Source organism: Aphanothece hegewaldii CCALA 016 (genome assembly GCF_003007785.1).
In the GTDB taxonomy this organism is placed as follows: Bacteria; Cyanobacteriota; Cyanobacteriia; order Cyanobacteriales; family Microcystaceae; genus Chroococcus; species Chroococcus hegewaldii.
Map to the genome: position 1 here is coordinate 1 of NZ_PXOH01000008.1, position 177,006 is coordinate 177,006.

Sequence of the window (177,006 nt, forward strand, 5' to 3'; positions counted from 1 at the left end):
AAGCTCTGATCTTTTTCTACCTATGAAGCCCTCAACCTCATATATATACTTTATTTTGCTGTTCATCACCCCTTGAGGATTTTTGGAATAATTTAACTTATTCCTGTTATATAAAATTCAGCCGCCAAGTGTCACTCCAAAATGTGCCAATTGAGGGATTGGTTTTGTTAGTTCATTCTCTATCACCGTTTAAAATTTAGGTCTAAAGCAGATTCAATATTTTATTATTAAATAATTTGGATAACATTTTTGCTTAATTAAAACCATGTTTGTCAAAAACCTTCAAGACTGTGAAGAATTTCTAGCGGGTGATAGTACCCAACTCAGAGAATTACTCCATCCTGATAAACAACCTTTAGAACTACGTTATAGTTTAGCTCATGCGGTATTACCCGTAGGCGAAACTTCCTTAGCTCATTCGCTAACAACCTCAGAAGTCTATTACATTCTGAGTGGGAAAGGAGAAATGCACATTAATGATGAAACACAAATAGTCGTACCTGGTGATGCAGTTTATATACCACCTAATGCTAAACAATATATTTATAGCTGTGGCGAAGAATCATTAGTTTTTCTGTGTATTGTCGATCCTGCGTGGCGAAAAGAAGATGAAACCGTATATAAATGATAATAAAACTTGAATTTCAGTTCCTCAGCTTATGACACTTACTAAAGCGTCACTAAGAATCATGTTTAAAGTTATAAATTCAGGTATCTTTTTAAATGTGTGAGGAGTGAGAAGAAAGCAAAGCCCTTGAGGTCGAAACACGGCAAGACTCTTAAGGGCTTTTCCATGTAACTTAAAATCATAAATATGGATAAAATAGGTGTTGCAGTTGTTGGTACAGGGTTCGGACAACAAATCCATTTACCCGGGTTTGCTCATCATCATCGAACCGAAGTCGTCGCTATCCATAACCGAAACTTAGAAAAAGCAAAGACGATCGCTTCTACTCATCATATCCCATACGCATTCGATCAACTTGATGAAATTCTCGCTTTAGATGAAGTCGATGCAGTCAGTATATCAACTCCTCCCTTTTTACACTACGAAATGGGGAAAAAAGTAATCGAAGCAGGAAAGCATCTCCTACTCGAAAAACCGATGAATCTCAACGCAAATGAAACTAAATCTCTATATCATCTTGCTCAAGAAAAAAATGTCATTGTTACTACCGATTTTGAATTCCGTTTCGTTCCTGCATGGCAACTTTTAGCCGAATATTTAGCACAAGATTATGTCGGAAAAATACGCCTCATTAAAATAGATTGGATGGTAGCGAGTCGCGCAAACCCCGATCGCGCTTGGAATTGGTATTCTAGAAAAGATAAAGGAGGTGGTGTACTCGGTGCGGTTGGTTCCCATGCTTTTGATTATATTAATTGGTTATTAGGTTCTGTAAAGCGTCTGTGTGGCTATTTAAGCTGTGCAATTACCTATAGACCTGATCCGATGGATAATAACCGTCTCAAGCCTGTAGACGCAGATGATACCTGTCTGGTAATGCTTGAATTAGCCGATGGGACCCCCTGTCAAATGACCCTTAGTTCAGTCACCTATAATGGTCGGGGACATTGGTTAGAAATTTATGGAGAAAAGGGAACTCTAATTTTAGGCAGTTCTAACCTAAAAGATTATGTACATGGTTTTCGGTTAATGGCTGCACAAAGCGGGGAAAGTTTACAAGAAATCGAAATCCCAAAACGTTTAGATTTCCCGCAAGTCTTCCCAGATGGACGTTTAGCCCCTTTTATTAGAGTGGTAAATCGTTGGGTTGAAGCAATAGATACTCATCAGTCTCTCACTCCATCCTTACGAGAAGGGGTATACTCTCAACTTTTGATGGATATAACCCATCAATCCCATGAGCGTCATTGTTGGGTCGATGTTCCTGATTTAGATACGTTTCTAAGATAGAATGTATACAATTTTAATTCGACACAATTATTAATGGTTAGTAGTATAGTTAAACCCATCGTTATAAATAGCGATCGCTTACTTAAAAGTATTGAAGATTTAGCCAAAATCGGTCATCTTTCTGATGGTGGAGTTTGTCGCATTGCTTTTACTCCCGAAGACTTAGCCGCACGAAATCTTATACAAAGTTGGATGATTGAAACGGGAATGAGTGTCAGAATTGATACAGCAGGTAATATGATTGGTACTTATCAGGGAAAATATCCCCAAGCATCGACTTTATCGACAGGATCTCATATTGATACGGTTCCCAATGGGGGGCGTTATGATGGAGCATATGGGGTTTTAGCTGGTATAGAAGTTGTTAGAGTATTGCATGAAGCGGATATACGTTTAAATCATTCCATTGAAGTCATCGTTTTTGCTGATGAAGAAAGTACGATGATCGGTTCTAAAGCAATGGTCGGTAAAATTGTTAATGATCCTAATTATTATACTCATGTCGATGGAAGAGATATTCAGACTTGTTTAGAATATATTGGGGGAAATTGGCATAAAATTGACCAAGCGCGACGAACTAACCAAGAAATGGCCGCATTTGTTGAATTGCACGTTGAACAAGGCCCAGTTTTGGAGTCAATGGATAAAAAAATAGGCGTAGTACAGGGAATTGTCGGACAAAGACGCTATGTTATTACAGTAACAGGTCACTCCAGTCATGCGGGTTCAACTCCGATGAATATGCGTAGTGATGCTCTTGTTGCTGCATCCTTGATTATTTTAGCCGTTAATCGGATTGGAAACACCCCCGGTCAACAAGTCGCTACAGTGGGTAAAATGCAAGTATCACCGAATGCACCGAATGTAATTCCTGGTATTGTTGAGATGAGTTTGGATATTCGGGATTTGTCTAACGAGCATTTAGATCATTTAATGGCAGAATTAATACAAGAGATAGAAGCGATCGCAACTCGTACCCAAACACAAATTAAGCTAGAACCCTGTCTCCGTAACGAACCTGCACCCGCAGCATCCAATATACAACAAACCATTGCTAAAATTTGTGAAGATTTTGGATTTAGCTATACTTATTTACCCAGTCGTGCTAGTCATGATGCTCAAGAAATGGCCAATTTAACGGATATGGGTATGATATTTGTACCGAGTATTGCAGGTATTAGCCATGCTCAAACCGAATATACTTCACCTGAGCAATGCGTTGAAGGTGCCAATGTTCTGTTACATACTTTCCTACGATTAGATCAACATTATTCTATTCTGTAAGGCTTTGATCTTCCTCGCCATTAATTTAGATCAACAGGGCTTAAAAAGTCCAAATTCTAAAAATTAACTGGTTTAAGGTAACTGTCTCATGAGATCCAAAGCTTTTTGAGCATCGACTTTTTGCCCTTGTTTTTCAAATAAATTAGCTGCTTGTTGTAGATCATTTCTCGCTTTTGGAGGCTCATTCATTTTAATATAAATTAAACCACGATTATAATAAGCAAAAGCATCATTTTGATTAAAACTAATCGCTTGATTAAAATCTTCTATGGCTTTCGGATATTCTTTTAATTCGCCGTAAACAAAACCCCGATTATAATAAGCTTCAGCGTAGCTAGGATTAAGAAAAATCGCTTGATTAAAATCTTCTATAGCTTTTTCATAATTACTTAAATTGCCCCAAGCAACACCACGATTGAGGTAAACAGTAGCCGACTGCGGATTAAGAGAAATCGCTTGATTAAAATCGTCTAAGGCTCCTTTGTAGTCACCTAAATGACTGCGGCTGATACCACGATTTGCGTAAGCATTACCGTTTTGGGGAGCCAGACGGATTACTTGATCGTAATCTTTTAATGCACCCTGATCATCTCCCATTTTAGCACGGGTCATAGCGCGATTGTGATAAGCTTTTGTATGAACGGGATCAAGACGAAGAGTTTGAGTATAATCATTAATGGCTTTTTGATATTCTCCTAATTCATCCCAAAGATTCCCCCGATTAAAAAAGGCTTCAGGTATAGTGGAATCAAGACGAATAGCTTCATTATAATCAGCGATCGCACCTTGAAGATCCCCCTTTTTATATTTTTCAACACCTTGATAAAAAAGTTGCTGCGCTTGGATTAAACTATTAGATGTATTGGGTGATGGAAGATCAGCAGACTTAATGACGCTAGGAGCGAGTAGCAGGAGAGAAAAACTCAATAAAGACGATAAAGGTAATCTTTTCATAAATAAAATTTCCTAAAGGGATTTGAATTCAAGAGTAACTTTAATAAATTGCAAAAATTCTAAAGAAAACTTTAAACCAAAAAAAGATAATTTGGCTCTATAAATGGGAATAATTTAAGTAAGGACAACGGTTTAAGCCTTTTTTAGCCTTGTCTTTTTAGTTTGCTTATCCTAAAAATATCATTAAATTACTTTAAACATGACGATTCAAGCAGAACAATTTTCCGAGGCAAACATCCTGATTATAGGAGATATTCCCGATCAGCTTGCCTTTTTTTGCCCTCTATTGCTTAAAAGGGGCTATAACGTATATCATACAAAGGATCTCAATCAAGGCATTGAGAAAGCAACGACAGATTTACCCCATCTTATTATTCTAAGTACTGAACTAAAAGATCCTGATAGCTATACCTTTTGTCAAACGATTAAAGAAAATAAAATAATCAGCCATATTTCGGTACTTTTTTTCGTGATCGATCACTTAACTTTTGATGTTTGGAAAATTTATAAAATTGGAGGGGCTGACTATCTGAGTTATCCTTATCATCCTGAAGAAATGTTAACCCGGATTCACCATCAAATGACGATCGCTAAACTAAAAAGACGTATCGATAAGCAAAATAGTCAACTCGAAAAAACTCTGGAAGATTTACATAAAGTAGAATCCAATATGGGAGAAGTTTATAATAATCTCAGGGAATTTTCTTTTGATGATACACTAACAAAAGTGGCTAATCGTCGGCGGTTTGAAGAAATTCTCGAAAAAGAATGGCGACGTTGTGCGCGAGATCGAATTTCTTGGGGAAATGTAGATCAAACCTCCTTATCTTTAATTCTTGGGGATTTGGATTACTTTCACGCTTATAATGAGCAAGTAGGTCTACAAGCAGGCGATCGCTGTTTACAAGATATTGCTCAAGCTATAGTTGCAGTGATTAAACGTCCGGCGGATCTTGTAGCTCGTTATCATGGGGCTACCTTTGCCATCTTACTTCCTTATACCAACTTAGATGGAGCTTTACAAGTCACTAATTTAATTCGCTTAGAAATTGAACAATTAAAAATTTCTCATCCGACATCAAAAGTCAGTCAATATATTACACTGAGTTTTGGGGTGGTGACTGGAATTCCATCTAATGCGCTAGACTCTGATATTGTAACTCGAAGGGCTTCTGACGCACTCCAACAAGCTAAGGAAAAAGGAAGAAATTGTATCGTATGTGATACCATCTAAATTTTTCAACCCAACACCCATCAGATGAATGTAGATGATAAAACGATCGTTGTTACAGGAATCGCCTTACAATCTTGTTTAGGAAATCTATCCCAAACATGGCATTCTCTAATACAAGGAAAAAGCGGTATTAAAAAGTTAAAACCCTTCTGTAACATACCTGCTTTCCCGATGGGTTTAATTCAGGATAAACCGCTACAACTCCCAACATTAACGCAAATTCTTTTAAAAATGGCTCTAGAAGATGCGTTATTAGTTCCACCTTTACCAGACTGTGGCGTTGTCATTGGATCGAGTCGTGGCTGTCAAGGAATAATCGAAACAATTGCACTTTCTAAAAATACGGAAAACTGGTTAGATAGTTTACCCCATTATGCAGCAACAACGATCGCCCATTTGATCGAAACCTTAGCCCCAGTTTTATCGCCAATGGCTGCTTGTACAACAGGAATATGGGCAATAGCTCAAGGCATTGAACTTATCTTACAAGGAAAATGCGATCGAGCGATCGTTGGTGCCATAGAAACCCCCATTACTCCCCTAACTTTAACGGGTTTTTCCCAAATGGGCGCATTAGCCGAAACAGGGTGTTATCCCTTTGATGAAAAACGAGAAGGTTTAGTTTTAGGAGAAGGAGGGGCAATATTAGTCTTAGAAACCGCAGAATTAGCCGCTCAACGCAAGGCTAAAATCTATGGAAAAGTGTTAGGATTTGGTTTAACCTGTGATGCGTATCATATGAGCGCACCCGCAAAGGATCTCAAAAGTGGAATAATTGCCGTAAAAGATTGTTTATTCCGTAGCCAGCTAAACACAGAAGATATCGACTACATCCATACTCACGGAACCAGTACCCAACTCAATGACGATCGAGAAGCTAAAATAATTAATACACTCTTTAGCCCATCGGTTGCCATTAGTTCCACCAAAGGCGCGACAGGGCATACATTAGGCGCGTCTGGGGCGCTCGGTGTAGCGTTTTGTCTGATGGCTTTAAAAACTGGGATCTTGCCGCCTTGTGTCGGCTTAAACCGCCCTGCATATAAAATGAATTTTGTCAATAGTTCTTGTAAAAATAACCCCAAATACGCACTCTGTTTAAGTTTTGGTTTTGGGGGACAAAATGGTGTAATTGCCGTCGGAAAAGTCTAACTCAACCAGACTAAACCACCGAGTAAAACAAGAACAAGCCCTAGAGCAACCCAGATAAAACGGTTATCTTTGGTATTAATTGGCCCGATTTCCTCGTTTTTGGGAGGTTTATAGAGATTTTGCCCTTTTTGAAATTTCGGTTCACTATCGGGTAATTTTTCTAAGTCGGGAATTTTACTCATCCATTCCGGCGGACGTTGTAAGCGTGGAGCTTCTAGAATATAAAGAATCTGTTTTGCTCGGTTACGAATATCGTAGATCGGATGAGTGGTTAACTGACGACATAAACTGGTTGCTTCTTCTACTTTATCCATCCCTTGATATGCAGTGACGATCCAAGTTTGAATTTCTCCCCCTTGGCGTGAATTGGGCGAAATTTCTTGCAAAGCTTTCTCAAATAATTGTACACTAAGACGGTATTCGCCACGCTCAAAGGCAGCCCGTCCCGCTTCAAATTGACTGGGAAATTGAGTATTAGTATCCACTACACAGAGTAATAAATGTGACTATTCAAAATTTATCGTATTTTATTAATCCTTTTCCACCCTCAGAGGAATACGAATTAGTAGAATTGAGCATAGATCACCATTCTTAAAATCGCCACTTATGGGAAGATTAGTTAAATTAGCTTGGATTATAGCTACACTTGGAGTCGTTACACCTGTTTTAGCCCTCGATACATCCATTGGTGAAGAAGGAATTTTTGCCGATCGCTTACAAAATGAACCACTTAACTTAACAGGGCGTAAAATTGCTATTGGACAAGTAGAAATCGGTAGACCCATCCGGTATGGTTTAGATAAAGTAGCCGCATGGAAACCGCCTTATATATTATCAGGATTATTTTATCGAAATGAATTGGCTAAAGCCAACACCTATGTTGATAATCATGCGTCAATGGTAGCGGGGGTGATGGTGAGTCAAGATAAGCGCTTTAAAGGAGTCGCCCCAGATGCTAGATTATATTCAGGTGCAGTCGGTTCACTCAAAAAAGGCGGACAACCCGAAGAATGTTTAACCAGTCAGCATATCGCTTTACAAAATAGTGGTGATGTTAGGGCGATTAATTTTAGTTTTGGTGAATCTTTGCAACGAGATCCTAGAGAAAATGCCAAATTAGACGGAAATGCGCTTTTAACTCAATGTATTGATTGGTCTTCTCGCGTTCACGATGTTTTATATGTGATTGCGGGAAATCAGGGTAAAGGAGGTATTCCGATTCCAACTGATCATTATAATGGAATTACCGCCGCCTATACAGCCAAAAGACAAGGACAATATAAAAAAATAGATTTTGCTAACTTAAGTGGTTTACCCGTTGGGATAGGTAGTAGTTTAATTAAAAAAGAAATTAATCAAGGAAGTCGTCGGGCAGTTAGTTTAGTCGCACCGGGTAATAAAATTTCAACTTATGATATGAAGGGCAAAATTGTCGAAGTGAGTGGAACAAGTTTCGCTGCACCCCATATTACCGCTACAGTGGCCCTTTTACAAGAATACGGCGATCGTCAAATTCGTCAAGATCCCTCTAACTGGAATATCGATGCTCGTCGTCATGAAGTGATGAAAGCAATCTTATTAAATTCTGCTGATAAAATTCTAGATCCTGGAAATGGTTTATTACTGGGAATGAACCGAACTACTTTAAACAAACATAATCAAACATGGTTCGATTCTGATGCTTATTCTAATCCCAAAATCCCTTTAGATATTCAAATGGGAAGCGGACATCTTAACGCATGGCGAGCCTATCAACAGTATAGCGCCCATCAGCAGAGTCCAGATACGCCCGTTTCACCGATAGGATGGGATTATCGAACCGTCGAAATGAATGGTTATCGAGATTATATTTTAGAACAACCCTTATTAGAACAAAGTTTTGTTTCAATTACCTTAGCTTGGGATCGCGTGGTTGAACTCAATGATAGTAATCAAAATCAACGGTATGATATTGGAGAAACATTCCGCGATCGGGGTTTAAATAATCTTGATGTTTACTTGATGAGCGCAGACCAAGATAATAATACAAAGTATACTTGTGCCTCAATCAGTGATGCTGATAGTATTGAACATATTTTCTGTCCCGTCCCAAAAACAGGAAACTATAAAATCCGCGTTCAATATCGTCAAAGAATTAATAATGCAGATCAATCTTATGCTCTAGCATGGTGGACAGTCCCCGCAAGTAAATAAGAGACAATTCGTCACATTAATCAAAGATAAAATCGGGTTACACTAGGGATCTAGTGGCTCGATTGATGTACTATGCTCTCTACTTTTCCCGTTTCGACTTCGACTGATTTATCGCAAATTCGTCTAGAAATTCGTGCTTTACAAAGTCAATTAGTGACATGGCGACGACAATTACACCAAAAACCCGAATTAGCCTTTACTGAACGCCTCACTGCTGCATTAATCGCCCAAAAACTCGAAAAAATGGGCATCGAACATTATACCGAAATAGCCCAGACGGGAATTGTTGCTATTATTAAAAGTGCATATCCTGGGCCAGTTTTAGCCATTCGTGCGGATATGGATGCGTTACCGATACAAGAAGAAAATGAAGTCGAATATCGATCGCAAGATGACGGAAAAATGCACGCTTGTGGACATGATGGACATATAGCGATCGCACTCGGTACCGCTTATTACCTTTCCCAACATCGTCACGCTTTCAAAGGAACCGTTAAAATCATCTTTCAACCCGCCGAAGAGGGGCCAGGTGGCGCAAAACCGATGATCGAAGCTGGTGTACTCAAAAATCCTGATGTTGATGCCATCATTGGTTTACACCTTTGGAATAATCTACCCTTGGGTACGGTTGGGGTACGCAGTGGCGCATTAATGGCGGCTGTAGAGACATTTCATATCCTAATTCAAGGAAAAGGCGGACACGGGGCGATGCCTCATCAAACCGTTGATTCTATCGTTGTAGGCGCACAAATTATTAATGCTTTACAAACCATTGTCGCCCGCAATGTCAACCCCATTGACTCAGCCGTCGTGACGGTAGGCGAATTTCATGCCGGTAGCGCCAATAATGTAATTGCAGATACCGCCGTGATGGATGGAACGGTGAGATATTTTAATCCTGCTTATGATGGTTATTTCGAGAAAAGATTACATAGCATAATTCAAGGAATTTGTCAAGCATATGGGGCGAATTACGAGTTAGATTACTGGCAATTGTATCCACCTGTCATTAATAATGCTCAAATCGCTGAGTTAGTGCGTTCTGTAGCGGTAGAAGTCGTGGAAACGCCGGCGGGAATTGTGCCAGAATGTCAGACGATGGGGGGTGAAGATATGTCTTTCTTTTTACAGGAAGTTCCTGGATGTTATTTCTTTTTAGGTTCCGCTAATTCTGAAAAAGGATTAGCTTATCCTCATCATCATCCTCGTTTTGATTTCGATGAAACCGCTTTAGCGATGGGTGTAGAAATTTTTGTCCGGTGTGTCGAAAAATTCTGCTCTTAAACTTCTATTTTTCAACGGATTTAATATTAACCGTTTTTAATTCTAACAATAAAGGTATAGATGACCCTTAAGATAGATTTATTGAATAATCTCTTGTTGCGGGTCTTCTAAAATGTTATAAAAAATTTATATTTTCTTTTGAAATAAACATGATTTCAGAAAGTGAGATTACTAATACTCTAAACAATTACTTTGGCAGTGAAACGGTAGCGCGTCCGACTCCCGAAGTTTGGCAGGTTGATACAGATCAATTACGTTTATTGCTGATGCTCTCTTCTGATCAAACTTTGATTAGGATATTAGTACCAATTGTTCCTCTACAAACCGCCCAATCTTATTTGATAGAGTTATTAGAAGCAAATTTTGATTTAACTCAAATGGTACGCTTTGCCATTCATCAAGGGGTTGTCTGGGGAGTCTTTCAACATTTTGGAGAAACCTTAACCACACAAGATTTAAAAGAAGCGATCGATCAGTTAGTGTGGCTACATCAAAACGGGCTAAATGAATGTTTTAAAATTTTAGTTGAAAAACAAGTCCGCCAGATTATTCGTGCTTCTAAACTGCAAGGACAATCTTTAGAAGCAACTTTACAAAGTCTAAATCGTCTTTATGAGGAAGGAATGTTAGGCGGATTAGATCAAGATTCCCAAGAACGTGAACAGTTTTTGTCAGCTTGGAAATTACAGCTTGAACGTCTATGGGATAGTGAAAGTATCGTTTAAAGCACGATAATTTCGTAATTTCCGTCAATTAAGATAGGGTTATCCGTCTTAAGTAAGTTGAGGATAAGACCTATGGATTTGATAGGATCATGGGGATTCACTCTATGTGGAGATAAATAGGGTTCACATGGATAATAATGATTGGATTAAACAACTATTAATGGTTGGGATCGGGACGACTTCCCTCGTCGCCGAAAAATTGAAAGAAGCGAGCGATCAATGGGTTAAAGAAGGGAAAATCAATCCCGATCAAGCTAAGGTTTTTGTTGATGATTTTATGAATCAACTAAAAACAGAACAAGGGGGGTTTGAAAAACAACTCGAACGACAAATGCGGAATATCCTTCAAGATCTGGGGGTTTCGCGTCAGTCAGAAGTCGATGAATTGCGCGGAAGGATTGATCGATTGGAACGACAGGTCAGAGAATTAGAAAATAAACTTTGGCGATAGTGTTTTTATGAAAGAAATTTTGATTAGTTTTAGCGTCGTTGCCTTTTTTGGTTTTTTGCTGATTTTGTCTTCTATCTTCAATCTTGGCAAACAACCAGACGCGATCGCTTCTGACATGAATTCCTCTCCCGTATCCACCCTCGCAGCCAATTCAACTAAGGAAACAAGCAAAATGGATTTAAGTAATGCAACAACCACTCCTTCAGGTCTTCAATATATTGATGTTGTTGAAGGAGACGGTGCCACTCCAAAAACTGGACAAAAAGTTACTGTACACTACACAGGAACTCTAGAGAACGGTAAAAAGTTTGATAGTTCAGTAGACAGAGGGTCTCCTTTTAATTTCAAAATTGGTGTCGGACAGGTGATTAAAGGATGGGATGAAGGGGTCGGAACGATGAAAGTCGGTGGCCGTCGTACTTTGATTATTCCTCCCGACTTGGGTTATGGGGCGCGAGGTGCAGGTGGTGTTATTCCTCCCAATGCAACTCTAATTTTTGATGTGGAATTACTTGACGTTAAGTAATTTTTGTGGTAGCGAATATGCTTTTGGATTAATGAAGTACGCTAGGGATTAAAATCCCTGTCTTATAGCTCAAGTCGGCGGGGCGTACAAGGTTCGCCGTGCGACGGCTTTCCACAGCCCCTTGTTAAAACCGACTAACTATATGAGATAAGAGTCCATTTTAATGGACTTAGGCTTTGAGACAGAGAAATCATTCTCTGGCGGTACTTACCTCAAAAATCGAGGGTTTTGTCATAATCCAGCTTCATTTGTGCAAAAGTAGACGAATTAAGCGACGTTTGACCATCAGGACAGGTTTTATTATTAAAATCACACTTGTAGATATGTGGTTTTTGCCAACTTAGGGGAATTTCGAGTAAATCTCTTGTTCCTGTCATGCCTTGTCCAATAAATAGCAGTAAGGCTAGACTATTGAGAATAGTATGAATCATGCGCCAACGGTTTGAACGATCTTTGTAAATATCTTCGACGATCGCCAGTGAAAAAATCATTAACATTGAAGCGACCATACCGATATAATAATGTGACCAATACCATTGATTGGACAAGCGATATACGCCATTTTGACAGCCAAGAATAACTAAACCCATTCCCGTTAGCGTTGCAAAAATCGCCCGCCACTTTTTCTCTCTAGCGCGATACAGTAAAAATAAGGAAACAACGGTCAAAATAAACATCAGGAGAATAAAAATCACCTGAAAGCTTTGTAATTTGCCATCTTTTTGTTGATCAATAAATCCTTGATAACCGTAGACGACGGAATAAGCTAAAGCAACTAGGTTTACACCAACAACTGAAGCAGCTAACCATCGTCCTATTTTAAGGTGTTCTGGCCCAACGACGGGAGGAATTTTACTTTTACCACCTTCAGCGCTTTGTAAGCGTCTTTGACGAGTTTGCCAAGCGAAGTTGACTGTTATTCCAATGATGGGGAAAACAAAAGCAACCGCTAAGACTGGATGAATGAGAGTAATAAAGTCTTCAAATTTCATAATTATTTTTTTTAGGTAATACAATATTTATCTAGGATTGGGTTTACCACGATATCCAAAATTTAACGCTTCATTCTGAGATTTCGTTGAGAAAGAGAAGAGGCAATCTTAAAAAAAGCTGAAAAAATATTTTAATTATATTTTAGTCGTCATTACTATAAGCAACAAAGAAGTTTTTGTTACCATCGTTATTGAATCTTTACATTCATAGTATTGAATAAAGATAAGGTTATAGCTTCCTGAAAATACTTGTTACAGAAAATGAAACAATAACTTGAGAATCTAAAAGCTAATGGCATAATTGACGAATTAACAATCGATGATTAGTTTGTAATGCTTTTTTCTTTTAAAGATGCCCGTGATTATCAGATTCTCTTTTTGTCTCTATTTCTGTGTTTAGGATTGATGACTCGTGATTGGAGCATTAGAATTGATTGTATCGTGGTGGCGATTTTAAGTTGTTTATTGACACAGTTTGTTTTATCTTTTTGGACACAATACCATCAAAAGCAACAAGAGAATTATTTAAATCCTAGCTGGAATCGGATCTTAAAAAACTTTCCCTATTCTAGTCTAAAAAGTGCTTTGATAACTGCATTAGGTTTAAGTTTATTGCTGCGAGTTAATGATGTGGCAACAATAGCGATCGCTGGTTGTTTAGCTATCTCTAGTAAGTTTCTCTTCCAGTGGAAAAATAAACATTTTTTCAATCCAGCAAATTTCGGTATTATTCTCACTTTACTTCTCACTAAAGATGCTTGGGTTTCGCCTGGACAATGGGGGACAGATTGGGTTTATTTACTCTTGTTTTTAGGATTAGGAGGAATTGTTTTAAACAAAGTTGGAAGATGGGATACTTCCCTAATTTTTCTTTTTACTTATTCTAGTTTAGAATTGATCCGTAATTATTGGTTAGGCTGGTCTTTCGACGTATTGCAACATCATTTGATGAACGGTAGTTTAATCGTTTTTGCCCTCTTTATGATTACCGATCCTCGTTCAATTCCTAATTCTCGAATAAGCCGGATTGTTTGGTCAATTTGCTTGGCTATTCTGGTTTATATACTAGAGCATAAACTTTACTTAAAAACGAGCCTTTTTTGGTCATTATTTATCTTATCTCCTTTCACACTAATTTTAGATATGACTTGGAAAGAAGTTCAATTTAATTGGAATTATTTAGGCTTTTCATCTAAATCTATCCCAAGAATAACCTAGAATTATGGTCTTTTTATTCTATCGAAAAAATCATCATCTTATTTTGTGATTGGCAACCAAGCGCATAGAAAAACATGAAAAAAATCAGTATTATCTTAATTTCCATAATTACCCTTTTCTTACTAACTAAACCTGCTTTTGCCTTTTGTGGCTTTTATGTAGCTAAAGCCGATAAAAGTTTATATAACAAAGCGTCTCAAGTGGTGATTGCAAGAAATGGACAAAGAACCGTTTTAACAATGGCGAATGACTATCAAGGAGAAATGAAAGACTTTGCTTTAGTTGTTCCCGTTCCTGTTGTTTTAAAAGAAGATCAAGTTAATGTAGGGGATGCAACAATTATCGAAAGATTAGACGCATTTAGCGCACCAAGATTAGTAGAATATTTTGACCCAGATCCCTGTATAGTTTATCACATAAGAGAAAATTTTCCAGCAGCACCGTCGGCATCTGAAGACCGCATGAGTCAAAAAGTTTCTGGTAATAGTGCGTTAGGTGTCACTGTCGAAGAACAATTTACAGTCGGTGAATATGATATTGTTATTCTCAGTGCAAAAGAATCGAATGGCTTAGAAATTTGGCTCAGACAAAATGGTTATAAAATCCCTCAAGGTGCGAGCGCTCTACTACAACCCTATATCCGTCAAAATTTAAAATTCTTTGTCGCTAAAGTCAATTTAAAAGAATTTGCTAAAACGGGTTTCAATTCGCTACGTCCTTTACAAATGGCTTATGAATCTCCTAAATTTATGTTACCCATTCGCTTAGGCATGATTAATAGTAAAGGGGAACAAGATTTACTGGTTTATCTGCTTTCACCTAAAGGACGAATTGAATTAACCAATTATCGTACCGTCAAAGTTCCTTCAGATGCAGAAATACCAGAATTTGTTCAACAAGAATTTAGCAATTTTTATAAAGCCATGTTCCAGAAAAGTTATACTCAAGAAGGAAAAAAAGTAGCTTTTCTCGAATATGCTTGGGATATGAGCAATTGTGATCCTTGTTCTGCTGAACCCTTAAACCCAGAGGAATTAAAAAAAGCGGGTGTTTTTTGGCTGAATGGGAATCAGTATAATAGTGTTTTTATTAGCCGTCTTCATGTGCGCTACAGTAGAACTAAATTCCCTGAAGATCTACAGTTTCAAGAAACAGCTAATCAAGAATCGTTTCAAGGTCGATATGTGATGCGTCGTCCGTTTAGGGGTGAATTGAAATGTAGTGCCGCACAAAGCTATAAAAGTGGCGTTCGTAATAGACAAGAACAAGAAGCACAAACTCTAGCCAAACTAACTGGATGGGATATTAATAATATTCGCAGCAAGATTAATTTTATCAAAGCAAGTCCCTTACCTTGGTGGCGTAATTTGTGGAATTAGGACAAAAAAAATAGGGTGATAAAAGACTCACCCTACACACTATTAAGTAAAATTAACTTTCGATTAATTCTCTATCAGCAGCTAAACGGGCTGCTTTTTCTTCTCTAGTTTCATCAAAAACGTTGCTATAAACTTTGCCAGCGAGAATGGCACCGACAATAGGGGCAACCCAGAATAGCCATAATTGACCGATTAACGCTGCATTGCCGCAGAATAAAGCAACACCTGTGCTTCTAGCGGGGTTAACTGAGGTATTGGTAATGGGAATACTGATTAAGTGAATTAAGGTTAATCCTAAACCAATTGCCACAGGCGCAAACCCTTTGGGCGCACGTGCATCAGTTGAACCTAAAATGATAATCAAAAAGATGAAGGTTAAGATTACTTCAGCGAGTAAGCAGGAAACTAAACCATAACCATTGGGAGAATGATCACCATAACCATTAGTGGCTAGAGGATTGGAACCGGTTAAATCTAGTTTACCGTTACCACTTGCTATGATGTAGATAGCTAAACCTGCAACGATCGCGCCACCGACTTGAGCGATGATATAGGGTAGTAATTCTGAACTCGAAAACCGATTACCCGCCCACAAACCGAAGGAAACAGCAGGGTTAAAGTGTCCCCCCGAAATATGTCCAACGGCATAAGCTAAGGTTAAAACGGTTAAACCGAATGCTAGGGCTACTCCAACAAAGGCAATACCAAGATTGAAACCGAAAGCCGTTCCGTCTGCTGTTTTAGAAGCGCCTGTTACAACCGCAGCGAAAACCGCACTACCGCAACCGCCAAAGACTAACCAAAATGTGCCGATAAACTCAGCGATATATTTTTTCATTGTTTTCCCGAATTTGTGATTTAACTATCTTAAGTCGAATATAATCTAGCAGAAAACTATTACTTCTGTTAGATTTACTTTTTTTAATAAAGTATAATATACATATTAAAAAAGTTTCAAGACTGTACGTGATCCTATGAAGTTCCTGTGAAGAGGCTTTAAAATTTTTTTTTTTCTTTACATTTTTTTTAGGTTTGATCAATCAAGAATATCTTTTTAGAAAAATACAATCACGGTATACATTAAAAAAGTTTTAAGAGTTACTTTTTGCTGAGGCTTTCCTTAAATGGCACTTCTCCCGCACAATGGTAATGGATTAACTCACAGACTTTATGATTACGATCGCACTCCCTAAAGGCGCACTTTTAACCGACAGTATCAAGCTTTTCCAAAAAATCGGTCTAGATTTTAGTGCTTTTCTGGACTCCAGTAACCGACAATTACAAATTACAGATCCAACCAATACCGCTAAAGCCGTCTTGGTGAGAACCCATGATGTACCAGTTTATGTAGAATATGGACAAGCTCAACTTGGTGTTGTTGGGTATGATGTTTTACTCGAAAAAACACCCGATGTGGCTAATTTAGCCGATCTTAAATTTGGCGTTTGTCGGATGTCTCTTGCAGTTCGTGAGGCGAGTTCTTACCGTAGACCTTCGGAATTACCCCCTAATGGACGGGTGGCGACTAAGTTTGTTCACTGTGCTAAAGAATATTTTCGCCGTTTAGATCTTCCGGTCGAAATTATTCCCTTGTATGGTTCAGTAGAATTGGGTCCGATTACGGGAATGTCTGAGGCTATTGTTGATTTAGTCTCTACAGGCAAAACCCTTAAAGAAAATGGTCTGATAGAAATTGATATTTTATTTAACAGTACCGCTAGATTGATTGCTCATCCTTTGAGTTATCGTCTCAATCAGGATCATTTGTGTGATTGGGTGGAGAAATTACGTTTACAGGTTTAGCAAAAAAAAGAGGGTTTGGCGACCAAACCCCTACAAAATTAATTACCATTCGTCTTCGACTTGTTTTTCCAGTTGAGAAATGGCTAATTTAATAATCTGCTGTACTGATGGTTCTGATTCAATGTTTAAAGCCGTTTGTAGGGGTTCTATTGCCGAACGATCGCCCACCTTCATTAAAGCTAAAGCGGCTGATTTTCGGCTTTCCAGTACTGAGTCTTGCAATAATTTAACCAGTTGGGGAATGGCTGGCTGATAGGCTAATTTCCCGATCGCTGCTGCGGCTTCACTGCGAACATTTTCGGACGGATCACTTAAGGCGTTGACCAATATTGTTAAGGTTTCCTCATCTGGGTCATCTTCTGCTAGTTTTGCCAGTGTCCCAATTATCGCCGCCCTCACTTCGACTGATTCTGAAGAAACCCTAGGATATAGCCATTCTTTGCCCTCTGCGCCGATGAAAGATAACGCCCAAGCCGCATGACCTTTTGTGCTTTCGGGATGGTCTGGTGAGCCTAGAATATCCAATAGAGCGGGTACTGATTCCCTACCTGTTCTGGCTAATGCTCCAATGGCTGAACCTTTAACAACCGTATCTTCATCGTTGAGGAGGGCATGAATTAAAGTGGGTACGGCACTGGGATCGGAAATTAGGGTTAAGGTTTTACCGCTTGCACGTCTAACGACAGGGTTTGGATGATGGAGTAATGCTTCTTCTAGAAAGGGCGTTGCAGGTTTTCCGATTTCTCCAAGGGCTTCAGCAAAACCCAGTCTAACCATGCCGCGTGTATCCCCCAAGCATTCTACCATCTGTTGCAAGTTTTGCTCTGTTGCCTCAAAGGTGCCTTGAGCAATTTCTTGATTGATCCGCTTTAGCAGTGTATCAGTTTCGGCGTGAGATAAGGGATTACTCATAAATAAATAGTTTAATTATTCGCCTGCTGCTGTGAGCGGAGGGCTTCTAAAACTGAGTCAATTTTAGCAAGTTCGGGTTCAAGTTGAGCCAGCGTTTGTGATTTGGGGAGTTTTGCTCGTTGTGCTGCGGTGAGGGTTTCACTCAGAAGACGTTCTCTATATGCTTCTAATTCTGCGATCGCTTCGGTGATTTCTGTGGTAGAGGCTGGTGTTGTTTGATTTTCAGACATCGTTTTTTATTGCTCAATTATTCCAGTTTCCATCTTCCCAAAACCTGTTCTTGATGGCTAGTGAATGTAAAGTAACGTAAAGTCTTTTTAAGCTAGTCAGTGACCAACTTAAAATGAGTTTTGGTAGATTCAACAGACAATAAGGTTTATGGATACGCGCTTTTCCAATATTTTTAATCTAACTGAAGATCAAGCGATCGCTCTTTTACAAACTCCTTTAGATGATCTCGAAGATAAAACCGATCGTTACATTGCTGCGTCTCATTTGGTCAATTTTCCCAGTGAACGGACCGTAAATGCTTTAATTGAAGCGATTCATAATCCTGATCCTCATTTGTATAATCGGATCACAAGACGTAAAGCGATCGAAAGTTTAGGACGACTCAAAGCAAATATCGCTTTACCGGTAATCTGTTCTTGTTTAGCCGATGATGATATATATACCGTAGAAAATTCCGTTTGGGCGATTGGCGAAATTGGGACAGATGATGCAACAATTTTAGAAGAAATTGCCAAGCTTTTAGAGAAACCCCAACAAAGTTATCGCGTTATTATCCAAACTTTAGCTAATTTTAATTATTTGCCCGCTTTGGAGCGAATTAAACCTTTTATTGATTCCGATAACGAACCCATTGCTAGTTCTGCGATCGCTGCTGTAGCTCGTTTTACTGGAGATTATAGCCAAATCGATAAAGTTGTGGCTTTTTTAACTCATTCGAGTGTCAATGCAAGACGCGCTTGTATCCAAGATCTCATTGATGCTAAATATTATGATGCTATTCCACAAATTGCCCGTTGTGCGGTTTCGATTGTTTTTCGGCTGCGGGGAATTCGTTTATTAGCGGATGCGGGAAAAGAAGAAGGTAAGTTATCTTTTTCTCAAATTGAACCTTTTTTAGATCAAGTGATGCGAGATCATCCCAATGATTTAGATTTAGTGCATCAATACGAAGAAATTCCCCCAACTGAGTTTTTAATTCAAGAACTTTATAATACTGATTTTGGACGCTGTTATTTAGCGACTAAAGCTTTAATTGAAAATTACGCCGAAACAGTTGAGGATGAAGTTATTAAAAGTTACAACGATGAAGCACATAACGATTATGGGGCGCATTATCATGTTATTAAATTATTAGGTTGGCTTAAATCTGATGCGGGTTATGAGATCGTGGTTGAAGCGTTAAATAATCGTCGTCCTCAGTTCCAAAAATCCCGTTCTGCTGCGGCGATCGCTCTGGCTAATTATGGAGATAAAAAGGCTATTCCTTTGATTCAAGAAGCTTTAAATACTAAAGTTTGGGAGTTAAAATATGCCTGTTTAATGGCTTTAAAAGAATTAGGCGAAGGAAATTTACAATCTTATCTGACTGATGAGGATGATTGGATGGTGAAAGAGAAAGGGAATTTATTAGCTTAGTTTTTTAATTAATCAAGAAAGATGAAAAATTAAATGGGTTAGAATGATTAGTCCGATAATCCACCGTGAAATTAATTTCACGGCTCACAGCATAAGTCCGTTAAAACGGACTAAAAATTTCTTATATTTAGTCGGTTTTAACAAGGGGCTGTGGAAAGCCGTCGCACGGCGAACCTTGTACGCCCCGCCGACTTAAGCTGTGAGACAGGGATTTTAATCCCTGACGGTATCTCAAAAATGAAGTTAAACCAAACTGAACATAATCACTAAACCCAAAACCGCCGCAAAGATAATGAGAGCATAGAATTGTACACGACCGTTTTCTAGGTATTTTAAGCCTTCGCCACTCACAATAGTTGCTAAACCTGTTAAGTTAACGGCACCATCAATAACACGATAATCAACTTCCATGATTTGACGAGCCAGACGACGACATCCTTGGACAAATACTCGGTCATATATATCATCAAAGTACCATTTATTCAGTGATAATTGATACAAAGTGGGATATTTTTTAGCGATCGCTGCTGGATCAATTTTCTTCTGTAGATACATCAAAACGGCTAGAGTGATGCCAATTAAAGATATACCGACTGAAGATCCTGCCATCAGTCCAAATTCAGTCAAATCAAAATGACTGACTTCTTCTAAGACTTCACTGGGTGCATGGATGAAATGTTCAAAGTCATTATCCCAAGGTTTACCCAACAAACCAATTAACACAGAAGGAACAGCGAGGGCAACTAAGGGAAAATACATCGTAAATGGCGACTCATGGGGGGTGTCGCTGTGGGAATGATGATCATCATGAACATCGCTTTCTAATTCCTTGATATCCATTGCACCAGGGCCAAAAGTTGGAATTGCACCAGAGAAAGCTAAAAGTTGCTTTTGAATTCCTTTATCTTTACCTCTAAAATTACCTTCAAAGGTCAGAAAATACATTCGGAACATATAAAACGCCGTCATTCCAGCAGTTAGCCAACCCACTAACCAAAGTAAGGGGTTTGCTTGGAAGGCTAAACCGAGAATTTCATCTTTTGACCAAAAACCCGCAAAAGGAGGAATACCAGAAATAGCCAGCGTTCCAATGAGGAAGGTAATCGAAGTAATGGGCATATATTTGCGTAATCCACCCATTAAACGCATATCTTGGGCTAAAATCGGCTCATGTCCGACAACAGCTTCCATGCCATGAATGACAGAACCCGAACCGAGAAACAACATCGCTTTAAAGTAAGCATGGGTCATCAAGTGGAATAAACCTGCTGTATAACCGCCAATTCCCATCGCCATTACCATGTATCCGAGTTGAGACATGGTGGAATAAGCCAAACCTTTTTTAATATCATTTTGGGTTAGGGCAATGGTAGCCCCTAAAAAGGCGGTAAAGCAGCCTGTCCAAGCGATCGTACTCATGGCGGCTGGGATATTTTCAAATACAGGGTACATCCGCGCAATCAGAAATACACCTGCTGCAACCATCGTCGCCGCGTGAATTAATGCTGAAATGGGGGTGGGGCCTTCCATTGCGTCGGGTAGCCAAACGTGTAGGGGAAACTGAGCGGATTTGGCAACTGGACCCAAAAATACCAAAATTGCGAATAAGGCGGCTAATGCGGGGGCTAGAGTGCCACTAGAGACTAAAGTTTCTAAGCGATCGCCCATTACATCAAAGTCAAAACTACCGGTCGCCCAAAATAAACCTAGCATACCGAGGAGTAAACCAAAGTCCCCAACTCGGTTAGTAACAAATGCTTTTTGACAAGCGTCGGCGGCTGCTTTGCGGTAGAACCAAAAACCAATTAGCAGGTAGGAACACATCCCCACTAATTCCCAAAATACATACACTTGTACTAAATTAGGGCTGATCACTAAGCCCAACATCGAGGAACTAAATAAGCTCAAATAGGCATAGAAGCGTACATAGCCTGGATCATGTGCCATATAGCCATCGGTGTAGATCATGACCAGAAGTGCCACCGTGGTTACAATGACGTTCATCAAGGCACTAAGATGATCGATGGTATAGCCCATTTTTAAACGAAAGTTTCCGGCGGCTGCCCACTCAAACATCTGAGTATAAGTTTCATGACCTTGGATTTGACTCCACAGCAGGGCGAAAGACAGCACCATCGCCGCTCCGAGGAGAGAAATAATAAAAATAGCATTAATTTGTCGGAGTTTGACGGTTATTTGACTGAATGACAGCAACCCGATCCCGACTACCATCGCTCCAACTAAGGGAAGCACGGGAACTAACCAGGCGTACTGATAAAGTGTTTCCATTATGTGTTCGGCCTACTTTATATTTCGTTACTATGATTTATCCCTAACCATTTTGACACATACCGATTCTGAGAGTTGTCTATTTAAAGACTAGGTTTATGATTTTTTCTTAAAAAAAACATAATCTATGATCAATAAGTGTTTATGATGTTGTCTTTGATGGTTTAATCTCAAATTCAATAAATTACGCGTAGGGATTTGGTCTGGGGACCCTATGGCTGAAAGGATTTGGTATGATTAGTTAGAAAAAGTTTTAATTAGATAGGCTTAGTTTTGAGCCTTGATTGGTTTTATAAACTTCAATTCTGTTTTGAAAGGCTTCTTTAAACTGTGGCATATGAGTTACTGTTAAAACACAAGAAAAGTCGTTAGCAATGGCGTTAATGGCAGCAATTAAGCGATCGCATCCTTCGCTATCTTGTGTCCCAAAACCTTCATCTATAATTAAAAGTTGTAATGATGTTCCTGCCCGTTGCGCTAATAATTTTGCTAAGGCTAAACGAATGGAAAAGTTAATCCGAAATGCTTCGCCACCCGAATAGGTTTCATAGGGACGAGTTCCTTGGGCATCAGAGATATTAATTTCTAAGGTGTCAATTAATTTAGCATTTTTTCTCTTTCCTGCTTTTTGGGTCAAAAATAGGACATGGAGTTGGTTGCCGGTTAATCGAGATAAAATATGATTGGTTTGGGCTTCTAATTCTGGTAAAACATTTTCGATCATTAAGGTTTGAATGCCATTTTTACCAAATGCTAGAGCTAGTTCTTGATGAATTCGATATTTTTTCTTGACTTCTCTGAGTTGTTTTTTGGTTTCTATTTGTTGATTTTTTAATTTTTCTAAGTGACTTGAAGATGCTTCTAAACGTCCTTTTTGTCCGAACAACTCTTCAAGTTTTTTTCGTCGTTGTTGAATCTCTATATTTAGGGTTTGTATTTCTTCTCGGTAGTCTTTTATATTCATGAATTGTTGTCTTAATTGCTCTAATTCTTGTTTGGTGGTAGCTTGTTCAGTTTGTTTTTGTTGTATGGTATTTTCTAAGTCTCGATATTGTTCTTGTAGTTCAGGATATTTTCGTTCTGCTTGTTTTAATTGATCATATCGAGATTGACTGTTTTTGGCTTGACGTAGAGCATTGCTAATATCTATGTGTTGCGATCGCTCATAGCCTAATTCTTTTATTTGCTGCTCAATTTCTCTGATTTTTATTTTAATTTCTGAAGTGTGTTGTAACTGTTGAATGGCTTCTTGTAGCTGATTAATTTTCTTGACAATTTGCGGTTTTTTTGCATTAATTTCGGTTTGACGCTCTTGAGCCTCATTAATTCTAGCTTGTTTAATTTCTGCCCATTTCAATTGATTTTCTTGACTTTTTAGTAGACCATGAGTTTTTTCATCATATTTTAAATTTTCCAGTTCTTGATTTAATAATTTTAAGTCTACTTGTAAGTCCTGAGCAAAATTATGACTCGATAAATCTAATTCTATTTGTTCAATTTCTGCTTGATTTTTTTTCAGTTTACTAAGCGTCTCATGACTGGCTTCTAATTGCATTTCTAATTGATTAAAATGCTGTTGCAATCTATTATAAGGTTCTATTTCTTGATTGAGTGTATTTTCTTCTTGATGTATATTTTGTAAATCCTTCATACACCGTGTAATTTGTTCTTTTAATTCCCAAATATCTTCTTGTAAATTTTGTTGTTGATTTTGAGTTTTTTTAATCACTTGATGTCGATGATGATGATCTAACTCTTGTTCACACAAAGGACAATTTGCTTCATGATTTGAAATTAGTTCTAATTTTTTAATTAACTCATCTAATTGTTTTTCATAAATTCGTTGTTGTTCTTGTAGTCTTTGTTGAACTGATTTTTTATCGCTTCGTTTTTCCTCAAGTCGTTTTTGATAATTCTTTTTTTTATCTAATTCTTGAATTTGCGTATCAATTGTCAGGGCTTCTTGACGAATTTGTGGTATTTTTGCTAATTCTTTTTCTAACTGTTCTTTAATTATTGTTAATAGTTCTAATTTAGCAATGAATTTATCTTTTTTTCGAGCAATTTCGTTTTCTAAACTTTGACGACGTTGCTGCAAAGGAGAAACTTCACTATAGAGTTTTTCTAATTCATTAATTCGTTGTCGAATTTGCCGTAATCTTTCTAAATTCGTTTTGACTTCAGATGCTTGGTTCAATATTTGCTGATTTTCTTGTTCTTGCTTTTGGATAAATTCTAACTGTGATTGAGCTTTTTGACTTTGCAGTTCTAGTTCATTACTTTGTTTAAATAGCTGTTGTTCTAATTGTTGCTTCTGTTGTTGTGAATCTTGGAACAACTGAAATTTTTCTAATAATTTTTTGTCTTCTTCTTCCAAATTGAGTAAATGTTGATACTGCGCTAAAATTTCAGGAGACTTGTTTAAAATCTCGTCTTGTTCGGCTATTTGATTCCTTAGAATAGATTTATTTTTAACTAATCGCTCACCATCTTGAGTAAGAGTTTGATACTTATTTTGTTTCTCATTAAGTTGTTGTTCCCAAGTTTTACGTTGCGCTTCTTCGGTTTGTAATTGTTGTAATTTTTCTACATCTTGAGCAATTAAGTTTTGTAACTGTTGAATTTCCGCTTCTAAACTTAGTAATTGCGCTGTAATTGTTTCTTTCTGCTTTAATTCTTGCTCAAGGGGTGCTAAACTATTTTCTAATTGTTCAGCTTGTCCTTTAAACTGTTTAGATAAATCCTTGGCTTGCTCGGCTAATTGTTCATACTGTTCTAATTTCAATAAATCTGCTAATATTTGTTTACGCTCATTGGGGCGACGTTGCATAAATTCGTCGGCTCTTCCTTGACGCAAATAAGCTGAATTAATAAAAGTATCGTAATCTAGTTTTAAACAGGTATTAATATGCTCTTGTGTATCTCGTATTCCTTTTCCTGATAAACTGCGAAATTTCCCTGCATTTTCGATTTGAAAATCTAATGAACTGTTTTTCCCTTTCTGACGAGTGCGAATGACTCGATAGGTTTGTTCATTACAGATAAACTGAAAATCAACACGGACAAAATCTGCTCCCGTGTGCATGACATTCTCTTCGGTTGCCGCCCGACTCTCTCCCCACAATGCCCAGGTAATGGCTTCTAGTAGGGATGATTTACCTGCGCCATTCGCACCACAGATACAAGCGGTGTGAAATCCCCGAAAGTCTAGGGTTGCCTCTTGATAGCTCAAAAAGTTTTTTAGAGTCAGTTGTAGAGGAATCATTCAATCAAAGAGTTATAAGGTGAGAAGTTGCACCAAAATAGTACATAAATATTAAGTTAACAGAAAATTGGGAATATTGTAACGATTCCCGAATAAAAGGTTAAATTAAAGATCTCTCTTTAGAGGTTGAGTAATATTAAAGAAGGCAGTAAGCTAATAGGTGCGGGAACCATTTCCCCTCGAAAATCGAGCAACTGGACTAAAATTAGGTAAGCCACAGCGATGAGGATTGAGATAGCTCCAGTAATAATGGCGACGATTTTACCTTTTTCCATATTTTTATCTGTTAAAATTACTTGTTACTCATTTTAGCGAAAAGAAAAGGCAAACTGAATGAAAACACTATTTTTCTCAAAATTTTGGTCAAAGTGCGAACTCACTAAATTTTTTAGACAAATAGCTCATGAGAGCGACTAAAGACAAGTTGAACTTGAGTTATGTTTTTTTAGTTTGCAAAGGAAACAATCAAGGATTTTTTTTGTCTTATATTAGTGATGTGATAAAGTAAAAAAAAAGTTGAGTTTGTGGACTCAATATTCATCAAAATGTACATCAGATTGACTAAAATAAAATGTTTATTAACCCAACTGTTTTAAATAATTTAGATTTATATCGAGACAAATTTGAAAATGCTCAACCCTTCAAATACATTGTAATAGAAAATTTTTTACAAGAAGATTTAGCTCAAAAGTTGTTAGATGAGTTTCCAGTTTTTGATCCCCAAAAAGCCCTTAATGAATTGGGGTATGTTGGTGGCAAAGCTGTTCATGAAAACATGAAAGAAATTAGTACTTTATATGCTAAGTTTGCTCATTATGTTTGCTCCAAAGAATTTTTAAATGTCGTTTCCCAAATCACAGGGATTGAAAAACTAATCGGAGATGAAACCTTTTTTGGCGGTGGCACTCATGAAAATTTACACGGACAAGATTTAGATGCACACGTCGATTTTAATTATGATGAAAGAAGATGGTTACATAGGCGTTTAAACTTAATTATCTTTTTAAATCATGAATGGGATGATAGTTGGGGTGGCTTATTAGAACTTCATTCTAATCCACGAGATCCAGATTATAATCAAGTGACGGCTTTTGCTCCTCTTTTTAATCGTTGTGTTTTGTTTGAAACAAACGAATATTCATGGCATGGTTTCCCTAGAATTAATATACCTGAAGATAAGCGATATATTACTCGAAAATCTCTATCGATTTATTTATATTCTAAAGATAGACCTCAAGAAGAAATAGCCCCGCCTCATGCTACATTTTATATCAATCGTCCTCTTCCTGCTCAGATTCAAGAAGGAAATACATTAACAACTGAAGATTATCAAGCGATTAGAAATCTTCTGCAAAGAAGAGATGATATGATTGAGTTTTATCAAAAAAGAGAATTAAAAGAATCGGCAGAAAAACATAAGTATACTTTTTCTTCTCTTCCTGAAACCCATGAAGAACTTAGAAAAGATTACGATAATTTATTGAGACACTATCATGAGTTACAGAATCGTTATGATAATTTGTATAACAGCAAAGCTGGTAAAATTTTAAGAATTTTATCAAAAGTCAAAAACAAGATTCAAAAAGCAATTAGATAAATCTAAGCTCTTTTTAGATGAGTACAATTAACTAAATGAATTAATGCTGGAGCGATCGCATCTAACGGCAACACCTGATCGACTTTTTGGGTATCAATAGCAGCTTTGGGCATACTAAAACATTCGGCCGTGTTTTCATCTTGAGCAAGAATAATACCACCTTGTCTTTTAATCGCTAAAACGCCTAATGCACCGTCAGTCATTCTACCCGTTAAGACAACAGCGATCGCTCTACTCTTGTAACTATTAGCTAGTGACCAAAATAGTTTATCAGCAGCAGGACGAGAAAAACTGACTTTAGCTGAATCGGATAAAGATAGCGTACCATCTGGCTTAATCAGTACGTGCTTATTAGGAACTGGTGTATAAACCGTTCCCCGACGTAATAACTCGCCGTCTTCTGCTGGTTTAACTTGTAGAGAAGTGCGATCGCTAAGAATTTCTGTCAGATAACTCGGAAGATTTGCGGGTAGATGTTGAACAATAACAATAGCGGCCGGAAAATCAGACGGTAGAGCAGACACAATAGTGCTGATTGCTTTTAGTCCCCCAAAAGATGCAGCGAGACCGATCACATTGTAGGGAACATCAGGGAAATGAGAAAAAACCCAATGTCTTGGCTGACTTAAGGCTTGTTTTGTCAAAGCTTGGTCAGATAATAGCCGACTGCTGATAACAGAGGTATTCATTAAATGAATCAATAATGAGTTATTGTACTAAGCTCATAACTTCATCCTACTAAATAAATCGCTATTATGTACGCTAGAGTACATAAAAATTGATCCTTAGTTAGAGGTCATCCCCTATAGATTCGTTAGGGTTAAAACATAATCTGTTTTAAAAACTGTTAATTTTTATGTCATCTTCTCCTGATCCTAGACAAAATCGGCTTTTAGCGTCACTACCCGATGAAGAATATAATCGTCTTTTACCACTCCTAAAATATGTCCCTTTAGAGTTAAAAAAAATTCTTTATGAAGTAAATGAGCCAATTCAACACGTTTATTTCCCGTTACATGGCGTGATTTCATTGCTCACCATTATGGAAGATGAATCTATTGCCGAAGTGGGTACAATTGGCAATGAGGGTTTTGTAGGTTTGCCTGTCTTTTTAGGGGCCGAGCAAGTTCCAGGTCGAGCTTTAGCGCAAGTGTCAGGTGATGCGATGCGAATGGACACTCAAGCTTTTAAACGCGAGGTTAAACCCGAAATGGTATTATTTAATCTGCTACAACGTTATACTCAGGCAATGTTTAACCAAATTGCCCAGACTGCGGCTTGTAATCGTTTACATAATATTGAAGAGCGATTTTGTCGCTGGATCTTGATGTCTCAAGATCGAGTACATACAGACCAATTTTTTTTAACTCAAGAATTTCTATCCCAAATGTTAGGGGTACGTCGTGCTGCTGTCAATAAAGTAGCAACTACGATACAAAAAGCGGGATTGATTCAATATATAAGAGGTAAGATGACTATTCTAGACCGAGAGGGGTTAGAATCATCTTCTTGCGAGTGTTATGCTATTATCAAAGCCGAGTACGATCGCTTACTTGACGGCAAGAACTGACTAAAAACAAAAAAATGTAGGACAAGTTTAGCTCATCCTACAAGAGTGTGTAACCAAATCTATACTAAAAACAGCTTTCGACTTTAACTCTTCCCTCATCAACCTGTACTGAATAGGTGGGAATTTTCACTGTTTCATCATCGAGACATTCACCTGTTTTTAAGTTGAAATTTTGCTTGTAAATGGGTGAAGCGACTTTAATGATTCCTTTGCGATCGCCGACTAATCCTCTTGATAGTACATATGCCTTGCTAAAAGGATCGTAATTATTCAGTGCGTAAACTTCTTCAGTTGCACCAACTCGAAAAATCGCAATTTGTTCGCCATTGACTAAAGCGCAAACTCCTGTATCGGGTTGAATATCTTCTATTGAACAAACATCAACCCATTGTTTAATTTCTGTCTGTTTTTGTAATGCTTGTACCATAATTGAACTCCTGATATAAATGATTGGATTTTGAACCTCTTCCTTTAATATGACCAGTGAATCAATTCACTGTCTGTATAGCATAAGTCCAACGGGGCTTACAAGGTCAGCCGTACGACGGCAGACACAGCCCCTCATTGAAATGGACTCTCATGCCATTAAGTGAGTCGGTTAAAACCGACTGTAGAGACGCGCCATGGCGCGTCTCTACGAGACAGGGATTAAAATCCCTGGCGATCTCATGATTTCTTTTTCTTGTTGGGTTGCGGGGCGTTTTTGTCCGCGTTCTTCAACATAAGCTAAACTTGGATCACTCTGATCGCTATTGACAAAATGACGGAAACGTGTTAGCTTTTGTGGATCTTCAATAGTCGCTTTCCATTCACATTGATAAGTATTGACTAAACTTTGCATTTGTGCCTCTAATTCGGCAGCAATTCCCAAGGAATCGTCAATAATCACCTGTTTTAGATAGTCAATTCCACCTTCTAGCTTATTGAACCAAGTCGCAGTTCTTTCTAAGCGATCGGCTGTGCGAACATAGAAAATGAGAAATCGATCTAAATATTTAATCAGCGTTTCTTTATCGATATCAGTCGCTAATAAAACCGCGTGTTGGGGTTTAATTCCTCCATTACCACATACATAAAGATTCCATCCTTTCTCAGTGGCAATAATCCCAAAATCTTTACTTTGCGCTTCGGCGCATTCGCGGGTACATCCAGATACAGCCGATTTTAGTTTATGGGGCGATCGTAAACCACGATAGCGTAATTCTACTTCAATCGCTAAACTGGTTGAATCTTGTACTCCAAAGCGGCACCAAGTACTACCCACACAAGATTTTACCGTTCTTAAAGCCTTACCGTAAGCATGACCCGATTCAAAACCCGCGTCAACTAATTGTTTCCAAATATGAGGTAATTGATCGACTCTTGCACCGAATAAATCGATTCTTTGTCCTCCAGTGATCTTAGTATAGAGTCCAAATTCTGTAGCAATTTCGCCTAATGCAATGAGTTTATCGGGTGTAATTTCTCCCCCTGGTACGCGTGGTACGACTGAATAGGTACCATCTCTTTGAATATTGGCTAAATAGTAATCATTGGTATCTTGTAAACCGACATGAGGGGTACTTAAGATATGTTCATTCCAAGTCGAAGCAAGCATCGAAGCAACAGCAGGTTTACAAATTTCGCATCCTTTACCTGTGCCAAATTTCTCTAGAAGTTCACCAAAGCTTTTAATTTGATGGAATCTCAATAAGTGATACAATTCCTGACGAGAATAAGCGAAGTGTTCACACAGATGGTTATTAACTGCGACTCCTGCTTTTTTCAGTTCAGATTTGAGTAAATCAGTAACCAGAGGAACACAACCCCCGCAACCTGTACCCGCTTTCGTACATTTTTTCAGAGTAGGAACGTCTCTTAAATTATCATCTCGAATAGCACGGCAAATATCACCTTTTGAAACATTATTACAAGAACAAATTTGCGCGGTATCGGGTAAGCTATCGACTCCCATTGTCGCTAAAGATGCTTTTCCTTCACGAGGAGACATCAATAAATCTTCGGGATGAGGGGGTAAAGTAATTTGGTTTTGGACAAATTGTAACAGAGTTCCGTAGTCTGATGCGTCGCCAACTAAAATACCACCGAGTAGATATTTGCCGTCTTCTGAGAGAACTAATTTTTTATAGACACCTTGTCGGGAGTCAACAAAAGTAACATCTTTTGCACCCGATGTTTTACCGAAATGATCCCCAAAACTGGCGACATCTACCCCTAATAATTTTAGTTTGGTACACATATCTGCGCCCGTAAAACTGTTATCATTGTTACCATTTTTGCTAAAGCGATCGGCAACAACTTCCGCCATTTTATACCCTGGTGCAACTAAACCATAAATTCGGTTTTGATGTAGCGCACATTCACCAATGGCAAAAATATCAGGATCAGAGGTTTGGCAGGATTCATCAATAATAATACCGCCTCTTTCACCGATGGTTAAATCACTCTTTCTGGCTAAATCATCTCTGGGGCGAATTCCAGCCGAAAAGACAATCATATCTGTCTCTAATTCGCTACCATCAGCAAAGACCATTTTAGTCACTTTGCCATCTTCATTAACAATTTCTTGGGTGACTTTATTGGTATGTACCGTTAACCCTAATTCCTCGATTTTTGCTCTTAAAACCTGTCCACCCAAATCATCTACTTGAACAGGCATCAAACGAGGCATAAATTCAATAATATGAGTCTTTAGACCCAAGTTTTGTAAGGCATTGGCGCATTCTAAGCCAAGTAATCCTCCCCCAACAACAACCCCAGTTTTACACTGTTTCGCATAAGCCGAAATTTGTTCTAGATCATCAATGGTTCGATAAACAAATGTCCCTGTTGCGTCATTCCCTTTGATAGGTGGGACAAAAGGATAAGAACCAGTTGCTAAAACAATTTTATCGTATTCTATTTCTACACCATTAGCAGAAATTACCTTTTTTTGTTCTCGATTAATTATTTCTGCTTTATCACCAATATAAACTTTTAAGCCATTCTCTTGATAGAATCCAGGTTCAACTAAAGATAAATCTGCTGCGGTTTTTCCTGCAAAGAAACCACTCAAATTAACGCGATCGTATGCTACTCTTGACTCTTCACAAAAGGTAATGATATTCCAATCATGATGGCCTTCTTTTTTCACCATCAACTCTAAGAATTTATGCCCAACCATCCCATTACCAATAACAATTAAATTCCGTAAGCCAACCATATCTGATTCCATAACTCCATCTATCGCCATCCTAGAGGATATTTTCAGGGAATTCTAGAGGGGTGATGAAAGAATCAAAATACTTTAATCCGCTTTTTGCATTATGGGTAGAGCAAAGATATTAGAGTATTTATTGCTAGAAATTTTATTAAGCTTAATTTTGCTCCGTCGTTTACCCATTTCTTTCTGTTGAATAACAATATTATCTCTATTTTGTTCTAGAAATTTTTCTAACTCATCAAATGGGACTTCAACAGTTTGATTATTTTTTAGCTTGAGAGTAAACAGCATAAGCTTTTAATCCCATCATTAGGATTTTTCTCACTAATTTAATATTACAATCCTTTTGACGGGATTGCAATAGTTTGTAGTCCCTTATTAGCATTAGTATATTTTAAAAAGTTTTTTAACCACCACCAAATCAAACATATAAAAGTTTTTCATAGTAAAAGAGGACTCAAATTATCATAAAAAATAATCTCTATTTTCGCATCTCTAATAAAGAACTGATAAATCGTCTTTCCCAACAAAAAACGGAAAAACCATAACCAGATTCATTAACAACTTTAATTTGCTCTTTGATTTCTTTTTCCGTCGTATCCCAAGGAGCAAAAACACCGATCGCAACGGGAACAAATCGAGAAGCTTCAGCAACTCCAGATGTATTAATTGATTGCTGAACTTGTGTGGGTGTTTTTCGATAAACTTGTACAACCACTTCATCAATATAACCTTTATTAATCCATTTTATCCAATTTTGGTTATAGCGATTGACCGAAAAAGCATAAGGATTAGGGGATAAACTAAAAATAAGTTTAGGATTTTTTTCTTGTATAAGTTGATAAACTTTTTGAGTTAGATTAGTTAAAGATTGTTGATGATAACCAAATTGTACAGGAATTGCCCAATGATCATCGAATTGTATTCCTTCAAGATCATATTTTATAATTTCTTCGACCATACTTAATATATAGTCTTGTACTTCTGGATGTGATGGGTCTAACCAGACAAAGTGATCAATAACTGTTTTTCCATCAGGAGTTTTTAGTAACCAGTCAGGATGTGATTTTGCAATTTGGCTATTAGGCGATAATATTAAACCATATTCTAACCAAGCATATACTTTTAAACCTTGACGTTTGCCTTCTTTGGCTACATATTTTAAAGGATTTGTTAAAGGTGGAGATAAAAATAAACTTGTCATTCCTGTATTTCTAACTTTTCTGTGTGACGGATATAATGTACCCCAATCACCGTAAACATTAACATAAATTCGATTATAACCTGAACGAGAAAGATGATTTAAAACATTATCTAAAAGTGTTGTATGGTGAAGAAATGCTGTACCGATATCGGTTAGCCAAACGCCTCTAATTGTTTTAAACTCTTTTGCTGTACGCTGAATTGATGGTGCTGGTTTAAGTAAGAAATATGTTACGATTACTACGAATAAGGTTACTAAGCTGAGTTTAAATTTCTGAGTATTACTTTTGAAAAGCATAGTTTAATTAAACAATTGTTTTTATCTTTATCTTCCATCTATTCAGCTTTTTGTTATTTTAAGGTTGCCAATTCTCATTTAATAATTGCTCTAAAGTATAGGGACAAGTTGTGGGAAAAGTATTTAAACGAGTTTTCTGTATAACATATCTAAGAGCATCTTGATAAATAACATTCAACTCTTGTTCTAAATGCTGACGTAGATTAATTGTTAAATGTCTTCGTAATTGAGTGCGACAACTAACTATTTCTGCTTTCCAGTGAGCCGAACTATTTTGATACTCTTCTGACCAATATTGCAGCAATAAAAGATGTCTAATAACCTGTTCTAATAAGCTTACTGCTTTATTTCTATCTTTTTTGCTCAAATATTCTAATTCCTCAATCAAATTCTCTATGTCTAATTCATCTAAACGATTAGCCTTTAAAAGTTTAATGGTTTCCTCTAACCATAAATGGTCATCAATTTCGTAAAGAGTTTTTAAATCATTTTTTGTATATAACATCGCTCTATAATTTTCGTCAAAGTATATAAATAATCATCACACTTATCTAGCATGATTATATTCTACAATTTTTCTGAGCCACCACCAACCGATCAAACAACCGATCGCATAATACAGAAAATCCCATCCCGAAAAAGTTGTACCAAGTAAAAGACGACCCAAAGTATAAGAACGAAATAGCTGTAATAATGGAGGATGCCACAGTTGTAAAAACTCCAGTAAGCTTGTAATAATAAAAACTCCTAGAGAAATAAAAATAATAGATTGTTTTTTTGTAAAAAGTGCAAAGAAAAACAAACACCAAAACACTTCGTACCAGATCGCAGCGAAAGAATTATTTAACCAGTCTTCGCCCCAACCTCGATAATATTTAGAGGCTAAACCTAGTAAGGTAACGATGATAATAGATAGAATAATTGTCGATCGCACTCTAACCCGTTTCATTTTTACAACTGCGTTCTTAGAAGCCAAAAGAGTTTTGTTTAAATCGCTATAATAGACAATGAAATTGTAGCAATATCATGACGAATCAGCCACCTGATCCCCAAAAAAATCAGCTTACTCAGATGCTAACCGTAGCCATTGAAAAAGCTAGGGTTAATTTTAATGCGTTATCCCTGAAAAAAGGCGCGAGAGTCCCAGAATTGAAGATCCAAGATGGAGATGATCAACCAGTACAAAATTATCCGTTAGTTGGCGATCGCTATACGGTTGGTCGTAGTTCTAGTTCTAGTGATATTGTGATCCGTAGTCCGATCGTCAGTCAAGTCCACTTTTCCCTACAACGCGATAAAAAAAATCCTAATTGTTTTTATCTCCAAGACGAAAACTCAACCAATGGAGTTTATTTCAAAAAACGTCGCATCAAAAAACCTTTTTTACTCCATCATGGTGATACTATTACGATCGCCCCACCGACATTAGCGAATGCGATTAATATTTCCTATTACAACCCGCCCCCAGTTTGGGTAAAAGGGTTACGATATGGATTATATGGCGTTGGTGGAATTGCGAGTCTGTGTGCTGCGATCGTTGGGGTAGAATGGTTTAAATATCCTGTCTATCCGTTACCTAATGGTGTTAGTGAACCCGTTGTTATTTACGCTAGAGATGGACAAACTCCCCTCAATCCTATTCAAACGGAAAATCATCGAGAATTAGAAAAATTATCCGATTTTTCCCCTTATTTACCTAAAGCGGTGCTTGCTTCTGAGGATAGTCGTTATTACTGGCATTTTGGTGTAGATCCTTATGGTATCTCACGGGCAGTTGTCGCCAACGTTCGCGGGGGAGGGATCAAAGAAGGTGCAAGTACACTAACTCAACAGTTAGCAAGAAGTCTATTTTCTGAGGTTGGTAGACAAAATAACGCCAGTCGTAAATTACGGGAAATGGTTGTCGCTTTGAAGTTAGAAGCGGTTTATAGTAAAAACGAAATCCTAAGAAATTATCTCAATAAAGTTTATCTCGGTGTCGGTAACTATGGGTTTGAAGATGCAGCCGAATTTTATTTCGATAAATCAGCCAAAGATTTAACTTTATCAGAAGCGGCTACCTTAGTGGCGATGTTGCCCGCACCAAACCTGTATAATCCTGTACAGAACTACGATCGCTCTATACAATATCGTAATCGAGTGATCAACCGCATGGAAAGCCTGAGAATGATTAGTGAAGAGGAAGCAGATAGGGCAAGACGATCGCGTATTGAAGTCAGTCCAAAAGCCACAAAAGCTCTCTCACAAATTATAGCCCCCTATTTTCATAGTTATGTTTTCCAAGAATTACGAGAATTACTCGGAGAAGATTTAGCCAAAGAAGGAAACTTTATTGTAGAAACGGGACTCAATCTTAGTATCCAAACACAAGCCGAAAAAGCCCTTAAAAACAACATTAATACCAATGGTTCTCGTTTTGGGTATTCAAACGGCGCATTAGTAACGATTAATCCGAAAACTGGAGAAATCTTAGCCCTAGTCGGTGGTGTAGACTATAAAAAAAGCCAGTTTAATCGCGCTACACAAGCCAAACGACAACCAGGATCAACCTTTAAAGTATTTGCTTATGCGGCGGCAATAGAAGACGGCAGATCACCGAATAAAGTTTATTCCTGTGATGCCATTTTTTGGAAAGGACAACGCTATAAACCCTGTGAACGAAGTAGCGGAAGTGTCGATATGTATCGCGGGTTAGCCCAGTCGGAAAATGCGATCGCCCTCAGAGTTGCCAAAGATGTCGGTTTAGATCGCGTGATTTCCGTCGCCCGCAAAGCAGGAATCACATCACCGATAAAAGAGGTTCCAGGGCTAGTTTTAGGGCAAAATGAAGCAACTGTTTTAGAAATTACGGGGGGGTATAGCATCTTTGCTAATCAAGGTATATGGACACGTCCTCACGCAATCAGACGCATTTTAGACGGGGGAGACTGTACAAATAATGAGGATATTAATACCTGTCGCGTGATTTATGAATTTTCTCAAGATTCGCAAGCAACTGATCAAGCTATTTCGCCAGAAGTTGCCCGTACTATGAATCAAATGATGCAAGGGGTAATTCAAAGCGGAACGGGAAAAGCCGCTAATATTGGAGTAGGTGCAGCAGGCAAAACGGGAACCACCGATAAAAGTGTTGATTTGTGGTTTATTGGATATACAACAAACGATCAATTACTGACTGGGGTTTGGTTGGGCAATGACGATAATTCACCCACAAAAGGGAGTAGTAGTCAAGCCGCGCAACTCTGGGGAAGTTATATGAAAACGATTATTAAAGATTAAAGATAAGAAAGCAGCCGATAAGGATTTTAGATTAATATGACGGTTTTTACATTGCGATCGCTCTCCAAAGATTTTGGCATTAAAGAAATTCTCAAAGATGCGAGTTTTAGCCTTGATGAAGGGGATAAAGTCGGATTAATTGGTACAAATGGTTCGGGAAAATCAACCTTACTAAAAATGATTGCAGGGCTAGAACCCATAGACGGCGGCGAAATTTGGATTAATTCGGGATCTAAAGTGATTTATTTGCCGCAACAGCCCAATTTAGACGAAAATTGTACGGTTTTAGAACAGGTTTTCGCTGATAGTGGCGAACAGATGTCGTTAATTCGAGAATATGAAGAACTTTCCGCAAAACTAGCCCATAGTCCTAAAAATCCCGATGAACTTCTGTCGCGTTTGTCAAGAGTTACGCAACAAATCGAAACATTAGGAGCGTGGGAACTCGAAAGTAACGCTAAGATTATTCTCTCTCAACTGGGTATTCAAGACTTTGAGGCAAAAATCGGCAGTCTTTCAGGAGGATATCGAAAACGTATTGCTTTAGCGACTGCTTTACTTTCTGAACCCGATGTGTTACTGATGGATGAACCGACTAACCATCTTGACGCGCTTTCAGTGGAATGGTTACAGAGTTATTTAAAACGTTTTCGCGGTGCATTATTACTCATTACACACGATCGCTATTTCTTAGATCAAGTCACTAACCGTATTATCGAAATTGATCGGGGTGATTTATATTCATATTCAGGCAATTACGCTTATTATCTCGAAAAAAAAGCCGAATCTGAAGACTCCGCCGCCAGTAGTCAACGCAAACACGCAGGAGTATTAAGACGAGAATTAGAATGGCTAAAACGAGGGCCAAAAGCCAGAAGTACCAAGCAAAAAGCCAGAATACAGCGTATTCAAGAGATGCGAGGTCAAGAATTCAAGCAAATACAAGGAAAAGTAGAGATTACAACCGCAGGTCGTCGAATTGGGAAAAAAGTCATTGAATTAAACAATCTGAGTAAATCTTATGATGACCGTATTTTAATTAAAGATTTTACCTATATTTTCAATCCAGAAGACCGCATCGGAATTATTGGGAGTAATGGCGCGGGAAAATCAACTCTAATGGATATGATTACAGGTAGAGTGCAGCCAGATTCGGGTACAGTAGAAATAGGTTCTACTATTCAAATTGGCTATTTTGACCAACATTCAGAAGACTTAAACCTGAATGAAAATCAACGAGCGATCGACTATCTTAAAAGTATTGCAGAATTAGTTAAAACCGCCGATGGTACTGTGATTACAGCATCTCAGATGTTAGAACGGTTTTTGTTTACCCCAAATCAACAATATTCACCTATAAAAATGCTTTCGGGGGGAGAAAGACGGCGACTATTTTTATTACAGGTTCTCATGAGTTCGCCAAATGTACTGATTTTAGACGAACCGACGAACGATCTCGATGTTCAAACCTTGGGAGTTTTAGAAGAATATCTCGAAGACTTTAACGGGTGTGTGATAGTAGTATCGCACGATCGCTATTTTCTTGATCGTACTGTTGATACGATTTTTGCTTTTGAGTCAGGGGGCGTTTTAAAACAATATCCGGGTAACTATTCAGTTTATCTCGACTACAAAAAAAGCGAAGAAGACACCAAACGAAGCGAAACCCAAGAGAAAAAAACAAATACTAAACCAAAATATCAAAATTCTTCTGCTAGTGTGACAAAACCTCGAAAACTTTCCTTTAAAGAAAAACAGGAATATGAAAAGCTAGAAAAACAAATCCCCGAAATGGAAGCGCAAAAAGAAGAATTAGAAAAGAATTTGTATAACAATCCTCCCAGTGAGTATAGCAAAATGAAACAACTCACCGAACATTTAGGACAATTAACCCAAGACATTGATACAGCAACCGAAAGATGGTTAGAACTCGCAGAACAATTGAATTAATAAAATGAAAGTTAAGCGTGTTTTAGATTAAAACAGATGAATACAGTAGAGTTAAAGAATCAATTCGCTATCTGTGTTTCAAACCAAAAATATGAAGATTTAGAGGTTTGGAAAGTTTATAGGGTACTTTTGGATGATAAAGCAAGTGAATTAGGTTGTTTACGAGTTATAGATGAATCTGGCGAAGATTATCTTTATCCAGCGAGTCGGTTTGTTGTTGTAGAATTACCCGAAGAGGTTCAGGCGCGTTTAATGGCAGTTGTCGAGAACTCAGGTTAAAGTTAATTAATCAAAGTAATTACCGTGAGTTCTGGGGGACAAAAAAAACGACCTGGAAAATAAGTTCCAAGTCCTCGATTTACATACAATTGGTTATTACCTATACAATGATATCCCTGCGCCCATTCCCAATGTTTGGCTACCTGCGAACATTGCCTCAAATAAGGAATAAATTTTTGTACTGATTTAGGTACTACTTTGCGTAATTGTTGCCCGATAATTGGTGCAGAACCCAAACCGGGGATAAAAACTTGTCCACCGTGAGTATGTCCCGATAATTGTAGATCAACGCGCCATTTTTTTAAGATTTCGGCGGTATCAGGATTGTGTGATAAAACAATTCTAGGTACATTAGAATCTAGGTGATCAATGATTGCTAGACCTGAGCGAAATTCTCGTGACCAATAATCTGCTAATCCAATAATGGGAAAATTGGGGCCAAATGGTATAGCTATACCGTTCCAAAGTACCGTAATTTCTGCACTATTTAAAGCCCTGATGACTTGTGTTCTAGCATTAGGATAGTAAATATCATGATTACCCAAACAAGCAAAAATTCCGTTTTTACTCTTGAGTGATTTTAGTCTAGAACTTAAGGCATTAATCGGAGTTGGGTCATCGGTGATATAATCGCCTGTTAAGAGAACTACATCGGGATTTTCTTGATTACTGACACAGATCGCTTGTTCTAATAACTGATCACTAAGACAGAAGCCATCATAATGTAAATCGGAGAGTTGAACTAATTTTAGCCCAACTAAACTAGATGGTAAATCAGCGATCGCAATCGTTAATCGTTCAACTTTTAAAGGTTCTACCCAAATTGGCGATAACATTTAACTTTTTCCTCCTCACCTTAACTTATAAAATACTTTCTTACGGTTCTTATTGGTGAGAGCTTGTATTCTTCAATACTTTATAAACACTGACACAAAATTAAACCAAACCATTTTTGAGGATCTGTCCAACTTTGAAGCGGTTTTAACCCTTGATTTTCTAAATATTGTTCCATTTGAGATAAATTAAATTTACGAGAAATTTCTGTTTGAATTGTTTCTCCCTCTTGAAAAGTTACCGTTAAATCTAAAGCCTCTAACCGAACTTTATGGGATTTTTTGCAAATCAAGTGCATTTCGATTTGATTTTCTTGGGTATTATAAAAAGCCCAATGTTTGAATAAATTAGGGTCAAAATTTCCTTGAAAACGCTGATTGAGATGATTTAACATATTCAAGTTAAAAGCGGCGGTAATTCCTTGACGATCATTGTATGCCGCTTCTAAAATATCAATTGGCTTTTGTAAGTCTATTCCTAATAAGAAATAATCTCCTGATTTTAGGGCTGAGGTGATTTGGCTAAAAAAGCGATCGCATTCAGTTTCTTTTAAATTGCCTAATGTACTCCCTAAAAATAACATCATTCTAGCAGGAAATAAACTCGGCGGTAAACTTTGTAAAGCGACTTCGTATGTTCCGACTATTCCTTTAATTTGTAGAGAAGAATAATCATTAAGTAATTGTTTAGCACTATCTTCGAGAATCGTCATACTAATATCAATTGGTACATAGCTTAACGGATAATCGAGAGTTTTATAAGCATCTAGCAATAAACGAGTTTTAGTAGAACTCCCGCTCCCTAATTCTATTAATTCACATTTTCCCGTTTGTTGAGCAATTTCAACGCCATATTTTTGTAATATTTCGGTTTCGGTTCGGGTTGGATAATATTCACTTAATGTACAAATTTGCTCAAATAGTAAAGATCCTTTGGCATCATAAAAATAACGAGGGGGTAGGGTTTTATGTTGTTGATTTAATCCTTTAATCACTTCAGAACCATCATCAGAAAAGTCAACAAACTCTTGAATATATTTAATTTGTAAACGAGTATTTAAGTAATTATTATCTTTTAATAAAGACATAAAAAAATTCCGTTTGCTTTTAGTCTTTGATGTGTAGAAATTAGGGTTTGGCAACCAAACCCCCACAGTTATCAGTCATCAGTGTATCGTTTTTTTTGACTGTATTAAAGGGTTTGGAATCCCTACCCCTACAATAGCATTTTTGAATCCCTAAAAAAAATTAATGGCCAATTCCCACATATCGGAAGCCAATTTCTTCTAAAGCTTCTCGACTTAGAAAGTTACGTCCATCAATCAATACTTTATTAAACATAGATTTAGCCATTTTTTCATAGTTTAAACTTAAGAATTCTTTCCAGTCGGTGACTAAAACAAGGGCATCACAGCCATCGGCTAACATTTCCGGATCAGTTTCAATGATCACTCCCGTTAATCCATGACTTAAACCACTTTGGGAAACAATAGGATCATAAGCCTTTACTTTAGCCCCTAAACGATTGAGTTGTTCAATGAGAGTTAGAGAGGGCGCATCTCTCATATCGTCTGTATCGGGCTTAAAAGTCAATCCTAGCAAACCAATCGTTTTACCTTTAAGGATTTTTAGTTCGTGCTGTAGTTTTTCGATCGCAATAACGCGCTGACGTTGGTTAACGTGAACTGCTGCATTTAGTAATTCAGTCTGAAAACCATAATCATCGGCAGTATGAATCAACGCGGAAACGTCTTTCGGGAAACAAGATCCGCCCCAACCGATCCCCGACTGTAAAAACTTACTACCGATACGGGAGTCTAAACCAATACCTCTAGCTACTTGAGTTACATCAGCACCAACGCGATCGCATATATTCGCCACTTCATTAATAAAGCTAATCTTAACAGCCAAAAAAGCATTAGCCGCATATTTGATCATTTCAGCCGAACTTAAATCGGTGACAACAACGGGAACATGGGGTAATGAGGGATCATCAGCAAATTTTCGCTCGACGATGGGGATATAAAGTTCCTGCATCATAGCGATCGCTTTTTTGCTATTGCTACCTAAAACAATGCGATCGGGATTAAAAGTATCATAAACCGCCGAACCTTCCCGTAAAAATTCTGGGTTACTGACAACATCAAAATCAGCGTGTATCGGTTCAGGCACACCGCCCCCCCCTGCTGTAACTAGAGTTTTCTGACGTTCCTCAATACCATCTAAAACAATGCGTCTAACCCAGTCACCCGAACCAATAGGCACAGTAGATTTATTGACGATCACTTTGTAGCCACCGTTCAAATGCACCCCAATACCACGCGCTACCGCCTCTACATAGCGTGTATCACTTTCGCCGGTTGGTAAAGGAGGAGTACCCACCGCAATAAAAAGAATTTCGCCATGTTTAACACCCGCGCCCAAATCCGTCGAAAATTCTAAACGTCCAGATTGAGCCGACGACTGCATTAATTCAGACAATCCAGGTTCATAAATGGGGGACTGTCCCGCTTTCATTAGTTTAACTTTTTCTTCGTTATTATCTATACAAATGACATGATGACCACTATGGGCTAAACAAACACCAGTTACTAAACCGACGTAACCTGTCCCGATAACACAAACGCGCATAGATTAACTCCTAAAATAAAAATAATTTTTTGGTAGATTCGGATGACAACGATTTGATGCAATTTTACTAACTTTTCAGACGATCTCTAAAATCTTTGATTGTTAGTTCTAGTCCTTCAAAAAGAGGCACCGTCGGTTCCCATCCTAAATAGGTTTTAGCACGAGTAATATCGGGTTGACGTTTTTTTGGGTCATCTTCGGGTAAAGGATTAAAAATTAATTCCGCAGTCGGGTTAATCATGCCTTGTATAATTTCTGCTAATTCTAAGATGGTGTATTCGCCTGGGTTCCCAAGATTCATCGGGCCGATAAAATCACTATTCATGAGACGGATAAACCCTTCGACGAGATCAGAGACATAGCAAAAACTACGGGTTTGTGAGCCATCCCCATAAATGGTTAAGGGTTCACCTCGCAATGCTTGAACAATAAAGTTACTGACAACTCTACCATCATTTTCGAGCATTCTAGGTCCGTATGTGTTGAAAATGCGAACCACTCTAATATCCACGCCGTGTTCTCGATGATATTCAAAAGCTAAGGTTTCAGCGACTCGCTTTCCTTCATCGTAACAAGCCCGTAATCCTGTACAATTAACGTTTCCTCGATATTCTTCGTGTTGTGGATGGACATCGGGATCGCCGTAGACTTCGGAGGTTGAGGCGAGAAAAAATCTAGCTTTGACCCGTTTGGCTAAACCCAGCATATATAATGTACCTAAAACATTGGTTTTAATCGTTTTGACGGGATTAAACTGATAATGGACGGGCGAAGCAGGACAAGCCAAATGATAAATCTGATCGACTTCTAAACGAATAGGCTCGGTAATGTCATGGCGCACCAGTTCAAAATAAGGATGACCAATCCATTTGAGGATATTTCGTTTATCACCTGTATAAAAGTTATCTAGACATAGAACTTCGTGTCCTTGTTCCATCAAGCGATCAATCAAATGGGAACCAATAAAACCAGCACCGCCTGTAACTAGGATTCTCATATAACTGACTGTTAAAATAATGAAATTATTCTTAAAGTACCTTTGGCCGGCGATTTTGGCAAATGTATTTTAGCTCTCCTCTCAAAATATATTACCTAAATGTGACTTTTTATGCTTTGTTTTCGACCTAAAACATAACCATCAAGAAATACTAACAATTTAGACGAATAATGATTGAAATTTTCTGTAATTATTGTTACAATTTGAAGAATTATTCAAAAATGCGATAAAATGCTGAATCAGTTTAATCAGTTACGTTGATTGGGTAGAAGGATCAATCCCTTACAAATTCTTTAAAACTTTAAATTACCAAACATATATTCTAGGAATGTTCAACAATGGACGATTGTCACATTCAATTTTTTTGCGATAAATCAAAAGTAGATCTCTATCAACTTCAAGAATTATATAATGTTGCCGCTTTTTGGGCGCAAGATCGTCCCATAGAAAAGTTAGAAATTGCTATTGCTCATAGTTATCCAGTCGTGACTGTTTGGTATGGGTCAAAAATGATTGGTTTTGCTCGTGCTACATCGGATGGAATTTATCGCGCTACTATTTGGGATGTTTTAATTCATCCTGACTATCAAAGAATGGGTTTAGGTCGTAAATTAGTTAAAACTATCCTATCTCATCCTCATATTCATTCAGTTGAAAAAGTTTATTTAATGACGACTCATCAACAAAATTTTTATCAAAAAATGGGCTTCTCTGTCAATCAGACAACAACTATGGTTATTTGTCCTAATCATTTTGATTAATGGCTATTGAGTGAAGAAACTACTGGCAATACTATCTCAATCTGTGTCAGATAATTTGGTTCTAGTTCTGCTGTTAATTCTTTTAAAATAATTTTTCCTTTCATCATTGTTATTAATTTATGTGATAAACAAAATTTTAGGTTAAGTGAATAATCTACAGATGAAGCTTTTAAATTATTCTTTTGTTTCCATTCGTCTAGAGGACATTCTAAATTAATTTGAATAATTCCTAATGAAGAATTTCGCTCACCAATCGCTAAAATTTGAATTGTCCCTTTTTCTTGAACATTAATCACGCCATCAATGAGGAGGAAAAGTACAAATAAAAGACGTTGCTCATCAGCAACAAAATATAAGTCTGTGGCAAGAGTTAGTATGTCTAATCTTAAATTACGATTGGCAGCTTGTAAATAAATCAGTTGATACAAATCCCCAAAAAGTTTTTGAATGGAAATCTTTTCTAAATGTAAGGGAAGTGTTCCTGATTCAATTTTAGAAATTTTTATAATATCATCAATAATTTTTAGAAATTTTTGTGCAGCTTGGTAAGCTTGAGCAATACATTCTCGTTCTTCGATTGGATTTTCACACAAATCAGATAAAATTAATTGATGTAATCCCATTAAACTCGCCAAAGGTGAGCGTAATTCATGAGCAATTCGTCCCAAAAACCCTGTTTTTATTTGATTAATATGTCTCAGTATTTCGCATTGAATTTTAGTTTCTTCTAGTTCGGCTTTTAAGGAATCTATTTCATTCATAAAATCGGGATATTATTTTCTTTTATCCTTCTAGTTTAATCCCACCTTGTCGCAGAATCTCCCATCCCTGTTGAGTCCATTTAGCTACTGTTGAAGGAAGACCGCTACCAAGATAAACTTCTTGTGGTGCATCTAAAATAAATACATCTGAAAAAGTCTGAACAATGTCTGTTGGAGTAAATAAAGGTTCTTCTCCTGATAGATTAGCGCTCGTTGTTGCAAGAGGTCCCGTTTGTGAAAGCAGTTTTAGAGCAAGCTGATGATGAGGAACTCTAATACCAATTGTAGACGGATCAAGAGGATTCATCACAGATGGGACTTTTTTTGAAGCGGGTAAAACGAGAGTAAGTTGACCTGGCCAATGTTGTTGTGTGATTTGTTGCCAAATTTTTTTTTCTTTCTCTGTTCCGGTAACATACGGCCATAAATCTTCGCCTAGTGATCCCATGAGAATTAAGGGTTTATCAGGGGGTCGTTTTTTTGCAGCAAAAATTAGATCACAATAGGTCGGTAAAGTGGCTAAAGCAGGTACTGTATCGGTGGGAAAACTAATTACTTTACCCTCTTTAGCATGATTAATTATTTCTGTTGAGGAAACTATAGGCATATTTTTCTTAGCGTCGATAAGCTAAAACAAACCGATCAAATCCTGCTAAATCATTAATAATTTGAATATTACAATAATTTCCTTGTTCTTCTAAAAGTCTCATAACTTGTTCTCCTTGTCCTGCCATCATTTCAATGAGCCAGATCCCCCCAGAATGCAGATAGTCGGGCGCACTTTGCACTAAATAACGAATTGCATCTAAGCCATCTTCTCCACCGTCTAGGGCGATTTTAGGTTCATAAGCCGCGACTTCTGGCTGTAGGGTGGGTATAATTTGGGAAGGAATATAAGGTGGGTTAGAAATCATCCCACTAATTTGACGGGGCGTACAAGCCCCGCACGCAGGTGGCGGGGACAGCCCCTCACCTTTAAATGCTTCTAAAGGTGTCCACCACGAACCTTGTAATAACTGTATTCGTTCGGCAAATCCTAAACGATTTATATTTTCTTGCGCGATCGCTATGGCTTCTGAACTTGTATCCGTAGCATATATTTTAGCTTTTGTCAAGGATTCGGCTAAAGCAATGGCGATCGCACCGCTTCCCGTACCGAGATCGACCCAAATTCCTGTACTTAAATCTAATGAGCTATTTTGAACCGCTTTGAGGGCGTTATCAATGATTAATTCAGTTTCAGGACGGGGAATGAGAACAGCAGGAGAGACGTTTAAAAGATATGAGCGCCAATGGGTTTGACCAATGAGATATTGTAGTGGAATACGGTTTTGTGTCCGTTTACGCCAAAGTTGGGTGAGTTGATCTAAATCATATTTTAAAAAAATTTGCGATCGCTGTTTAAATGATTCTAGCCGCAAAGCGAGGCTATCTAAATCAGTCACTTCGATTAATAGCCAGTCAACTTCTTTAACTGAAATCGAAGCCGCGATCGCTTGTTGTTTAGCTTGCTCTCGCCACAAACTAAGGTCTTTTCCTGAACAACTAAAAGACACTGGGATTATTTTTTCGGACTGGGTTGAGTGGTGGGACGATTTTGAGCGGGTTGAGGAGTGCTAGGGGCACTTTGTCGCGCAAAACGGATCGCCTCTTCTGAAGGAACTAACATAATTCGTGTTAGTGCCTCATCATTGCTTTGCTGGAGAGTTGCGATCACGCTTTCTAGAGGAACCACGTCAATTTTAACGGTTGAAGCTAGATCAGGTTTTTCTTTCTTAAAACGTTCTACCATTTCATTTAAAACTGATTTTTCAAAAAAGAACGGGATAATTTCTTGATTATTTTGATTAATTGTCAGATAACCGCCCTCTTTTCCTGCTTTAGCCACAAATAGAGGGACACCCCCTTTATATTCTTCACCACTAGCGGTTAAAACCTGCTTTGCTCCTTCTACCTCAGCCGGAGAGGGAACATAACTGATCATCAGTCCATCTGGCTGTTTTTGGGTATTTTGTAGTTTATAAACTTGAGCTAAAGAAACGGTTTGAATTTTGACTTTACTAGCGACATCTGGCTGATCTTTTTGCAGTTTTTGATAAAAATTTTGTGCGTCTTGCTGACTGATAAAGATACCAGCGACTTTCTTATTATCTTGACCGACAGCGACTAGAGGAATACCTTTATCATCGGCGATCGCAAATACTGGGACAGTCTGTAGGGTTTTAACAACTTGGTCTTCTGGTAATGCTAATGCTTTTAAACCTGTTCCGAGAAAAGAAGTCAGCAATGCTCCGCCAACTAAGCTACCGATCGCCGTCCAACGGACAAATGATTTCATCATAATCAACCTCAAGTTTAAGTTTTGACTAATAGATTTTCCTTTTAAAGGTTTACTCACGTTTAATTTAGCTATTTATTTGGCGGTGTTCTATTTGTGACTGTCTAAAACAATCTAGAGTTTCTTATTTTCCGACTACTGTTAGTTGAGACAGTTAACATCTTATTAACTGCTGGGTAATATTTGGCCATGATACACGATCAATGTTAATTCGGCAGACCTGCTCGACTCCCTAAAAAACAAAAGCCTTATCTGACAAGGCTTTTAGCTGTTTTCTAAATATTATATTTTTAATCGGGATGACAGGATTCGAACCTGCGGCCCTTGCATCCCAAATGCAATGCGCTACCAAGCTGCGCTACATCCCGTTGCCCCAGTGTTCTATTCTATGACAATTTGCACACAAAATTACACATTTTTCAATTTCTTTTTTTATTTTAGTGAGAGATGCGCCTCTAGATACTAAATCTGCTACTGCAAAATCTTTTTCATTTGGGTTGAGATGATGAAAATCCAGAGCACGATAATCGGAAAAACCGCACTTGGAGCAATACACTGTTTTTTTGTAGTCAGATAACCAAGAATACAATTTTTGTCTACGCTGATTTTGTCTCGATTGTTTACAGGAGCGACACTTTAAGCGTCGATAAGCCTTACCTTTGACAATAGAGGCTACTTCAAAGTTTTGTTCATCTTGCTCAGTTTGACAGTATTTACAAAACATCATTTGCTGTAACAATCGAAACAACCATAGCGATCGTTTCATTTAATCAGGATACCAAAACATCCCCTTGATCCCTTCTGGATCGAGCATAAAACCCAAACGACGGTAAAAATCAATGACTTGAGGATCGGCAAACAGAGTAATGTTACTGATATCCTCACTTCGTAATTTTTTGATCATGTATTTCATCAGCAGTTTTCCCAGTCCTTTTTTTTGATAGGAGGGATGAACGACTACATCCCAAATCGTCGCATTAAAAGCATGATCGGATGTAGCACGAGCAAAACCGATGAGTCTTCGTCGGTTACCCCGTATTTCCCACATCGAGCCGACGAGGAAGCTAAAATCGAGCGCTTTTTTCACTTTACGCAAAGGACGACGCGCCCATCCTACTGAGTCACAAAGTTCTTCTAACTCGTAGAGATCGATGTCTCTGTCGGTGCTGAAAACAATCTGAGATTGCCCTGAGCCATCTTTGGAGACTTCGACCAGTTCGCCGGGGAACTGTGGGTATTGGGAGGTAGTCGCGGGAGTCGTGTTATTAAACAATCTTTTCCAAAAAACCATGCCACAAGGCTTAGTCTTGATGTTGCCTTTAATCTATACTGAATTTAACAGGTTCTTTTGATCTAGAGTGTTATTTATAGAAAAAAATTTAACCTATTGTTTATTCTACAGACTAAATGGATTCTTCTTTGGGATAGCATAAAAATATGCCGACCATAGACATTAAAGGGATGCCCCATACTTATGAGCTACTCCCGTCCTCTTCTCCTTCATCTCGCCCTGTATTAGTTTTTATTCATGGCTGGTTACTAAGTCGCCATTACTGGAAACCAATAGCCGAGCGTCTCTCGCTAAATTACCCCTGTCTACTTTATGATTTACGGGGGTTTGGTGAGTCTGTCCCGTTGAGTCCAGTAGATTTGCCCATATCTAGCTATAGTTTAGCGGCTTATGCCAATGATTTAAAAATCTTATTAAATAAATTAGATATTCATCAGGTTTGGTTAATTGGTCATTCCCTCGGCGGTAGTATCGCTTTATGGGGGGCGGATGCTAGTCCAGAACAAGTTAAAGGGGTGATTTGTCTAAACTCTGGAGGTGGAATTTATCTTAAAGAAGAGTTTGAACGATTTCGCTCAGTTGGCATACGAATTGTTAAGCAACGTCCTCTCTGGTTATCTTCTGTGCCTTTAATTGATCTGTTATTTGCCCGTATGATGGTCAAAAAGCCTTTACCTCGCCAATGGGGTAAACAGCGTCTGATTGATTTTTTTAAAGCCGATCAAGCTGCCGCTTTAGGCTCTTTGCTAGAATCAACGACTGAAGCTGAAGTTCATTTACTTCCTCAAGTGGTGGCTCGTCTGCAACAGCCTGTCTATTTTCTCGCTGGACAAAATGATCAAGTTATGGAATTACAATATATTCATCATCTCGCCAGTTTTCACCGACTTTTTCAGTCTCATGGGGGAAATGTTCAAGAAATTCCCAATTGTGGCCATATGGCGATGCTCGAGCAGCCTGATTTTGTGGAAGACAAAATTACCCAAATTTTAGAGCAGTACGTCAATGGTTGATCTCCGTACCCCCAAACCCTATTTACGACTGTTAATCGCTGAAAATTTATGCGACAATAGAGAGTAAAATTGATTACAATTGTTCTACTACTAAAGTCTAAAATTGCTATTTTTTCTTAGTTCTAACAAATTCTTTTTATCCATGTCTCCAAAGTTGCGATACACTTTCGTCAATCGACTATAACGGTTAATACCATTCATTTTTGTTTCGTTTTAGGAATTTTCCGTCCTGCCGTTGAGTAAGGTTAATGTTATTCCCCGTGCTTGAAGTAAGACAAAATTATTGGCTTAGGAGAAACCCATGTTACACCGCAAGATTTATCAATTATGTACAGAAGGTCGTGAAGTGAGCGTTTTCTTGCGGGATCAACAACGCTGGATCGATAATGCGATTATTCTTTCCTTAGAAGGCGATTTAGTGACGATTCGTTATGAAACTGAAGAAGACGATGAGATCTCTTCATGGGAAGAAATGGTACGTTTAGAAAGTATTGGCTCTATTAGCACAAAACTAGCCTCTGTGTCAAGAGTTAGCTCAGATATTCTGATTTCTGATGATTGTCCCGAAGCCGAGCAAATTTATCCTCATTTTCCAGATTCTAATCTTGATTAGAAATTACTTGAGCCGCATTTTCTTGACTTATTGTTCAAAATATGTTATGAGATACAACAAGATTACATGGCTGTAAGTTTGAAACTGTAGACGCGAACAGAGGATCGGCGATCAATTGACAATGACCCAGATAACCGTAAATCTTGTAGTCCTTTGCTGTCGCCGACAAGTTCGCTGCTATGAGATAAACCCGATCGCGGGTGTCATATTTCTGAAACTAAATTAATAAATTTGCCACATCTCCTTTAATCTTTAAGGAATTTTTCAAGTGTTGATTTGTTTCTTCAAGACTGTTATCTTCTAAAGGATTTACAACTTTAACGGGACTAACTTTAGCGCGATAGAGAAGTTTTTCACCCTGACGATAACCAAGATAACGCACTTGAACGGGATCGCCTGGAGAAAGCGCGGCACCTTCGATGATTTGATGTATTTGGGGATCATAGGAGGTATGTTCTGCTACGATCCCAATAGGTTCGATGCCCCAACGTTTGAGCAGTTCCATGATAGGTTTAAGCAAAGGCAGAATTTTAATAGCACTGAGTTGAGGATTTTTTTTAGCTGCGGCTTCGGCTGTTGGCCATTGTAAGATTAAAGGTTCAATAACGGATAAACTCGATTGTTGAAATTCTTGGGTAAGTTCTTCTTTTTGTTGTTCGTGTTGTTTTTGTAAACGTTGATATTCTAGCTTAATCAGGTCTAATTCTCTGGTTCTTTCTTCTAAGGACGCAAGTGTTGTATCTTCGACAGGCATTAAATCAGGGCAAAAGACAGCTAATAAAGAAGTTACAGGAACTTTGAGAACATCAGAGAGTTTAAGGAGAATTTCTACAGGCATTTTTGGTAATAAACCATATTCTAAACGAATAAGTTGCCATTGAGAGATCCCCGATAAACGACTGAGTTCTCTGATATCTGCAATATTAACTTGTTCCATCAAGTATTGCAGTTGACGACAGTTGTTTCGATAAATATCATCTTTCATCGCAGTGAAGCCTAATCTATTACTCGTCATTGTCTAACTTGATGCAATACCTTAGACAGATTTAATAAGAAATTTAACATTATCAACAGACTCGCAACTAAAAATTCCTGTTAGATTGGTTCAAAGATGTCATTAGTAAACAAAGTAACGTTTTTGGTTTTACTGGATACTGTAGATGACAGAAATGGTTCTACTTTTTCTTTCGTCATCATAACTGAGTCTCAATTAGTGAATCGTTGATAACAATGAACTTATCAAATTTTCCTTGGTTAACCACCATCATTCTCTTTCCCATTATCGCGTCTTTGTTCATTCCCTTTATTCCAGACAAAGACGGTAAAACCCTAAGATGGTATGCTCTAATTATTGGCTTGATTGACTTTGCCTTTATTGTCTATGCTTTCTACACAGGATATGATCTCAACAACCCAGATTTACAATTAGTTGAAAGTTATTCTTGGATTCCACAACTAGACTTAAAATGGTCAGTTGGGGTTGATGGTTTATCGATGCCATTAGTCCTGTTGACGGGTTTTATTACCACTTTGGCGATTTTAGCGGCTTGGCCAGTAACTTTCAAGCCAAGACTATTTTATTTTCTCATGCTGGCGATGTATGGGGGACAGATTGCTGTATTCGCCGTACAGGATATGTTACTCTTTTTCCTTGTATGGGAATTAGAATTAGTCCCAGTTTATCTAATCCTATCGATTTGGGGCGGAAAACGCCGTTTATACGCAGCTACTAAGTTTATTCTGTATACTGCGGGCGGTTCTTTGTTTATTCTCGTTGCAGCTTTAACGATGGCATTCTATGGTAATAATGTCACGTTTGATATGACGGCGATCGCGCTTAAAGATTTCCCGCTTAAGCTACAATTATTCCTCTATGCTGGCTTTTTAATTGCCTATGGGGTTAAGTTGCCGATTTTTCCGCTACATACTTGGCTACCCGATGCACATGGTGAAGCGACAGCCCCAGCACATATGTTACTGGCTGGTATCCTTCTCAAAATGGGCGGCTATGCCCTCCTACGCATGAATGCAGGGATGTTACCCGATGCTCATGCGGTTTTTGCCCCGGTGTTGGTTATCTTGGGTGTAGTCAATATTATTTATGCTGCGTTGACTTCGTTTGCCCAAAGGAACCTCAAGCGGAAGATTGCTTATTCTTCAATTTCGCACATGGGTTTTGTTTTAATTGGGTTAGCCTCTTTTACCACATTGGGGACGAGTGGGGCGATGCTACAGATGATTTCTCATGGACTCATCGGGGCGAGTTTGTTCTTTATGGTGGGTTGTACATACGATCGCACTCATACTCTGATGTTAGACGAAATGGGTGGCGTAGGACAGAAGATGAAAAAAGTCTTCGCCATGTGGACAACTTGTTCCCTTGCTTCTCTGGCATTACCTGGAATGAGTGGATTTGTCGCGGAATTAATGGTATTTATTGGTTTTGCCACCAGTGATGCCTATAATCCTACGTTTCGTGTGATTGTGGTCTTTCTAGCTGCGGTTGGTGTAATTCTAACGCCGATTTATTTACTGTCGATGTTGCGCGAAATGTTATTCGGGCCAGAAAATAAAGCATTAGAAGAACATCAGCACTTAATTGATGCGGAACCTAGAGAGATTTTTGTGATTGCTTGTCTGTTAGTTCCGATTATTGGGATTGGTTGCTATCCTAAGATCGTAACTCAGATTTATGATCCAACCATTGGCGCATTAACTGCCAGGTTGCGTCAAGCTGTTCCCAGTTTAGTCGAAACCGCGTTTAATCCAACAAATTCTCTTGCTTTAAAAGCCCCTGAAATTGGGGAATAATCGGGGTTTTAATCGCGTTTTTTGGGCTTAGAAACCAAGCCCCTACACACTAAAAAAAATTATGTTTTTGTAGGGGTTTGGTTGTCAAACCCTTTTTAATGATATTTTTGTGTGCTTAATAGTAAAACTATATGCGATGCCGTCGGCACGCTTTGCGATCGTATCTTCTCAATTTAGTATAATTATCCTTCTAAAACTTGTCTCACTACACTAATTTCTAACTCTAATCTTAAAGCGATTTGCTCGGCATCTAAACCTAATTCATGTAACACTGAAATCATTGCTAATTTTGCCTCTAACTTACCTTCTTCACGACCTTCTTCACGACCTTCTTCACGACCTTCTTGATAAACTCTAGTCTGTTTAATCCCTTCTAATCTCAACATATTTTCTATCTCCTGACGGCTCAACTGAGGAAATTTATAGACAATAATGGTTTCAATTAAATCAACAACCTGTCTTTGGCTGATCTGAGTATTTACTTCTGTTGTAACACGAGCAAGTAAATTTCGTGCAGTCTCTCCTACTGTTGAAGGAGGTTCGACAATTAACCGAACAATTCCTAATCCTAATGATATCTCTTCTTCGGCTTTTGTCTCATCTAGATAAATTTTCTGTAAATGCCGACTTATTAATGCTTGATAACGAGGTGGAATGTCTACATCATTCCCACGAAGATCAAATAGGACAATTGCTTGCCAATCGGAATTAATAGGTTTATATTGACGAAAGTAGAGAAATATGCTAGAAAATAGGCGATCATAAAAGTCTTCTTCTTTATAACATTGCACTTCGACAAAGTACAAAGGATACTGACTCAATTCTTCTGGTGGCGAAAAGATGCCATCCAAGCGGAAAGACGATTGCTTGAGTTCGGGAGCAATAAATTGATAGATATTGGCAGGAATACTAAGTTGATTAATCAGTTCAAAGAAAATTTGAGGAAATTCTTGAAAAAGCTGGTAAAAAATTGTGTCAGTTTTCACATACTTTCGGAATAATTTAAAGTTTTATATCAGTATAAACATTTTTTACACTTTCACCTATAAAAGCAAACGATATAATAGGAACTGGGCAAAATAAGATTAGAAAGAGAAATGAATACTGAATTAGCAGAAGAGTTAAACCAACAAGCTTGTAACTTTTGGGAAGCGCAAGACTATCCAGCAGCATTGGAATGTTTTAATCGGGCAATTAGTTTATGTAATTGTTACCCGAAATTGTGGAATAATCGAGGGAATGTGTTGTGTGATCTCGGTCGATATGCCGAAGCTTTAGCCTCATACGATCGCGCTATTGGTCTAAAACACGATTATCATCAAGCATGGTTCAATCGTGGGGTTGCACTCAAAGAATTAGGAGCCTATGGCAATGCGTTAGAATCGTTTCACAAAGCAATTGCAATTAATCCAGATCCGATTTATATTCATCGTAAAGAAGAAATATGGCTGAAAAAGAAATTGATTCCTGTTTAATAAAATACTAATTTAAGATTTAAAAGGGTTTGGAGATTAAGAATATAAGAAGGTTTGGAGACCAAATCCCTACAGATGATGAATAATATTAAAAATAAGTTTGCAATTCCTTTAAAAATCGGCTCAGTTGAATTAAAAAGTCGTGTTTTTCAATCTCCTTTATCGGGTGTGACTGATCTCGTTTTTCGACGTTTAGTCAGACGTTATGCCCCTCATTCAATGATGTATACGGAAATGGTCAGCGCGACAGAAATACATCATTTAAAAGAATTACCCAAAATCATGGAAATCGATCCCAACGAACAACCCATCAGTATTCAATTGTTTGATTGTCGTCCTGATTTTATCGCAGAAGCCGCCCAAAAAGCAGTAACTGAAGGTGCAAAAACCGTTGATATTAATATGGGTTGCCCAGTGAATAAAATTACGAAAAAAGGTGGCGGATCTTCGCTGTTACGTCAGCCTGAAATTGCCGAACAGTTAGTTAAAGAAGCGGTTAAAGCGGTAGATGTTCCAGTCACGGTAAAAACTCGTATTGGTTGGGATGATGCAGAGATTACAATTTTAGATTTTGCGAAACGAATGGAAGATGCAGGGGCATCAATGATTACGATTCATGGACGAACCCGCGCACAGGGTTATAATGGTTCTGCGAGATGGGAATGGATTAAAAAAGTAAAAGAGGTTCTTGATATTCCAGTGATTGCTAATGGTGATATCTTTTCTGTAGAGTCAGCCATTGAGTGTTTGACTCAAACGGAGGCCGATGGGGTAATGTGTTCTAGAGGGACGTTAGGTTATCCTTTTTTAGTGGGAGAAATTGAATATTTTTTACAGACGGGAAAAAAATTACAAGGACAAGATGTAATAGCTCGTTTAGAATGTGCAAAGAAACATTTAAAAGGTTTGTGGGAATACAAGGGACAACGGGGAATTTATCAAGCACGTAAACATTTATCTTGGTATTGTACAGGGTTTGCGGGTGCAGCAGAATTAAGAGATCAACTGTTTACTATTATTACGGTGGACGATGGATATAAATTATTAGACGAGGCAATGGGAAAAATTATAAATTGTCCAGATTAAAAATAGGGTTTGGCGACCAAACCCCTACAATAAAAACGGTATTACATACGATTAATGACATTCTGTACAATATTCATACCTGTAACAGCTTGCCAACCAAATAATAATAAAAGAATCATGTTAATACTAATATGACTGATGCGGGCGACTTCGTTTTTCTGCATAAAAGGAGTTAAAGCAGCAGCAATAGAGAATAAACCCGTCATCCCTAACCCGATGAGTAAATGAGCATTGACAAACAGCTTACCACTATTAACATAGGTTGCAGCCATCCCAATTAATGTCGTCACGACCATCACTGCCAGTAAAATAGAACCAAGTTGATAGTGTCGGTTCCGATAATCTTTTTTAATGAGTTCTTTTCTGAGTTCTTTATCGTCGGTGGTACGGGTTTTTTTCGACTGCATCCCTAAATACATTGCATAAGCCATTAAACCAAATAAGATCCACATTACGATCGGATGGATAAATTGTGACCAAACCTTGATAGTGTTCAAAGTAGTAGCGTTCATTCTGAATGTTCTCCCCAATGGGATAAAATCTTTATAAAATTTAACTTAACATATGGCGGGCTGTTACAATTTGCAATTTGTACACATAAGATCAGATTTTAATGAAGCAAGAAGGGGTTAAGTTCCCCCTCCAATAAATAAACGTATTCCTTATAGTTCCCTCTCAACAAATAAACGTATTCCTCATAGTTCCCCCTCCTACGAGGAGAGGGTTAGGGTGAGGTAGAGGGGGTTAGGGGGCGGTAGAGAGGGTTAGGGTGAGGTAGAGGTGGTTAGGGGTAAGATACTATGTAATCACCGTAGGTATATCGCGTTCGGTAAACTTGCGAATTTGACCAATTTCTTCTGCTAGATTGATCAACGGTTCTAAAGCTTTCTGTGTCTCTAAATCATGCTTACTAGCGTCGGGTTCATAGCTTTCTAAATAGATGCGTAAAGTGGCACCTTTAGTTCCTGTACCCGATAAACGATAGATAATACGAGATCCATCAGTAAAACCGATGCGAATACCTTGTTTACTGCTGACGCTACCATCGACGGGATCGGTGTAACTAAAATCATCGGCATAGTCTACTATATAATCACCGTACTGTTTTCTAGGGAGGGTGGCTAACATCGATCGCAAGTGTTCCATCATTTCCGTCGCCCGAAGTGCGTCTACTTCCTCATAGTCATGACGAGAATAGTAATTACGTCCAAATTCTTGCCAATGACTCCGTACAATGTTCTCGACAGATTCGCTTTTTGCTGCTATAATATTAAGCCAAAAAAGTACCGCCCACAGTCCGTCTTTTTCTCGAATGTGGTTAGAACCAGTACCAAAACTTTCCTCACCGCAAAGAGTGGCTAGATCCGCATCTAATAAGTTACCGAAGAATTTCCAACCTGTCGGCGTTTCATAACAATTAATTCCTAATTTTTCAGCAACTTTATCGACAGCCGCACTCGTTGGCATAGAACGAGCAACCCCAGAAATACCGTTTTTGTAGGCAGGAACTAAATGAGCATTAGCGGTTAGTACTGCAATACTATCACTAGGTGTTACGAAGAAATTGCGACCTAAAATCATATTACGATCGCCATCGCCATCAGAAGCCGCCCCAAAGTCTGGCGCATTTTCACCAAACAGAATAGCAACTAAATCATGAGCATAAACTAAATTAGGATCTGGATGACCCCCGCCAAAATCCTCTAGAGGGGTACCATTTTGGACTGTACCAGACGGTGCACCTAATTTTTCTTCAAACAAAGCATGAGCATAAGGACCTGTTACAGCGTGTAAAGAGTCCATGCACATACTAAATTTTCCAGAAGTCAATAACCCTTTAATCAGGTCAAAATCAAAGATCGACTCCATCATTTCGACGTAGGGTTTGACGGGATCAATGACTTCTACATCCATTGTTCCCAGTTTAAATGAGCCTGGTCGATCTAGATTAATATCAGCCGCCTCTAAAATATTGTAGCGATCAATAACTAGAGTGCGATCGTACATTGCATTGGTGACTTTTTCGGGTGCGGGGCCACCATTGGTTACATTATATTTAATCCCAAAATCAGCATTAGGCCCACCGGGGTTATGACTTGCCGAGAGAATAATCCCACCATATGCCTGATTTTCTCGAATTACACAAGATGCCGCCGGTGTAGATAAAATCCCATTACAACCGACTAAAACTTTACCGACTCCATTGGCTGCCGCCATTTTAAGGATAATTTGAATCGCCTCAAGGTTGTAATATCGACCATCGCCACCTAAAACAAGGGTTTGACCTTCGAGTCCTTCTAGGGTATCAAAGATCGATTGCACAAAGTTTTCTAGATAATGAGGTTGTTGAAAAACGGGTACAGATTTACGAAGCCCTGATGTACCAGGTTTTTGATCGCTAAAAGGTGTTGTCAGAATCGTTTTGATGGTCATAAAATTAATTAGATCATGTTTCGATGTAAGGATAGAATAGTTGCTAATTTTATAGTCAAATATTACATCGACTATCAACTAACTTTGTACGGTTTAACCCGCAATGGGTGAACTACAACACCCTCTACTGGATGAGCCAAAGCATTTCCAGCTACTTGCTGATAGAGTCTATAGATGTTTAAACTACCATTTATATCAGCATTTATTGTCTTTTCATTAGCCGTTTTAAATAACCCACGCTTGATTCTTTTTCCTAAATACTTCTTATGTTTTTGAATAGGCTCGTTATCTAATGCAGAACACTTAGAAGTATAAGCTTCATTAACTAAGACGACTTCAATGCCAGCGAGTTTAGCTTTATATTGAAGTTGTTCAATTAACTTTTTATGAGGAATAGAGACAAATGACTGGTTATTGACTCGACCAATGTTAATCCCATCTTTAAACCCTTCATTCCAACCAACTACTAAAACGCCAATGTTATTCTTAACCAAGTCATTGACTATAGCACGACTTGTTGTATGGAGATAATAGTCCACTTTGCAATTACGTTTCATCCACAGTTTTTCTAACTTCTTGCTAGTGAACTCTAAGATAGGTAACTGAGAACGAAGGAGGGCGTTTAGTTTATTGGCATATTGATTAGCGGCTTTAATGGCACGTCCATCATAAATACAAGGTTTAAGTTTAGGGATATTATAGGTTAAAGTAGCTAGATTATTTAATCCTAGATCGATTGAAGCTACTCGTTCGTTCTCGTATTTAGTAGTAGTTTCTTCAGTTGGATAAATAATTTCAATCACATAGCAACCAGTTCGTGGAACAATTCTTATTTCATCAATTGCAGTCACCTTTGTTGGTAAAAATATTTTCGTTCCACTCGGGTTAGCAATCTGCTTTTTTAAAAGCTTTTTACTAATTGCTTGATGATTATAAGTAACAATAAATCGACCATCGGAACGATTTTTCTTTCTGGTTCCTTTGTAATGAGGGATTTTTGGTTCTCCTTTAAATAAGGATGAATTTTTCAAGTAAGATTTTTTAGCTTGCTCATAAGATGTCCAATTTCTCAAAACTAATCTTAATGTCCCTTGAGCTACTTTAGATGGTAGTGCTTTATAATCTACACCTGTTTTTAGTTGATGGTAAACTTCTATGGCATTCGTCATTACACCCTTAAAAAAGTTTTGGCGGTAGATATACGTTGCGCTGTTGTAAAGATTTTTTGATAACCAACAAAGCTGGTCGCACTCTTGATAGTAACGATGACCTTGCCTAATTAAATGACGCTCTACTAACTGCATTGTGGTATATATACTAAACTTAGTTGAATGATAACACAAAATTGGAGACAATAGCTTAAGCTAGATTTGTTATTGTTTGTTAATGTTTGTCTACATTTTTAGTAAAGTTTTGTAATACCTTGTTGGGTAACCCTTGTGCTGTATTAGTCCTTTCATGTCATGTCTTTAATTGATAAAAATGAAAAAAACTGGTTTAATCTCCGACTAAACCAGTCATCTCTCATGTTGAAAGAGTCAAATCTTATTTACTACAGCCATAATTAGACTAGCGTTTGGATGAATGAGTAAACTTATCGACTCGTTAATTTACCGCTTAGAAACGTTTTTGTCGGCGACCACCGCCACCTGCACCGCCACCGAAAGAAGAGCCTCTATCTTCTCTTTCACGAGCTTGGTTAACTTTTAACTCACGTCCCATCCATTCAGCACCGTCTAGAGCAGCAATAGCCGCAGCTTCTTGGGTTTTAGTTTCCATTTCCACGAAAGCAAAACCGCGTTTTTTACCAGTTTCTCGGTCAGTAGGAATATGAACTCGTTGTACCTTGCCGTATTCAGCAAAGACATCAACAAGATCTTCTTGAGTGATCTCGTAAGAGAGATTGCCTACAAAAATAGACATAACTATGTACCTTGAACAAATCAAAATGTATAGAGAGACAAAATAGACAGAACAGAAAGAAGCTGACCAATACTAAATCTACGAAACTTATTGAGTTAATACGGACAACGAACTTGAACGCTAATCTTGATTCTCGTCCTTTAGTCTAGCATAAAAGTTATGGCACTTCTATCTATGGGAATTTTGACACTTTATTTAACATTAAGAAAAAAAAGTGACGCAAGATTTAAACTATTCTTCATTTTCATAAATTGTAACAAAATATTACGTCATCTAGATGAACCCTGATGTAACATTCTAAATCTTCTATACCTTACACCTACATTTTGAGAGATTTCAGGCTTGAGTTTTTAATGATCTTTCTACCCTAATAGCGATCGCATAGATAAACTTTAAATTATTGACAACATCGGATAAAGCTCCGACTAAAATTGGGACATTAAGCTGCTTGAAGACTGGCTAAAGCAATTGACATGAAACTCAAAAAACTTTTGTGATGAGTCGATAACTTCAGGAAATTTAATAAATTTATTTGAATTTTAGAAAATTATTTCATAAAAATTATTGACAAACCCAACCTATAGTGTTTTTCGGCTATTTATAATATTTTTAAATCTATGAAATCTAGTAGACAATTTTAAAAAATGCCAATGAAATGTATGTTCTTCTTTTTTAGAAGGTATGTTGATTTTTCTTAAAAGTAAGGGTATTCTTGTGATAACAAACTCTAATTATAGGTCGTTTAGTTGATTTAGGCACGTTTTATACCATAAACACAAAAAAAATGAACCAGAAAAATGTATTATTAAGTACAGTTTTATCGATGCCCCTAGTTTTTGGGGCGACTGAAATAGCCCAGGCGGCGATCGTTCAAGCGATTGATCCATTAACGGCGGTACAAACCGTTACTAGAAATGCAAATACCCCAGGTCCAACGAATAATGATCTAAATGTTTCTGGCGGCACGATCTTTGGAAACAATATTACTCGTCGCTTAAGTATGCTCAAGCAAAGTGGTACTGGTCCTGGTGGAGCAGAAATACCTACTGCAAATTTTGGGGCGGGTCTTGATTATAGTAATAACGCAGGTGTCAATAGTAAGTTAACAGTTGCATATAGAGGTACGCTTCCGAGTGCCAAGTTTGCGCCTATAGATTTAACGGTTGGCGGTTTAGCGGATCGGGTTGCTCTGGGTGTTATTCTTAATGATGTTGCTCTAGGACAAAGTACCACCTTTTCCGTAACCCTTGGTAGTGGAACAACCGTTGTTACAAAAAATATTTCATCAAATGTTGATTTTGACGATCCATTAAATCCTCTGCCGATCGAATTTCTCTTTTCTACCTTTACTGGGGTTAATCCGGCTGCGATCAACACTTTCTCAATTATGATCGATCCTCCTGCTAATGGAGACGTTAGTCTCAAATTTTTAGGAGTCGCTAACAATCAACCTTATCCGGTAGTTCCAGAACCTGCGTCTATCTTAGGACTATTAGCGGTTGCTGGTGCAGCATCGACGGTTCGTAAAAAAAATTCTTAAGTTAAATAAATTTGTTATTTCTTTTAGCTTAAACAGGTGATCGGTTAATCGGATCGCCTTTTTTATTAATAAGGGTTTGAAAACCAAACCCCTAACAATAAAATATTAAGACGGTTGCCAGTTTGCCCAGTCGTTCGGTTTAAGGAAAACGTCGTATAGTTCAGCCTCTTTTGTATTGGGTTCGGGTTTATAGCCATATTCCCAACGAACCAAGGGCGGTAAAGACATTAAGATTGATTCAGTACGTCCGTTCGTTTGTAAGCCAAAAATCGTACCGCGATCGTAAACTAGATTAAACTCAACATATCGGCCGCGACGATAAAGTTGGAACTGACGTTCTCGATCGCCATATTCGGTGGTGTGGCGTTTTTCGATAATAGGAACATATGCGGGTAAAAAAGATCTACCGCACTCAGAGACAAAAGCAAATAGATCTTCCCAAGTGCGCGGGCGTTGTGGGGCTAGTTGGTTACTATAAATAGCCGCCGCTTTATCAGGATGTGGACCACGATAGAGAGGATCTGAGCCATCTTGATAGTCGAAAAATATGCCACCTATACCGCGTGTTTCGTTGCGATGTTTCAGGTAAAAATATTCATCACACCACCGTTTAAAAACGGAATAGTATTCTGGATGATGATTATCGCAAGCTTGTTTAAAAGTTCGATGGAAATGGGCGGCATCTTCAGCAAAAGGATAATAGGGTGTTAGATCCGCACCGCCACCAAACCACCATACAGGACCAGCTTCAAAATAGCGATAGTTCAAATGCACTGTAGGACCATAAGGATTACGAGGATGTAACACCATCGAGGTACCGGTCGCATAAAATTGATGTCCTGCGGCTTCGGGACGCTGTTTAAGGATAGAAGGCGGTAACTCATGACCCCACACCTCAGAAAAATTTACCCCCGCTTGCTCAAAAACGCCACCCTCGGTAAGAACGCGAGAACGACCTCCGCCCCCTTCTTCTCGTTGCCAACTATCTTCTTTAAACTGGCTAACTCCGTCTACTGCTTCTAAACCGCTACAGATTTCATCTTGAATATTTTTCATTAATTGACTGACTCTTGTTCTGGCATCAGTCGGCGGTAGGGAGGCTTGAATATTTTGGATCAATGCGGTCATGATGATATGAATTAATAATTAATTTAAGGATTTACACAAATCTTACCCAGTGAATGATCTTAACACTGCGGTGAGTGGTCTAAATCCCTTTGGTTGATTTGTAGCAAGATATCTTAATATTGCACAAACAACAGGCAACAAAATAGACCTAATCTAAAGCTGGTGACGGGATTTGAACCTGCGACCGGCTGATTACAAATCAGCTGCTCTACCACTGAGCTACACCAGCACTTTAATTAGGATAACAAATTATTGTACTTTTGTTGTAATTATTTAAGCCATACTGCATTCAATTGCCCAACGTGCTAATTCAGTGCGATTTTTTAGATTGGTTTTGTTTAACATATTAGAGACGTGGCTTTCAATGGTTCGTTGACTAACGTTTAATTTATCGGCAATTTCTTTGTTAGCTAACCCTTGGGCGACCAGTTGAACGACTTTTAACTCAGTGGGAGTTAATTCAACGCTACTAGAAACTTGAATTCTTGTATTTTCATCAAGAGAGGGACGAGTATTATGGCGCATCAAACGACTGGCTTGTTTGAGGGATGATTCGACTTGGGCGACTAATTCTTCGGGTTCAAAGGGTTTAATCATATAAACATCAGCCCCTTTGGTTAAACCTTTGACTCTGTCTTGACTTTGGCCTTTTGCTGAAAGGAACATTACAGGAATCCAGTTAGTCCGATGATCTTGACGGAGCGTTTCTACAAAGGAATAGCCATCCATTTCGGGCATCATGACATCACAGATAATCATGTCTGGCTGTTGTTTGGTCAAAACTTCCATTGCATCTCTACCATTCTCGGCCGTAACGACTTCATATCCCCGAAATTCAAGATAATCCTTGACCAGTAGAATAAGATTAGGATCGTCATCGATGAGAAGGAGTTTTTTACTATCTTTATTATTATCTTTCATTGACAAGACTCACTTTTCAAAAATCTTGAGAGTTTAAAACGCTGTATCATTTCTGTGTGATAACCGTAAACAGAAGTATGCTTCATAGAGTTGATTGTCTAAGACGCAACGTCATACTCGGTTACTCTATCGTTAATATGCCCAAGAATATCTTATAAATTTACAGATGACTCCGTTTTTTAACGGATGATTTTAGCTGATGATATTATTAGGGGTTGGCGTTGAAGGTAAGGGCTGGATCAAAAAGGCGTATTCAGAGACAATTTTATTACCCAAAAGATGCTCAGTGATAATGCGTTCAATGACTTCCGGGGTTGCGTTACGATACCATACGCCATCTGGATAGACGAGTAAAATGGGGCCATCGATACACACCCTCAGACAATTTACTTTGGTGCGAAAAATACAGCTAGGAAGTTCAGGCGTGGGGTGATCTAATCCTAATTCTTTAAGTCTGCGTTTTAAATAATTCCATGCTTCGAGACTGACATCTTTAGTACAACAGTTCGGTTTTGTTTGATCGGCACAGATAAAGACGTGACGCTGAATGTATTTTAATCCTAATGTTTGGATACAATTTTCAAAAACATCTTTTTTCTCTGATAGAGTGGCGGTTTTTTCGCTCTTCGGTTTTTCGACGGCTACGTCTTCGGTCATTGGCGTTGATTGTTTTTTTACATTACATCTTGACACACATCAACCATCATACCCTGCATTTTTTCTTTCTGGAATTCGCTTAAAATAAAAACGATCGCAATTTTAGATCAATAGTAGAGATGTCTAAAACGCGATCGCCGATACTCACTAGCGATTACTATTTACATTAGAAGACCTTAAATCTCAACACTAGCGTAAATTTACGGAATTTTTTTTCTAGTTTAAGGCATGACCGCAATTCCCACAAAAGCGATCGTTTGAATTGACTTTAGCCCCACATTGACTACAAAAATTCCGAATGTTGGCTGATGGCGAACCCATTTTGAGTTCCATGTCTCCCATTTTCATTTCCATTTTGTTAAGATTCATTTCCATGTTGCCCATTTTTAAAGGCTGCATGGGTTTCATCGGTTGCATGGGTTTCATGGGAGGCATAGAATTAACGGGCATCTTTTCTACTGGTAAGGGCTGTAGCGGCTGACTATTTTCGAGTGATAATCTTTCTGGTGTCATCATCATACTGCTACCTTGGATCAAGAGATTGTATTCCCCTTGTTCTGTAGTAATCTTAATAATGACTCCCTGTGAAGTCCGATAAACTTGCGGTGATGTATTCCAAGTTCCTGTCTGATATCCGCTACTGGCTTGCTGTTGTTGTCCGGCACTACTGCTAGATAGGGTAACTAGGGTTTGTGTCCCTTGGTTATCTAGATAAAGTGTTTGACCTGTGCCGATTTCACAAACATAGGGCATGATAATTATTTTAGAATGCTGCTACCTTTAAGTGTATGTCGAAAAGTTGGAATTGTTCTTTGTTTGTGTCAACACTTCATTAAATTAAGAAAATTTAGGATTTAAGATCGCTGAGTAATCATCGGATTTTAATTAGCTTAGAATGAAAAAGTGAGTCAACTAAAATAATGTGTATATTTGGCTCATTTTATCCAGTATTAAAGAGGGTTTGGACTCTCTACCCCTACAATCATCATATTTAATCTGACTCACCACATAATTTAAAGATTTAGTCAGGACGACTATTACGCTTACGGTAATTTTCATAAGAAGCTTGTTTACGCATTTTCTGATGTTCACCGCGTTCTAATTGCTGATCTAATTCTTCGAGTTCGTCTATTTCTTGAGATTTTGTTTCATCAGACATCTATTAAATTTTTCTACAGCCTGTCGTCAAATAGCTCATCATCTAGCAAGTCTGATTTATTAACAAGCTCTGATGTCTTTTGTGCCTTCATTAGCCTCTCAATAGTCGTGTAACGATGCCCCTGTGTAAACGCCGCGATCTTACCGTTCTTATCGATAGTGTCATTCTCAATTGGCCCCACTTCAGTTTTAAATTTTAGGTAGATTACTCGGCGAAAATCTGTAGAAGATTCTGGATGAGGATTAATTGTTCTTCTAATCGGTGTATTATACCAGTTACAATAATCATATGGTTTATCTACTACCTCAAATAAATATCTGATTTTTGCCTCATTGTAAAAAGCGACATACCGAGAAGGACGAAAAGAACGTTCGTTTTGACAAATGTACACATTATGTTTCAATGCAAGAGGTTCACCATCTACTCCAGCAAGTATAAGGACTTGATTATTGTCTTCAATATTCCAGTTTTCAAACTTTACAGGTTGCATATTTTCTATTATTTGTCTATTGAATTCAGGACGACTATTACGCTTACGGTAATTTTCATAAGAAGCTTGTTTACGCATTTTATCAAGTTCACCGCGTTCTAATTTTCGTTCTAATTCTTCAAGTTCGTCTATTTCTTGATATTTCATTTGCTCACACATAGGAGCAGAAACTATCTGTTGTTGGGCATTTTGTAAGACTTTTTGAGCAGTTGAATAATCTCCTCTGTCGAGATTACTGATAGCTTCTTCTCTGGCACGAACCGCGATTAATTGTGTGATACGTGAGGAAACTTTGACATTAAAAGGAAATTCATCTAATTGATGGGATGAGACAACGGGTAATTTTAACGCGACTTTAATTTCTTGTCTTTCGATTTGTTCGGGTGTATCCCATGCTAAACGAAATTTACATAATGAATGAGTATGATTAATAGGTGGAATTTTTAATCGGATAGCAATTTAAATTTGATTACCCATAATTAAATTAGGTAATTTATATCGTCCATACCTTGTCTTACTCAAATCATTAAATACATCTAAAACTTCTATATTTCTTGATGGTTCAATTCCTAAACTGACTTTACTACCAATAGTAGCTATAATACCTTGTAATTCCGCTTGAAAAATCGTCGGTAATGAGTCTGGCGATTCGATATAGTAGTAATTTCCATCACCACTTTTCGCCATTGCTTCCATCAAATCTTCATTAAAATCATCACCAATTCCCATTGTAGAAGTGCTTACACCATGCTGCATCAATCCGTGAACATGGGTGCAAATAACATCGGGGTTAGTTTCTCCGTCATTCGCTAACCCATCAGAAAGCAAAATCACTCGGTTTAACTGTTCGTTGTTATACTTTTGGCTAACTTGTTTCCCCCCTTCTAACCATCCTTCGTAGAGATTTGTTGATCCTCGTGAATGGATGTGTTTTATTTTCTCAATAATCTGGGTTTTGTTGGTTGCTAGAGTATTTGGGACAATGACTTCTACTTGATTATCATAGATAGTGATACTAACGCGATCGCTTTCTTTAAGTTGTTCTACTGCATAGATAGCCGCTTTTCTTGCATAGTCCATTTTTTGACCTTGCATTGAGCCTGAACGATCAATAACTAAGCCTAGATTCAGTTTAGAACGTTTTAGGATTTCTTGGGGTTGAGGTGATTCGATTCTTACTATAAGATCCAGTTGTGTATAAGCATCAGAAGTTACCACCTCACGCAGAGGTATTAGAGTGATTGTTGGTTTCATGAGTTTATTTTCCTTGACGATTGAAGTAGTTTTTGAGTGTTTCTTGCAGTTTTTCAATGAGTGACTGCTTTTCGCTTTTGCTTTTGGGGTATTTGAAATCTGAGCGGATATGAATCTCTAACCCTGGGATAACCTCAATGTGTATCCATGAGCTAGTATTATCTAGTGTTAGATCGGCTTTTTGTTCCTGTCTATAAACAACCGATTCATTAATCGAGTGATTTTTTTGTAGTCCTTGAAGATAAGCTAAAGGGTTTTTTTCTGCTATACTTGGATAGGCAGTAGTAAGATTGAATTGAACGCCTCCTGTCAGCAAGTTTTCTAATTCGGTGTTGCTTTTTTCGGTTGCTAATCGATTAATTGTACTAGCATTAATTCCCTCACTTAACAAACGTCTAATCACTAAAATTTGCAATAGATGACGATAGGTATAAATTGCATACTTACCTGAACGTTTTGGCTCATCAAGCATTCCTTGAGTTGTATAATGTCGGATTAAGCGCGGATTAATTTCGTTTGGTTCTTTAGACTCTGGTAAATATTGAGGCAATAATTGATTAACTAGATCGGTAAATTCCTCCAATAAATATGTTTGACTTTGATCGATGTCGGTTAACCTTTTCATATTTTTATGATAACGCTTACAATAATATATGTCAATGACAATATTTATGTAATCGTTTTGCTTGATCTTATGACTTCTAGCATATGTTGCGGCATTAGTCAAGATACATTTTTTTTAAATAACGATCGATATACAGGCTGATTTTTATTATAGGTGGCGATTTCTCGTTCAGTAAGCACGGGAAAGGGGTTATTATCTAAATGCTGTTTAGTAAAAGCAGGATGATTACAAAAATGCTTGATCATTTCAAGTTCGATCGCTTCGACATCGGATTGCAAAAAAACCAAACCATCATCACTTAGATATTCAGAAATTGCATTAACTAACTCAGGTTGTACAACTCGTCTTTTGCTGTGACGTTGTTTAAACCAAGGATCAGGAAATTGAATTGTTACCCATTTTAGAACCCCTTGGGGTAAAGATTGAAGGATTGGATCGATCGAATGATTAATATTGCAAAAAATAAAATGAAGATTAGTTAAACCTAAATTATCTCGATGATGATTAGCATCAATCACTAAAGCTTCTCTAATTTCTGTACCGAGAAAATTAATTTCGGGATATAAAGCGGCCATTTTTAATAAAAATTTACCTCTAGCGCAACCGATATCTAGATGTAGGGGTTGGGTGTGAGAATAAACTTTACTCCAATCTGGGGGGCTGACTGGGTTACTATAATGATCACTGAGTGGGTTAACGTGCTGACGAATACGGCCTCTAGTCAAAGTGCTTCTCTCCTGTTGCTTATACTAAAATCGTTTTAAATAAAATAGTGAGACTCCTGTGCTAAACTTTCGTTTTGCGGTGATCAGTGATCCTCATGTTGCTATACCTCAAACCATTTGGACTCATCCAAATCGTTTTCATATGGTAGAAGTGAGTATCCCTGCTTTAGAAGTTGTTTTCAATCATCTTAAACAGCTTAATTTAGATTTTCTTTTACTTCCTGGTGATTTAACTCAAGATGGAGAACCCGAAAATCATCAATGGTTAGGACAACAATTATCTACTTTACCAATTCCTGCTTATGTTATACCGGGTAATCATGATGTACCGAGTTTTGCAGCAACGGAACGAGCGATCGCTTTTGATGAATTTCCTTATTTTTATCAGAAACAAGGCTACACTAATCCAAAACAAATTTATTATACTTGTGAAGTTTTCCCCGGTGTTCAATTAATTAGTTTAAATTCTAATCAATTTAATAGCGAAGGTAAACAAATTGGTAAATTAGATGAAAAACAGTTAATTTGGTTAGAAAACTTACTGCCCCAAGTTCAAGATAAATTAATCTTGGTAATGATTCATCATAACGTAATTGAACATTTACCAGGACAAACCACCCACGAACTCGGACGGCGTTATATGTTAGAAAACGCTTCTAGTTTATTAGATTTATTAAACAAATATGGAGTTCATCTCATTTTTACGGGACATCTTCATATTCAAGATATAGCTTTATACAAGGGAATTTATGAAATTACGACAGGTTCTTTAGTCAGTTATCCTCATCCCTATCGTATTATTGATGTTTCTCAAGATAGTCAGGGAAAACAGACTATAAATATCACATCACATTGGATCAATCACTTACCTGAATGGGAAAACTTACCAGAAATCTCGCGCAACTGGTTAGGCGATCGCTCTTATCATTTTATGATGCGTTTATTAACCACATCTCCTCTAAATTTATCGGTGACAGAAGCAGAAATATTAGCCCCAAAACTTCGTAATTTTTGGGCTGATATTGCAGCAGGAGACAATTTATTTGATTTTCCCGATTTTCCGCCCTTAGTGCGAGAATATTTTAAGAAATTCGGGGCAGTTAACAAAGATGGCATACCCGAATTCATTGACAATCAGGCGATTTTAAGCATATAAAGTTTCTTGCAGTGCTTTTAGTAGAAGAACGATATTTTCTTTTCTACTGTTATAACCCATTAAGCCAATGCGCCAAACTTGACCCGCTAATTCACCCAAACCTAGACCAACTTCAATGTTATACTCTGTAAGAAGTTGGCGTGCGATCGCCTTACTATCAACACCGTCAGGAACTCGTACCGTCGTCAGAGTGGGTAAGCGAAATTCTTCGGCGACATGACACTTTAAGCCAATTTCGCTCAAACCTTCCCAAAGCATTTTTGCATTATTATAATGTCGTTGCCAACGATTTTCTAAACCTTCTTCAGCAACGATGCGGAGTGCTTCCCGTAAGCCATAATTAAGATTACTCGAAGCGGTATGATGATAAACTCGTTCATTGCCCCAGTAACGGTTTAATAAATTCATATCCAAATACCAGTTAGCAACGGGTGAACGTCTGTTTTGCAGTTTTTCCCAAGCTTGAGGACTCATGGTAAACGGAGATAGTCCAGGAGGACAACCAAGACCTTTTTGACTACAACTATAAGCGAGATCAACACCCCATTGATCCAAAAATACAGGAACACCACCCAAGCTAGTTACAGTATCAAGCAACAATAAACAATTGTATTCACGACACAACTCACTAACACCATCGATGGGTTGACAAGCGCCGGTGGAGGTTTCTGCATGAACGAGGGCGAGAATAGTCGGGCGGTAGGTTTCTAAACCTTGTCGGAGTTCATCTAAATTAAAAACTTGTCCCCAAGGTTTGGTTAATTTTTCGACTTTTGCCCCATAACGACTCGCCATATCTACCAGTCGATGACCAAAATAACCCATGACACCGACTAAAACAGTATCGCCACTTTCAACGCTATTAGCTAAGGTTGCCTCCATTGCGGCACTTCCTGTACCACTGACGGAAATAGTGAGAGGGTTATCGGTTTGCCAAGTGTAGCGGAGTAAGCTTTGGATTTCGTCCATCACTTTTAGGTAAGATGGGTCAAGATGTCCCAAGGTGGGTAAACTCATGGCGGCCATGACGCGGGGATGAACGTTAGCAGGTCCTGGCCCTAATAAGAGACGGGCTGGTACATCGAGTTGAGGGGCTGCTATTCGATGGCGATCGTTGATCGGATAGGATAATGTCATAGTGATTTAGTAAAAAATCTAGCTTCAATTATTGTCTCTTTTTTTGGTGAGCTAAATAAATAAAAAAGGTGAGCGAAAAAGCCCACCGAAGATAATAAAATAACTGTCTTGGATTTTTTATAAAGCGTTGGCACCTGCAACAACTTCTAAGAGTTCTTGGGTAATTGCTGCCTGACGCGCTTTGTTATAACCTAATGTTAATTTGCCAACTAATTCACTAGCATTATCACTAGCGTTGCTCATAGCGGTCATTCGTGCTGCTAGTTCACTAGCGGCTGATTCTTGTAATGCTCTAAGCAATTGGTTATTAACATATAACGGTAGCAAAGAATCTAAGATTTGGACGGGATCTTGCTCAAAAATCATGTCTTGTGGAAATTGGCCAGTAGATACGCCGACTTTCGTCCGTTCTACGCCTAATTTTCCATCTTTGCTGATTAGGCGGAATATTTCGTCGTCTTGTTCTTCTAATCCTTGGGGAAGCATTGGTAATAAGGTTTGCACCACAGGACTAGAAGCAATCAGAGAAACGAAGCGAGTATAAATTAATTCTACCCGATCGACATTTTCTGAAAGGAACAAAGACAGCAGTTCATCGGCAATTTTAGCCGCTTCAGTAGCTGAGGGAATTTGTTCTAGGTTAACGTAAGAAGCTGCGATCGGAGCATTACGACGCTCGAAATATTGTACCGCTTTACGTCCGGTGGGAATAAGTTGATAATTTATTCCTTGTGATTTGAGTTCTGCGATCCGTTGTTCAGCGCGACGAATTACGTTAGTATTATAACCACCACATAAACCGCGATCGCCAGAAATGATTAACAGACCAACCGTTTTTACTTCCCGTTGTTTGAGTAGAGGTAAGCTTACATCACCAAATTGAAGGCGGTTTTTTAAGCTGTAGAGAACCTGTGCTAAAGCATCGGCAAAGGGACGAGTTGCAAGGACTTGCTCTTGGGCGCGGCGAACTTTTGCAGCAGCAACAAGACGCATTGCTTCTGTAATTTTTTTGGTATTTTTAACAGATTGAATGCGATCTCGAATAGCTTTTAGATTAGGCATATCGATCTACCATGCGTGGATTTTAATTTTAAGATTGTGGGCTTGGCAACCAAGCCCCTACAGATGCGACATCAAACTCTTGACAATAATCACAATTTGTGATATACGCACGAATTATTTAGCAAAACCTTGCTTAAATTCGGTAATTGCTTCTTTGAGTAAGCTTTCTGCTTCATCACCCAATTTTTTCTCAGAGGAAACAAGCTCTGTATATTTAGGTTTGCTGTTTCTGAGATAATCACGTATTCCTTTACTAAATTCAGTGATTTTATCAGCAGAAATATCATCTAAATAGCCGTTGAGACCCGCATACACGATCGCTACTTGTTCCCAAACAGCGAGAGGCGAGTTTTGGGGTTGTTTCAAGAGTTCCCGTAAACGTTGGCCTCGTGCAAGTTGAGATTGAGTTGCTGCGTCTAAGTCAGAAGCAAATTGTGAGAACGCTTCTAGTTCAGCAAATTGAGCGAGTTCTAGTTTTAATTTACCCGCAACCTGTTTCATGGCTTTGGTTTGGGCGGCTGATCCTACGCGAGATACCGAAACCCCTGCATCGATCGCCGGACGGAAACCAGCGTTAAAGAGGTTAGAAGAAAGGAAGATCTGACCATCGGTAATCGAAATTACGTTAGTCGGAATGTACGCCGAAACGTCACCCGCTTGGGTTTCAATGATTGGTAGTGCAGTCATACTACCGCCACCGAGTTGATCATTCAGTTTAGCGGCTCTTTCGAGTAAACGGGAGTGGAGATAGAAAACGTCTCCAGGATAAGCTTCACGACCAGGAGGACGACGCATTAGTAAGGATAATTGACGGTAAGCTTGAGCTTGTTTAGTCAAATCATCATAAATTACGAGAGTTGCTTTACCTTTATACATAAAGTATTCCGCCATTGCAGCACCAGTATAAGGAGCAATGTACTGTAAGGTCGCGGGTTCGTTGGCATTTGCGGCAACCACGATCGTATAATCCATCGCGCCTTTTTCGGTTAAGGTATCAATAACCTGAGCAACGGTAGAAGCTTTTTGACCAATGGCGACGTAAACACAGATTACGTCTTCGCCTTTTTGGTTAATGATCGTATCAATTGCGATCGCTGTTTTTCCTGTTTTACGGTCACCGATGATTAACTCACGTTGTCCGCGTCCGACGGGAATCATCGCATCAATTGCGGTAATCCCCGTTTGCATGGGTTCACAAACCGATTTCCGAGCAATGATACCGGGTGCCATTGATTCGACGAGACGGGTTTCGCTGGTCATAATTTCGCCTTTACCATCGATGGGGCGACCGAGTGCGTCAACGACACGACCAACTAAATTGTCACCTACGGGAACCTGAGCAATTCTTCCCGTTGCTCTGACGGTTCCACCTTCTTGAATTCCGAAGCCATCACCCATTAATACGGCTCCCACGTTGTCTTCTTCTAAGTTTAGAGCGATACCGATGGTGCCATCTTGAAACTCTAGAAGTTCTCCGGCCATTGCTTGTTCTAGTCCATAGATACGGGCTGTGCCGTCACCTACTTGTAGAACAGTTCCTACGTTAGATACTTGGATATCTTGGTCGTAGGATTCGATCTGTTGGCGAATAATACTACTAATTTCGTCGGGTCTGATACTAACCATAGTCTGAATGAATGTTGTTAGAGTTTAGATTTTGAATAGATATAGATGTAGAGACGCGCCATGACACGTCTGTACGGGGGTTATTTGCTTAAGCTCAAACTAATACGACGCAGTTGTCCGCGTAGACTTGCGTCATAGACTTGAGATCCCACTTTAATTACCACACCACCCAATAAATCTGGATCAACACTGGTTTTAATTTCAACCGCTTGCGCCCCAGTTAAAGCTTTTACTTTCTCTGCAACAGATTGACGCTGTTCTTCGCTCAACTCTGTTGTAGCAGTCACTTCGGCTAAAACCGTATTGGTAAGTTTCCGTAGCAGTTCTAAGTATTGCTGACACACTTCTTCTAGAAAGACGATGCGTCGTTTATCAATCAGCAATAATAGAAAACGCTTCAGATAATTATTGCTATCTTCTCCAACGACTCTTTCAAGAACCGCTTTTTTGTCAGTTATTTGAACGACTGGACTTTCGAGGAACAATCGTAAGTCTTGTGAGTTTTGTAGTAAATTTAGTAATGCCCGAATGTCCTGGCCGAATTGTTCGGTAAGATTTCTGTCTTGAGCTAGGGACATTAAGGCCTGAGCATAGGGTTCTGCGATTTCGGTGCTTAAAGCACTACCTTTCATGAATTAACCTCCCAAGCGAGCCAAACCGCGATTAATTAACTGTTGTTGAGCTTCTTCGTCTAAATCGCCTTTGAGACGGCTTTCGGCTTGAGCTAAGGCGAGAGCGGCTACACGTTTTTTCAGGTCAGCCATTGCCCGTTCTTGTTCAAGTGAGAGGTCTTTGGTGGCGGATTCTTGCAAGCGTTGGACATCTTGTTCTGCTTTCGCTGCAATTTCGACTTTAAGGGACTCTGCCCGTTTGAGGGCTATGGCGCGAATTTTTTCAGCTTGTGTTTTAGCGTCTGCTAATTTTTGCTGTTCCACGACAAGGGCTTCTGCTGCTGCTTTGTTACGCGCTTCAGCTTCTTGTAAGATTTCAGCAATTTTAGATCGTCGATCGTCGAGTAGATTGGTTATGACTTTACGACCATAGAAGAAAAGTAATCCGACCAAAATGGCTAGGTTAATCAGGTTGGCTTCTAAAAAATCGGTATTTAAGCCAAAGCCATGATGTTCTTCTGCTTCTATTGCTTCAGCCGCTACCGCACCAGCTACCATTAAAAAAGCATCTATCATAGTCTATTTATTCCATTTCGGCAGAATCGAAGTTATTTTACTAGCTCATGCCCTAATATTTTTTCGATGATTTGACGCGAGAGAGCTTCCACTTGTTGTTCAAGTGATTGCATTGCTGCTTCTTTTTGTTGGGCAATCTCTAAAGATGCCGCTTCTTTCTGAGCGATCGCACGTGCTTGAGCTTCGGCGACCTGTTGAGACGCAATTTGTTGCGCTTCTCCTTGAGCGGTGGCTAGGATCTCAGCCGCTTGTTTACGAGCATCTGAGATTTGCAGTTCGTATTCTTTGGTTAACCCTTCTGTTTTGGACAGTTTCTCTTTGGCTGTGCTTTCAGACTGACGAATGAACTCCGCCCGTTCGTCTAAAACTTTGCCTAATGGCTTATAGAAAATTGCATTAAGAATAACTGCTAACAAAATGAACTGCAATGCCATCAGGGGCAATGTGGCATCAAAATCAAACATTGTTGACTGTTCCCTTTATTTTCTTTTAACAGTAAGAAAGTCATGTCTTTTGTTTAATTGATTAGGAGATGAATTGATGGCCGAAAATCAGATCACACGTTAAATCATGCTCTAAATTTTCTGATCTGTTCATCTCCTCATCGATTTAACTAAAGCTTAATAAGAATGAAAAACTTAAGCAAAGGGATTTGCAAAAAGTAAAACCAAAGCGATAACTAGACCGTAAATGGTTAGAGATTCCATGAATGCCAAGCTCAACAGTAGGGTTCCACGAATTTTTCCTTCGGCTTCGGGCTGACGAGCAATACCTGAAACAGCTTCACCAGATGCGGTACCTTGACCTACACCAGGGCCGATCGCAGCTAAACCAACAGCTAAGGCAGCAGCAATAACGGAAGCAGCAGCAATTGTAGGGTTCATAATGATCTTTTCCTCTTTATGAATGAATAACAGTTGTCAAGTTAGTTGTCTATGGAAGGAGAGCGAGATTCCCAAGCCATCAGTTCATTGATCTGACGATTGATTCACTCTGAATGTTTTTTTTCATCTGGACACTTTAAAGAATTCCTAAAGATTGAATTCCCAAAGAAGAGTCTATGCTATTATCCTATCTTTGGGATCATTTTCTACATTCAAATAAAAAGCCAGTTGATCCATTTGTTTTTTTCTTTGCTAACCATGTTCTTCTTCATGGGTGTCTTCTAGAGCTTCATGGATATAAGCTCCAGCCAGAGTAGCAAAAACGAGTGCTTGAATTGCACTGGTAAATAATCCTAAAGCCATGAGGGGCAATGGAATTAGTAACGGAACTAAAAACACCAATACCGCGACGACTAATTCATCCGCCAAAATGTTACCAAAAAGACGGAAGCTTAGGGAGAGGGGTTTGGTAAAGTCTTCTAATATTTTGATTGGCAAAAGAACGGGTATTGGTTCAACATAATGAGCAAAATATCCCAATCCTTTTTTACTTAAACCCGCGTAAAAGTAAGCCAAAGAAGTTAGCAGGGCTAAAGCAACTGTGGTATTAATATCGTTGGTGGGTGCTGCTAATTCTCCTTCGGGAATTTCTAGCACTTTCCAAGGTATTAATGCTCCAGACCAATTAGAGACAAAAATAAATAAAAATAGAGTCCCAATAAAGGGTAACCAAGGACGATATTCTTTTTCTCCTAACTGGTTTTTGGCTAAATCTCGCAAGAATTCGAGAACATATTCCATGAAATTTTGCATTCCACTGGGTATTTTTTCGATCTTACGAGTTGCCGCTAATGAAGCAATAATTAGTAAGCCCATAACGAACCAGGAAACTACTATTACCTGTCCGTGAACTTTTAAATTACCGATGCCCCAATACCAGTGTTGACCAACTTCTAGGGCTGCCAAGGGCAAGGAATTAATGAGGTTTAAACCGTCTAACATTTTTACTACTGTTGTTTATTTAAACCAAACTGAGCGCTTAATTCTTTTATTGTTGTTCGGGTGTAAAAACACTTTGCAACATATAAAGGATTATGGCGGCTTTATAGGTCAGGAATCCCAGAAAAACTGGAACAATATGAAGTCCTTGCCATCGACTAGCGACAACAATCAGAACTACGAATAAACCTAGCCCTCTTGTTCCTGCTCGTTGTTTCGGCGTGCCGATTTTTTCGACATCTCCCGCTAATAATTTGAGATAAGCAAACCCTACCGATGCTCCAAGTAAATAGTTCAGAGCCGTATTCAGGGTGTAAACTGCCCAAACCATGATAAAAATAATCCCACTTAAAACCAATGTCGTTAGCAACAAGGTACGTTGCAATCGATAATAGTCTTGCATTGAATTACTCGCAGAAGCTTTTTGAGTCATCCGTTCACCGCCTTGAAAAGGCGGTGCCTGCGGATGACTGCCTTCCGCAGTTTCTTCTGGAGTCGGATTTGATTCGGGAGACTGATTAGAAAGGGTCACGTGTATCAGCGATCAGGCTTACCTTCAAAGGGTGGTTAATTGGTTTAACTGAATCATTAAGGGATTCTAAAGATAAACCACGAGTCATCATATCATGGAAGGGTGACACATTCTAAAGAATTGTAAATTTACTCTTGATTTAATTAATTTGGTCAACGACTAACAAAATTTCTCGTAACAGCAATCATGATCGCTCTTATGATAGATACAGACAGGTTCTCTCTAATCCATAAGCTCAACATGACTGCAACGCTGTTCAATCCCCCCGCACTTAATACTCCTACAATTCACCGCTTACCGAATGGTTTAACGATTATTGCCGAACAAATGCCCCTAGATGTTGTTAATCTCAATGTTTGGCTCAATGTCGGTTCAGCAATTGAAACGGATGCAATCTCAGGAATGGCTCACTTTTTAGAACATATGGTCTTTAAAGGAACTCAACGTCTCGAAAGTGGCGAATTTGAGCGTTTAATTGAAGCCAGAGGAGCGATAACCAATGCTGCAACCAGTCAAGAATATACGCATTACTATATTACAACGGCTCCTAAAGATTTTGCCGAATTAGCTCCCCTACAATTGGATGTTGTTTTAAATGCGAAAATGAAAGATGATGCGTTTGAACGGGAAAGATTGGTAATTTTAGAAGAGATTCGCCGTTCTCAGGATAACCCGCGTCGTCGCATTTATTCTCAGATGATGGAAACCAGTTTTACAACCCTTCCTTATCGTCGTCCTGTGTTAGGTTTAACTTCAGTTATCGAACAGTTAACCCCCCAACAAATGCGCTCATTTCATCACAGTTGGTATCAACCGTCTCAGATAACAGCAGCAGTGGTTGGTAATTTACCCGTTGAGGAGTTAATTGAAATTGTGTCCAACTCAGTCGAAAATCAACAAGCCACAGAATCTCGTATTTTACCGTCTTCTCCTCTAAACAACTTACAACCCGAAGCCCCATTTAATACAATTGTTCGCTCTGAATCGGAAGATGAGTCACTTACTCAAGCTCGTTTGATCATGGTTTGGCGTGTTCCAGGATTAAGAGATTTAGCCCAAACTTACGCGCTCGATGTATTAGCCGTAATTCTTGGACAAGGTAAGGTATCTCGGCTATTTCGGGAATTAAGGGAAGAAAAAGGCTTAGTTACTTCGATTAGTGCTAGTAATTCGAGTTATGGCATTCAAGGAATTTTTTCTATTTCGGCACAGCTTAAGGTAGAAAATCGCGCCGAAGTCGAAGGGGCAATTACTGAGCAGATTCGTCAAATACAAGCTAATTCAATCACTGAAACTGAATTAAAACGCATTTCTACACAGGTGGCTAACCGTTTTATTTTTAGTAATGAACGGCCGAGCGATCGCGCTAATTTATACGGCTATTATTATTCTCAATTAGGTACATTAGATCCAGCCTTAAATTATCCTACATCTATTCAGTCCTTAGACATAGCTACAATTCAAGAAGCGGCGCAAAAATATCTATCTTCAGAAGCATACGGCGTAATTTTTGTCAAGCCCACTGTTTAAAATTAAAGAAATTGCTATAGTTTTAAGTATGATTACTCTAACTTCTCTTGCTGAGTTCTCTCGTACTCATTGCATTTCGATTTGTGCCTTCTTAGTGCCGGCTAACTTACTAGCCACTTCTCTAACACTAGGACTCTCATTCGTTCAAGCTTCGAGTCGCCAAATTTTAGGCGTTGCGACGATCGCTTCTGTTTTTGCCCTGGCACTTTTTCTACACGTCTTAACCTGGTTAAATATCGGGGTCATTATGCCACCGACATTTATTTTATTCGGTTTAGGACTCACTTGTTTAGTGGTTAATTATCTTGCCTTGACTCATACTCAAAAAGTTCACGAAACCTTACAATTAGTTCGAGTTATGGTTAGATAAATTGAGTTGCGGGGTAGGAACAACCCACCCCACTTTCAGCGCACTATCTACCCTACAGTGACTTGGCTACTATCAACAACAGAAGCACCTTTCACACCATGAGCGACGGAAATCATCTTATCAAGTGTCGCTTGATCGGAAACCGTGCCTTTAAGAACAACAGTACTACCCGTTTGAGCCACCCAGAGCCTATCCTCATCTGTAAGAGCAGAATCATTATCAAAAGCTAGAGCCACTCGTTTAGCGAGTCCACTATCATCGTACTCCCCATTAAGCCCTACTCTTTCTGGGGCAATATCAGGGGTACTAGGTGCGGGATTTACTTGAGAGTTTTCAGGTGCTTTTCTTCCGAAGATTCTATCAAACCAACCCATAATTTTCTCCTTAATTGTGTTTTGATGGGGTTTTCTATCTAAATTCTAACAATCTCTACAGTTCTAATACAGCTTTCAATTGAGCTAAAGCGGCTGCTTCAGATGGGCTAACCTTTTCACCCGTACCAAATAAACCGCTACCGGCGGCATTAGCCACCGTTTCGGCACAGGAATAAATAAACTCTTTGTACTGTCGAATTTCTTCAGGAGTTGCTTTTGTTGATAAAACCGCCAATGCTTCCGTAATTGCATTAATGGCAGTATTAACAGCAGTATCAGGCTTCATATCTTCGGCTTTGATTTCGATTTTTGGAGTCTTATCTGCTTTAGCTTTTTCGACCGCTTCTTCAGAAAAGAGTGTTTGAATAATCGTATTATTAGGGTACTTTTTCGATGCCCCTGCAACTTCTTTAGCCATCGCTGCCGCTTCAATAGCCGTGGAAACAACACCCATATCAACCATTGCTACAGCCATACCACTAACCATTACCGCGCCTGCAACTTTAGCAATTTCATCTGAAGAATAATCTAGTAAAGTCATTGAGAATTATCTCCTTAGTGTCAGTTCAAAAATTTGTTTCTCTTCCATTTTTGATTAATGCTTATTCATTTGAATGGAAATGATTGAGATAAGAATTAACCAAAAATTAAAAAAATATTAAACTGATGGGAAAAAGCATCAGCTTATTAACTCAAACCTTACATTATAATGTAACGTAAAACCTAAAAAAAAGCTTAAAATATTCGTAATTTTCGCCATCAATAATAAATTAGTTGGAAAATCAGTTTAAAATTGAGGTAAATTTTGATTGATTGCTCAATATTAACAAAAGGAAAAAATGGGACTGTTTTACGATATTCTAAGCTCGATTAATAACCCTGAATTAGAAGGGGATGTCAGTTCATTAGAAACACTGACGAAAACGGTACAAGATTTAGCGAATAATAATGGGATCGATCCCTCAACCACCCAAACGATGATCTCGACTGTAGGTAACTATCTTCGTTCTACTCTTAAAGATCAACGTAGTACCGTTGGTAATCAACAATTAGAAAACTTAATTACTCAAGCGAGTGGCAGTAATAACTTAGACGGTTTACTCGGTAGTTTGGGTGGTTTAGCGGGTGGTACTGCATCTACTGCTTTAATTCAATCTCTTATTCCAGAATCAGTACAACAACAAATGGTGAATAGTATTGCTCAAAAAACCGGATTAAACGCCGAAATGATTCGAGGATTAATACCCGTTTTAATTCCTGTTGTATTAGGGCTATTGAAAATGGGTACGCCTAAAACATCGAGTTTACCTGGAAACAACCCAATACTTAACTCATTTCTCGATGGTGATAAAGATGGCGATGTTGATTTAGGGGATGCGTTTAAATTTGCCAGTCGTTTTATCAAATAAAAAACTCCCCTAATAGTTCCCTCTCCAATATATAAACAGATTTTTTATAGTTCCCTCTCCAATATAAAACACATTCCTGATAGTTCCCTCTCCTTTTAGGAGAGGGCTAGGGTGAGGTAGGAGAGGGCTAGGGTGAGGTAGAGAGGGCTAGGGTGAGGTAGAGGGAATTAGGAGATCAAATCAGAAATTTAATCAACCCTTAAAATATTCGATTTAGCGAGTGGAAGCCAGCGACCTTCCTCGGTGAGATAACCCAGTTCCGCGACATAATCCCGCTCACCGCCATAAATTCGTACTATTTTTTCGGTGTCAAATTCAGTACACTCATATTCCCAAACGCTATCAGGTTGACCATCTAGGTTTGTGTCTATCAAATCGTATACCCGCAAAGCCAGTCTTTGACCACCACTAATACGAAGATCTTCTTTATCGGCTTCTGGAATATCCCAAGACACAAGAGCCTCTTCTGAATTACGCAATTTAAGGGTCATTTTGTTTTGAATCTCATTATCAAAAAGATCGTCGTCTTCAAGAAAGAAATCAGGAATATCCCCTGCTGCCGTTCCTAAACCCGCAGCAACATTAGCTCCACCAGACTTTAAGATATTATCTGCTCCAAGATCATCGTCTTTGTCTTGTGGCTTCTCAAAGAGTTTTGCGAAAGCATCACGACTCGTGTCAAATAGATCATCTAAGACATTGATAGTAGGCTGCGGCTGCGGTTCGGGCATGATGTCATCAATTTTCTCAGGCTCGCTGTCAAATAAAGTTGAGAAATCATCAGGCTCCGAAATTATCAGATCCTCCTCTGTTTGGTTAGTAGGCTGCGGTTTGAGTTGAGATCTTTCACCTTCAAAAAGAGTTGAGACATCACGACTTGTATCAAATAAATTCTCTATTTTTTCCTGTCCTGTGGAGACGAAACCACCTATAGTTGGTGCGCTAGTAGCTAATTCTGCTTCGAGTGGATTTACTGGAGTAATGGGATCGCACTTCGGTACATGGACGTACTCAGAACGAGCCAAACTATACCAACTGCCATCAACGGCTTTATATCCTAATTCGCCAACATAATCACGATCGTCAACAGCGATCGGAATATGTAAATCTTGTTCAAGTTCGTTGCATTCGTATTCTTCCATTGAATGAGGAGCTTGATCATCTAACTCCAAATTCGTTGCATCATAAACTCTAAGCATCAATTGTTCACCGCCAACTTGACGTAAAGCAGTTTTGTGTTCTTCGGGGACTTCCCAATAAGCATAAATTTCTTGACAACTACGAGTAATTATGGTAAGCCGACTGGTTTGAGTTGTGGATAAAGAGGTCAAACCAATTGCACCAGCCGCCGCAGTCGCAGCAACAGCCGTTGGAATGTCGATTTGTGGTTGACAAGCGGGAACACGAACCGCATCCGATTTAGCGATCGCAAACCAATCCCCATCATTGCTAACATAGCCTAATTCAGCGACATAATCTCGATTATCGACGGCAATGGGCAAATGAAGATCTTGATCCCATTCGTTGCATTCATATTCTTCTACGCGATGAGGTCGGTCATCATTTAGATCAATGTCCGTCGTATCATAGAGTCTGATCACTAACTTTCTGTCATCGCCGGAAAGTTCAGCAAATCTTTCTGAGGGAACTTCCCAATAAGCATAAGCATTACGACAATCATGGGGTGTTAAAATCAGCCGAGATGGTGCCAAAGGAGCAACGGGAAGTGGTAGCGGTGGTGGCGGTGACGCAGGAATGGGATCAGCCGTAACTATGGGTGCGGGTGCCGGTTCAGAACGACCTTTTAAGAGGAAAGGTAAAAGTAACAGTGGGGCTAAAAATAGTAACCACCAAGGAAAACCACCTTTATCGTTTTCTGCGGGGGCGGGTTCTGCTGTTGGTGTTGATTCGGCGACGGGTGCGGGTACTGGTGCGACGGCTACTTCTTCTTTTCTGGCTTCTTCAATGACTGCGGCATTGTCTGGGGCTAACGCATATCCTAAAAAAGCTTTCGCTGCGTTGCTAGGTTCCGCGCCTTTGTAAACGTAGACTAAAGGTTGAGAAAAGGGATAACGTTGATCATCGGGTAATGTTTCGTGCATTTTTAAGATGCGTACATCTGTACGTCCTTGCACTTGATCGGCGATCGCATATCCGATCCCATCTTTGCCGAGTTCTGCAATAACTAAATTAGTTTGGTCTTCTGCAACTGTTGTAGCGTTATCTCCTGTTTTTAAGGGTGCTTTTTGAAAAACAGGATAATCATTAAATGCCTGACGGGTATCACTCTTATCAGGGCGATCGATCACACGAATAACACCAACTGTACCGCCAACTTTTGACCAGTCTTTGATTTCGCCTCGGAAAATTTGGGCAAATTGTTCAATTGTTAAACTTTGATTAAAAGGGTTAGCTGGCCCAACAATCATAGCGATTTTGTGACGAGTGACGGCGTATTCTTTTAATCCTTCGGCTTTTTCGGCTGGTGTTAAAGGACGACCAATGGCTGCTAAATCAATTTTTCCTTCTCGTAGGGATTTTAGTGAAGCATCTGTGCCATTTTCGGATACAACAACTTCGGTTCCTGTAAATTTTGTTTCAAATTGCGTTTTTAGAGCATCGTTGATTTTTTTCATGCTACTAGAGCCATCAACAGTTACTTTACTGCCACTGGGTACAGATGCCGGTAAAGGGAATGGTGCTGGTTTAGTCGGAGTTGTTGGAATCGTGTTATCGGCTAAAACGGGTGACTGACGGATTAAAATCGGTTCACCGACTAAAGTTAATAAAACTGAAAGTGCTAGTAAGAAAGTATTTCTTTTTGTAATGGGTAACATTTTTGTTGAAATCTATTTTTTCTCAAAGTACGTTGATCTTACACAGAAGTTCCACTTCGGACTCTGATTTACTCTAATTTTTTTAAACATGATTTAAACATTGAGTAGAAAGCTTGCTGAAACTTCTGTTTGAAAGAATCCATATCTAAAATTATCTATCCGATACAAGTTAAGATTTGTTAAAAAATATAACAGCCAAATTACTTGTATTAGTTTAGGGGGATAATCTTTCTCTGTACCAGTTTCCATCAACTAGCCGACGATAGGATAAGCGATCGTGTAAGCGGCTCGGTCGTCCTTGCCAAAATTCAATCACGTCAGGAATAACGCGATAACCTCCCCAATGGGGCGGGCGAGGTACGTCTTGACCTGCATATTTTTGTTTAAGTTCTTCTAAACGTTTTTCAAGGATTTCTCGATTTTCGATCACTTCACTTTGTTGAGAAGCCCAAGCCCCAAAACGAGATTCATTGGGACGACTGAAAAAATAGCCGTCAGATTCAGACTCGGTGACTTTTTCGACTCGTCCTTCGATGCGGACTTGACGCTCTAAGATATCCCACCAAAAGACTAGAGCAACCCAAGGGTTTTGAGCTAATTGTTGTCCTTTGGCACTGTTATAATTAGTGAAAAAAACAAACCCTCTTTCATCGAAATCTTTTAATAAAACCATGCGAGCCGTCGGTTTTCCCTCACTTGTGATTGTCGCAAGGGTCATCGCATTAGGTTCTAAAAGTTGGGCTTCTATTGCTTGGTCAAACCAGATTTTAAACTGATTAAAGGGATTTAAATCGGCTTGTGTTTCTATTAATCCAGTACGTGTGTAGTTTTGACGGAGATCGGCGATCGCTCGATTCATGAGTTGTTGATCAGATATATTTGTCTATTATTTAAGGTATCACAAATGTAAATTTTACTCTTTTTATACGTTATTTTACAATGTTTAATTGATTTTTTTTGAAAGTTTTGTTGATTAAATTTAGTTTTATAAATTAACAAATAATACTTAACAAATGTTTTATTTTTTCTTGTTTGGCTCTGGTTATGGGAAAACTTTTCTTTTTTCTTAATGATTTTTATCAAAAAAGAATTACATAAATTTTAAAGAATAAAAAGAGATAATTAACGCTACAATGGAAATTATGGCAAATTGTCAAAAAGTTTCTCTTCTCCGTTCTGGGTTGACTGACGAGATTTAAAGCAATTCGACTTGAAGCAATTAGACTTGAAGCAATTAGACATTGCAAGTGATGTTCAACAGTCAATTATATTTATTTTCCTATTCTTCCATTAGGACTTTTTCAGGGCGGAGGAGAAGCTGTAGAACAAAATCAACCCATCTTGTGACTGATTGAGACAACTAGAAGCGAAAAAAAATTCTAATGGTTACAACTCCCATTTCCGAAACGCGTAAAGTCTCTAAAGTAGAAGGGCTTAAAGAACGCAGTAACTACTTAAGAGAACCTGTTGCGACCCAACTGCTAGAGAACACAACCCATTTTACCGAAGAAGCCACTCAAATTCTCAAATTTCACGGCTCTTATCAACAAGATAACCGAGATAACCGAGTTAAAGGACAAGAAAAAGACTATCAATTCATGTTGCGTACCCGTAGTCCAGGGGGCTACATACCGCCTTCTTTGTATCTGACACTCGATCGCCTTTCGGATGAATACGGAAATCATACCCTTAGAGCGACCACGCGCCAAGGGTTTCAACTTCATGGCATTCTCAAGAAAAACTTAAAAGCGGCCATTGCAGAAATTGTCCAGAGTATGGGTTCAACATTAGGAGCTTGTGGCGATCTTAATCGTAACGTGATGGCTCCCCCTGCACCCTACAAAAACCGTCCCGAATATCAATATGCTTGGGAATATGCTGATAATGTTGCTGATTTACTAACCCCACAAACAGGGGCTTATTATGAAATTTGGCTCGATGGCGAAAAAGCAATCAGCGCTCAAGAAAAACCAGAAGTCAAAGCCGCTAGAGAAAACAATTCTGATGGAACTAATCTCAACGATCCCATTGAGCCTATCTATGGCGAACAATATATGCCTAGAAAGTTCAAATGTAGTGTAACGGTTCCTGGTGATAACTCCATTGATATTTATACCCATGATGTTAGTTTAGTGGTAATAACTGACAAAAACGGTAATTTAGAAGGGTTTAATCTTCTTGCTGGCGGTGGTTTAGGCAGAACTCATAACAATGAAGAAACCTTCGCCAGGATGTCTGATCCCATTGGCTATATCAATAAAGATGATGTTTATAGTGTCATTAAAGCGATCGTAGCGACTCAAAGAGATTACGGAGAACGTTTTAACCGTCGTCACGCCAGAATGAAATATCTATTACATGATTGGGGTGTCGAAAAATTTAGAGAAACCGTAGAAGGATTTTTTGGGAAACAACTAGAACCATTTAAACCACTTCCTGAGTGGAAATATCAAGACTTTTTGGGCTGGAATGAACAAGGAGACGGTAAATTATTCTTTGGGCTTTCGATTGAAAATGGACGCATTAAAGATGAAGGACGCTTTCAACTGAAGACGGCATTAAAGAAAATCGTTGAACAGTTCCAAATTCCGATGCGTTTAACACCAAATCACAACATTATTCTCTATGAAATTGAGCCAGCCAATCAAGGAATCATTGAGGATATTCTACAGCAACATGGCGTGATTACGGATGCTTCTACCATTGATCCCTTAATCCGTTTTTCGATGGCTTGTCCGGCGCTTCCTACCTGTGGTTTAGCCATTACTGAGTCAGAACGAGCTTTACCTGGAATTATTGATCGCATTCGCACTTTACTCGATAAGCTAGATCTAAAAGACGAAAATTTTGTGATTCGGATGACTGGTTGTCCTAATGGTTGTGCTAGACCTTACATGGCTGAATTAGGTTTTGTTGGAAGTGCGCCAAATACCTATCAAGTTTGGTTAGGAGGAACACCCAATCAAACCCGTTTAGCACAAGCTTATGTGGATAAACTGCCTGATGAACAAATTGAAACTTTTTTAGAACCTTTGTTTGTCTATTTCAAACAAAGTAAAACCCAAGATGAAAGTTTCGGTGAGTTTTGTCATCGAGTTGGGTTTGACTCCTTGCGGGAATTTTCCGCTACTTATCAACCGTCTGATCGAGTTCCTATGAAAAAGACTACTACGCCTCGCAAAGATCGTAAAAATCAAAATCGTGTCAGTGTTCCCGATGAAATGTTTGTGCGTCTAAAAAGTGCAGCAATTGAAGAAGGACGACCGATGAATCATATTATTAATGAGGCTTTAGAGGCTTATTTCTCTTCAAAGAAAGAGTAATTTCAGATCGTCAGTCAACAGTAATCAGTCCTCAAATTACTGATTACTGGTTACTGGTTACTGATAACTGAAATTACCAGCCTTTTTCTTCCCATACAGGATGATTGTATAAAGATGCGGCTACTCTCACACCACGTAATTGATTTAATAAGGGAAGATGACCCGCAGGTGCATTGAGATTCCAGATAAACTCATTGGGGTATTGTGTCCAATTGTTGCCGTTTTTCCAGTTAATTTTCGGCCAAAGTTTCGGGAAATCTTCACCTACTGATAACCAGATTTTTCGCTGAACTGAAAAGCCAAATTTTCCTTCAGAATGAACCCACCACAAAGAATTAATCGTATGTAAGTCGGTAAGTGGAAACTTTTCTACCTCGGTAAAATAAAGCCATTTACGCCCGATCGCTGCTTCTCCTGCTAGTTCACATAGCTTTTGTCGTGTTAAACTATCTGCGGTTTGAAAATCGCCTTCAACTAATAATTTTTGAAGTAAACGATAATCAATCTGGCGATCGCTGTCTAAAGGAACAACACCTGTCGGAAAATAAGTAGAAAGAAAATCTTGAGTTTGAGACGTATTAACTTGATAAAGAGTCTGATAAACCTTACCTTTTACTAAACTTATGGGAGTAGATTGATTGGAGCGTAAAAAATCCATAAGGACATCTAAACCCGCTTCGCCTGCACTCGCTAGATTTGGAATCATTTGTAACTGATTTTTTTCTGATTCAGCTTGGAACTGGCTCGAAATAAGCGAAACGTTTTCACTAGATTCTTGTAAAAGTGTCAAATCAGGATCAGTCATTGTATGTTTTGTTTTCTTTGATTCTCTAGCTGGTTAGATTGTGGAATTTTCCCTCTCGGTAGTCAATCCTTGATCGATCATATCAGACTGTAAGGTTGTCTTTGGTTATTTGCGTTTCTTGATTGTTTTTTTCCACCCATAACGCGCCCCTAAACCGACTCCCAGTAAAACAATTCCTGCAATCAGGCTACGTGTTAGAGGACTATTCAAGGGAAATAATCCTGTGTCTGAACTTACAATCTTAACTGAAGTAACCGCCCCTACTGCATCGATCGCTACTGTATTAGAATTGCTGTATTGTGCCACTTTTTCTGTGGAAGGAAGGTAAGTCAAACGGACATAGGAAAAAAAATCATTTTTGTGCCAACCCCATCGATCAAGATCAATCCCTTCTTGTTGGTGATCCACAAAGCCGATATTTTGCCAGATTGTACCATCTTGGCTAATTGCTACAGCAAGTGCCTCTATTGTCGGTTGCTCACCGATAAAAATCCATAGATCTGGGGTCGAATTTCCGTTCCCAGTTAATAAATTGTCTGTAAACTTTAAAATTAAACTACCACCAAGGCTTAAATTGACTACATTGTGAGGTTGCTTAAAAAAGAAAAAGCGTTTTTGTGATTGTGAATTGGGAATGCCCAAAGCGGCTATCGGATTGTTTAAGCTATTTTGACTAATTGTTAACTGAATCGGCTGAGTTTGGGGCTTGGCTTGATAATAAACGACTTCATCGGCAAATGAAATGCCTCCTTGTGGAAATTTTAGCCCTTCAAAAGTTTCCACTTGATTAAAGGTGATCGTAAGGATCAAAGGGGGCAAAATTGAAAGCATGATGATCGCGCTCATCAGTGCTGATTTTTTGAGTAGACGCAATGACTGATTAGTATTTAAAGATTTTGACAAAATTGAAGTTTTCCACGATGACCACTGAGTCATACTTTTGGCAGTTTCTGGACGATAAAGGGGTAAAATAACCTGAAAACAACTACCTTGACCTAACTTACTACTTACGGTAATCTGGCCACCATGACTACGGGCGATCGCTTGAGCAATAGCTAATCCGAGTCCAGTTCCACCTTGACGATGGGAACGTGCTTGATCCGCCCGCCAAAAACGATCAAAGACAAAGGGTAGACTATCGGAAGGAATACCAATTCCTGTATCAGAAATGCTCACCTTAGCGGACTGATTTTGTTGAACTAGACTAATAGTAATTTTTCCTGCTTGAGGAGTATAGTTTAAGGCGTTTTCGATGAGGTTGGAAAAAAGCCGACTTAATTGGGCTTGATCGCCCCTAATTTTAGTTGTACCTGAAAAATAACAGTTAAACTCGATATCTTTTGCTTCGGCTGCTGATTCAAACCAGTCATAGAGGTCATCTAAAAGAGTATCTAATGCGAGACAATGCCATTCACTGGCTGTTGGTTTACCTTTAGCTTCGCTACGAGCTAAAAACAGCAGATCTTGAGTTAAATGGGTCATTTGTTCAGTTGCACTGGAGATCGCTGCTATTTTTTTCGCATCTTTCTGCTCAAAGCGTTCAGGATGATTACGCATTACATCGACTGAGGCTTTAATGGCTGTTAAGGGGCCGCGCAATTCATGAGAAGCATCAGCGGTAAACTGTTGTAATTGTTTAAAACTTTGCATTACTGGTTCTAGGGCTTTTTTAGTCAGCCAAAGTCCACTAATGGCAATCAATCCTAAAACTGCGATAATACTAATTCCTAGCTGCCACAAAAATTGATTTTGAACGGTCTGTAATTCTTCTGTTGTTTGACTACTGCGAATATAACCTTTTAAAGGTGATTGTCCTTGAATGGAGCGATCTAAGGTAATCGAAAGTGTAAACGTCCGAATTTGATAGGGAATTAATTCTCGATCGCTGATTAATGTCCAAAATCCCAGTTTAGGAGGGAATACTAATTTTAAATTGCCCTGACTTGCTAAGAGTCGTTCTTGAGAGTCAAACCATTCTAAGCTCTGTTGTTCTGAATTAAAAATCTCGCGCCAAGGTACTTCATCTAAATTGTTTAAATAATCGCTGCTTTGGCTAATTTGATTAAAGGAAGGTACTGCTACTCGTGCTAAGGTTTCTAAATTTTTATCTATTTGATGATACAAACTGCGACTGAATAATCCAAAAAAAGCAGCACTAAATAAGCATAAAATAGCTGCCATTACCAACAGGTAATACAATAATAGACGACTACGTGAACTTTGGAACATCTGATGATGTCGCTGTTGTATTGATTAGTCTTATACATCTTAGCCAATTTTTAGGGGCATCCACGAGAGAAAGTTAAAGAGAAAAGACATTAATTTACATCTGGGCTGACTTGACTAATTTCGGATAATTCAGAAAGATTACCCGGGCGATTTTCTCCCCATTTGATCAGTTGATTTAAAACAGAGGGGGAAAGTGTTGAGCGACGGGCTGCATCATTGATCGTTTCTCCTCGACGTAAAAGTCTAATCGCGGTTTGAACTTTTTTGTAGGTTTGTGTTCCGTAAGTAATCTGACCTTTTTCATCAGCGACCATTAAACCAGCAACAATATCATTAGCACGAGCAATATGTTCTTTATGGTTTTGTTGGGACTGAAATTCCGAATTAGACATATAATCCTGATAGAATTTCTTAGAAAGTTGTTGGGCCATCAGTACTGTTTTGTTTTTGAGTTCAGTGTCATTGTAATTATTGGTTTGAGTCGGCGTAATGAAGCTATCCTTCAGTTTTTGTCCAGTTTGAGCAGTAAACAAGGCTCTTGAATCTGGAGTAATTTCTCCACTAGATAATTTTGGTCGAGGTGTTTGGAGGGTTTGAGGGGAGGAGGGAAGATTAAAAGAGGTGGATAAAGAAGGTACTCCTCTTCTAAATGGAGGTAAGGTTGATTGAATCTGAGAATTTTCGTTTGTACTAATTTTTTTCTCTCGCTCCGAATTTTTTGAGACGGGAATTGAGCTTACATTTTTAGGTGAATTAATTTTACTCGAAGATTCTAAAACTTTAAAAGACGGTTGAGAAGGTGCGATCGGTCTATTTGTTGGAAGTAATGGTCTTCTTTGTCCACTGTTGAGGATTTGATTGAGTAGAGGTGGAGAATTTGGACTACTTGAAGAAACGTTACTTTGAATTGCGGTTTGAGGATAGTTATTGTTTATAATTTTCAAGGACTGCTGACCATCTTTGGGCAAAAGCATATCTTTGACTTTAGTTTTATAAGCTTTTAATTCTCCTTCTAGTTTTTTAATTTCTTGTTCGTGCTGGGCGATTTTTTCGTAGCTTGTTTCTAATTGTTGTTGTTCGGCTGTTGTTTTAGCTTTAAGCTCTGTATGATAAAACTGGCTTGGCTCTGATGAATTTTGTTTATGATCGGTTAATTTGGTCTGTTGCTCTCGCATTAGTGCAAAAACCAGTAGTGATACGATCGCCGTAGCAATATTAATACTAATGAGGATTTTAACTACAGAGAGTAAAGTTTTCATGCTTTTAACTCCTATACTGACTTTCTTTCCTCCTTCCCAATTTTTATGGGATAGATGGAAGACAAGACGGGCTAAAGGTGTGCTTTGATACCCTATAGTCAAATGAAATAAGTCGTTATTTGCACAACAATCACTAAAATCAACTATTTAGGGCATCGCCTCTAACATACTATAGTTTATTTCTTGTAATATGTTCAATAATTCTGGATGTCGATGTGGGAATTTCTATCTTGACTAACTCGATTTTTCCGCCGTATGCTTGAACGGTCGGGGTTTCGGGTAATGTATTCAGGGTATAGTCACCACCTTTGACGTAAATATCGGGTTTGAGGGTTTCGATTAAGTTGGTTGCGGTTGTTTCCGAAAAAATGACTACACCATCAACAGATTTTAGCGCGGCAATCACTTCAGCGCGTTGAGAGTCAGGGATGATTGGACGGGGGGGAGATCCAGTTTTAGAGGGTTTTATCGTCCGTACAGACTGATCACTATTGATTCCGACGACTAAAGCTTTACCATAGGTTTTTGCTGCACTCAAATAGCGTATATGACCAACATGGAGTAGGTCAAAACATCCATTAGTAAAGACTAAAGGTCGCCATTGCTTAGGATGAGTAGCGATCGCTTTTTCTAATTCATTGAGGGTGTAGACTGCTGTCATTTTTGAGTTAGATTCATAATTTCAATGGTTTCTATTGGTTCTGCTAAAGGAATACTAAAGACTTGAGTATAGAAATAGTATTCCCCATCCAAGGCTTTTTTAATCGTTTCTGAGCGTCGAAAGCCGTGTTGTTCTCCAGGAAAAGGCACATAAGCAACGGGTAAACCTTTATTTTGTAGGGCTTCTACCATCATTTGAGCTTGGTTAGGTGGAACGATTTTATCTTCTAATCCTTGAAAAAAGATCACAGGACATGACAATTTATCGATAAAATGTATCGGAGAACGCTTGACATATATCTCTTTTTGTGCTGGATATTCTCCAACGAGGCGATCTAGATAACGAGATTCAAATTTATGGGTATCTTGACATAAGATTTCTAAATCACTCACTCCATAATAACTGGCTCCAGCTTTAAAGGTGTCATAAAAGGTTAATGCAGCTAGGGTTGTATATCCTCCGGCACTTCCTCCAGAAATCATTAAGCGGTTGCTGTCTACTTTCTTTTGTTTGGCGAGATAGTTAGCACCGTTGATACAATCAAGTACATCGACAATACCCCAATTGTGGTCCAAGCGTTTGCGGTAGGCTCGTCCATATCCAGTACTTCCGCCATAATTAACATCAAGATAGCCAAACCCGCGACTTGTCCAGTATTGAATTCTTAAGTTTAACCCAACTGAAGCGGCTGCGGTTGGCCCGCCATGACTTTTAACGAGTAAGGGGGGTTTTTCGGTAATGGGGGCTTGGTAATCGGGATTTTTTGGCGGATAATACCAAGCATAGGCAGTCATTCCGTTTTCTGTGGGAAAAGCGATCGCTTCTGGTATAGAAATATATTTTGGATCTATAGTAATCTGACTAGAGCGTTGTAGAATTGTTGTTTCTTGAGATTTTAAATCATATTGAATAATTGCTGTGGTTTGTGTGGGTGAACTCCCAATAAATACCAGTTTTTCTCCTTGGATTTTTAGAGAAGAAATATTAGTATAAGGAATGTTAATCGGATGCAATGATTGAGTATTTAGATCAATGTATGCTAGATACCATTGTCCATTCTGGGTATAAGTACAAGCGATTTTTGATTTGTTGATAAAACCATAAGTAGTAATGCCAAAAATCCAATGAGGATAGGCGAATTCTGCCTCAGCTTGGATTAGAGGTTCAGGATAATTTTGATAGTTATAAAGATTCCACCATCCTGAACGATCGCTACTAAAATAAAGTATACCATCTGGCGACCATCTCGGCTCACAGATTGATTCTTCTCTATTTCCGACAAGACATTTACTGTTTTCTAAGTTTCCTTGCTCATCAAAATTAGCCAGCCATAATTGACTTTCATCCCAAGGCATATTAGGATGGTTCCACTCAATCCATGCAAGTTGATGACCATCAGGACTTAAACGAGGTGAACTATAAAAATCTGCACCAGAAGTTAATATTTTAATCTCTCCTGTTTTTACATCTACACTAGCGATATAGTTTTTGGGTTCTTGTTCAGCTTGAGTATGATCTTCACAAACACAAATTAGATGATTACGGGTTCTATCTAGAATAAAATCAGCATAACGAAGTTTGTTTTCTGGAGTTAACGGCTGTGGTGGATTAGGATAAATTTGTTGATAGATTCGTTGATCAGCAAAATTTACAAAATAGATAATTGTATCAATAACGAGCAAAGAACCTCCCCCGTATTCATGAACAAGAGTCCGCATATTATAAGGTGGGGGAATGATTTCGATATTTTTTCCTTCTATTGATTTTTTCACTAAGACATTTCGTCCCCCTTCCGATGGTCTTCCTTCTATCCAATAAATCTCATTTCCATCGATGGCGATCTCACCTAAACCGATTGTTTCTGCTACAATTAGGTCAGAAGTAATTGGAGATTTCCAAGAACCGTATTGACACGACATAGTTAAAAAATGTTCTCAAAGTTACTTAATTTTATCTTATAAGATAATTTGTCCGTTTAATTTAAAAATTATTGATTAAAATAATATTAATTTTTTTAGAGCGTTTGTTTTGTTGTTCCAATTACGGCTTATTATAGAGATTAAGATCTGTGGCACAATCATCGACATGAAGTTTGTTTTAAAAAGAATTCTTAGCTCATCATTCGTGGTCAGTAGTTTAGTCATCGGACTAAATTTTCCAGTTTTTGCTCAAGAGCAAACGATTGTTAATCTTCAGATTAAAAGAGCGATCGATGCGGCACAAGAAATAGATAAAATTCCTGATGCTGGTAAATTAGATGGTGATTACACATATTTTACTTTATCTGATGGCTTTATTTGCGGTTTCCTTTTTAAAGAAATGCCAAAAGCATCAGTTTATGTAATTTGTCAAAATAAAGTTGTCTCAAGATCTCTCACCAGTGTAGAAGAAATTGAAGCGGTAGCTGATTTATTTGCCGAACAATTACAAAATCGTTCAACGAATGCAGGTCAAGAACTGGCTCGAAAAATTCAAGAAAAGTGGCCAACAGAAACAAATACACAATACCAAATTTCTGATCCAAATGGCCATAAGTTGGGAGCGCAATAATTTTTTATTTTTAGCGTCTGATTCTTTTTTTTGTTTCCCTCGATAAAGAATTAAGGGCATCAACACTGTAGGAACCAGCACCATAGGCAATAATCATAAAAAGTCCTCCCATTAAAGCCAAATTTTTAAAAAATGAAATTTCTTCTTTGGGAAAATCCGTATGAAAAACTAAAGTAGCAGGAATTAAAAAACCAATTAAAATAAGCGCTCCCCAACGCGCTTGATAACCCAGTAGGATAGAGAAACCACCGACGATTAAAATCAATATAGTAGCAGCTAAAAGAAGACTAGGAAAAGGTAGTCCAACAGATGCCATATATTGTTGTGTAGAAATCGGATCTAAAACATGATCAATTCCAGATTTAATAAAAATTGCTGAGAGTAAAATTCTAGCGAGTAAGGGGATAAACTGTTCCATAAAAGTTAGGAAGCGATCGCTTTTTGCAGGCTCTGACAGAATTCACTTACTGATTGTAATGCCTTTTCCGGTGTTCCTGATGCGAGTTTTTTTACGACTGCACTCCCAACAATTACGCCATCTGCGCCCCATTTTTTGACCTGTAAGGCTTGTTCTGGGGAAGAAATGCCAAAACCGACCCCAATAGGTTTATCAGTGACACTACGGATCAGCGAGATTAATTCTTCAACACGAGTCGCCACTTGAGAACGCATTCCCGTAACTCCCGTCACACTGACTAAGTAAATGAATCCTTGAGACTGTTGAGCGATCGCTTGAATTCGTTCAAATGAGCTTGTAGGCGCGACTAATAATGTAACATCTATCCCCCGATGTGCGGCGGGTTCGAGCAGGGTGTGAGCCTCTTCTAGGGGCAAATCAGGGACAACTAATCCTTTGACTCCTGCTGCGGCGATTTGATCTAAAAAAGACTCAGCACCTCGGTAGAATATGGGATTATAGTAAGTAAAGAGAATAATTGGGGCGGAGATTTCTGGGCTAGTTGTTCTGACGATTTCTAGGACATCTTCTAGCTTGACTCCTTTTTGTAAAGCGCGAGTCGCTGCTGCTTGAATAACGGGACCATCTGCGAGAGGATCAGAATAAGGTACACCTAATTCGATAAAATCTGCACCCCCAACATCCAAAACTTTTAAAGCTTTAGCGGTTGTTTCTAAATCTGGATCACCTGCCGTTATAAAAGGAATAAAAGCACATTTATTTTGATGGCGCAGAGACTGAAAAGAATCGGAAATAGAAGTCATTTTTTAAATCGTATTGAGCATTATTGTTCGAGAAGCAAGTTGCTTGAAAACTTTAATCTAAAACGTTGTTTTTTGCGCCGCATAGAGTTAAAGTTTGATAAAGATAAGCATTTTGGCTAATTTTATTATTATATCAGTGTGGTGCATTTTTTATGATTAGCTATCTTAAAGGTCAGGTGATTGATATTGTCAAGAGTACGAGTAATCGTCTGATTTTAATTTTAGAAGTTAATCAGATGGGTTATGAGATTCAAATTCCTTCTCGGTTAGCAAGACAAGTCACGCAAGACGCTAAGGAAATTACACAGATTTTTACTCATTTACAAAGTAGAGAAGATCAAACAATATTATATGGTTTTGCTAGTACCGCCGAACGTGATTTATTTCGTCAGCTAATTGCTGTAACAGGAGTTGGAACGCAGACAGCTATTGCTTTAATTGATACACTGGGACTGGAAGAATTAGTACAAGCAATTATTACGTGTAATATTAAAACTTTGTCTAAACCGTCAGGAGTGGGGGCAAAAACAGCCGAAAGAATTGCTTTAGAATTAAAAACTAAATTATCTCAGTGGCGAAAAAATAGTGGTATTTCTGTTACTTCATCTACCGCACTTCCAGAAAGAGAGATTTTAGAAGATGTGGAAATGACTTTACTGGCTTTAGGATATACTAATGATGAGATTAATCAGGCTGTATCCGCTTTGAGTCAGGATGAATTAATGCTAAAAAATTCGAGTACAGAAGAATGGCTTAGAAATGCGATCGCATGGTTAAGTTAGTTATCTTCTTCCCCTAATGCGACATCTTCATACATACTAGATAAAGGACAAGAATAATTGATACTGGTAAATTCTATTTCTATTTCTTCTGGAGAAAGATTCATCTCATCAAGGCTATAAGACGTTAATTCCCATTTATTATTTTCATTAAGTCGATAGCAGTCCACATTTATTTTATCAGCACTTATTAAAACATATTCTTTTAAAGTACTAATTTGGCGATAGTGTTTAAATTTATCACCGCGATCAAATGCTTCTGTACTTGGGGAAAGAACTTCAACAATGAGACAAGGATGATAGATGACTCTACGGGCTTTTTGATCTCTAGGATCACAAGTTACAATCACATCAGGATAGTGAAAGGGGCCTTTTTCCGATACACCGACTTTCGCATCCGCCATAAATACTTTACACCCTTTACCCCGTAAATAGGTTTTTAATGAGGTTGTTAAATTAACCGCAATTTCATTATGAGGGAGTGTACCTCCTGTCATGTCGTAAATTTCCCCATCAATGTAGCCATATTTTAGGGGTTGTTCTTCCTCCCAGTCTAGATACTCTTCGGGAGTCATGTAAATGAGTTTAGGATCAGCAACCATTGTTTAACCAGTCCGAACGTTTGTATTAATTATATGATTTTTATGTAGCGATCGCTTGATGAGCCATGATAAGTTTAGGGTTTTAGAGGATTATTGTGAATGATCTGGCTGCTTTTTGGGAATACTAGCTCTAGTAAAGTTGATCTGTGTTTAACGAGACTATGATGAGTGAAGAAGACATTCTTAGGATAATAGAAGAATATTGTCAGGAAACGGGAATTTATTTTCAGGTTTTTTTACAAGTTCCTTATTTGTATGTCTATATTAACCGTGAAGCGGCTCAACTCGTTGATTATAACCAACTGAGCGAAAAGATGATCAGTGCGATCGCTCATCAACAAATTCCAGAATTACAGGGAATTTCTCTTCATAGTCGCATTTTGGGAACTATTGAACCAGACTGGGAAACTTATTTAGAGTTACCTTCAGTCGAAAATAATGTTATTGAATTAGAAAATGAATCTTTACCGGTTGTCTATGACTTAGAACCTCAAGAAACAATTCTTACTGAGTCATCATCTGAACCTATCTTAAAAGAAACTCCAGAAACAATTCTTACTGAGTCATCATCTGAACCTATCTTAAAAGAAACTCCAGAAACGATCGTAAACGAGTCATCATCTGAACCTATCTTAGAAGAAACTCAACCCACATCAGAACCCTTTGAATTAGCAAAATACTGCTTTATTCGCAACCGTTCTTTATTAACAGCAAAGCTACCGCATCCCTCTGCTAATATTGCCAAAATGGTTGACTTTTTTCACGTTTTACCCAATAAACAAATTATCGCGCCTTTTTTGGACGATATTTTTAATAAAGGCAAAACACCGAATACAACAAATCATCCCCCAAGCGTACAACAATGGGTCAAAGAGCTTGTAGAGTTAGATGAGGAGAAAAAACGAAAAACTTCTATATGGTTTAGTCGTTATTGTATTAATCCGACTGCAACAATGGAACAAGTAACAGCAGTTTTATCGATAGCGACGGAAACATCGACACCCACTAAAACAGAAGAAACCGAACCGGAAAAAACTACAGAAAAAACAGAACCCTCTCTTTTAACCCCATCTAAATATAATCCGCCCACATCATCCCCACAACAACCCACGCAAAAAGTAACGGGATCTCGACTCAAAAAAACAGCGACAAAGAAAAAAGCCCCCACTTGGCAACCTTCTTCAGTTCATTTAGCGATCGCCTGGGTCATCTTTACCATATTCGTCGTTATGATTAATGTTCGTACGATGAGTACAGCCTTAGAAACCTCGCCATTGTGCGAAAACTCTCCATCTTCTGATCAATGCGAACTAGCAGTACAGATAGCCAGTGCACCAGCGATCGAGTTAGCGTTCAAACGTCATCCCGGTACACCCTCAGAACGGACAAAAGCAGCCGCAGAATTTGAAGGGGTTACAGCCGATGTTTATACACCTCCGGCGGGTCTTGAAGCGACTGCGATCGGTACCTGTCAATTTTATGCCAGCCTCAATGCGGGTTTGTCTTATAAAGAAATCATCAAAATGAAGACAACACCTTTATCAACAGATGGAACTATTGTATTACCTGGGGTTTATTTTGTTGATGTCCAACAAAACAATTTTAAAGGTGGTTCTGAACCCATTAGAACGGCTTGTGTATTCCAATATACAGAAACAAAACAAAAAGTTAATGTCAATACTTTAGCAAAGGAAGTCATTCCTACTAAATGGCCAGAAGTCGCTTATGAGAAAACATCGAAATCTATTGCCATTCAAAAAACTGTAGGGGTTTTTAGTATACTTAGTGTCTTGGGGACAGGAACCTTATTTACCGCAATTGGTCTATTTGTTGCTAGTGTTTTAGGGTTAGGAATTCGCGCTTATAGTTTAGAAGCTATTTTCAAAGCGTCTTTTTTCTTGGGAATTATTGAACTGCTTTTATCTTTTCTTCCGTCGTTGTTTATTGCTAGAATCGCTTTAGAAACTTTGGCTTTATCTCTCACTTCTGCTGTAGTAAAAGATTTTAAAGTCGAGTGGAGTATGGGTTATCCTATTGTTGCTGCTGGTGCAATAGTTATAATGGGTTTGAGAGCTTTGCTAAACTGGATTTTATTGATCATGATTTTTACGATAGCTCAGTGAAAGGGGTTTGAAAATTAAAAAGCCCCTAACGCACTATAACCCGTGTGAAGTACCTATCGCTAATTGCTTCGCAATATAGCGTAGGCTTCCTGCTTCAACGGGATGTGCTTTCTACCCCGAAAGATAGCGAGTCTTACCTTCCCTCCACACGCCAGGAGTCCAGCCTTCCGCAGACCCATAGTTTTTCTTGTAGCATCGCCCACTTAGCTTGGTTTTCGCATTGGGAAAAATGGTCAAGATTGCTCAATTATATCACAGTTTCTGTCCGCAATTCATCCCATCGCTAAGAGCGCGTATAGCGTGGGACTTCTTGCAGCGAACAGTTAAATTATTGAGATTTTAACTGTTTAATGGCTTGGTAAATTTCTGGAAGACGCTTATAAGCAGCAGCAACCTTTAAAAAATGTTTATAAGGCATTGCGGGACTACCGGAGACTATTTCACCAGAATTAATATCATTATGTATTCCCGTTTGGGCTGTAGCGATCGCATTATCCCCAATTTTCGCATTATTGGCGATGCCGACTTGTCCTGCTAAGATTACATTATTGCCGATAATTACGCCGCCTGCCATACCCGCTTGTCCTGCGATCGCGCAATTTTCCCCAATCTGACAACCGTGACCAATTTGTACTAAATTATCAATTTTAGTATTGCGTTTAATTCGAGTTTCTCCCACTGCTGGACGATCAATAGTTGTATTACAGCCAATTTCCACTCCATCTTCTAGTACAGTGTAGCCCGATTGTTCCATTTTGTACCAGCCTCCAGGACTCGGAACAAACCCAAAACCTTCTGCACCAAGGACAGCCCCACTATGCACTACACAATTTGAGCCGATTTGAGTGCGTTCGTGAATAGTACAGTTAGCGTGTAAGATTGTGCGATCGCCAATAATAACATCTGGATAAACGACAACATTAGGATGAATACAAACCCCATCTGCGATCTTAACGTTTGCTTGGATGACGACATGGGCACCTAAATAAACGTCTTTGCCGATGGTAGCCGAAGGATCAATAACTGCACTGGGGTGTATATGGGGTGAGGGTTTAAAAGGTTTGTAAAATAAATTAATCGCATGAGCAAAGGCTAGACGGGGTTCAGAGGCGGCTAACCAAGCAATCCCTTTTTGTGTCGCTTGAGCTTGTAAAGCTTCATCTAGAGGCAATATTAACGCGCTGGCTTGAGTTTTTTCGATTTGGTGCGCGAATTTTGCACCCTCAATATAACTTAATGTTCCTTTTTCTGCTTCATCAACAGCAGCCACACCATTAATATCGGGGTTACAATCAGGACTAGCAGTTAAACTATGGCATTTTATTAACGGGTTTAGTTGATGAATAATTTCTGTAAATTGCATTGGTAGTTGTTTGACGTTTAATTAAATGAATAAGTTCTAACCATTGATTTAATACTTTAGCATCAACACTAAACATTTTTTCTGTTTATTGAAAATTGTACAAACAAGAAAATGAATCGAAAGTATCAATATATTTTATTTTATAAACCCTACAATGTTTTATGTCAGTTTACCGATGAAGCAAGTTCCGAGAAAAGACTTACTTTAAAAGATTTTATCCCAATTCCAGAAGTTTACTCGATTGGGCGACTCGATCAAGATAGCGAAGGATTATTATTACTAACTAATAATGGACAATTACAGCATCGTTTAGGACATCGAAAATTTGCTCATCCTCGCACTTATTGGGTTCAAGTCGAAAGAATTCCCTCGGAAATGGATCTCGATCCTTTGCGAAAAGGAATTATTATTCAAGATTATAAAACACGTCCTGCTCTTATTAAAAAATTAACTGAAGAACCAAATTTACTACCGAGAAATCCACCGATACGTTATCGAAAATCGGTTCCGACTTGTTGGTTAGAAATTACTTTAACTGAAGGACGAAATCGACAGGTGAGAAAAATGACGGCGGCGATAGGTTTTCCAACGTTACGATTAATTCGTATCACAATTACATTAGGTAAAAAAAGTCAACTAAGTTTAGAGGGTTTAAATCCTGGAGAATGGCGAGAAGCGACCGAATGGGAAAGAAAGATATTAGAAGAATTTTGACACTCCCACCCTTAAAAGGGATGGGATTCTCCCGTCTACGGCTAAAACAAACTTAGTTGTATAGCTTTCATGGAGTTCAGGGGACTGCCAAAGACCCCATGATTTAAACCGACTGTATCTATTACAGAAACAGTTTGTTGTAGGTTTAAATTACAACAAAAACCTTCCCATTGAGCAAGATTTTTAGCAGCATTCAAATCAGCATTGTGGTAGTGTCCATGAGGACAATTAAAATCGTGCTTATTCCTGTTGCCTAATGTCCCACAAGTAGAACAGGATTTTGAGGTATAGGGTGCTGGAACTTTGATTAATTTCCGCCCCTTCAAATCAAGTTTATAGTTTAGTTTCTGTTCCAAGGAATAAAAAGACCAACTATGTCTTGATTGCCCTGCTTGTCTTCTACTTTTTTTAGATTGCTTCATGGTTTGTCTGCAACCTTCTAAGTCTTCAACAACGACATCAGCATCTAAATATTCAGCAAACCGCACGATTCTACGGCTAATAGCATGGTTGATTGATTCCATCCACCGCCGTTCTTTTTTGTCCCATTTCTTCAAGGCTCGAAACTTTTTAGCATTCTGTAGAGATTCACGACGCTTCTGATAATAATTGCGTTTATGTTTGATTCCTCTACCGCTAAAAAACTTACCAAACCCTTGTGATGGTGCTACCACAGCTAGGTTATTTTGCCCCCTGTCACAGCCAATTCTGTTTTGTGATTGAACCTCTGGAACTTCCAGAGTTACTGTCATATAGACATACCAAAAGTTGCGTTTTTGGATTAGCTTGATACTTCCCTTTTGACATTGATTGTTTAGCACTTTATCTAGAGTCTCTTGCCAATGAACTGAAGCTAGGCTAATTGGAACCCGTTTAACACCCTTTAAGGTCGGAAAACTAATACTATAAGTTTCTCCATTCTTGAAGACCTGCCAATTTTGATTATTAACTTCAACTGGCAAAACTTTATAGTGTTTTGTTTTTTGTCCCGCTTTACTTAAGGAGTGTCGAATTGTCTGATTACAGATAGCAGAACACAAATCAGTCTGCACTTTTGCTGTTGTTAGTTTTTTTCTCTCTTTGATTGGTACAGACAAAAGATAGTTAGCCAAGCGAGTATTTTCGACTTGCATAGCTTCTAACATATTCGCCTTGCATTGATTAAGATTGACTAACTTTAGCTTAATGGTGAGAGTGACTTGCTTCATGACTTCTATTGTAGTACACTAATGTCTATGGGTCAAGACTATAGACGTGCAAACACATCCGTTACTCTAATCAACTATCACTTTATCTGGATACCCAGAAGAAGACGAAAAGTCTTGGTTGGCAATGTGAAAGCAAGGCTAACAGAATTGATTTATGAAAAAACCAAAGAATTAGACTGTGAAGTGATTAGTCTAGCTATTGAACCCGACCACGTTCATCTATTTCTTAACTGCCCACCTACCTTAGCACCAATGCAGATTATGCACCGCATCAAGGGTTATTCAGGATATGTTTTAAGGCAAGAATTTTATAACTTAAAAAGAATGCCTTCAATGTGGACAAGAGCCTATTTTTGCTCAACTGCGGGCAATGTTTCTAGTACGACTATTCAAAAATATATTGAAGCACAAGGCAAAGATTGATAAGGACTCGGATTTGCCGTCGTACGGCAAATCATTCGAGAGTCCGTGGCGATTCATCCACACGATTAAAATCGTGGGCTCATCGAAGCCACGTATCTGTAATTATTTTTGATATTCTGTAAAGACGTGATATGTCGCGTCTCTACAATTAAATAGGAGTTAGTATAAACTATGAGGGTGTAATTTATTTTTTGTTTGAAAAAATGGGATCTCGATCGCCAAATCATGTTTTTACTTTCCTCACAGTTTTTTCCTCTGAAGGAGGCATTCAGTCTTATGTAAAAGATGTCTTACGGGCTTATTTATCTTTATATAACTATGCTGATGCCGATATCTTTTTGCTTAGAGATGGTGTAGATTGTCCAAATTCTTTTGTTAGTGATTCTGTGGGATTCCATTATTTTAAATCATCATCGGCATGGCTGGGAAGATTAAAGATGGCTTGGTCGCTGTTGACAATACTAATTCAAAATCGCCCTAAACAGGTTTTTTGCGGACATATAAAATTAGCTTCTCTGACTCGGTTTTTGTGTCAACCCCTTGGTATTCCTTATATTGTGCTAACTTATGGAAAAGAAGTCTGGAGCCCTTTGCCAACATTAGAACGTCTTGCCCTACAACAAGCTTCAGATATTTGGACGATTAGCCGTTATAGTCGAGATAAGTTGTGTAAAGCGAATGGAATTGAAGCAAAACGAGTGAAAATCCTTCCTTGTGTGGTTGATGGCGATCGTTTTACCCCTGCACCGAAACCGATTGATTTAACCCTGAAATATAATTTAAAAGATGCTAAAGTTTTAATGACCGTTGCTCGTTTATGGTCAGGGGATATTTATAAAGGGGTCGATGTAACTATTAGGGCATTGCCTAAGATAAAAAAAGTTTATCCTGATATTAAGTATTTAGTAATTGGGCGAGGGGATGACGCGCCACGTTTAGCGAAATTAGCTGAAGATTTAGGGGTAAAAGAACAAGTGATCTTTGCGGGTTTTGTTCCCGATGAAGCATTAGTTGATCATTATCGGGTTGCTGATGCTTATATTATGCCCTCTCAAGAAGGTTTTGGCATTGTTTATCTAGAGGCGATGGCTTGCGGGATACCCGTTTTAGCGGGTGATGCTGATGGTTCGGCCGATCCTTTACAAGATGGACGTTTGGGCTGGCGAGTTCCTCATCGAGATCCCGAAGCTGTCGCTATTGCTTGTCTTGAAATTTTAGCGGGAAATGATCCCCGTTGTAATGGGCAATGGTTAAGAGAACAAACATTAATGAGTTTTAGTCAACAAGCATTGGCAGAAAAATTAAAAACTATACTGAGTTAAGCTAAAACCTTTTCAGTTTTAGATTGTTTTTTAAAATCACTTAATTGCTGTTCAATTTCATTGCGTACAATTTGCCGATATTCAATAAAATGCTCATTGTGAGCGCACATGGTTAAATAATGCTCTAATACTTTTGGATTTCGTTTAAGAATACTGAATAAATGATGCCAGAATTTCCAACGGGTACGACGTTTAATTCCTTGTCGCCAAATAACGATTCCTAATGCTTTTAAATCGATCCAATTTGGGATTTTAAACGCGGTTTTAGCTTTGGGTGCGCCTAACATTAAAAAACATCGATAAGTCCGATCTAAATAGCGATCGGGATCGTACAATGTCCAAAAAGCCTCAATATATTCTCTAGCAATGTCTTCGATAGGACGTGTGGGAATAAAATTAATTAGGGTTGTTTGGTTGATGTTGCCGTCTTTACTATCTTGTAAACGCCCTTCTTTTTCTAAACGATGCCAAAGTGCAGTATTTGGAAGTGCTTGTAACATAGCAAATGTTGTGGTTGGAATGGCGGTTTGTTCAGCAAAATTGACAATACGATCGCCCGCGCCTTTTTTCTCGCCATCAAAACCGATGATAAATCCGGCCATTGGACGTAAACCCGCCCGTATAATAGTTTCTACCGACTCATGTAGAGAACTGCGGGTATTTTGATATTTCATCGTGAGTTGTAAACTATCCTCATCGGGAGTTTCAATACCGACAAAAACGGCATCAAAATAACATTCAACCATCAATTCCATTAATTCAGGATCAGAGGCTAAATCAATGGATGCTTCTGTATTAAAACGGAAAGGATAATGATGAGCAATTTGCCAGAGTTTTAATTCTTGGAGTAATAATTTAACGTTGCGTTTGTTGCCGATAAAGTTATCATCCACCATAAATACACTGCGTCGCCATCCTAAATCGTACAAACAATCTAACTCTTTTAAAAGTTGAGACGGAGATTTTGTCCGGGGTTTACGACCATAGAGAACGATAATATCGCAGAATTCGCACTGAAAAGGACAACCTCTGGAAAACTGAACCGACATTGAGTCATAAGCATCCAACTCTAATAAATCGTAGCGGGGTACGGGAGTTTCGGTAACATTAGGTTTCTCGGTGGTGCGTATTATACCGCTTGTTTCGCCTCTTTCTAAAGCTTCAACAAACATGGGTAGAGTAATTTCACCTTCATCTAAAACGAGAAAATCCGCCCCGGCTTTTTCAATTTCAGAAGGTACAGAAGTTGGATAGGGACCACCGACAGCCACTAATTTACCACGTCGTTTTGCTTCTTGAATTTGCTCAATTAAATCGTTTTTTTGAACAATCATGCCCGAAAGAATGACAAGATCAGCCCAAGCCCATTCTTCCTCAGTGGCAGGACGAATATTACGGTCTACGAGTCTAAATTCCCATGTTTGAGGTAAAATCGCGGCTACGGTAATTAATCCCAGAGGTGGCAATAATACTTTACGATTTACGAGTTCGAGAATTTTGTCATAAGACCAGAAAGTCGGTGGGAAGACTGGATAAATCAGTAAAGCTCGCATGATGCACCCTCGCGTCTGGCATGGATTGTTCCATGATAAACTTATCTTTGTTCAGTCAGCTTATTTAATTGATAAACCTTTCGATGCTAACCATTGAGGATTATATAGACGAGACTGATAACGAGCGCCGCCATCACACAAAACAGTTACAATTGTGTGACCAGGACCGATAGCTTTAGCGAGGGCTACTGCCGCACCAACATTGATGCCAACGGAACCGCCCATAAATAAGCCGTCTTTTTCTAGCAGTTGATAAACGACTCGAATAGCTTCTGTATCATCGATTTGCAGGGCATCATCAATGGGTACACCCTGCATATTAGCGGTAATGCGACTGTTTCCGATGCCTTCTGTGATAGAACTGCCTTCGAGGGTAATTTCACCCGTTTTGACATAACTGTATAAACCACTACCCATCGGATCAGCGACGACGCATTTAATGTTAGGATTTTTTTCTTTTAGATATAAAGAGACACCCGCATAAGTGCCACCGGTTCCAGTTGCTGCAACCCAAGCATCGATTTTACCTTCGGTTTGCGCCCAAATTTCCGCCCCAGTTGTTTCATAATGGGCTTGTCGGTTGGCTAAATTATCGAATTGATTAGCCCAAATAGCGTTTGGCATTTCTTGGGCAATACGTCCAGAAAGCCTGACATAATTATTGGGATCTCGATAGGGAACTGCTGGAACCGGACGAACTTCGGCCCCAAGTGTTCTAAGAAGATCTATTTTTTCTTGTGATTGGGTATCGGGAATAATAATTAGACATTTGTAACCTTTTGCATTACAAATATGTGCGAGTCCGATGCCTGTATTTCCTGCTGTTCCTTCGACGACTGTACCACCAGTTTTGAGTAAGCCTTTTGCTTCGGCATCATTAATGATATATAAGGCGGCGCGATCTTTGACTGAACCGCCAGGATTTAAAAATTCTGCTTTTCCTAAGATTTCACACCCAGTTTCTTCACTGAAGCTGTTAAGACGAATCAATGGTGTATTACCAACTGTACTAAGAAAACCGTCTTTGATGTTCATAATTTGTGTTTTATTTTTTACCTTAACAAGTAAAGGTATGTTTTTCTTCACAAAAAACCCCTAACATTTTCGGTTAGAGGTATATGTACTTTGTCGTATGTAGGAGGGAAACTTGGCAGATGGTAAGGTTAAAAGAGGGGAAGATCATTTAGGCGGCTTGAGGATTCATTAATAGTCCTAACTGTTCAATTCCTTTTTGTAGGTGACGCGTAACTGTCATGGGACTAATGCCAATTTCTTTGGCTGCTTCTTTACGGGGTAAATCTTTGATGAAAACGCATTCGATCGCTGCTTTGGTTTTATCTTCTAACTGACTCATTGCTTTTTGTAGGTGTAGTCGTTCTTCTTCCCAGTAACGTTGGGTTAAACAATGGGGATCAGGTAGGGTTTCACCAAAGGTTAGACAGCCTTCATTGACTTGGGCAACTGTCGCATCTAAACTAACGAGTAATCGATTTTGTAGGGCGAGTTGGCATTCACTCCATTCTTGTAAAGAGATTCCGAGGGCTTTGGCGACTTCTTTTTCTTTGGGTGGATGTCCGAGGGACATACCTAACTGTTTTTTTAGTTTTTTGCCTTTAGCATATAGTTCTTGCCAGCGTCTGGGAATTCTCATAATGCTACCGCGATCGCGTAAATAATGTAGCATTTCTCCTCGAATATAAGGAATGGCAAAGGAACTAAAAGCACAGCCTTGATGGGGGTTAAATCGTTCAATCGCTCTAATTAAGCCTAAGTAACCAATTTGTTCTAAATCTTCGTAAGGTTCAGAACATTGACGACTAATACGGTGGGCTACTTGACGCACTAAACCCGCATTAATTTCGACTAAATGATTACGGAGTTTTAAAGAAGGATTCCGAGAGTAGGTAACAAGTAGTTCCATACTGTGAAGGCCTAGAGATTGAGTAGTCATCGTTTTTATTTCCCAATAGCGGCGGTCGAAAAAGACATCTAAGATTGAAAGTTCTATCTTTGTTACTATTGTCGGTATCAGGAAATTTTGATACTATGATCGATTTACGGAATTCTTCAGAGTGACTGATGGCCGCTTACGTGAATATACCCAAGTTTTTCACTTTGTTATGCTCCCAAGTTAATATTTTCTTTACTTAATCGTGTTGTCGATGTTCAAAATTCATTTTTTGTATAAAATACTTACAGTTTTTTTGTACTAATTACGGTATTCTGCACTAGCTGAACCGAGAGAATTTTCGCTATAAGAATAATTAGGGATTTATTACAAAATAAGATTGTATGAGTAATACCAGTAATTTTCGTCAAGCGATGCGTGACCTGAGAGGACAATCTCTGGTCGGGCCTAATGTCATCTCAAATGCTCTCCCTTTCTTGGGCGGTGGTTTAGTTTTGACTGCGGTAGGCACTTACGGCGGTTTAGGGGTGATGCGATCGGCCCCGGCTCTGTTTATGCCGAGTTTCTTTGTTGCGATCGTCGCTTCGTTAATTTTGTTTTTTGTTGCTCGTAATGTTGCGGAAAACGGCAATAAATCAACGGCTCTACCTTTATTAGCGATTTATAGCTTACTGTCTGGTTATACCCTTAGTGGTTTAGTTTCCGTTGCTTTGGGAACTACAGGTGTCGGACTGACAGGGATCGGGATCGCGGCGCTCGGTTGTGGTGTAGCCTTTGTTTTGGGTCGCAATATTGGTTCTAATCTTTCTGATCAAGATGGCATGGCTTTGACTAAAACCATTAGTCTAGGTGTGATTGCTTTATTGGTCGTTGTTTTAGCCCAGTTTGTTTTCGCTCTTTTTGGCGTATTTACCCCGACTTGGTTAGAGATTGCGATTTCTGGTCTCGGTGTTCTGCTTTTTACGGGATCGGCTGTAGTAGATTTTTACATTCTTCCCCGTACTTACCGCGATGATCAGTATCTTCCGGCAGCACTCTCGATGTATCTCACTTATATCAACCTTTTTGTCTTCATTTTGCGTCTTTTGATTGCCATCAATGGACGTGACTAGATGATGGGTAAAGACTTGATCTATCGCTTCTCACAATAAACCTGTAAAGAGGCGATCAGATCGCGTCTCTACGTTTAATATAGAATAGTAAAGAAATGTAAAGTTAATGATTTAAAAGAGGACTATTGATCATGGCTAATCTTGAACCCACTCAAACCCCGAAACTCGAAGAACCTAAGTTTGGCTTTAATGAATATGCAGAACGTCTCAACGGACGAGCGGCGATGATTGGTTTTCTGTTAACCTTAGCGATCGAGTATTTTTCAGGTCAGGGCTTGTTGACTTGGTTAGGATTACAGTAGAGTTTTTACACTTTCTCTATTGTAGAAGTGGGAACTGTAATAATTAACCTATTTAAGAAAAAATATCCATTATTTTGTAGAGCTAACGCATGAACGTTATTGTACCTCGTTTCCTCAAAACTGCCTATCGTAAAGAGCCGATTTCAGGTTTTATTCTGATTGCTGGTACAGTTAATGTGGTAATGGGTGGCGTTGGTCAACGCTGGTCTTTATTATCTTTTGGGATGATGGTCATTATTACAGCTTTAGTAATGCGATGGCTACAAATTCAAAAAGCTAAAGAGATTGCAGCCGAAGAAACCCCTAGATATTATCTCCCTCCAAGTTCTGATCGTCAACCTTTACCCATGCTGATGAATGAAAAACAGCGTCGTTGATGTTCATTTGGGGCTACTATTTCAGGATGCCCCAACTTTGTAATCGTTCCTTGACGGCTTCTATAGGAACGGCAATCCCACAACCCAGTTGAAGAGAAGATTCTATAATGTCTGGTGGCGGTGAATTTGGGCAGTAGAGTCCAGCTTGTGAGACTAAACCAACGACTTGATTAGACGGGGTGAGAACGGGACCACCTGAAAAACCAGAAGCTAACTTAATAGCCATCATAACTTGTTGTTCATTGACTTGAAGCACAGTACCTTTAGCTAAAACCCAATCTCCTGTAGTAATTGGATTTCCGATCACTTTCACGGGTAAATCAGTAATACCAACCGTAGAAGCAAGAGTAAACGGTTTAATATCATTGGGTAGGTTATCCACTTCTAAAACGGCTAAATCAATCCAATCCTCTTGGGGTGCAACTTTAATGATTTTAGCGTTTTGACGGCGGCGAATTTGTCCCTTTTCAGGTGTGCTATAAAATTCTACGGCAATGCGACTCGCTTGCTTCAGTGTTTTTTCTGAGTCGATGACGACGTGACGATTAGTCACAATCCATGCTTTATTATTTTCGCGTTTAACAATCCAACCTGTACCAATACTATTAAATGAATCACCTAGAGCAAAAATTTTAACAATTGAGCGTTTGGTTTGAACTAAAGGATCGATTCGAGTACTGGGTAATTGTTCGGGCATATTTAGAACATTGGGATTGTTCCGAACAGCCAAACCTCTCTCTAATTCAATTGCATAAACTCTCGCTTCGACTAATTCTGGATTAAGACGATAAGCTTGTTGACATCGTTTTAAGGCTAATTCGTATTGTTTGAGATTGAGTTGTGATAAACAAAGATTTTGGTAAATTTTAGCATTTTTGGGCGCATATTGTAAGGCTTTTTCGTAGGCTTCATTCGCTTGACCAATTTCTTTTTGTTTATACAATGCTTCACCCAATAGGTTATATAATTCTCCGTTTTTGGGTTCTATAGTAATCGCTTGTAAATAATATTCGATGGCTTGTTGAGTTAATCCTAATTCTTGGTAGGTTTGTCCTAAATATTGAGATATTTTAGGATCATATGGCTTTAGGGCTAGAGCTTTTTTATACATTTCTTCTGCTTGTTGTAATTCTTTCTGTTGTCGATATATAGTCCCTAAAGCGATATAAGATTCTAAATGCTCTGAATCAATACTAATTACTTTTTCATAATTTTTACGTGCTTTTTCCCATAATTTTTGTTTTAAATAATAATTTCCTAAACCTAAATAAGCTTCTAAATAAAAAGGTTCTAATTGAATCGATTTCTCATAAGCAAAAGTTGCTTCTTCATAAGAAAATTTTTTAATAAAAGTATCGCCTAATTCTTTTAGAGCAACGGCCGCATCAGAATTAGATTCTAGATTGGGGTTAATTTGAAACGCTTGTTGATAACTGGCTAAAGCATCAAAAAATAAACCTTCTTGTTGCTGAACTTGGGCTAATTTAAGATAAGTTGTTGCAGAATTAAAATTAAAGTGTAGGGCGGATTGATAGGCGGCGATCGCTTTTTGCCTTTCTCCTTTGGCGCTGAACTGTTCACCTTGAATTCGATACACTGTAAACAGTCCATAGATCGAACCAAAGGGTAAAGCAATGAGCAACGGTACAACAATTAAAAGCTTTCTAACCCAAGATGAGGATTTTTTGGTCGAGCGACGTGCTTTCACAAGGAATTTTTATGTTATTGGAAAATAAACGAGAAAAATCAATGAATTCTGGAAATTTAAACAATAAGCTAGGTTATCTACTAACTATTATTGTAGTTTTTTTAGCCGGATGTGCGACAACAAAAGATCAATCCGCTTCAACAAAAGAGCAAAATAAGACAACAGCCGTTGATGTAGCGATCGCACGTACGGGGAACTTATCTTCTAATTTAAACTATACGGGTAGCACACGACCGATTCAAGAAGTCTCAGTGCGTTCTCAAGTTGAAGGGCGTTTACTCAATTTAGCGGTAGATATTGGGGATAGAGTGCAAAAAGGTCAACGTTTGGGGCAAATTGATGATAGCATTCTTGCCACCCAAGTTTTAGAACAAAAAGCCCAACTCGCGGCACTAGAAACCGAACTCTCTAGAGCTAGAATACAAGTGAATAATGCTCGGCTAGAAGTCGAACGTCTGAAAATTGAAAATCAGCAAGCGAAAAATGATGCAGCAAGATTAACTCTTTTAGCCCGTGAAGGTGCAATCCCTAAACAACAAGCGGAAGTAGCTGTAACAAATGCTAAAACGTCGGGACAAGCTATTTTAATCGCACTTGAAGAAATCCGCATTGAAGAAAAAGCCGCCGCTAATATTCTAAACCGAATTGCTGCACAAAAATCCGTTTTAGCCCAACAGCAAAGAAAACAATCTTTTGCTCAAATTGTTTCCCCCATTACAGGTGTTGTTATTGAAAAAGTTAGCCAACCTGGAGACTTAATTACTGCTGGTGGAGAAATTATTAAATTAGGCGATTTTAGACAAATTAAAGTGATTATCCCTGTATCTGAATTAGAAATCGAACAAATACGCTCTGGAAAAAGTGTAAACATTAAATTAGATGCGTTTCCCAATAAAACGTTTACGGGATATGTAAGCAGAATTAGTCCAATTGCCCAGTCTGTAACTCGTAATGTTCCTGTTGAAATTATTATTGATAATCCCGAACAACAAATTAATGGAGGTTTATTAGCAAGAGTTAGCTTTTCTAATAGTAATTCAAAACAAGTTATTGTCCCAGAATCGGCGCTGAGTGAAGAATCAGGAAAAACCGTTATTTATCGCGTTCAAACCAATGAACAAGAGTCCTCATCTGAGGTTGTACAGCAAACTGTACAGGTTGGTCAACGCAATAACGGAAAAGTGGCTATTCTAGAGGGTATTAAACCAGGAGAACGCTTTGTTGTGAAAAGCAGCAAACCTTTAAAAGATGGTGAGCAAGTAAATTTAAGTATTCTTTCGGAATGAGCGATCGTCTTAGATAGTATTTATACTTAAACTGACATTCATCTGAGACTGTACTTTTGAGCCGATAAAAGTACCACTAATGGGAGTTGCTCCTCTAGGTATACGCGCTGCGGCTAGTGCCACATGAGCATCGGCAACCGCTTGCCCCCGTGTTTGGTCATAACCTCGCCATCCTCCACCTGGTATATAAACTTCAGCCCAAGCATGGAGATAGCGCCGTTCATTGATTCTAGGGACACTACGCGCTTGATAACCACTGACAAAACGACAAGCAAAACCTTGTTGGCGACAAATAGCCATAAATAAAACCGCCATATCGCGGCAAGCACCCCGTTTTTTACTTAGGGTCATTTCTGGTGATTGAGGGCTTCCTGTTTCGCGGATTTCGCTTTTAATTTCGTTATATATATATTGATTAACGACTTCTAAAAAAGGCAAGGCTTCAAATTTAGCCAATGTCGCTAACTCGTTGGATAATTCTATGATTTTTAGTTCTGGTATTTCTGTAGTCAAATAGGGGGTTAAATGTTCTTTTAATTCTTCAGAATAATTGATTGGCCATTGCTCAAAGTGGGTTTCTGGGAAATAATCAAAAGGATTACGGCGCAAAGTTTCTAGGCTGAAACGAGTTGTTATGTTTAAATGGGTTGTTGGCTCATCAAACCAAGTCCGCGTTACTATATTTCCTTCTAAATCCATTAAACTTGTCATTAAACGGGGTGTTGGTTCAATGACGCATTCAAAGTTTAATAGGTGTTGACTCCCGTCTCCTCGCGGTTGCAGTCGTATGGTTTGCGGCCCCAAAGACACTGGATTACTATAGGTGTAACTCGTTAAGTGTTCTATTTCAAATCGCATGAGCTAAATTTTCCTTACTCCACACACCATCTTACTAAGCAGCCATTGGCTTAAGTCTTGAATTTTTAGTGGCTTTTTCCCATGTATTCGGAATTTCATCAGCCCAGACTTTAAATTCTACTAATTCGTAGGCTCCAAAAGATGTCATCAATGCTACATCAGCCGCATCACGCCCACGAGCCATCAAGATTCGCCCAATACGAGGCACGTTATGACGAGCATCAAAAGTATACCATTGTCCATCAAGAAACACTTCAAACCATGCGTGAAAATCCATCGAAAAGGGTAAAGGTTCGACTCGAATATCACCCAAATATCCAGCAGCATAACGCGCAGGAATATTTAAACAGCGACAAAATGTTAAAGCAAGATGGGCAAAGTCTCGACAAACTCCAGTACGATCGGTATAAACTTGATATGCGGTTTTACCTACATTAGTATAAGCGTACCCATATTGTATATTTTCGTGAACCCAATCACAGATTGCTTGAACTCGCGGCCATCCTGGGGTAATATTTCCGAACAATTGCCACGCTATTTCACTGAGTTGATCGACTTCACAATAACGACTACCTAACAAGTATTGTAGTGTTTGAGGTGGTAAATCTTGTATGTTGTGTTGAATGGCTTGCGGGTTAATAAGATCAGGTTTGCCGCTATCTTCTATAATCGTATCATTCCACATCCGCAATTGACCCGCAGGTGCAATAATTCGACCACAACGATTCCCAAAATGATCGATATATTCTTGAATAGAAATATCTGGCTCTAGTCTAATTCGATCAGGCTTTTTTAAATCCCCGACTCGTGATGGATAAGTATAGAGCATGAGGTGCATCGGCACAGGTGCAGGAGACTCTATAACAATGTTATAACCAATTTTAATCAACATGAGTTTAAGCGAGCTTTTTTGAAAACTACATTGAGTTTTCAACAATTGATGTCATATTAATTAACCTAACAATTTCATTGATCAGAGTTGGTAGATCTAAAGGCTGAAATACTTTTACCTATAAAGAAAGACTTTAGATTGTCAGCTTATACATCGGAACCTGTGACCTTATGCTAGGGTCAAAGAATTGCAGTGTCTAGCAATTTTATGCCTACACCGATAAAAATATTTGACTATACGAGATCATATGAAACTTAGGAACTCTCTCCACCTAGCAGCCTTATTTACCTTTACAGTATCTTCTATTGCTCCTTGTATTCCGACTCAAGCGCAAGGTACAACTTTTGAAGAACAAGAAGTCGAGCAAACACAAGTTATTGCGATCGCTCGTCCTTTTGGTGATAATAAGTATGATTTACTGGTTATTGAGCAAATACCCGAAAAACAACAGTGTTGGAGTGAAACGGGTACCGCTCCCGCAATTGTTGACCCACTTTTGCTGAATTTCGACTTTACAGGAATCTGCCGACGTGCTACCGATAGTAATGGATACTCGATTCGTTTGGATGGTCAAGATTTAGGTCTAAGCTACATCCTGAGACTCGTTGAGCGCAATGGTGAGTTATTACTTGTTGGAACGCCCCGTATTCCTAATATGCCAGAAATCGTTTTAGGTCGCACGAGAGGAGTACAGCGAAATTTTATGAAAGTCGTCTTAGATCCAGGCTGGAAGTTTTCTAAGCGAGCTTTTGGGGGTAAACAGGTGGGTCATTTCTATTTTAGTGGCAATAGCATCGAAATCGCCGCCGCATCGGGACAAATACCCCCTGTACCACCTTCTGATCCTGTTTCGGTAGCAAGTTTCAAAGATATCAATGATGATATTTATAAGTCGGAAATCGAAAAAGCCGTCGCTCTCGGTTTTGTTGCTGGTTTTAAGGAAGATAATACGTTCCGTCCCGAAATTCCTGTTACTAGAGAACAATTGGTATCAATTGCGATCGATGCGATGAATACAGTTGTTAAAATTGATTTAGAGGCGACTGCAACCAGTCCAAGTCCTTTTTCTGATGTTGCTGATGATCGATGGAGTGCCAAAAAAATTAAATGGGCGCAACAGAATAATATTGTAGCAGGAAAAGCGGCGGGACAGTTTCAACCCACTGACCCGATTACACGGGCGGAATTGATGGTTATTTTACGCAAAGTGAGCGAATATTTGAAGATGCAGACTACACAATCTGCTGAACTTGTTGCGAATAAACCACCGATGGCTTTTTCGGATATTTCAGGACATTGGGCGCAAAATATTATTACTCAAATGTCGAGTTTTTGTGGTGTTGCGTCTCCTCTCAATGAGCAAGGTGATGTTTTTGCACCGAATGAACCTGCTAACCGTAATTATGCTGCAGCCGCCATGATTAGAAGTTTAGATTGTGTGAAAGGAAACACACCAACTACACCGACTACGCCGACTACACCAATTACGCCAAATAGTCCCTAAAATGAACTGATAAAGTAATTATTAAGATTGCCAGTGAATAAATTCACTGTCTCATAGCCGAAGTCCTACGGGACTTACAAGCCGCGCCCACAGGTGGCGCGGACAGTCCCTCATTAAAATGGGCTAAAAACTAAATCTTTAGTCGGTTTCAACCGACTGTAGAGACGCGCCATGGCGCGTCTCTACGAGACAGGGATTTTAATCCCTGGCATACTGGCATACTGGCATACTGGCGGACTAATAAACCAACTGTTTTAACTTGAAATCGGTAAAATCTTGTATAAGCCATTTTGCGCCCGCTTTGAGTAAATCTTCTGCTGGGTGTGTCGATAAAACACCAATGGTTAAAATTCCTGCACCTACAGCCGATTTAATGCCCGATGGAGAATCTTCAAAAGCGATCGCATTTTCTTTCGCTATCCCCAATTTCTCTAATGTTATCTGATAGGGAATCGGATCGGGTTTAGCTTTTGGTAATTCTTCCCCTAAAACGACGACTGAAAAAGTGTCAGATAATCCTAAAGCATTTAACATAAAATCTGCATTTGCTTTCGGTGCATTGGTGACTAAAGCGAGTTGTAAGTTTTGATTTTTTGCCCAGTCTAAATACTCGACTAAACCGGGTAATGGTTTCATTAAATTGGTTGCTAATTCCCGAAAATAGCTTTCTTTTTCGTCTGCGAGTTTAATTGCTTCATCTGGTGAGAGTTGAGGTAAGATATCTTTGATAATCTGAGGATTATGTTTCCCCGAAATATGATAATCATAAAAATCTTGATCAATTTCTAAACCATATCGCTGTAATATTTCCTGCCAGCTTGAAAAATGTATTGGGTTCGTATCGGCTAAAGTTCCATCTAAGTCAAAAAGAAGGGCTGACAGCATAAAAGTTACAGGAGTTAGTTTACAGGTTATAGGGTACAGGGTTTAATTTAATTTGTCATGTTTCCCCGTACCCTCTTAGTAGCTTAGGCTGCGACGTCAGATTCGGCGCGTTTGAACGCTTCGTCTAACACTTCTGAAAGCGTCGGATGAGCATGAATATTAAATGATAAAGTTTGTACAGAACGACGTTGGGCGATCGCATTAGCGGCCTCTTGAATTAAATCTGACGCATGAATCCCAATAATATGTACTCCTAATAATTCTCCGGTATCTTTGCGATAAACGACTTTGGCCATTCCTTCGGTTTCCCCTTCGGCTAGAGCCTTGGAATTGCCTTTAAAATACGTTTTGGCGGTCGCTACTGCAAAACCTTCTTTTTCCCCTAATTCTCTGGCTTGGGGTTCTGTAAGCCCAACATAGCTAATCTCAGGATGGGTAAAGGCGGCGGCTGGTATACTCCGATAATCGATGGTTTTGTGACGACCGCAAATATTTTCGACGGCGATCACACCTTGTCCTGATGCGGCATGAGCTAACATCATTTTACCTGTAGCATCGCCCACCGCCCACAAATGGGGTATCGGTTCACCTTCTTTTAAAACTGCCATGCGATCGTCTACTGGAATAAAACCCCGTCTGTCGATGGTAACACCAACGTTTTCTAGTCCGAGATTTTTCGTCGCGGGAATGCGTCCTGTAGCTACTAAACAAGCATCAACTTCAATGGTATCAATAATTTCTTTGGTCTTCATATCAGCCAATTCAATAACCACAGGTGTACCGGGTTTCACGGTTTTGGCTAATACACCGACATGAGTTTCTATATCTCGTGGTTTAATTAAAATACGTTCGGCTAATTTTGAGATATCGGGATCAAAACCAGGCATGAGGGTGTCTAAAGCTTCAATCATGGTGACTTCAGATCCTAAAGCGGTGTAAATGTCAGAGAATTCTAACCCGATATAACCACTGCCAATAATTGCCACCCATTGGGGAACGCTTTCTAGTTTAACTGCTTCATCACTGGTAAATACTGTTTGATGATCGATTTCTATTCCTGGGGGTACGAAGGGAATTGATCCAGGACAAAGCATGATATTACAAGCAGTAATAATCTTTTCGCCACTATCACTCAGTACGCTGACTTTGTGAATGTCAATGACTTTACCCCAACCTTTGATCATATCGACATTGAGGCGTTTTAAACTATTGGTTAGATCACCACGTATTTTATTAACTAAGTTAGTGGCATGATTAGCGATCGCTCCTTCATCAAATCGAATATCTTTAACTTGAATCCCTAAACCATTAAGATGAGAAGTATCTTTTAATTCTCTGACTTTACCAGACGCGGCGAGTAGAGCTTTAGAAGGGATACAGCCTCGGTTGACGCAGGTTCCCCCCATGTCTTTCGCTTCAATGATAGCGGTTTTTAGTCCACATTTGACGGCGTGTAATGCTGCACCATGACCCCCCACGCCAGCCCCTATAATGACTAAATCGTAATCAAACTCACTCATATTGTCTCCTAATATTTTTCTTTCGATTATTTATTGTAATGGTTCGTTGATGGTCACTCTTTATTTTATTTTTCGCCACAATAGCTATTAATTTTCTCGCCGACTTCCCGTTCTAATTGTCCTGCTTTTTTGACTTTTTCTTGGGCTGATTTAGCGGCTAGACGATCTTTGGTTTCCCAGACTTTAATAATTTCTCGTGTGGCTGTGGCATAGTCGAGATAGACTTGAGCAAATAATGCTTTATAATTTTTCAGTTGGTCATCATTTACTTTTAAGTCTTTCATTTCGTCGGCAGCTTGTTCAATTTTATCAGCCGCTAAAAGCCATGTTTTTTTATCGACTTCTTGACCACTTTTTGTTAAAGATTGTGTTTCTTTTTGAACTTCGTTAGCGATACGATAAATTTTCTGACACTGAAATGATTTTGTTTCGGTACAGCTTGTCAGTAAATAACCAAGGAAACTAATCGACAAAAAACGGATGACTAACTTCATTTTACCGAGTTTGAGCTAAATTAACTACTTTCTAAAAAATTTCCTGACAAATTGAATTTCATTGCTTGAAAAACATCTGTCTTTATTATTCTATCTCATTCCTAGAAAATAGACTGACTCGAAGATATTGTCAAACCTGACTAAAAATCTATATCTTCTCATACCAGATATTAATGACCAACAAAGCCAATCAAGAAAAGATTATATTTGATTTTTCATGTTTTCCTAAATAGATATTCTTTTAAATTCACCTTTAAAAATCTTTTTACCATAGTATTTTGTCTATTTTTGCTTGACTCAAAACTTTTTTATAATTTGGAAATTAGCGAAAAAGCAAGTTAAAATAGAATATATGTACCAAATAGCGACCCTCTCATGATCGACTTTGGCGGCAAATCGCCCATTACTAAAGGCAGAAAAGGAATTAGAGATCGAATCTTAAGAGTAACCCTATCCTTAAAGCTTAAAGCTATGTTACATTTCTTTAATGAGGGTGTACCTCACTTGACTCCCTGAAAAGCTATTTAGGCTTTCCAGAAGAGCAACGCTATAGTACCCTAAACAAATTCTGACTTGACGCTGATCCCGTTTGTCAGATAGCCTATAAGATTAGCCAAAAAATAGATCAATTCACCGAAATCTACAGCAACCTCTAGACTCAATGTTTACAAAACAAGCCACCGACTCTAAAGTCTATAAATGGTTTAATGATCGCTTAGAAATTGAAGCACTCTCTGAGGACATTTCTAGTAAGTATGTTCCACCCCATGTCAACATCTTCTACTGTTTGGGTGGTATTACGCTAGTTTGCTTCCTGATCCAGTTTGCGACTGGGTTTGCGATGACATTCTATTACAAACCCACCGTTGCTGAAGCTTTTACTTCTGTTCAATACATTATGGACGAAGTTAACTTCGGTTGGTTAATTCGTTCAGTCCATCGCTGGTCTGCTAGTATGATGGTTCTGATGATGATCCTGCACGTTTTCCGGGTTTACCTGACTGGTGGTTTCAAAAAACCTCGTGAGTTAACTTGGATTACTGGGGTTGTTTTAGCCGTTATTACCGTTACTTTCGGTGTAACAGGTTATTCCTTACCTTGGGATCAAGTGGGTTACTGGGCGGTTAAAATCGTTTCTGGTGTACCTGCTGCTATTCCCATTGTGGGCGATCAAGTTGTCGAACTGATGCGCGGTAGTGAAAGCGTCGGACAAGCAACTTTAACTCGTTTCTATAGTTTACACACCTTTGTTTTACCTTGGTCGATCGCAGTCTTTATGTTACTGCACTTCCTGATGATTCGTAAACAAGGTATTAGCGGCCCTCTCTAACTCTGGTTATCCATAAACAGTTAGATTGAGAAAAGTCTTGTAAGCTTTGAAACTAGCATTTGTTCGCTGATTACTTAAAACATTTGCTGATCCTGAATGCAACTAAGGAGAAATTTATCAGATGTCAACTTTAAAAAAGCCGGATCTCAGTGATCCCGCACTACGCGCCAAGTTAGCTCAAGGAATGGGTCATAATTATTATGGTGAACCCGCTTGGCCAAATGATTTACTTTATGTGTTCCCTGTTGTTATCTTGGGAACGATCGGTCTATGTGTTGGTTTAGCTGTTTTAGATCCCGCTATTATGGGTGAACCCGCTAACCCCTTTGCTACTCCTCTGGAGATTTTACCAGAGTGGTATCTTTATCCTGTTTTCCAAATTCTGCGAATTCTCCCCAATAAACTATTAGGAATTGCTTGTATGGCGGGTGTTCCTCTAGGTCTAATGTTGATTCCTTTTATTGAAAATGTCAACAAATTCCAGAACCCCTTCCGTCGTCCCATTGCGTCTGCTGCTTTCATTTTTGGAACTCTGTTTACGCTTTGGTTAGGCGCTGGTGCAACATTCCCTATTGATAAGTCTTTAACCCTTGGTTTGTTCTAAGGTTTGAAAAGATAATTTTTTGATGTCTACGAGGATTTTTCTTTCGTAGGCATTATTTTTTTACTCTAAATTGATCGCTAAAATAGCGACGATATAACTCACAACTGGGTTTAACTAAATCACTCCTAATGGTTACTAAACCCATTCCTTCTAACTTATAAGCTAAGATCGGTTCTAAATGTATTCCTGTGGGCGTTTCAATGACTTTCTGCATGGCTATCACTAAATCTGGTTGTTTTTGTAAGTTTTCCCAGTGATGTAGTAAATAAGCTGCATAAATACCGCCTTGAGTCGCCGCATCTCGTAAAATTTGTTCGCTAGTTAAATTACTTTGAGTCATTGCATCAAAAGCTAGTTTAACTAAATAGGGATGTCCGTCTACTAATTCGATTAAAGATTTAGCAAAATTTTGTATTGTTTCATTCTCTTTTATTCCATATTGTTGAGCAAACTGCATGATTTGTTCTAAATTAAATCCGAATAATCTAACTTGTCTGCCAACATTAAAAGGAGATTGATTGACATCTAACTGAATATATGCTTCGGTAGAATTGGCCAAAACTAAACGAAGATTTTGCCAAATTTCTATATTTTTCGCTTCTTCATGCCAATAGCGCAACATCGGCAAAAAATCTTTAGCTATTTCGGGATATTCAAAGACGCGATGTAGGTTATCTATCCCTAAAATTAAAGGTTTTCCCAGTTGTTCTAATAAATAGCTTTGAAAATACGTTTGACAACTGACTAAGCTACCAAATAATTCTTCATCCCAATACTCGTCTAATTCGGGTTTTAATCTCAGTTCTCTCGTAATATTTGCACAAAACCAGCGTAAAAATTTATCGAGGGTGACAAACATTGCGCTTTCTGCAACCTGCAAATTGAGATAAACGGTATGAAAATTAGAATTATCTCCATAACTAAGGATTTTTTTCAAGAGGGTTGTTTTACCTGTTTTTTCGGGGGCTTTGATGCGAAGTAAAGCACCTGGTTTGTGGATTTCTTGAAAACAATCTGTTTCTATGGGTGGTCTTTGAATATAAACTATTGAATCATTTAAGGTGGGTAAAGTAAGATGAACACTCTCTATATTTGTCGTTGCTGTTTGTCGCCACTCAACATATTTTATATCTCTAAACCATTCTCGCAAAATTTGGAACTTGCCAGGCCCTTTACTGCTAATTTCTAATTCTGGGCATCCGTTGGGCTTATCTTGAGAAAAATACTTATAAACTTCCGTCATTTGTTTTTTGTATGTCTCATGACTCGCCGCTTCTGCAAGTTCCCAAATTTCTTTATCAGACTTACGCCAATTTTCGTAAGCAAAACGAACTAGGAAAATTTCTTTTAATTTCCCATGTAGTTCATAGTCTTGAGCGATTTGTTTAAGAAATTCATCCCAGCCTTGCGGTTTCATTCTTTGTCCTAATTTTATTCTTAACCCCCTGCTACGGCGGGTACAATACTAACTTCATCGCCATCAGCTAAAGAAGTCTCAACGCCTTCTAAAAACCGAATATCTTCACTATTAACATAAAAATTCAAAAAGCGTCGGGGTTTTCCGTCTTCATCACACAAACGCGCTTTAATTCCTGGGCAATTTTGTTCTAGAGAATTGATTAAATCTCCGACCGTTGTCGCCGTACATTCAATAGTAGCTTGATCGTTGGTAAATTTTTGTAAAGGTGTGGGAATCAGAACTTTAACAGGCATATTTCGTTAATTGGGCTAAATGTGGACAGGATTAAGGTCTAGATCAGGGTTTGGAGACCGCACCCCTATAATTCATTCGGATTAGACTAAAACTTGTTGCCATTCGAGTCTTTCTAAGGTGCGAGAACGTTCTAAAGCACGCTCAAAGCTATCTAATTTGGGTTCGATGAGTAGGGGTTCACCGATGTAGCCTTGTACGGCTTCTTGGGTTTTTAAACCATTGCCGGTGATATAAACGACGGTGGTTTCATCGGGGTCAATTTTTTTGGCTTCTACCAATTTTTTCAAGACTGCGATCGTTGTTCCGCCTGCGGTTTCGGTAAAAATCCCTTCGGTTTCGGCGAGTAGCTTAATTCCTTCAATAATTTCTTTATCGGTTACTGATTCGATATTACCGCCTGTTTTTCTCGCTAGTTCTAGGGCATACACGCCATCAGCAGGATTCCCAATAGCGATCGATTTAGCGACTGTGTTGGGTTTAACGGGAGAAATAAAGTCACGACCTTCGCGGAATGCTTGGGCAATGGGTGAGCATCCTTCTGCTTGTGCGCCACTGAAACGAACGGGTTTATCTTCAACTAAGCCGACTTTGACGAATTCTTGGAAGCCTTTGTAAATCTTGGTGTAGAGTGAGCCAGAGGCTAGAGGTGCAACAATATGATCGGGGAGTTTCCAGCCGAGTTGTTCTGCGACTTCAAAACCTAGTGTTTTGGAACCTTCAGAATAATAAGCTCGTAAATTAATATTGACAAATCCCCACTCATGTGTATTGGCGACCTCGCAACAGAGACGATTCACTTGATCGTAGTTTCCTTTGACCGCCATCACGGTAGGATTGTAGATTAAGGTGCCGAGGATTTTTCCTGCTTCTAAATCTGCGGGAATGAACACACAACAATCTAAACCAGCATGGGCGGCGATCGCTGCGGTAGAATTAGCTAAGTTTCCGGTACTGGCACAAGATACGGTGGTAAACCCAAGTTCTTTAGCGCGAGTCAAAGCAACGGAGACAACCCGATCCTTAAAGCTTAAGGTGGGCATATTGACGGCATCATTTTTAAGATAGAGATTTTTTAGACCCAAACGACGCGCTAAACGATTGGATTTTACTAAGGGAGTCATTCCCGTACCGACATCAATGGGATTTTCACTTTCTACGGGTAAGAAAGCGCGATAACGCCAAATGGAGTTAGGCCCTGCTTGGATACTTTCCCGACTGACTTGACGACGTATTAAATCATAGTCGTAGGCAACTTCTAAGGGTGCGAAGGTTTCTTCACAGATATTAATTGCTTTGAGGGGATATTCTCTACCACCCTCTTTAGAAACCAGTTTAGTAAAAGTGGGGGTGAAGGTAGAAGTTAAAGTATTGGTTGCCTGGGTCATCGTTTTTCTCTCTAGTCTTTTCCGTCAACTTGTTGAATGAATCTTATCACACCCTCAAAAAATACGTCAAACATATCCGACTATTTTTGTCGGGTATAATTTTATACAAAATAAATACATTTAAGAGGCTGAATTAAATAAGAGTGCTAACATTGGGGAATATATAACGCCACAGAAATAAGAATTAATAATGAATAACCCAGTTTTAAACTCTATCCTAGAAGAAATTAAGAAGTTATCATTTGATGAACAGTTATTGCTCTCAAAGCATTTAGAGCATTTAACCCAACATCAAGATCAATCAGTTATTTTTCGCAGTCGTTTAGCAGCTATTCAATCTCATAAGCCAGAAATTTTAAATATAGCTTCTCAGTATGGGATATCAAATATTAAAATTTTTTCATTGACTGAGGATGAAGGAGGAAGAAAAAATAATGAATTTGATTTTTTAGTTGATTTACAGTCCGAAAAAACCTTATTAGATTTAAGCGGTTTCATGATGGATTTACGAGACTTATTAAGTTTTCAAGTATTTGTTTTCACTAAAGATAGCTTAAAAGAAGTTTACCGTGATAAGATTTTGCAAAAAGCTATTAAACTATGATGAACGGCTCAGACTTCATTGCTTACAATCATTTTGTAATGTTCAACTGTCGGAAATGGCTCGTAAAAATGGTGTAACATCTGGCACCATTTCTGATACTCTGGTGATTGTCGGAAACCAATCGTGTGGTCTTCCAGTTTCATCCAACGGACTAGCAAGAGGTATTGGTTTTCAACTTCCAAACATTGCTGTAGCTCATGGCTAAGGTAGCCTGGCATTGAGGAAATAATTGATGATGCTGTCGCAAAGGCTGCTTCAAATTCAGCAGATATTTCAGGTTTAACCTTGAGGATTGCAACTTCTAAAATCATGTTTTGGTTTGCAGTTTTCCACTTGTATTAAGCTTGAATCAATGAGTACAAAAGCAAAACTTAAATAATGTTACATTTAAGTTTATCAATGGTGAAGATTAACTAAAGGTGCATCTTGAACCAAACAATAGGGACGGCTATAACAAAGGGGGGTTTCTAGGTAATGTTGTTCGAGAAATTCGATATTACTCAAAACTTGTTCGGTTGGCCCATCTTTAACCACTTGTCCCCGACTGAGAATAATAGTACGATCGCATAAATCTAAAGCCAGATCAAGATCATGTGTCGCAATGACTTGTGTTTGAGGTAAAGTTTGCATCAGTTGGATGAGTTGACGACGGGAACGAGGATCGAGTTGGGCGGTGGGTTCATCGAAGACTAATACTTGGGGTTGCATGGCTAATACACCTGCGATCGCTACTCGTTTTTTTTCCCCACCTGAGAGATTATTACTATTACGATGGCGATAAACTTCTGGTTCTATTCCGACCGCATACATGGCATGATAACAACGATGGGCTAGTTCCTCGCCTTTGATTCCTTGATTCATTGGGCCGAAAGTTATATCTTCCCACACTGTCGGCATAAATAGCTGGTCATCTGGATTTTGAAACACCAAACCGACGAAATTGCGAATATCTTTTAAATATTCAGATTGTACGGAATATTGTCCAATTTTAATTGTTCCTTGTTGGGGAAGTAAAATACCGTTAAGATGCTGTAATAAAGTCGATTTCCCCGAACCATTTGCACCTACTAATGCTACTCGTTCCGTTGCCCTAATTGATAAATTAAGGCCTTTGAGGGCTTCTGTACCATCAGGATAGGTGTAAAAAAGATTTTCAATATCAATCGGATTATGGTGCATGAATTAGCGTAAGTAAATAAACTGTCCCAACAAAATAATAATAAATGTTAAAACAATTGACAAATAATCAATTTTGCCCACTTGCTCGACTTGGGTAACAGGCAGTAATCCCGTGTAGCCACGTGCTAACATAGCTTGATGAATGCGATCGCCTCGTTCATAAGTCCGAATAAACAGCGATCCGATCATATTACCCACCACTAGACGTTGCCATTGCTTACTTGCCATCAAATTTCGTGATAATGCTGCCCGTCGCATCGAATCAAATTCATCGATTAAAACCGCAATATAACGATACATTGAAGATAAAATGGCGACTAATAGAGGAGGAACCCGTAAAGCAGCCAAAGCGTGTAATAAAGACGGAATAGAAGTCGTCAGAATTAGTATATTGAGCATGAGTAGTGAAAGAAAAGATTTAAGGGCAACACTACCTAATACATTTAACCCGGCTGTGGTAATTTGTAGCCATCCCCAAGACCAAAGAACCGTACCGCCCTCTCGAAATAGTGTTCCCAGTAATACTGTACCAATGAAAGTAAATTCGACGGCCACTCGACGCAACAACACCAGTAAAGTAACCTGAGAAAGTAATATTAAAATCACTAAGCCAAAACCATAAATCGCCCATGTCAACCATTGTCCATTAGGGGTTAAGGCATTGGCAAAAACAAAAAGAAACGCACAAAAAACACGGGTCCGGGGGGCGAGTTGATGCCATAGTGTGAACCGTTTGCTATCGACATCTAATTTAAATGCGCCAATATGAAGTAACATCGCCTTATTCTAATGGATTTTGGGAAGAATCGGACGAATCTGAACGGCGTACCGCGAGTTGTCCAATACCCCAAGCAATACCAAAAGTAGCAAGCGTTCCCACTAAACCAGCTAGAGGGGTGGCGACTCCTTCAGGAACACCTTTTAGGGCATAACCATCAAAAATGTTAGCAAAAGGTAGTTTTGTTGCGGGGGCTTCTGGATGTTCTTTATCTTTAAATTTCAAATCTTCTGAGACGCGATCTAAACCATCGGGATCGGAACTAGCAAAAGGAGACAGGAAAACAGCAATGAGTAAAGCAATTGATAAACCAGTGAGGAAAAATGCACGATTTCTCATAATAAATTTATTTTTAGTCTAACGGGAAATATAAGAACGTGTCGAGTTTAGTGCTTGTCGAGGGGGATCGTAGAATAAATCAGGACGTGTGCGCCAAATATAGCTAACGGCAAAGAAAGTAATTAAGGCTTCGCCGATGCCGATTAAAATATGCCATGATAACATCGCAGTGATGGCAACATTAAGAGGAACTGTATCCGATAAAGCCAGTTGAAACGCACAAACAAAGGACGCAACGACGACACTAACCCAAGCAGCGATAACCGTAGCAATAGCCATACCGCGCCAAGTATGAAAACCAACGGCTTTACGAATGGCTTTATAGAGATAATAACCGCCAAATGTGCCAATTAGACCCATATTAAAAATATTTGCCCCCAAAACCGTTAAACCGCCATCTTGGAACAAAACGCTTTGGACAATAAAAACCACCGTCATGACGAGAGTTCCCGCCCAGGGACCGAGTAAAACACCCGCTAAAGTTCCGCCTAATAAATGTCCTGAAGTCCCGCCAGGAATGGGAAAATTGATCATCTGCGCCGCAAAAATAAACGCCGCACAAACGCCCATTAATGGTACAGTTCTTTCTTTATATTGGGCTTGAACTTTTCCTAATGCTACCGCAATTAAAGCGATCGCAATGAGCCATGTTACTAGACTGACGGGTAAACTTAAAAACCCATCTGGAATATGCAGGGCTAGATAGGGTTGAATAACTTGGTTTATTATTTGAGCCAAAATGAGAGGATTACTCATCTAAAAGTCGTCTCCCAAATCCTAAATGAATGGAGGGTCAGCTTTAGATGATAAAGACAAATTCTCTAAATTTGCAATGCCCCAAGTATAGATTTTAGATGTTTTTCACCTTAAGATTTTCTATAATTTTTCAGCCTCAAGGATGTAGACTTAATAATGTTGTCTTACGGGATGGAGTTAAGAAATTATTAGAACGGCAATTTTCATGATTTTTTCATAATTTGTCTGGTTCGTGGCTCAATATGAGTATTGGTTTTGCGAAAGTAATAGATGAGATATAAGAAAATAGCGAGATTAATGAGTAAAATAATTAGCTTGAGTAAAGATGCTTCTCGGATTAATTCGTAGATTTCTAGAGGAATACCAATTCCCACCAAACCAATAACTAATAACTCTGCCCAAGGTTTTTCATACCATAACCCAATTGCTTCGATCGCTGTCACAATAGCATAAAGACTGGTGACAAGTCCAGTTATCTCTAACGTTTGTGGTTTAGTATTGGTAAGCTTATTAATTGTCCATTCGATAAAATATAATTTTTCTTCTACCATATAGGTTTCAGACAATTCTATTAACCATTGCTGTTTAAAAGAAATAAACAATAATCCGATCGCGGTTGCAGCGAGTAATAAAGCTGCTAAACTTTTATAAATAACGATCACTAGAATTCCTGGTGAGTGCTTTCCTTTCACTAAAACCTCAATTTTTTAGTCTGCTTAATAAAATTTTACCATTGTCGTCGATGGCTCTCTTTCTTTGATCTATTCAATTAACCAAAATCCATCAAGTGATATACATAATTAGTTGGATTTGTCAATAAAAAAACATAATAATATTCTCGAAATTGTATAGAGTAAAATATATAGTGATGGTTGTATGGATCAGTCGCTAGTATTAGTCAGTTTGAGCAAGGTCATTCACGGCAAAAAAAGTCAAGCTAACGGAAAAAACGCGATAATGATCGAGTAATAGCCTTTTGCCCTATTTTATGAAAACCATCATTAATACCTATTACTGGAACAATTATCGTTGTTCTTATACCTATAACACTAACGAGATCCTAACCGATGAACGTGTCGCATTAGTTTTGTTACATCCCATTGGTGTGGGTTTATCGGGGGTATTTTGGCATCGTTTTATTCACGCTTGGTTTAATCGTGGTTTGCCCTATCCTATTTATAACCCGGATTTACTCGGTTGTGGGTTGAGTGATATGCCACCTCTTGCTTATTATCCCGAAGATTGGGCGGCACAATTAAAGGATTTTATCGAAAATAATGTGAAAAAACCCGTTGTATTAGTGGTACAAGGAGCATTATTTCCCGTAGCCATTAAATTACTACAAAATTCACCCAATTGGATTAAAGGTGTCGTCTTGTCTGGCCCTCCTGCATGGCGTACAATGACGGAAGCCAGTAACCCTCTACAACAGAAATTAGTCTGGAATTTGTTTTTTAATTCTCTTGCAGGGAAAGCATTTTATCAGTATGCGCGTCGTCGGGAGTTTCTAAAATCTTTTTCGACACGTCAATTATTTGCCAAAGCTGAAGATGTTGATAATGAATGGTTAGATTTTTTAGAAAAAGGTGCGATGAATATCAATAGTCGCTATGCTGTATTTTCTTTTTTAGCAGGATTTTGGCGAGAAAACTACGGTGAGGCAATTACTTCTATTTCCCAACCGACTTTAGTGGTATTTGGTGAACAAGCTTCTAGTATAGGACGAGAGGGTAAAATAGAATCCCCCGATGAAAGATTAGAAAATTATTTACAACATCTTTCAAATGGACAAGGTGTTAAAATTTCAGGGCGTAATGTTCTTCCCTATGAGTCTACCGAAGAATTCGTGACTGTTGTCGAAAATTTCGTGAAAAGTCTTAGTTAATTAATATTAAATTTTGATGTTTTGAAATCAAATAACAATACACTCTCGTTTCTTCACTCACACAGATCATAGAGAACGACATTTTCTTGCTCGTTGGGATCATTGCGAGATACGAGCGCGTGAGCAGGTTCGGTATCACTTAGATTATAGGGCTGATGAGGAACACCGGGGGGAATAAAAATAAAGTCGCCCGCTTCGTTAATCACAGATTGTTTAAGTCCTTGTCCATAGCGGGTTTCTACGCGACCTTTAATTAAATAAATGGCTGTTTCGTAGTCACGATGAAAATGGGGTTTGGCAGTTCCACCAGGGGGAATAATAACCAAATTCATTGATATCCCTTTTGCACCTACCGTTGTTTTAGATATACCTACAAAATATGGCAAGTGTTGACGAGTCATGGTTTCAGAATCAGGACGTATTGTTACAATCTCTGTTAGATTCTGCTCCGATTTTTCTTCAGTGTAGGAATTATTAGAAAGCGAGTCTTTTTGTAATGTCATAAAATACCTTTCTACCTATTCTATCTACACTTCAATTCTAACATTCCAAAAACTTGAAGAGATGTAGAAACGCCGATTTCACGCCTCTACATCTATCTAATCTAGGCTTTTACGACTTGTTGCTCTTGTTGAAGAACGGCATACAGACGGTTTAGGGCAATTAGATAAGCTTTCGCAGATGCTACGATAATATCGGTATTTGCCGCGTGACCTGAGTAAATGCGGTTTTCGTGCTTGATACGGATGGTAACTTCTCCCATCGCATCTATGCCACCTGTGACCGATTTTACGGAAAATTCAATTAACTGGTTAGGAATATTGACAACGCGGTTAATTGCTTTATATACTGCATCGACGGGTCCAGTTCCAATGGCTGCATCGATTAATTCTTCGCCTTCTGCATTTCTGACGGTTACTGTGGCTGTCGGACGAGAATGATCACCACAGGACACCTGTACTAATTCTAGGCGAAAGACTTCGGGCGCGTTTTGAATTTCGTCATTAACGATCGCTTCTAAGTCCCAGTCGGTGATTTCTTTTTTCTTGTCTGCGACATCTTTAAAGCGCACAAAGGCTTTATTGAGGTCGGTTTCATTTAAATCAAAACCTAATTCTTTTAACCGAGACTGAAAGGCGTTGCGTCCGGAGAGTTTACCCAAGACAATTTGATTATTGGTCAAACCAATAGATTCAGCGTCCATGATCTCGTATGTTAGTTTATGCTTAAGTACGCCATCTTGATGTATTCCCGACTGATGGGCAAAAGCGTTAACACCGACGATCGCTTTATTTGGTTGTACCATCATTCCAGTGAGATTAGACACTAAACGAGAGGTTTTATAAATCTCTTTGGTGTTAATTCCGGTCAACGGTTCGGTTGATTCAGCAGGTCGGCCAAGAAATGGGTTAAAGTAGGAACGTCTAACATGAAGTGCCATCACCAGTTCTTCTAGTGCTGCATTTCCCGCCCGTTCACCGATGCCATTAATGGTACATTCTAACTGTCTTGCTCCATTTTTCACAGCTTCGAGGAAATTGGCTACAGCTAAACCTAGATCATTATGTCCATGTACTGAAATGATCGCTTGATCGATATTAGGGACGTTTTCTTTAATACCTCGAATGAGTGCGCCGAATTCTGCTGGGGTTGTGTAACCGACGGTATCGGGTATATTAACGGTGGTTGCTCCGGATGCGATCGCTCTTTCTAATACTTGATAAAGAAATTCTGGATCGCTTCTTCCTGCGTCTTCGGGGGAAAATTCCACATCATCGACAAAAGTTTTAGCGTAGGCTACCATGTCGGGAACGATGCTTAGAATATCTTGTCGCGTTTTTTTGAGTTTGTATTCTAAATGAATATCGGAAGTCGCCAAAAATGTATGTATTCTGGATTTAGCGGCTGGTTTTAGGGCTTCTGCTGCTTTAGTAATATCTTGACGTGTTGCTCTAGCTAAACCGCAAATAGTCGGCCCTGTTTCGCTACCTATCGCCTCGGCAATTTTTTGTACAGCGATAAAATCCCCAGAACTTGCATAGGGGAAACCCGCTTCAATGACATCTACTCCCAGTCGTGCCAGTGAACGAGCGATCGCTAATTTTTCATCTACATTTAAGGTTGCGCCTGGGGACTGTTCCCCATCTCGTAAGGTGGTGTCAAAGATGATAATTTTTTCAGGTTTCTGATTCATAGCTTGATCTACTCTTCACTTAAATTGATTGGGAGTTTTGTGATTTAAGTCTATTTAAAATTATACAATACATTTTTTTTTCTCAAAGATTATCCATCAACTTTTTCAATTGTGCCGCGAATATCGTTTAAATCGATGTAGCGATCGGTTACATTTCTCAATTCTCTTGCGATCATTCCTTCTGTTGAAACTACAGTAATATGAGTATTTTTTGATCTTAATAATTCGATCGCTCTTTCAAAGTCTCCATCTCCGCTAAACAGAATTACGCGATCATATTGTTCAACGGTATTAAACATATCGACGACGATTTCTATATCTAAGTTGGCTTTTTGAGAATAACGTCCTGAACTATCGTCATAATATTCTTTAAGTATTTTTGTTCTAACGGTGTAACCTAGGCTAATTAAGGCATCTCTAAAACCTCTTTGATCCTGAGAATCTTTTAAACCTGTGTACCAAAACGCATTGATTAAAGACACATAAGGATCATTAGTAAAATATTCTAAAACTCGTTTAGGATCAAAAAACCAGCCATTTTTCTGTTGAGCATAAAACATATTATTTCCATCAACAAAAATTGATAATCTATTTCTTGGATAAAAACAAGTACAATTATGAGAATTTGTCATAAAACACACAAATTGAATTTAATATATATAAATAATCTGAATTAAGGACAAAGATTCTCTCTCAAGAAAAGACAGAATCATTTGACCAAATAAGAATATTAGATAATGGATAATATAGCTTTTACCCAAAAAGTAAAAGACTTAATTATATTAGGAAGTCGGACGAGATAAGAGCTAATTTATTGGATTTAATAAGATACAAGATAGATAAACTCAGAAAAATTTTCCAAATTTAGTCTTGATTAAATTTATCCCTAAAGATAACAATTCTGTCAAGTCGTTTCTTATTTTTAGCTAGACGCGAGCAAATAAGAACACCAATCACTCCAACCACCTGGATACAGTTTGATATTCTGCCGTCTGGTGAGGGTTAAAGAGAAGATATTGACACAGGCTGTTACTCCAGAGCCACAATAAATAATCATTTCCTCTGTCGTTTGATAATTGTCCCACAAACGCTGTTGATCTTCTATAGGATGAAAATAACCCGATTCATCGATAACTTGATTCCAAGGCGAATTAACTGCCCCTTGAATATGTCCGGCAATGGGATCGATGGGTTCTCGTATTCCCGAATAGCGATCGCCTTCTCTCGAATCGACTAAAATAGCTGATGGTTTATCTTTTAAAGCTTTAACAGTATCATAATCGACAATCCAATCTGACTGAATCTGAGGAATAAACTGAGTCGGTATCGGAGTCGGTAAATCGTTGCTGATGGGGTTTCCTGCGGTTATCCAGCCTAGAAAACCGCCATCAAGTATGGAGACACGTTCATGTCCTAAATATCGTAATAACCACCAAAGACGAGCCGCAAAACAAGAACGATTTTCATCGTAAGCAATCACCCAAGTTTCACCCGATTTAATGCCGATTGAGCCTAATTTGGCTGCTAATTGTTCAGGATTTGGTAAGGGATGTCTACCGCCATGTTTAGCCACTGGAGCCGATAAATCCCGATTTAAGTCTAAAAAATAAGCCCCTTGAATATGATTTGTTAAATATTGTTGATAGCCCCAATTAGGATCAGCTAATTGAAAACGACAGTCAATAATAATTACAGATGGGTTGTCAAGTTGTTGAGCCAACCATTGAGAAGAAACAATAGGCGAAAAATCATTCATCGGTTAATTGAGAAGAGTTCAGATCGGAAAAAGGTTTGATAATTAATAAACAGTTGCGATTGTCTTCAGTACGAAGATAACTTAAATGAGTGGCAATTTTTTGTAAAATCGGTAATCCTTGTCCATGACCAGCAAAATGATCTAGGTTCTTGTGTTGATTAGCCAAGAAAGCATTAAGATCAAAAGGAGAACCATAATCCCAAATGCGAATTTCTAGTCCATCGTGTTCTAGGGTAATCTCGATTTCGATCGGAACCTCTCGCGGAAGATTTTTATGAGCATGGCGCACAGCATTAGTAAACCCCTCTGCTAAGGCGAGTTGACACTGTAACCAATCTTTTCTAGGTATCCAAGGTTGGTTGAGTTGGTCAAAATAGCCCAAAACTTGGTCTAATGCTTTTAGGTCGCTTTCTAGCTTAAAGAAAACTTTCAACTGTGCGATCGCCTCTTTGCTATCCATTAAGTCTTTGCTATAAGGTTGTAATGATTAAATGACCCCCCACCCCGACTCAGGTTCTTTTAAAGAAATTGAGAAAACAATTTTTAAAAGAGAAGTCATTTTACTCATGACTATCAAAAATAATTTTATCTTGTTATTAATCTTTGTTCAAATTAAATCTGATTTTCTAGAAAGGTTTAATTTTAAACACTGATCCGATAGACTAATAAGCTATGGCTCAAATACTTGTTATAGATGATGATTCATCGATTCAATTATTGCTCAAACGCGCTTTAACCTATAGTGGTCATAATGTAAGTTTAGCAAGTGACGGAGCAGAAGGACTCAAAATGGCGATTCAGCTTTGTCCAGATTTGATCATTTGTGATTGGTTAATGCCGAAAATGAATGGATTAGAAGTTTGTCGACACATTAAATCTCGTTCTGAACTTTCAACAACTTTTTTGATTTTGGTGACTTCTCTGGGATCAGTAGACGATCGAGTTAAGGGACTTGATGCGGGGGCGGATGATTTTTTATGTAAACCGATCGAGATTAATGAGTTACAAGCTAGAGTCCGTGCTGGTTTAAGGTTACATCAATTGAGTTATGATTTACAACAGCAAAAACAATTACTAGAAGCAGAATTAGCGGAAGCTGCTGACTATGTTCGTTCAATTTTACCGGCTCCTGTCCAAGAATCGACTTTAAAAATTGATTTTCGTTTTTTTCCGTCTCGACAACTCGGTGGTGATGGTTTTGATTATTATTGGTTAGATCAAGATCATTTGGCGATCTATTTATTAGATGTTTCGGGACATGGTTTACGTTCGGCTTTACCTTCTCTTTCTGTGATTAATTTGTTGCGTAGTCAAGGTTTAAATCAGGTAAATTATTCTTGTCCCAGTGAAGTTTTAGGGGGTCTCAATAGAACTTTTCAAATTACGCCTCGCAATGACAAATACTTTACGATCTGGTATGGGGTGTATTGTCGTAAAAATGCTCAATTAACCTATTCTAGTGCTGGTCATCCTCCTGCTGTTTTATTATCGAATCAAAGCGGAGAAATTACGGAAAAAAGGCTAAAAACGACGGGTTTTCCGATTGGTATGTTTGAAGAAGCCGAGTATGTTGATCACACTTGTTCAATTAATCCTGATTCAAGTCTTTATATTTTTAGTGATGGGATTTACGAAATTGAGCAGACTAATGGCAAGATTTTTGGTTTAGAAAATTTTATTAGTCTCCTGAAAACTTATTATCAAAAATCACCCAATAATTTAGAAGAATTAATGCAAAAGGTACATAATTTACATCAAGTTAGTCATTTAGATGATGATCTTTCGATTATGCAAATTAATTTTGATTAGGTAAATCTTTTCATAATTTATTCTTTTCTAATTCTTCAAGACTCGCAAAAACTTCAAAAACTCGATCCATACTCGTTAATTCAAATAACATTTTAATCTGTTCATTAATGGAACAAATAAACATTTTAGCCCCCGCCGAGCGCACCGCTTTTAAGGATAAAACTAATGCACCTAGTCCCGAACTGTCCATAAAGGTTACATCTTTGAAATCAATAATAATTACTTCGGTTTGTGCTTGAACTAATTCATTAATCTCTTGACGAAACTTACTGGCTTGCGTGCTATCTAAAATACCTGATGGTTGAACGACTTTGACGCTAGAAGTCATAATTGAACAATCCTAATTGCTGAAAATATTTAATCTAATATTTAGGTATCTTACCTGATTTCTAGATTATACCTAGTCTGAACATTCTCAAATTTGCTTTGATGGTAATAGTGATATAGATCAGGTTCAACCTATGCAAGCAAAAGATGTCATTATAATTGGGGCGGGTCACAATGGATTAGTCTGCGCGGCCTATCTTCTTAAAGCGGGTTACAAGGTATTATTACTGGAAAAACGACCCGTACCAGGGGGTGCAGCAACGACAGAAGAAGCAATGCCCACTGAAGCCCCAGGCTTTAAGTTTAACCTTTGTGCGATCGATCATGAGTTTATTTTTTTGGGTCCGATTATTGAAGAACTGAACTTACAAGAGTACGGTTTAGAATATCTTTTTTGTGATCCAACGGTCTTTTGTCCCCATCCCGACGGAAAATATTTTTTAGCACATCGATCGCTTTCTAAAACTTGTGCTGAAATTGCTCGCTACAGTCAACGTGATGCAGAAAAATACGCCGAATTTATTCAATATTGGGATCAGTTAATGCGTTCAGTCGCACCGATGTTTAATGTTCCACCACAAGCAATTTTTGAAATTATCAAAAGTTATGACCTAGAAACGCTTAAAACGGTCTGGAAAATGGCTGGATCAAAGAAAAAAGCTCTTGACTTTATTCGCACGATGATCAGTTCTCCCGAAGATATTTTAAATGAATGGTTTGATACTGAAATTGTGAAAGCTCCTTTAGCGCGTCTTGCTGCCGAAATTGGCGCACCACCCTCCCAAAAAGGCATTACATCAGGCATGATGATGATGGCGATGCGTCATAATCCAGGTATGGCACGACCAAAAGGGGGAACGGGTGCGTTAACTCAGGTGTTGGTGAAGTTGGTTCAGTCTTTAGGAGGTGTGATTCTTACAGAACAAAGGGTTAAAGATGTTTTAATTGATGATGGTCGTGCGATCGGTGTTCGGGTCGAAAATGGCATAGAATATCGGGCTACTAAAGGAGTGATTTCTAATATTGATGCGCGACGGCTATTTTTACAATTGGTTGAACCAGCGGCTATTAACCAAGCTGATCCAGAATTACGCGATCGTATTGAGCGAAGATTGGTGAATAATAACGAAACAATTCTTAAAATTGATTGTGCGCTCTCGGAAGCTCCCCGTTTTGAAGCTTGGGGTCACAAAGATGAGCATTTAATCGGTACAATTCTCATTGCTGATAGCGTGCGACAGGTGGAAAAAGCACACGCTTTAACAATTATGGGAGAAATTCCCGATCAAGATCCATCTATTTATATAGATGTTCCGACGATGCTCGATCCGACGATGGCACCAGAGGGAAAACATACGCTTTGGATCGAGTTTTTCGCCCCCTATCAAATTGCTGATGCTCAAGGTACGGGGTTAAATGGTACGGGTTGGACAGATGAACTTAAAAATAAAGTAGCCGATCGCGTAATAGATAAGTTAGCTGACTACGCACCAAACCTAAAACAATCTATTATCGCCCGTCGCGTTGAAAGTCCTGCCGAATTGGGAGAACGGCTTGGCTCATACAAAGGAAATTATTATCATTTGGATATGACGCTTGATCAAATGATTTTCTTGCGCCCTTTACCCGAAATTGCTAACTACAAAACACCGATCAAAGGTTTATATCTTACAGGTGCGGGAACTCACCCCGGTGGATCTATTTCAGGAATGCCCGGACGCAATTGTGCTAATGTTTTTCTGGCTGAGAATCGTTCTATTGTTGGGAAATTAAAAGGTTTATTTCGCTCTTAGGTTTTGAAAATACGCCAGCCACCCTTAAAAAACCCTCTCTCTATTAAATAACAGACAGATCAAGTGTAGGGGTTTGGTCTCCAAACCCTTGATAAAGACGTTTCGACGCTCACTATAAGCACGTTTATCTTGTCTGTATTTTTTGTAACAATTTTTATATAATAATAACTTATATATTAATTAAGCAAGGAAAAGTAAAGAAATATTGCAATCAAAGAAAAATTACGTTACATTTAATAACAAGAACTTGACTTTACTGCTATCTTACTTACACGGAGTTACGATCATGGAAAAAGAAAAATTTGGCTTTACCGCATTCGCTGAAAACTGGAACGGACGTTTAGCTATGCTAGGTTTCGTGATTGGCGTTGCTACCGAGTTAGTTACTGGTAAAGGTATTCTTGCCCAACTCGGCTTAATGTAATTGTTTTTTAGTTGATTCCATCTATCTATCAAATACCGTCCAACTTGAATTTAGGGGTGTGATCATATTCGATCGCATCCTTTTAATTTTTCGTTTCCTGCAATGACGGATAATAGATGAGGAAAATTTAGGTTCAAAGAGGATTAAGGTGACAATTCCATTTCAGACAATTATTGCCAAACTAAACGAATTTTGGTCACAACAAGGGTGTTTAATCGCGCAACCCTATGATACTGAAAAAGGGGCTGGAACCATGTCCCCTCATACTTTTTTACGTGCGATCGGTCCTGAACCTTGGTCTGTGGCGTATGTAGAACCCTGTCGTCGTCCGACTGATGGGCGTTATGGAGAAAATCCCAATCGTTTTCAACATTATTTTCAATATCAAGTATTAATTAAACCCTCGCCGAACAACATTCAAGAAATTTATTTAGATTCCCTAAGAACTTTGGGCATTAATCCCGAAGATCATGATATCCGCTTCGTTGAAGATAACTGGGAATCGCCCACTTTAGGCGCTTGGGGTGTCGGTTGGGAAGTCTGGTTAGATGGGATGGAAATTACCCAGTTTACTTACTTTCAACAGTGTGGAGGAATAGATTGTCGCCCCGTTTCGATTGAAATCACCTATGGGTTAGAACGTTTAGCCATGTATTTACAAAATGTGGATTCAATCACACAAATTCAATGGAATGAACGGGTAAATTATGGTGAAATTTTCTTGCAAAATGAAATAGAACAGTGTACTTATAATTTTGAAGCCTCTAGCCCAGATCTATTATTAAACTTATTTAGTCTGTATGAACAAGAAGCAAAACAACTGATCGAAAGAGGTTTAGTCGTTCCTAGTTTAGACTATGTTCTCAAATGTTCTCATACTTTTAATTTATTAGATGCACGAGGCGTTATTGCTGTAGCCCAAAGAACTCGTTATATTGGCAGAATCAGAAATCTAGCGCGAGAAGTAGCGAGTTTATATGCAGTACAAAGAGAATCCTTAAACTTTCCTTTAAAACCTGTTGTGGTATCTAGTAATGCCTGATGATACAAAACATCTTACATCGGATGAATTAGGGATTTGGCGAACCGAAATCAAAAGAATTAATCAGAATAATATCTTTTGCCATTGTAGAAATTGTAATTATGAATGGGTAGATTCAGTTGAGGGGGTGTTTTGTCCGAAGTGTCACAGCCATCAAGTTGAATCTATTTCATGCTGGCAATTCCGGTGATGATTAAATTGAACCAATGAGGATCGGGATGTCAAGATAGACAACCCGATGAACTTTAAAATCTTTAATGTTAAGTAGCAGAAGCCAAAACCGCCTTAAAATGATGATTGATGGTACTTCCGGCAGTTTGTTCACTCTTATTTGAATCTGATTTGCCATTATGAGTTTTAGATTGTTCACTTTTTGCGATCGGTTCAACCCTTAATTCATCATCATCATCATCATCAATAGAAAGACGTTCGCAAGGAATTGTATCTGATAGAATAGCACTACACATCATGCCTGTATGAATTTCTAACAAAGATTCTGGTAAAGCTTCAAATACTAATCGTTGTCCTGGAAACACAACTCTTTCAAAATACCAGTTAGCCATATTACTAATACGCACGACTTGAATGTGACTGGTAGCATTTACATAGCAGCAAAGAATACTCTTCTTTTGATCATTTGGCAGTGGATCGAGAATCTGAGCCATAGGATTTAAAAAAATCTTATATAGAATTTGTCTTTACCTTTTTACCCTAACACTGTGTGATCCCCATTGGCTGTAATGATTATTACAATCCCCTAAAAGTTTGCTGGCAACTCGCTAAAAATTTATTATCGTCTTATCTTAAACGATAATCTGACAAATACTTTAGATAATAAGCTATTTACTAAAGATTAATAGTTAAGTCAACAGAACTAAGATTTTTAATTTTGGTTAGCTTATTTTTTCATTATGTCAAGTCGCAAATGCAATTTAGGCAAAAGCATAATCCGATATGGTGATAATGTCAAGTCTGATTCACTTTACGAGAGCCGAGGCATTTGCCTTAAAGTTAAGTTATATTAAATATATGCTCACAAACTGGTCTTGGAGGGTAAACAGATTATTACAGGAAGTGAATACATAACATAAAAAAGTTTTATTTTAAGAAAAATTTACATTTTTTTCTTGAGGCAAGTCCAACAAACTTGATTCAAGTCAACCAATTTCATTAATAAAAAAGCCTTAAGTTGAATAAAGAATCTAAAAATGAATCAAAAAATATTGTATGTTCGCCTTCCTTGTAACCCGATCTTTCCGATTGGAGTGGTTTATTTATCAGATCATGTGCATAAACTTTTTCCAGACATTGAACAAAAAATATTTGATTTAGGAACAATTCCCCCCCTAGACTTTAGTAAAGCTTTAAATCAATGTATTGATGAATTTCAGCCGACTCTTTTAGTATTTTCTTGGCGAGATATTCAGATTTATGCACCAGTTGGAGGTAGAGGGGGTAATCCTTTACAAAATGCTTTTGAATTTTATTATGCTAAAAATCCTTTTACTAAGCTAAGAGGTGCATTAGGCGGCTTAAAAGTTACTACCGCTTATTATGGAGAACTTTGGCGTAATCAAGGATTAATTAAACAAGGATTAAATCGAGCCAGAAAATATAATCCAGATGCGCGGTGTATTGTTGGTGGTGGTGCGGTAAGTGTTTTTTATGAGCAATTAAAAAGCCAACTACCCCAAGGTACAATTGTTTCGGTAGGAGAAGGAGAAACCCTACTAGAAAAATATCTTAGAGGGGATGATTTTCAAGATGAACGTTGTTACATTGTGGGTGAAACTAATCCTCGTAAACGTTTAATTCATGAAGAACCAACGCCGTTAGAAAAAAGTGCTTGTAACTACGATTATATTCAAAGCATTTGGCCAGATTTAGATTATTACTTACAAGATAGTGACTTTTATATCGGAGTACAAACTAAACGCGGTTGTCCTCATAATTGTTGTTATTGTGTTTATACTGTTGTAGAAGGAAAACAAGTTAGGATTAATCCAGCAGACGAAGTTGTTAAAGAAATGAGACAACTTTACGATCGCGGTATTCGGAATTTTTGGTTTACCGATGCTCAGTTTATTCCAGCAAGACGATTTATTAATGATGCCATTGAATTGTTACAAAAAATTCTGGATTCAGGAATGACAGATATTCACTGGGCGGCTTATATTCGGGCTGATAATTTAACTCCGCAACTGTGCGATCTGATGGTCAAAACAGGAATGAATTACTTTGAAATAGGTATCACAAGCGGATCACAAGCCTTAGTCCGTAAAATGAGAATGGGCTACAATCTCAGAACAGTATTACAAAACTGTCGAGATTTAAAAGCTGCTGGATTTAATGATTTAGTTTCAGTTAATTATTCTTTTAATGTAATTGATGAAACCTTTGATACCATTCGACAAACCGTCGCCTATCATCGAGAACTAGAAAAGATCTTTGGTGTCGATAAAGTCGAACCCGCTATCTTTTTTATAGGATTACAGCCTCATACACATTTAGAAGAATATGCTTTTAAAAAGGATATTCTTAAACCTGGATATGATCCCATGAGTTTAATGCCTTGGAATGCCAAAAAATTATTATGGAATCCTGAACCTTTAGGCTCATTCTTTGGGGAAATTTGTTTACAAGCATGGCGACAAAACCCGAATGATTTTGGACGAGAAGTCATGAAAATCCTTGAAGAAAAATTAGGGTTAGCCGACTTAGAAGAAGCTTTAACCGCACCAGTTGAAGAATCTCGAAAAGAATTAATATTAGCCTAAAAAAAGTTAACGCGCTGATAGAGGTGCAATTTGAGTTAGTCTTTTGATAGGTAAATTTGAGTTGAAAATATGAGTTACTTAATTGCTATTGTAAACGATCGCATATCGGCCGAAGCCGCTTACACCGCACTCGAAAAAGCTGGAATACCGCTTAAAAATTTAACCATTTTGGGAAAAGGTTATAAAACTGCCGATGAATTTGGCTTTATCGATCCCAACAAACAAGCGAAAAAACAAGCGATTCAGATGGCTTATTGGTTAATTCCTTTTGGTTTTGCTGCTGGATATCTATTTAACTCAATTACTCAGTTAGATACATTTGACTGGGCGGGGGAACCTGGAAATCATATTCTAGGGGGAATAGCTGGAGCGATCGCCGCTTCAATGGGTAGTATTTTTGTCGGTGGAGGTGTTGGGTTTGCCTATGGTAGTGGGGATGCTTTGCCCTATCGTAACCGTCTCAATGAAGGAAAATATCTAGTAATTGTCGAGGGTGGTGATGCCCTAAAAAAACAAGCTACCGAAATTCTACGTCAATTTAATCCCGAAAGCATACAAGGCTATGTTTTTGAATAAATATTATTTTTACGCTATTCAAAGCCTACTGATTACTGATTACTGATTACTGAAAAGATGTTACCCAGAGAAGAACTATTAAAAGGAGTTGAAAATAAAGATGATCTAGCGCGGATCATCGATCAAGCGGATCAAGCAATTAAAACATGGGATATTGTTTTAACTGACTTTTTTTCACCTCCTGTACTCGCTGAAGTGCAAAGAATTTTTAGCCGTCTCACTGAAGTTCAAGTCGTTTCTTGGGGAGGATATCCGCAAGCCGAACGCCAAAGATTAGGAATTGCTCGTGCTGATCTCCCGCTTGATCCCGAACTTGTTCAAGTCACGGCTTTAGATGTTGCAGGTAATTTTCTCTTTGATCCCGCAACCCATCGAGATTTTTTGGGGGCAATTTTAGGAACAGGAATCGTTAGAGAAAAAGTCGGAGATATTATTGTTTTAGGGGAACGCGGCGCACAAATTATTGTAGTGCCAGAATTAGTCGATTTTTTCACTTTATCTTTAACTCAAGTTCGTTCAGTTCCCGTTAAAGTTCAACCCATAGAATTAAGCGAATTAAGAGTACGCCCGCCCCAGAAAAAGGAATTAACCACAACAGAAGCGTCTTTAAGACTCGATGCGATCGCTTCGGCGGGTTTTGGGATGTCGCGTAGTAAGATGTCGGAAGCCATCACCGCAGGAGATATTCGGGTGAATTGGAAAGAAATCAGTCAGCCGAGTCATAATATACAATCAGGTGATCTGATTTCAATGCGAGGAAAAGGAAGATTAGAAATTGGTGAAGTAGAAGTGACGAAAAAGCAACGTTATCGGGTGCAATTAACCAGATACATTTAGTTCACTTTTAAGCTAACCTTGCTCAATTAAATAAACGGCTTCTGCAACACGCTTTAGTCGTTTTAGTTGGGCTTTCATATCATTTTTAGTGAAATTAGCTGCAAAAGTATTAAAACCCCAATTAATAAGGGGATTAGGGATACTAAATTCAAAGCGATTGTATAACTGTGTACCCTCAGAATTCGGCTTACATTCCCAGCGATCGCAACCTTTAAAAAATCCGTCAAATTGCCAAACAATTAAACCAGGTTCTCGTTCAATTACCACACTTTTTAAAGTAGGATTAATGACGGGAATTGCGATCAAAAAGCGACTACGCCCGCCGATATTTGTTGTCCATTCGCCAATCGGTTCACATTTAAGGACTGGATTTAACCAACGGTGCATTAATTCTAAATCGGTGATACACTTTTCTACGGCTGTCGCGCTCGCATTAATTTGAATGGTTTGCTCAAAAGCTTGATGAAGTGACATTGATAATTTTAATTGTTCTATTTATTTTTATTCTAATCAAAATGAGGAAGCAATTGTAAAACACCAATCTCTAAATCTTCACTCTTCATAAATTGGGTTTCAAACAAAGCCAACATATCGGTTAATTGAGGATTACCACGAGACGATCCTGTGACACCCATTGCAATAATTAAGCCACAATAACCTTTAGATTTTTGACACCGATTATCCCAATTTTTGCGGGCTTTCATGTGTTCTGGTTCATCCCCAATAAACTCGCCAAAGAGATAAAATTCGCCATTACCCAGTTGTAGAATTCCCAAATCGTAAGTGACATCTGTAAATGGATCTTCACCTGGATTAAAAAAGATTGCTTTTAAACCGCCACCCATTTGAATTCTTTGGATAATTTCTTTAGCTTTGGGGCGAGTGGTTTGTACCATAATAATTGGCATTCCGTCGCCTTTTTGGGAGATATTTTGACTTTGATAATAAATCTGAGGACGTGTTTTTATTTGTTCGTGTATATCCCAAGTAATCATCCCTAAACTTAAAAATGAATTATCAGGAATTAGATCCTCTCTAAGTGAAAAGGTGTTTTCATCATCGTCATCGTCATCGTCATCAAACTCGAAATCATATTCGTCATCATCGTCATCATCTTCTACTTGTTCTAGTATGGCTAAAAATTCGCTAGATAATTCGGGTAGAGTTGAAACCGTTGTTGAAATAGTCTCTTGAGTTTGAGACTGAGACATGACAGAAACACGAAAACGCTTACTAATTAGTTGAAGGGTTTCTTCGGCTAATTCAGAATGAGTATTACGGTAAAAACGTAATAGAGATTGAAGGGCAACATTAACAACGATGGCCTCTTCTTCATCTAAATAGGGTCTAATGCCTTCATAGGGATGTACACTACCAAAAACGGGGCGAATTTCCGAGAGCGGTAAACTCGCTAAATCGATCGGTTCTTCCTCGTCGTCGTCATCGTCGGGATCTAAATCCATCATAGACTCATAACTGAGAAACCAACAATCTTGAGATAAAAAAGCCTTTTCTAACTGTTCAAGGGATTTTTTTTCTAAAGCGGCCATCCGAAACTGTTTCAATGAATCGAGCGATCGATAAAGAATTACGCCGTATTCTCGTCCTAGCATTCCCATCACACAGGCATAGAGAGTATCTACGCCCCATTGGTTGATTTTAATCGATAAAATATCATAATCGGCTAAAACGTACCAAGGTGCCTCTTGCCAGAGTTCTAAGGCGATTTTTTTCAAAGATGCTTCTTGTGTAGCGGGTAAAGCAGGAGGTCGAGAATGGTTCATCTCTTCAAAACCCCGGAACAATTCATCAATTAGAGGTAATTCGGGGATCAGTTCAATATCAATATCGAGATTTTGCAGAACACCGCGTAAAAAGAAGTGAATTTCTTTATTACGGACAACAATTTTTTGAGGTCGTGCGGGTTTAGCGGGACGATGAGGCGTTTCGATCGCTCGTAGAAATGTTCTCACAATTGCTTCAGGTCCAGCATCGACGGAAACAACGTCCATCGCTCTGACAAAACCTTCTGAACCATCAACCCAGATGACACACTCTTCGCTACCTTCGCTATCGGGTTCCATCGTCGTCTTCATTCCTAATAACGAACGACGATCACCTTCCCATACAACACCAGGAATAATCGGAATTTTTTTGAGGCGACGTTGGGTCGTTTGAGGAAGAATGCTCATTTTTAATATTTAATGTAAGTTTGATTAAGAATGCTTTTGGGTTGATCCTATAAAAATATTCTATCTAGTTTCCTCAACGACTTGATAAATAAAGGTTAAAGTTGCCCAAGCGTTGACATCTAGAGCATAAGAGGAGGGTGTGTTATTCAATTCACGTTTTTCCTCGCTCGCTGCATTCAAATCCTCTAAAATAGCCTGTGCCACATCTAGAGGTTGAGCAAGGGTAAAAATTGGATTACGCTCATGATGGAAAACTTGACTGGTTTCTAAAACTTTTAAGGTTTTTTCAAAAGGACGACTCGAACAGATTAGATAAATTTCTGTTAAACCTATAGGCCTAGCGACTCGCCACGTCGGTAAGTTGTTCGGAGGTAATACAAGGGTTTCTTTAGATCTAATTATATTATCTTGAAGTTGACCACTTGCCATCGTCTCGGTGTCTGGCTCTGTACGAGGTAAACTGAGGGTAAATCCCTTTCCACTCCCATCAATTCCCATTAAAAGACAATAAATGGGTTCTGGTTCATTATTAGTCAAACGATATTGGATTTCAGTGCCAATGGGAATTTGTGGAATTGAAGAGAGGGAATTTGTCGCCAATGACTTGACAAAATTCGTTAATCGTGTATTTTTTGTTATTAGGTTTTGAGTAATTGGTGTAAGTTGGTCAATTGAAGCAGTGACACGCAAACGAGATGAGCTTTCATTACAAGTGAGTCGCCATAATTTAGCGGCTAAAAGGGTTTTCAGTTGAGGAATTAAACGTTGTACGGCTCCTTTGACAGCTTCGTTGTCGAGTCCTTTTGTACTGGGAATTGGCGTACCTGCAACGGATAAAAGTTGATAGCTTCCTATGGCTAAAGAGGCATCAGCCGCAGTAGATGAAATATTTGGCGAATCGGGGTCGCCGACGGCTTTGGAAGGGTTAGAGTCTATTTTACTAAGTATACAATCGACTTTTTGATTGCTGGTGGTGGCGATTGAATTAGGGATCGGCTTCGTTGCAAAGGCGCTCGTTGCATCAACCCTTTCAATACGCGATAAACTACTATCTAGGGCAATGATTAAGCCGATTTGTCGGGGCAAAACTCTAATCCATTCTTGAACGGTTTGTCCAACGACGAGAGATGATGTCGGTTTGAGTCGTTGAGTTTTGGCGTTCAATCCTTGCTTTGAGATCACTTGTAATACTTCATTTTCGGGTGATGGGAAATCTTTTTCTAACTCTTCTGACGACGCAACTACAAAACAAGAAGATAACCCCAGATCATCAATCAGATTAAAAGGAAGTCCTGTTAAACTTATATCTGCGGTTTTTTCGTTTGAATTGGTAATAACACCTTCTGCACCGATAGATGTAGAAATAAAATCATAAATTAAACGGGATTTATCGGGTTTGAGTAGTTGGGGTTGTTGCTGTAGTCCTGTAAACTGTGTAACTTGTTGACTGGTTTGATTTAGGATGAAATAAATCTGACTGGGGCTGGTGATTTGCCAAAGATGTTGTGTTAGAACATAGGTAAATAGCCCAGAACTCCAACTATCGCCGATGATTTCGGTGGCTACTTGGTCTTGTTCGCTGGCACCTAAGATGAGTGTTGGAACTGATGAACGTTTTTTGAGGGTTTTTATACGGTTTTTGAGATCGTCTTGTAAGCTTAACTCTTGGGGGTTGATTTCACTTGATGTTACGGGAAACGATCGCACTCTCAGATTCCCGATTTTTTGTTTTCCTTTGTGGGTATGACTGGTATCTAAAACCATTATCACTTGATCAGTAGAAAGCGATCGAGCTAATAATAATATTGTCTCTAAGACAATTTCATTAGCGATCGTTTTTTGATTTAATAGTCCATCACTCGGTAAAAAACTATTAATTTTTTGCTCATTTTCGTCCGCCGATGTGAGCTTAATTTGATGACCATAACCACTAAAATGAAAGATTACAACATCTCCTGGTTGAGCTTGAGCGATCAGATGTTCTAAAAAAGCCGTTTCAATGTTTTCTCGTGTAGCTTGTTGATCAGTTAAAGTAACAATGTCACTGGGTAAAAAACCAAAACGATAAATTAACAATTCCTCTTGTCGAGAGACATCGGTAATACAGCCTTGCAAATTGTTATTTTCATCTCCATATTTATTAATCCCGACTAATAAGGCTAATTTCCGTGAATTTGTTGCAGCCAGGGTTTGAGCCATACGCATTAAGCCACTTTGACTAACACCCAACGTCAGTAACCCAAATGCAGTTTGGTGTAAAAACGATCGTCTATTGAATTCCATTGCGGAAATCTCCTATGGTAGAAAACAGAAGATGGCGATCAATGCGACTCTCTTCTGTTTCTAACTTAATCTTGTCCTATGCGGGCTGACCTTGTACAGCGCGAATTAATTCGGCTGCGACTTCGGGACGAGAAAACTCTGGGGGCGGTAGTTCACCACGACGCAGCATTTCTCGGACTTTTGTTCCAGATAGATGTATCCGTTCTTCTTTGCTACTCGGACTGGTTTTGGTTGTAGCCATTTGTTGAGTACGAGTGCAATAGAAAGCGTGTTCAAACATCATCGGCACAATGCCCAATTCTCCTGGCTTAAACTCATCGAAGATATACTGAGCATCATAGGTTCCGTAATAGTCCCCTACACCTGCATGATCTCGACCGACAATAAAATGAGTACAGCCATAATTTTTCCGTATTAGGGCATGAAAAATCGCTTCTCTTGGACCCGCATAGCGCATCGCTGAGGGATTAATGGCTAAAATTACCCGATCTTGTGGAAAATATAGATCGATCATGATTTCATAGCAGCGCATCCGCACGTCAGCAGGAATATCATCGCTTTTCGTCGCACCGACTAAAGGATGTAAAAATAAGCCATCAACGATTTCTAGGGCGCATTTTTGAATATATTCATGGGCGCGGTGAATGGGGTTACGGGTTTGGAAACCAACTACGGTTTTCCATCCTTTTTCTTTAAACCGTTTACGAGACTCGACGGGATCAACTTGATAGGTTGGGAAATAAGGATGAGGATCGCGTTGTAATAACCAAATGGGACCAGCTAAGTTGATTGGCCCTTGTTCATATACAACTTTTACGCCAGGATGGTTAATATCATCAGTACGATAAACGTTAACCGCTTCGTGCGCTTTGTTATAACGATATTTTTGCGTAAGTTCGAGAACTCCAATAAATCGTCCTGTCGGATCATCTAAGCGTATCCAACTTCCTTCTTTAAGGGGTTCTGCGACTTCTTCGGTTACTGATAAAGTGACAGGAATCGCCCAGGGAAGACCGTTTACGAATCGCATATCTTCGACAACGGATTCATATTCAGCCTGTTCCATAAAGCCATTGAGGGGACTAAAACCACCAATGGCAATCATTACTAAATCAGAGGTTGCTCTTTCATCGAGTTGAATTCGCGGTAAGTGATCTTGTTGCTCAATAAATTCTTCCCGTTCTGCAGGCGTTGCAATACGGTTGATTAAGTGTCCGCCGTGGGGCGCAATTCCGTCGGTCTGTATGCTCATAAGTGATTCATCGTGTCGTCAGGATTAATCCTACCAAGCAAAGGGTTTTATTTAAAGAGATTACCTTAACCATCTTTTGACTTTTCTTAGCTGAGTTGCTGCTTCTCTGATGACGGGGATTTGATCATAAAAGTTGGGACTAATATCACTTCTAGACGAGCTTTGCCAAGCTATTGTAGGACATGAAATTAAGGTCAGGATTTCAGGATGTTTTTTTCTAAAGGTTGAATACGCTCCGTCGATGTGCATCGGCCCACCGTCTGGGTGTCCTGCGGGTCGAGTGAGTAATTGTTCTAGAAAATTAATTAGCGGTTCTATAATAGTCCCATTAACTCCATAAAACCCAGTGGTTAAGACACTATCGCTATACGGACTCAGGGAAACGGGCGAAGTTGCTGTTACTTGTTCTCGATGACTGAGATACACAAAACCCCAATTTGATGAGCGAAGTTGTTCGACTATATTTTCTTGCTCTTTTTGAAAAAATGGGGCAAAAGCGAGATCATCTTCTAAAATCAAAATATTGTTAAGTTGTTTTTTTTGGGCTTGCTTGAGAATTTGTAAATGGCTCAGAAAACATCCCCGACTACCGATATTTGGAAATCCTTGAGGTTCTGTCGGACGAATTCCCTCAAAGATATCAATATGATCAGACGTTAGATTAATGCCTTGTTTGGCTAATTCTTGAGTGATTTGTTTAAGTCTATCTTGACGAATGGGCAGATTTATGATATATGATTGCTCGAAATATTCTAAAAGTTTCATTGGTTGTTTTTTTAAATATAGTTATCTTAGATTTTTTTAGCTGGTTGCGGTACTTGTTGCAACGGGTGAAAAATAAGTGCCAAAAATGTAACTATTCTTTGTAAAACTCTTAGCGTTCACTCATTCGGAAAATGAGATCAATTGAATTAATCAAGGTTTGATAGGGATCAGGAAGCAAAACCCTTATTGAGTAAGGATGATTGATTTATGAACCCTCGCAATAACTCAGATTTTTTCGATTTTGGCGATCGCATTTATTGATTATTTCATTTTTGTCTTTTGTTCGTATTTAATATAAATGTAGTTATAAAGTTTATTTTTTAGATTTTTTAAAGATTATAAGAGCTTTTTGAGAGATTTATAGAATTTATATGCCCAAAATATATATAAATATCTAAATTACGAGCAAATTCAAAAACAACACCTCTAGCAATCGAATCAAACTTAGTCAATAATGCAATCAATGAGATTTGTACAGAGGACACAGGAGAGGACACCTTGACATTAAAACTAGCTGTTTACGGAAAAGGCGGAATCGGAAAATCGACCACAAGCTGTAATATATCGGCAGCTTTAGCCAAAAGAGGCAAAAAAGTTTTACAAATTGGATGTGATCCAAAACACGATAGTACCTTTACCTTGACGGGTTTTCTCATTCCTACCATCATCGATACCCTACAAGAAAAAGACTTTCATTACGAGGACATCTGGCCAGAAGATGTTATTTATGATGGCTATGCAGGTGTAAAATGTGTAGAAGCAGGTGGCCCGCCGGCTGGTGCGGGATGCGGTGGCTATGTTGTTGGCGAAACCGTTAAACTCCTCAAAGAACTTAACGCCTTTGACGAATTTGAGGTCATTCTTTTTGATGTACTCGGTGACGTGGTTTGCGGTGGTTTTGCTGCACCTCTCAATTATGCAGATTATTGTTTAATTGTTACAGATAATGGATTTGATGCGCTTTTTGCCGCAAACCGTATCGCCGCATCAGTACGAGAAAAAGCGAGAACTCATCCCCTTCGTTTAGCAGGATTAATCGGAAATCGTACCTCAAAACGAGATTTAATTGATAAATATGTAGACCATGTAACCATGCCCGTTTTAGAAGTATTACCCTTAATTGAAGATATTCGGGTATCGCGGGTTAAAGGAAAAACCTTATTTGAAATGGCCGAAAGTGATCCATCTTTGAGCTATGTTTGTGATTATTATCTCAACATTGCCGATCAGATTTTATCTCGTCCTGAAGGCGTTGTCCCCAGTGAATCACCCGATAGAGAATTATTCACTCTATTATCTGACTTCTATCTTAATCCTAAAGAACCTCCTGTCATGAGTGCAGATGAGGAATTAGATTTAATGATGGTGTAACGGGTAAGAATTAATGTTCAATGGTTCGCCAACACATGGAGTTCGTCAACACATGGAGTTCGTCAACACATGGAGTTCGTCAGGGAATAAATTCCCTGTCTAATAGCTAAAGTCCGTTAAAACGGACTCTTACATCAATAAATTTAATCGGTTTTAACCGATTTATGCTATCAGACAGCGATTTAAATCGCTGGCGGTATTTGAATTAACGCTGACAAATGATAAATTTCCAAAAAGTTTGGGGAACAATAAAAACGTCAAACTATTTTGAGAAATTATTGTATGTCTCTGAAAGATAAATGGCTGGAGTTCTATGAAACTAATCGCTCTTGGCTCAAAATTTTAATGGAAGAAGGCGGCTACTATACAAGTCTAGACAATAAAGAGACTTGTCCTGATTCAATGTTGATCTTAGGTGTGGTTAGTGCACTAGAACCCAGTCTAAAAGAAACGTTAGTCCCGTTTTGTAAACTAAATACCGATGAAGACGCATTAGTAGAAGCTTTGGGTTTAAATTTCGATCCTGAAAAAGAGCTTACTAAATGGAAAGCCGAAAAAGAAAAATCTCAATCAGACACCGAATACCTTAAACAATTCCGAACATAACATAAACTAGGAGAACTCATTCATCATGACCGTTGCACAAGAACCATCCGCTTTACAATTTGAATGCGAAACTGGGAATTATCATACTTTTTGTCCCATTAGCTGTGTCGCGTGGCTGTATCAAAAAATTGAAGATAGTTTTTTCCTCGTCATTGGAACAAAAACCTGTGGCTATTTCCTGCAAAATGCAATGGGAGTAATGATCTTTGCTGAACCCCGTTACGCAATGGCAGAATTAGAAGAAGGGGACATCTCAGCACAACTCAACGACTATGAAGAATTAAAACGTCTTTGTTTACAGATTAAACGCGATCGCAACCCAAGTGTTATTGTTTGGATTGGGACTTGTACCACCGAAATCATTAAAATGGATTTAGAAGGACTAGCACCCAAACTCGAAGCAGAACTAGGTATCCCCATTGTAACCGCACGTGCCAACGGTCTAGACTACGCTTTCACCCAAGGAGAAGACACCGTACTCGCTTCGATGGTGCATAAATGTCCAGAAGGAGTCAAGCAAGAAGAAGAAAAAGAAGAACGCAACTCTATCCAAAAATTACTCGCTTTTGGACGCAAAAAAGAAGACGTTAAAGCCGAACAAGCTGAGTATGCGACTCATCCTCCTTTAGTACTTTTTGGCTCATTACCCGATCCCGTTGTTACTAATTTAACCCTAGAACTGAAAAAACAGGGTATTCAAGTTTCAGGATGGCTACCCTCAAAACGTTATACAGAATTACCCGTTGTTCAAGAAGGGTATTATGTCGCTGGTGTCAACCCCTTCTTATCTCGCACCGCTACTACTTTTATGCGTCGTCGTAAGTGTAAACTAATTGGCGCACCATTTCCCATCGGTCCTGATGGAACTCGTGCTTGGATTGAGAAAATCTGTTCTGTATTCAATATCGAACCCAAAGGATTAGCCGAAAGAGAAGCCCAAATCTGGGAAAGTTTAGAAGATTATGTTAAACTAATTCGCGGTAAATCTGTCTTTTTCATGGGCGATAATTTATTAGAAATCTCCCTAGCACGTTTCCTAATTCGCTGCGGTATGACTTGTCCTGAAATTGGTATCCCTTATATGGATAAACGTTACCAAGCAGCAGAATTAGCATTACTAGAAAAAACCTGTCAAGAAATGGGTGTATCTCTACCCACAATTGTCGAAAAACCCGATAATTATAATCAGATTCAGCGTATTTATGAGCTAAAACCTGATTTAGTGATTACAGGAATGGCACACGCAAACCCCTTAGAAGCGCGGGGAATTAATACTAAATGGTCTGTTGAATTTACCTTTGCTCAAATTCATGGTTTTACGAATGCTAGAGATATTCTAGAGTTAGCGACTCGTCCTTTACGTCGCAATAATAACCTTAAAGATTTGGGCTGGGAAAAATTAGTCAAATCGGCAAAAGTTTAGGATTTTTTGAAGAGCGATCGTAAATTAGTTAGAATAAGAGGTGGGCTGGTTGCTCACCTTTTTATATAAATTTATAAAAATTACAATTAATGCCCAAAGAAGATATTAAACAAATAAATCGTATTGCCAAAGAATTTAAAATGACAATAGAAGAAAGAAAAGGATTCGGCAAATTTATAGAAACAGAAAAAAAGCTGGGTTACGGAGGCACAAAAAATGAGCAAGGCGACTTTACTTATGAAGAATTACTACAAAAAGCTATGGAATTTTTAGAAATTGAATAAAACTAGGATTGAAAAAATATCTTATAATTATGCTAATCAATTCTTATATTACTGAATCGATCAAACAAGAGCAAGACTTACAAATTCTTAGAGATATAGTTAAACCACTTCTTGGTCAAATTTGTTGGTCTATTGAAGTCAGTTACGGTGATGAACTAAATTTTCACATTGGAGAGCAAATCCCGTACACTAACAAAAAGTTAAAAAATTATAAAAGAGGATCATGGGTTTTTGGAACTAGAGGGACAGATTGGAAACTTATTTATCAAGATCAAGTTATTACAAGTTCTGTCTTAAATGTAGAAACTTTTGAAAAAAAAATTAAAGTTATCGAAGGAAGTAAAATCAGTAACTTTGATATTCATTACCCTAGTTTAGTTCTTACTATAACTTTTAGCAATAATTATCATTTAATTATTCTGCCAGATTTAGAAGATGATGACTCAGATGTAGCTTATTGGGAATTATTTACACCAGAGCATATGGTAATAGAAGTTAATCCTAAATTTACTTGGTCTTATCTTCCTTCAAATATTCCTATAATTAATTAATAAAACTCATGAAAGATGACAAACCTTCTTATAATGAAAAAACAGAACGCTTGAAAACTTGGGTACAAATAATTAAATCAATTACCCCTTATATTTGGTTAATTGTTATTTTAATTGTTTTTATTCCTTTACTTGGTCAATTTTTCATCACTCGTTCTATCTCTCAAAACTACCCTCAAAAAAGTCTTCCTAAAACAGAAATTGTTTCAATTACACCGCTAAAACAATCTAATTTAGATCAAGCTTTAATCGAAGCTTTACAGAGTGCAGAAATAACCGCTAGAAAGTCTGCAACACAAGAATTAGATGACTGGATTGATGAATTAACTAATCGAGTCGATACCAGTTTTTTACCTTGGTATTTTGATTATTTTAATCAAAAGAAAATTGAATTTACTGCACCGATAACTTGGATAAGTTCAGTAGTTACTCATCAGATAGATAATAATAGTCCTTCACCCAGTCAAGCAGTAGCAGAAAAATTAACACAAGACTTTCAAACTGAGTTTGCTAAACGGGTACTTCGTCCAAAAGTAGAACAACTAAAACTCGAACGAATGACGAAAGAAACTACACAAATTTATATTGATGAACTTAAAAATAATCTTGCTCAAGTACAAATTAAATATGCTATTCCACAAGTAGAATGGGAGCGATATTTAGATGATATTGGTGTTACGATTACTGATACTGAAGGAAATTTATCTAATCTGTCGATGAAATTATTAGTCGGTGGTAGTACTTATTTTTTAGCTAAAGCAATAGTCCCAGTAGCTGTTAAAATAGGTAGTAAAGTGATGGCGAAAGTTGCTGTTAAAGGAAGTGCAAAATTAGCCGCTAAAACAGGTGGTGCAGTTGCTGGAGAATTAGGTATATTGCCATTTCTTGATCCTATTGTTGGAGTGGGGATTATTATCTGGGATGTTTGGGATTATAATCATACAGTACAAGTCGAAAAACCTGTTTTACGAGAAGCTATTTTAGATTATTTGCAAGAAATTAAGATTTCTTTACTCGATGATAATATTCTTTCGGCAATTCATCAGATAGAAGAAAGTATCATTAAATCAATTTAAGATTAAATTCTTATTTAAAATATTTTCTACTTGTTCAACTGTTGCACGAGGAGAAGAGCGAGGCAATGTTTTTTCACCTTTAGATAATTTTTGGACTAATACAGGTACTTCATATTGATATGCTTCAAACCAATCTGAGTTAGTGGTAATATCTCTAATTTCTAAGTGCCATTCTTGAGTTTTGATATATTTAATCTGTTGTAATTTTTCTAGCAATCCTTCACAAAGATGACAACCTCTTTTACTATATAAAATCAAATAGATATTCATATTAATCTTTAGTATTTATTTCAATCACAATTCGCATCTTTCCATTATCTAATATTTCTGGCGACTCGACAATCATTCCAGCTTGTGTATTGTCTCTATTTTGTTGTTGACTAATAACAATTAAATCTCCTTGATTAAAAAGATTTGATGTAAATAAAACAGGATTTTGAGTAATCATAGATTGAGAAACTTTACCAATTGCTTGATCAATACATTCATTAACTGCGGTATCAGCTAAATGATTATCTTTACGAGGAATCCAACTAATATTAATTTTATTGAATTGTGAAATTAACCGCCGCGCCTTATTATATAATCCTTGTAAGTTCTCACTTTTGACTTTCCATAATCCATTCACTTGATTAATAACTAATTGACTATCTCCTCTAACTTCTAATATTTTTATTCCGAGTTGTTGCGCTTTTTCTAAACCAATCACTAAACCTGTGTACTCCGCTTCATTATTAGTAGCATATTTCATGAAATCACTAACAATATAGGATTCTTTCTTTGGTAACTGAATAACTGCTGCACCTGCGGCGATTCCAGGATTTCCTCTAGAACCTCCATCAAAATAGAGTATAGGTGTTGTTTGTTTGTTCATTGATAAAATAAAATTTAACTAACTTTTTTGGTTTTTTTTCTCTAAAATGATAAAACAGTTAGAAAAAAACGACAATAATTCTCTCATCATCCCTCATAATTCCTAACTCAATGACAAAAGCTCCTCAACTACGTTTACTGCTCACTCAACCTAACATTCTAGTTCTTCCTGGTGTCTATGACTGTATCAGTGCTAAACTCGCTCTTCAAGTAGGATTTGAAGCAATTTTTACCAGTGGTTTTGGCATTGCCGCTTCAACATTAGGAGTTCCTGATTATGGGTTGCTAAGTGCAAGTGAAACACTGTATACTATCAGTAAAATGGCGCAAGCTGTGAGCATTCCCATCATTGCCGATTTAGATACAGGTTATGGCAACCCGCTAAATGTAATCCGAACGGTAAAGGATGCGGTACAACAAGGAATATCGGGAATTATATTAGAAGATCAAGTTTTTCCCAAAAAATGCGGACATTTTGAAGGAAAACAGGTTATTAGCGCAGCCGAACACATCGAAAAAATTAAAGCGGCTCGCTATGCTAGTAAAAATGAAAATCTAATTATTGTAGCGAGAACTGATGCTTATACTTCATTGGGTTTAACTGAGGCTATTGCTAGAGGAAAAGCTTACGCCGAAGCGGGTGCAGATATAATCTTTATTGAAGCACCTCAATCAGTAGATGATTTAAAAGCGTGCGCACAAGCATTACCCAACATTCCTTTACTGGCTAATATGATTGAAGGTGGCAAAACGCCGATTCTTTCCCATCAAGAATTACAAGAAATCGGTTTTAAAATAGTTGTCTATCCGCTTTCGGGTTTACTTGCAGCAACACAAGCCATTCTCACTTGTTTTGAGCATCTTAAAAAACAAGGAACAACAACAGGATTCTCAAATAACTTATCTTTTACCGACTTCAAACAAATTATCGAAGTCGAAAAATATCAACAACTTGAAAAACAATTTTCACACGACAAACAATGATTAAAATACTTCATCTTTCAGATATTCATATGGGTAGTGGTTTTTCTCATGGAAAACATAACCCCAAAACTCTTTTAAATACACGTTTAGAGGATTTTGTCAATAGTTTAAGCCTTTGTATTGATCAAGCGATCTCGGAACCCGTAGATCTCGTGTTATTTGGTGGTGATGCTTTTCCTGATGCTACTCCTGCACCCTATATTCACGAAGCTTTTGCGAGTCAATTTCGTCGTCTAGCGGATGCGAATATACCAACTGTTTTATTAGTAGGAAATCATGATCAATATTCCCAGGGAAATGGCGGTGCAAGTCTTTGTATTTATCGTACTTTAGCTGTGCCTGGTTTTATCGTTGGCGATAGTCTTAAAACCCATCATATTAACACTCCTAACGGTGATATCCAAGTTCTGACGCTTCCTTGGTTAACGAGATCAAACTTATTAACAAATTCTAAAACAGAAGGACTATCATTAGCCGAAACTCACGACTTATTAATATCAACATTAGAACCGATTTTAGAATCCGAAATACGTCAACTTGATCCGACGCTTCCCACTATTTTATTAGCCCATGTTATGGCTGATCGCGCTAATTTAGGTGCAGAACGTTTTTTAGCAGTTGGGAAAGGATTTACTGTTCCTATTGCCTTATTAAATCGTCCCGAATTTGAATACGTTGCTTTGGGTCATGTTCACAAACATCAAAACTTAAATTTATCGAATGATCCGCCAATCGTTTATCCAGGAAGTATCGATCGCGTTGATTTTAGTGAAGAAAAAGAAGAAAAAGGCTATGTAATCATCAACGTAGAAAAAGGTTCAGTCAATTGGGAATTTTGCCCCTTACCAGTGAGAAATTTTTGTACAATTGAGGTGGATGCTTGTAATAAAGACAATCCTCAAGAAGTCATTCTAAAAGCCATCGAAAAAAAAGACATCAATGAAGCCGTTATTAGACTGATTTATAAAATTCGTTCTGAACAAATCGAACTAATTGATATGAGTGAAATTCATCAAGCCTTAAAACCAGCACATACTTATAGTATTCGGACTGAATTAATTAGTCAATTAGCTCGTCCTCGTCTCCCAGAATTAGGACATAACAATAATTTAGATCCCTTAGAAGCTTTAAAAACCTATCTCAATAATCGTGAAGATTTAAGAGAGTTAGTCCCAGATATGCTCGAAGCGGCACAAAATTTACTCAATCGTCCCGATGAAAATTGGATTGATGTAGAAGATGAGGAAAAAGAGCCCGTTTCTTCTCCTAATTTACCCAAAACACAATTAAGATTATTATAATTTTTGAAAAGAAAAATCCTTCTAATCGAAACGGTCACCTTTTGCGTTAATCTGTAAAAGAATCGTTTATCTAAGTGCGAAATCAACATGAAACCCAGAGATGTACAAGTTTCTCCCATCGCCCTTTATACCCTCGTACTTCGTTCTCGGACTTGGGATAGACTAAAATTTGAAATCGAATACGGACTACAAAAAGGAACTACCGCTAATAGCTACCTTATTCAAGATGAAAAAGTTGTTTTATTAGATCCGCCTGGAGAATCTTTTACATCGATTTTTCTCAATGCTTTAAAAGAACGAATCGACCCAAAAACCATAGATTACGTCATTTTAGGACACGTTAACCCCAATCGTGGCGTAACTCTCAAAGCATTATTAGAAATTGCTCCGCAAATTACCTTTATTTGTTCCAATTTAGGCTCAATTTCTCTCAGTAAAATTTTAGAAGAAATTCCTTTAAAGATTCAAGTCGTTAAAGGTGAAGAAATCATAGAAATCGGCAAAGATCATCAACTCGAATTTATTCCCACTCCTAACCCGCGTTTTCCAGATGAACTCTGTACCTTTGATAGAAAAACACAAGTTTTATATACCGATAAACTTTTTGGGGCGCATTTTTGTGGTGATCAAGTATTAGATGAAGGTTGGAAAATCTATAACGAAGATCGACGCTATTACTTTGACTGTTTACTCGCGCCCTATGCAAAACAAGTAACAACCGCTTTAGAAAAATTAAGCGATAAACCCGCTAAAATTTATGCTACAGGACATGGACCACTGGTACGTTATGGTTTAGCAGAATTAACCTTATCTTATCAAGAATGGTTAAATACTCAGAAATCTCAAGAATTTTCCGTCGCTTTGATTTACGCTTCGGCATACGGGAATACTGCTACTTTAGCACAAGCGATCGCACGAGGAATCACTAAAGCAGGAGTCGCCGTCGAATCAATTAACGCTGAATCTGCTGATCCTGATGAAATTAAAACCGTCGTACAAAAAGCAGATGGCTTTATTTTTGGTTCACCCACTCTCGCTGGGCACGCCCCCACGCAAATTCAAACTGCTTTAGGCATTACTTTAGCCAACGCTGATAAAAATAAACTAGCGGGGGTTTTTGGTTCTTTTGGTTGGAGTGGAGAAGCTATAGACTATTTAGAAAGTAAACTCAAAGATGGGGGCTATCGTTTAGGGTTTGAACCGATTCGGGCTAAATTTAAACCCACTGACGCAACTCTAAAAACCTGTGAAGAAGCGGGAACCGATTTTGCCCAAACGATTAAAAAAATGCAGAAAGCGCGTAAACCTAAAGCTTCTGTAAGTGAATCGCAGTCAGCGCGAACAGAACAAGCATTAGGGCGAATTGTTGGTTCATTATGCGTCGTTACCACTCACCAAGGAGAATTAGGCGGGGCTATGTTAGCCTCTTGGGTATCGCAAGCAACCTTTAACCCACCAGGTTTAACCATTGCCGTCGCCAAAGAACGGGCAATCGAATCTTTACTCTACAGTGGCAATACATTTGTTCTAAATATTTTAGAAGAAGGCAAACATTTAGGTTTAATGAAACATTTCTTAAAACCGTTTAGCCCAGGAGAAGAACGATTTGGCGATTTAGCCGTAGAAATAGCAGAAAATGGTTCACCCATCCTCAAAGATGCCTTAGCTTATGTGGAATGTCGCGTCGATAGTCGAATGGAATGCGGTGATCATTGGGTAGTTTATGCGATCGCCCAAAAAGGAAAAGTACAACGTGATGGTTTAACCGCCGTTCATCATCGTAAGTCTGGTAGTCATTATTAATATTAAGATGTTGGACTTGGTATACTGGTAAGCTAAACGTGAACTTTTATTTATCTAAAGTCATCTATTTAAAAGCAATTAGGATTACCAAAGAACAACGGAGGTAGACAGTAACAGTGAATTTACCCGAACTTATTACTAAAGGTGGCCCAGCAATGTGGCCGTTAATTTTTCTTTCTATTCTTGCGTTGAGTACCATTATTGAACGTATTTGGTTTTGGACACAAACCCTACTCAATGAAGGAAAAATTTTGACACAAATTCTGGAAACTGCGTCGCGTAACTGGGAAATTGCCGCAAAAGTAGCCAGAGATTATCGAGAACATCCGATCGCTAAATTTCTCTACGCGCCTCTAAAATTAAATAATCCTGAACCAGAAGTCTTTCACTTTGCCTTAGAATCTGCCGCCGATGATGCTTTATCCGCGATGAGACGGGGTGATAAAATTTTAGAAGCCGTGATCGCACTTTCTCCCTTACTGGGTTTACTCGGAACAGTATTAGGATTAATTCGCTCTCTGGCTAATATTCAAATTAGCGATTTAGGGACTTCTTCGACGACAGGAGTAACTCTAGGGATCAGTGAATCTTTAATTTCTACAGCAACAGGATTAATTGTCGCTATTGTTAGTTTAGCGTTTTATCGTTTATTTCAGGCTCTCTGGTTTAATCAAGTACGCATTTTTCGTAAAGCAGGGGGTGAATTAGAAGTTATTTATCGTCAAAAATGGATGGATTTAGATGATAGCCGTTATGCTTTGCGGAGTAACCGAGATCCACTCGAACAAAGAGAACTTTAAATATTTGTAGCGTAGAAAATATTTTTTATGTCGAATTCAACTCGTCAAGTTAAAACGTCTTTTTCACCCCGTCCTCTCAAACTTTGGCAGGACGAACACTCTCACCAAGGAGAAGTTAGGATAGAAATTATACCACTGATTGACGTTATTTTTTGTATTTTAACATTCTTTATATTAGGGGCGGTGGGTTTGTCTCGTCAGCAAGCTATTAGTTTAGATTTACCGAAAGCCAGTACAGGAACGCCCCAAATGCGAGAAATGCTTGTGGTTAGCTTGGATGATTTTGGACAAGTTTATGTTGAACAACAACTGGTGACGCGAAATCAACTTTATGAAGCCATCAAAAACTATCATCAGTTTAATCCTAATGGCTTGATGGTACTCAATGCCTCCAGAACAGCGAGTTACAATGAAGTCATTCAGGTGTTAGATATGCTTAGACAAATCGGTGGCGATCGCGTAGCTTTAGCGACGTTACCAGGCGAAGGGAAACCCCCCGAAGGATTAACCCCTTATACAAATCCAACTACTCCAAGCTTAAACAATTGGCAACAGCCACTTCCATCTACACCAAATCCTTCTTTAAATCCTTCAGTGCCTTCCGTACCTAATCTGCCTCCAACTTTAGACAATACTCCTCAAACAACACAAAAGGCACAACCCGGAAATTAGATTTTAAGAATGGATTCGATAGGATAATAACTGTTCTTCTAAAGCAGCGATTCGATTATAAGCCGCCGTTAACTGGGCTGTTAATCTCCTAATTTGAATATCAGACGACCAATTTGGGTCATTTGAGCCATTGGTCATGTTACCCTTGTGAGAATCGTCTTGAATAATATCTTTGTGTTCCATCATTGAGAGGGAATATGAACCATTGTTAGAGGTATCAGAAATCATGAGCGGTTCTAAATCTTGGCGATGTAGCTGCTTTTCAGTAGAAGAAAGCTGTTTTGCAGAAATTAGAGCCGTAATTTGATAACTCATTCGTTCAACAATGTCATGCAATTGATCGACTTTTCGGTTAAGATTGACAATTTGTTGTTGCGTCCCATCCATAGTTAAACCTGACTATAAAAGTTATTTTTTCCATGCTAGGCTTAAATTATAAAATCTTCTAACAAATCCTGATTCATTTAACGATTCCATCAATAGTCTTAATTAAGATTTAATATTTCGCCGTCACATAAAGATTTTTCATCGCTTTCTCTACCCTCTCTATGCTAACTCGTCGTTCTTTTTTATTGGGTTCTGGAACATTAACACTCTTCGCATTGAATTCGGGTTGTAATCCGACAACATCATCATTGCGCGTTTCACTCCTACAAGGGTCAATTCCACCACAACTTATTCAGCAATTCCGTCAGAAGATTGCTCAAGACAACAAAATTGTCATTAAACCAGAAGCTCAATTAAAAGATATTTTAACGCTCTTACAAAAGTGGCAAAAATCTGTTAATAAACCCGCCGACTCTTCGGAATGGCAAATGCCTTTAATTAATTCAGGGAAATCCCCCGTTGATGATTTAGTCACACTCGGTGATGCTTGGTTAGAAATCGCCATATCAGAAAAACTTATTCAACCTTTATCACTCAAACAACTATCGGGTTGGAAAAATTTACCCCCTAGCTTCGCGGAAATTGTCCAACGAGACACAAAGGGAAAAGTTAGCTTAACTGGGCAAATTTGGGGCGCTCCTTATCGTTGGGGAACAACTTTAATCGCCTATCGCCAAGATAAATTTAAAACTTTGGGATGGGAACCGCAAGACTGGTCAGATTTATGGCGACCTGAGTTAAAAGGGCGTATTTCAATGGTCGATCAACCCAGAGAAATTATCGGATTAACGCTTAAAAAAATGGGATATTCTTATAATACGACGAATTTAGACAATATTCCTCAATTAAGTTCAGAATTAAAGAGTTTGCAGCAACAGGTTAAGTATTATAGTTCTAATCATTATTTACAGCCCTTAATACTTGGCGATACATGGTTAGCAGTGGGTTGGTCTAATGATATTCTGTCCAGTTTATCGAACAATCGTAATCTTAAAGCCATTGTTCCTCTATCGGGGACATCTTTATGGGCTGATTTATGGGTTAAACCGGCGATGGTCAATCGTGATGATACATCAGTTATAGAGCAGTGGATTGATTTTTGCTGGCAAACCCAACCCGCTTATTTAATTTCTTTGTTTACTAAAGGTATATCTCCTGTAATATTAACCCAATCATCCGAGAAATTACCTAAAGAGCTTCAAGAAAACTCTCTTTTAATTGTTAATAAGAGCATTCTCGAAAAAAGTGAGTTTATCCTACCTCTAGCTGCCGAATTAGCGCAAAAATATCAAGATTTATGGCAGGAGATGCGTCTCTCTTGAGCCGTGTATCAGTTCCCCTAAAGATTTTGTCATTTCAGTAATTATACCCGATTAAAAATTGCAATAAAAGTTAATAATATATCCGCGATATTTAAGGATTAAGTTGAAAAAAAATTACAGAATTAGCTCTTGTATTGACTGAGTAGCTCAATCAAGAGTTATACTTTAAAGGTGACAAATAAATAAAAATAATATACCAAGTCCGCCATCAAGTATGGAGGTATCGCTCTGTATTTTATTAAATAAAATAATCGGATTAACCATATTTGGTTTTCTCAAAATTTGCATAAGAACATAATTTGAATGAAATCCTTTTAGATTTTTTCTATAATAGGAGAAAAAAAGTGAAAAAAATTAGTAAAAATTTAAAAAAATTTATTTTTAGTGTAGCTCTTGGTCAATTGTTTTTAAGCAGTTTGCCAGCCGAAGCAAGTCAACTGGTTAAAGCTAATTCGATTTCCCAATTATTTGTATTTGGGGATAGTTTGGTAGATGATGGGAATCTTTATGATCTAACAAATGGCGAGTCTCCACCGTCATCTTTAGGATATTTTAATGGGCGTTTTTCAAATGGTAAAGTTTTTGTTGAAAATCTCCCAGAAGATTTAAAAAATAATGGTTTTGGACAGGCAACCTTAGAGTACAACTCGGCTAATAATTATGCGATCGCTGGTTCAGGCATTAATTATAATTATTTTTTAGAAAATTCGATGGGATTAGACTATCAAATTAATAGTTTTTTATCGGCTCAGTTTTCTCCATCTTCACAAGCTTTAGGCATCTTCTCTACTCCATCCATTGATCCAGATGCTCTATACCTAATTGCCGTGGGTTCTAACGATTATTATCCCGATGAAGACGGCAATTTGTCATTCGATGTTGAAACAGTGGTTGGCAAGATCACTGAAAGTATTACTCAACTTGCTAATGCCGGGGCTAAAAATTTTGCTATAGCTGGCATTCCTGATCTTACCATAGCACCTGCTCTAAATGGCATTAGTGAAGACGAAAAAGAATTTCTTAAAAATCTTTCTCGACAACATAATCTTACTTTGCAAATCGCTTTAGACTCATTACAACAAGAACAAGAACTCGACATCACTTTTTTAGATTTTAATAGATTCTTGAAAAAAAGCTTCAATAATTTTGCTAATATTCAGGATGCTTGTCTAAATTTAGCAACAGCTAATCAATGTAGTGACCCCAATGATTATTTATTTTGGGACGATATACATTTAACGAGCTACGCCCACACCATTTTAGCTCAACGCTCTGTAGAAGTTTATGGGGAAAGTAATAGTATATCTGTGCCAGAGCCACAAGCTGTTTTTGGCTTATTTGTTGTTGCTGGAGTGAGCCTACTGCTTCGGAACAAACCCAAATAAAATAAAACTACTTAGATTAGATAAAAATGTCATAAATTGCTGACATTTGATCAGTATAGTACGATCGCGCCCATCGCAACATCTTCCAAAGCGAGTTACATTTTGGGTGAAACTGTGCTATTTTATACTACTGTGGCTCATTCTCTACAAACGAGCCAGTGCAACTTAGTATTTGAATAAGTTATAAGTACTATCACGTATCCTAATATTTATAAGCTCGATTCGGCTAATCGACTTTTTAACATTTACTCTGTACTCTGTCAATGAACTAAATATACATTTCTTTATCTCTCTTTTGAGTGAATTGCTAACAAACAAAGCAACAACAAACTTTTTAGATTCGTTGGTCTTTTAAGAAATGAAATTTAGTTGCTTTTTTAGGACATTGAGTAAAACGCTTAAAGAGAAAAAAATTATTTATGTATCAACTAAAGCAAATTCCCAATCATCATCAAAGTGAAAGCCTAGTTGATTTATTAAGATCTAGAGCATTAAAGCAGCCGAATGCTATCGCCTACAAATTTTTGGGAGATGGCGAAAATATTACCCTAGAATTATCCTACAAAGAACTAGATCAAAAAGCTCGCTCTTTGGGTGCGCTATACCAAAACCTAGGGCTAACTGGTAAACGAGTCCTCTTAATGTATTCTCCTGGTATTGATTTTGTTAGTGCTTTTCTTGGCTGTCTTTATGCTGGTGTAGTCGCTGTTCCTGCTTATCCACCGCGTCGTAACCAATCTCTACAACGGTTAGAAGCAATTATTAACGACTGTCAAGCCGAAGATGTATTAACAACCAGTTCAGTCTTACAAAATATTGAACACAACTTAGAACAACATCCACAACTAAACTCTTTAAGATGGTTAGCAACTGACAAATTAGTCAACCGTCTTACAACAACTTGGCAACCTTCCCCCATTAATAAAGATTCCTTAGCCTTTCTTCAGTATACATCTGGTTCAACTGGAAGCCCCAAAGGAGTCATGTTAACTCATGGCAACCTTATTCATAATCTATCCCTCATTCATCAAAATTTTGGACACAACGCTAATAGTCAAGGTGTCATCTGGCTACCTCCATATCACGACATGGGATTAATTGGTGGTGTACTGCAACCTCTTTATGGCGGTTTTCCAGTCGCTTTGATGTCTCCCGTTGATTTCCTGCAAAAACCAGTTCGCTGGTTAGAAGCCATTTCTCGTTATGGTGGTACAACAAGCGGCGGGCCAAACTTTGCTTATGATTTATGCGTACGCAAAGTCACTCCAGAACAAATGGCTAATTTAGATTTGAGTAGTTGGGAAGTGGCTTTTACTGGGGCTGAACCCATTAACCCTCAAACTTTAGAACAATTTACCGATAAGTTTGCCGAAGTCGGTTTTCGTCATGAAGCGTTTTACCCCTGCTATGGTATGGCTGAATCGACTTTGTTGGTCACAGGTGGTAATAAAAGTCAAGCCCCAATTTTAGAAACCGTAGAAGAAACCGCCTTAGCTAAAAATCAAGTGATTAGAAGCATCGCAACGGGAAAAGGAACTAAAACCTTAGTCGGTTGCGGTCGTGTTAAGGCTGATGGTAAAATAGCGATTGTTAATCCAAAAACCCTGACTCGGTGTTCGGCGAATCAAATTGGTGAAATTTGGGTTAGTAGTGAAAGCGTAGCTCAAGGATATTGGAAACAAGAGCAAAAAACCAAAGAAATATTTTACGCTAATTTAGCAACAGAAAAAGGAAATTTTCTGCGTACAGGCGACCTGGGATTTCTGCGCGAAGACGGTGAGTTATTCGTAACAGGACGGATGAAAAATGTCATCATTATTCGGGGACAGAATCACTATCCGCAAGATATCGAACAAACCGTATCACAAGCACATCCAGCTTTACGCGGCGGCTGTGGGGCAGCTTTTGGAGTAACAATTAATTCCTGTGAAAAATTAGTGATTGTCCATGAAGTTGAACGCACTTATCTTAAAAAAATTGACCCCAAAGAAGTCACTTGGGACATTAGACAAGCATTAACCGCACAACATGGTTTACAAGTACATGATATAGTTTTGTTAAAACCAGGTAGTATTCCTAAAACCTCTAGTGGCAAAATTCAACATTTTCTGTGTCGGGAAAAATTCCAGCAGGGAACATTTACCCCTATTGAAAAATCCGATCATAATGAGATAAGCAAAATATCTAAAGTTAAATCAACTTGGACACTAGCGCCAGCCATTTAAATTAAAAAAATAGTAATTTAAAGTTTAGGAATAAAAAATACTAATTAATATCAAAGCTAAATAGTTATAGTATTAATCAATGAACATTAATAATGTAGAGCCAGCTAAACAATCTGTGGTTGCTCATTATCAACCTAAAATAACGATTGATAGTAGCTCTCTTAGTACTTTATATCGTATTCATGCCTATGGAATTGTTGTTCTACCCATTATTGGCTTGATTACGGCTGTTCTTTTAGCGTTAAATTTTGGAATTAGTCCAATTGATTTTAGTCTTTTCCTAATTTTATGGCTTTTGTCTGGGTTAGGTATTGAAGTCGGATTTCACCGTTATCTGTCTCACCGTTCTTTTCAAACTTCTACACCAATACGAGTACTTTTAGCCATTTTCGGTTCGATGGCAGGGCAAGGACCCCCGATTTATTGGGTAGCAAACCATCGCCGACATCATCAATATAGTGATGTTATAGGGGATACACATTCACCTCATCTACATGGACAAGGTTTTTGGGGTCGCATACAGGGCTTGTGGTACGCTCATTTTGGGTGGATTTTTGATTTAGAACTGACAAATACTTATCTTTTTGCTAAAGATTTATTACGAGATGGAGCGATCGCCAAAGTTAATCAATATTATTATGTTTGGGTATTTTTAGGACTAGCTTTACCCGCCGTTGTCGGAGGAATATTAACTGGCAGCATAATAGGACTTTTTACGGGTTTCTTGTGGGGTGGATTAGTTCGGATGTTCGTTGTACATCAAACCACTTATGCGGTTAACTCGATTTGTCATCTGTATGGAAATCGTCCCTTTAAATCCTTAGACCAAAGTACGAATAATTTCTGGTTAGCGATTCCCACTTTGGGCGGATCATGGCACAATAATCATCATGCTTTTCCTGATTCGGCAATTAATGGGTTAAAGTGGTGGCAGGTAGATCTAAGTGGTTGGCTATTAAAAGCGATGAAAACACTGGGTTTAATTTGGGATGTCAAAACGATTAGCCTAGAACGAATCGAAGCCAAAAAAACTGCTTAGTTTGAGAAACTTGAGTTTATTTGTTTAATCAATGATTATGAGTTACTCCTCTTTAGAATCCACGAAGTCCCAAAAACGCCCTGAAGCATCAGTTATTCAAGATTGGCTGTCTTCTTATTTAGCCCAACTTTTAGAAATTGATTTACAAGAAATTGAGCCTCAGACCTCTTTTGAACGCTACGGACTTGATTCATCAGCGATGGTTGTTCTCAGTGGAGATTTGCAAGAATGGTTAGGGCAAAAACTTGACCCGACTTTGCTTTATGATTACCCAAACATCGAAACTTTAGCCCAATATTTAGCACAACAATCGTAAGAAAATTATTTTGCTCAAATCTCCTCGCATTTGTAAAGACTAACAATGACATTTATCGCTATTATTGGTATCGGTTGTCGCTTTCCTGATGCGGACAATCCGAAAGCGTTTTGGGAACTTTTGCACAACGGTAAAGATACCATTACCGATGTCCCGAAAAAGCGTTGGGATAGTCAACAATTTGATGATTTAATCTGTACAACAAAAAGTAATATTTGTCAAGGTGGATTTTTAGAAAATGTTGACCAATTTGAACCAGAATTCTTTCAAATCTCCCCAAGAGAAGCCGAACAGATTGACCCTCAACAAAGATTACTACTAGAAGTCACTTGGGAAGCCTTAGAAAATGCTGGTTTAGTCCCCTCACAACTCGCCTTAACCAAAACTGGAGTTTATATCGGAATTAGCCACAGAGACTATCTACGGCTCATTGAACAAGATATAACTCGCATTAATGCCCATAGCGGAACAGGAACAAGTTTTGCGATAGCTGCAAACCGTATATCTTATTTTTTCAATTTAAAAGGCCCTAGTATTGCCATCGATACCGCTTGCTCATCTTCTTTAGTCGCATTACATCAAGCTTGTCAGAGTCTTATTCTTCATGAATCCGATTTTTGTATCGCTGGTGGTGTTAACTTAATGTTATCACCTGAACCGACGATCGCATTTTCTCAAGCTAAAATGATGGCATCGGATGGACGGTGTAAAACCTTTGATGCGTCAGCCGATGGTTATGTACGGGGCGAAGGCTGTGGAGTCGTCATTCTCAAGCGTTTAGAGGATGCCCTAAAAGATGGAGACAATATTCAAGCCATTATTAGAGGAACAGCCATTAATCAAGATGGTTTAACCAATGGATTAACCGCACCCAATGGCTTATCACAACAAGCGGTGATTCGTCAAGCCCTACACAATGCCGACGTTTTACCATCACAAATTAGTTATGTCGAAACTCATGGCACAGGAACGGTATTAGGTGATCCTATTGAAATTAAAGCACTAAAAGCCGTATTAATGGAAGGGCGATCGCTTGATGAACCCTGTTGGTTTGGTTCAGTCAAAACCAATATCGGCCATTTAGAATCAGCCGCCGGTATCGCCAGCCTCATCAAAGTTATACTATCTCTACAACACCGAGAAATCCCCCCACATCTCCACTTAAAACAACTAAACCCCTATATTTCCTTAGAAAATACTCCCTTTGCTATCCCCACTCAACTGCAACCTTGGCACACTTCTCATCCGACGCTTTTCGCGGGAGTCAGTGCATTTGGTTTTGGTGGCACAAACGCTCATGTTATTCTTTCTGAAGCCCCAAAACAAACAACAGAACCAAAATTAACACGCCCTTGCCATTTATTTACCCTTTCGGCTAGAAGTGAACAAGCGCTACAAGATTTAGTAAAACGTTATATTAATTATTTAGCCGACGAACCGTCCATCAATTTAGCAAATCTTTGTTTTACTGTTAATACTGGACGCACTCACTTTAAGCATCGTTTAGCCGTTATTACTCAATCTATACAACAACTGCAACAACAGCTAGAAGCTTATTTAAAACAAGAAAAACCCCCAAGACTTTTTAAGGGAGATATTACAGGAAAAAAATTCCCTAAAATAGCCTTTCTTTTTACCGGACAAGGCTCACAATATATAGAAATGGGCAAACAATTGTATGAAACGAATACTATATTTAAACAAACATTTGACCAATGCGACGAGATTTTAAAACCCTATTTAGAACAATCTTTAAAAGAAATTTTATATACTTCTCCAAATAGTCATCTTTTAAATCAAACCTGTTATACTCAAAGCGCTTTATTTACCCTTGAATATGCTTTATTTCAAGTTTGGCAATCTTGGGGAATACAACCAACAGCCGTCATTGGACATAGTATAGGAGAATATGTAGCGGCTTGTATTGCAGGTGTATTCAGTTTAGAAGATGCCTTAAAATTGATTGCTCAACGTGCAAAATTAGTTCAAAAATTGCCGCAAAATGGCATAATGTTAGCGGTTGTTGCCGATGAAGCAACTGTTAGACAAATTATTGAACAACATTCATTTTCTCTTGATATAGCAGCCGTTAACAACCTCAAAAATACCGTTATTTCAGGGAAAAAAGAAGAAATAGAAGCAATACAAAAAGTTTTAGAAAATCAAGATATTATCAGCAAACCTTTAACCGTTTCTCATGCTTTTCATTCGCACTTAATGACACCCATTTTAGAAGAATTTGAACAAGTTGCTAGACAAGTAACCTACAATAAACCGAAAATTGCGTTAATTTCTAACTTAACGGGTAATTTTGCGACAGATGATATTACAACTTCTAATTATTGGTGCCGTCATTTACGAGAAACCGTTCGCTTTGCAGATAGTATAGAAATACTAGCAAAAGATTACGAAATTTTTATCGAAATTGGAGCCAAGCCTATTTTACTCGGTATGGGGCGACGATGCTTACCGACTCATGATGGCTTCTGGCTTCCTAGTTTACGCCCTGAACAAAACGACTGGCAACAATTATTAGAAAGTTTAACTATTTTATATACAAGAGGAATTTCAATTAACTGGAATAAAGTAAATCAAGATTATGCTTGTTGTCGACTTCCATTGCCTACATATCCTTTTCAAAGAAAACGATATTGGGTTGTAGAAGAAGACAGTGTAACTCATGTAAATCAATTAAATACTAAAACTTCCGATTCTCCTATTTCAAATCTAATTCAACAAGGAAAAACCGAACAAGTTTTATCATTAATTCAAAATAATCATCAATTTTCTACCGAAGAATTACAAGTTTTACCTAAGCTTCTTGAAATCTTAGCACAGCCACAACAACACATTAATCAATCGTTTTTAGAAGAATGGTTATATCAAATTCAATGGCGAGAAAAACCATTACACAATCATCAGTCACTAGCAACAGCAAAAACTTATGTAATTTTAGCTGATACCCAAGGAATAGGTGAAGAACTTGCTAAACACTTACAAGATAAAGGTAATACTTGTTTTTTAATTTATCCTGAACAAATCTATCAAAATTCTTTAAAAGCAAAATATAACTTTGACAGATTTTGGCAAAATATAACCGTAAAAGTAGATTATATTATTCATTTATGGAGTTTGGAAACAGCTTCTAATGAAAACCTTAACTCTGAGTTATTAACACAAGCACAAGTTTTCACCTGTCAAAGTCTTTTGTATCTTATCCAAACTTTACCTAATCAGCAATCACCTCAACTTTGGTTAGTAACAAAAGAAAGTGTATCGATTAATAATTCTATTCCTAATTTAGCGCAATCTTGTTTATGGGGAATGGGTAAAGTTATTGCTTGGGAATATCCCCAACTATGGCGAGGTATGATAGATTTAGAACCTAATTCTACATCTAATGTCATTCTGCAACTAATAGCAGAAATAGAATCAACTGAAGCAGAAAACGAAATAGCATTCCGAAAAGAAAAACGCTTTGTTTCTCGTCTGGTTAAAACTCAATATCCCCTTGCTAAAACGATTAGTCTTAAATCAGATAAGACTTATCTTATCACAGGTGGTTTAGGTGCATTAGGATTAGAAACCAGTCAATGGATGATTAAAAAAGGAGTACGTCATTTAGTTTTGATGGGAAGAAATAACCCAAGTACTGATGTAACAAAGCTTCTCTCTCAGTATCAGCAACAAGGAATAAATATTCAAGTTGTTTTAGGAGATGTATCTAAGTTAGAAGATGTATCTAAAGTTTTTGAGATGATTAAATTGTCGATGCCCCCATTAGCTGGTATTATTCATGCAGCAGGTGTATTAAATGATGGAATTTTATCCGAACAAAATTGGGACAAATTTCAGCGAGTCATGTTACCCAAAGTTCAAGGAACTTGGAATTTACATCAGTTAACGCAGGAAATGAATTTAGATTTCTTTGTGGTGTTTTCTTCTTTAGCTTCTGTCATCGGTTCTTCTGGACAAAGTAATTATGCAGCAGCTAATATATTTATGGATAATCTAATATCCTATCGTAATCTTTTGGGTTTACCTGGATTAAGTATTAACTGGGGATTATGGGATACAGTAGGAATGGCTGCAAGTTTAGCAAAAAATCAGCAACAACGTTTAGAGAAAACTGGAATTAAATCTATTTTACCTGAACAGGGATTGTGTATATTAGAACAGCTTTTAGGACAATTTTCGGGACAAATCGGCATATTTTCAATTAATTGGACAATTTTACAAAAACAAATACAGTCTAAATCTATTAATTCATTTTTATCCGAGTTATTGACTTTACCCGTTACAGAAAATTCCAATCAACCTATAAAACCAAGGACTATATTACAAACAATACAAGAAGCTAAAAAAGATGAAGTATATGCTATATTGTTAAAGTATTTTAGAGAAAAAGTATCAAGAATCCTAAAACTAGATGCTTTTCATATTAAAGATGATGACTCTTTAAATAGTCTTGGTTTTGATTCTCTAATGGCTATTGAACTTCGCAATTTAATTATCAAAGAATTTAATTTACAAATTGCCGTAGAAAATATTTTAGAAGGAATCACTTTAACTGAATTAACAGATTTAATAATTAAACAACTTACTTTAGCGCAATTTAAAGAAAGTCAGTTAGATGGAAATGATGAAGAAATGGAGGAAATAATTATATGAGTTTACAAGAATTACTTAATGAATTAGCCGAAAAAGGCGTACAGTTGAAAGTAGAAGAAAATAATTTACGAATTCGAGCGCCGAAAAATAGTTTATCAGAACATCATCGAAATCAGTTAAGTGAATATAAAGAAGAAATTATTCTGCTTTTGCAACTACAATCTTTCAAAGAAGAACCGATTAAACCCATTTCTAGAAATTTGCCTTTATATTTATCAGTAGAACAAGAAAGATTATGGTTAGCTAATCAAATTTCCTCTAACAATGCCGTTTATAATTTAGTACAAGCGATTCAAATAAAAGGGAAATTAAAAATTAGCTTGTTAGAAAAAAGTCTTAATAGGATTCTAGAACGTCACGAAGCTTTGCGAACTACTTTTGCTATTCAAGACAGCAACCTTATTCAAGTCATCAATGATTTTACTTGTAGCTTAAATATAGAAAATTGCCAAAGTAGCGAGATAAATATTATAGCTGATGAAGAAGCTCAGAAACCATTTGATTTAGAGGATTTAGATTTACCTTTATGGCGATTTAGATTATTAAAAACCGCAGAATCAGAATATATTTTAATATTTACTTTTCATCATTTGATAGGAGATATTTTATCAACCAGTATTTTAATTAAAGAATTAGCTGAAATTTATCAATCTTTTGTAGAGCAAAAAAAATTATCTTTACCTAATTTAACGATTCAATATGCCGATTTTGCATCTTGGCAAAGGCAAAAAATAGCCACCGAAGAAATACAACAAAAATTAAATTACTGGCAAAATGAATTTAAAGAAATTCCTCAACAATTAAAATTACCTTACGATTTTCCTAAATCTAATTTACAAGGAAAGCATCAAACCTTTAAATTATCTAAGGAAGATTGGTTAGCTTTAAAACAATTTAGTCAACAACAAAATGTTACACCTGCAATTATTCTTTTAACTGTTTTTGAAACACTTTTGTATAAGATTACACAACAAAAAGAGATTATTATCGGTTTTCCAACTTCAGGGCGTTTTCATTCTCAATTAGATTCTTTAATTGGTTTTTTTGCTTATCCTTTACCTTTTAAAATAAACTTATCTGATAGTCTAACTTTTCAAGATTTATTAAAGCAAGTTAGAGATAAAAATATAGAAATTGCTCAAAATCAAAATGTACCTTTTAGTCAAATAGTTGAAAAAATTAAGCCTCAATCAGGACTATTTCAGGTTTTGTTTAGTACATTTTTAGGAAATCAATTAAATACGATTAGACTTCCAGCAATAACATTTACTTTGCTACCAGAAGCGAGTCGTACACCTAGTGATTTAGATTTATTGTGGTCACTTTATGAAGTAGAAGAAGAATTACACGGTGTGATTGGTTATAATAAAAGCTTATTTGAATTAGCGACAATTCAAGAAGTTATTCAATCCTATTGTAATTTAATAAAACAATGTATAGAATTTCCTGAACGAAGTTTAAATAAATTTCAATTAAGTGAAAAACTAGAAGCAAAAACACAAAAAAATAATTTAGTTATTTCAGCTACTTTTACAGCAGAACCAATCATTAATACTCTTGAATTTTGGCTAGAAGAATTAAAATTATCTTATCAAATAGAATTTGCGCCCTATAACCAAGTTTTCCAGCAATTATTAAATACTGAAAGTTTGTTAAGAAAAAACCAAAACGGAATCAATTGTATTTTATTTCGCTTTGAAGATTGGCTAAGATTTGATATTAATCAAGATAATGAACAAGATAAACTCGAAAGAAACTTACAAGATTTTATCTTAGGTTTACAAGAAATATCACAGCATAATATTAATCCTCTGATTGTTTGTATTTGTCCATCTTCCTCTATAGAATCAAAAATTTTAGAAGAAAAATTTATAATAGAAAGTGAGACACTTCAGGGAATTAATTTTATTACATCTTCAGAAATTAATCAATTTTATCCCGTTAAAGATTATGAGAATTTACAAGGAAATGAATTAGGACATATTCCGTATACTACTAATTTTTTTATTGCTTTAGGAACGACAATTATTCGGAGAATTCATTCATTAAAACAGACACCCTATAAAGTTATTGCTTTAGATTGTGATAATACATTATGGCATGGAGTTTGTGGTGAGGATGGAGTCGAAAAAATTATTATTGATGAATCTTGTCGTCAGCTACAACACTTTATTATTGAACAGAAAAATAAAGGTATGTTGTTATGTTTATGTAGTAAAAATAATGAGGAAGATGTTAGAGAAGTTTTTGAAAAACGTTTAGATATGATTTTAAAGTGGACAGATTTTGTCGATGTTCAGATTAATTGGCAAGATAAGTCACGTAATTTGAAATTGTTGTCTGAAAAACTTAATTTAGGTATTGATAGCTTTATTTTTATTGATGATAATCCTGTACAATGTGCCGAAATAAAAGCTAATTATCCTGAAATATTAACCATAGAATTACCAGAAAATAGAGCAAATATATCTCAGTTTTTAAATCATATTTGGGCATTTGATAAACATCAAACAACGGTAGAAGATGCAAAAAGAACAAATTTTTATCAAAAAAATATAAAACGTCAGGAAGTGTTACAAAAATCTTTAACTTTAGGTAATTTTATAAATAGCTTAAATATTCAAGTCAAAATTTCTTATTTAGAAGATGAGCAGTTTTCTCGAATATATCAACTGATTCAAAGAACAAATCAATTTAAAACAACAACAATTAGACGTACTGAAAATGAAATACAAAACTTACTCAATTTAGGTTATACTTGTTTAACAGTGGATGTTAAAGACAGATTTGGTGATTATGGCTTAGTTGGAGCAATTATTTACCAAGATTTAGAAAACTTATTAAAAATCGATACTTTCTTGCTTAGTTGTCGAACATTAGGGCGAGGCGTTGAGTATCAAATGATGGTTGAATTAGGAAAAATTGCTTTAGCTAAAAATATAGAATGGATTGAAATTAATTATCAACAAACTGATAAAAATCAACCGATTTTAGACTTTTTACAGCGAATTGCTCAAAATTATCGAGACGGATATTGTTTTCGTTTTCCTGCTATTTATGCAAGTCAAATTATTTATAATCCTAATGCTGAAGTAGCAAAAGTATTAACTTCTGAAAAACCTAAATCTTATCAAAAAATTATTGCTAACTCAGATTTATATTCTAGAATTGCCACACAACTTGCATCGCCCAAACAAATCAATCAAAAAATGTTATCTTTATTTAAAAAGACTTATACAAAACAAAACTATGTTCCTCCCAGAAATAAAATCGAAACTTGTCTAGCGAAAATTTGGTCAGAACTTTTAAAAGTTGCACCCGTCGGAATTTATGATAATTTCTTTGAGTTGGGTGGTGATTCTATTTTGATGATTCAAGTTGTAGTACAAATGAAGAAAGCAGGATTAGATATTACTCCGATGCAACTTTTGGAAAATCAAACAATTGCTGAATTAGCTACAATTATTCAAATACCAGAATTAGCAGTTGTAGAACAAACTCAAAACACAAAAATAGATGATAATCAAGATTTAGATACAGAAAGTTACACACCGTCAGATTTTCCAGATGTAGATTTAACTCAAGAAGAATTAGACAATCTTTTATCTTCTTTAGAATAGGAGTAAAGATAATGATAGAGTCGCAACAAACCAATAAAAATAAAAATATTGAAACTATTTATCCGTTATCTTCTTTGCAACAAGGATTACTGTTTCATACTCTAATGTTTCCTGATTCAGGAATGTATATAGAACAATATAGTTGTATTTTAGAAGGACAATTAAATGTAGAAGCTTTTGACTATGCTTGGCAACAAGTTATACAACGTAATGCAGTTTTTAGAACTTTGTTTGCTTGGGAAAATCTGAAACAACCCATACAAGTTGTTTTAAAATCTGTAAACTTTTCAGTTCAGTATCAAGACTGGCAGAATTTATCTACTCAAGAACAATATATCAAACTACAAGCTTTTTTAAAATTTGATAAAACTCAATCATTTGATTGTAGTAAACCTCCTTTAATGCGTTGTACCTTAATACAAATAAAAGAGACAACTTATCATTTAATTTGGAGTTTTCATCATCTGTTGTGCGATGCTTGGTCAGTTTTTTTAATTTTTAAAGAAGTTTTTGATTATTATAATGCTTTTAATCAAGAACAGGAATTAATCTTAAAGCCAGCTATTCCGTACCGAAATTATATTACTTGGTTGCAACAACAAAATTTACAAGAAGCTGAAACATTTTGGCGAAATATTTTAAAAGACTTTACGACACCTACTAGATTATCAGTCAATAAATTTCATCAGCAAGATGCTGACACAAAACTAGAATATAAATCTCAATCTCTAACTCTTACTGTTGAAAAAACTCAAAAATTAATTACATTTGTTCGACAAAATCGCCTAACACTTAATACTTTAATTCAAGGTGCATGGAGTATTTTACTCAGTCGATATACTCAAGAATCAGATATCCTATTTGGAGTAACTGTATCGGGACGAGCGCCATCTTTGAAAGGTGTAGAGTCCATAATAGGATTATTCATTAACACTCTTCCTTTCCGAGTCAAAATAACACCCAATACTAGATTATTACCTTGGCTAAAACAATTACAAATATTACAGCTAGAAATAGAACAATATTCTTATAGTTCTTTGGTTGATATTCAAAAATGGAGTGACATTCCTCAAAGTCAATCCTTATTTGAAAGTATTTTAGTTTTTGAAAATGCTCCTATTGATACCTCGTTATTCAATCAAGAAAATGGCTTACGAATTAGAAAAATTCAAGGGATTAGCTGGACAAATTATCCTCTAACCCTAACTATTATTCCAAGCTCAGAATTAACGATTGATATTACTTATAATCAAAATAACTTTCAAGATGATATCATTTATCAAATGCTAGAACATCTAGAAACATTAGTGTTTGCAATGGTCGCGCATCCAGAAGAATTAATTATTGCATTACCAATTCTTACTCAAGCCGAACAAGAAAAAATCCTAAATGAATGGAATAAAAACAACATAGAATATCCCTGTGAGTGCATCCATCAATTATTTGAAAAGCAAGCGGAAAAAAACCCCGATGCTATTGCACTTGTCTACCAAAAGCAACAACTTACCTACTCACAACTAAACTCAAAAGCCAACCAACTCG

At 38.1% G+C, this 177,006-nt stretch carries 169 protein-coding genes and 2 tRNA genes; 72 read left to right on the forward strand and 99 right to left on the reverse strand.

Annotation, left to right across the window (positions count from 1 at the left end; all coding sequences use genetic code 11):
• Window positions 1–265 precede the first annotated feature (265 nt).
• The 3 genes from C7H19_RS09550 to C7H19_RS09560 all read left to right on the forward strand — a co-directional run bounded on the left by C7H19_RS09550 (window position 266) and on the right by C7H19_RS09560 (window position 3,202).
• On the forward strand, window positions 266–628 hold the full coding sequence (locus C7H19_RS09550) for a cupin domain-containing protein (protein ID WP_106456652.1): 363 nt from the start codon (window positions 266–268) through the stop codon (window positions 626–628).
• 186 nt (window positions 629–814) lie between these two features.
• On the forward strand, window positions 815–1,918 hold the full coding sequence (locus C7H19_RS09555; RefSeq protein ID WP_106456653.1) for a Gfo/Idh/MocA family protein: 1,104 nt from the start codon (window positions 815–817) through the stop codon (window positions 1,916–1,918).
• Window positions 1,919–1,951: 33 nt separating this feature from the next.
• Window positions 1,952–3,202, forward strand: a complete 1,251-nt coding sequence (locus tag C7H19_RS09560) for a Zn-dependent hydrolase (protein WP_106456654.1) — start codon at window positions 1,952–1,954, stop codon at window positions 3,200–3,202.
• A 72-nt stretch (window positions 3,203–3,274) separates the two neighbouring features.
• Here C7H19_RS09560 and C7H19_RS09565 read toward each other — a convergent pair whose 3' ends face one another.
• Window positions 3,275–4,156, reverse strand: coding sequence for a tetratricopeptide repeat protein (locus C7H19_RS09565; RefSeq protein ID WP_106456655.1), 882 nt, complete (start codon window positions 4,154–4,156; stop codon window positions 3,275–3,277).
• A 199-nt stretch (window positions 4,157–4,355) separates the two neighbouring features.
• Here C7H19_RS09565 and C7H19_RS09570 point away from each other — a divergent pair, with 199 nt between their 5' ends.
• Together C7H19_RS09570 and C7H19_RS09575 are read left to right on the forward strand one after the other, a co-directional pair.
• Window positions 4,356–5,390: a GGDEF domain-containing response regulator gene (locus tag C7H19_RS09570; RefSeq protein ID WP_106456656.1), complete on the forward strand. Its 1,035-nt coding sequence runs from the start codon at window positions 4,356–4,358 to the stop codon at window positions 5,388–5,390.
• A gap of 24 nt (window positions 5,391–5,414) precedes the next feature.
• Window positions 5,415–6,542 (forward strand): beta-ketoacyl-ACP synthase, encoded by a 1,128-nt coding sequence (locus tag C7H19_RS09575; protein WP_106456657.1) that lies wholly within the window; start codon window positions 5,415–5,417, stop codon window positions 6,540–6,542.
• On the opposite strand, the gene C7H19_RS09580 is transcribed toward C7H19_RS09575, so the two are convergent.
• Window positions 6,539–7,027 carry a hypothetical protein gene (locus C7H19_RS09580; RefSeq protein ID WP_106456658.1) on the reverse strand — a complete coding sequence of 163 codons (489 nt, stop codon included), beginning with the start codon at window positions 7,025–7,027 and terminating at the stop codon, window positions 6,539–6,541. The two genes, C7H19_RS09575 and C7H19_RS09580, sit on opposite strands and share 4 nt — an antisense overlap.
• 121 nt (window positions 7,028–7,148) lie before the next feature.
• Here C7H19_RS09580 and C7H19_RS09585 point away from each other — a divergent pair, with 121 nt between their 5' ends.
• The 5 genes from C7H19_RS09585 (at window position 7,149) to C7H19_RS09605 (ending at window position 11,721) form a co-directional block, all read left to right on the forward strand.
• The gene (locus C7H19_RS09585; RefSeq protein ID WP_106456659.1) at window positions 7,149–8,735 is read left to right on the forward strand and encodes a S8 family serine peptidase; all 1,587 of its coding nucleotides are present in this window, start codon (window positions 7,149–7,151) and stop codon (window positions 8,733–8,735) included.
• Window positions 8,736–8,807: 72 nt separating this feature from the next.
• Entirely contained in the window at window positions 8,808–10,019 is a 1,212-nt protein-coding gene (locus C7H19_RS09590) for a M20 metallopeptidase family protein (RefSeq protein ID WP_106456660.1), read from the forward strand.
• A gap of 149 nt (window positions 10,020–10,168) precedes the next feature.
• Window positions 10,169–10,744, forward strand: a complete 576-nt coding sequence (locus C7H19_RS09595; protein WP_245927419.1) for a hypothetical protein — start codon at window positions 10,169–10,171, stop codon at window positions 10,742–10,744.
• 127 nt (window positions 10,745–10,871) lie between these two features.
• Window positions 10,872–11,195, forward strand: coding sequence for a phasin family protein (locus tag C7H19_RS09600; RefSeq protein ID WP_106456661.1), 324 nt, complete (start codon window positions 10,872–10,874; stop codon window positions 11,193–11,195).
• 7 nt (window positions 11,196–11,202) lie between these two features.
• Window positions 11,203–11,721, forward strand: coding sequence for an FKBP-type peptidyl-prolyl cis-trans isomerase (locus tag C7H19_RS09605; protein ID WP_106456662.1), 519 nt, complete (start codon window positions 11,203–11,205; stop codon window positions 11,719–11,721).
• Between the two features lie 212 nt (window positions 11,722–11,933).
• Here C7H19_RS09605 and C7H19_RS09610 read toward each other — a convergent pair whose 3' ends face one another.
• Window positions 11,934–12,713: a DUF4079 domain-containing protein gene (locus C7H19_RS09610; protein ID WP_106456663.1), complete on the reverse strand. Its 780-nt coding sequence runs from the start codon at window positions 12,711–12,713 to the stop codon at window positions 11,934–11,936.
• A gap of 333 nt (window positions 12,714–13,046) precedes the next feature.
• Between C7H19_RS09610 and C7H19_RS09615 the strand changes: the two genes are divergently transcribed.
• Window positions 13,047–13,931: an RnfABCDGE type electron transport complex subunit D gene (locus C7H19_RS09615; protein ID WP_106456664.1), complete on the forward strand. Its 885-nt coding sequence runs from the start codon at window positions 13,047–13,049 to the stop codon at window positions 13,929–13,931.
• 74 nt (window positions 13,932–14,005) lie between these two features.
• The gene (locus C7H19_RS09620) at window positions 14,006–15,310 is read left to right on the forward strand and encodes a DUF2330 domain-containing protein (protein WP_106456665.1); all 1,305 of its coding nucleotides are present in this window, start codon (window positions 14,006–14,008) and stop codon (window positions 15,308–15,310) included.
• Window positions 15,311–15,362: 52 nt separating this feature from the next.
• Here the strand turns inward: C7H19_RS09620 and aqpZ are convergent, their stop codons facing one another.
• A complete protein-coding gene (aqpZ, locus tag C7H19_RS09625; protein ID WP_106456666.1) occupies window positions 15,363–16,148 on the reverse strand; it encodes an aquaporin Z in 786 nt (261 codons plus the stop codon).
• A 332-nt stretch (window positions 16,149–16,480) separates the two neighbouring features.
• Between aqpZ and hisG the strand changes: the two genes are divergently transcribed.
• Complete coding sequence (gene hisG, locus C7H19_RS09630) at window positions 16,481–17,113, forward strand: ATP phosphoribosyltransferase (protein WP_106456667.1); 633 nt, start codon at window positions 16,481–16,483, stop codon at window positions 17,111–17,113.
• A gap of 42 nt (window positions 17,114–17,155) precedes the next feature.
• Here the strand turns inward: hisG and C7H19_RS09635 are convergent, their stop codons facing one another.
• Both C7H19_RS09635 and C7H19_RS09640 read right to left on the reverse strand, forming a co-directional pair.
• On the reverse strand, window positions 17,156–18,025 hold the full coding sequence (locus C7H19_RS09635) for a HEAT repeat domain-containing protein (protein WP_106456668.1): 870 nt from the start codon (window positions 18,023–18,025) through the stop codon (window positions 17,156–17,158).
• Window positions 18,026–18,036: 11 nt separating this feature from the next.
• Window positions 18,037–18,255, reverse strand: coding sequence for an acetyltransferase (locus C7H19_RS09640; RefSeq protein ID WP_106456669.1), 219 nt, complete (start codon window positions 18,253–18,255; stop codon window positions 18,037–18,039).
• A gap of 148 nt (window positions 18,256–18,403) precedes the next feature.
• On the opposite strand from C7H19_RS09640, the gene C7H19_RS09645 reads away from it, so the two are divergent.
• Window positions 18,404–19,672 (forward strand): C-phycoerythrin alpha-cysteine-82 phycoerythrobilin lyase CpeY, encoded by a 1,269-nt coding sequence (locus C7H19_RS09645; protein WP_106456670.1) that lies wholly within the window; start codon window positions 18,404–18,406, stop codon window positions 19,670–19,672.
• A 243-nt stretch (window positions 19,673–19,915) separates the two neighbouring features.
• Here C7H19_RS09645 and C7H19_RS09650 read toward each other — a convergent pair whose 3' ends face one another.
• The 3 genes from C7H19_RS09650 to C7H19_RS25605 all read right to left on the reverse strand — a co-directional run bounded on the left by C7H19_RS09650 (window position 19,916) and on the right by C7H19_RS25605 (window position 25,501).
• Complete coding sequence (locus C7H19_RS09650) at window positions 19,916–21,961, reverse strand: NAD(P)H-quinone oxidoreductase subunit 5 (RefSeq protein ID WP_106456671.1); 2,046 nt, start codon at window positions 21,959–21,961, stop codon at window positions 19,916–19,918.
• Between the two features lie 253 nt (window positions 21,962–22,214).
• Entirely contained in the window at window positions 22,215–25,226 is a 3,012-nt protein-coding gene (gene sbcC, locus C7H19_RS09655; protein WP_106456672.1) for an exonuclease subunit SbcC, read from the reverse strand.
• 119 nt (window positions 25,227–25,345) lie between these two features.
• Entirely contained in the window at window positions 25,346–25,501 is a 156-nt protein-coding gene (locus C7H19_RS25605) for a hypothetical protein (RefSeq protein WP_181280567.1), read from the reverse strand.
• Between the two features lie 296 nt (window positions 25,502–25,797).
• Between C7H19_RS25605 and C7H19_RS09660 the strand changes: the two genes are divergently transcribed.
• Window positions 25,798–26,823 (forward strand): 2OG-Fe(II) oxygenase, encoded by a 1,026-nt coding sequence (locus tag C7H19_RS09660; RefSeq protein WP_106456673.1) that lies wholly within the window; start codon window positions 25,798–25,800, stop codon window positions 26,821–26,823.
• 2 nt (window positions 26,824–26,825) lie between these two features.
• On the opposite strand, the gene C7H19_RS09665 is transcribed toward C7H19_RS09660, so the two are convergent.
• Window positions 26,826–27,512, reverse strand: a complete 687-nt coding sequence (locus C7H19_RS09665; RefSeq protein ID WP_106456674.1) for a chemotaxis protein CheB — start codon at window positions 27,510–27,512, stop codon at window positions 26,826–26,828.
• Between the two features lie 167 nt (window positions 27,513–27,679).
• On the opposite strand from C7H19_RS09665, the gene C7H19_RS09670 reads away from it, so the two are divergent.
• A complete protein-coding gene (locus tag C7H19_RS09670) occupies window positions 27,680–28,393 on the forward strand; it encodes a Crp/Fnr family transcriptional regulator (protein ID WP_106456675.1) in 714 nt (237 codons plus the stop codon).
• A 64-nt stretch (window positions 28,394–28,457) separates the two neighbouring features.
• Here the strand turns inward: C7H19_RS09670 and nirD are convergent, their stop codons facing one another.
• The 6 genes from nirD to C7H19_RS09700 form a co-directional block, all read right to left on the reverse strand.
• Entirely contained in the window at window positions 28,458–28,820 is a 363-nt protein-coding gene (nirD, locus tag C7H19_RS09675) for a nitrite reductase small subunit NirD (protein WP_106456676.1), read from the reverse strand.
• Between the two features lie 207 nt (window positions 28,821–29,027).
• The gene (nirB, locus tag C7H19_RS09680) at window positions 29,028–31,607 is read right to left on the reverse strand and encodes a nitrite reductase large subunit NirB (protein WP_245927423.1); all 2,580 of its coding nucleotides are present in this window, start codon (window positions 31,605–31,607) and stop codon (window positions 29,028–29,030) included.
• A 72-nt stretch (window positions 31,608–31,679) separates the two neighbouring features.
• Window positions 31,680–31,886: a hypothetical protein gene (locus C7H19_RS09685; protein ID WP_219907625.1), complete on the reverse strand. Its 207-nt coding sequence runs from the start codon at window positions 31,884–31,886 to the stop codon at window positions 31,680–31,682.
• 190 nt (window positions 31,887–32,076) lie between these two features.
• Complete coding sequence (locus C7H19_RS09690; protein ID WP_106456677.1) at window positions 32,077–33,096, reverse strand: glycoside hydrolase family 10-like protein; 1,020 nt, start codon at window positions 33,094–33,096, stop codon at window positions 32,077–32,079.
• A gap of 58 nt (window positions 33,097–33,154) precedes the next feature.
• Entirely contained in the window at window positions 33,155–33,601 is a 447-nt protein-coding gene (locus tag C7H19_RS09695) for a DUF29 domain-containing protein (RefSeq protein ID WP_106456678.1), read from the reverse strand.
• A gap of 42 nt (window positions 33,602–33,643) precedes the next feature.
• Complete coding sequence (locus C7H19_RS09700) at window positions 33,644–34,045, reverse strand: ribosomal maturation YjgA family protein (RefSeq protein ID WP_106456679.1); 402 nt, start codon at window positions 34,043–34,045, stop codon at window positions 33,644–33,646.
• 77 nt (window positions 34,046–34,122) lie between these two features.
• On the opposite strand from C7H19_RS09700, the gene C7H19_RS09705 reads away from it, so the two are divergent.
• From C7H19_RS09705 to C7H19_RS09715, 3 genes are read left to right on the forward strand one after another with little or no spacing between them, the layout of a single operon-like run.
• On the forward strand, window positions 34,123–36,375 hold the full coding sequence (locus tag C7H19_RS09705; protein WP_106456680.1) for a PBP1A family penicillin-binding protein: 2,253 nt from the start codon (window positions 34,123–34,125) through the stop codon (window positions 36,373–36,375).
• 36 nt (window positions 36,376–36,411) lie between these two features.
• Window positions 36,412–38,325 carry an ABC-F family ATP-binding cassette domain-containing protein gene (locus C7H19_RS09710; RefSeq protein WP_106456681.1) on the forward strand — a complete coding sequence of 638 codons (1,914 nt, stop codon included), beginning with the start codon at window positions 36,412–36,414 and terminating at the stop codon, window positions 38,323–38,325.
• 36 nt (window positions 38,326–38,361) lie between these two features.
• Window positions 38,362–38,604 (forward strand): hypothetical protein, encoded by a 243-nt coding sequence (locus C7H19_RS09715; protein ID WP_106456682.1) that lies wholly within the window; start codon window positions 38,362–38,364, stop codon window positions 38,602–38,604.
• Between the two features lie 2 nt (window positions 38,605–38,606).
• Here the strand turns inward: C7H19_RS09715 and C7H19_RS09720 are convergent, their stop codons facing one another.
• The 4 genes from C7H19_RS09720 to C7H19_RS09735 all read right to left on the reverse strand — a co-directional run bounded on the left by C7H19_RS09720 (window position 38,607) and on the right by C7H19_RS09735 (window position 43,065).
• Window positions 38,607–39,440, reverse strand: a complete 834-nt coding sequence (locus C7H19_RS09720; RefSeq protein WP_106456683.1) for a metallophosphoesterase — start codon at window positions 39,438–39,440, stop codon at window positions 38,607–38,609.
• A gap of 80 nt (window positions 39,441–39,520) precedes the next feature.
• The gene (gene egtD, locus C7H19_RS09725) at window positions 39,521–40,525 is read right to left on the reverse strand and encodes an L-histidine N(alpha)-methyltransferase (RefSeq protein WP_106456684.1); all 1,005 of its coding nucleotides are present in this window, start codon (window positions 40,523–40,525) and stop codon (window positions 39,521–39,523) included.
• A gap of 160 nt (window positions 40,526–40,685) precedes the next feature.
• Window positions 40,686–42,068 carry a UDP-glucose dehydrogenase family protein gene (locus C7H19_RS09730; protein WP_106456685.1) on the reverse strand — a complete coding sequence of 461 codons (1,383 nt, stop codon included), beginning with the start codon at window positions 42,066–42,068 and terminating at the stop codon, window positions 40,686–40,688.
• Window positions 42,069–42,135: 67 nt separating this feature from the next.
• On the reverse strand, window positions 42,136–43,065 hold the full coding sequence (locus tag C7H19_RS09735; RefSeq protein WP_106456686.1) for a UDP-glucuronic acid decarboxylase family protein: 930 nt from the start codon (window positions 43,063–43,065) through the stop codon (window positions 42,136–42,138).
• A gap of 338 nt (window positions 43,066–43,403) precedes the next feature.
• Here C7H19_RS09735 and C7H19_RS09740 point away from each other — a divergent pair, with 338 nt between their 5' ends.
• A complete protein-coding gene (locus C7H19_RS09740) occupies window positions 43,404–43,826 on the forward strand; it encodes a GNAT family N-acetyltransferase (protein WP_106456687.1) in 423 nt (140 codons plus the stop codon).
• Here the strand turns inward: C7H19_RS09740 and C7H19_RS09745 are convergent.
• The 7 genes from C7H19_RS09745 to C7H19_RS09775 form a co-directional block, all read right to left on the reverse strand.
• Window positions 43,823–44,587, reverse strand: coding sequence for a sensor histidine kinase (locus C7H19_RS09745; protein WP_106456688.1), 765 nt, complete (start codon window positions 44,585–44,587; stop codon window positions 43,823–43,825). The genes C7H19_RS09740 and C7H19_RS09745 overlap by 4 nt on opposite strands.
• 22 nt (window positions 44,588–44,609) lie before the next feature.
• Window positions 44,610–45,194, reverse strand: coding sequence for an L-threonylcarbamoyladenylate synthase (locus C7H19_RS09750; protein ID WP_106456689.1), 585 nt, complete (start codon window positions 45,192–45,194; stop codon window positions 44,610–44,612).
• 7 nt (window positions 45,195–45,201) lie between these two features.
• Window positions 45,202–46,143, reverse strand: a complete 942-nt coding sequence (gene prmC / locus C7H19_RS09755; protein ID WP_106456690.1) for a peptide chain release factor N(5)-glutamine methyltransferase — start codon at window positions 46,141–46,143, stop codon at window positions 45,202–45,204.
• Window positions 46,144–46,148: 5 nt separating this feature from the next.
• Entirely contained in the window at window positions 46,149–46,928 is a 780-nt protein-coding gene (locus tag C7H19_RS09760; protein WP_181280568.1) for a Tic22 family protein, read from the reverse strand.
• Between the two features lie 291 nt (window positions 46,929–47,219).
• Window positions 47,220–47,293, reverse strand: a tRNA-Pro gene (locus C7H19_RS09765).
• Window positions 47,284–47,691 (reverse strand): hypothetical protein, encoded by a 408-nt coding sequence (locus tag C7H19_RS09770; protein ID WP_106456691.1) that lies wholly within the window; start codon window positions 47,689–47,691, stop codon window positions 47,284–47,286. The genes C7H19_RS09765 and C7H19_RS09770 overlap by 10 nt, the downstream gene beginning before the upstream one ends.
• Window positions 47,692–48,216: a GNAT family N-acetyltransferase gene (locus C7H19_RS09775; RefSeq protein ID WP_106456692.1), complete on the reverse strand. Its 525-nt coding sequence runs from the start codon at window positions 48,214–48,216 to the stop codon at window positions 47,692–47,694.
• 146 nt (window positions 48,217–48,362) lie between these two features.
• Here C7H19_RS09775 and C7H19_RS09780 point away from each other — a divergent pair, with 146 nt between their 5' ends.
• Together C7H19_RS09780 and C7H19_RS09785 are read left to right on the forward strand one after the other, a co-directional pair.
• Window positions 48,363–49,229, forward strand: coding sequence for an alpha/beta fold hydrolase (locus tag C7H19_RS09780; protein WP_106456693.1), 867 nt, complete (start codon window positions 48,363–48,365; stop codon window positions 49,227–49,229).
• Window positions 49,230–49,530: 301 nt separating this feature from the next.
• Window positions 49,531–49,842: a DUF6679 family protein gene (locus C7H19_RS09785; RefSeq protein ID WP_106456694.1), complete on the forward strand. Its 312-nt coding sequence runs from the start codon at window positions 49,531–49,533 to the stop codon at window positions 49,840–49,842.
• A 217-nt stretch (window positions 49,843–50,059) separates the two neighbouring features.
• On the opposite strand, the gene C7H19_RS09790 is transcribed toward C7H19_RS09785, so the two are convergent.
• Window positions 50,060–50,857 (reverse strand): helix-turn-helix domain-containing protein, encoded by a 798-nt coding sequence (locus tag C7H19_RS09790; protein WP_245927425.1) that lies wholly within the window; start codon window positions 50,855–50,857, stop codon window positions 50,060–50,062.
• 215 nt (window positions 50,858–51,072) lie between these two features.
• Between C7H19_RS09790 and C7H19_RS09795 the strand changes: the two genes are divergently transcribed.
• A complete protein-coding gene (locus tag C7H19_RS09795; protein ID WP_106456695.1) occupies window positions 51,073–52,653 on the forward strand; it encodes an NAD(P)H-quinone oxidoreductase subunit 4 in 1,581 nt (526 codons plus the stop codon).
• 182 nt (window positions 52,654–52,835) lie between these two features.
• On the opposite strand, the gene C7H19_RS09800 is transcribed toward C7H19_RS09795, so the two are convergent.
• On the reverse strand, window positions 52,836–53,639 hold the full coding sequence (locus tag C7H19_RS09800; RefSeq protein ID WP_106456696.1) for an Rpn family recombination-promoting nuclease/putative transposase: 804 nt from the start codon (window positions 53,637–53,639) through the stop codon (window positions 52,836–52,838).
• Window positions 53,640–53,750: 111 nt separating this feature from the next.
• On the opposite strand from C7H19_RS09800, the gene C7H19_RS09805 reads away from it, so the two are divergent.
• Both C7H19_RS09805 and dusB read left to right on the forward strand, forming a co-directional pair.
• Window positions 53,751–54,128 (forward strand): tetratricopeptide repeat protein, encoded by a 378-nt coding sequence (locus C7H19_RS09805; protein ID WP_106456697.1) that lies wholly within the window; start codon window positions 53,751–53,753, stop codon window positions 54,126–54,128.
• A gap of 78 nt (window positions 54,129–54,206) precedes the next feature.
• Window positions 54,207–55,214, forward strand: coding sequence for a tRNA dihydrouridine synthase DusB (gene dusB, locus C7H19_RS09810; protein WP_106456698.1), 1,008 nt, complete (start codon window positions 54,207–54,209; stop codon window positions 55,212–55,214).
• Window positions 55,215–55,255: 41 nt separating this feature from the next.
• Here dusB and C7H19_RS09815 read toward each other — a convergent pair whose 3' ends face one another.
• The 4 genes from C7H19_RS09815 to C7H19_RS09830 form a co-directional block, all read right to left on the reverse strand.
• Window positions 55,256–55,726, reverse strand: coding sequence for a DUF4079 domain-containing protein (locus C7H19_RS09815; RefSeq protein ID WP_106456699.1), 471 nt, complete (start codon window positions 55,724–55,726; stop codon window positions 55,256–55,258).
• A 286-nt stretch (window positions 55,727–56,012) separates the two neighbouring features.
• Entirely contained in the window at window positions 56,013–57,647 is a 1,635-nt protein-coding gene (locus tag C7H19_RS09820) for an alpha-D-glucose phosphate-specific phosphoglucomutase (protein WP_106456700.1), read from the reverse strand.
• A 74-nt stretch (window positions 57,648–57,721) separates the two neighbouring features.
• Window positions 57,722–58,951: an RNA-guided endonuclease InsQ/TnpB family protein gene (locus C7H19_RS09825; protein ID WP_106456701.1), complete on the reverse strand. Its 1,230-nt coding sequence runs from the start codon at window positions 58,949–58,951 to the stop codon at window positions 57,722–57,724.
• Window positions 58,952–59,264: 313 nt separating this feature from the next.
• The gene (locus C7H19_RS09830; RefSeq protein ID WP_106456702.1) at window positions 59,265–59,570 is read right to left on the reverse strand and encodes an RNA recognition motif domain-containing protein; all 306 of its coding nucleotides are present in this window, start codon (window positions 59,568–59,570) and stop codon (window positions 59,265–59,267) included.
• A 784-nt stretch (window positions 59,571–60,354) separates the two neighbouring features.
• Here C7H19_RS09830 and C7H19_RS09835 point away from each other — a divergent pair.
• The gene (locus C7H19_RS09835; protein WP_106456703.1) at window positions 60,355–61,110 is read left to right on the forward strand and encodes a PEP-CTERM sorting domain-containing protein; all 756 of its coding nucleotides are present in this window, start codon (window positions 60,355–60,357) and stop codon (window positions 61,108–61,110) included.
• Between the two features lie 105 nt (window positions 61,111–61,215).
• On the opposite strand, the gene hemF is transcribed toward C7H19_RS09835, so the two are convergent.
• The 10 genes from hemF to trmB all read right to left on the reverse strand — a co-directional run bounded on the left by hemF (window position 61,216) and on the right by trmB (window position 68,069).
• The gene (gene hemF, locus C7H19_RS09840; protein ID WP_106456704.1) at window positions 61,216–62,238 is read right to left on the reverse strand and encodes an oxygen-dependent coproporphyrinogen oxidase; all 1,023 of its coding nucleotides are present in this window, start codon (window positions 62,236–62,238) and stop codon (window positions 61,216–61,218) included.
• 157 nt (window positions 62,239–62,395) lie between these two features.
• Window positions 62,396–62,467 (reverse strand) — tRNA-Thr (locus tag C7H19_RS09845).
• A 44-nt stretch (window positions 62,468–62,511) separates the two neighbouring features.
• Complete coding sequence (locus tag C7H19_RS09850) at window positions 62,512–63,159, reverse strand: response regulator transcription factor (protein WP_106456705.1); 648 nt, start codon at window positions 63,157–63,159, stop codon at window positions 62,512–62,514.
• Between the two features lie 192 nt (window positions 63,160–63,351).
• The gene (locus tag C7H19_RS09855; protein WP_106456706.1) at window positions 63,352–63,816 is read right to left on the reverse strand and encodes a (2Fe-2S) ferredoxin domain-containing protein; all 465 of its coding nucleotides are present in this window, start codon (window positions 63,814–63,816) and stop codon (window positions 63,352–63,354) included.
• Window positions 63,817–64,032: 216 nt separating this feature from the next.
• Entirely contained in the window at window positions 64,033–64,569 is a 537-nt protein-coding gene (locus tag C7H19_RS09860) for a zinc ribbon domain-containing protein (RefSeq protein WP_106456707.1), read from the reverse strand.
• 268 nt (window positions 64,570–64,837) lie between these two features.
• Complete coding sequence (locus tag C7H19_RS25610) at window positions 64,838–64,975, reverse strand: hypothetical protein (protein ID WP_181280569.1); 138 nt, start codon at window positions 64,973–64,975, stop codon at window positions 64,838–64,840.
• A 13-nt stretch (window positions 64,976–64,988) separates the two neighbouring features.
• Entirely contained in the window at window positions 64,989–65,612 is a 624-nt protein-coding gene (locus C7H19_RS26710; RefSeq protein WP_245927427.1) for a hypothetical protein, read from the reverse strand.
• A gap of 312 nt (window positions 65,613–65,924) precedes the next feature.
• A complete protein-coding gene (locus C7H19_RS26715; protein WP_245927429.1) occupies window positions 65,925–66,719 on the reverse strand; it encodes a vWA domain-containing protein in 795 nt (264 codons plus the stop codon).
• A 4-nt stretch (window positions 66,720–66,723) separates the two neighbouring features.
• A complete protein-coding gene (locus C7H19_RS09870; protein WP_106456708.1) occupies window positions 66,724–67,344 on the reverse strand; it encodes a MerR family transcriptional regulator in 621 nt (206 codons plus the stop codon).
• 98 nt (window positions 67,345–67,442) lie between these two features.
• The gene (gene trmB, locus C7H19_RS09875) at window positions 67,443–68,069 is read right to left on the reverse strand and encodes a tRNA (guanosine(46)-N7)-methyltransferase TrmB (RefSeq protein WP_106456709.1); all 627 of its coding nucleotides are present in this window, start codon (window positions 68,067–68,069) and stop codon (window positions 67,443–67,445) included.
• Between the two features lie 58 nt (window positions 68,070–68,127).
• Here trmB and C7H19_RS09880 point away from each other — a divergent pair, with 58 nt between their 5' ends.
• Window positions 68,128–69,225: a metallophosphoesterase family protein gene (locus tag C7H19_RS09880; protein WP_106456710.1), complete on the forward strand. Its 1,098-nt coding sequence runs from the start codon at window positions 68,128–68,130 to the stop codon at window positions 69,223–69,225.
• On the opposite strand, the gene C7H19_RS09885 is transcribed toward C7H19_RS09880, so the two are convergent.
• From C7H19_RS09885 to C7H19_RS09925, 9 genes are all read right to left on the reverse strand, one after another.
• On the reverse strand, window positions 69,214–70,362 hold the full coding sequence (locus C7H19_RS09885; RefSeq protein ID WP_106456711.1) for an alanine--glyoxylate aminotransferase family protein: 1,149 nt from the start codon (window positions 70,360–70,362) through the stop codon (window positions 69,214–69,216). The two genes, C7H19_RS09880 and C7H19_RS09885, sit on opposite strands and share 12 nt — an antisense overlap.
• 117 nt (window positions 70,363–70,479) lie before the next feature.
• The gene (locus C7H19_RS09890) at window positions 70,480–71,424 is read right to left on the reverse strand and encodes a F0F1 ATP synthase subunit gamma (RefSeq protein WP_106456712.1); all 945 of its coding nucleotides are present in this window, start codon (window positions 71,422–71,424) and stop codon (window positions 70,480–70,482) included.
• A gap of 114 nt (window positions 71,425–71,538) precedes the next feature.
• Window positions 71,539–73,050, reverse strand: coding sequence for a F0F1 ATP synthase subunit alpha (gene atpA, locus C7H19_RS09895; RefSeq protein WP_106456713.1), 1,512 nt, complete (start codon window positions 73,048–73,050; stop codon window positions 71,539–71,541).
• Window positions 73,051–73,130: 80 nt separating this feature from the next.
• The gene (gene atpH, locus C7H19_RS09900) at window positions 73,131–73,682 is read right to left on the reverse strand and encodes an ATP synthase F1 subunit delta (protein ID WP_106456714.1); all 552 of its coding nucleotides are present in this window, start codon (window positions 73,680–73,682) and stop codon (window positions 73,131–73,133) included.
• Window positions 73,683–73,685: 3 nt separating this feature from the next.
• On the reverse strand, window positions 73,686–74,237 hold the full coding sequence (locus tag C7H19_RS09905) for a F0F1 ATP synthase subunit B (RefSeq protein ID WP_106456715.1): 552 nt from the start codon (window positions 74,235–74,237) through the stop codon (window positions 73,686–73,688).
• Window positions 74,238–74,269: 32 nt separating this feature from the next.
• A complete protein-coding gene (locus C7H19_RS09910; protein ID WP_106456716.1) occupies window positions 74,270–74,701 on the reverse strand; it encodes a F0F1 ATP synthase subunit B' in 432 nt (143 codons plus the stop codon).
• Window positions 74,702–74,875: 174 nt separating this feature from the next.
• Window positions 74,876–75,121 (reverse strand): ATP synthase F0 subunit C, encoded by a 246-nt coding sequence (atpE, locus tag C7H19_RS09915; RefSeq protein WP_106456717.1) that lies wholly within the window; start codon window positions 75,119–75,121, stop codon window positions 74,876–74,878.
• A 252-nt stretch (window positions 75,122–75,373) separates the two neighbouring features.
• Window positions 75,374–76,123 (reverse strand): F0F1 ATP synthase subunit A, encoded by a 750-nt coding sequence (gene atpB / locus C7H19_RS09920; RefSeq protein WP_106456718.1) that lies wholly within the window; start codon window positions 76,121–76,123, stop codon window positions 75,374–75,376.
• 46 nt (window positions 76,124–76,169) lie between these two features.
• Entirely contained in the window at window positions 76,170–76,553 is a 384-nt protein-coding gene (locus C7H19_RS09925) for an ATP synthase subunit I (RefSeq protein ID WP_425428889.1), read from the reverse strand.
• Between the two features lie 339 nt (window positions 76,554–76,892).
• Here C7H19_RS09925 and C7H19_RS09930 point away from each other — a divergent pair, with 339 nt between their 5' ends.
• Window positions 76,893–78,182, forward strand: coding sequence for a M16 family metallopeptidase (locus C7H19_RS09930; RefSeq protein WP_106456719.1), 1,290 nt, complete (start codon window positions 76,893–76,895; stop codon window positions 78,180–78,182).
• A 28-nt stretch (window positions 78,183–78,210) separates the two neighbouring features.
• Entirely contained in the window at window positions 78,211–78,552 is a 342-nt protein-coding gene (locus C7H19_RS09935; RefSeq protein ID WP_106456720.1) for a hypothetical protein, read from the forward strand.
• 47 nt (window positions 78,553–78,599) lie between these two features.
• Here C7H19_RS09935 and C7H19_RS09940 read toward each other — a convergent pair whose 3' ends face one another.
• Both C7H19_RS09940 and C7H19_RS09945 read right to left on the reverse strand, forming a co-directional pair.
• Complete coding sequence (locus C7H19_RS09940) at window positions 78,600–78,926, reverse strand: BON domain-containing protein (RefSeq protein WP_106456721.1); 327 nt, start codon at window positions 78,924–78,926, stop codon at window positions 78,600–78,602.
• A gap of 55 nt (window positions 78,927–78,981) precedes the next feature.
• Entirely contained in the window at window positions 78,982–79,467 is a 486-nt protein-coding gene (locus C7H19_RS09945) for a hypothetical protein (protein WP_106456722.1), read from the reverse strand.
• Window positions 79,468–79,765: 298 nt separating this feature from the next.
• On the opposite strand from C7H19_RS09945, the gene C7H19_RS09950 reads away from it, so the two are divergent.
• Window positions 79,766–80,335 carry a DUF937 domain-containing protein gene (locus tag C7H19_RS09950; RefSeq protein WP_106456723.1) on the forward strand — a complete coding sequence of 190 codons (570 nt, stop codon included), beginning with the start codon at window positions 79,766–79,768 and terminating at the stop codon, window positions 80,333–80,335.
• Between the two features lie 188 nt (window positions 80,336–80,523).
• On the opposite strand, the gene C7H19_RS09955 is transcribed toward C7H19_RS09950, so the two are convergent.
• Both C7H19_RS09955 and pdxH read right to left on the reverse strand, forming a co-directional pair.
• Window positions 80,524–83,172: a DUF4912 domain-containing protein gene (locus tag C7H19_RS09955; RefSeq protein WP_106456724.1), complete on the reverse strand. Its 2,649-nt coding sequence runs from the start codon at window positions 83,170–83,172 to the stop codon at window positions 80,524–80,526.
• Between the two features lie 214 nt (window positions 83,173–83,386).
• Complete coding sequence (gene pdxH, locus C7H19_RS09960) at window positions 83,387–84,031, reverse strand: pyridoxamine 5'-phosphate oxidase (protein WP_106456725.1); 645 nt, start codon at window positions 84,029–84,031, stop codon at window positions 83,387–83,389.
• Window positions 84,032–84,554: 523 nt separating this feature from the next.
• Between pdxH and sir the strand changes: the two genes are divergently transcribed.
• Complete coding sequence (sir, locus tag C7H19_RS09965) at window positions 84,555–86,495, forward strand: sulfite reductase, ferredoxin dependent (protein WP_106456726.1); 1,941 nt, start codon at window positions 84,555–84,557, stop codon at window positions 86,493–86,495.
• A gap of 73 nt (window positions 86,496–86,568) precedes the next feature.
• Here sir and C7H19_RS09970 read toward each other — a convergent pair whose 3' ends face one another.
• From C7H19_RS09970 to C7H19_RS09990, 5 genes are all read right to left on the reverse strand, one after another.
• The gene (locus C7H19_RS09970) at window positions 86,569–87,300 is read right to left on the reverse strand and encodes a GUN4 domain-containing protein (RefSeq protein WP_106456727.1); all 732 of its coding nucleotides are present in this window, start codon (window positions 87,298–87,300) and stop codon (window positions 86,569–86,571) included.
• Between the two features lie 105 nt (window positions 87,301–87,405).
• On the reverse strand, window positions 87,406–89,529 hold the full coding sequence (locus tag C7H19_RS09975) for a sensor histidine kinase (RefSeq protein WP_106456728.1): 2,124 nt from the start codon (window positions 89,527–89,529) through the stop codon (window positions 87,406–87,408).
• Between the two features lie 89 nt (window positions 89,530–89,618).
• A complete protein-coding gene (locus C7H19_RS09980; RefSeq protein ID WP_106456729.1) occupies window positions 89,619–90,788 on the reverse strand; it encodes a hypothetical protein in 1,170 nt (389 codons plus the stop codon).
• A gap of 169 nt (window positions 90,789–90,957) precedes the next feature.
• The gene (rfaE2, locus tag C7H19_RS09985; protein ID WP_106456730.1) at window positions 90,958–91,449 is read right to left on the reverse strand and encodes a D-glycero-beta-D-manno-heptose 1-phosphate adenylyltransferase; all 492 of its coding nucleotides are present in this window, start codon (window positions 91,447–91,449) and stop codon (window positions 90,958–90,960) included.
• Window positions 91,446–93,368, reverse strand: a complete 1,923-nt coding sequence (locus C7H19_RS09990; protein ID WP_106456731.1) for a S9 family peptidase — start codon at window positions 93,366–93,368, stop codon at window positions 91,446–91,448. Before C7H19_RS09990 ends, rfaE2 begins: the two co-directional genes overlap by 4 nt.
• A gap of 166 nt (window positions 93,369–93,534) precedes the next feature.
• Between C7H19_RS09990 and C7H19_RS09995 the strand changes: the two genes are divergently transcribed.
• Window positions 93,535–93,999: a hypothetical protein gene (locus tag C7H19_RS09995; protein WP_219907626.1), complete on the forward strand. Its 465-nt coding sequence runs from the start codon at window positions 93,535–93,537 to the stop codon at window positions 93,997–93,999.
• Between the two features lie 10 nt (window positions 94,000–94,009).
• On the opposite strand, the gene C7H19_RS10000 is transcribed toward C7H19_RS09995, so the two are convergent.
• Together C7H19_RS10000 and trpA are read right to left on the reverse strand one after the other, a co-directional pair.
• Window positions 94,010–94,417, reverse strand: a complete 408-nt coding sequence (locus tag C7H19_RS10000; RefSeq protein WP_106456733.1) for a DoxX family protein — start codon at window positions 94,415–94,417, stop codon at window positions 94,010–94,012.
• Window positions 94,418–94,422: 5 nt separating this feature from the next.
• Complete coding sequence (gene trpA / locus C7H19_RS10005; protein ID WP_106456734.1) at window positions 94,423–95,220, reverse strand: tryptophan synthase subunit alpha; 798 nt, start codon at window positions 95,218–95,220, stop codon at window positions 94,423–94,425.
• 152 nt (window positions 95,221–95,372) lie between these two features.
• Here trpA and ruvA point away from each other — a divergent pair, with 152 nt between their 5' ends.
• Entirely contained in the window at window positions 95,373–96,002 is a 630-nt protein-coding gene (ruvA, locus tag C7H19_RS10010) for a Holliday junction branch migration protein RuvA (RefSeq protein WP_106456735.1), read from the forward strand.
• Here ruvA and C7H19_RS10015 read toward each other — a convergent pair.
• Window positions 95,999–96,601, reverse strand: a complete 603-nt coding sequence (locus tag C7H19_RS10015; protein WP_106456736.1) for a Uma2 family endonuclease — start codon at window positions 96,599–96,601, stop codon at window positions 95,999–96,001. The genes ruvA and C7H19_RS10015 overlap by 4 nt on opposite strands.
• Window positions 96,602–96,747: 146 nt before the next feature.
• Between C7H19_RS10015 and C7H19_RS10020 the strand changes: the two genes are divergently transcribed.
• Entirely contained in the window at window positions 96,748–98,724 is a 1,977-nt protein-coding gene (locus tag C7H19_RS10020; protein ID WP_146136508.1) for a hypothetical protein, read from the forward strand.
• Window positions 98,725–99,052: 328 nt separating this feature from the next.
• Here the strand turns inward: C7H19_RS10020 and lpxD are convergent, their stop codons facing one another.
• Window positions 99,053–100,087: a UDP-3-O-(3-hydroxymyristoyl)glucosamine N-acyltransferase gene (gene lpxD, locus C7H19_RS10025; protein WP_106456738.1), complete on the reverse strand. Its 1,035-nt coding sequence runs from the start codon at window positions 100,085–100,087 to the stop codon at window positions 99,053–99,055.
• Window positions 100,088–100,198: 111 nt separating this feature from the next.
• On the opposite strand from lpxD, the gene C7H19_RS10030 reads away from it, so the two are divergent.
• The gene (locus C7H19_RS10030; RefSeq protein WP_106456739.1) at window positions 100,199–100,801 is read left to right on the forward strand and encodes a pseudouridine synthase; all 603 of its coding nucleotides are present in this window, start codon (window positions 100,199–100,201) and stop codon (window positions 100,799–100,801) included.
• 41 nt (window positions 100,802–100,842) lie between these two features.
• Here C7H19_RS10030 and C7H19_RS10035 read toward each other — a convergent pair whose 3' ends face one another.
• Window positions 100,843–102,009: an RNA-guided endonuclease InsQ/TnpB family protein gene (locus C7H19_RS10035; RefSeq protein ID WP_106456740.1), complete on the reverse strand. Its 1,167-nt coding sequence runs from the start codon at window positions 102,007–102,009 to the stop codon at window positions 100,843–100,845.
• 27 nt (window positions 102,010–102,036) lie between these two features.
• Between C7H19_RS10035 and tnpA the strand changes: the two genes are divergently transcribed.
• Together tnpA and C7H19_RS10045 are read left to right on the forward strand one after the other, a co-directional pair.
• Window positions 102,037–102,432 carry an IS200/IS605 family transposase gene (tnpA, locus tag C7H19_RS10040; protein WP_106456811.1) on the forward strand — a complete coding sequence of 132 codons (396 nt, stop codon included), beginning with the start codon at window positions 102,037–102,039 and terminating at the stop codon, window positions 102,430–102,432.
• Between the two features lie 203 nt (window positions 102,433–102,635).
• Entirely contained in the window at window positions 102,636–103,754 is a 1,119-nt protein-coding gene (locus C7H19_RS10045; protein WP_106456812.1) for a glycosyltransferase, read from the forward strand.
• Here C7H19_RS10045 and C7H19_RS10050 read toward each other — a convergent pair.
• From C7H19_RS10050 to C7H19_RS10060, 3 genes are all read right to left on the reverse strand, one after another.
• Window positions 103,751–105,307 (reverse strand): B12-binding domain-containing radical SAM protein, encoded by a 1,557-nt coding sequence (locus C7H19_RS10050; protein ID WP_106456741.1) that lies wholly within the window; start codon window positions 105,305–105,307, stop codon window positions 103,751–103,753. The two genes, C7H19_RS10045 and C7H19_RS10050, sit on opposite strands and share 4 nt — an antisense overlap.
• 60 nt (window positions 105,308–105,367) lie before the next feature.
• Entirely contained in the window at window positions 105,368–106,342 is a 975-nt protein-coding gene (locus C7H19_RS10055; RefSeq protein ID WP_106456742.1) for a cysteine synthase A, read from the reverse strand.
• A 148-nt stretch (window positions 106,343–106,490) separates the two neighbouring features.
• Entirely contained in the window at window positions 106,491–107,258 is a 768-nt protein-coding gene (locus C7H19_RS10060) for an RNA polymerase sigma factor SigF (protein WP_106456743.1), read from the reverse strand.
• Between the two features lie 341 nt (window positions 107,259–107,599).
• Between C7H19_RS10060 and C7H19_RS10065 the strand changes: the two genes are divergently transcribed.
• From C7H19_RS10065 to C7H19_RS10070, 3 genes are all read left to right on the forward strand, one after another.
• Window positions 107,600–108,328, forward strand: coding sequence for a Bax inhibitor-1/YccA family protein (locus tag C7H19_RS10065; protein ID WP_106456744.1), 729 nt, complete (start codon window positions 107,600–107,602; stop codon window positions 108,326–108,328).
• Window positions 108,329–108,459: 131 nt separating this feature from the next.
• Window positions 108,460–108,630, forward strand: a complete 171-nt coding sequence (locus tag C7H19_RS25615; protein WP_181280570.1) for a hypothetical protein — start codon at window positions 108,460–108,462, stop codon at window positions 108,628–108,630.
• 89 nt (window positions 108,631–108,719) lie between these two features.
• The gene (locus tag C7H19_RS10070; protein WP_106456745.1) at window positions 108,720–109,007 is read left to right on the forward strand and encodes a hypothetical protein; all 288 of its coding nucleotides are present in this window, start codon (window positions 108,720–108,722) and stop codon (window positions 109,005–109,007) included.
• Between the two features lie 16 nt (window positions 109,008–109,023).
• On the opposite strand, the gene C7H19_RS10075 is transcribed toward C7H19_RS10070, so the two are convergent.
• Window positions 109,024–110,715, reverse strand: a complete 1,692-nt coding sequence (locus C7H19_RS10075) for a serine protease (protein WP_106456746.1) — start codon at window positions 110,713–110,715, stop codon at window positions 109,024–109,026.
• Between the two features lie 11 nt (window positions 110,716–110,726).
• On the opposite strand from C7H19_RS10075, the gene C7H19_RS10080 reads away from it, so the two are divergent.
• Complete coding sequence (locus C7H19_RS10080) at window positions 110,727–112,001, forward strand: efflux RND transporter periplasmic adaptor subunit (RefSeq protein WP_181280571.1); 1,275 nt, start codon at window positions 110,727–110,729, stop codon at window positions 111,999–112,001.
• Window positions 112,002–112,010: 9 nt separating this feature from the next.
• Here the strand turns inward: C7H19_RS10080 and C7H19_RS10085 are convergent, their stop codons facing one another.
• On the reverse strand, window positions 112,011–112,859 hold the full coding sequence (locus C7H19_RS10085; protein WP_106456747.1) for a transglutaminase family protein: 849 nt from the start codon (window positions 112,857–112,859) through the stop codon (window positions 112,011–112,013).
• A gap of 34 nt (window positions 112,860–112,893) precedes the next feature.
• Window positions 112,894–113,751 carry a transglutaminase-like domain-containing protein gene (locus tag C7H19_RS10090; protein WP_106456748.1) on the reverse strand — a complete coding sequence of 286 codons (858 nt, stop codon included), beginning with the start codon at window positions 113,749–113,751 and terminating at the stop codon, window positions 112,894–112,896.
• Between the two features lie 247 nt (window positions 113,752–113,998).
• On the opposite strand from C7H19_RS10090, the gene C7H19_RS10095 reads away from it, so the two are divergent.
• On the forward strand, window positions 113,999–115,255 hold the full coding sequence (locus tag C7H19_RS10095; protein ID WP_106456749.1) for a DUF3747 domain-containing protein: 1,257 nt from the start codon (window positions 113,999–114,001) through the stop codon (window positions 115,253–115,255).
• 237 nt (window positions 115,256–115,492) lie between these two features.
• Here C7H19_RS10095 and C7H19_RS10100 read toward each other — a convergent pair whose 3' ends face one another.
• The 3 genes from C7H19_RS10100 to C7H19_RS10110 form a co-directional block, all read right to left on the reverse strand.
• Window positions 115,493–116,140 (reverse strand): HAD family hydrolase, encoded by a 648-nt coding sequence (locus tag C7H19_RS10100; protein ID WP_106456750.1) that lies wholly within the window; start codon window positions 116,138–116,140, stop codon window positions 115,493–115,495.
• A gap of 83 nt (window positions 116,141–116,223) precedes the next feature.
• Entirely contained in the window at window positions 116,224–117,660 is a 1,437-nt protein-coding gene (gene lpdA, locus C7H19_RS10105; RefSeq protein ID WP_106456751.1) for a dihydrolipoyl dehydrogenase, read from the reverse strand.
• 65 nt (window positions 117,661–117,725) lie between these two features.
• A complete protein-coding gene (locus tag C7H19_RS10110) occupies window positions 117,726–118,154 on the reverse strand; it encodes a hypothetical protein (RefSeq protein WP_106456752.1) in 429 nt (142 codons plus the stop codon).
• A gap of 661 nt (window positions 118,155–118,815) precedes the next feature.
• Here C7H19_RS10110 and petB point away from each other — a divergent pair.
• Together petB and petD are read left to right on the forward strand one after the other, a co-directional pair.
• Window positions 118,816–119,484, forward strand: a complete 669-nt coding sequence (gene petB / locus C7H19_RS10115; protein ID WP_106456753.1) for a cytochrome b6 — start codon at window positions 118,816–118,818, stop codon at window positions 119,482–119,484.
• 121 nt (window positions 119,485–119,605) lie between these two features.
• Window positions 119,606–120,088, forward strand: coding sequence for a cytochrome b6-f complex subunit IV (gene petD / locus C7H19_RS10120; RefSeq protein WP_106456754.1), 483 nt, complete (start codon window positions 119,606–119,608; stop codon window positions 120,086–120,088).
• Window positions 120,089–120,140: 52 nt separating this feature from the next.
• Here the strand turns inward: petD and C7H19_RS10125 are convergent, their stop codons facing one another.
• The 3 genes from C7H19_RS10125 to thrC all read right to left on the reverse strand — a co-directional run bounded on the left by C7H19_RS10125 (window position 120,141) and on the right by thrC (window position 123,187).
• Window positions 120,141–121,505 carry an AAA-like domain-containing protein gene (locus C7H19_RS10125; protein WP_106456755.1) on the reverse strand — a complete coding sequence of 455 codons (1,365 nt, stop codon included), beginning with the start codon at window positions 121,503–121,505 and terminating at the stop codon, window positions 120,141–120,143.
• Between the two features lie 20 nt (window positions 121,506–121,525).
• Complete coding sequence (locus C7H19_RS10130; RefSeq protein WP_106456756.1) at window positions 121,526–121,801, reverse strand: MoaD/ThiS family protein; 276 nt, start codon at window positions 121,799–121,801, stop codon at window positions 121,526–121,528.
• Window positions 121,802–121,882: 81 nt separating this feature from the next.
• Window positions 121,883–123,187, reverse strand: a complete 1,305-nt coding sequence (gene thrC / locus C7H19_RS10135; protein ID WP_106456757.1) for a threonine synthase — start codon at window positions 123,185–123,187, stop codon at window positions 121,883–121,885.
• Window positions 123,188–123,377: 190 nt separating this feature from the next.
• Here thrC and C7H19_RS10140 point away from each other — a divergent pair, with 190 nt between their 5' ends.
• A complete protein-coding gene (locus tag C7H19_RS10140) occupies window positions 123,378–123,791 on the forward strand; it encodes a nucleotidyltransferase family protein (protein WP_106456758.1) in 414 nt (137 codons plus the stop codon).
• 8 nt (window positions 123,792–123,799) lie between these two features.
• Here the strand turns inward: C7H19_RS10140 and C7H19_RS10145 are convergent, their stop codons facing one another.
• The 6 genes from C7H19_RS10145 to C7H19_RS10170 form a co-directional block, all read right to left on the reverse strand.
• The gene (locus tag C7H19_RS10145) at window positions 123,800–124,102 is read right to left on the reverse strand and encodes an antibiotic biosynthesis monooxygenase family protein (RefSeq protein WP_106456759.1); all 303 of its coding nucleotides are present in this window, start codon (window positions 124,100–124,102) and stop codon (window positions 123,800–123,802) included.
• A gap of 85 nt (window positions 124,103–124,187) precedes the next feature.
• Window positions 124,188–124,970, reverse strand: a complete 783-nt coding sequence (locus tag C7H19_RS10150) for an energy-coupling factor ABC transporter ATP-binding protein (RefSeq protein ID WP_106456760.1) — start codon at window positions 124,968–124,970, stop codon at window positions 124,188–124,190.
• Window positions 124,971–124,973: 3 nt separating this feature from the next.
• Entirely contained in the window at window positions 124,974–125,747 is a 774-nt protein-coding gene (gene cbiQ / locus C7H19_RS10155; protein ID WP_106456761.1) for a cobalt ECF transporter T component CbiQ, read from the reverse strand.
• Window positions 125,748–125,751: 4 nt separating this feature from the next.
• On the reverse strand, window positions 125,752–126,087 hold the full coding sequence (locus tag C7H19_RS10160) for a PDGLE domain-containing protein (protein WP_106456762.1): 336 nt from the start codon (window positions 126,085–126,087) through the stop codon (window positions 125,752–125,754).
• 18 nt (window positions 126,088–126,105) lie between these two features.
• On the reverse strand, window positions 126,106–126,843 hold the full coding sequence (locus C7H19_RS10165) for an energy-coupling factor ABC transporter permease (protein ID WP_106456763.1): 738 nt from the start codon (window positions 126,841–126,843) through the stop codon (window positions 126,106–126,108).
• A gap of 203 nt (window positions 126,844–127,046) precedes the next feature.
• Window positions 127,047–127,535 carry a DUF2127 domain-containing protein gene (locus tag C7H19_RS10170; RefSeq protein ID WP_106456764.1) on the reverse strand — a complete coding sequence of 163 codons (489 nt, stop codon included), beginning with the start codon at window positions 127,533–127,535 and terminating at the stop codon, window positions 127,047–127,049.
• 296 nt (window positions 127,536–127,831) lie between these two features.
• Between C7H19_RS10170 and C7H19_RS10175 the strand changes: the two genes are divergently transcribed.
• Window positions 127,832–128,728: an alpha/beta fold hydrolase gene (locus tag C7H19_RS10175; RefSeq protein WP_106456765.1), complete on the forward strand. Its 897-nt coding sequence runs from the start codon at window positions 127,832–127,834 to the stop codon at window positions 128,726–128,728.
• A 53-nt stretch (window positions 128,729–128,781) separates the two neighbouring features.
• On the opposite strand, the gene C7H19_RS10180 is transcribed toward C7H19_RS10175, so the two are convergent.
• The 5 genes from C7H19_RS10180 to C7H19_RS10200 form a co-directional block, all read right to left on the reverse strand.
• A complete protein-coding gene (locus C7H19_RS10180) occupies window positions 128,782–129,231 on the reverse strand; it encodes a cupin domain-containing protein (protein ID WP_106456766.1) in 450 nt (149 codons plus the stop codon).
• Window positions 129,232–129,332: 101 nt separating this feature from the next.
• Window positions 129,333–130,922 carry a 2-isopropylmalate synthase gene (locus C7H19_RS10185; RefSeq protein WP_106456767.1) on the reverse strand — a complete coding sequence of 530 codons (1,590 nt, stop codon included), beginning with the start codon at window positions 130,920–130,922 and terminating at the stop codon, window positions 129,333–129,335.
• 89 nt (window positions 130,923–131,011) lie between these two features.
• A complete protein-coding gene (locus C7H19_RS10190) occupies window positions 131,012–131,554 on the reverse strand; it encodes a LabA-like NYN domain-containing protein (protein ID WP_106456768.1) in 543 nt (180 codons plus the stop codon).
• A gap of 290 nt (window positions 131,555–131,844) precedes the next feature.
• Complete coding sequence (locus C7H19_RS10195) at window positions 131,845–132,678, reverse strand: sulfurtransferase (protein ID WP_106456769.1); 834 nt, start codon at window positions 132,676–132,678, stop codon at window positions 131,845–131,847.
• Window positions 132,671–133,111, reverse strand: coding sequence for an ATP-binding protein (locus C7H19_RS10200; RefSeq protein ID WP_181280574.1), 441 nt, complete (start codon window positions 133,109–133,111; stop codon window positions 132,671–132,673). The genes C7H19_RS10195 and C7H19_RS10200 overlap by 8 nt, the downstream gene beginning before the upstream one ends.
• 239 nt (window positions 133,112–133,350) lie before the next feature.
• Between C7H19_RS10200 and C7H19_RS10205 the strand changes: the two genes are divergently transcribed.
• On the forward strand, window positions 133,351–134,487 hold the full coding sequence (locus C7H19_RS10205; protein ID WP_106456771.1) for a PP2C family protein-serine/threonine phosphatase: 1,137 nt from the start codon (window positions 133,351–133,353) through the stop codon (window positions 134,485–134,487).
• Between the two features lie 10 nt (window positions 134,488–134,497).
• On the opposite strand, the gene C7H19_RS10210 is transcribed toward C7H19_RS10205, so the two are convergent.
• Window positions 134,498–134,815, reverse strand: coding sequence for an STAS domain-containing protein (locus C7H19_RS10210; RefSeq protein ID WP_106456772.1), 318 nt, complete (start codon window positions 134,813–134,815; stop codon window positions 134,498–134,500).
• Window positions 134,816–134,948: 133 nt separating this feature from the next.
• Here C7H19_RS10210 and crtO point away from each other — a divergent pair, with 133 nt between their 5' ends.
• The 3 genes from crtO to glyQ all read left to right on the forward strand — a co-directional run bounded on the left by crtO (window position 134,949) and on the right by glyQ (window position 138,073).
• Window positions 134,949–136,607 carry a beta-carotene ketolase CrtO gene (gene crtO, locus C7H19_RS10215; RefSeq protein WP_106456773.1) on the forward strand — a complete coding sequence of 553 codons (1,659 nt, stop codon included), beginning with the start codon at window positions 134,949–134,951 and terminating at the stop codon, window positions 136,605–136,607.
• Window positions 136,608–136,893: 286 nt separating this feature from the next.
• On the forward strand, window positions 136,894–137,031 hold the full coding sequence (locus C7H19_RS10220; protein WP_181280575.1) for a high light inducible protein: 138 nt from the start codon (window positions 136,894–136,896) through the stop codon (window positions 137,029–137,031).
• Between the two features lie 148 nt (window positions 137,032–137,179).
• Window positions 137,180–138,073, forward strand: a complete 894-nt coding sequence (glyQ, locus tag C7H19_RS10225; protein WP_106456774.1) for a glycine--tRNA ligase subunit alpha — start codon at window positions 137,180–137,182, stop codon at window positions 138,071–138,073.
• 260 nt (window positions 138,074–138,333) lie between these two features.
• Here glyQ and C7H19_RS10235 read toward each other — a convergent pair whose 3' ends face one another.
• The gene (locus tag C7H19_RS10235; RefSeq protein ID WP_106456776.1) at window positions 138,334–138,738 is read right to left on the reverse strand and encodes a DUF1830 domain-containing protein; all 405 of its coding nucleotides are present in this window, start codon (window positions 138,736–138,738) and stop codon (window positions 138,334–138,336) included.
• Between the two features lie 543 nt (window positions 138,739–139,281).
• Between C7H19_RS10235 and C7H19_RS10240 the strand changes: the two genes are divergently transcribed.
• The 3 genes from C7H19_RS10240 to C7H19_RS10250 all read left to right on the forward strand — a co-directional run bounded on the left by C7H19_RS10240 (window position 139,282) and on the right by C7H19_RS10250 (window position 142,263).
• Window positions 139,282–140,850 (forward strand): photosystem II high light acclimation radical SAM protein, encoded by a 1,569-nt coding sequence (locus C7H19_RS10240; RefSeq protein WP_106456777.1) that lies wholly within the window; start codon window positions 139,282–139,284, stop codon window positions 140,848–140,850.
• Between the two features lie 69 nt (window positions 140,851–140,919).
• On the forward strand, window positions 140,920–141,426 hold the full coding sequence (locus tag C7H19_RS10245; protein ID WP_106456778.1) for a hypothetical protein: 507 nt from the start codon (window positions 140,920–140,922) through the stop codon (window positions 141,424–141,426).
• A 57-nt stretch (window positions 141,427–141,483) separates the two neighbouring features.
• On the forward strand, window positions 141,484–142,263 hold the full coding sequence (locus tag C7H19_RS10250) for a photosystem II electron transport protein, Sll1252 family (protein WP_106456779.1): 780 nt from the start codon (window positions 141,484–141,486) through the stop codon (window positions 142,261–142,263).
• Between the two features lie 12 nt (window positions 142,264–142,275).
• Here the strand turns inward: C7H19_RS10250 and C7H19_RS10255 are convergent, their stop codons facing one another.
• The 5 genes from C7H19_RS10255 to C7H19_RS10275 all read right to left on the reverse strand — a co-directional run bounded on the left by C7H19_RS10255 (window position 142,276) and on the right by C7H19_RS10275 (window position 148,755).
• Window positions 142,276–142,737, reverse strand: a complete 462-nt coding sequence (locus tag C7H19_RS10255) for an SRPBCC family protein (RefSeq protein ID WP_106456780.1) — start codon at window positions 142,735–142,737, stop codon at window positions 142,276–142,278.
• 32 nt (window positions 142,738–142,769) lie between these two features.
• Window positions 142,770–144,455, reverse strand: a complete 1,686-nt coding sequence (locus C7H19_RS10260) for a DUF6930 domain-containing protein (protein WP_106456781.1) — start codon at window positions 144,453–144,455, stop codon at window positions 142,770–142,772.
• A gap of 60 nt (window positions 144,456–144,515) precedes the next feature.
• A complete protein-coding gene (locus tag C7H19_RS10265) occupies window positions 144,516–146,738 on the reverse strand; it encodes a caspase family protein (RefSeq protein ID WP_106456782.1) in 2,223 nt (740 codons plus the stop codon).
• Between the two features lie 76 nt (window positions 146,739–146,814).
• Window positions 146,815–147,990 carry a sulfate adenylyltransferase gene (gene sat / locus C7H19_RS10270; RefSeq protein ID WP_106456783.1) on the reverse strand — a complete coding sequence of 392 codons (1,176 nt, stop codon included), beginning with the start codon at window positions 147,988–147,990 and terminating at the stop codon, window positions 146,815–146,817.
• Between the two features lie 60 nt (window positions 147,991–148,050).
• Window positions 148,051–148,755: a glycosyltransferase family 25 protein gene (locus C7H19_RS10275; RefSeq protein WP_106456784.1), complete on the reverse strand. Its 705-nt coding sequence runs from the start codon at window positions 148,753–148,755 to the stop codon at window positions 148,051–148,053.
• Window positions 148,756–149,253: 498 nt separating this feature from the next.
• Between C7H19_RS10275 and bchL the strand changes: the two genes are divergently transcribed.
• From bchL to C7H19_RS10305, 6 genes are all read left to right on the forward strand, one after another.
• The gene (gene bchL / locus C7H19_RS10280; protein ID WP_219907627.1) at window positions 149,254–150,126 is read left to right on the forward strand and encodes a ferredoxin:protochlorophyllide reductase (ATP-dependent) iron-sulfur ATP-binding protein; all 873 of its coding nucleotides are present in this window, start codon (window positions 149,254–149,256) and stop codon (window positions 150,124–150,126) included.
• A 282-nt stretch (window positions 150,127–150,408) separates the two neighbouring features.
• Window positions 150,409–150,732 (forward strand): DUF5331 domain-containing protein, encoded by a 324-nt coding sequence (locus C7H19_RS10285; RefSeq protein ID WP_106456786.1) that lies wholly within the window; start codon window positions 150,409–150,411, stop codon window positions 150,730–150,732.
• Between the two features lie 25 nt (window positions 150,733–150,757).
• Window positions 150,758–152,155 carry a ferredoxin:protochlorophyllide reductase (ATP-dependent) subunit N gene (locus tag C7H19_RS10290; RefSeq protein WP_106456787.1) on the forward strand — a complete coding sequence of 466 codons (1,398 nt, stop codon included), beginning with the start codon at window positions 150,758–150,760 and terminating at the stop codon, window positions 152,153–152,155.
• An 89-nt stretch (window positions 152,156–152,244) separates the two neighbouring features.
• Window positions 152,245–152,439 carry a hypothetical protein gene (locus tag C7H19_RS10295; protein ID WP_106456788.1) on the forward strand — a complete coding sequence of 65 codons (195 nt, stop codon included), beginning with the start codon at window positions 152,245–152,247 and terminating at the stop codon, window positions 152,437–152,439.
• A gap of 29 nt (window positions 152,440–152,468) precedes the next feature.
• Complete coding sequence (locus tag C7H19_RS10300; RefSeq protein WP_106456789.1) at window positions 152,469–152,990, forward strand: hypothetical protein; 522 nt, start codon at window positions 152,469–152,471, stop codon at window positions 152,988–152,990.
• Between the two features lie 8 nt (window positions 152,991–152,998).
• Entirely contained in the window at window positions 152,999–154,066 is a 1,068-nt protein-coding gene (locus tag C7H19_RS10305; RefSeq protein WP_106456790.1) for a hypothetical protein, read from the forward strand.
• On the opposite strand, the gene C7H19_RS10310 is transcribed toward C7H19_RS10305, so the two are convergent.
• Together C7H19_RS10310 and C7H19_RS10315 are read right to left on the reverse strand one after the other, a co-directional pair.
• Entirely contained in the window at window positions 154,058–154,336 is a 279-nt protein-coding gene (locus C7H19_RS10310; protein ID WP_106456791.1) for a glutaredoxin family protein, read from the reverse strand. The two genes, C7H19_RS10305 and C7H19_RS10310, sit on opposite strands and share 9 nt — an antisense overlap.
• A gap of 1 nt (window position 154,337) precedes the next feature.
• Window positions 154,338–154,940: a ribonuclease HI family protein gene (locus C7H19_RS10315; RefSeq protein ID WP_106456792.1), complete on the reverse strand. Its 603-nt coding sequence runs from the start codon at window positions 154,938–154,940 to the stop codon at window positions 154,338–154,340.
• Between the two features lie 110 nt (window positions 154,941–155,050).
• Between C7H19_RS10315 and C7H19_RS10320 the strand changes: the two genes are divergently transcribed.
• The 5 genes from C7H19_RS10320 (at window position 155,051) to C7H19_RS10340 (ending at window position 160,499) form a co-directional block, all read left to right on the forward strand.
• Entirely contained in the window at window positions 155,051–155,923 is an 873-nt protein-coding gene (locus tag C7H19_RS10320; protein WP_106456793.1) for an isocitrate lyase/PEP mutase family protein, read from the forward strand.
• The gene (gene sbcD / locus C7H19_RS10325) at window positions 155,920–157,224 is read left to right on the forward strand and encodes an exonuclease subunit SbcD (protein WP_106456794.1); all 1,305 of its coding nucleotides are present in this window, start codon (window positions 155,920–155,922) and stop codon (window positions 157,222–157,224) included. The genes C7H19_RS10320 and sbcD overlap by 4 nt, the downstream gene beginning before the upstream one ends.
• 87 nt (window positions 157,225–157,311) lie before the next feature.
• Complete coding sequence (locus C7H19_RS10330) at window positions 157,312–159,027, forward strand: diflavin flavoprotein (RefSeq protein ID WP_106456795.1); 1,716 nt, start codon at window positions 157,312–157,314, stop codon at window positions 159,025–159,027.
• A gap of 155 nt (window positions 159,028–159,182) precedes the next feature.
• Window positions 159,183–159,827, forward strand: coding sequence for a MotA/TolQ/ExbB proton channel family protein (locus C7H19_RS10335; RefSeq protein WP_181280576.1), 645 nt, complete (start codon window positions 159,183–159,185; stop codon window positions 159,825–159,827).
• Between the two features lie 27 nt (window positions 159,828–159,854).
• A complete protein-coding gene (locus C7H19_RS10340; protein ID WP_106456797.1) occupies window positions 159,855–160,499 on the forward strand; it encodes an ExbD/TolR family protein in 645 nt (214 codons plus the stop codon).
• Between the two features lie 3 nt (window positions 160,500–160,502).
• Here the strand turns inward: C7H19_RS10340 and C7H19_RS10345 are convergent, their stop codons facing one another.
• Window positions 160,503–160,886 (reverse strand): hypothetical protein, encoded by a 384-nt coding sequence (locus tag C7H19_RS10345; RefSeq protein WP_106456798.1) that lies wholly within the window; start codon window positions 160,884–160,886, stop codon window positions 160,503–160,505.
• Window positions 160,887–161,047: 161 nt separating this feature from the next.
• Here C7H19_RS10345 and C7H19_RS10350 point away from each other — a divergent pair, with 161 nt between their 5' ends.
• From C7H19_RS10350 to C7H19_RS10385, 8 genes are all read left to right on the forward strand, one after another.
• Entirely contained in the window at window positions 161,048–162,208 is a 1,161-nt protein-coding gene (locus C7H19_RS10350; protein WP_106456799.1) for an extracellular solute-binding protein, read from the forward strand.
• A 344-nt stretch (window positions 162,209–162,552) separates the two neighbouring features.
• The gene (locus C7H19_RS10355) at window positions 162,553–163,593 is read left to right on the forward strand and encodes an SGNH/GDSL hydrolase family protein (protein ID WP_181280573.1); all 1,041 of its coding nucleotides are present in this window, start codon (window positions 162,553–162,555) and stop codon (window positions 163,591–163,593) included.
• 419 nt (window positions 163,594–164,012) lie between these two features.
• On the forward strand, window positions 164,013–165,818 hold the full coding sequence (locus tag C7H19_RS10360) for a fatty acyl-AMP ligase (protein ID WP_106456801.1): 1,806 nt from the start codon (window positions 164,013–164,015) through the stop codon (window positions 165,816–165,818).
• A gap of 79 nt (window positions 165,819–165,897) precedes the next feature.
• Entirely contained in the window at window positions 165,898–166,857 is a 960-nt protein-coding gene (locus C7H19_RS10365) for an acyl-CoA desaturase (protein WP_106456802.1), read from the forward strand.
• A gap of 37 nt (window positions 166,858–166,894) precedes the next feature.
• Complete coding sequence (locus tag C7H19_RS10370) at window positions 166,895–167,173, forward strand: acyl carrier protein (protein WP_106456815.1); 279 nt, start codon at window positions 166,895–166,897, stop codon at window positions 167,171–167,173.
• Window positions 167,174–167,218: 45 nt separating this feature from the next.
• Window positions 167,219–171,844 (forward strand): type I polyketide synthase, encoded by a 4,626-nt coding sequence (locus tag C7H19_RS10375; protein WP_106456803.1) that lies wholly within the window; start codon window positions 167,219–167,221, stop codon window positions 171,842–171,844.
• Entirely contained in the window at window positions 171,841–175,464 is a 3,624-nt protein-coding gene (locus tag C7H19_RS10380; RefSeq protein WP_106456804.1) for an HAD-IIIC family phosphatase, read from the forward strand. Before C7H19_RS10375 ends, C7H19_RS10380 begins: the two co-directional genes overlap by 4 nt.
• Before the next feature lie 11 nt (window positions 175,465–175,475).
• Window positions 175,476–177,006 (forward strand): condensation domain-containing protein (locus tag C7H19_RS10385; RefSeq protein WP_245927436.1); only part of this gene is annotated, 1,531 nt, incomplete at its 3' end.

Excerpts from the sequence above, each read along its gene's own strand:
- C7H19_RS09550 (WP_106456652.1), top strand. The coding sequence starts at position 266 with ATGTTTGTCAAAAACCTTCAAGACTGTGAAGAATTTCTAGCGGGTGAT.
- C7H19_RS09555 (WP_106456653.1), top strand. The coding sequence starts at position 815 with ATGGATAAAATAGGTGTTGCAGTTGTTGGTACAGGGTTCGGACAACAA.
- C7H19_RS09560 (WP_106456654.1), top strand. The coding sequence starts at position 1,952 with ATGGTTAGTAGTATAGTTAAACCCATCGTTATAAATAGCGATCGCTTA.
- C7H19_RS09565 (WP_106456655.1), bottom strand. The coding sequence starts at position 4,156 with ATGAAAAGATTACCTTTATCGTCTTTATTGAGTTTTTCTCTCCTGCTA.
- C7H19_RS09570 (WP_106456656.1), top strand. The coding sequence starts at position 4,356 with ATGACGATTCAAGCAGAACAATTTTCCGAGGCAAACATCCTGATTATA.
- C7H19_RS09575 (WP_106456657.1), top strand. The coding sequence starts at position 5,415 with ATGAATGTAGATGATAAAACGATCGTTGTTACAGGAATCGCCTTACAA.
- C7H19_RS09585 (WP_106456659.1), top strand. The coding sequence starts at position 7,149 with ATGGGAAGATTAGTTAAATTAGCTTGGATTATAGCTACACTTGGAGTC.
- C7H19_RS09590 (WP_106456660.1), top strand. The coding sequence starts at position 8,808 with ATGCTCTCTACTTTTCCCGTTTCGACTTCGACTGATTTATCGCAAATT.
- C7H19_RS09595 (WP_245927419.1), top strand. The coding sequence starts at position 10,169 with ATGATTTCAGAAAGTGAGATTACTAATACTCTAAACAATTACTTTGGC.
- C7H19_RS09600 (WP_106456661.1), top strand. The coding sequence starts at position 10,872 with ATGGATAATAATGATTGGATTAAACAACTATTAATGGTTGGGATCGGG.
- C7H19_RS09605 (WP_106456662.1), top strand. The coding sequence starts at position 11,203 with ATGAAAGAAATTTTGATTAGTTTTAGCGTCGTTGCCTTTTTTGGTTTT.
- C7H19_RS09610 (WP_106456663.1), bottom strand. The coding sequence starts at position 12,713 with ATGAAATTTGAAGACTTTATTACTCTCATTCATCCAGTCTTAGCGGTT.
- C7H19_RS09615 (WP_106456664.1), top strand. The coding sequence starts at position 13,047 with ATGCTTTTTTCTTTTAAAGATGCCCGTGATTATCAGATTCTCTTTTTG.
- C7H19_RS09620 (WP_106456665.1), top strand. The coding sequence starts at position 14,006 with ATGAAAAAAATCAGTATTATCTTAATTTCCATAATTACCCTTTTCTTA.
- aqpZ (WP_106456666.1), bottom strand. The coding sequence starts at position 16,148 with ATGAAAAAATATATCGCTGAGTTTATCGGCACATTTTGGTTAGTCTTT.
- hisG (WP_106456667.1), top strand. The coding sequence starts at position 16,481 with ATGATTACGATCGCACTCCCTAAAGGCGCACTTTTAACCGACAGTATC.
- C7H19_RS09635 (WP_106456668.1), bottom strand. The coding sequence starts at position 18,025 with ATGAGTAATCCCTTATCTCACGCCGAAACTGATACACTGCTAAAGCGG.
- C7H19_RS09640 (WP_106456669.1), bottom strand. The coding sequence starts at position 18,255 with ATGTCTGAAAATCAAACAACACCAGCCTCTACCACAGAAATCACCGAA.
- C7H19_RS09645 (WP_106456670.1), top strand. The coding sequence starts at position 18,404 with ATGGATACGCGCTTTTCCAATATTTTTAATCTAACTGAAGATCAAGCG.
- C7H19_RS09650 (WP_106456671.1), bottom strand. The coding sequence starts at position 21,961 with ATGGAAACACTTTATCAGTACGCCTGGTTAGTTCCCGTGCTTCCCTTA.
- sbcC (WP_106456672.1), bottom strand. The coding sequence starts at position 25,226 with ATGATTCCTCTACAACTGACTCTAAAAAACTTTTTGAGCTATCAAGAG.
- C7H19_RS25605 (WP_181280567.1), bottom strand. The coding sequence starts at position 25,501 with ATGGAAAAAGGTAAAATCGTCGCCATTATTACTGGAGCTATCTCAATC.
- C7H19_RS09660 (WP_106456673.1), top strand. The coding sequence starts at position 25,798 with ATGTTTATTAACCCAACTGTTTTAAATAATTTAGATTTATATCGAGAC.
- C7H19_RS09665 (WP_106456674.1), bottom strand. The coding sequence starts at position 27,512 with ATGAATACCTCTGTTATCAGCAGTCGGCTATTATCTGACCAAGCTTTG.
- C7H19_RS09670 (WP_106456675.1), top strand. The coding sequence starts at position 27,680 with ATGTCATCTTCTCCTGATCCTAGACAAAATCGGCTTTTAGCGTCACTA.
- nirD (WP_106456676.1), bottom strand. The coding sequence starts at position 28,820 with ATGGTACAAGCATTACAAAAACAGACAGAAATTAAACAATGGGTTGAT.
- nirB (WP_245927423.1), bottom strand. The coding sequence starts at position 31,607 with ATGGAATCAGATATGGTTGGCTTACGGAATTTAATTGTTATTGGTAAT.
- C7H19_RS09685 (WP_219907625.1), bottom strand. The coding sequence starts at position 31,886 with ATGCTGTTTACTCTCAAGCTAAAAAATAATCAAACTGTTGAAGTCCCA.
- C7H19_RS09690 (WP_106456677.1), bottom strand. The coding sequence starts at position 33,096 with ATGCTTTTCAAAAGTAATACTCAGAAATTTAAACTCAGCTTAGTAACC.
- C7H19_RS09695 (WP_106456678.1), bottom strand. The coding sequence starts at position 33,601 with ATGTTATATACAAAAAATGATTTAAAAACTCTTTACGAAATTGATGAC.
- C7H19_RS09700 (WP_106456679.1), bottom strand. The coding sequence starts at position 34,045 with ATGAAACGGGTTAGAGTGCGATCGACAATTATTCTATCTATTATCATC.
- C7H19_RS09705 (WP_106456680.1), top strand. The coding sequence starts at position 34,123 with ATGACGAATCAGCCACCTGATCCCCAAAAAAATCAGCTTACTCAGATG.
- C7H19_RS09710 (WP_106456681.1), top strand. The coding sequence starts at position 36,412 with ATGACGGTTTTTACATTGCGATCGCTCTCCAAAGATTTTGGCATTAAA.
- C7H19_RS09715 (WP_106456682.1), top strand. The coding sequence starts at position 38,362 with ATGAATACAGTAGAGTTAAAGAATCAATTCGCTATCTGTGTTTCAAAC.
- C7H19_RS09720 (WP_106456683.1), bottom strand. The coding sequence starts at position 39,440 with ATGTTATCGCCAATTTGGGTAGAACCTTTAAAAGTTGAACGATTAACG.
- egtD (WP_106456684.1), bottom strand. The coding sequence starts at position 40,525 with ATGTCTTTATTAAAAGATAATAATTACTTAAATACTCGTTTACAAATT.
- C7H19_RS09730 (WP_106456685.1), bottom strand. The coding sequence starts at position 42,068 with ATGCGCGTTTGTGTTATCGGGACAGGTTACGTCGGTTTAGTAACTGGT.
- C7H19_RS09735 (WP_106456686.1), bottom strand. The coding sequence starts at position 43,065 with ATGAGAATCCTAGTTACAGGCGGTGCTGGTTTTATTGGTTCCCATTTG.
- C7H19_RS09740 (WP_106456687.1), top strand. The coding sequence starts at position 43,404 with ATGGACGATTGTCACATTCAATTTTTTTGCGATAAATCAAAAGTAGAT.
- C7H19_RS09745 (WP_106456688.1), bottom strand. The coding sequence starts at position 44,587 with ATGAATGAAATAGATTCCTTAAAAGCCGAACTAGAAGAAACTAAAATT.
- C7H19_RS09750 (WP_106456689.1), bottom strand. The coding sequence starts at position 45,194 with ATGCCTATAGTTTCCTCAACAGAAATAATTAATCATGCTAAAGAGGGT.
- C7H19_RS09760 (WP_181280568.1), bottom strand. The coding sequence starts at position 46,928 with ATGATGAAATCATTTGTCCGTTGGACGGCGATCGGTAGCTTAGTTGGC.
- C7H19_RS09770 (WP_106456691.1), bottom strand. The coding sequence starts at position 47,691 with ATGAAACGATCGCTATGGTTGTTTCGATTGTTACAGCAAATGATGTTT.
- C7H19_RS09775 (WP_106456692.1), bottom strand. The coding sequence starts at position 48,216 with ATGGTTTTTTGGAAAAGATTGTTTAATAACACGACTCCCGCGACTACC.
- C7H19_RS09780 (WP_106456693.1), top strand. The coding sequence starts at position 48,363 with ATGCCGACCATAGACATTAAAGGGATGCCCCATACTTATGAGCTACTC.
- C7H19_RS09785 (WP_106456694.1), top strand. The coding sequence starts at position 49,531 with ATGTTACACCGCAAGATTTATCAATTATGTACAGAAGGTCGTGAAGTG.
- C7H19_RS09790 (WP_245927425.1), bottom strand. The coding sequence starts at position 50,857 with ATGACGAGTAATAGATTAGGCTTCACTGCGATGAAAGATGATATTTAT.
- C7H19_RS09795 (WP_106456695.1), top strand. The coding sequence starts at position 51,073 with ATGAACTTATCAAATTTTCCTTGGTTAACCACCATCATTCTCTTTCCC.
- C7H19_RS09805 (WP_106456697.1), top strand. The coding sequence starts at position 53,751 with ATGAATACTGAATTAGCAGAAGAGTTAAACCAACAAGCTTGTAACTTT.
- dusB (WP_106456698.1), top strand. The coding sequence starts at position 54,207 with ATGAATAATATTAAAAATAAGTTTGCAATTCCTTTAAAAATCGGCTCA.
- C7H19_RS09815 (WP_106456699.1), bottom strand. The coding sequence starts at position 55,726 with ATGAACGCTACTACTTTGAACACTATCAAGGTTTGGTCACAATTTATC.
- C7H19_RS09820 (WP_106456700.1), bottom strand. The coding sequence starts at position 57,647 with ATGACCATCAAAACGATTCTGACAACACCTTTTAGCGATCAAAAACCT.
- C7H19_RS09825 (WP_106456701.1), bottom strand. The coding sequence starts at position 58,951 with ATGCAGTTAGTAGAGCGTCATTTAATTAGGCAAGGTCATCGTTACTAT.
- C7H19_RS09830 (WP_106456702.1), bottom strand. The coding sequence starts at position 59,570 with ATGTCTATTTTTGTAGGCAATCTCTCTTACGAGATCACTCAAGAAGAT.
- C7H19_RS09835 (WP_106456703.1), top strand. The coding sequence starts at position 60,355 with ATGAACCAGAAAAATGTATTATTAAGTACAGTTTTATCGATGCCCCTA.
- hemF (WP_106456704.1), bottom strand. The coding sequence starts at position 62,238 with ATGACCGCATTGATCCAAAATATTCAAGCCTCCCTACCGCCGACTGAT.
- C7H19_RS09850 (WP_106456705.1), bottom strand. The coding sequence starts at position 63,159 with ATGAAAGATAATAATAAAGATAGTAAAAAACTCCTTCTCATCGATGAC.
- C7H19_RS09855 (WP_106456706.1), bottom strand. The coding sequence starts at position 63,816 with ATGACCGAAGACGTAGCCGTCGAAAAACCGAAGAGCGAAAAAACCGCC.
- C7H19_RS09860 (WP_106456707.1), bottom strand. The coding sequence starts at position 64,569 with ATGCCCTATGTTTGTGAAATCGGCACAGGTCAAACACTTTATCTAGAT.
- C7H19_RS25610 (WP_181280569.1), bottom strand. The coding sequence starts at position 64,975 with ATGTCTGATGAAACAAAATCTCAAGAAATAGACGAACTCGAAGAATTA.
- C7H19_RS26710 (WP_245927427.1), bottom strand. The coding sequence starts at position 65,612 with ATGAAATATCAAGAAATAGACGAACTTGAAGAATTAGAACGAAAATTA.
- C7H19_RS26715 (WP_245927429.1), bottom strand. The coding sequence starts at position 66,719 with ATGAAACCAACAATCACTCTAATACCTCTGCGTGAGGTGGTAACTTCT.
- C7H19_RS09870 (WP_106456708.1), bottom strand. The coding sequence starts at position 67,344 with ATGAAAAGGTTAACCGACATCGATCAAAGTCAAACATATTTATTGGAG.
- C7H19_RS09885 (WP_106456711.1), bottom strand. The coding sequence starts at position 70,362 with ATGACATTATCCTATCCGATCAACGATCGCCATCGAATAGCAGCCCCT.
- C7H19_RS09890 (WP_106456712.1), bottom strand. The coding sequence starts at position 71,424 with ATGCCTAATCTAAAAGCTATTCGAGATCGCATTCAATCTGTTAAAAAT.
- atpA (WP_106456713.1), bottom strand. The coding sequence starts at position 73,050 with ATGGTTAGTATCAGACCCGACGAAATTAGTAGTATTATTCGCCAACAG.
- atpH (WP_106456714.1), bottom strand. The coding sequence starts at position 73,682 with ATGAAAGGTAGTGCTTTAAGCACCGAAATCGCAGAACCCTATGCTCAG.
- C7H19_RS09905 (WP_106456715.1), bottom strand. The coding sequence starts at position 74,237 with ATGATAGATGCTTTTTTAATGGTAGCTGGTGCGGTAGCGGCTGAAGCA.
- C7H19_RS09910 (WP_106456716.1), bottom strand. The coding sequence starts at position 74,701 with ATGTTTGATTTTGATGCCACATTGCCCCTGATGGCATTGCAGTTCATT.
- atpE (WP_106456717.1), bottom strand. The coding sequence starts at position 75,121 with ATGAACCCTACAATTGCTGCTGCTTCCGTTATTGCTGCTGCCTTAGCT.
- atpB (WP_106456718.1), bottom strand. The coding sequence starts at position 76,123 with ATGTTAGACGGTTTAAACCTCATTAATTCCTTGCCCTTGGCAGCCCTA.
- C7H19_RS09925 (WP_425428889.1), bottom strand. The coding sequence starts at position 76,553 with ATGACTCAAAAAGCTTCTGCGAGTAATTCAATGCAAGACTATTATCGA.
- C7H19_RS09930 (WP_106456719.1), top strand. The coding sequence starts at position 76,893 with ATGACTGCAACGCTGTTCAATCCCCCCGCACTTAATACTCCTACAATT.
- C7H19_RS09935 (WP_106456720.1), top strand. The coding sequence starts at position 78,211 with ATGATTACTCTAACTTCTCTTGCTGAGTTCTCTCGTACTCATTGCATT.
- C7H19_RS09940 (WP_106456721.1), bottom strand. The coding sequence starts at position 78,926 with ATGGGTTGGTTTGATAGAATCTTCGGAAGAAAAGCACCTGAAAACTCT.
- C7H19_RS09945 (WP_106456722.1), bottom strand. The coding sequence starts at position 79,467 with ATGACTTTACTAGATTATTCTTCAGATGAAATTGCTAAAGTTGCAGGC.
- C7H19_RS09950 (WP_106456723.1), top strand. The coding sequence starts at position 79,766 with ATGGGACTGTTTTACGATATTCTAAGCTCGATTAATAACCCTGAATTA.
- C7H19_RS09955 (WP_106456724.1), bottom strand. The coding sequence starts at position 83,172 with ATGTTACCCATTACAAAAAGAAATACTTTCTTACTAGCACTTTCAGTT.
- pdxH (WP_106456725.1), bottom strand. The coding sequence starts at position 84,031 with ATGAATCGAGCGATCGCCGATCTCCGTCAAAACTACACACGTACTGGA.
- sir (WP_106456726.1), top strand. The coding sequence starts at position 84,555 with ATGGTTACAACTCCCATTTCCGAAACGCGTAAAGTCTCTAAAGTAGAA.
- C7H19_RS09970 (WP_106456727.1), bottom strand. The coding sequence starts at position 87,300 with ATGACTGATCCTGATTTGACACTTTTACAAGAATCTAGTGAAAACGTT.
- C7H19_RS09975 (WP_106456728.1), bottom strand. The coding sequence starts at position 89,529 with ATGTTCCAAAGTTCACGTAGTCGTCTATTATTGTATTACCTGTTGGTA.
- C7H19_RS09980 (WP_106456729.1), bottom strand. The coding sequence starts at position 90,788 with ATGAAAACTTTACTCTCTGTAGTTAAAATCCTCATTAGTATTAATATT.
- rfaE2 (WP_106456730.1), bottom strand. The coding sequence starts at position 91,449 with ATGACAGCAGTCTACACCCTCAATGAATTAGAAAAAGCGATCGCTACT.
- C7H19_RS09990 (WP_106456731.1), bottom strand. The coding sequence starts at position 93,368 with ATGTCGTGTCAATACGGTTCTTGGAAATCTCCAATTACTTCTGACCTA.
- C7H19_RS09995 (WP_219907626.1), top strand. The coding sequence starts at position 93,535 with ATGAAGTTTGTTTTAAAAAGAATTCTTAGCTCATCATTCGTGGTCAGT.
- C7H19_RS10000 (WP_106456733.1), bottom strand. The coding sequence starts at position 94,417 with ATGGAACAGTTTATCCCCTTACTCGCTAGAATTTTACTCTCAGCAATT.
- trpA (WP_106456734.1), bottom strand. The coding sequence starts at position 95,220 with ATGACTTCTATTTCCGATTCTTTTCAGTCTCTGCGCCATCAAAATAAA.
- ruvA (WP_106456735.1), top strand. The coding sequence starts at position 95,373 with ATGATTAGCTATCTTAAAGGTCAGGTGATTGATATTGTCAAGAGTACG.
- C7H19_RS10015 (WP_106456736.1), bottom strand. The coding sequence starts at position 96,601 with ATGGTTGCTGATCCTAAACTCATTTACATGACTCCCGAAGAGTATCTA.
- lpxD (WP_106456738.1), bottom strand. The coding sequence starts at position 100,087 with ATGCAATTTACAGAAATTATTCATCAACTAAACCCGTTAATAAAATGC.
- C7H19_RS10030 (WP_106456739.1), top strand. The coding sequence starts at position 100,199 with ATGAATCGAAAGTATCAATATATTTTATTTTATAAACCCTACAATGTT.
- C7H19_RS10035 (WP_106456740.1), bottom strand. The coding sequence starts at position 102,009 with ATGAAGCAAGTCACTCTCACCATTAAGCTAAAGTTAGTCAATCTTAAT.
- tnpA (WP_106456811.1), top strand. The coding sequence starts at position 102,037 with ATGGGTCAAGACTATAGACGTGCAAACACATCCGTTACTCTAATCAAC.
- C7H19_RS10045 (WP_106456812.1), top strand. The coding sequence starts at position 102,636 with ATGGGATCTCGATCGCCAAATCATGTTTTTACTTTCCTCACAGTTTTT.
- C7H19_RS10050 (WP_106456741.1), bottom strand. The coding sequence starts at position 105,307 with ATGCGAGCTTTACTGATTTATCCAGTCTTCCCACCGACTTTCTGGTCT.
- C7H19_RS10055 (WP_106456742.1), bottom strand. The coding sequence starts at position 106,342 with ATGAACATCAAAGACGGTTTTCTTAGTACAGTTGGTAATACACCATTG.
- C7H19_RS10060 (WP_106456743.1), bottom strand. The coding sequence starts at position 107,258 with ATGACTACTCAATCTCTAGGCCTTCACAGTATGGAACTACTTGTTACC.
- C7H19_RS10065 (WP_106456744.1), top strand. The coding sequence starts at position 107,600 with ATGAGTAATACCAGTAATTTTCGTCAAGCGATGCGTGACCTGAGAGGA.
- C7H19_RS25615 (WP_181280570.1), top strand. The coding sequence starts at position 108,460 with ATGGCTAATCTTGAACCCACTCAAACCCCGAAACTCGAAGAACCTAAG.
- C7H19_RS10070 (WP_106456745.1), top strand. The coding sequence starts at position 108,720 with ATGAACGTTATTGTACCTCGTTTCCTCAAAACTGCCTATCGTAAAGAG.
- C7H19_RS10080 (WP_181280571.1), top strand. The coding sequence starts at position 110,727 with ATGTTATTGGAAAATAAACGAGAAAAATCAATGAATTCTGGAAATTTA.
- C7H19_RS10085 (WP_106456747.1), bottom strand. The coding sequence starts at position 112,859 with ATGCGATTTGAAATAGAACACTTAACGAGTTACACCTATAGTAATCCA.
- C7H19_RS10090 (WP_106456748.1), bottom strand. The coding sequence starts at position 113,751 with ATGTTGATTAAAATTGGTTATAACATTGTTATAGAGTCTCCTGCACCT.
- C7H19_RS10095 (WP_106456749.1), top strand. The coding sequence starts at position 113,999 with ATGAAACTTAGGAACTCTCTCCACCTAGCAGCCTTATTTACCTTTACA.
- C7H19_RS10100 (WP_106456750.1), bottom strand. The coding sequence starts at position 116,140 with ATGCTGTCAGCCCTTCTTTTTGACTTAGATGGAACTTTAGCCGATACG.
- lpdA (WP_106456751.1), bottom strand. The coding sequence starts at position 117,660 with ATGAGTGAGTTTGATTACGATTTAGTCATTATAGGGGCTGGCGTGGGG.
- C7H19_RS10110 (WP_106456752.1), bottom strand. The coding sequence starts at position 118,154 with ATGAAGTTAGTCATCCGTTTTTTGTCGATTAGTTTCCTTGGTTATTTA.
- petB (WP_106456753.1), top strand. The coding sequence starts at position 118,816 with ATGTTTACAAAACAAGCCACCGACTCTAAAGTCTATAAATGGTTTAAT.
- petD (WP_106456754.1), top strand. The coding sequence starts at position 119,606 with ATGTCAACTTTAAAAAAGCCGGATCTCAGTGATCCCGCACTACGCGCC.
- C7H19_RS10125 (WP_106456755.1), bottom strand. The coding sequence starts at position 121,505 with ATGAAACCGCAAGGCTGGGATGAATTTCTTAAACAAATCGCTCAAGAC.
- C7H19_RS10130 (WP_106456756.1), bottom strand. The coding sequence starts at position 121,801 with ATGCCTGTTAAAGTTCTGATTCCCACACCTTTACAAAAATTTACCAAC.
- thrC (WP_106456757.1), bottom strand. The coding sequence starts at position 123,187 with ATGACCCAGGCAACCAATACTTTAACTTCTACCTTCACCCCCACTTTT.
- C7H19_RS10140 (WP_106456758.1), top strand. The coding sequence starts at position 123,378 with ATGAATAACCCAGTTTTAAACTCTATCCTAGAAGAAATTAAGAAGTTA.
- C7H19_RS10145 (WP_106456759.1), bottom strand. The coding sequence starts at position 124,102 with ATGATTTTAGAAGTTGCAATCCTCAAGGTTAAACCTGAAATATCTGCT.
- C7H19_RS10150 (WP_106456760.1), bottom strand. The coding sequence starts at position 124,970 with ATGCACCATAATCCGATTGATATTGAAAATCTTTTTTACACCTATCCT.
- cbiQ (WP_106456761.1), bottom strand. The coding sequence starts at position 125,747 with ATGTTACTTCATATTGGCGCATTTAAATTAGATGTCGATAGCAAACGG.
- C7H19_RS10160 (WP_106456762.1), bottom strand. The coding sequence starts at position 126,087 with ATGAGAAATCGTGCATTTTTCCTCACTGGTTTATCAATTGCTTTACTC.
- C7H19_RS10165 (WP_106456763.1), bottom strand. The coding sequence starts at position 126,843 with ATGAGTAATCCTCTCATTTTGGCTCAAATAATAAACCAAGTTATTCAA.
- C7H19_RS10175 (WP_106456765.1), top strand. The coding sequence starts at position 127,832 with ATGAAAACCATCATTAATACCTATTACTGGAACAATTATCGTTGTTCT.
- C7H19_RS10180 (WP_106456766.1), bottom strand. The coding sequence starts at position 129,231 with ATGACATTACAAAAAGACTCGCTTTCTAATAATTCCTACACTGAAGAA.
- C7H19_RS10185 (WP_106456767.1), bottom strand. The coding sequence starts at position 130,922 with ATGAATCAGAAACCTGAAAAAATTATCATCTTTGACACCACCTTACGA.
- C7H19_RS10190 (WP_106456768.1), bottom strand. The coding sequence starts at position 131,554 with ATGACAAATTCTCATAATTGTACTTGTTTTTATCCAAGAAATAGATTA.
- C7H19_RS10195 (WP_106456769.1), bottom strand. The coding sequence starts at position 132,678 with ATGAATGATTTTTCGCCTATTGTTTCTTCTCAATGGTTGGCTCAACAA.
- C7H19_RS10205 (WP_106456771.1), top strand. The coding sequence starts at position 133,351 with ATGGCTCAAATACTTGTTATAGATGATGATTCATCGATTCAATTATTG.
- C7H19_RS10210 (WP_106456772.1), bottom strand. The coding sequence starts at position 134,815 with ATGACTTCTAGCGTCAAAGTCGTTCAACCATCAGGTATTTTAGATAGC.
- crtO (WP_106456773.1), top strand. The coding sequence starts at position 134,949 with ATGCAAGCAAAAGATGTCATTATAATTGGGGCGGGTCACAATGGATTA.
- C7H19_RS10220 (WP_181280575.1), top strand. The coding sequence starts at position 136,894 with ATGGAAAAAGAAAAATTTGGCTTTACCGCATTCGCTGAAAACTGGAAC.
- C7H19_RS10235 (WP_106456776.1), bottom strand. The coding sequence starts at position 138,738 with ATGGCTCAGATTCTCGATCCACTGCCAAATGATCAAAAGAAGAGTATT.
- C7H19_RS10240 (WP_106456777.1), top strand. The coding sequence starts at position 139,282 with ATGAATCAAAAAATATTGTATGTTCGCCTTCCTTGTAACCCGATCTTT.
- C7H19_RS10245 (WP_106456778.1), top strand. The coding sequence starts at position 140,920 with ATGAGTTACTTAATTGCTATTGTAAACGATCGCATATCGGCCGAAGCC.
- C7H19_RS10250 (WP_106456779.1), top strand. The coding sequence starts at position 141,484 with ATGTTACCCAGAGAAGAACTATTAAAAGGAGTTGAAAATAAAGATGAT.
- C7H19_RS10255 (WP_106456780.1), bottom strand. The coding sequence starts at position 142,737 with ATGTCACTTCATCAAGCTTTTGAGCAAACCATTCAAATTAATGCGAGC.
- C7H19_RS10260 (WP_106456781.1), bottom strand. The coding sequence starts at position 144,455 with ATGAGCATTCTTCCTCAAACGACCCAACGTCGCCTCAAAAAAATTCCG.
- C7H19_RS10265 (WP_106456782.1), bottom strand. The coding sequence starts at position 146,738 with ATGGAATTCAATAGACGATCGTTTTTACACCAAACTGCATTTGGGTTA.
- sat (WP_106456783.1), bottom strand. The coding sequence starts at position 147,990 with ATGAGCATACAGACCGACGGAATTGCGCCCCACGGCGGACACTTAATC.
- C7H19_RS10275 (WP_106456784.1), bottom strand. The coding sequence starts at position 148,755 with ATGAAACTTTTAGAATATTTCGAGCAATCATATATCATAAATCTGCCC.
- C7H19_RS10285 (WP_106456786.1), top strand. The coding sequence starts at position 150,409 with ATGTCTCTGAAAGATAAATGGCTGGAGTTCTATGAAACTAATCGCTCT.
- C7H19_RS10290 (WP_106456787.1), top strand. The coding sequence starts at position 150,758 with ATGACCGTTGCACAAGAACCATCCGCTTTACAATTTGAATGCGAAACT.
- C7H19_RS10295 (WP_106456788.1), top strand. The coding sequence starts at position 152,245 with ATGCCCAAAGAAGATATTAAACAAATAAATCGTATTGCCAAAGAATTT.
- C7H19_RS10300 (WP_106456789.1), top strand. The coding sequence starts at position 152,469 with ATGCTAATCAATTCTTATATTACTGAATCGATCAAACAAGAGCAAGAC.
- C7H19_RS10305 (WP_106456790.1), top strand. The coding sequence starts at position 152,999 with ATGAAAGATGACAAACCTTCTTATAATGAAAAAACAGAACGCTTGAAA.
- C7H19_RS10310 (WP_106456791.1), bottom strand. The coding sequence starts at position 154,336 with ATGAATATCTATTTGATTTTATATAGTAAAAGAGGTTGTCATCTTTGT.
- C7H19_RS10315 (WP_106456792.1), bottom strand. The coding sequence starts at position 154,940 with ATGAACAAACAAACAACACCTATACTCTATTTTGATGGAGGTTCTAGA.
- C7H19_RS10320 (WP_106456793.1), top strand. The coding sequence starts at position 155,051 with ATGACAAAAGCTCCTCAACTACGTTTACTGCTCACTCAACCTAACATT.
- sbcD (WP_106456794.1), top strand. The coding sequence starts at position 155,920 with ATGATTAAAATACTTCATCTTTCAGATATTCATATGGGTAGTGGTTTT.
- C7H19_RS10330 (WP_106456795.1), top strand. The coding sequence starts at position 157,312 with ATGAAACCCAGAGATGTACAAGTTTCTCCCATCGCCCTTTATACCCTC.
- C7H19_RS10335 (WP_181280576.1), top strand. The coding sequence starts at position 159,183 with ATGTGGCCGTTAATTTTTCTTTCTATTCTTGCGTTGAGTACCATTATT.
- C7H19_RS10340 (WP_106456797.1), top strand. The coding sequence starts at position 159,855 with ATGTCGAATTCAACTCGTCAAGTTAAAACGTCTTTTTCACCCCGTCCT.
- C7H19_RS10345 (WP_106456798.1), bottom strand. The coding sequence starts at position 160,886 with ATGGATGGGACGCAACAACAAATTGTCAATCTTAACCGAAAAGTCGAT.
- C7H19_RS10350 (WP_106456799.1), top strand. The coding sequence starts at position 161,048 with ATGCTAACTCGTCGTTCTTTTTTATTGGGTTCTGGAACATTAACACTC.
- C7H19_RS10360 (WP_106456801.1), top strand. The coding sequence starts at position 164,013 with ATGTATCAACTAAAGCAAATTCCCAATCATCATCAAAGTGAAAGCCTA.
- C7H19_RS10365 (WP_106456802.1), top strand. The coding sequence starts at position 165,898 with ATGAACATTAATAATGTAGAGCCAGCTAAACAATCTGTGGTTGCTCAT.
- C7H19_RS10370 (WP_106456815.1), top strand. The coding sequence starts at position 166,895 with ATGAGTTACTCCTCTTTAGAATCCACGAAGTCCCAAAAACGCCCTGAA.
- C7H19_RS10375 (WP_106456803.1), top strand. The coding sequence starts at position 167,219 with ATGACATTTATCGCTATTATTGGTATCGGTTGTCGCTTTCCTGATGCG.
- C7H19_RS10380 (WP_106456804.1), top strand. The coding sequence starts at position 171,841 with ATGAGTTTACAAGAATTACTTAATGAATTAGCCGAAAAAGGCGTACAG.